This window comes from Brevundimonas sp. SGAir0440, assembly GCF_005484585.1.
Taxonomy (GTDB): Bacteria; Pseudomonadota; Alphaproteobacteria; order Caulobacterales; family Caulobacteraceae; genus Brevundimonas.
In genome coordinates, this window is record NZ_CP039435.1 from 1,847,735 (window position 1) to 2,069,327 (window position 221,593).

Below are 221,593 nucleotides of genomic sequence, written 5' to 3' on the forward strand. Positions count from 1 at the left end.
ACCATCAAGGGGGCGATCGCCACGGCGGTCGCGAGCAAAATACGCATTCGGTAGAAACCCCTGGTGGTCACGCGTCACGTTACGGGAGACCCCTTAGCAGGGTCCGCGCCAGCGTTCCAAGTTTATCGAATTTGAGGCGAATGCAAGGCCGTGGTGGTTCTGAGGCGATCCTGCAAGGCGACCTGCGTTCGCTCGTCGATGCCTCATAGGCCGAATGCGGAGGAAATCGCGACGGCGCGCACTTGAGCTTTGCCGCGCCCGGGTTTACGGGCGTCGAACGGTCCAAAGGCCGCGTCCCGTGGACGCATCCATCGAACCCCTCCGGCGTTCGACAGCCCAGACCAGGCGAGAACACTCCATGAGCATGACAGACCTCGACGTCCAGGAAAGCGAACTCCGACTGATTCCGGGGCTGGACGTGGAAGTCGCCGATACGCTGCGGGCCTTAAAGGCGGCGGCGATGGACGAGCGGCCTCGCCTGGTGGACACCACAATGCTTTATGCGCCGCGCTCGGGCGGGGTGAAGCGCTATATCCTGTCCAAGAAGGCGTGGATCGAGGCCAATCGGCCGGGGGTCAGCCACTCGCTGATCGTGCCGGGTGCGCGGCACAAGGCGCGCGCCGACGGCATCGTGCAACTTCGGGCCACCAAGCTGCCGTTCGGCGACGGCTATCGCTGGCCCAGTTCGGTGAAGCGCTGGAGCGCCTGGGTGGCGGCCATGAAGCCGTCGATCATCGAGGCCGGAGATCCTTACACGCCGGGGCAGGGGGCTTTGGAGGCCGGGCAGCGGGTCGGATGCCCGGTCGTCGGTTTCTGCCACTCCGATCCGGCTGGGCTGGCGGCGCTGCATTTCGGCGAGTGGGCCAAGAAGCCGGTGGAGAAGCGCTGGGCGAAGCTGTTTTCACAGTTCGACCGGGTTGTGTCGCCCAGTCGCTTTATCGCGCGGCGCCTGGAAGAGGCCGGTGTCAGCAACATCGTCATTCGACCTCTGGGCGTGGAGATCGACACCTTCCGACCGGACCGTCGTGACCGGCAGTGGCTGCTGAAACAGCTGGGTCTGGGCGATGACGCGCGGCTGCTGTGTTTCGCCGGTCGTCCGGCCAAAGAGAAGAACGTCGACGTGCTGATCGAGGCGGTCCAGAAGCTGGGCGCCCCCTATCACCTCGTTCTGGTCGGTGCAGGCGCGGGGATGCCGGAAGAGGATCGCGTCATCTCCATGCCTTATGAAAGCGATCCCAAGGCGGTCGCAAAGATCATCGCCAGCTGCGACGCCTTCGTTCACGCCAATGATAAAGAGCCGTTCGGGCTGATCGTTTTGGAGGCCATGGCCTGCGGTCGCCCCGTGGTCGGGGTCAATGCGGGCGGCGTCGCCGAGACGGTCGACGAGAGCGTGGGGCAACTGGCCGCCAGCGCGGACGCCGCCGATTACGCCCAGGCGGTCGAGGCCCTTTTCGCGCGCGATATCGAAGCGATCGGCCGGGCGGCGCGCGAAAAGGCGGTCAGCCAGTTCGCCTGGAATCGCGTCTTCGAGGATCTTTGCATGGTCTATGGCGAGCTGACGGGCGAAGCGGCGTTCGTAAACCCGGATATGGCGCTGCCGCTGCACTGAAGCGGCCAGGGCTGTGACCCGTTCGAATGGCGCGTTTCCAAAAACGGGAGCGCGCCACTTCTTTTATCGATGTCTTAAAAAGAAGTGGCGCGAGTGACGGGGCTCGAACCCGCGACCTCCGGCGTGACAGGCCGGCACTCTAACCAACTGAGCTACACCCGCGTATCAGGTCGAAACTTTTGAGCTGTTTCGAAAGCTTTTTGGGAAGGCGGTGTGCGCCACTCTTCTATTTCTAGAAAGAGTGGCGCGAGTGACGGGGCTCGAACCCGCGACCTCCGGCGTGACAGGCCGGCACTCTAACCAACTGAGCTACACCCGCGTTTCCCGGCCGAAGCGGCTGTGCGCCCCGGCGAGGGGCGTCGTTTAGGCGGGCTGACACATCGCGTCAAGCGACCTTTTCGGAGAAACGCGCCCCTCAACGCGACGGGGCTGTGGACGGTGTGACGATCGCCGCCTGGGGCGGGCTGTGCGGGCCCGCTACGCCGCCGTCTGCAGGCTCATGGGCCGCCACGGCGGGAGGCGGCGGCTCATAGTGGACGCCGACGCCCGGCCCCAACGGCAGGTCAAAGGCGACCCAGGCCGCCACCATGGCCAGACCGGCAACCAGGAAGGCCCCGGCGTAGGGCAGCATGGTCGCCATCAAAGAACCGAGGCCGAATCGCGGATCCCAGCGCTGGGCGAAGGTCAGGATCAGCGGGAAGTAGCTCATCAACGGCGTGGCGATGTTGGTGACGGAATCCCCCATGCGATAGGCGGCGGTCGTCATCTCGGGCGAAATGCCCAGCAGCATGAACATCGGCACCACGATCGGCGCCAGGGCTGACCACTTGGCCGAGGCCGAGCCGATGAACAGATCGAAGAAGCACGAGACGAAGACCACGCAGATCAACAGCAGAGGTGCGGGCAGGGCCAGGGTCTTCAGACCCGCCGCTGCATTGACCGCCAGGATCGGCCCCAGCCCCGACCAGTTGAAGATGGCCACGAAGTGGGCGGCGAAGAAGGCCAGCACGATATAGGGCGCCAACTGGGCGATGCCGTCACGCATCATCGTGACCATGTCGCGATGCGACTGGATTGTGCCGGCTCCGGCCCCATAGGCACCGCCGGTGACGAAGAAGGTGATGGCGAAGAAGGCGACCAGGGACTTGTAAAGGGGATTGAACTTCTGCTCCGGGTCCACCTCGGGATCGACGAACGGCGAGCCCGGTATGAAGGTCAGCAGGGCCCAGAGCGCGATCATGCCCAGAAGCGCCAGGCCGGCGAACTTCAGGCCGCGCTTTTCGGCGGCGGTCAGGGGATGTTTTTCCGAAGCGTTCGGGGCGGCGACGCCCTCTGACGGCTTCCAGGCCCCGAGGCGCGGCTCGATCACCCGGTCGGTCAGAAACCAGACGATTGGGGTGAAGACGAAGACGACGCCGACAATGAAGAACCAGTTGCCGGCGATGTTGACCGAATAGGACGGATCGATCAGACGGGCGGCCGGCTCGGTGATGCCCAGGATCAAGGCGTCGCTGGCGCCAGGGAACAGGTTGCCGGCGTATCCGCCCGACACGGCGGCGAAGCCTGCGGCCAGACCTGCCAGTGGATGGCGGCCTGCTGCGGCGAAGATGACGGCCGCCAGCGGGATGACCACGACATAGGAGGCGTCCGACGCGTGATGGGACACCATGCCGGTGATCACGACGACGGGCGTCAGTATGGAACGGGGTGCGTTCAGCAGGGCGCCGCGAATGGCGGTCGCGAACATCCCGGTGCGTTCGGCGACCGAAGCGCCATAGATGATGGTGATGACGATGCCGAGGGGCGGAAAGTCCGCCAGGGTGCGCGGCATGCCGATGATCAACTGTTCCAGATTCTCGGCCGACAGCAGGCTCTTGGCGACCAGTTGATCGCCGGTGACCGGATTGACGGCGGACCAGCCCAGGCCGGCGCCGACCATGCTGAGGACGATCAGACCGCCGATCAGCCACAGGAACAGGAAGACAGGATCGGGAAGTCGATTACCGACCCGCTCGACAGCGTTCAGGGCGCGGCTGGCTAGGCTCATTCGGATGACTTTCGGTTACGCGATCGGCCCGCCAATAGGCCTTTGCAGCCCTGCGACGCGCAAGCGTCGGCCCTGCGACATATGGCGCGCCAAGTTGCGAGCCGTTCTCAATGAAAAATCCAATGGCCGCAGGGGTTTGAACGGCGGCGGTCTTGGGTCTAAGAAGCGCCGAATCCCGCCTCTCCCCGGCGGACGAGGTTCTTCGAATGAACGCATTCCTTCTCGAATATCTTCCGGTCCTGGTCTTCGCCGGCGTAGCCGCCTTCATCGGCGTTCTTTTCATCGTGCTGCCGCTGCTGCTGGCGCCGAAGAGCCCCGATAGCGAAAAGCTGTCGGCGTATGAGTGCGGCTTCAACGCCTTCGACGATGCCCGGATGAAGTTCGATATCCGCTTCTATCTGGTGTCGATCCTGTTCATCATCTTCGACCTGGAAGTCGCCTTCCTGTTCCCGTGGGCGGTGTCGATGTTCGATCTGTCGCATGCCGGCATGGTCTTCGCCTTCTGGTCGATGATGGTCTTCCTGGGCGTGCTGACCATCGGCTTCATCTACGAATGGAAGAAGGGAGCCCTGGAATGGGAGTAGTCGCCGCTTCCAAGCCCGCAGGCCTGGTGTCCGCATCGGGCGCGCCGCTGGTTCCAGCCGGCGCCGGTGCGCGTTCGACTGTCGAGGGTTATGACCCCAAGGTCCACGACAAGTTCTTCGAGGCCGTGAACATGGAGCTCGGCGAGCGCGGCTATCTGGTCGCCGCCGCCGACGACGTCATCAACTGGGCCCGCACGGGCTCGCTGATGTGGATGACCTTCGGCCTAGCCTGCTGCGCCGTCGAGATGATCCAGATGTCGATGCCGCGCTTCGATGTCGAGCGCTTCGGCATGGCGCCGCGCGCCAGCCCGCGTCAGTCGGACCTGATGATCGTCGCCGGCACCCTGACCAACAAAATGGCCCCGGCCATCCGCAAGGTTTACGACCAGATGCCCGATCCGCGCTATGTCGTGTCGATGGGCAGTTGCGCCAACGGCGGCGGCTACTACCACTATAGTTACAGCGTCGTGCGCGGTTGCGACCGCGTGGTGCCGGTCGACGTCTATGTGCCCGGCTGCCCGCCGACGGCCGAGGCGCTGCTGTACGGCCTGCTGCAACTGCAGAAGAAGATCCGTCGCACGGGGACCATCGACCGATGACCTCTCTGGCTGTTCAAGCGCAACACGAAGCCGCCCTGACGCCGCTGGGCGCGGAGATGGTCGGGGCGTTGGGCGTCGAGGCCCAGGTGGCGTTCGGCGAACTGACGCTGGTCGCGCCGCGCGAGCGGATCGTCGAGGTGCTGACGACGTTGCGCGATCAATTCGGCTTCCAGCAGCTGCTCGACCTGTGCGGCGTGGACTATCCGGATCGCAAGGAGCGGTTCGAAGTCGTCTATCACCTGCTGTCGATGACGCGGAACGCGCGCCTGCGGGTCAAGGTCTCGACCGACGAGACCCAGCCGGTGCCGTCGGTCATCTCGGCCTATCCGGCCGCCAACTGGTTCGAGCGTGAAGCCTACGACATGTACGGCATGCTGTTCTCGGGTCACCCGGACATGCGTCGCCTGCTGACGGACTACGGCTTTGAAGGCCATCCGCTGCGCAAGGACTTCCCGATGACGGGCTATGTCGAGGTCCGCTACGACGAGGAACAGCGCCGCGTGGTCTATGAGCCGGTCAAGCTGACCCAAGAATTCCGCACCTTCGATTTCTTGTCGCCCTGGGAGGGCGCCGAATACCCCGCGCCGGTCCTGCCCGGCGACGAGAAGGCGGGAGGCCAGGCGTAATGGCTGACGGAAACCCCACTCTGCCGCCGCTGGGCGTCGATGTGTTCGAGGACGACCTCGACACCCGCACCGTCCACGCGCGCGAGATGGAAGACCGCAAGTTCACCATCAACTTCGGTCCGCAACACCCGGCCGCCCACGGCGTGCTGCGCCTGGTGCTGGAGCTGGACGGCGAGATCGTCGAGCGTGTCGATCCGCACATCGGCCTGCTGCACCGGGGTACCGAAAAGCTGATGGAGGCCCGCACATACCTTCAGAACGTGCCGTATCTGGATCGGTTGGACTACGTCTCGCCGATGAACCAGGAGCACGCCTTCTGCCTGGCGATCGAGAAGCTGCTGGGCATCGAGGTTCCGTACCGGGCGCAGCTGATCCGCGTCCTGTACTCGGAAATCGGCCGCATCCTGTCGCACATGCTGAACGTGACGACCCAGGCCATGGACGTCGGCGCCCTGACGCCGCCGCTCTGGGGCTTCGAGGAACGCGAAAAGCTGATGGTGTTCTACGAGCGCGCCTGCGGCGCCCGTCTGCACGCCAACTATTTCCGTCCCGGCGGCGTCCACCAGGACCTGCCGATGGACCTGATCGACGACATCGGCCGCTGGTGCCACGAGTTCCCGCCGGCGCTGAAGGACATCGAAAGCCTGGTCACCGAGAACCGCATCTTCAAACAGCGCAACGTCGACATCGGCGTGGTGTCCAAGCAGCAGGCCCTGGAATGGGGCTTCACCGGCGTGATGCTGCGCGGCTCGAACATCGCCTGGGATCTGCGCAAGTCGCAGCCCTATGAGTGCTATGCCGAGCTCGACTTCGATGTGGTGGTCGGCAAGAACGGCGACTGCTGGGATCGCTATCTGGTGCGCATCGAGGAGATGAAGCAGTCTGTGCGGATCATGGAGCAGTGCATCCACAAGCTGCGCAACTGCCCCGGCGAGCCGGTGATGGTCGAGGACAACAAGATCGTTCCGCCGCGCCGGGGCGAGATGAAGCGCTCGATGGAGTCGCTGATCCACCACTTCAAGCTCTACACCGAAGGCTTCAAGACGCCCGAGGGCGAGGTCTACGCCTCGGTCGAGGCGCCCAAGGGCGAGTTCGGCATCTATCTGGTGTCGGACGGCACCAACAAACCCTATCGCGTGAAGATCTCGGCGCCGGGCTATCGCTCGCTGCAGGCGATGGACTGGATGAACCGCGGCCACCAGCTGGCCGACGTGTCCGCCATCCTGGGCTCGCTCGACATCGTTTTCGGAGAAGTGGACCGATGAGCGTTCGTCGTCTCGCCAAGGAACAGCCGGCCTCGTTCGCCTTCTCGGCCGATACGACGGCCAAGGCCGAATGGTGGATCAAGAAGTATCCGGAAGGCCGTCGTCAGTCGGCGGTGATCCCGATCCTGTGGCTGGTGCAGAAGCAGGAAGGCTGGGTGTCCGAACCCGCCATCCGCGCGATCGCCGAACTGCTGGACATGGCTTATATCCGGGTGCTGGAGGTCGCGACCTTCTACACCATGTTCATGCTGGAGCCGGTCGGCAAGACGGCGCTGATCCAGGTGTGCGGCACCACGCCGTGCATGCTGCGCGGCGCCAATGAGCTGATGCGTGTTTGCAAGGAGAAGATCGGTCCCAAGGATCATCTCTCCGCCGACGGCCGCTTCACCTGGCAGGAAGTCGAGTGCCTGGGCGCCTGCTCCAACGCCCCGATGGCCCAGATCAACGACTACTATTTCGAGGATCTGACGCCCGAGACGATCGGCCGGATCATCGACGATTTCGCCGCCGGAAAGACGCCCGAGCCGGGCTCCTACATCGGTCGCACCAATGCGGCGCCGGAGGGCGGGGCCAAGACCCTGCTTGATGCGACGCTGTATGACGGATCGGCCGCCAAACCGATCAAGAAGCTGCCGAACAGCGACCCCGCGCCGGTCGAGAAGGCGCCGGCCTGATGTCGCCGCCGGATCTGAACACCGAGGAGGGCCGCGCAGCCTACCGCAAGGAACTGCGCAACGTCGGGCGTCCGCTGCGCGCGGGCGGCCTGGCCATGGTCGTCGGCGCGGCCGTTCTGATCCTGATCTCGCGTCAGGGCGCAGTCGGACCGTGGGCGGTCAATCTCTCCTACTTCATGCTGGCGGCGGGCTGGGTGATGGTCATCGCGGCCATCTGGATGCGCACGCGCCACCACAAGCGCCGTCTGGCGGAAGGACTCTGAGGGCCATGGTCGGCATTCTCGAAGACAAGGATCGCATCTTCACCAACCTGTACGGCTTCCACGACTGGACGCTGGACGGGGCGAAGAACCGCGGCGCCTGGAACGCCACCAAGGACATGCTGGACCTTGGCCGCGACTGGATCATCAACAACGTCAAGGCCTCGGGTCTGCGCGGCCGGGGCGGCGCGGGCTTCTCGACCGGCCTGAAATGGTCGTTCATGCCCAAGGAAGTGAAGGACCGTCCTCACTACCTGGTCATCAACGCCGACGAATCCGAGCCCGCGACCTGCAAGGACCGCGAGATCATGCGCCATGATCCGCACCTGCTGATCGAAGGCGCGCTGATCGCCAGCTTCGCGATGCAGGCCCATGCCTGCTACATCTATCTGCGCGGCGAATACGTGCTGGAGCGCGAGCGGATGGAAGCCGCCGTCAAGCAGGCCTATGAGGCCAAGCTGATCGGCGACGGCAACGTCCACGGCTGGGACTTCCACGTCTATATCCACCACGGCGCCGGCGCCTACATCTGCGGCGAAGAGACTGCGCTGCTGGAATCGCTGGAGGGCAAAAAGGGTCAGCCCCGTCTTAAGCCGCCGTTCCCGGCCGGCGCGGGCCTGTACGGCTGCCCGACCACGGTGAACAACGTCGAGTCGATCGCCGTCGTCGGCACGATCCTGCGTCGCGGCGCCGACTGGTTCGCCAGCTTCGGCCGTCCGAACAACACCGGCACCAAGCTGATGTCGCTGTCCGGCCATGTGAATACGCCCTGCGTGGTCGAAGAGGCCATGTCGATCCCGCTGCGTCAGCTGATCGAGGATCACGGCGGCGGCGTGCGCGGCGGCTGGAGCAATCTGAAAGCCATCATCCCTGGCGGCGCGTCCTGCCCGGTCATCACGCGCGAGCAGGCCGAGACGGTCCTGATGGACTTCGATTCCATGCGCGAGGTTCGCTCGTCGCTGGGCACCGCCGGCGTGACCGTCATGGACGAATCCACCGACATCGTGAAGGCGATCGCCCGCATCAGCTACTTCTTCAAGCACGAGAGCTGCGGCCAGTGCACGCCGTGCCGCGAAGGCACCGGCTGGATGTGGCGCGTGCTGGAGCGGATGGCCGTGGGCGAGGCCGATCCGTCGGAAATTGATCTGCTGCTGGACGTGGCCGGCCAGGTCGAGGGGCACACCATCTGCGCGCTGGGCGACGCCGCCGCCTGGCCGGTTCAAGGTCTGATCCGTCACTTCCGTCACGAGATTGAAGAGCGGATCGCCAACTATCGCAGCCGCCGCGCGAACTTCGCCGGCCACGCGATCGCGGCGGAGTAGAGATGCGCCTCGCCGTCGCCCTGTTGCTGACGCTTCCGATCCTCGCGGCTTGCGACGAGGGGGGAAGGGTTGCGCCCGAAGCCCCGCCAGCGCCCGAGGCGGCGTCGGCCGAGGCTGCGCCGGTCGCGGCTCAAGCGGCGTCGGCGGCTCCGGCGAACCTCGAAGCGGCCTGCCGCGACGTGGTGAACCGCATGTATGGCCAGGAAGGCGACGCGGTCGCCTTCACCGCCACCGGCGAACGCACGGCCCAGGTGTCGTGGCGCGCGCCGGTCGATGGCGGCAGGCTGGAATTCGAATGCCGGGCGCAAGCCGACGGCGCGGGCCTGTTCCGCGACGGTCAGCCGATGTCCGTGGATGTACAAATGGCGGCTCCCGCCGCCAAGCAAGAGGCCCGCTGATGCCTATCGCCAAGGTCAACGGCGTCGAAACCGAGTTCGAGCCCGGCATGACCGTGCTCCAGGTCGCCGAACGCGCCGGACAAGAGATTCCGCGCTTCTGCTATCACGAGCGCCTGTCCATCGCGGGCAACTGCCGCATGTGCCTGGTCGAGGTGAAGCCTGGACCGCCGAAGCCGCAGGCTTCGTGCGCGCTTCCGGCCGCCGACGGCCAGGAAATCTTCACCGACACGCCGATGGTCAAGAAGGCCCGCGAAGGGGTGATGGAGTTCCTGCTCATCAACCACCCGCTGGATTGCCCGATCTGCGACCAGGGCGGCGAGTGCGACCTGCAGGACCAGTCGGTCGGCTATGGCCGCGACGGCTCGCGCTATTCGGAGAACAAGCGCGCGGTCGAAGAAAAGGCGATGGGGCCGACCATCAAGACCTTCATGACGCGCTGCATCCAATGCACGCGCTGCGTCCGCTTCATCACCGAAGTCGCCGGCGTGCCGGACATCGGCATGATCTCGCGCGGCGAGGACGCTGAGATCACGACCTATCTGGAGAAGTCGGTCGCCTCGGAACTGTCGGGCAACGTCAATGACCTGTGCCCGGTCGGTGCCCTGACGCACCGCCCGTGGCAGTACCACTATCGTCCGTGGGAACTGAAGAAGACCGAGACCATCGACGTCATGGACGCCCTGGGCTCGAACATCCGCGCCGACTACCGCGGGTCCGAGGTCATGCGCGTGCTGCCGCGCGTCAATGAGGGCATCAACGAGGAGTGGCTGTCGGACAAGAGCCGCTATGTCGTCGATGGCCTGACCGCGCGTCGCCTGGACCGTCCGTGGATCCGTGAGAACGGCAAGCTGCGCGCCGCCTCGTGGAACGAGGCGCTGGACGCCGTCGCCGCCAAGCTGAAGGCCGCGCCGGCCGACCGTATCGGCGTGATCGCGGGCGATCTGCAGGACGCCGAGTCGATGAAGGCGACGCTGGATCTGTTCCGCGCGCTTGGCTCCAACAACACCGACTGCCGCCAGGACGGCGCCGCCGTGGGTTATGGCCCTCGTGAGGGATGGCTGTTCAACTCCGGCCTGGAAGGCATTGAAAAGGCTGACGCCGTTCTGATCGTCGGCGCCAATCCGCGCACCGAGGCGCCGCTGCTGAACGCCCGCCTGCGCAAGGCCTGGCTGAAGGGCGACATGGAGATCGGTCTGATCGGCGAACAGGCCGACCTGACGTTCGACTACGCCTATCTGGGCGCAGGCACGCAGACCCTGGCCAAGCTGCCGAAGTCGGCGCTGGACTTCCTGACCAAGGCCGAGCGTCCGGCGATCATCGTCGGCTCCGGCGCGCTGAGCGGGAAGGGCGGCCCGGCCGTCCTGAACGCGCTCGGCGCCCTGGCCAAGAAGGTCGGCGTCGTCGCTGACGGTTGGAACGGCTTCAACGTGCTGCACCACGCCGCGTCGCGCGTCGCCGGTCTGGACATGGGCTTCGTGCCGGCTGAGGGCGGCCTGACCGTCGCCGAAATGCTAAAGCCGGATGCGCTTGACGTGCTGTTCCTGCTGGGCGCCGACGAGGTCGATCCGACCGGTTCGAACGCCTTCCGCGTCTATCTGGGCAGCCACGGCGACCGTGGCGCGCATGGCGCCGACGTCATCCTGCCGGGCGCGGCCTACACCGAGAAGGCCGGCCTGTACGTCAACACCGAGGGCCGGGTGCAGATGGCCGAACGCGTCGTCTTCCCCAAGGGCGAGGCCAAGGAAGACTGGGCCATCATCCGCGCCCTGTCGGCGCGCGTCGACAAGACCCTGCCTTACGACACGCTGGAGCAACTGCGCGCCAAGCTGATGGGCGATCACCCGACCTTCGGCCGGATCGACTATCTGCCCGCGCCGGCGGCGTTCGACGTGGCGGCCTTGGGCGCCAAGGGCGATCTGGGCGACCGCGCCTTCGTCTCGGCCGTGACCGACCCGTATCTTTCCAATCCGATAGCGCGCGCCAGCGCGACGATGGCCGAGCTGTCCGTTCTGCGGACCCAGCCGGTCGCAATGGCGGCGGAGTAAGCCATGGACCCCGTTTCCTTCTGGGCCACGCCTCTGGGCTGGACGCTGATCACGGTCGGCCAGGTCCTGCTGATCACGGTCGGCGTGTTGATCGCCGTCGCCTTCCTGCTGCTGGCCGACCGCAAGGTCTGGGCGGGCGTCCAGATGCGCAAGGGCCCGAACGTCGTCGGTCCCTTCGGCCTGCTTCAATCCTTCGCGGACATGATCAAGTTCGTGCTGAAGGAGGTCGTGATCCCGGCTGGCGCCGACAAGGCGGTCTTCATCATCGCCCCGATCATCACTGTGATCCTGGCCTTCATGGCCTGGGCGGTCATTCCGTTCGCGCCCGGCTGGGTGGTGTCGGACCTGAACGTCGGCATCCTATATATCTTCGCCGTGTCGTCGCTAGGCGTTTACGGCATCATCATGGGCGGCTGGGCTTCGAACTCGAAGTATCCGTTCCTGGGTTCGCTGCGTTCGGCGGCGCAGATGGTGTCCTATGAAGTCTCGCTGGGCCTGATCATCATCAATGTGATCCTGCTGGCCGGGACCATGAACCTGTCGGAAATCGTGGCCAGCCAGAGCGGTTACGCCTGGAACTGGTATGCCTTCGGCGGCGGCAAAGACACATGGCCGCTGGTCGTGATCCTGTTCCCGATGTCGATCATCTTCTTCATCTCGGCCTTGGCCGAGACCAACCGTCCGCCGTTCGACCTGCCTGAGGCCGAGTCCGAACTGGTCGCGGGTTATCAGGTCGAATACAGCTCGACGCCGTATCTGCTGTTCATGATGGGCGAGTACGTCAACATCGTCTTCATGTCGGCGATGATCAGCCTGCTGTTCTTCGGCGGCTGGAACCCCGGCGTAGTTCCGCAGTCATTCCTAGACAGTCTGCCGGCCTGGATCGCCTATACGATCTATCTGCTGACCTTCATGATCAAGACGGTCTTCTGGTTTATCATGATCTCGATGGTGAAGGCCTTCGTGCCGCGCTATCGCTATGACCAACTGATGCGTCTGGGCTGGAAGATCTTCCTACCGACGTCGCTGGTCGCGGTCGTGATCGTATCGGCCTGGCGCGTCTTCGTGGTGGGGTCGTGATGCGCGGCCTCATCATCGGCCTGGGTCTTCTGACGATGACCGCCGCCTGCGCGCCCGACGCGTCGCGCATGCCCGAGTCGAGCTATCAATGGCAGCAACGCCAGGACCGCATCGAACAGGACTGGCGCGCCAGCCAGACCGCCCCCAAGACGACGCCCGCCCCCAAGGATAAGCCCTGATGTTCACCCGTATCGTCCAGGCGACCAAGGGCGCGATGATGCTGGACGTCATCGGCGCCATCGGTTTGTCGCTGAAATATATGGCCCGTCCCAAGATGACGGTGAACTATCCCTTCGAGCGCAATCCGCAGTCGCCGCGCTTCCGGGGCGAGCACGCTCTGCGTCGCTATGCGAATGGCGAGGAACGCTGCATCGCCTGCAAGCTGTGCGAGGCCATCTGTCCCGCCCAGGCCATCACCATCGAGGCCGAGCCACGCGCCGACGGCAGCCGCCGCACGACCCGCTACGACATCGACATGGTCAAATGCATCTACTGCGGCCTTTGCCAGGAGGCCTGCCCGGTGGACGCCATCGTGGAAGGGCCGAACTCGGAGTTCGCCGTCGAGACGCGCGAAGAGCTGCTCTACGACAAGCAACGCCTGCTCGATAACGGCGACCGCTGGGAACGGCAGATCGTCAAGAATCTGGAACTCGACGCGCCTTACCGCTAAGGCGCATCTCGCTAAACGGGTCGGCGATTCCTGCAACGGGGTCGCGGCCGATACGAAAGGGGCTTCGTCCCGACATGCTGCAAGGCATAGCCTTCTATCTGCTGGCGGCGGTCGCCACGGTTTCCGGCCTTCTGGTCGTGACCGCGCGCAACCCGGTGCACAGCGTGCTGTGGTTGATCCTGGCCTTCTTCTCGTCGGCGGGTCTGTTCGTCCTGCTGGGCGCCGAGTTCCTGGCGATGCTGCTGGTCGTCGTCTATGTGGGCGCGGTCGCGGTGCTGTTCCTGTTCGTCGTCATGATGCTGGACGTGGACTTCCTGAAGCTGCGCGAAGGGTACGCGCGCTATCTGCCGCTGGGCGCCATCATCGCCGCCGTGCTTCTGGTCGAGATGATCATCGTCTCGGTCGCCGTGGTTCAGGGCGGGGCCGCTGCGGGCCTGCCGGCGCCGGGCGCGCCGGACGCCAGCGTGACGAATGTCGAGGCCATCGGCCGCGTGCTCTACACGGACTATGTCTACTTCTTCCAGGCGGCCGGGATCGTGCTGCTGATCGCGATGATCGGCGCCATCACCCTGACGCTGCGCCACAAGCCGCACATCAAACGCCAGAACCCCGGCGACCAGGTGAACCGCGATCGTCGCAAGTCGGTCGAGATCAAGTCCGCCGCCACGGGCGAAGGCGTCAGCGCCGAGGAGCTTCTCTGATGATCGGTCTGACCCACTATCTGACGGTCGCCGCGATCCTGTTCACCATCGGGGTGTTCGGCATCTTCGTGAACCGCAAGAACGTCATCATCATCCTGATGTCGATCGAGCTGATCCTGCTGGCGGTGAACATCAACTTCGTCGCCTTCTCGGCCTATCTGAACGAGATCAGCGGGCAGATCATGGCGATGTTCGTCCTGACCGTCGCCGCAGCCGAGGCCGCCGTCGGCCTGGCGATCCTGGTGACCTTCTTCCGTAACCGCGGCGACATCGCCGTGGACGACGCCTCCGTGATGAAGGGCTGAGCGTGACCTTCCATACCCTCGTCATTCTCGGGATCTTCGCCCCGCTGCTGGGCGCGGCCATCGCCGGCTTCTTCGGACGCCGGATTGGCAACATCCCGTCGCAGGCCGTCACGACCGGCCTGCTGTTCTTCTCGTGCGCCGTGGCCTGGACGGTGTTCGGCCAGTGGACCTGGGGCCATCTTGAGCCCTTCACCATCCGCCTGGCGCCCTTCATCAATGTCGGCGACTTCCAGTCGGCCTGGTCGATCCGCATCGACGCCCTGTCGGCGACCATGCTGATCGTGGTCACCAGCGTCTCCTCGCTGGTTCACCTTTATTCCTGGGGCTACATGGCCGAGGACGACAGCCGGCCGCGCTTCTTCGCCTATCTGTCGCTGTTCACCTTCATGATGCTGGCGCTGGTGACGGCGGCCGACTTCATGCAGATCTTCTTCGGCTGGGAAGGCGTTGGCCTGGCGTCCTATCTGCTGATCGGATTCTGGTTCAAGAAGCCGACGGCCAGCGCCGCCGCGATCAAGGCCTTCGTCGTCAACCGCGTCGGCGACTTCGGTTTCGTGCTGGGGATCATGACGATCTTCTGGATGTACGGCACCATCAACTTCGCCGAATTGTTCCCGCTGATCGCCACCAAGGCCGGCACGACGTGGGAGTTCCTGGGCGTCCAGTGGTCCGCGCTGGATCTGGCCGGCTTCCTGCTGTTCATCGGCGCCATGGGCAAGTCGGCCCAGTTCTTCCTGCACACCTGGTTGCCGGACGCGATGGAAGGCCCGACCCCGGTGTCGGCGCTGATCCACGCCGCGACCATGGTCACCGCCGGTGTCTACATGGTCTGTCTGCTGAGCCCGATCTATGAATATGCGCCGGGCGCGTCGCAGATCATCGCCATCATCGGCGCGATCACGGCCCTGTTCGCCGCCACGGTCGGCCTGACCCAGAACGACATCAAACGGGTCATCGCCTATTCGACCTGTTCGCAGCTGGGCTATATGTTCTTCGCGGCGGGCGTCGGCGCCTATCAGGCGGCCATGTTCCACCTGTTCACGCACGCCTTCTTCAAGGCCCTGCTGTTCCTGGGCGCCGGCTCGGTGATCCACGGCATGCACCACGAGCAGGACATGCGGAAGATGGGCGGCCTGTGGAAGCTGCTGCCGGTCACCTATGCGGTGATGACCATCGGCACCATCGCCATCACCGGCCTGGGCATCCCCGGCGTCGGCGGCTTCGCCGGCTTCTACTCCAAGGATTCGATCATCGAGAGCGCCTATGCCTCGGCGGCCTCGGGTCACTCGGCCATCGGTCTGTTCGCCTTCTTCGTCGGCATCATCGCCGCCGGTCTGACGGCCTACTATTCGTGGCGCCTGGTCTTCATGACCTTCCACAACAAGCCGGTGTGGAAGGAAGAGGGCGACGCCCATCATGCTGACGACCATGCGTCTCACGCCCAGCTGGAAACGCACTCCGAGCCGGTCGGCGATCATCACGACGATCATGCGCATGATGACCATGGTCATCATGGCCCGCTGAAGCCGCACGAGAGCCCGGTAGTCATGCTGATCCCGCTGATCCTGCTGTCGGTCGGCGCCGTTGCGGCCGGCTTCGTCTTCGCGCCGCACTTCATCGGCCACCACGAGGGCGAGTTCTGGCGCGGCGCGATCTTCACCGGCGCGAACAACCACGTCCTGCACGAAAGCCACGACGTTCCGACCTGGGTGAAATGGTCGCCGCTGATCCTGACGCTGATCGGCACCGCCTTCGCCTATTGGATCTACGTCGCTCGCGAGGGCATGGGTCGTCGCATGGCCGAGCGGAACGGCGTCATCTACCGCTTCCTCTACAACAAGTGGTATTTCGACGAGCTGTACGACTTCGTCTTCGTGCGCGGCTTCCGCGCCATCGGGAACTTCTTCTGGAAGATCTGCGACGTGAAGATCATTGACGGTCTGGGTCCGAACGGCGCCGCCTGGGTGTCGCTGAAATCCGCCGCTCGACTGGGCAAGATCCAGTCCGGCTATGTCTATCACTACGCCTTCGTGATGCTGCTCGGGGTGGCCGGTCTGCTCACCTTCGCCATCCTCGCGTGGGGAGCCTGATCTCGTGCCCTACATCCTGAGCCTCGTTACATTCCTGCCCCTGGTCGGGGCCTTGGCGATCTTCGCCGCCCGGCTGACGTCAAAGTCGGCCGATGCGGCCGCGCCGGCCGCGCGCTGGATCGCGCTGATCACCACCCTGGTCACCCTGGCGGTGTCGGTCGTGCTGGTCGCCGGCTTCGATCCGGCCAACACCGGCTATCAGTTCGTGGAGATGGTCCCGTGGTTTGCGGGCGCCAGCTATCACCTGGGCGTCGACGGGATCTCGATCCTGTTCGTCCTGCTGACGGCCTTCCTGATGCCGATCTGCATCCTGGCCAGCTGGAAGTCTGTCGAGACGCGCGTCGTCGAATATATGATCGCATTCCTGGTGCTGGAGACGCTGGTCATCGGGGTGTTCACCTCGCTGGACCTGTTCCTCTTCTACATCTTCTTCGAAGGCACCCTGGTCCCGATGTTCCTGATCATCGGCATCTGGGGCGGTCAGAACCGCATCTATGCGGCCTACAAGTTCTTCCTCTACACCCTGCTGGGGTCCGTCCTGATGCTGCTGGCCATGCTGTGGATGGCGCATGAGGCGGGCACCACCAGCATTCCCGAGCTGAAGCGTTTCGCCTTCGATCCGGCCGTCCAGCCGATCCTGTGGCTGGCCTTCTTCGCCTCGTTCGCGGTCAAGATGCCGATGTGGCCGGTCCACACCTGGCTGCCCGACGCCCACGTTCAGGCGCCGACGGCTGGTTCTGTCATCCTGGCGGGCATTCTGCTGAAGCTGGGCGGCTACGGCTTCATCCTGTTCAACGTGCCGATGTTCCCGATGGCGTCGGAGATGTTCCGTCCGCTGGTCTTCACCCTGTCGGTGATCGCCATCGTCTATACGTCGCTGGTCGCCTGGCGTCAGACGGACATCAAGAAGCTGATCGCCTATTCGTCGGTGGCCCACATGGGCTTCGTGACCCTGGGCATCTTCGCCGGCAACGACATCGGCATGCAGGGCGCCATCTTCCAGATGATCAGCCACGGCCTGATTTCGGGCGCGCTGTTCCTGTGCGTCGGCGTCGTCTACGACCGGATGCACACTCGCGAGATCGCCTTCTACGGCGGCCTGACCTCCAAGATGCCGTGGTACGCCGCCATCTTCCTTATGTTCACCATGGCCAACGTCGGCCTGCCGGGCACCTCGGGCTTCATCGGCGAAGTTCTGACCATGACGGGGGCCTACAACGCCTCGACCTGGGCGGCGCTGGTCGCGGCCTCGGGCGTCATATTCTCGGCGGTCTATGCCCTGACCCTGTACCGCGCGGTCATGTTCGGCGAGATCACCAATCCGAAGCTTGAGACCATCACCGACATCGACAAGCGCGAACTGCTGCTGTTCGTGCCCCTGATCGTTGGCACCATCTGGCTGGGGGTCCATCCGGCCTCTGTCCTCGATTACACCGGGCCTGCCGTCGAGGCCCTGACCAGCGCGTATCGCGCCGCGATCGGCGGGTGAGACTTACAGATGCCTGATCTATCCTCCGCCCTGCATCTCGCCGCCTCGGAAGTCACCCTCGCGGTCGGCGCCCTGGTCCTGCTGATGGTCGGCGCCTTCATCGGCGACAAGAGCGCCCGTCTGGTCTCGATCCTGTCGGTCCTGCTGCTGATCGCCGCGTCGGTCATCTCGATCGTCGGACCGTGGGGCGTCGCCTTCAACGGTGCCTATGTCGCCGATCCGCTGGCCATCTACGCCAAGAGCCTGATCTATCTGTCGGCCGCCGTGGCGGTCGTGCTGGGCGACGGCTGGATGAAGCGCACGCGCATCGCCAAGTTCGAATATCCGGTCCTGATCGTGCTGGCCTCGGCCGGCATGGGGATGATGGCGTCCTCGGGCGACCTGATCTCCATGTACGTCGGGATCGAGCTGCACTCGCTGGCCCTGTATGTGCTGGCCGCCTTCCACCGCAACGACGTCAAGGCGTCGGAAGCGGGCCTGAAGTATTTCGTTCTGGGCGCGCTGTCGTCGGGCCTGCTGCTGTATGGCGCCAGCCTGATCTACGGCTTCGCCGGCTCGATGCGGTTCGAGGACATCGCCGCCGTCGCCGCCGACAATCCCGGCCCGGGCCTGGTCTTCGGCCTGGTCTTCCTGATCTGCGGCCTGGCGTTCAAGGTTTCGGCCGCGCCGTTCCATATGTGGACGCCCGACGTCTATGAAGGCGCGCCGACGCCGGTCGTGGCCCTGTTCGCCACGGCGCCCAAGGTTGCGGCCATGGTGCTGATCGCCCGCGCGCTGGAAAACGGTTTCGGCGACGCCCACGCGCAGTGGTCGCAGGTCCTGATCGCCGTCTCGCTGATCAGCTTCGTCGTCGGCGCCTTCGGCGGCCTGGCGCAGAAGGACATCCAGCGCCTGCTGGCCTATTCCTCGATCGCCAACATCGGTTACGCCCTGCTGGGCATTGCGGCGGGCACGGCCGAGGGCCTGCAGGCCATGCTGATGTTCATGACGCTGTATGTCATCGATCAACTGGGCTTCTTCGCCATCCTGCTCAGCCTGTCCAAGTCGGGCCGTCCGATCCGCCGCATCGCCGATCTGGCCGGCTTGAAGAACGATCGGCCGCTGACGGCCGTGGCCCTGACCATTCTGTCGTTGTCGGTTCTGGGCATGCCGCCGTTCTCGGGCTTCTGGGGCAAATACTATGTGTTCGGCGCCGCCGCCGATGCAGGGCTGTGGCCCGTCGCGGCCGCCGGCCTGGTCGCCTCGGTCGTCGCCGCCTTCTACTATCTGCGCATCCTCAAGCTGATGTGGTTCGATGCGCCGGTGGACGACATCGCGACCGACGCCGCGCCGGTCGAGGCCAAGTGGATCGGCTGGGCGTGCGCCGCCTTCGCTTTCCCGTTGGTGATCGTCGGTCTGACCTGGCTGGAGCCGCTGACCAAGGCTGCGAGCGCCGGCTTCGGGAACGGGTAGGGCGTTGGCGCCCGTCCCACTGGTCATCCTTGACGAGATCGACTCGACCAACGCCGAGGCGCGCCGCCTCGCCGAGGCCGGAGAGGCGGGCCCGCGCTGGATCGTGGCGCGCCGCCAGACCGCCGGTCGCGGTCGGCGGGGTCGCAAGTGGGACACCGATCAGGGCAATCTGGCCGCCACCCTTCTAATCACCACGCCCAAGTCGGCGGCGGAGGCGGCCCAGGCCACCTTCATCGCCGCCCTGGCCGTCGCAGACCTGCTGGACGTCTTCGTCTCGCCCGCGCTTGTTTCGATCAAATGGCCCAACGACGTCCTGCTGGACGGGGTCAAGGTGTCTGGCATCCTGGTCGAATCCGGCCGGCATGCGAACGGCGACCTCTGGCTTGCGGTCGGCATCGGCGTGAATCTGGCCCATGCGCCCGAGGGCACCGAACGGGGGGCGACCTCGGTCGCCGAACGTCTGCGCGCCGACCTGGCCTATGTCCCGCCGATCGAGGCCGCCGCCGAAATCCTGGCCGAGACCTTCGCCGTCTGGTGGGGGCGCTGGCAGACGATGGGCTTCGAGCCCGTGCTCGACGCCTGGACCAGTCGTTTGACGGGCCTGAACGGACCATGCGTCGCGCGTCTGGACAATGAGACGTTGGAAGGTTTGGCCGAGGGCGTGGAGCCGGACGGCGCCCTGCGCCTGCGCCTTGCCGACGGCTCCGTGCGTTTGATTTCCGCGGGCGATGTCTTCTTCGGGAAAGCCGCTTGATGCTTCTCGCCATTGAGCAGGGCAACACCAATACGCTGTTCGCCGTCCATGACGGTTCGGACTGGATCGCCCAGTGGCGCGCCGCGACCGAGGCCAGCCGCACGGCCGACGAATACGCCGTCTGGCTGAACCAGTTGATGGTGATGAAGGGATTGGCCTTCGGGGCGCTGAGCGGCTGCATCATCTCCAGCGTCGTGCCGCAGTCGATCTTCAACCTGCGCAATCTGGCGCGGCGCTATCTGAACATCGAACCGCTGGTCATCGGCGAGAACGCCGAGCTGGGCATCGAGGTGCGGATCGCCAAGCCCAGCGAGGCGGGCGCCGACCGTCTGGTGAACGCCGTGGGCGCCTCGCTGATGTATCCCGGCGACCTTCTGCTGATCGACAGCGGCACGGCGACGACCTTCGACATCGTCTCGGGCGACGGCGCCTTCGAGGGCGGTCTGATCGCGCCCGGCATCAATCTGTCGCTTCAGGCCTTGCACGAGGCGGCGGCCAAACTGCCGCGCATCGCCATCCAGAAGCCCGAGAACGTCATCGGCAAGGGCACGGTCGAGGCCATGCAGTCCGGCGTCTTCTGGGGCTATATCTCGTTGATCGAAGGCCTGGTCGGGCGCATCAAGTCGGAGTGGGGCAAGCCCATGACCGTCGTCGGCACCGGCGGGGTCGCCAGCCTGTTCGAAGGCGCGACCGACAGCATCGATCACTTCGATCCCGACCTGACTATTCGCGGCCTCCTCGAAATCTGGCGTCGTAACGCCCATCTGACTGATTGAATGAAAAAGCAAACCCAAGACGAACTCGTTTTCCTGCCGCTGGGCGGCTCGGACGAGGTCGGTATGAACCTGAACGCCTATGGCTTCGGCCCAGAGGCGAACCGTGAATGGCTGATCGTCGATGTCGGCGTCACCTTTGGCGACCTGTCTACGCCCGGCGTGGACGTGATCGTGCCCGATCCCACCTTCCTGGAGGGTGAGACCATCAAGGGCATCGTGCTGACCCACGCGCACGAAGATCACATCGGCGCCCTGGGCTGGCTGTGGCCGCGCATCAAGGCGCCGATCTACGCCACGCCCTTCACCGCCTATCTGATCCGCGACAAGCTGCGCGAGCGCGGCATTCTGGACGAGGTCGAGCTGATCGAGGTGCCGCTGGGTGGGACCGTCGATATTGGCACGTTCGGCGTGACCTTCGTCAACATGACCCACTCGATCGCCGAGCCCAGCGGCCTGGCCATCGATACGCCGCTGGGCATGGTGTTCCACACTGGCGACTGGAAGATCGACGACCAGCCGGTGATCGGGACCAAGACCGACGCCCCCGTCATTCGCGCCCTGGGCGACGAAGGGGTGCTGGCCATGGTCTGCGATTCGACCAATGTCTTCGTGCCGGGCGTCGCTGGGTCCGAAGGCGATGTCGCCGTCGCCATCTCCAAGCTGATCGCCAGCCTGAAGGGGCGTGTTGCGGTCGGCTGCTTCGCCTCCAACGTCGCCCGGATGGAAAGCGTGATCCGCGCGGCCGAGGCCTGCGGGCGTCGCGTGGCCCTGGCCGGCCGTTCGATGCACCGGATCACGGCGGCAGCCAAACACGTCGGCATGCTGAAGGACGTGAAGCCCTTCCTGTCGGACGAGGAGGCCCGCGTCTGGCCCGCCGATGAAATCCTGTATCTGTGCACCGGCAGCCAGGGCGAGGCGAGGGCGGCCCTGTCGCGCGTCGCCGATGGCACCCATCCCGTCGTGAAGCTGGGTCTGGGCGACCACTGCATCTTCTCGTCGCGCCAGATCCCCGGCAACGAACTGGCGATCGGCAATCTGCAGGACCGCCTCGCGGATCGCGGCGTGCGGCTCTACACCGAGAAGGACCATCCGGGCATCCACGTCTCGGGCCACCCCTGCCGTGACGAGCTGAAGCAGATGTACGAATGGGCCCGGCCGCAGATCGCGGTGCCGACCCATGGCGTGCGTCGCTTCCTGTTGGAACACGCCAACCTGGCCAAGGACATGGGCGTTCCGGAAACGGTGACGCCGCGCAACGGCGACATGGTCCGCCTGGCTCCTGGGCCGGCCAAGATCATCGACGAGGTGCCGAACGGTCGGCTGTACGTCGACGGCGGCATGCTGGTGACCGAGCAGGGCGAGGCCCTGAAGGAACGTCGTCACGCCTCGACCAACGGCGTGCTGATCGTCAGCTTCGCCCTGGACAAGCGCGGTCGCATCGCCAGCGACATCGACATCCGCAGCGTCGGCCTGCCCGGCGACACCGCCACGCCGCTCGGCGATGCGCTGGACAAGCTGGCCGAGCGCGTCGAACAGGTGGTCAAGGGCCTGAAGGGCGATGCGCTGGACGACGAAATGGTCATCGAACAGGCCGTCGCCCGCGTGCTGAAAAAGGCCAGCCAGCAGATCTGGGATCGTCGTCCCATCGTCGAGACCGTCGTCCTGCGCGTCTGATGCAACCTTGACCGTTCGGGCGCATTGGTCGTGCGCCTGAACGCTCGGGGAAACGCATGTCGAAAAAGCCTGCCCGTGCGCGCCGCCTGCTGGAGCGGATCCGGCACGCCCGCCATCCGCTGCGTGGGTGGCGGCGATGGGCGGTGATCACGGGGCAGGGACTGGTCGGGTTCGTCGCCCTGTTCGCCGTCGTCAATCTGGTGCTCAGCCTGTCGACGTTCCGGGGCGAAGATCCCCTGGCGCGGACGGTTCACGAATTGCGCGTGCTGTGGTTCAGCCCGCCTGACGGCCAGCCGATGTCGCCGACTGCCTTTCCGACCGTCTATGGTCGCGATCTCGGCCCGGCGCCCGACACCGCCGCCATCCATGCCTATCTGGAGCGCGAGGCGGAGGACGGCGTCTTTCTGCTCGACCACGTCATGGTCGATCGCATCCTGAAGCTGAACGGCCGGATCGATGAACGCAGCGTGCCGTCGGGCGTCTATGTCGGCGCCCATGCCCTGGGACCGGACGGGATGCCTTTGGTGCCGGTGACAAAGTTCATGGCGCAATATCTGCTGTTTCCGCGTCATGCCTATATTCTGGTCGTGCCTGAGAGCGGGCCGGCCATCGCCTTCTCCGCCAGTCAGAACGCCAAGTTCGGCATCGATATTCATCCCGAGCGGTTGTCGGCCGAGATCGCGCCGTTCGATCCGAACGCCTATGACTTTCCCAGCTCGGGCGAGGCGCTGCACGAGATGACGCGGATCACCACCGACCCGGCGCGCGTCGCGACGGCGGTCGAGATGCTGAAGGGCGCACAGGCGCGGCTGGCGCAGGAAGGTCTGACCTACGGCCTTCTGGCGCCCAACTCGAACACGGCGGTCGGTTGCGTGCTGCAAGGCGCCGGGGCGATCACGCAGCAGGCGCGTTCTTCGATCCTTCTGGCGCTACGGGCGCCGGGGTTTGGCGCATCGTGCGAATAGCGGTCGCGCCGACGGCCTCAACTCGGATATATCCACGCCAATGACCGAGCGACTCTTCCTGCTGAACCCCGACTGGCACGACGATCAGGGCGGTCCGTGGTTCTGCCCGCCGGGCGCCTATATCGAGGGTGTCCTGGCCTTCTATCCTCAGCTCCGCGACGTGCTCGATGTCGTCTATCTGGACCATCCGCGCCCGCGTCAGCCGGTTATCGACCAGGTCGGCGAGGCGCATCAGAGCTGCCCCATCCTGATCCTGGACGGCGCGCTGGATTGGCCCGAGGCCGAGGTCAGCCAAACGACCGGTCGGCGCTTCCTTCAGGATCACGCCATCGCTCCCTATCTGGCGGCCCGCTACGGCGTCGGCCGACCCCATCCCTAGAGGTCCGTCATGCCTATCGGCGTCTTCACCATGGTCGGCATCTACATCATCGCCTGGTGGACGGTGCTGTTCGCAGTGCTGCCGCTGGGCACGGCGAGCGAGACGCACGAGCCGCCGACCGACGGCTCACAATGGGGCGCGCCCAAGACGCCCAATCTGAAGAAGAAGTTCCTGACGACCACCTGGGTCTCGGCCCTGGTCTGGGCGTTCGTCATGGTTCTGATCTTCACGGGCTGGCTGCCCCTGCCGAACTTCGCCAGCGGCCCGGCCGTCTAAACGACGCATCGGCCTAGCTTTCGCCCCGTCTGAGCGGCTAAAGCCTTGTTCCGACTCTACGCCTAGGATTCCCGACCATGCGCCTGTCGCGCTTTTTCCTGCCCACGCTGAAGGAAGCTCCTTCGGACGCCCAGATCGTCTCGCACCAGCTGATGCTGCGCGCCGGCATGATCAAGCAGGAGGCCGCCGGCATCTACGCCTGGCTGCCGCTGGGTCTGAAGGTGCTGCGAAAGATCGAGCAGATCGTGCGCGAGGAGCAGATGCGGGCCGGGGCCGTCGAACTGCTGATGCCGACGCTGCAACTGGCTGATCTGTGGCGCGAGAGCGGCCGTTACGACGCCTACGGCCCCGAGATGTTGCGCATCACAGACCGGCATGAGCGCGAACTGCTGTACGGACCGACCAACGAGGAGATGATCACCGACATCTTCCGTGCCTATGTGAAATCCTACAAGTCGCTGCCGCTTAACCTGTTTCACATCCAGTGGAAGTTCCGTGACGAGCGTCGTCCGCGCTTTGGCGTGATGCGCGGGCGCGAGTTCCTGATGAAGGACGCCTATTCGTTCGACGTGGACGAGGCCGCAGCCCGGGTCGCCTACAACCGCATGTTCGTCGCCTATCTGAACACCTTCGCCCGCATGGGCCTGAAGGCTGTGCCGATGCGCGCCGACACCGGCCCCATCGGCGGCGATCTGAGCCACGAGTTCATCGTCCTGGCCGAAACCGGCGAGAGCGAGGTCTTCTGCGACCGCAAGCTGGTCGAGATGCCCGCGCCCGGCGACGACTTCAGCCCGGAAGCCGTGCAGGCCGTCTTCGACGAACGCACCGCCCTCTACGCCGCCACCGAAGAGATGCACGATCCGTCGCAGTTCGAGGCCAAGACCGCCGAGGGCGACCGCCTGTCGGCGCGCGGCATCGAGGTCGGCCACATCTTCTACTTCGGCACCAAATACTCCGCCCCGATGAAGGCCAAGGTCGCCGGGCCCGACGGTCAGGACGCCGAGGTCCACATGGGCAGCTATGGCGTCGGCGTGTCGCGCCTGCTGGGCGCCATCATCGAGGCCAGCCACGACGCCGGCGGCATCATCTGGCCCGACGCGGTCGCGCCGTTCGACGTGGTCGTGATCAATCTGCGCGCCAATGACGAGGCCGTCTCGGCCGCCTGCGAGGACGCGGTGGCTCAGCTTGAGAAACTCGGCAAGGACGTCCTCTACGACGACACCGACGAACGTCCCGGCGGCAAGTTCGCCACCGCCGACCTGATCGGCGTGCCGTGGCAGCTGACCATCGGCCCCAAAGGGCTGGCGGACGGCGTGGTCGAACTGAAACGTCGCGCCACCGCCGAGAAGGTCTCCGTGCCGCTCGCCGAAGCTATCGAAAGGCTGACCGCTTGAGCCTGCCGTCTCGTCCGTCCGGCGCCTTCTCCTCGTGGGAGATCGGCCTGGCCCTTCGCTACCTCCGCGCCAAGCGCAAGGAAGGCGGCGTCGCCACCATCGCCGTCATCAGTTTCATCGGCATCATGCTGGCCGTCGCCGTGCTTATCAGCGTGATGAGCATCATGTCCGGCTTCCGCAGCGAACTGCTGGGCCGCATGCTGGCCTTCAACGGCCACATGTATGTGCAAGGCCCGGTTCTGACGTCGCCTGATCGAGACGCCGTCCTGAAAAAGATCGAGGCGATCCCGGGCGTTTACAGCGTCAATCCGCTGAACGAAGCCCAAAGCCTGATCCGTGTGGGCAACTTCACAACGGGCGTGATGGTCAAGGGTATTCGCCCACAGGATTTGGCCAAAACGCAGTACGTCTTTGACAGCTTGTCGCCCCAGGAGCGGGCGAGCTTCGGTCAAGGCGCTTATGGCGGCGACCGAGTGCTGATCGGCGCGGCTTTGGCGAACTCGCTGGGGCTGCGTGTCGGCGATGCCATCACGGTTTATTCGCCGACCGGGGCCGACAGCGCTTTCGGCAACCTCGGCGGGCTCGAGAAGACTTATTTCGTTGGCGGCCTGTTCCGTTCGGGCGCCGCCGACTACGATCGCGCCTTCATGTTTATGCCTTTGGAGCAGCAGCAGCTCTTCTTCGGCAAGGAAGGCGTCTGGGATGCGATCGAGATCAAGGTCGACGATCCCGATCAGGTCGGCGCCCTGACCCCCGCCATCCGCGACGCGGCCGGTCCTGGTTCGGTCGTCAGCGACTGGCGCGAGCGCCTCGCCGCCTTCTACGGCGCGCTGAAGGTCGAACGCGTGGCCATGAGCATCATCCTGGGCCTCGTCGTCGCCATCGCCGCCATGAACATCATCTCCGGCATCGTCATGCTGGTGAAGAACAAGGGCCGCGACATCGCCATCCTGCGCACCATCGGCGCCAGCCCCTCGGCGATCCTGCGCGTTTTCTTCATGGCCGGCGCCATGATCGGGGTCGCCGGCACCATCGCCGGCCTGATCTTGGGTCTGCTGTTCTGCTGGAACATCGGCTCGATCCAGCATTTCCTGGAATTCGTGCTGCAGACCAAGCTGTTCGATTCCGATGTCTATATGCTGGACGCCATCCCAGCCCTGGTCGATCCGGTGGACGTGACCTGGGTGGCTTTCTGGTCCCTGTTGATGAGCTGTATCGCCAGCCTGCCGCCGTCCTGGAACGCGTCTCGCATCGATCCCGTGGAGGCGCTTCGCTATGAGTAAGGCTCCCATCCTTTCGGTGCGCGGCCTGACCCGCACCTACGACACCGCCCAAGGCGGTCTGACCGTGTTGAAGGGCGTCGATCTGGACGTCTATCCCGGCGAACTGGTCGGGCTGATCGGACCGTCGGGCTCGGGCAAGTCGTCGCTGCTGCACGCCGCCGGCCTGTTGGAGAGGCCCACCAGCGGCACGGTCGCCATCGACGGCGAACAGGTCGGCGATCTGGACGAGCGCGCGCGCACGCGCCTGCGCCTGGGCCGGATCGGCTTCGTCTATCAGTTCCACCACCTGCTGCCCGAGTTCGATGCGCGCGACAATGTCGCCCTGCCGATGCGGATCGCCGGGGTGTCGCAGGACGAGGCTCGCAAAAGGGCCGAGGTCACGCTGACGGCCCTGGGGCTAGGCGAACGCCTGACGCACCAGCCGGCTCAGTTGTCGGGCGGCGAACAGCAGCGCGTCGCGATCGCACGGGCCCTCGCCAATGGCCCGCGGCTGCTGCTGGCCGACGAGCCGACAGGCAATCTGGATCCGACCACCAGCCAGTCCGTGTTCGAGTCCCTGCGCAACCTGGCTAAGACCACAGGCGTCGCCGCCCTGATCGCCACCCACAATATGGAGCTGGCCGGCCACATGGACCGCGTCTTCGCCCTGAAAGACGGTCATCTGGAACAGCGCGAGGCTCAGAGCCACGCCTACTGAGCCAATGCCGATCAATCAGCTTACGGCGGCGTCGCCCCAGATCGCTCGCAGGCGTTCGGGGCGGCGGCATCCTATCCGGTAGGCCTGATAGCTGGCGGCGTGGCGCTTGGCGTAGTTCTGATGCTCCTCGCCCGCCGGCCAGAACCGCTGGGCGCCGACGACCGGCGTGGTGAAGCTCTTTCTCAACACTCGCATGGCCGCATCGCGCGAGGCGACCGCGTCCGCGCGTTGGGCCGCTGTCGCAAAGACGGCGGATCGATAGGACGGCCCCTGGTCGCAAAACTGACCGTTCGGATCGGTCGGGTCGATGGTGCGCCAGTAGCGATCGACCAGGGTGCGATAGCTGACCACGCGCGGATCGAAGGTGACCTGCACCGCCTCCATATGGCCGGTGCCGCCGCGCACCACCTGCACATAGGTCGGGTTGGCGGTGTGGCCCCCGACGAAGCCCGACACGGCCGAGCGCACCCCCGGCACGTCATCGAAGGCCTTCTCCTCCGACCAGAAGCAGCCACCGGCGAAGATCGCGGTCTGAAGCGCCGTCTGCGCCTCGGCCTGACGGGCCAGGGGCGCGCCGATCGCCAGGGCAACGACGGTCAAGGATGCAACGGCGGCGAGGGCATTCGTGCGAAGGGACATGGTCTCATCTCCTGTTGCATTGACTACGACGGCGACGCGCAAACGGTTTCACCGGCAACGACTTGACCGGAACAAAACGCCAACATAGAACATTAGAAGAACATATCGGATGTCTCGGAGCCAAGGTCATGCCGCGTTTGATGAGGGATATGCTGTCGCTGGCGTCGTGCGGCGGTTTCGTGTGGATGGTCTGGACCGTGGCGATCAGCGTCACCGCCTGAGATCAGACGAACTAGACACTTTAGACGGTGTTTTTTCGAGAACCGTCTGAAGCCAGCGATCCACAGCCGATCCGTCGGGCGGCTGGTTTGCGATGGCCGCGCGCCGCCCGATATGAGACTCAGGGTAGAGTAGGGCTCTTCAGCGGGCCAGGATCGAAGAAGGCGTGAACGAGCCGGTGAACAGTCAGGGTTTTGTCCATCTGCGGGTCCGCTCGGCCTATTCGCTGCTGGAAGGCGCGATCAAGGCGGCCAAGGTCGGCAAGCTGGCGGCCGACGCCGGGATGCCGGCGGTCGGGGTGGCGGACAGGGCCAATCTGTTCGGCGCGCTGGAGTTCAGCCAGACGGCGAAGGATGCAGGCGTTCAGCCGCTCGTGGCCTGCGCCCTGCCGGTCTTCGGGATCGGCGGCCAGATCAACGCCCGCTGGGCCAAGGTTCCGACCGTGGTTCTGCTGGCTCAGGATACGGCCGGGTGGCTGAACCTGTGCGCCCTCTCGTCTTCCGCCTATCTGGACGCCGGAGAGACGGCCGAGCCGGGCGTGGCCTGGGAGCAGGTGGTCGCCCGCTCCGAAGGCCTGATCCTGCTATCCGGAGGCCCCGACGGCCCGGTCGATCCGCTGTTCGCCCAAGGCAAGAAGGCCGAAGGCGCCGCCGCTCTGGCGGCGATGAAGGCGGCGTTCGGCGACCGCTTCTACGTCGAGCTGCAACGCCACGGGCTGGAGGACGAAAAGCGCGCCGAGCCGGGGCTGGTCGAATGGGCCTATGCCAACGACGTGCCGCTGGTCGCCACCAACGACGTCTATTACGCCAAGGCGGCGCAGGCGAAATCGCACGACGCCCTGCTGTGCATCGCCGACGGCGCCTTCACCGGGCAGGAGGATCGCCGCCGCATCACCGGCGAACACTGGTTCAAGCCGGCCGCCGTCATGCGCGAGCTGTTCGCCGACCTGCCCGAGGCGTGCGACAACACCATCGACATCGCGCGCCGCTGCGCCTTCGCGGTCAATACGCACGCGCCCATCCTGCCGCGCTTCGACACCGGCGCCGGGCGCTCCGAGGCCGATGAACTGGCCCACCAGGCGCGCGAGGGGCTGAAGGTCCGCCTGACCGAGGTCACGCCGGCCGTTCCCGAAGAGGAATACTGGACCCGCCTGGAATGGGAGGTCGGGATCATCCAGCAGATGGGCTTCCCCGGCTACTTCCTCATCGTGTCGGACTTCATCAAATGGGCCAAGACCCACGGCATTCCCGTGGGGCCGGGGCGCGGCTCCGGCGCCGGCTCGCTGGTCGCCTGGTCCCTGACCATCACCGATCTGGACCCGCTGCGGTTTGGCCTGCTGTTCGAGCGGTTCCTGAACCCCGAACGCGTCTCCATGCCCGATTTCGACATCGACTTCTGCCAGGAGCGGCGCGAAGAGGTGATCGACTATGTGCAGGACCGCTACGGCAAGGACCGGGTGGCCCAGATCATCACCTTCGGCACCTTGCAGGCGCGGGCCGTGCTGCGCGACGTCGGCCGGGTGCTGCAGATGCCGCTGGGTCAGGTCGACCGGCTCTGCAAGATGGTGCCGAACAACCCGGCCGCCCCGGTCACCCTGGCCCAGGCCATCGACATCGAGCCGCGCCTGAAGGAGGCGCGCGACGCCGAGCCGGCGGTGAAGACCCTGCTTGAAACCGCGCTGGAGCTGGAGGGGCTGTACCGCAACGCCTCGACCCACGCCGCCGGCATCGTCATCGGCGACCGGCCTCTGACGGAACTGGTGCCGCTGTATCAGGATCCGCGCTCCACCATTCCGGCGTCCCAGTTCAACATGAAATGGGTCGAGCCGGCGGGCCTGGTGAAGTTCGATTTCCTGGGCCTGAAGACGCTGACGGTGCTGGATCGGGCGCGCGGCTATCTCGAACGGCGCGGCGCAGCCAGGGACTGGAACAGCCTGCCGCTGGATGACGCGCGCACCTATGAGCTGATGGCCTCTGGCCAGACGGTCGGGGTGTTTCAGCTGGAATCCCAGGGCATGCGCGACACCCTGCGCAAGATGCGCTGCGGCTCCATTGAAGAGATCACCGCCCTGATCTCGCTTTATCGGCCGGGGCCGATGGAGATGATCGACACCTATATCGACCGCAAGTTCGGGCGCGCCGAGGTCGACTATCTGCACCCCAGCCTGAAAGAGGTGCTGACCGAGACCTACGGCGTCATCATCTACCAGGAACAGGTGATGAAGATCGCCCAGATCCTGGCGGGCTACAGCCTGGGCGAGGCCGATCTGCTGCGCCGGGCCATGGGCAAGAAGAAGAAGGAGGAGATGGATTTCCAGCGCCTCCGCTTCGTCAAGGGCGCCGCCGAAAAGGCCGTGCCGGAGGCGCAGTCCGGCTCCATCTTCGATCTGGTGGCCAAGTTCGCCGGATACGGCTTCAACAAGTCCCACGCCGCCGCCTATGCTCTGATCTCGTTCCAGACGGGTTGGCTGAAGGCCAATCAGCCGGTCGAGTTCTTCGCGGCGTCCATGAGCCTGGACTTGTCGAACACAGACAAGCTGGCGGTCTTCTATCAGGACGCCAAGCGGTTCGACGTGCCGGTTCTGGCGCCCGACATCAATCGCTCGTCGGCCGACTTCGACGTGGCCTGGGACGACGACAAGGGGGCGGTGCTCTACGCCCTGGGCGCGATCCGAAACGTGGGTCTCGAGGCGATGAAACACGTCATCGAGGTTCGGGAGACGGGCGGCCGCTTCGCCGACATCTTTGACTTCCTCGAGCGCGTCGATCCGCGCAGCGTCAACAAGCGCGCGCTGGAAGGCCTGGCCAAGGCCGGCGCCTTCGACAGCATCCACCCCAACCGGCGTCAGTTGCTGGAACAGGCCGACGTGCTGATGGCCTATTGCCAGAGCGTGGCGGCCGAACGCGCGTCGTCGCAGGTGTCGCTGTTCGGCGGCGACCAGGCCCATGCCGCGCGCCCGCGTCTGAAGAGCGTCGAGCCCTGGGTCGGGCCGGAGCGGCTGGATCACGAACTGTCGGCGGTCGGCTTCTATCTGTCTGGCCACCCGCTGGACGAGATGACCTCAGCCCTGAAGCGCAAACGCGTCACCTTCGTCGCCGAAGCGATTCCGCTGGCGGAATCCGGCCACGAAGCCTTCCAAATGGCGGGTGTCGTGCGTCGCAAGCAGGAGCGGGCCAGCGCGCGGACCGGCGAGAAGTTCGCCTTCGTGACCTTCTCGGATCCGACCGGCGAGTTCGAATGCCTGTTCCCGCCCGAACAACTTCGCAAATGTCGCGAGGTGCTGGAGCCCGGCGCCTCGGTCATGGTGCGGGTGCGCGCCAAGTCGTCGGAGGGGGAGGTGCGCTTCTTCGGCGACGACGCGTCCCAGATGGACAATCTGCTGGACGACGCCAACATCGGCCTGCGTATCCATGTCTCGGCCCGCAGCGCGGACGCCGAGGCCTTGAAGGCGAGGCTGGAACGCGCGCGATCAGGTGCGATCGGCAAGGGGGGAGAGGTGTCTCTGATGATCGCGGGTCTCGAGCAGGGACGCGAGGTCGAGGTCAAAATTCCGGGCCGTTATCGCCTGGACGGCGCCTTGCGCGGCGCGCTGAAATCGGCGCCGGGCGTCGTCATGCTGGAGGACGCCTGAGCCCTGTTGGATATGACCAAGTTTTTGATTTTTCGGAACCTCACGGACGCGTGATGGGTTTGGTCAGTCCATAGGGAGACTGTTCCAATGAAATATCTCGCCATCGCCAGCGTCGCCTCGCTAGCCCTGCTCGCCGCCTGCAACCAGGGTGGCGACAGCGCCGCCCAGAACACCAGCGAAGCGGTCAACGCCACCCAGGACGCCGCGTCCGGCGTCGTCGGCCAGACCTCGGCCATGACCATGGGCGCCAACACCGTCGACGGTTTCGTCACCAGCCTAGGCACCGGCAACATGTATGAGCTGGAAGCCGCCAAAATCGCCGCCGCCAAGTCCAAGAATGCGGACGTGAAGGCTCTGGCCGTCATGATCACCAAGGATCATACCGCAGCCGGCGAGAAGCTGGCCGCGGCTCAGGCGACGGCTGCGCCCAACGTCGCCATCCCCACGACGCTGGACGAACGCCGCAAGGGCCTGATCGACAATCTGAACGCCGCGACGGCGGACGATTTCGACAAGGTCTATCTGGACCAGCAGGTCGCCGCCCACAACGAGACGCTGACGCTGCTGAACAGCTTTGCCGACAACACCGACGCGCCCGCCCTGGCCACCCTGGCGCGCGAACTGGTGACACCCGTCACCGCTCACCGCGACCGCGCCCGGACCCTGCTTGACGCGATGAAGTAAAAGCAGCCATCGCGTTGCAGACGAAAGGCGGTCCCGAAAGGGGCCGCCTTTTCCGCATTTGCAGGGCTGCGCTTGCTATTGCGGCCCATCCGGCCTACATGGCCCCCGCATTTCGCAACGCGGGAGAGGCGCGCTTCGGGGAGACATCCCGATCCGCACCATTCCGAGGGTCTTTTAGACCTTTAATCCCCCGCGCCACGTTTGATCGGAAAAAGGACTGAACGATCATGGCTCTGCCTGAATTCTCGATGCGCACCCTGCTTGAAGCCGGCGCTCACTTCGGCCACCAGACGCACCGCTGGAACCCGAAGATGGACCGCTACATCTTCGGCTCGCGCTCGAACATCCACATCATCGACCTGTCGCAGACGATGCCGCTGTTCCACCAGGCTCTGGTGGCCGTGCGTGAAGTCGCCGCCAAGGGCGGTCGCGTTCTGTTCGTCGGCACCAAGCGCCAGGCCGCAGAGCCGGTCGCGGAAGCCGCCAAGCGCTGCGCCCAGTACTACATGAACAACCGTTGGCTCGGCGGCACGCTGACCAACTGGCGCACCGTTTCGGGCTCGATCGCTCGTCTGCGTGAGCTGGAAGGCATTCTGGAAAACGGTGGCGAAGGCCGCGTCAAGAAAGAGCTGCTGAACCTGCAGCGCGAGAAGGACAAGCTTGAGCTGTCGCTGGGCGGCATCAAGGACATGGGTTCGATCCCGGACATCATGTTCGTGATCGACACCAACAAGGAAGCGATCGCGATCCAGGAAGCCCGCAAGCTGAACATCCCGATCATCGCCATCCTGGACACCAACTCGGACCCGGACGGCATCACCTATCCGGTCCCCGGCAACGACGACGCCGCCCGAGCCATCCAGACCTACTGCGACCTGATCGCCGACGCCGTCTTGGACGGCCTGGCCGCCGGCGCCTCGGCCTCGGGCATCGACCTGGGCGCTTCGGAAGCTCCGGTCGAGCCGATGCTGCGTGAAGCCTCGGCCCCCAAGGCTGAAGCCGAAGCCGCGCCGGCCGGCACGGAAGGCGCCGCCGCCGAACTGGAAGCCGCTGCTGAGCCGGCTGCCGAAACCGAGAAGGCCGAGGGCTGATCGCCCGCCGGGCGGCGTTCGCGTTCTTGAGCGCCGCCTGACGAACTGACACACGGCCGGGCTAAATCAGTCCGGCCGTTCCCACATACGAAATCCCCCAAGGAGAAGAACATGGCCGAGATCACTGCCGCCCTCGTGAAGGAGCTTCGCGAGCGTTCGGGCGTCGGCATGATGGACTGCAAGAAGGCGCTGGTCGAAAACGACGGCAACATCGAAGCAGCGATCGACTGGCTGCGCGCCAAGGGCCTGTCCAAGGCCGCCAAGAAGGCCGACCGCGTCGCCGCTGAAGGTCTGGTCGCCGTCGCGTCGAAGGAAGATGGCAAGGGCGAAGTCGCCGCCGCCATCGAGTTCAACGCCGAAACCGACTTCGTCGCCCGTAACGAGCTGTTCCAGAACGCCGCCAAGTCGTTCGCCCAACTGGGTCTGGAGCACCACTCCGTCGAGGCCCTGCACGGCGCCGAACTGGAAGCCGGCAAGACGGTCCAGGACGAAGTGACCAACATGATCGCCACCATCGGCGAGAACATGCAACTGCGCCGCGCCGCCCGCCTGTCGGTATCGGAAGGCGTCGTCTCGACCTACGTCCACAACGCGGTTTCGCCGGGCGTCGGCCGCATCGGCGTGCTGGTGGCTCTGGAAGGCGAGGGCGACAAGACAGCGCTTCGCGAACTGGGCCGCAAGATCGCCATGCACGTCGCCGCCACCGCGCCGCTGTCGCTGAACACCGACGACCTGGACCCCGCCGCCATCGAGAAGGAACGCGCCGTTCTGATCGAAAAGGCCAAGGAAGAAGGCCGCCCGGAAGCCATGATCGAAAAGATCGTGGAAGGTCAGATCAACAAGTTCCAGAAGGACGTGGTGCTGTCCAAGCAGCCGTTCGTCATGGATCCGGACGTGACCATCGAACAACTGGTCGCCAACTCGGCCAACGAACTGGGCTCCTCCAACCTGCACCTGGCCGGCTTCGTCCGCTTGGCGCTGGGTGAAGGCGTAGAGAAGGTCGAAGGCCCCGACTTCGCGTCGGAAGTCGCCTCCATGATGGGCGGCAACTAAAAAACATTCCCCTCATTCGTAAGGGTTTTGTATCAGAAGGGCGCGTTCGGCTTTGATGGCCGGCGCGCCTTTCGTCTATAAGAAGCCGCCTGATTCAATGGCGCCGCAGTCAAACGGACCTTCCCGCATGCCCGACGCCCCCTCGACCTTCCGCTACAAACGCGTCCTCCTGAAGGTGTCGGGCGAGGTGCTGATGGGCGACCAGTCGTTCGGCGTCGACATGAAGACCGTCGATGCGGTGGCCAAGGCCGTGGCGGACGTCGCGGCCGAAGGCGTGGAAATCTGCCTGGTCATCGGCGGCGGCAACATCTTCCGCGGTTTGTCCAAGGCGGCGGCCGGCATGGAGCGCGCCCAGGCCGACTACATGGGCATGCTGGCGACCATCATGAACGCCCTGGCCATGCAATCGGCGCTGGAGAAGATCGGCGTCTCGACCCGCGTGCAGAGCGCCATTCCGATGGCGGCCATCGCCGAACCCTACATCCGCCGGCGCGCCCTGCGGCATCTGGAAAAGGGGCGGGTCGTGATCTTCGCCGCCGGCGTGGGCGCACCGTTCTTCACCACGGACTCGGGCGCGGCGCTGCGTGCGGCCGAAATGGGCTGCGACGCCCTGCTGAAGGGCACCAGCGTGGACGGGGTCTATACCGCCGACCCGAAGAAGGATCCTGACGCGACGCGGTACGAGACGCTGTCCTATCAGGACGTGCTGGCCAAGGATCTGCGGGTCATGGACGCCTCGGCCATCGCCATGATGCGCGACACGGGCATACCGATCGTGGTCTTCTCCATTCGGGAAGACAATTCGCTGCGCCGGACCCTGACCGGCGAAGGCACGTTCACGGTCATTCAGGAAGTCGTCTGACGTTCGCCTGACCAGGAAAGACAAGAGAGACCAAGACCATGGCAAAGCCTGACCTCAAGACCTATCGCGACCGCATGGATCGCTCCGTCGCCGCCCTGAAGGAAGAGTTCAGCGGTCTGCGCACCGGCCGCGCCAACGCCGGCCTGCTGGAGCCCGTGCGGGTCGAAGCCTACGGCTCGGCCTCGCCCCTGACCGCCGTCGCCGCCATCAGCGTGCCCGAGCCCCGGATGCTGAGCGTCAACGTCTGGGACAAGGGCATGGTGGTCGCCGTCGAAAAGGCGATCCGCAACGCCAACCTGGGTCTGAACCCGATCGTGGACGGCCAGACCCTGCGCATTCCGGTGCCGCCCCTGACCGAGGAACGCCGCAAGGACTTGGTCAAGCTGGCCGGCAAATACGCCGAGCAGCAGAAGATCTCGGTTCGCAACGTCCGCCGCGACGCCAACGACGACCTCAAGAAGGCCGAGAAAGCCGGCGAGATCAGCCAGGACGAACAAAAGAAGATGGAGACCGAGGTCCAGAAGGACACCGACGCGGCCATCAAGCGCATCGACGAGACCTTGAAGACCAAGGAACAAGAGATCATGCAGGTCTGAGGCGAAACGGCTGGGTCCGGAAGGGATCGCACGACAGATGACGGCAGACCGCGCCGCGCCTTCAGGCCAAAGCCCAGACAAGCAGGGTCAGGACGGCCCGCGCCACGTCGCCATCATCATGGACGGCAATGGACGCTGGGCGAAGGCGCGCGGTCTGCCGCGCGCTCTTGGTCACCGCGAAGGCGTTCAGGCGCTGAAGCGCACGATCCAGGCGGCGCCGGATTTGGGCATCGATTGCCTGACGGTGTTCGGCTTCTCGACCGAAAACTGGAGCCGTCCCGAGGACGAGGTGTCGGACCTGATGGGGCTGGTGCGGTCCTACGTCGCCAGCGATTTGGCCCGGCTGACCAAGGCCGGCGTCCGGCTGAAGATTCTGGGGCGACGCCAGGGACTGCCGGCGGACATCGCCGCCATCATCGAACGGGCTGAGGCCCAGACCGCTCATAACGACCGCTTCCTGTTGCAGGTCGCCTTCAACTACGGCGGTCGCGCGGATCTGGTGGACGCGGCGCGTCGCCATATGGAGCGGGTGCTGGCGGGCGAGACGGTCGAGCCTTTCAACGAGGCGATTCTGACGGCCGGCCTGGCCACGGCGGGCTCGCCGCCGCTGGACCTGATCGTGCGCACATCGGGCGAGCAGCGGCTGTCGAACTTCCTGTTGTGGGAGGCCGCCTACGCCGAGCTCGTGTTCCAAGACATTTTGTGGCCCGACTATGGCCCCAAGGCGCTGGCTGAGGCGATCTCGGCCTTTGGTCAGCGCGATCGCCGTTTCGGCGGACGCGTGATCGCGCCTGCGCGCGCGACGGCCTGATGGCGGTCAAGGCTCGGGATATCGCCCTCAGGGCTGCGTCCGCCGTCGTGCTGGCGCCCGCCGCCGTCGCTGCGACGTGGGGCGGCGGCGTGTGGTTCCTGGCGCTGATGATCGTCGCCAGCGTCGTCCTGGCGTTCGAATGGGCGGCGATGAGTGCGCCTCATGCACGCCGCGTCATGGGCGGCGCGGTCAGCTTCGGCGTCGTGGCGGCGGTGATCAGCGCCCATTTCGGCGCCATGTCCGTCGCCTTCATCATGCTGGTGTTCGGCGCGGTCGCGGCCGGGGTCTATGCCCGTAGTCGAGGGCAGGAGGCGCTGGATGCCGCCTATGGCGTGCTCTATCTCGGCTGGCCTTCGGTTCTGTTGATCTGGCTGCGCGACGTAGACAGTTTTATCGGGCTGCACTGGACCGTGCTGGTGTTCGCCGTCGCCTGGTCGGCCGACATCGTGGCCTATCTGGCGGGATCCACCTTTGGCGGACCCAAGCTTTGGCCGCGCTTTTCACCGAACAAGACATGGTCCGGGTTCATCGGCGGCGTTGCGGCCGGTGCGGTTGCGGGGGCCGTCATGACGGCCTGGGTCAATATGGGCGCCCTGAGCGTCGTCTGGGGGGCGGTGCTGGGCTTTGCGGGGGCTTTGGCGACCATGGCGGGGGACCTGTGGGAATCGGCGCTGAAGCGACGGTTCGGGGTCAAGGATGCGGGCAACACCATTCCGGGCCACGGCGGCCTGCTGGACCGCGTCGATGGCCTGATGTTCGCGGTCGTGGTCGTCGCGGCGGGCCGGTTGATCGTCCTGATGCTGGAGCGTGGGGCGTGATCCGGCGTCGCATCACCGTGCTTGGCGCGACCGGATCGGTCGGCGCCTCCACACTGGACCTGATGGCTCAAGCCGAGGCGACGGGCACGGGTGCGTTCGAGGTCGAGGCGCTGACAGGCGGCGCCAATATCGCCAAACTGGCAGAGCAGGCCAGGCGCTGGCGGCCCAAGCTGGCCGTGACCGCCGATCCGGCGCGTTTGAATGAACTGCGCGACGCCTTGTCCGACACGGACGTCGCTGTCGCCGCGGGCGACGCGGCCATCGTCGAGGCGGCGACGCGACCTGCCGACTGGATCATGGCGTCCATCGTCGGAGCGGCGGGTCTGAAGTCCGCCTGGGCGGCGGCGGGAACGGGCGCGACCCTGGCGCTGGCCAACAAGGAAAGCCTGGTCTGTTGCGGCCCCGCCCTGATCGAACGGGTCAAGCGGGCAGGGGGGCGCTTGATCCCCGTCGATTCCGAACACTCCGCCATCTTCCAGGTGTTTCCGGCTGAAGCGCCTGAGCGGGTGGCCAAGCTGATCCTGACCGCATCGGGCGGACCGTTCCGCCAAACACCTCGCGAGCAAATGGTCGGCATCACGCCCGAACAGGCCGTGGCCCACCCCAACTGGAGCATGGGCGCCAAGATTTCGGTCGATAGCGCGACCATGGCCAACAAGGGCCTGGAGATGATCGAGGCGGCCTATCTGTTCGATATGCCCCAGGATCGGATCGACGTCGTGGTCCACCCCGAATCGATCATCCACAGCCTTGTGGAATATGTGGATGGTTCGACGCTGGCCCAGATGGGACCGCCGGATATGCGTACGCCGATCGCCTGCGCCCTGGCCTGGCCGGATCGGATCTCGTGGCCGGCGCCCAAGCTCGATCTGGCTGCTCTGGGGCGGCTGACGTTCGAAGCGCCCGATCTGACGCGCTTTCCCGCCCTCGATCTGGCGCGTCAGGCCCTGAAGGCGGGCGGCGCGACGCCGGCCGTGTTCAACGCCGCCAATGAGGTCGCCGCCTTCGCCTTCCTTGACCGCAAGCTGGCGTTTCTCAATATTGCCGCAGTCGTCGCCGAAACCCTTGAGCGTGCGACGAAAGCGGGGATGGCTTTCGGTTCTGGAGACGCCTGCGGCGCGGCCCTTTCGGTCGACGCCGAGACGCGTCGAATGGCCGAGAGCGTCATCGCCGGCCTTGCGAATGCGGCCTGACAGCAGGCCAGGGGAGACGATTTTCGAATGCTGGGCGTCCTGGGTCAGGTCCTGATCTCCATCGCCTCGTTCCTGCTGGTGCTGACCTTCATCGTCACCATCCATGAACTGGGTCACTTCCTTGTCGCGCGCGCCTTTGGCGTGAAGGTCGACCGGTTCGCGGTCGGCTTCGGCAAGGCCGTGGCCAGCCGCACCGACCGTCACGGCATCGAGTGGCGTCTCGGCTGGCTGCCGCTGGGCGGCTATGTGAAGTTCTCGGGCGATCTGGATGCGTCCAGCGTGCCTGACCGGGCCGGACTGGACGAGTTGCGCCGGCGCGTGGTGGCCGAGCGTGGACCGGGCGCCGAGCGCGATTATTTCCACTTTAAACCGGTGTGGCAGCGCGCCCTGATCGTCGCGGCCGGGCCCATCGCCAACTTCATCCTGGCCATCACCATCTTCGCCGTCGTCTTCATGGCCGTCGGCGTGTCCCTGCGCCCCGCGCGTGTGGCTCAGGTCCAGGCCGGATCGCCGGCCGCCGCCGCCGGATTCCAGGTCGGCGACCTGATCACCGAGGTGAACGGCAAGGCCATCAAGGACGGCAGCGCGGTCACCCGCACCGTCATGCTTTCGACCGGCGATCCCGTGCGTTTCACGGTCGAGCGCGCCGGGCGTCCGGTCGAACTGGTCGCGACGCCGGAACGCCGCGAGGAAAACGATCCCATCGCCGGACGGGTCAAGGTCGGCCGCATCGGCCTGGGGCTGGGGTCGTCAGCCGGCGATGTCCGCCACGTGCGTTACGGCCCTGTCGACGCTGTCGCCGAGGGCGCGCGCCAGACGGCCGACGTTATCGGCTCGACCCTGACCTACCTCGGACGTCTGGCGACGGGCCGCGAGTCGGGCGATCAGTTCAGCGGCCCGCTCGGCATGGCTAAGGCGACGGGCTCCCTGACCACGGCTGCGGTTGAGGCCAATCCAGCGCCGGGCGCCATGGCGATCAACCTGGTCCTGACGCTGACAACCTTGGCCGCCATACTTTCGATCGGAATCGGCTTTCTAAATCTGCTTCCCATTCCGGTCCTCGACGGCGGGCATCTGCTTTTCTACGGCTATGAGGCTGTGGCGAAACAGCCTGTGTCGGCGCGGTTCCAGGAGATGGGCTATCGTGCAGGCCTTGCGCTTTTGGCGGGATTTATGTTGTTCGCAACGTGGAACGACCTACAGAAGCTCAATATCTTCCAATTCCTCGGCGGGCTCGTCTCGTGAGCCGACGCCAGCCCCCGACGGTTTCCCGAATGAATGACATGACCTCTCGCGCCGCCGTTCGACTGAGCGCCCGCTCCAGCCTGCTGGCTCTGGCGGTCGCTGCTGGGCTGGGCGCGCCTGCGCTGGCGCAGACTGCCCCGGCCCAGACCGCGCCGGCGACGACGCTTGCTGCGCCGGCTCAAACGCCAGCCCAGACGGCCTCGGCGAGCGCTGCCGAACCGCGTGTCGAGATCGCTGCGCCGCAGACGATCACGATCAATCGTATCATCGTGCAGGGCGCGCAGCGGATCGACCAGACGACGGTCCTGTCCTACCTGCCGATCCGCCCTGGTGATGCGGTCGACGCCTCGGTGCTGGACGTCGCGGTGCGCACCCTGTCGCGCACGGGCCTGTTCGCCGATGTGCAACTGGGCATCCAGAACGGCGACTTGATCGTCCAGATTGTCGAGAACCCCATCATCAACCAGGTGGTGTTCGAGGGAAATAAGGCGCTGTCGAAGGACAAGCTGACCAAGGAAGTGACGCTGGCGCCGCGCGGCATCTATACCCGCGCCAAGGTCCAGGAGGACGTCGGCGCGATCGTTGAACTGTACCGCCTTCAGGGCCGCATCTCTGCGACCGTGACGCCCAAGCTTGTCCAGCTTGAACAGAACCGCGTCGATGTGATCTTCGAGATCAACGAAGGTCCGCAGACCGGGATCAGCGCCATCAACGTGCTGGGCAACGAGGCGTTTTCGGATCGCGACGTGCGCGGCGTGATGGTCACCGAGAAGTCGACTTGGTGGAAGTTCTTCTCCAACAACGACAACTACGATCCCAACCGCCTGGAATACGATCAGGAGCAGCTGCGGAAGTTCTACACCAACCGCGGCTATTACGACTTCCGCGTGGTGTCTTCGGTCGCCGAGCTGCAGCCTGATGATCAGGCGTTCCAGCTGACCCTGACGCTGAACGAAGGCGACAAGTACAACTTCGGTGAGATCAAGGTCGTCACCCAGAATGACCGCCTGAACGCCGACTTCCTGAAAGCTCTGGTGCCGATCCGGGAAGGCCAGCTGTACGAAAGCGACAAGATCGAGCAGGCGGTCGACGCCCTGACGTTCGCAGCGGGTTCCGCAGGTTACGCCTTCGTCGAGATCAATCCGACCTACAAGGCCAATCCCGAAACCGACACGGTCGATGTGACCTTTAACGTGTCCGAGGGCCAGCGCGTCTATATCGATCGCATCAATGTGGTCGGCAACACCCGCACGATCGACCCAGTGATCCGCCGCGAACTGCTGCTGACCGAGGGCGACGCCTTCAACCGCGCTCTTATGGAGCGCTCGCGCAACAACCTGCGCGCACTGGGCTTCTTCAAGGATGTGACGGTCGAGGAGACGCGCGGCAGCGCGCCGGACCGTTCGGTTATCAACGTCAACGTACAAGAACAGCCGACCGGCGAACTGTCCGTCGGCGCGGGCTTCAGCTCCGTCGACTCCTTCACGGTCAACCTAGGCATCTCGGAGCGGAACTTCCGCGGGCGCGGCCAGAACGTGGTCGCCCGTCTGGAGTGGGGTTCGCTGCGCCAGCAGGTCGATTTCCGCTTCACCGAGCCGAAGTTCCTCGGACGCGATCTGCGCGCCGGTTTCGACCTGTTCCACTCGCGCTACGACCTGAGCCAATATTCATCGTACGACTATCGCTCGACCGGCGCGGGCCTGCGTCTGTCCTATCCGCTGAACGGCAATATGCTGCTCAGCACGCGCTATTTCCTGAAGTCCGACGAAATCATCGTGCCGACGGGCTTCTGCTCGGGCGTGGGGCAGGGATCTTCGGCGCTTTGCGATCAGATCGGCAGCTTCATCAACTCGTCGGCGGGCTACACGCTTCAGGTCAACTACACCAATGATCCGATCCGCCCCACGCGCGGCTGGGCCGGGTCGCTGCGTCAGGACCTCGCGGGTCTGGGCGGCGACGTGAACTATGTGAAGACCGAGGCCGATGCGAGCTGGTACTACGGCTTTACGCCCAACTGGATCGTCAGCGTTCAAGGTTCCACCGGCTACGTCAGCGGCTGGAACGGCGACCCGATCCGCATCAACGATCGCTTCTTCAAGGGCGGCAACAGCTTCCGCGGCTTCGAGACGGCCGGTATGGGGCCGCGCGATCTGAATACGACCGACGCCCTGGGCGGCAACTTCTACGCCATCGGCACGGTCGAGTTGACCCTGCCGAACTACCTGCCCGAGCAGTATGGCATCAAGACCTCGCTGTTCGCCGATGTCGGTACGCTCGGCGTGCTGGATGACCGCTACAAGCTGACGTCCACCGGGACGGTGAACGCCAACATCGCCGATGAGCTCTCACTGCGCGCGTCGGCGGGCGTCAGCATCCACTGGAAGTCGCCGATGGGTCCGATCCGCTTCGACATCTCCAAGGTTCTGTCCAAGGAAGACTACGACAAGACGGAATCCTTCCGCTTCTCGACCTCTACTCAGTTCTAATCGCGGCTTTTTCGACCGCACGAGGAAACACCATGAAAGCTCTGATCATCGCGGCGACCGCCGCTGCTTCGCTCATCGCCACCGCCGCTTCGGCGCAACAGGCCGGCGCGCCCGCCAATCCCGGCCCGGTGATCCCCGGCGTCTGCGTCTATTACAATGCGCGCCTGCTGGCCCAGTCGTCGGCCGGCCAGGCCGTCGAAGCCCGCATGCAGCAACTGGCCCAAGAAGTTCAGGGCGAGCTGCAACCGTATGCAACCCAGATCCAGACTGAAGCCCAGCAGCTGCAATCGGCCGGCGCCAGCCTGCCGGCCGACCAACTGCAACAGCGCCGTCAGGCCCTGCAGCAGCGCGCGCAAGAGGCGCAACAGCTGGAAGCCACCCGTGAAAACGAGCTGCGCTACACCCTGGGCATGCAGCGTCAGGCCATCACCGAGGCCGTCTCGCCGATCCTGACCGCCCTGTACCAGGAGAAGGGCTGCGGCCTACTGCTGGACCGCGAGAGCGTATTCATGATGAACCCGGCCATGGACGTCACCGACCTGGCGATCCAGCGCCTGAACACGGCCCTGCCGACGCTGAGCTTCAACCGCATGGCTGTGCCGGCTCAAACGCAGGCTCAACCGGCCGCCGCCAACTAAGTCGTCGATGCCCGATCCTCGCTTTTTCGAAACCCTGTCGCCCCTCAGCGTCGCCGATCTGGCGGCGAAGATCGGCGGCGAGGTCGAGCGGGGCGGGGATCGCATGATCGCCTCCGTCGCGCCCTTGTCCTCTGCGGACGGGGGCGCGATCGCGTTTTTGGGTGACCGCAAGTTCGCCGCTGCGCTGGCGACGACCCAGGCCGGCTGCGTCATCGTGCCGGCTGAGGCCAAGGACGCCGCGCCGTCGTCCGCCGCCGTCATCGTCTCGCGCACGCCTCAAGCCTCTTGGGCCAAGGCGTCGCTGGCGCTTCATCGCCCCATACTCCTGGATAAAGCGTTCAGCCGCGACGAGGCGGCCGAGGACGACAGCGTCGTGGTCGAACCCGGCGCGATCCTGGGGCAGGGCGTCCGCATCGGTCGCGGGTCTCGCATCGGCGCCAACAGCGTCATCGCGCCCGGCGTGCAGATCGGCCGTGATTGCGTGATCGGCGCCAACGTCAGCGTGGCCTTCGCGCTGATCGGCGACCGGGTGAAGCTGTATGCCGGCGCCCGGATCGGCGAAGCGGGCTTCGGCGCCGCGGGCACGGCGGCGGGGGTCATGGATATTCCCCAACTGGGCCGCGTCATCCTTCAGGACGGCGTGACGGTGGGCGCCAACTCCTGCATCGACCGCGGCGCCTATGACGACACCGTCATCGGCGAGAACACCAAGATCGATAATCTGGTCATGGTTGGCCACAACTGCGTCATCGGCCGCAACTGTCTGCTGGTCGCCAATACCGGCATCTCGGGCTCGGTGACCGTGGGCGACAATGTCATCTTCGGCGGCAAGGCTGGGATCGGCGACCACATCACGATCGGAGAGGGCGCGCGCGTCGCGGCGGGGGCCGGTGTGCTGGCCGATGTTCCTGCCGGCGAGACCTGGTCGGGTTATCCGGCGCGTCCGATCCGACAGTTCTTGCGCGAGACGGTCTGGCTCGCCAAACAGGCCTCATCGAAGAAGGCTCCGAAGGAATCATAGGGATGAGCGACACGACTGCCGTCGAGGGCAAGATCGATTACGCCGAGGTGATGCGGCGGCTGCCGCACCGTTATCCCTTCCTGCTGGTGGACAAGGCCGAAGACTTCGTGCCCGCGACGTCGATCGTCGGCATCAAGAACGTGACCCACAACGAGCCCTTCTTCCCGGGGCACTTCCCGATCGATCCGGTCATGCCCGGCGTGCTGATCGTCGAGGCCATGGCCCAGACCGGCGCCCTGCTGATGTCCAAGACGCTGGATGTCGCCGTGGCCGACAAGGTCATCATGTTCATGTCGATCGACGGAGTTCGCTTCAGAAAGCCCGCGCGGCCCGGCGACCAACTGCGCATGGAGGTCAAGGTGATCCGCGCGCGGGGCGACGCCTACAAGTTCCGGGGCGAGACCTTCATCGACGGAAAGCTGGCGGCCGAAGCCGAGTTCATGGCGATGGTCGTGACTGTGCCTGCTCCGGCGCCTGGGCCGGCGGCCTGATGACCATTCATCCCACGGCTCTGATCGATGCGACGGCGACCCTGGGCGAGGGGGTCGAGGTCGGCCCCTGGTGCACGGTCGGGCGGAATGTGGTGCTGGGCGAGAATGTGCGCCTGGTCAGCCATGTCGTGGTCCAGCAGGACACGACGGTCGGGGCCGGGACGGTCATCCATCCCTTCGCCGTCATTGGCGGCGACCCGCAGCACAATGGCTACAAGGGCGAGACGGTCCGGCTGGAGATCGGCGAGAACAACCTGATCCGCGAGCACTGCACCTTCAATCGGGGCACGCCGCAGGGGACGGGCGTGACGGTCGTGGGGTCGAACAACCTGTTCATGACCGGCGCCCATGTCGGTCACGACTGCATCGTCGGCGACAATATCGTCATGGCCAACAACGCGACCCTGGGCGGTCACGCCCAGGTCGGGGACAAGGTGTTCCTGGGCGGACTGTGCGCGGTGCACCAGAACGGCCGCGTCGGGCAGGGCGCGATCATTGGCGGTTTGGCGGCGGTGACGCGCGACGTCATCCCCTACGGCTCGGCCTGGGGCAATCACGCGCGTCTGCGTGGGCTGAATCTGATCGGCCTTAAGCGCAAGGGCTACGGCAAGGATCAGGTGCGACGTCTCTTGGCGGCCTATCGTGATCTGTTTGAGGGCGAGGGCGAGTTCGCCGGTCGGATCGATGGCGTGGCGGAACGCTATGCCGACCTGCCGGAGATCGTGGAGATCATCGCCTTCATCCGCGACGGCGGGCGGCGTCCGCTGTGCCTGCCCAACGCAGAATGAGCGCGGCTGGAAAGCTGGGTCTGATCGCAGGTGGCGGCGATCTGCCGGCGGCCGTCGCGGCGCGTTGCGATGCTCAGGGGCGGCCGGTTTTCGTGATCCGTCTGGCGGGGTTCGCCGATGAGCATCTGGCGCGCTGGCCCGGCGCCGAGTTCGGCATGGCGCAGATCGGCGCGATCCTGAAGGCGTTGAAGGCCGAACGCTGCACGACCGTGTGTCTGGCGGGCATCGTCAATCGGCCGGATTTCAAGACGTTGAAACCCGACTTCAAGGGGGCGACCCTGTTGCCGGGCATCGTCGCCGCGGCTTCCAAGGGGGATGACGCCCTGCTGCGTAAAATCCTGTCGGTGTTCGAAGCCGAAGGCTTCGCCGTCGAGGGCGCCGACGACATTCTGGGCGGCGACACGCTTGGCGCTGGCGCGCTGGGCGCCGTCTCGCCGACCGAGGAGCAGCTAGCCGATCTGAAGAAGGCGCTGCATGTGGCCGAAAAATCGGGTGAATTGGATATCGGTCAGGGCGCCGTGGTCTGTGACGGCCTGGTCCTCGCGGTTGAGGCGCAGGAAGGCACGGACGCGATGCTGACCCGCGTCGCTGGTCTGCCCGGCGACTTGCGTGGCGCGGTTGATAGTCCTAAGGGCGCGCTCGGCAAGGTGCCCAAGCCCATTCAGGATCTGCGCGTCGATATGCCCGTGATCGGACCGCGCACCGTCGAAATGGCGGCGACGGCGGGTCTGGCGGGCATCGGCGGCGTGGCGGGACGTTTGATCCTGATTGATCGCGCGGCCATCGTCGAGACGGCGAACCGTCTGGGCCTGTTCGTCTGGGGCGAGGATCGGTGAGCCGTCCGCTGAAGATCATGCTGGTGGCGGCTGAGGCTTCGGGCGATGCGCTGGGCGCCGGTCTGGCCAAGGCGTTGAAGGCGCGGTTGGGGGACGATGTGGCCTTTGTCGGCGTCGGCGGGCCCAAGATGACGGCTGAAGGCGTCGCCAGCCCATTCGATATCGCCGAACTGTCGATCCTGGGCTGGATCGAGGGCTTGCGCGCCTATGGCAAGGTCAAGCGGCGCGTCGAGCAGACGGCGGCGCTGGCCGAGCGGGAAAAGCCCGACGCCGTTGTGCTGATCGACAGTTGGGGCTTCACCATCCGTGTGGCCAAGGCGATCCGGGCCGCGCAACCGGACCTGCCGCTGATCAAATATGTCGGGCCTCAGGTCTGGGCGTCACGGCCGGGCCGGGCCAAGACCTTGGCGGGCGCCGTCGATCACTTGCTGGCCCTGTATGGCTTTGATGCGCCCTGGTTCGAGCGCGAGGGCCTGCCGACGACTGTGGTGGGTTCGTCGGCGCTTCACGTGAACGTCGATGCTGCGGACGGTGCAGCGTTCCGCGCGCGTCGTGGGATCGCCGCCGACGCGCAGCTTCTCTTGGTTTTGCCCGGCAGCCGACCCAGCGAGATCACGCGGATGGCCCCCGTTTATGAGGCGACGGTCAGGAAGCTGAAGACCACGAACCCCGGCCTCGAAGTCGCCGTGGTCGCCGCAGGGACGGTGGCTCACGATGTTGCGGGCCGCGTCGCCGCCTGGCCCTTCCGCGTTCATCTGGTCGACGAAGCCGAAAAGTATGACGCCATGCGCGCCGCGACCGTCGCCCTGGCCACCAGCGGCACCGTATCGACCGAGCTCGCGCTTGCGGGCGCGCCGATGGTTATCGCCTACAAGATCGACGGGCTCAGCTATCAGCTGATGAAGCGGTTCGTGACCGCCAAACACATCACCCTGTTCAATGTCGCGGCCGACGACCGGATCGCGCCCGAGTTTATCCAGCACGAGGCGACCCCGGCCATTCTGACGGCGGCGGTTGGGCGGCTGTTGGCCGACCCGGCCCTGGCGACCGAACAGGCGCGTCGCCAGACGGCGGCATTGGACCTGATGGGACGCGGAGGACCGGACCCGTCCGAATTGGCTGCCGACGCCGTGCTCAGGGTCATCGCCGCCAAATCGGCGAACTGACGATGGCGCGGGCGCTCAGTCCGCGACGTGCGGCCGAGGTCCGCGCCGCGCTTCAGATGGCGGTGGGCGCGATGGCTGCGCTCTATCTCGCGACCTGGCTGAACCTGCCGCACCCGTACTGGAGCGTGATTTCCGCCATCGTCGTCATCCAGGCGAGCGTCGGGGGCGGCGTCCTGACCGTTGCGCGCGACCGGGCCATCGGCACGGCGACCGGAGCGCTGGCGGGGGCGGTGTTCGCCTTCCTTCGTCCGCCGGGCCTGGAAAGCATGGCCCTCAGCATCGCCGTTTCGGCGGGGCTGCTGGCCTTCTTGGCAGCCGGGCGGCCTTGGCTGAAGGTCGCGCCCGTAACGGCCACCATCGTCATCGCCGGCGGGACGGGCGCGGAAGGACCGGCGTCCCTCGCGCTGGATCGGGTGATGGAAATCCTGGTCGGCAGTGGCGTGGGGGTTCTGGCGATCCTGGCCCTGTTTCCGCGCCATGCCAGGCAGTCCTTCAAACTTCAGGCGCGCGAGGCGGCGGGCGAGGCGGCGGTGCTGCTAGCTTTGGTCTCCAAGGCCTCCCCGGAGGAGGCGGCCGAGATCTCGCGCCGTCATGCCGATCTGAAGCGGCGGCTGGATGCCTTGGGTCAGGCCGCCAAGAACGTCATCGATCTGCCTGGCCCACAACGCGAGACCGCCGACCGGGCTGCGCTCGTGCGCGCCTTCTGGCGCGTGCGCAGCGACATAGTCATCCTGGGGCGCGGTTTCCAGGCCGAGGGCGCAGGCGCCCGGCTGGAGCCCTGGTCGCAGGACGCCGAGCGCGCGGTGGAGCAACTCAAGGCGTTGTCTCAAGGGAGGGCCGCCCAGCCCATGGGCGCGATCGACCAAAGCCTGGCCTTGTCCATGGCTGTCGAGGGCGACGACATGGCTCTGGGCGCTGCTGCAATCGGCGTGGCCCATATGCACCGTGATCTGGACGACCTGGCTGCCCGGTTCGCGGATCTGAAGCTGGTCTGACGACAAAGGAAAACGCCGGGGATGTCTCCCCGGCGTTCTGCATTCTAGCCTTCGTCTCAGCCACGCTGTTCGATCGGCACGTAATCGCGCTGGGTCGGGCCCGTGTAGAGCTGACGCGGGCGACCGATCTTCTGCGACGGATCGGCCATCATTTCCTGCCACTGCGAGATCCAGCCCACGGTGCGGGCCAGGGCGAACAGAACGGTGAACATGGTGGTCGGGAAGCCCATCGCCGACAGAGTGATGCCCGAATAGAAGTCGACGTTCGGGAACAGTTTGCGCGAGGTGAAGTATTCGTCCGACAGGGCGACCTTCTCCAACTCCTTGGCGACCAGGAACAGCGGGTCGTTCTCGCGGCCCGTGGCGGCCAGCACTTCGTAGGCCGACTGCTGCATGACCTTCGCGCGCGGATCGTAGTTCTTGTACACGCGGTGGCCGAAGCCCATCAGCTTGTACTTGCGGTCCTTCACGCCCTGAATGAACTCCGGGATCTTGTCCGGGGTGCCGATTTCCTTGAGCATCGTCAGGGCTTCTTCGTTGGCGCCGCCGTGCGACGGGCCCCACAGGCAGGCGATGCCGGCGGCGATACAGGCGAACGGATTGGCGCCCGACGAACCAGCCAGACGCACGGTCGAGGTCGAGGCGTTCTGCTCGTGGTCGGCGTGCAGGGTGAAGATGCGGTCCATGGCGCGAACCAGGGCCGGATCGACGTGATAGTCCTCGGCCGGCACGGCGAAGCACATGCGCAGGAAGTTTTCGGCGTAGGACAGGTCGTTGCGCGGCGAAACGAACGGCTGGCCGATATGGTATTTGTAGGCGCGGGCCGCGATCGTGGGCATCTTGGCGATCAGGCGAATGGCCGAGATGTCGCGCTGGATCGGATCGTGGATGTCCAGGCTGTCGTGATAGAAGGCCGACAGGGCGCCGACGGTGCCGACCATGATCGCCATCGGGTGGGCGTCGCGGCGGAAGCCTTCGAAGAAGCGATCGAACTGGCTGTGCAGCATCGTGTGGGTGGTGATGCTGTTTTCGAACTTCTCATACTGAGCAGCGGTCGGCAGTTCGCCGTGCAGCAGCAGGTGGCAGACTTCCACGAAGTTCGACTTCGACGCCAGTTGGTCGATCGGATAGCCGCGGTGCAGCAGCACGCCGGCGTCGCCGTCGATATAGGTCAGAGCCGATTCACAGGCCGCCGTCGAGGTGAAGCCGGGATCGAAGGTGAAGGCGCCCGTTCCCGCATAGAGTTTGCGGATGTCGATGACGTCCGGGCCGGTAGAGCCCGAAAGGACCGGCAACTCGATCGTCTTGTCCTCGAAGGACAGGGTCGCCGAGCCGGCAGGTTTGGCTTGTTCAGTCATGAATGCCCCTTTGCATCACACGTCCAGGCGCGGGGAGGCGTCGGCCGCTTTTTGGTTTGTGGGTGATCACTTAGTCTGTTGCAGCGCATCATCCAAGCGCCCGAGACTTTCGTCGCGCCCAAGAGCCGACAAAGTTCGTGCAATATCAGGTGATGTTGACCCTGCGGTAAGCGCCGCGCGCATCGGCGGGCCGATTTTTCCGAACCCGACGCCCTCGGATTCCGCAAAGGCCTTGAGCTCGGCTTCCAGCGCGAAGACATCCCAGGATTGGAAAAGGGACAGCCGCTCGCGCAAGCGGGCGAGGCGATCCAACGTCTCACCGGACAGCAGCGCTTTGGCCTTGTCGTCCAGGGTCAGCGGGCGCGATTTCAGGACGAAGGCGGTTTGGTCGGCCAGATCGAGGATCGTCTTGGCGCGGTCCTTGACGAAAGGCATGGCGCGCTGGAGGCGGGCTTCGTCCGCCTCCGCCAGGGCGTGGCCCTTCTGCAGATGCGCATCCAGCGTCAGCTTGGCGAGCCTTTCATCGTCGGCGAGGCGCAGCCAGTGCGAATTGACGTGGGCCAGTTTGTCGAAGTCCAGACGGGCCGGCGCCTTGCCGATGCCGCCGAGATCGAACCATGCAATGGCCTGGGCGTCGCTGAACAGTTCGTCGTCGCCGTGCGCCCAGCCGAGGCGGGCCAGATAGTTGCGCATGGCCTCGGGCAAATAGCCCATCTCGGCATACTCATGCACCGCCTGGGCGCCGTGACGCTTCGACAGCTTGGCGCCGTCCGGTCCATGGATCAGGGGGATGTGGGCGAAGGTCGGGCGCGTCCAGCCCAGCGCATCGTAGATCAGGCTCTGGCGCGCGGCGTTGTTCAGATGGTCGTCGCCGCGAATGACGTGGGTCACGCCCATGTCATGGTCGTCCACGACGACGGCGAGATTATAGGTCGGCGCGCCGTCCGAACGCAGCAGCACCAGATCGTCCAGGTCGTCGGTGGACCAGTTCACGTCGCCCTGGACCTCATCGGCCACCGTAACCGTCGTCGCCTTCGGCCGACGGAAGCGCACGACGTGCGGCAGTGCCAAGTCGTCCACGGTCGGCTCACGGTCGCGCCAGGGCGATTCGAAAGTGCGCTTTTCAGCCTTGGCCTCGTCACGCAGACGACCGGTCTCCTCGGCCGAGGTGAAGTCGCGGTAGGCGTGGCCAGTTTCGAGCAGTTGATCGACCACCTCGCGGTGGCGGTCGGCCCGGCTGAACTGAAACACCGGCTCGTCGTCGGCGAACAGCTCCAGCCAACTCAGGCCATCGAAAATGGCCTTCACCGCCTCATCGGTCGAGCGTTCGCGGTCGGTATCCTCGACCCGGATCAGGAAACGCCCTGCGTGTCTCTTGGCGTACAGCCAGTTGAACAAAGCGGTTCTCGCTCCGCCGATATGCAGATAGCCTGTCGGCGAGGGGGCGAAGCGGGTGACGACAGTCGAGGAAGGTGGGGTCATGGGGGAGGGGTCCGTAAGCGAGGCCCTTATACGCCCCGATGCGGCAAAACCTACCCCCGCTGCGCGATTGCGCGCCTGGCTGCACGCCGAGGTCGCCGCCCAGACCCTGAGATGGCGGCTATGGGCGCCGGTCGCATTCGGCGCGGGCGGCGGCGTCTATTTCGCCCTGCGAGCCGAGCCGGTCTTGTGGCCCTTGCTGCTGGGCGCCGCCTTGGCCTTTGGGCTGTGGGTTGCGGCGCGCCGGCGCGGCGGGTCGCGGCGCCTGACCTGGCTGCTCTTGATGCTGGCCTGCGTTTCAGGCGGGCTGGCGGCGGCCAAGGTGCGCACCGAAGCCGTCGCCGCGCCGATCGCGCCCGTCCTCAGCGAACCGACCGTGATCGAAGCCTGGGTCGTCGATGTCGACAGCCCAGGGCAGCGCGGCGCGCGGGTCGTGATCGCGCCGGTCTGGATCCGCGGACTGACGCCCGAACAGACGCCGGTGCGCTTGCGGGCGACGGTGCGAGGCGACCCGCCGCGGCCTGGCGAAGCGATCCGCCTGTTCGGCATTCTGAATCCGCCGCCTGCGCCGGCCAGCCCCGGCGCCTACGACTTCGGGCGCAACGCCTTCTTTCAGGGCATGGGCGGCGTGGCGTTCGCCTTGGGCGACACGCGTACAGCCGATCTGGCCCCGCCGCCGTGGCGGCTTCGACTTGAAATGGCGATCAATGGCGCCCGCTTCGCATTGGCCGAACGGATCGTGGCGCGGCTTGGCGAACGAACCGGCGGGATCGCGGCGGCAATGACCACCAGCCATGAAACCTGGATCAGTCAGGAGGACATGGATGTGATGCGCGATTCCGGCCTGGCGCACATCCTTTCGGTGTCAGGGCTGCATATGGCCATCGTCGGCGGTTTCGTCTTCTTCGCCGTGCGGCTGGGCGTCGCGGCCTGGCCCTGGTTGGCCCTGCGAGTTCACGGCAAGAAGGTCGCGGCCTTGGCGGGCCTGACGGCGGTCGGGGTCTATCTGGTGGTGTCGGGCGCGCCGCCGCCGGCCGAGCGGGCGGCCATCACCGCCTCCATCGCCTTTCTCGCCATCCTGCTGGATCGGCAAGCTGTGACGATGCACGGCCTGGCGGTCGCGGCCTTCATCGTTTTGGCGATACAGCCTGAAGCCATCGTCACGCCGGGCTTTCAGATGTCGTTCGCGGCGACGGCGGCCTTGGTCGCCCTGGTAGAGGCCTGGCCGAAGCGCCCGCGCGAAATATCGGCGCCCTGGCCGATCCTGGCAGTCCAACGGCTGGGCGGTTGGTTGACGGCGGCTGTGGCGGCCAGCGTCGTCGCAGGATTGGCGACGGGACCGTTCGCCATGCAGCATTTCAACCGCACCGCCATGTACGGACTGCTCGCCAATCTCGGCACGTCGCCCGTGGCGGACTTCATCCTGATGCCGGCGCTGGCCTTAGGCGCAGCGTTCGAGCCCTTGGGGCTGGGGGGACCGTTCTTGGCGGTCGCGGGATGGGGCGTGGATCTGATGCTGGCGATCGGCACGTGGACGGCGGGAATGCCCGGCGCGGTCAGAACCGTCGCCAGCGCGCCGAACTATGTCCTGCCGATCGCCTTTCTGGGCGTGCTGTTCGTCTGCCTGTGGCAGGGCCGCCTACGATGGTTGGGACTGCCGTTCGCAGCGGCAGTCTTGATCTGGCCGCGTGCGCCGACGCCGGACCTCTGGATTGGCGATGGCGGGACGAACGCCGCCTTTCATCGTGGTCAGGCGGGGGTCGTCGTGCGGCCTGGCGTGCGCGAATTTGCAGTCGATCTCTGGTCACGAAGACGGGGGCTGACGATGACGGACCGGTCGGAGACGGGCTGGATCTGCGGCCGCTTCTCCTGTCGACCGGACACCGATGAGGCCGGGCCCGTAGCAATCTGGTGGGGGCGAAAGTCGCCGAGCTCCGATCAGATGGAGATGTTATGCCGCGCGGCGCCCGTCGTCAGCGTCCGCGCCGTCGTCAACTCAGTCCCGAGCGCCTGTCAGGATCGCCTTGTTCTGGACGGCGTGGACTTTGCGCGAGGCGGGGCGGTGGAGTTGTGGCGCGTCAGTTCGGGCGAGCCGAACCGATGGCGCGCGGTGTGGACGGCCGATGTTCGCGGCGACCGCCCCTGGACGCGTCAGTCCGATCCGGAGGTCAGTGATACCGGCGCATGAGGCCGACCAGCTTGCCCTGAACGGCGACCTGATCGGAGCCGTAGATCTTGGTTTCGTAGTTGCGGTTGGCGGGTTCCAGGGCGATCGAGGCCCCCTTCTTGCGAAGGCGTTTCAGCGTCGCCTGCTCGCCCTCGACCAGAGCCACGACGATCTCGCCGGAGGCGGCGTTGTCGGTCGATTTGATCACCACCATGTCGCCGTTCAGGATACCGGCTTCGATCATGGAGTCGCCTTCGATCTCCAGCAGGTAGTGCTCGCCAGAACCCAGCATCGATTCCGGAACCGGATAGCGGGCGGTTTCATGCTCGATCGCGTCGATCGGCGTGCCGGCGGCGATCTTGCCCATCAGCGGCAGTTCGCGGGTGTCGTTCGCCGCCATCGGGGCCGCAGGTCTGACACCGCCGCCGCCCTCGATGACGTCGGGCTTGAACCCGGCGCGACCGCGCGGCGCGCCGGCCGTCGCCTGTTCGGGCAGTTTCGTGACTTCCAACGCGCGGGCGCGATGAGCGAGACGGCGGATGAAGCCGCGTTCCTCCAGCGCGGTAATCAGCCGGTGAATGCCGGACTTGGAGGCCAGATCGAGCGCCTCCTTCATCTCGTCGAACGAAGGGGAGACGCCGGTCTCCTGGATGCGTTCGTGGATGAACATCAGCAATTCGTGCTGTTTGCGCGTGAGCATCGCCAGGCCCTCATGCGCCCGCCGACGAATCGGAACGGGCCGTGAACATTTGTCGATGTTCTGTAAGTGTTCCTTGCTAATGTCAACTTAACGGCGAGGCTTGCCGCCGCATCTCGGCTCAGACGGACAGCAGCTGACGGGTCGCCGCCTCGACATCAGCCTGACGCATCAGGCTCTCGCCGACCAGAATCGCCTGGGCATGGGCAGCCGAGACGCGCGCCACGTCGTCGGGCGTGAAGATGCCGCTCTCTGCGACCAGCAGAGCGCGCACGGGGCTGAGCATGGACAGCCGCTCCGTGGTTTCCAGATCGACCTCGAACGTGCGCAGCGAGCGATTATTGACCCCCACCAGATCGCCGCCGAGCGCACAGGCGCGCGCCATTTCTTCCTCGTCGTGGGTCTCGATGAGCGCGTCCATGCCAAAGCGTTCGGCTTCCGACAGCAGTTCAGCGGCCAGGCTGTCATCAATCATGGCGAGGATGATCAGGACGCAGTCGGCGCCAAGGGCGCGGCTTTCGGCGACCTGCCAGGGATCGACCAGGAAGTCCTTGCGCAGGCAGGGCAGGGCGACGGCCTCGCGGGCCTGGCTTAGATAGGCGTCGTCGCCCTGGAAGCTGGGGCCATCGGTCAGCACCGACAGACAGGCCGCGCCGCCGGCCTCATAGGCGCGGGCCAGAGCCGGCGGATCGAAATCGGGCCGGATCAGGCCCTTTGACGGGCTGGCCTTTTTGATCTCGGCGATCAGGGCGGGACGCCCGGTTTCCTCGCCTACACGTTCCAAGGCGGCGCGAAAGCCGCGTGGAGCGGATGCGGCGCGGGCCAAGGCTTCGATCGCGTCCTGTGAAGTCGCTGCCTTGCGGGCGGCGACGTCCTCGCGCTTGTAGGCGGCGATGCGGTCCAGAACGTCGGTCATGCGGGCTCTTCGATTTCCAGCGGCGTGGAGGTGATGCGGGCCAGGCGATCCAGCGCCACGGCGGCTCGACCGTCATCGATCGCGGCAGCTGCGAGCGCGGCACCCTCGGCCAGATCGGCCGCGCGATCCGACACCACGAGGGCGGCGGCGGCGTTCAGCAGTACAATGTCGCGGTAAGGGCCAGCCGCGCCGGCTAGAAGCGCGCGCAGGGCGACGGCGTTCTCCTCGGCGTCGCCGCCGCGAATGTCGGTGATAGAGGCGCGCGGCAGACCGGCGTCCTCGGGCGTGACCTGGAAGCGGCGAACCGCGCCGTCCTTCCATTCGGCGACTTCTGTAGGGCCGGAAGTCGCCAGTTCGTCCAAGCCCTGGCCGTGAACGGTCCAGGCCCGGGTGGCGCCCAGCCGGCCCAGCACCTCGGCCAGCGGCTCCAGCAGGCGCGGATCATAGACGCCCATGACCTGTCGTCTTGCAGACGCCGGGTTCGAAAGCGGTCCCAACAGGTTGAAGACAGTGCGAAAACCGATCTCGGCCCGCACCGGCCCGACATGACGCATCGCCCCGTGATAGGCTGGCGCAAACAGGAAGCAGATCCCGGCTTCGTCCAGCGCCTTCTTCTGCTGCGCTTGCGACGCCATCAGGTTCACGCCCAAGATCGACAAGACGTCGGAAGAGCCTGATTTCGATGACATTGCGCGGTTGCCATGCTTGGCGACTTTCAGACCGGCGCCGGCCAGAACCAGGGCCGCGGCGGTCGAGATATTGTAGGTGTGCTGACCGTCGCCCCCGGTGCCGCACGTGTCGATCACCTCATAGGGGTGATCCAGCGTCAGGGCGGCCTCGCGCATGGCGCCCGCGAAGGCGGCGATCTCGTCCACGGTCTCGCCGCGCATCCGCATGGCGGTGACGGCGGCGGCGACCTGCGAGGGGGTCGGCTCGCCGCGCAGGCAGGCGGCGAAGAAGTCGTGCGCCTGTTGCGACGTCAGCGGATGGCCCTCGACCAGCCGGGCGAGGATCGGCTTGAATCCGTCGCCCACGGTCAGGCGGCCGCGAGGCGCTTTACGCCGGCGATCTCGAGGAAGTTGGCCAGCATGTCGTGACCGTGTTCGGTGGCGATGGATTCGGGGTGGAACTGCACACCGTGGATCGGGCGGGTGCGATGTTGCAAACCCATGATCTCGCCGTCGGCGGTCCAGGCGGTGACCTCCAGGTCGTCCGGCAGGGTTTCGCGCTTGACCGCCAGCGAGTGATAGCGTGTGGCGGTGAAGGGCGAGGGCAGGCCGGCGAAGACGCTCTGACCCTCATGCAGGATCGGCGAGGTCTTGCCGTGCATCAGGGTCTTGGCGCGAATGACGTCGCCTCCGAAGGCCTGGCCGATGGCCTGATGACCCAGGCACACGCCCAGAATCGGCATCGATTCTGGCGCGGTCGTGATCAACGGCAGGCAGATGCCGGCTTGATCGGGCGCGCACGGGCCGGGCGACAGCAGAACGGCGGCGGGGTTCAGCGCCCACGCCTCGTCCACCGACAGGTCGTCGTTGCGCACCACATGCGTCGGCGCGCCCAACTCCGCGAGGTAGTGGACGAGATTGTAGGTGAAGCTGTCGTAGTTATCGACGACGAGGATCATGGCTTGGCTTCTAGGCGTGACGCGCGTCCGCGCCAAGCGGGCGCGGCCTTAAAGCGCATATTAACTCGACGGGACTAGGACTGGGCGGGTGAAACTCGCCGCTGAAAAAGACATCGCCGCCAAGATCGCCGCCGCCAAGGCGAAGCTGGTCGTGGTCGAAACCAGGCCCAACCCCGTCGCCGCACTTGGCGCAGCTGCGCTCGCAGCGACTGCGGCGGTTCTAATGGCGGGCGTCGTCATCATCGGACCCGGCGTGCAGTTCAACGACCCGGCGATGACGATTTCGCGCTAGCGATTGCCGGTCCGAAAGCGCCAGGCGTCTTCCGCCGCCCGCATCGGCGCCCGCGCCTTGTGCTGGGTCTCGGCATATTCGGCCGCAGGATCGCTGTCGGCGACGACGCCGGCCCCGGCCTGAACGAAGATTCGGTCGTCTGCGAACAGGGCGGTGCGCAGAGTGATGCAGATGTCCGCTTCGCCGCCGGCCGAAATATAGCCGACGCCGCCGCCGTAACCGACGCCGCGCTTTTCGCTTTCCAGTTCGTCGATGATCTCCATCGCGCGGACCTTGGGCGCGCCCGACAGGGTCCCGGCGGGCAGGGCGGCCAGCAGCGTGTCGACCGCATCCAGCCTGGGGTCAGCCTTGCCCCGCACGTTGGAGACGATGTGCATGACCTGACTGTAGCGTTCGACGACGAAGCTCTCGGTGACCTCGACCGTGCCGGGCGCCGCGACGCGGCCCACATCGTTGCGGCCGAGGTCCAGCAGCATCAGATGCTCCGCCAGCTCCTTCGGATCAGCCAGCAGTTCGACTTCCAGCGCCTTGTCCGCTTCTGGCGTCGCGCCGCGCATGCGGGTGCCGGCCAGCGGCCGGATCGTGACCTCGCCGTCCTTCAGCCGAACCAGGATCTCGGGGCTGGAGCCGGCGAGCTGGAAACCTTCGAAGTTCAGATAGAACAGATAGGGCGACGGATTCTGGCGACGCAGCGAGCGATAGAAGGCGAAGGGATCGTCGGTCCAAGGCGCCGAAAAGCGGTGGCTGAGCACGACCTGGAAAATGTCGCCGGCGCCGATGTAGTCCTTGGCTCTGGCGACCATCTCGCCGAAGGCCGGCTCGTCAACCGGGGAAGTGAAGACGGGAGGCGGCGTTTGCTGCGGAGCGGCGCGGACGGGCAGGGGGGCGCGCAGGGCCGTCTCGAACGCGTCCAGCCGCGCCGTCGCGGCGTCGAACGCCTCTTGCGCGGCAATGCCGGCGTCGGGATAGGCGGCCGACACCAGAACAATCTCGTGGCGGACCGAGTCGAAGATGGCCACAAGCGAGGGCCGTGTCAGCACGGCGTCGGGCAGATCGAGCGGATCGGGGTTTGGCGCGCCCAGCGGTTCCAGCAGGCGCACCATGTCGTAGCCGAAGACGCCGAACAGGCCGGCGGCCATCGGCGGCAAACCCTCCGGCAGATCGAACTTCGACGCCGCGATCAGCGCGCGCAGGGATTGCAGCGCCGGCAGGGGGTCGGCCGTAAAGCGACCCTCCGCTATGGCTGAGCCGCGCGACATTTCGGCCGCGTTGGATCGACAACGCCAGACCACATCGGGATCCAGCGTCAGGATGGAGTAGCGTCCCTTGACCGCGCCGCCCTCCACCGATTCCAGCAGACAGGCGTACGGCCGATCGCGTCCCAGCTTCAGATAGGCCGAGACCGGGGTTTCCAGGTCATCGATGACCCGTCGAACCAGGACCTGCGGCCGACCGGCCGAAAGGCCGGCGGCGAAGGCGTCGAACGTGAGGTCGCGCGAAGCGTCGTCGGTCATTGCGCCGGTGCGGCGGGCGTTGCGCCACTCGACAGACCCAGGGCCGACAGCGCCTGATCCGGGTCGTTCTTGGCCTTCGAGCGCTGGGCGCCCGCCGAAACCGACGCTTCGACCATGGCCTGCACCAACTCCTGGGTCAGGCGCGGGCGAACCTGCTCGGCCAGCGGACCGGCTACGGCCGGATTGGCGGCGCGGACGTTGTCGACGCGGCCGACCACATAGGCGGTCTGCGACGCCGGCTGCGAGAAGGCCTGGCCCTTGGACTGGCCGAATAGACCCTGAAGCACGCCCTGGCCCAAGGCTTCCTGGGTCTGCTGATTGCGGATGACGCCGGTGCGCACGGTCAGCGGCGCATTGACCGAGCGGGCGACCGCAGCGATGTCCTCGCCATTGCGCACGCGGGTCGTCAGCTCTTCAGCCTTGGCCGACAGGCGACGCATGGTCTCCCGCTGGATCCATTGGGCGGCCAGGGGCTCGCGCACCTCGGCCAGGGTCGGCAGGGCCGACGGGCGGATGTCGTTGACGCGCACGGCGAAATACTGGCCCTGACCGGCGTCGATGACGTCGCTCTCGCCGCCCTTGGCCAGGCTCCAGGCCGTCTCGAAGATTTGCGGAGGGGCGTTCAGCGCCTGACCGTTCGGCAGCTTGCCGTCCTTGGTGAAGGGCGGCAGATCGACGATGCGACCGCCGGCCTCACGCGCGGCGTCAGCGAGGTTCTTTCCGGCCGTGCGGGCGGCTTCGTACTTCTCGACCTTGGCGTAGGTCTGGGTCTTCACGTCCTCGGCGCGCAGTTCCTGGATCAGCTCCTCGCGAGCGCTGTCCAGCGTGGCGGGCGCGGCGGGTTGGACGGCCGTCACCTTGGCGACGGCGAAGCCGACACCGGCCTGGACCGGATTGGACACCTGATTGGCTTGCAGGCCGAAGACGGCGGCTGCGGTCGCGGCGTCGCCGATGGCCGAGCGGGGCGTCTCGTTGAAGGCGGCCGGCGTGATGTTGTTGCCGCGACCGACGTCGGCGGGCGATTGGCCCGCGCGCAGGGCGGCGGCGATCTTCTGGGCGGTCTCGCGGTTAGGGGCGGTCAGGGTGACGAAGGAGCGCGTCTCGGGCTTGCTCAGCGTGTCCTTCTTGAACTCGAAGCGCTCGCGGATGCGGTCTTCCGAGATCGGCGCATTGGCCGACCCCTCAGGCGTGAACAGAACGACCGACACCATGCGGAACTCGGGCGCGCGCAGGCGGTCGGCGTTCTCCTGAATGAAGGCGTTCAACTGGGCGTCGGTCGGAGCCGGGATCTGACCAGCCATCGCGGGGGTCACCTCGAACCAGCGCCCGTCGCGGCTCTCGAAGGCGGACCCGGCCAGCAGCGCGCCATAGATGCGCGGCACGCGGGCGCCGGCGAAGACGGCGGCGCCGAAATGCTCGGTCGCATATTGGTCGCGCAGGTCCTGCTCCAGCATGGCGGGCGTGAGGTTCTGCTGCGCGAGAGCCGCCTCATAGGCCTGCTGATCGAACTGGCCGGTGACCGAGTTGAAGAAGGCCGGGATCTGGCGGATCTGCTTGACGATCAGTTCCTTGCCCGGGCGGATGCCCGCCTTGTAGGCCCAGTTCAGGAAGCCCAGCTGCTGCGTCTGCTCGGTCAGGAAGCGGACGTGGATGTTTTCCGCCACCAGCTCCTGGTTCGTCAGGGGACGGCCGACCTGCTGCTGCAGCCGTTCACGCACCTGATCGAAGGCGGTGCGGAACTCGGCCTCGTTCATCGAACGATCGCCCGCATCGATGACGTGCTTCGGTCCCAGGTTGGAGAAGACATCCATCCGCGCGCCGACGATCACGAAGCTGATCGCGATCAGGACAAGCAGGGCGGCCGCCCATTTGGATCGAGAGAAGGCGCGGAAGGCGGTGAGCATTCGAAAACCCGGGACTGGCCGATATTGGCGTCAATCGTCGCGTATAGTCGGGGCGAGGCCGCCGCTGCAAGGATGGCTTCGTGTCCGGATTGCGGCGGCGCCTCTTGGCTTGGCGGTTTTCGCCTTCTAGACAGGCGGCCATGAAACAATCCGTGAAGATGATCGTCGGCAATTGGAAGATGAACGGCGTCTCGGCCGCCCTGGCGCAGGCTGAGGCGATCAGGGATGCCGTCGGTACGACGGGGCAGGGCTGCCGTGTGGTGCTGTGCCCGCCGGCGACGCTGATCGACCGCATGCAGTCCGCCCTGGCGGGCAGCGGCGTGGCCGTGGGCGGTCAGGATTGCCATGAGAAGGCCACCGGCGCCTTCACCGGCTCGGTATCGGCCGAAATGCTGGTCGACGCCGGCGCGACCGTGGTGATTCTGGGGCATTCCGAACGCCGCTCGGCTTTCGGCGAGACCGATGCGGACATTTCCGCCAAGGTCGAGGCCGCCATCGCCGCCGGGCTAGAGCCCATCGTGTGCGTCGGTGAAACACTGCAGCAGCGGGAAGCGGGCGACGCCATCGCCGTCGTGTCGGGCCAGGTCGCGGGCTCGCTGCCGTCCTGCCTGGCCGAGCGCGATTTCGCAGTGGCCTATGAACCCGTTTGGGCCATCGGGACGGGCCTGACACCCACTCTGGATCAGATAGCCGAGGTCCATGCGGCCGTGCGCGCCGCCATCGTCGCAAAGCTGGGAGACGGCGCTCGCACCGCGCCCATTCTGTATGGCGGTTCGGTCAAACCCGAGAATGCGCGCGACATTCTGGCTACGCCGGAAGTCGGCGGCGCCCTGGTCGGCGGCGCGTCCTTGAAGGCCGAGGACTTCATGCCGATCGTCAACGCCGCCGCCTGACGTTTGCCCCTGGCGCGCTTCGATGATAGAGGCCGCCGCTTGATCGGCGCAGATCCGCGCCCACATGAATGACGCCATGCTCCAGACCATCCTGCTCGTCGCCATCATCATCGTCGCCATCGCGCTGACGGGCATTGTCCTGCTTCAGAAGTCCGAGGGCGGCGCCCTGGGCATGGGCGGCGGTCCGTCGGGCTTCATGACCGCACGCGGCGCCGGCAACTTACTGACCGTCACCACCTGGTGGCTGGCGGCCGCGCTGTTCGCCCTGACGATCATTCTGACGGTTGTCGGCAATATGGACCGCGCTTCGGTGTCCGGCATCGACGCCGACGCCGTGGGTTCGCTGGCCACGACGCCGCAGACCCAGACGCAACAGCCCGCCCAGCAACAGCCCGCTGCGCCGGCCAAGCCGGCGACGCCTTCGCTGGATGATCTGGAAGCCAGCCTGCCGTCGGCCTCCACCGCTCCGGCGCCGGCCCAACAGCCCGCCCAGTAAGGCTCCGACAAAGACCCGAGTTTCAGAAAGCGCGCCGCAGGGCGCGCTTTCTTCTTTTGATCAACAGTTCGATTCGACGGCGGCATGACCGAGCCGCGAATCATGGAGTAAGGTGTCCCCCCATGGCTCGCTATGTGTTCATCACCGGCGGCGTGGTTTCCTCGCTAGGAAAAGGCCTCGCCTCCGCCGCTCTCGGCGCTCTTTTGCAGGCGCGCGGCTACAAGGTCCGCCTGCGCAAGCTCGACCCCTATCTGAACGTCGATCCGGGCACGATGAGCCCGTATCAGCACGGCGAGGTCTTCGTGACCGACGACGGCGCCGAGACCGACCTGGACCTGGGCCACTACGAGCGGTTCACCGGCGTGTCGGCGGCCAAGTCCGACAACATCACGACCGGCCGCATCTATTCGACCATTCTGGAGAAGGAGCGTCGCGGCGACTATCTGGGCGCGACGGTGCAGGTCATTCCGCACGTCACCGACCAGATCAAATCCTTCTGCCTAACCCCGCCCTGACCGACGCGGGCGAAGACGTCGACTTCGTTCTGGTCGAGATCGGCGGCACGGTCGGGGACATCGAAGGCCTGCCGTTCTTCGAGGCGATCCGCCAGTTGGGGCAGGACCTCCCGCGCGGCCAGAGCTGCTTCGTCCATCTGACGCTGCTGCCGTTCATCAAGACTGCCGGGGAGATGAAGACCAAGCCGACGCAGCACTCGGTCAAGGAATTGCGGTCCATCGGCATCCAGCCGGACATCCTGCTTTGCCGCTGCGAGCAGCCGATCCCGGCTGAGGAAAAGCGCAAGATCGGCCAGTTCTGCAACGTGCGCGAAAGCGGCGTCATTCAAGCAATGGACTCCGCTGACATCTATGCCGTGCCGCTGGACTATCACCGCGAGGGTCTGGACCGCGAAGTGCTGGCGCATTTCGGCATCAACGATGCGCCCGAGCCGGATCTGACCGGCTGGCAGGAGATCGCGCGTCGCCGCCTGCAGCCCGACGGCGAGGTCACCATCGCCGTGGTCGGGAAATACACCGTCCTCAAGGACGCCTATAAGTCGCTGATCGAGGCGCTTCATCACGGCGGCGTGGCCAACAACGTCAAGGTCAACATCGACTGGGTCGAGGCCGATACCTTCGAGGGCGATCCCGAGGCCTGCGAGGAGCGGTTGCAAGGCGCGCACGCCGTTCTGGTGCCGGGCGGCTTCGGTGAGCGCGGCTCGGAAGGCAAGATCGAGGCGGCCCGCTTCGCCCGTGAGCGCAACATCCCTTACTTCGGCATCTGTTTCGGCATGCAGATGGCGGTGATCGAGGCCGCGCGGAACCTGGCCGGCTATCCCAAGGCCTCTTCCACCGAGTTCGGCCCGACCGCCGAGCCGGTCGTCGGCCTGATGACCGAATGGACCCAGGGCAACCAACGCGTCCTGCGTCAGCAAGGCGGCGATCTGGGCGGCACCATGCGGCTGGGCGCCTATGATTCGACTCTGGCTGCCGGGTCCAAGATCGCCGAGATTTACGGTTCGACCGCGATCAGCGAGCGTCACCGCCACCGCTACGAGGTCAACATCAACTATCGCGAGGCGATCGAGCAGAAGGGCGGACTGGTCTTCGCCGGTCTGTCGCCCGACGGTGTGCTGCCCGAAACCGTCGAACGCCCCGACCACCCCTGGTTCATCGGCGTTCAGTATCACCCCGAGCTGAAGAGCCGTCCGTTCGCGCCGCATCCGCTGTTCGCCAGCTTCATCGGCGCGGCCGTGGTGCAGAGCCGCTTGGTCTGACAGAACGCGGTTCGCACAGACTCCATCAGGTCCGCATTTTGCAGTAGACTGTTCGGAACGGATCGAATTGGCCCGATCCGAATGCGGCGGGACCGTCGATGATCGGCGAGTTGCTTTATCACCTGCACCGGCATGTGCGCCTGGTGCTTATCGCCGGAGCGCTGATGCTCGTGCTCGGCGTGGTCCTGGTCGGCTATGAAGCGCTGCGGCTTCTGGACCAGCCGCCGGCCCGCCCGGCCGAAGCCGGACAGGCCTTGAGCTAGATCAGTCGATCTTCAGCCGCACGAAGAGCATCGCCCCGTCGGGATCGCCGCCGTACAGCGCCTCCAACGCCGTCGGCACGCGATTCATGGCATAGAGACCGCCGAGGCCGAACCGGACGTGTTCGGAGATCCGCCAGTCGTGGACCACGCCGACCGACGCCTTGCTCACCGTGTAGAGCGGGCCGTGGCCGCTGCCGACGCCGGGCACCAGTTCATCCGTCTCGATCCGCTCGGCGCGGGCGAAGACGCTCCAGCGGTCGTTCGGATGGACGGCGGATTCGAGCAGCCACCCGTCCTTCGATTCGCCATGGTCATTGGTCTTGCGGCCCCAGGCCAGGGTCGAGGACCACCAGCCGTCATCGCCCAGTCGCCGCGTATGAATGGCGCTGGCCGACCATTTCGTCTCGTCCTCGTCGGGCTCCAGCTGTTCCGGCGAGGAGACATCGGCGTAGGAGGCCTGCAGCGACCAGTCGTCGCTCGGATTCCAGGCGGCGCGAACGGACCAACTGTCCAGCCGGGGCGAATCGATGCCCCAGCGTTCCTCGTCCGGCTCACGACCCTTAAAGGCCGAGGTCTCGATCTTGAACCGGTCGTGCGCCCAGCCCAAGGTCGTCACACCGAAGACGATATGGGTCGAGTCCAGCCAGTGGTGGGTGATCGGCGCCTCGGGACTGTCCATCGCGCTCAGGCGGTGCATGAAGGCGGGCGGGCCGAAGGCAGGCTCTCCAGGCAGGCCAATGTAGCCATAGACGCTGTCCTTGTCGGACAGACGCTTCGAATAGCTGGCTGACAGCTCCATGAAGAGGTCGTGGGGGTGCTGACGATCGACCAGCGGATTCACCCCATCCGCCGTTTCGCCCGCCGCCAGAAGCAGCGGATAGCCGGACTTGCCCATCAGCGGGTCGGGGCTGAGCATGGCGCGCAGGTTCAGCTTCGAACCGTCGTCGAAGTCACGCCGCGCCGAGGTCATCAGCATGCCGGCGACGAAGGTCTTGTCGCCGCCGCGCGGACCGGACTGCGTATCGTAAACCAGGTTCAGCATGGCGTGGGTCATCACCATCCAGTCGCCACGGACGCTGTGGACGCCGCCGTGTTCGCCGGCGTCGGGCTGCCAGCTGGTGCCGGAGGCGTCGCGGCTCATGGGCCAGGGACCGTAGGGGCTGGTCATCGTATGACCCATGCTGGCGTGATCGGTCATCGGCTCGGCCGATGACATGGGCATGTCGTGGCCCGCGTGCGGATCGGCTGTGTGCTTGGTCGATGCGTGGTGCGAGTGATCCTGCGCCGCCGCGGCCTGAGCCAGGGCGAGCAGGGAAGCGCCGGCGCAGGCGCCGACGACAGTACGGATAGCCATTCAAGGCCTCCTCTGATGATCGTGACGGAGTGCGCCTTGCGAGAGGCGCGAGGTGTGTCAGACGATCAGGGGGCGGGGCGGTCCGGGGTCGGGCGCCAGCAGGCGACCGGCCGGCAGGGCGGCCGGAACGGCGACGACGCGCGACGGCGACAGGGTCGGACCGGAAACCGGCGCGGGGTCCAGCGTCGGCGTCGTGACGCAGGCGACGCAGCAGATCATCGCCTTCATGGCCTTGGGCGCTTGGTTCGGGGTCTGGTCGGGCGAAGACTGACCCGTCTGATGGCAGGGCGCGGCGGTCGCCGGCGACGCCGAGGCGCCGACCGCGCCGAGCGCCAGCACCGACAGGGCGCCGATCAGCAGCAACAGGGATTGAACGATCTTCACGGCGTCAGGATAGGCGTCGGGTCACGGCGCCGCAATGCGTCAGCGCAGCGGCTTCTTGTCGACAAGGGGCAAACCCGGCGCGTCGGGCGCTGTGGTGCCACCGTCGCCCAGCACCCGCTGCATGAACACCACATCGCGCCAGTCGTCGTGCTTCCAGCCGGCCGCCTTGAACACGCCGGCGTCGCTGAAGCCGCGCGTACGGTGCAGCGCGATTGAACCGACGTTCTCCGCATCACCGATGACCGCGACCATCTGACGAAGACCCATCGCTTCGCACCGAACGATCAACGCATCGAGGAGGGCGCCGGCCACGCCGCGCCCCCTGGCCCAGGGCGCGACGTAGATGGAGTCCTCGACCATGTAGCGATAGGCCTGACGCGTGCGAAACGGCCCGGCATAGGCGTATCCGGCGACCGCGCCGTCGATCTCGACCACGAGCCGCGGCAGGCCGAGCGCCTCGACGGCGGCGAGCCTTGCGGCCATCTCGGTCTCGTCAGGCGCCTCCAGCTCGAAGGTGCCGCGCCCATTGGCGACGCTCTCGGCATAGATGGCCGTGATCGCGGCGATGTCGTCGGGACGGGCGTCGCGAACCGTCAGTGCGCTCACGCGTGCTCCCAGCCCTTGTCGATGGCCCAGACGGCGAAGGCGTAATCGTGGGCGACTTCTTTCAGATAGTCGAACCGCCCAGCCGCGCCGCCGTGACCGGCCTCCATATTGATCTTCAGCAGCACCGGCTTGCCCGAGGTGGTCGCGGGTCGCAGCTTGGCGACCCACTTCTCCGGCTCCCAGTAGGTGACGCGCGGATCGGACAGGCCCCCCGTCGCCAGGACCGCCGGATAGGCTTTCGGCTCGACCTGATCGTAGGGACTGTAGCTCATCATATAGTCGTAGGCGGCCGGGTCCTCGATCGGGTTGCCCCACTCGGGCCATTCGGGCGGCGTCAGCGGCAGCGAGGTGTCCGACATGGTGTTGATCACGTCCACGAACGGCACTTGACCGATGATCCCGGCCCACAGGTCGGGCCGCATGTTGTTGACCGCGCCCATCAGCAGACCGCCCGCCGATCCGCCCTGGGCCACGATGTTTCCGGCCGTGGCGTATTTCTTGTCGATCAGGTGTTCGGCGGAAGCGATGAAGTCGGTGAAGGTGTTCTTCTTCGTCATCTTCCGGGCGTCGAGGAACCAGCCCCAGCCCTTGTCCGATCCGCCGCGAATATGGGCGATGGCGTAGATCCAGCCGCGATCCACCAGCGACAACCGGTTTGTCGAGAAGCTGGCCGGCATGGGGATGCCGTAGGAGCCGTAGCCATAGAGCAGCAGGGGCGCCGAACCGTCGACCGGCGTCGATTTGCGACGCAGCACCGTGACTGGCACCAACTGACCGTCCGAGGCGGGCGCGTTCAGCCGCTCGACGACATAGTCTTCGATATTGTGACCAGACGGAATCTGCTGCGTCTTTCGCAGAGCCCTTTCGCGCGACGCCATGTCGTAGTCGAACGTCTGCGTCGGCGTGGACGGCGAATTGTAGGTGTAGCGTGTGGTCGTCGTCTCATATTCGGAGGCGCCGGCCAGCGAGAGGGCGAAAGCCGGTTCGTCCACCGCGATCTCATGCTCGGCGCCTTCGCGGTCGCGGATGATGATGCGGGTGTTGGCGTCGGCACGCTCCTGACGCGCCAGATGGGCGTGGGTCAGGTCCAGGCCTTCGATGAAGCGGCCCGGCGTGTGCGGCACCAGATCGGTCCAATTCGCTTTGGCCGGCGTCGCGGTCGGGGCCTGGACGATCTTGAAATCGATGGCCTCGTCCGCATTGGTGCGGATCACCCAGCGGTCGCCCCAGTGATCGACGTCGTAGCGGGTCGCCACAACGCGCGGCTCCAGCACGACGGGCTCGGCCGTCGGCGTAGCGGCGGGAATGTAGCGCGCCTCCGACGTTTCTTGGTTCTGAATGCCGATCACGATGAACTGGTCGTCGGCGGTGCGGCCCACGCCGATGAACATGCCGTCGTCGGCTTCCTCATAGACCAAGGTGGTCGCGCCGCCGCGGGCCGGGCGACGGAAGATCTTGTCCGGACGGCCGTTGTCGTCGCGGTTGGTCCAGAAGATCCACTGGCTGTCCGGCGAGAAGACGAAGTCGCCGGTGGCGCTGTCGATCACCTCGGGCAGCACCTCGCCGGTCGCCAGATCCTTGACGTAGATCTTGTGCACCTCGGAACCTTGGGCGTCCTCTGCATAGGCGAACAGCGTATGATCCGGGCTGTGGCTTGCGGCCGACACTTCCGAATAGGCCTTGCCTTTGGCTAGCTCGTTGGCGTCCAGCAGCAGCTGGGGCGTCGGGGCCATGACAAAGTTTTTCGTCACCGGCTGACCATCGACCATCCACGTGCCCTGACGCTCGACGCGCATGTAGCGGGGGTGCTGATCGCCTGTCTGGTATTCGACGTAGTAGTTCCAGCCGCCATCCGGCGCCGGAACCGAGCTGTCGTCTTCCTTGATGCGGCCGCGCATCTCGGCGAACATCGTCTCCTGCAAGGGCAGGGTGGAGGCCATCATGGCCTCGCGGTAGGCGTTCTCGGCGGTCAGGTGCTCCTTGACCTCGGCCTTGATCAGGGTCGGATCGCGCAGGACCGCCTGCCAATTGTCGTCCTTCATCCACTGATAGTCGTCGGTCCGGGTGCGGCCCAGTTGTTCGATGACGACGGGGATTTTCTTGGCGACGGGCGGTTGAGGCATGGGGGATCCGGTGGACTGACGGGCGAGCGCGGGGGAAGCCGAAACGGCGAGGGCGGTCGCCGCCGTGGACATGATCATTTGCCGACGATTCATCGGACGCTCCCTGCTTGTTTGAAGGGCGGACCTTGAAGGTCCGGCCCCCTCTACGTCAAACGGAGAAACGCCGAGCCGATCATCCGGCCAGCGCGTCCACCGTCATCCGCCGCAGCAGGTCGCCGCCCTGACCCACGGCAGCGAGACGGCTGGAAACGTGGCCCAAGACATTGGCGGCATAGACTTCGTAGAGGTCCAGCTTGCCCTGCAGCCAAATCGGATCACCGTCATTGGCGTCCAGCTTCGCCTTTGCCGCAAGCGCGCCCTTGGCCAGCATCCATCCGCCGGCCACATCGCCCAGCAGTTTCAGATAGGCGTCGGCGGCCGCCAGCACGTCGGCCGCTGCATTCGGATCGGCCTTCTGATCCAGCAGCCACAGGGTCGCATCCTCGACCGCCTCGATGGCGGTGGCGAACCGTTCGACGGGCTTGCCGCTATAGAGCTTTCCGAGATCGACCAGCGTCGCCTTCATGTCCGCGATCAGCGCCTTGGCCGCATCGCCGCCGTCCATCGACAGTTTGCGACCCACCAGATCCATGGCCTGGATGCCATTGGTGCCTTCGTAGATCGGGGCGATGCGGGCGTCGCGATAGTATTGCGCCGCGCCGGTCTCTTCGATGAAGCCCATGCCGCCGTGGATCTGGACGCCCATCGAGGCGACCTCGCAGCCGATATCGGTGGACCAGGCCTTGGCGATGGGGGTGAACAGGTCCTCGCGCCCCTTCCAATGGCGACGTTCCTCATCGGTCCCGGCATGGCGAGCGAGATCGGCGGCGACGCCGGTCGACAGGCATACGGCGCGCGCCGCCGAAATCTTGGCCTTCATGACGCTGAGCATGCGGCGCACGTCGGGATGGTCAAAGATCGGGGCGTTGGCCTCGCCGGTCCAGACCGAGCGCCCCTGACGACGGTCCAAGGCATAGGCGAGGGCGTGCTGATAGGCGCGTTCGGCGATGCCGACGCCCTCGACGCCAACCGCCAGGCGCGCTGCGTTCATCATCACGAACATGTGGGCCAGGCCCTGGTTCGGCTGGCCGACCAGTTCCGCGGTCGCCCCTTCATAGCTCATGACGCACGTCGGCGAGGCGTGGATGCCCAGCTTGTGCTCGACGCCGACCGGCCGGAAGGCGTTGCGGTCGCCCAGCGTGCCGTCTTCCTTCACCGCATACTTCGACGCCAGGAACAGACTGATGCCCTTGGGCCCTTTGGGCGCGTCCGGCAGGCGGGCCAGCACCAGGTGCACGATATTGTCGGTCGCGTCGTGGTCGCCCCAGGTGATGTAAATCTTCTGCCCGTTCAGCGCATAGGTTCCGTCGCCGTTCGGCGTCGCCGTAGTGATCAGCGAACCCAGGTCCGATCCGGCGCCTGGCTCGGTCAGCACCATGGCGCCGGTCCATTCGCCGCTGACCAGCTTGGTCAGATATTTGGCCTTCTGCTCTTCCGTCCCGACCTGCTCCAGCGCCTCGATCGAGGCCAGCGACAGCATGGGGCACAGGCCAAACGCCATGTTGGCGGCATGGACGGTCTCATAGGCCGCCAGTTCCAGCGCCTTGGGCAGGGCCTGTCCGCCGGCTTCGGTCGAGGCCGACAGCCCGGTCCAGCCGCCGGCCGCGAACTGGCGATAGGCGTCGGCGAAGCCGGGCGCGGCGGTGACGGCACCATTGGCGTAGGTCGAGCCCTTCTGATCCCCGATCCGGTTCAGCGGGGCCAGCACCTCTTCGGAGAATTGCCCCGCCGCCTCCAGAACGGCGCCGGCGACGTCAGCGTCATAGTAGGGAAAGGCGCCGGTTGCGGCCACGTCGGCCATGCCAGCGACGGATTCCAAAGTGAAGGCCAGGTCTCGAACGGGCGCGCGATAGGTCATGGGTTTCCTCAATCGTCTTTGCGGCCTAAGTGCCGCGTCGGGGCCTGTCGCTGCAAGCGTCTTGGCGACGCGCCCCGTCTCAGTGCAAAGTGGCTGAAGGCATGGTGACGCCGTGCCGTCGCGGAAGGGAAGACATGGGCGAGCCCCGCAATCGATATTCGGTCGTTTCCCTGCTGATGCACTGGGGTATCGCCGCCGCCGTTCTGGCGCAGGTGCTGCTGATCACCGCGCACGAGAATACGGAAGGGCCGATTTCGGGCCAGTTCGTCATGCTGCACAAGTCGCTGGGTCTGACAATTCTGGTGCTGACCCTCGCACGGATCGGATGGCGTCTGGCGCATCCGGCGATTCCTCTGCCATCGGCCTTGCCGCGCTGGCAGAAGGTGGCGGCGCGCGCGACGCACGTCCTGTTCTATCTGGCCCTAATCGTCATTCCGATGACCGGTTGGCTCGCATCCTCGGCGGGCGGGCGGGCGATCGAGTGGTTTGGCCTCTTCTCCTGGCCCCTGCTGCCCGTCGGCGGCGGGCGCGAAACGGCGCGCAGCCTGATGGGGCTGCACGAACTGGCGGTGAAGGGTCTCTATGTCTTGATCGCCCTACATGTGATCGCGGCGCTGAAGCACCAGTTCATTGATCGGGACAATGTGCTGCACCGGATGATCCCGATCATCCCGCGCCGACCGTGAGCCAAACGCCACTGCAAGCCGCTCAGGCGCTGGCGAACGGCGATCTGATCCTGCTGCCGACCGAGACCGTTTATGGACTGGGCGCCGACGCGAGCAATGCCGAGGCTGTCGCCGCCATCTTCGCCGCAAAAGGACGACCGAAGTTCAATCCGCTGATTTCGCATGTCGTGGATGTCGATGCGGCCGCCGAAATCGGCGAGTTGGGCCCGCTCGGAGGGGCCTTGGCGGATGCCTTCTGGCCAGGGCCCTTCACGCTGATCACGCCAATCCTTGACACGCGCAGGGTCTGCGATCTGGCGCGCGCCGGACTGGACAGCGTCGCGATCCGCGTTCCGGCGCATCCGGCGGCCAGGGAAGTGTTGGCGGTGTTCGGCGGCCCGGTCGTAGCCCCCTCGGCCAACCGTTCCGGACGACCCAGCCCGACGACCTTCCCCGATGCTGTCGAGGAGACGGGCTTTGCCGTCTCAGCGGCGGTCGATGGCGGGCCTTGCCAGGTCGGTCTGGAAAGCACGGTCGTGTCAGTGCTGGGAGGAAGGGTCGACTTGCTTCGTCCCGGCGTCATCACTCGGTCCGAGATCGAGGCCGTCGTAGGTCCCCTTCATCAGAGCGGGGAGGGGCATCGTTCGCCCGGGAGACTGACCCTGCACTATGCGCCGGATGCGCCGGTTCGGATCGAGGCGGAGCAGGCGCGTGACGGCGAGATCCTGCTCGGCTTCGGCCCCGAAGCCGGTGAGCCGCGCTGGAGCTTGAGCCCGTCGGGCGATCTGCGCGAAGCCGCCGCCAACCTGTTCCGACTGCTGCGCGAGGCCGATCGCACACGGCCGACAGGTATCGCCGTATCGCCGATCCCGACGACGGGACTGGGTGAAGCCATCAACGACCGTCTGCGCCGGGCGGCAGGCTTCGTCGGCTAGCCGAAGCGGGCCTGAAGATCGACGCTTGACTGGCGTCCGACACTGGCCAGGCACGCGTTCAGCCAATCGTCGGCGGCCGCACGTCCTCGCGCCTTCAGGTCGTTGAGGAAACCCCATTCGGTGTTGAACTTGGATCGCAGCGACAGGTCCGAAAGCCAGCCGTCCGCCTCGATCGCGTGCAGCCGGACGTGCCGATAAGGTCCCGCGCCGCCGCCTTTCAACTGCCCATGTTCGATCAAATCACCCGCCAGGGCGATAGCGCGCAGCTCGGCGACCAGCGGCGCGTTGAAGACGATCTCGTTCAGCCGATCGACGATGTCGCCTGCGCTTTTCGGCGTCTCGTCGCGCATCATCGGATTGAGTGTGATCAACAGCACGTCGTCCGGCGTGTCGTCTCCGGTCAACGGCCACAGCGGCGGATTGGTCAGATAGCCGCCGTCCCAATAGGGCTCGCCCTCGATCTCCACGGCTTGAAACAGATGCGGCAGGCACGCCGACGCCATCAGGACATCGGCGTTGATCTCATTCGTCTCGAAGATGCGCGCCTTCGCCTGGCGCACGGCGGTGGCGGCGACGAAAAGCCGGATGTCCGAGGCCTGAACGGCGCCGAAATCGACCGAGGCCTGCAAAACCCGTTTCAGAGGATTATGGTTCAGCGGATTGAATTCATAAGGACTCATCGACATCGCCAGCGTCTCGCCCGCGCGCCAGAATGGGTTGTCCTTGATCCAGTCGGGCGTCCGCGCCGCATTCCAGATCGCGCTGTCGCCGAAGACGTTGCGACCGCCGAACTGGTTGACCTCTCGCCAGAGCTTGTCCAGCGCGGCGCGGCCATCTCCTGACGCGAGGCCCGACACCAGGGCCGCGCCGTTCATCGCTCCCGCTGAGACGCCGGACACGGCGCGTATATCAAGCCGATCGTCTTGCAACAGACGATCCAGCACACCCCATTGGAAGGCGCCGTGTGCGCCGCCGCCCTGAAGCGCAAGGCAGATGGGACGTCGGGCAGGAGCGGCGGAAACGGTGTCCGCCGCCTCGGCGGTCTTGCGCTTGAAAATCGCCATGACCGCCGCCTTCCTTTGCTACTGAGCGGTCCAGCCGCCGTCGATCGAGAAGCTGGCCCCGTTGGCCGAGGCGCCGAGGTCGCTGACCAGGTAGAGGAAGAGGCCGGTCAGCTCCTCCGTCGTAACGAACCGCTTTGTCGGCTGGGCCGCCAGGATCACATCCGTCAGAACCTGTTCCTCGGTCATGTTTCGCGTGCGCGCCTGATCCGCGATCTGTTTGGTCACGATCGGCGTCTCGACGAAGCCGGGGCAAATGGCGTTGCAGGTGATGTTGTCGCGCGCCAATTCCAGCGCTGCGGTCTTTGTGAAGCCAATGACGCCATGCTTCGCCGCGACATAGGCGGACTTGAACGGACTGGCCACCAGACCGTGCGCTGAGGCCATGTTGACGATCCGACCGCGCCCCTGCGCCTTCATGACCGGGATCGCCGCGCGCGTAGCGTAAAAGGCCGAGGACAGGTTGATGGCGATGATCTTCTCCCACTGGTTGGTGGGGAAGTTCTCGACGGATTCGACGTGCTGGATGCCGGCGTTGTTGACCAGAATATCCAAGCGTCCCAGTTCGCGTTCAGCGAAGCCGATCATGTCGGCGATCTCTTCGCTGCGCGTCATATCGGCTGGATGATAGAGGACGCGAACGCCGGATGAGGCCGCCAGATCGGCGCGGGTGCGCTCGATCTCCGCCGGGTCGCCCAGGCCGTTCAGCACCACGTCGCCGCCGCCCGCCGCCACGGCCCGCGCCAGAGCCAGTCCGATGCCGGAGGTCGAGCCCGTGATGACCGCGACCTGCCCTTTCAGATCGCCGATACCGCGTGCCGCCCGACTGTCAGCGCCCGTGGAGTTAGGCTCTTGCGACATGAATCCGCCCCTTCGTTTGTTTTGGCGAGATTAGCGGGAGGTCGATGTCGGGATCAAGAATTTCCCGATCTGATGAATATCCACTCGGCGTCGGTCGAGGCGGCCTTGTCGAACGCATAACCGTCGCGGTCGAACGCCTTCAGGTCCGAGACCCGTTCCACGCGCTCGTCGATCGCGAACCGCGCCATGGCTCCGCGCGCCTTCTTGGCGAAGAAGGAGATGATTCGGCTCTCACCGTTCTTCTCTTCCCGGAACTGGGGCGTGACGACAGGCAGTTTCAGCGCCTTTGCATCGACGGCGCCGAAATATTCCTGGCTGGCCAGATTCACCAGCGTCGGATCCGACTGGCCCTCGGCGTCTTCGTTCAATTGTTTGGAAATCCGGTCGCCCCAGAAGTCGTACAGGCTGGCCCCACGACGCGTTTTCAGCCGCGTGCCCATCTCCAGGCGATAGGGCTGGATCCGATCCAACGGACGCAGCAGGCCATAAAAGCCGGACAGAATGCGCAAATGATCCTGCGCGAACGTCAGGGTGTCGGCGTCCAGTTCGCGCGCTCGCAAGCCCTCATACACATCGCCGGCAAAGGCGAAGGCGGCCTGAACGCCCTCGGTCGATTCAGGATCGAAAGCCTTGAAGCGCGCGGCGTTCAGGGTCGCGAGATCGTCCGAAATCCCCATCAGCCGACGCAAATCCGCCTTGGTCTGACGCTTGGCGGTCTTGGACAGGCTGGCGGTGTCTTCAAGGAACCGCCGGTCCGTAGCCGGGATGGCCGTATCGGCTTCGGTGAAATCGAGGCGCTTGGCCGGGGAAAGAACAATCAGCAAGACGCGGCTCCGTAATGTCGCCGCCCACATAGGATGCTTCGATGACGATTTGAACCGGCTGCGACGAAGGGGCGCCTCAGGCGTCGTGGCGCGACCAGCCGAGTTTGCCGAGGGTTTCCATCGGGCGGAAGTCGGCCTTGTAATCCATCTTGGCCGAGCCCTGGACCCAATAGCCGAGATAGACGAACGGCAGACCGACGATGGCGGCCTGGCGCACATGATCCAGGATGGCGAACCGGCCCAGGCTGCGCCGCACTATCGTCGGATCATAGAAGCTGTAGACCATCGACAGACCGTCTTTCAGCAGGTCCGTCAGGGTCACCGCGACCAGATCGCCCGGTCCGCCGTCGGTGGAGGGCAGGCGGTATTCGATCAGATGGGTTCGTACGGCCGTATCCTCGACCATGGCGACGTAATCCAGCCAGCCCATGTCGCTCATGCCGCCGGTCGGATGGCGCGTAGTCAGGTAGCGGCGCAAAAGCTGGAACTGTTCGGTCGTCGCCTCGGCTTCGACGAGGTCGCGCGACAGATCGGCGTTGCGGGCCAACACCTTGCGCTGCGAACGGCTGAACGTGAACTCCGACACCGGCAGCCGCACCGAAACACAGGCGTCACAGGCCTCGCAGGCCGGGCGATAGGCGATGTTCTGGCTGCGGCGAAAACCCGCCAACGTCAGTTCGTCATTGACGTGCGCGCCGTCCGAGAAGGGCAGGTTGGCGAAGACCTTCCGCTCCGTCTTGCCCGGCAGATAGGGGCAGGGCGCGACCGAGGTCATGAAAAAGCGAAGCTGTCGGGTCGGTACGTGCTGGGTCACGGCCTCAGGTCCGCATCCGATCTTGCCAATATTGCGACGACACAACGCTCATCGCGCGATTTGGCGTCATCCTTGCTCGGGCTGCAAGCCTGTTCGCATTGCAGCCGAGGGGTCACAGCGAGGTGTCCGACGGCAGGACCGGCGCCTCGCGCAACAGGACGATGGCGATGCGACGGTTGCCGGCCAGGGTCGGATCGTCCGGATAGAGCGGGTCGGACCCTGCCTTGCCCGCCACCGAATAGACCCGGTCTGGATCGACGCCCGAACCCTGCAGCACCAGACGCGAGCCGTTCGCGCGCTCGGACGACAGGCTCCAGTCGGCAGGGGCGCTGGCGCGGCTGGAACCGGGCGCGGCGCTGGTGTGTCCGGTGATGGAGATGCGGTTCGGCAACTGGTTGATCACCTTGGCCACGGCGCGCAACAGCACCTGGGCGCGGGCATTCGGGCGCGCAGAGTTGTTGTCGAACATCGACCGGCCTTCCTGATCGACCAACTGGATGCGCAGCCCCTCGGGCGTCTGGTCCACGATCAGCTGTTTCGACAGTTCGGCCAGTTCCGGCATCGACTGCATGGCCTGGCGCAGCGATTCGGCGGCGCTGGCGAACTCGGCGGCCTCGCGCTTCTGTATCTCCGCCTGAAGGGCGGCGTCGCTGGCGGACGACAGGCTCGAGCCCGTCTGATCGGTCGCGGGCGCCTCGGGCGCCAGTTCTTCCAGCACGGACTGCGAGCCGGCGCTCTTGACGCCATCGTCGCCCAGCGATGTGCCGCCCAGAATGCCGCCTGAACCCGACGTCGTCTCGGACACGCTGGCCGGTGCGAAATATTCGGCGATGCCGCGCTTCTGCTCCGGGTCGGTCGTGTTGATCAGCCACATCAGCAGGAAGAAGGCCATCATGGCGGTCACGAAGTCCGCATAGGCCACCTTCCACGCACCGCCGTGGTGGCCTCCGCCGGAGACCTTCTTGACCTTCTTGATGAGGATCGGACGATCGCTCACGGACATGGACGCGCACCCCGACGAATGGTGTCCCATTGTGGGCTGGCCAAGGTTAACCGGGCGTTGACCTTGAACCCCGGGGCGGCGGGGCCTAGTCCGACGGCAGGATCAAGGAGCCTGTCATGAAGATCGCATTCGCCGGCCTGGGCGTCATGGGCGCGCCGATGGCCCGTCATCTGGTCGAGGCGGGCCACGACGTGACCGGCTTCAATCGGACTGCGTCAAAGGCCGAGGCCTGGGCGGCGGCGACGGGCGGCAAGGCGGCGGCGACGGTGTCTGAGGCGGCGCAGGGCGTCGACCTGTTCATCCTGTGCGTCGGCAACGACGCGGACGTGCGCGCCGTCGTGACCGAGGCCTTGCCGCATCTGTCGAAGGCCGCCGTGATCGTCGATCACACCACGACCTCGGCCAAGGTGGCGCGCGAAATGGCCGAACTGGCGAACGGGCAGGGCAGGTCCTTCATCGACGCACCGGTGTCGGGCGGCCAGGCGGGCGCCGAGAACGGACAGCTCAGCGTCATGGCCGGCGGGGACGCCGCCGCCCTGGCGAAGGTCGAGCCCGTGCTCAAGGCCTATTCCAAGGCCATCAAACATATGGGACCGGCCGGCTCGGGCCAGCTGACCAAGATGGTCAACCAGATCGCCATCGCCGGCGTGGTTCAGGGCCTGGCCGAGGCGGTCCACTTCGCCCAGGTCGCGGGACTGGACACCGACGCCGCCTATGAGGCCGTGTCCAAGGGCGCCGCGCAAAGTTGGCAGATGGACAATCGCTGGAAGACGGCGGCCAAGGGCGAGTTCGACTTCGGCTTCGCCGTGGACTGGATGCGCAAGGACCTGGGGCTGGTGCTGGACGAGGCGCGCTCGAACGGCGCGCGCCTGTCCCTGACGGCCCTGGTCGATCAGTTCTACGCCGAGGTTCAGGCCATGGGAGGAAACCGCTGGGACACCTCCAGCCTGGCGGCGCGACTGCAACCCCGCGACTGAAGCCTAAAGCCGGCGGTGCATGATGTGCAGGCCGACCGGGCCGTGCATCGGGTGATCGAACGCCTCGGGAAGCGTGCCCACGATCTCGAAGCCCAGCTTCTTCCACAGCGCCACGGCGATGGTGTTGGTCTCGACCACGGCGTTGAACTGCATGGACCGGAAGCCCGCATCCCGCGCAAAAGCCAGCGCGGCTTCGCCCAAACTGCGGGCCACGCCGCGCCCGCGCGCCTCGGGCGCGACCATGAAGCTGCCGTTGGCGACGTGGGCGCCGTTGCCCTGCTGGTTCGCAATGATTTTGGCGGCGCCCAGCACCTGACCGTCCTCGACCGCCACCAGGGTTCCGCCCGGCGCCCGGGGCGTCCAGAGGACGCGCGCCTGATCCTCGGTCATGTCCAGCGGATAGGTATAGGTCTCGCCCGCGCGGGTGACGGTCTCGATGATCGGCCACAGGCCCGGCCAGTCTGCCGCCATGATCGGCCGGATCTCCAAGCGCATCAGCCCAGCAGCCGTGCGGCCTGCGGTGCGAAATAGGTCAGCACGCCCGCGCAACCCGCGCGCTTGAACCCGTGCAGGGTCTCAAGGATCGCGCGGTCCTGATCCAGCCAGCCATTGGCGATGGAGGCCTGCATCATCGAATATTCGCCCGACACCTGATAGGCGAAGGTGGGTACGCGGAAGGTCTCGGACACGCGACGGACGATATCCAGATACGGCATGCCCGGCTTGACCATCACCGCATCGGCGCCTTCCGACAGGTCCATCGCCACCTCCTTCAGCGCCTCGTCGGAGTTGGCGTAATCCATCTGATAGGTCTTCTTGTCGCCCTTCAGCATCGCCGAAGAGCCCACGGCGTCGCGATAGGGGCCGTAGAAGGCCGAGGCGAACTTGGCGGCGTAGGACAGGATCATCGTATCTTGAAACCCGTTGGCCTCCAGCGCCTCCCGCACCGCCTGGATGCGGCCATCCATCATGTCCGACGGGGCCACGACATCGGCGCCGGCGTGGGCGTGGATGAAGGCCTGTTCGGCCAGACGGTCCAGCGAGGCGTCGTTGGCGATCCGGTCGCCCTCCATCACCCCGTCGTGGCCATGGTCGGTGTAGCAGTCCAGGGCGACGTCGGTCATGACGCCGATCTCGGGCGCGGCGTCCTTGATCGCCTTGATGCAGTCGGGGATCAGGCCGTCGGGGTCGGTCGCGCCCGTGCCGACCGCATCCTTGATCGCGCCGTCGACATTGGGGAACAGGGCCACCATCGGAATGCCGAGGTCGCGCGCCTCGACCGCCGCCGCCGCCGCCGCCTTGGGAGAAAGCCGAAACACGCCGGGCATGGAGGCGACCGGGACGCGATCCTCGGCGCCGTCATGGACGATCAACGGCCAGATCAGATCGGCGGGCGTCAGGGTCGTCTCCGCCACCAGCCTGCGCACCCACGGGCTGGACCGCAGGCGGCGCGGACGGGCGAGCGGGAAGGGGGCGGGCTGATAGGGAAGCATGGCGAGACCTTGGAAAATCCAGCGTCGGACTAGCGCCGCAACGACCGGTGCGCAAATCGCGTGATGCGTCGGATCGTTTCGTGCGTGATGACGTCTTGCGCGGATCGGCGAAATGCGAGCCTATCGCGACAAATCGATGGAGACGATGATGATCGAGAAATTGGCGGCGGGTGCAACGGCCCTGGTTCTGGCGGCAGGTCTGTCCGGCTGCATCATCATCGACTCGGACGGCGGAGAGCGGACCGTGGTCAGCCCGGCGGCCGACGCGCAGCCGGCCGGCTATTCCAGTCTCTATGCCGATGCGGTCGCCGATCCCAAGCGTCCGGCCGAAGAGGTCGCGCGTGATCCGCTGCGCCATCCGGCCGAGATTCTCGCCTTCGCCCAACTTGAGCCGGGCGACAAGGTCGCCGACATTCGCCCCGGCGCCGGCTATTTCACGCGTCTGTTCTCCGACGTGGTCGGCCCGACCGGCCGCGTCTACGCCTTCGTGCCCGAGCGGACGATGGCGCGCGAGAACGCCGGGGCCGATGCGCTTGTCGCCGCCTATTCGAACGTGACGCGGGTCAACGGCCTGCTGGACTCCATGACCTTCGCCGAGCCGCTGGACATGATCTTCATGAGCCAGGAATACCACGACTTCCACATCCCCGGCTTCAACACCGACGTCGCCAAGATGAACGCGGCGGTGTTTGCGGCGCTGAAGCCCGGCGGCCGCTACATCCTGATTGACCATGAGGCGGCACCCGGCACGGGCATCTCGGCGGTTCAGACCCTGCACCGCATCGAAGGCGACTATCTGAAGCGCGAGGTCGAGGCGGCCGGCTTCGTCTTCGAGGGCGAGAGCCAGGCCGTCGCCAATCCCGCAGACGACCACAGCCTGAACGTCTTCGACGAGAAGATCCGCGGCAAGACGGACCAGTTCGTCTATCGCTTCCGCAAGCCGGGCTGATCGATCTCGATACTGAGAACCGTTATCAATTAAGGGTTTGGGGCGTTTTGTCCATGCGGCGGACATGGACAAGCCCGCTTCGGGAGAGCAAACAACGCAAAGACATCGCCATAAGCGAAAGAACGCGTAGTTTGTTCGACTATAAGGCCGCCTTTAATAGCTCCGTGGAGCAGGTTCGCAGCGAAGGACGCTATCGCGTCTTCGCCGATCTGAAGCGCGTGCGCGGTCAGTTTCCGCAGGCCGTGCGTCGCCGCGAGGATGGCTCCGAACAGGACGTCGTCATTTGGTGCTCCAACGACTATCTCGGCATGGGCCAGCACCCCGTCGTGCTGGACGCCATGCATAATGAGATCGATGCGGTAGGCGCAGGCGCGGGCGGCACGCGCAACATCTCCGGCACGACCCGCTCCGCCGTCGATCTCGAAGCCGAGCTGGCGCACTGGCACCAGAAGGAAGCAGCCCTGCTGTTCACCTCGGGCTATGTCGGCAACGAGGCGACGCTGTCGACCCTGCAGAAGATCCTGCCGGGTCTGATCACCTTCTCCGATTCGCTGAACCATGCCTCGATGATCGCCGGCATCCGCCACGGCGGCGGCGAGCGTCACGTCTTCATGCACAACGACCTGGCGCATCTGGAGGCCCTGCTGGCGGCGGCGCCGGCCGATGCGCCCAAGCTGATCGCGTTCGAGAGCGTCTACTCGATGGACGGCGACATCGCCGATCTGGCCGGCACTATTGCGCTCGCCAAGAAATACGGCGCCCTGACCTATCTGGACGAGGTCCACGCGGTTGGCCTGTATGGCGAGACCGGCGCGGGCGTCGCCGAGCGCGACGGCGTGCTGGACCAGATCGACATCATCGAATGCACCCTGGGCAAGGCGATCGGCGTCATGGGCGGTTATATCGCCGCCGACGCCATGATCATCGATGCGGTGCGCAGCTGGGCCTCGGGCTTCATCTTCACCACCTCGCTGCCCCCGGCCCTGACCGCCGGCGCCCTGGCCTCGGTGCGCCACCTGAAGGCGCACTCCGAACTGCGCGTCCAGCATCAGGAACGCGCCGCGACCCTGAAAGCCCGCTTCGCCGCCGCCGGCATCCCCGTAATGGAGAGCGAGAGCCATATCGTGCCGGTGCACGTCGGTGATCCGGTCCACTGCAAGATGATCTCGGACATGCTGTTGGACGAATACGGCGTCTATGTGCAGCCGATCAACTATCCGACCGTCCCCAAGGGAACCGAGCGCCTGCGCTTCACGCCGTCGCCGAACCACACCGACGCCATGATGGATCATCTGGTCCAGGCGATGGACAAGCTGTTCGCCCACTGCAACGTGGCGCGCCGACCCGTGGCCGCATGACGAACGGCGACGACCTCGGAGAGGTCATCGTCGAATTCACCCGCAACGGCCCCTACCTTAAATGCTCGGCCATCCATGTCGCGACAGGCCGGGAGGTCAGCGCCATGGGTCCGGTCAATGAACCCAAGGCCGTCGAACGGGTGGCGATCGCCAAGCTGAGGCGGGCCTTGGCGACATAGCGCGCGTGACGATCGCTGCTTAAACTATGGCGATGCTTGATACGCCCACCCTACACACCCCGCGTTTCGAAATGCGCAAGTTGGTTCGTCAGGATGCGGCTGCGCTGTTTCCCACCCTGTCTGACGACGCGCAGTGTCTCTACATGTCGCGCGGCGCTTTCCGCAGCGAAGCGGAACTGGCGGATTGGTTGACTGATCCCGCATGGCCCGGTCGCACCTGGATTGCCGTAGACCGAACCACAGGGGCCGTCGCTGGTCGATACGTGGCTTTTCCCGGTCGGGACGACGGGGTCTTTGAAGTCGGCTATGTCACGGTCATCGACCATCAAGGGCGCGGCGCAGCCAAGGAGTGCATGACGGCTCTGATTTCCCACCTCTTGGAACGTGAGGGGCATCGGCGGGTCTATGCAGAAATCGACGCTGAGAACATCGCATCCATCGCTCTGGCCGAAAGCCTCGGCCTAGTTCGAGAGGGCTGTCTGAGGGAGCACGAAATGACCCACAAGGGTCTGTGTGACATGGTTATCTATGGCGCGCTGCGGCGCGAGTGGCGCGCGCCGCAGGCTTCGACCGCCTAGGCGCCGCAGGCTATCCATTCAACGCCACGCCACAAGATGTTGTGGTCGGGCCCGGCTGGGGATAGATAGGCCAGCTTCTGATTTCCGGGGATTCCAGCGTGACGGCCTTCACCCACGACGCCTATTTCACCAAGACGCTCGCTGACGCCGACCCGGACGTCTTCAAGGGCATTCAGGGCGAGCTGGGCCGTCAGCGCGAGCAGATCGAGCTGATCGCTTCAGAGAATATCGTCTCCCGGGCCGTCCTGGACGCGCAGGGTTCTGTCCTGACCAACAAATATGCCGAGGGCTATCCCGGTCGTCGCTATTACGGCGGCTGCGAGTTCGTCGACGTAACCGAGAATCTGGCGCGCGAGCGGGCCAAGCAACTCTTCGGCGCCGCCTTCGCCAACGTCCAACCCCACTCGGGGCCCAGGCCAACCAGGCGGTCTTCTTCACCCTGCTTCAGCCCGGCGACACCTTCTTGGGCATGGACTTAGCCTGCGGCGGACACCTGACGCACGGGTCGCCCGCGAACCAATCTGGCAAGTGGTTCCGCCCTGTGACCTACAAGGTCCGCGAAGACACCCATCTGATCGATTACGACCACGTCGCCGAAATGGCTGAGCGTGAGAAGCCCAAGCTGATCCTGGCCGGCGCCTCGGCCTACAGCCGCCACATCGACTTCAAGCGCTTCCGCGAGATCGCCGACAGCGTCGGCGCCTATCTGATGGTGGATATGGCCCACTACGCCGGCCTGATCGCCGGCGGCGCCTATCCGGACCCGATCCCGCACGCCCACGTCGTCACCACGACGACGCACAAGACCCTGCGCGGCCCGCGCGGCGGCATGATCCTGTCCAACGACGTTGATCTGGGCAAGAAGATCAACTCCGCCGTCTTCCCCGGCCTGCAAGGCGGCCCGCTGGAACACGTCATCGCGGCCAAGGCCGTGGCCTTCGGCGAGGCGCTGAAGCCCGAGTTCAAGGGCTATGCCCATCAGGTGGTCAAGAACGCCCAGGCCCTGTCCGGCGTCCTGATCGAGCGCGGCCTGGCCATCGTCTCGGGCGGCACCGACAGCCACCTGGCGCTGGTCGACCTGCGGCCCAAGGGCGTGACCGGCAAGGCGACCGAGCATGAGCTCGAAAAGGCGCTGATGACCTGCAACAAGAACGGCGTGCCGTTCGACACCGCTCCGTTCACCGTCACCTCGGGCGTCCGCCTGGGCACCCCGGCCGGCACCACGCGCGGCTTCGGCGAGGAAGAGTTCAAGCAGATCGGTCACTGGATCGCCGATGTCGTCTCGTCGATGAACGGCGGCGACGAAGCCGATCCGGCCGTGGTCGCGGGCGTCGCGGCCCAGGTGCGAGAGTTGACGCACCGCTTCCCGATCTACGGATAAGCGCCTGATGAAGTGCCCTTTTTGCGGTCATCAGGACACTCAGGTGAAGGACAGCCGGCCGTCGGACGACGGCTCGGCCATTCGACGCCGCCGGTCCTGCCCGAACTGCAACGGGCGCTTCACGACGTTCGAGCGCGTGCAACTGCGTGAACTGGTCATCCTGAAGCGCAACGGTCGACGCACGCCGTTCGATCGCGACAAGCTCGAACGCTCGCTGGGCGTGGCCCTGCGCAAACGCCCGGTCCAGGCCGATCAGGTCGAGCAGATGGTCAACCGGATCGTCCGCCAGCTGGAAAGCCTCGGCGAGACCGAAATCCCGTCCAGCACGGTCGGTGACTTCATCATGAAGGCGCTGAAGGGCGTGGATGAGGTGGCCTATGTCCGCTACGCCTCGGTCTACAAGGATTTCCGCCACACCGGCGACTTCGCCAAATTCCTGGGCGACGAAGGGTTCGACGAACCGTCCGGCAAGGCCTGATGCGGGTCACGCTGAAACTGGCGACCTCCCTGGACGGGCGGATCGCCACGGCCTCGGGCGAAAGCCAGTGGATCACCGGCGAAGCGGCGCGGCTTGAAGGTCACCGCCTGCGCGCGGGGCATGACGCCATCCTGGTCGGTGTCGAGACGGTTCTGCATGACGATCCCGAACTGACCGCCCGCCTGCCGGGACGCAGCGTGGACCAGCCCTTGCGCGTCGTGCTGGACAGCCGGCTGCGCACGCCGCAGGCGGCGAAGGTCGCGGGCGAAAACACCCTGATCCTGACCGCTGTGGAGCCGCGCAGCATCGGCGCCGCCAAGGTGGTGCAGGTCGCCGCCGAAAACGGTCGTCCGACCATCCCCGCCGTGCTGAAAGCCTTGGCAGCCGCCGGCGCAACCTCGCTGCTGATCGAAGGCGGCGGTCAGGTCGCGGCGTCTTTTCTGCGCGCAAACGCCGTCGATGCGCTGGAGTGGTTTCGCGCCCCGCTCCTGCTGGGCGGGGAGGGGCGGCCCTGCATCGCAGCCCTGGCTCTTGCAAAGCTGGCTGACGCCCCCAAGTTCCGTCGCCTGGGCGTCGAGCCTGTCGGGGACGATCTGTGGGAACGCTACGCCCGTCTCTGACGCCGTCCAATTAGATGATTAGACGAATTAGACGGTATTTTTCTCCCAAGGGGTCCAGAGTCCAAATGTTCACCGGCATCGTCACCGACATCGGCCGCGTCCGCGAGGTTCGCGAGACCGATCGCGACCGCCGTTACGAGATCGAGACCGCCTGGAACACCGACGGCATCGACCTGGGCGCCTCCATCAGCCATGCGGGCTGCTGCCTGACGGTGACCGAAAAAGGCGCCGATTGGTTCGCCGTCGAGGTGTCGAACGAGACCCTGTCCAAGACCACCCTGGGCGCCTGGAAGACCGGCGACGGCGTCAATCTGGAGCGGGCCGCCAAGCTGGGCGACGAGATGGGCGGCCATGTCGTGTCCGGCCACGTCGACGGTCTTGGCCGGGTGATTTCGATCACGCCCGAAGGCGGATCGCACCGGATCGAGGTCGAGGCCCCCGCGCCTCTGCATCGCTATATCGCCGCCAAGGGGTCGATCACGGTGGATGGCGTGTCTCTGACCGTAAACGCCGTCGAGGGTCAGGTCTTCTCGCTGAACATCATCCCGCACACCTGGGACGTAACGACCCTGGGCCGCTTGAAAGCGGGCGATCCGGTCAATCTGGAGATCGACATGCTGGCGCGATATCTCGTGCGGTGGCAGGAGACCGCGTGATGCAAGCCCAGGCCGCCAACATGAACGACAGCCCCATCAGTCCGATTGAGGACATCCTTGAGGACGCCCGCAACGGCCGTCCCTACATCCTGGTGGACGCCGAGGACCGCGAGAACGAGGGGGACATCATCATCCCCGCCCAGTTCGCAACGCCGGACCAGATCAACTTCATGATCCGCCAGGCGCGCGGCCTGGTGTGCCTGGCCCTGACGGCCGAGCGCGCACAGCAACTGCGTCTGCCGCCCATGGCTGCCGACAATCGCGAGAGCATGAAGACCGCCTTCACCGTCTCTATCGAGGCCAAGGACGGCGTGACGACCGGCATCTCGGCCGCCGACCGCTCGCGCACCATCCATGTGGCGACCGACGCGTCCAAGGGCATGGACGACATCGTCTCGCCAGGACACATCTTCCCGCTGGTCGCGCGCGACGGCGGCGTGCTGGTCCGCGCCGGCCACACCGAGGCGGCGGTGGACATCAGCCGCATGGCCGGCCTGACGCCCGCCGGTGTGATCTGCGAGATCATCAAGGACGACGGCGAGATGGCGCGGATGCCCGATCTGGTCGCCTTCGCCCAGCTGCACGGGCTGAAGATCGGCACCATCGCCGACCTGATCGCCTATCGCCGTCGCACCGAACGCTTCGTCGAGCGGATCATGGATACGCCGTTCGAGAGTGTTCACGGCGGACCGTTCCGCCTGATGCTGTACAAGAACACCATCGAGGGCGCCGAGCATGTGGCCCTGGTCAAGGGACGCATCGATCCGGCCAAACCGACCCTGGTGCGGATGCATCAGGTGGACTTCGCCTGCGACCTGTTGGGCCACGTCGAGGCGCGCCAGGACTATGTGCCCAGCGCCCTAAAACAGATCACCGACCATGACGGCCCCGGCGTCGTTGTCTTCCTGCGCGATCCGTCGCTGAACTCGTTGGCCGAACGGTTGGCGGGCGCAGACAAGCCGGCGGCGATGGATCGCTCGCTGCGCGCCTATGGCGTGGGAGCTCAGATCCTGCTGGACCTGGGCGTCAAGGATATGATCGTGATGAGTTCGACGCGACCCGAACCAACGGCGTTGGAAGGCTACGGCCTTCGCATCGTCGGCTGGCGCGACATGGATGGAGAAACCAAGGCGTGACCGAAGCCCCCCGTATTCTGATCGTTGAGGCGCGCTTCTACGACGACCTGGCCGACGCCCTGCTGGAAGGGGCCAAGGAGACGCTGAAGGCGCGCGGCGCCGACTTCGACGTCATCACCGTGCCCGGCGCTCTGGAGGTGCCGCCAGCCATCGCCCTGGCCGAGGAGGCCGGCCGCTTCCCGACCGCGCCCCGCTATGACGGCTATGTCGCCCTGGGCACGGTCATCCGGGGCGAAACATATCATTTCGAGATCGTCTCCGACCAATCGGCGGCCGGAATCATGGCGCTGGGCGTCAAGGGCGTCATCATCGGCAACGGCATCCTGACGACCGAGGACGAAGACCAGGCCTGGTATCGGGCCCGTCTTTCGGAAGGGGATAAGGGCGGCGGCGCGGCCAAGGCGTGCCTGGACCTCATTGCATTGAAGAAGCGGTTGCGTCATGGCGTCGGCGCATGACTGAACCGAACAGCGTCAAAGCCGTCCTCGAACAACTCGCCGAAGCCGAAAAGCAGCGCGCCGAGCCCAATCTGAGCTCCAAACAGCGTCGCGCCCGCACCGTGTCGCGTCTCGCCGCCGTCCAGGCCCTGTATCAGATGGAACTGGCGGGCGAGGGCGTGGAGACGGTGATCACCGAATTCTCCAACTTCCGCTTCGACGCCGACATTGAGGGCCAAGCCCTGGCCGAGGCCGATGAGGCCTATTTCGCCGACATCGTGCGCGGCGTGATCGAAAGCCAGCGCGACATCGACACGGCCATCAAGGCCCGCCTGGCCTCCAACTGGAAGCTGGAGCGGATCGACGCAACCCTGCGCGCCCTGCTGCGGTCAGGCGCCTGGGAGCTGATCAAGCATCCCGAGACCCCGCGCGAGGTCGTGATCGACGAATATGTCGAACTGGCCAAGGCCTTCTTCGACGACGCCGAGGCGCGCTTCGTCAACGCGGCGCTGGACGGCGTAGCCAAAGACACCCGCAAATAATGCCGGCGCTCGACGTCGCGGGCGAGTTCGAGACGATCGAGCGGCTGTTCAAGCCCCTGGCCCATCCCGAGTGGGGAAGGGGACTGGCCGACGATGTGGCGGCGCTGCCGTCACGGCCTGGCTACGACCTCGTCCTGACCAAGGACGCCATCGTCGAGGGCGTGCATTTTCTGCCCGACGATCCGCTGGACACGGTCGCCAGGAAGTTGCTGCGTGTGAATCTGTCGGACCTCGCCGCCAAGGGGGCTGAGCCGTTCGGCTATCTGCTGTCCTGCTTCTGGTCCGAGCGCTGCGGCTGGCCCGAGCGCGAGGCCTTCGCCGCCGGACTGGCTGAAGATCAGGCGCGGTTCGGCGTTCATTTGCTCGGCGGCGACACGGTCAGGACCCCCGGCCCGCTGTCCTTCGCTCTGACGGCCTTGGGGTGGGCGCCGACGGGCAAAGCCGTTTCTCGCGCGGGCGCGCAGGTCGGCGACCTCGTCTTCGTCACCGGCGTGATCGGGGACGGGCTTCTGGGGCTGAAGGCGGCGCAAGGACAACTGGCTCTGGCGCCCGAGCGGATGCAAGCCTTGATCAACCACTACCGGATGCCCACGCCCCGGACCGACTTCGCCGACATCGTGCGCGAGTTCGCCACCGCATCCGTCGATGTGTCGGACGGCCTGGCCGCCGATCTGGCCCACATCGCGCAGGCCAGCAGGGTCGGCGTGTCGCTCAATCTGAACGTCCTGCCCCTGTCTGCGGCGGCCCAAGCCTGGTTCGACGACCGGGTCGATCCGCAGCTATCGTTGGAAGATCTGGCCAGCGGCGGTGACGACTATGAGATCGCCTTCACCGCCCATCCGCGCCACGAAGACGCCCTGCGTCGCGAGGCCGAGCGCCGGCTGATTCGCCTGACCCGCATCGGCGAAGTCACCGCTGGTCGGGGCCTGACGGTTCTTTACGACGGTCAGCCCGTGCCGATGGCCAGAAACGGCTGGACCCACGGCTGAGGCGGCAAGGGAATCCTAACGCCCGTCCGGCAGGATGTCGTCATGGACCGTAGAACCCTGATCGCCGCCGGAACCGCTGCCCTGACCGGCGCCACCGCCAGTCGCGCCGCCGCCTCCGGCAGCGAAACCGAGTCTGCGCCTGCGGCCCTGAACATCGCAGGCCTGGGTCTGCCCGTCATCGAGGGGGGCCGTTTGCGGAACTACGTGTTCGTCGCCCTCAGGCTCGAACTGGGCGCCGGCAAGACCGTCGAGCAGATGAAGCCCAAGGAGGCCTTCTTCCGCGACGCCGTCGTCCGCGCGGCGCACAAGACGCCTTTCACCGTGCCCGGCGACTGGACACGGCTGGACGAGCGGGCCCTGTCCGCCTCGCTGGTGGCGGCGTCTGCGGCGATCTCGGGGCGTGGCTCCGTCCGGCGCGTCGAGGTCGTCAGCCAGTCGCCGCGGCGCCGCACGGGCATGCAGACCGCCCGCTGAACGGGCTGACCGACCGCTGTTGCGTCACTTCGCCTGCCATGACAGGCTCCCTTTGCAAATCCCAAAGAACGCACTGACGCGTTCGCCGCGTGCGGGGGGACCGGAAGGCGGACAGAGGCGATAACGCCCGACCGCGCCAAGGCCTGCGCGCCTGTTTGCAAGGGCATGGAAACGCCAATGACGAACTCACTTACGCTGGTCTTCGCGGCCGGTGTGCTGGCGGTGCTGTATGGCGCTGCTCAGACCGCCGTGCTGATGAAGGCGAGCACCGGCAACGACAAGATGCGAGAGATCGCCGCCGCGATCCAGGAAGGCGCCTCGGCCTATCTGAAGCGGCAATATCTGACCATCGGCATCGTCGGGATCGTGATCCTGATCGCCGCCTACTTCCTGATCGGCGCTTACGCCGCCGTCGGCTTTCTGATCGGCGCCGTCCTGTCCGGCGCGGTCGGATACGCCGGGATGCTGATCTCGGTGCGGGCCAATGTGCGCACGGCGCAGGCGGCGTCCGAAAGCCTGTCCAAGGGGTTGAACCTGGCGTTCCGCTCGGGCGCCATCACGGGCATGTTCGTGGCGGGCGGCGCTCTGATCGGGGTGTCAGGCTACTACATCGTGCTGACCCAGCATCTGGGCTTGGCTTCGACGGGCCGCGAAGTGATCGACGGGCTGGTGGCGCTGGGCTTCGGCGCCTCGCTGATCTCGATCTTCGCGCGCCTGGGCGGCGGCATCTTCACCAAGGGCGCCGACGTCGGCGGCGACATGGTGGGCAAGGTCGAGGCGGGTATTCCCGAGGACGATCCTCGTAACGCCGCCACCATCGCCGACAATGTGGGCGACAACGTCGGCGACTGCGCCGGCATGGCGGCCGACCTGTTCGAGACCTATGCCGTGACCACCGTTGCGACCATGGTGCTGGCCGCGATCTTCTTCAGGGGGCAGCCTTATGTGGATCTGATGATGGTGCTGCCGTTGGCGATCTGCGCGGTTTGCATCGTGACCTCCATCGTCGGCAGCTTCTTCGTGCGGTTGGGCAAGTCCAACAACATCATGGGCGCCCTCTATCAGGGACTGATCGTCACCGGCGTTCTGTCCATCGGCGCGGTCTGGTGGGTGATCGACCAGATGGTGACGGGGCCGATCGTGACGGCCAGCGGTCTGGAAATCCAGCCGATGGCGCTGTTCTGGTCCGGTATGGTCGGCTTGGCCGTGACGGCGGCGATTGTGGTCGTGACCGAATACTATACCGGATCGGGCTTCCGTCCGGTGCGATCGGTCGCCAACGCCTCTGTGTCCGGGCACGGCACCAATGTCATTCAGGGCCTGGCCGTCTCGCTGGAGGCGACGGCGCTTCCGGCGCTGACGATCATCGTCGGCATCGTGGCCAGCTTCCAGCTGGCCGGCCTGTTCGGCATCGCCATCGCCACCACGACCATGCTGGGCGTGGCGGGAATGATCGTGGCGCTGGACGCCTTTGGACCCGTGACCGACAACGCCGGCGGCATCGCCGAGATGGCGGGTCTGCCCAGCGATGTGCGGCATTCGACGGATGCGCTGGACGCCGTGGGCAACACGACCAAGGCCGTGACCAAGGGCTACGCCATCGGTTCGGCGGGTCTCGGCGCGCTGGTGCTGTTCGCCGCCTATACGTCGGACCTGCAGTATTTCTCGGCCAACCCGGCGGACTACCCCTTCTTCGCGGGGATGGGGGAGATCGCCTTTGATCTGACCAATCCCTACGTCGTCGTCGGGCTGCTGTTCGGGGGCTGCTGCCTTTCCTCTTCGGCGGGATGTCGATGATGGCGGTGGGACGCGCCGCCGAATCAGTCGTCGCGGAAGTGCGGCGCCAGTTCCGCGAGAACCCCGGCATCATGACCTATCAGGTAAAGCCGGAATACGGCCGGGCGGTCGACATCCTGACGAAGGCGGCGATCCGCGAGATGATCGTGCCGTCTCTGTTGCCAGTGCTGTCGCCGATCGTCCTGTTCGTCGCGGTGCTGGGCATTTCGGACAAGGCGAACGCCTTTGCCGCTCTCGGCGCCATGCTGATGGGTGTGATCGTCACCGGCCTGTTCGTCGCCATTTCCATGACGTCGGGCGGCGGCGCGTGGGATAACGCCAAGAAGGTGATCGAGGAAGGTTTCACCGACAAGAACGGCGTCGTCCACGGCAAGGGTTCGGAGGCCCACAAGGCGGCCGTGACCGGCGATACGGTGGGCGATCCCTACAAGGACACGTCGGGTCCGGCGGTGAACCCGATGATCAAGATCACCAACATCGTCGCCTTGCTGCTGCTGGCGGTGCTGGCGAGCGGGACCATCGGCTAGGCTGAAACATACAGCCCTTACGACAACGCCCCGGAGAGCGATCTCCGGGGCGTCTTTGCTTTTGGGGCGATGAGCCGCCTTAGTCGGGGCGGCGCTGGCCGGGGGTGTCGTCCTCGGTGCGGGGCAGTTGGCCACGGCCGACGTTGCCCAGCAGTTGTTCCAGAACGGTCAGCTCGCGACCGCGCGTCGGCGTCTCGTTGCGGTTCATGGCGATCTGCTCGCCGTCCGTCAGGCCGAGAGTCCGCACCGACGCCACCTGATCGCCCTGCGGGACGAAGGTGATCTCGGTCACCGTGCGGGTCGAAACCTTGGGCAGGTTGTATGTATATTTCTCAGTCGTCTGGCTGATGTAATACCAGACCTGATCAGGCTCGAACGTCGAGGTGGTCGAAGGCGAACCCAGCTTGGCGAGGACGGTTTCCTTGGTGTCCGTGCCGGCGACCACGTCTTGCGGCTTGGCGTCGATGGCCTGGAAGCCGTTGGAGCCGATGGTCGGGGCGCAGGCGGCGGACAGGCCGGCCAGCGAAACAGCGACGAAAAGCGGGACGAAACGGGACATGGTCGGGCGCCTGCGAGAGAACAAGGTCTTTGACCTAGACGGACCTGCGTCCTAGTTCAACGGCGCGGCGGAAAAGGGGCCGTTGGAACCCATGCTGAAAAACCTGTTCAAACCCCGATCCGGCGTCCGTCTCGGCGACGATCTCTACGCCAAGGCCGTCAGCCAGGCCCGCAATCCGGCCTTCTACACGCGCCTGGCGGTCGACGACCGCATCGACGCGCGATTCGAACTCTACACGCTGCATGTGCTGTTGCTGGTGCTGCGGCTACGCGATGAAAACACGGCTCAGGGCCAAGATGCGGCTCAGGCGGTCTTCGACGTCTATGTCTCGGCGCTGGATCACGTCTTGCGGGAGGAAGGCGTGGGCGACGTCGCCGTCGGCAAGAAGATGCGTAAACTGGGAGAGGCCCTGTATGGCCGGATGAACGCCTATGAGCAGCCGCTGCGCGCCGGCGATGCGACGGTTCTGGCCGAGGCGATGGCGAAGAATGTCTACGCGGATCCGCAAGCGCCCCATGCGGACACATTGGCGCGTTATGCGCTGACGACACGCGCAGCCCTGGCGGCGCAGGATTTCAACAAGGTGCTGGCGACGCCAGCATGGGCGGAAGTTTGAAAGAGATGAGCGCGACGCTCCCCTACAGCGAAACGGTGCGGGTCAATCAGATCGGCGCGGGCCTGAGCCGCCGGCTTGAACCGGATGCGGAGACCCGCAAGCGAATCGCCCGTAGCCTGGATCTTCAGGGGCTGGATGATTTCGCCGTCGATCTGGAGATCAAGCCGACGCCGTCGACCAGCGAATGGACGATGAAGGGCAGGGTGACCGCGCATGCGGTGCAGACTTGCGGCCTGACCCTGGAACCCTTGCCGGTCGATGTGGATCGTCGCTTTTCCATTCAGCTTGTCGAAGCCAAGCCCGAAGAAACCGACGAGATCGAAGTCACCCTGGATGAAGAAGACGCCGACGTGATCGAGGACGGCAAGATCGACCTGGGCCAATATGCGGTCGAGCAGTTGGTGCTGTCGCTTGATCCGTTCCCGCGCAAGCCCGGCGCGGAGTTCGTGCAACCTGAGGAGCCGACGGAGATTTCACCGTTTGCGGCCCTGAAGGCGCTCAAGGCCAAAGACGATCAAGGCTGAGGTTGACGTAGGGGCCGGGTGGTTGCATCCCCCGGCTTCGGCGCTATCGTCCAGCGCATCCTGCCAAGCGTCGCGCGACAAGACGACGCGGCCATAAGAGGTCCATTTGCCAGCCCCAGTTACGATCTCGCTTGACGCCATGGGCGGCGATCACGGGCCCTCCGTCGTCGTTCCAGGCATCCGCAGCTATATCCGCACCCACGACGGCGAGGGGGTTCGCTTCCTGCTGCATGGCGACGAGGCCAAGATCGCGCCGGAACTGGCGCGTTGCGGGCTGGCGGCGGACATCTGCGAGATCCGTCACACCGACAAGGTCGTGGCCATGGACGAAAAGCCGGCCCAGGCCATGCGGCGCGGCAAGGGTTCCAGCCTGTGGAACGCCATCGAGGCGGTGAAGACGGGTCAGGCCGGCGGCGTCGTCTCGGCCGGCAATACCGGCGCCCTGATGGCGATCTCGAAACTGATTCTGCGGATGTCTGCGCCCGGGCTTGAGCGTCCGGCCATCGTCGCCAGCTGGCCCACCTTCAAGGGCCACACGGCGGTTCTGGACGTCGGCGCCAACATCGGCAGCGATGCGGAGCAGCTGGTCGAATTCGCCATCATGGGCGAAGCCTTCCAGTCGGCCGTGCGCGGCGTCGCCCGCCCGACCATCGGCCTGTTGAACGTCGGTTCGGAAGACATGAAGGGCAATGAACAGGTCAAGGAGGCGCACGCCATCCTGCGCGACGGGCCGTTCGACCTGAATTATCACGGCTTCGTCGAGGGCGACGATATCGCCAAGGGCACGGTGGACGTGGTGGTGACCGACGGCTTCACCGGCAACATCGCGCTGAAAACCGCCGAAGGCACTGCGCGCTATATTTCCGCCCTGTTGAAAGAGGCTTTGACCTCCAATCTGCAATCCAAGCTGGGCGCTGTCATCGCCATGCCGGCGCTGAAGAAGATGCGCCAGAAGATCGACCCCAGCGCCATCAACGGCGGCCCTCTGTTGGGTCTGAACGGTATTGTGGTGAAGAGCCACGGCGGCGCCGACGCCAAGGGTTTCGGCAACGCCATCCGCATCGCTGTCGATCTGGCCCGCAGCGACTATATGAGCAAGGTGGGGGATAACCTGGGCAAGCTGGACGCGGTGTTCGACCATGCCGCCAAGCCCGCCGCAGCCGTGGGAGAACCCCTCCAGTGACCGTCACCCGCAGCGCCGTGACCGGCGTCGGCTCCTATTTGCCGGACGAGATCGTCACCAACGCCGACCTGGCCAAGTTCGTCGACACATCCGACGAATGGATTCAGGAGCGCACAGGCATCAAGCAACGTCATAAGGCGCGCGACGACCAGCCGACCAGCGATCTGGCGGTCGAGGCCGCCAGGAAGGCGCTCGCCGACGCTGGCAAGGCGGCGTCCGACGTCGATCTGATTATCGTGGCCACCACCACGCCCGACATGACCTTCCCGGCGGTCGCGTCGATCGTCCAGGCCAAGCTGGGTGCGGGCGTCGGCATCGCCTTCGATGTTCAAGCCGTCTGCTCCGGTTTCGTCTATGCGCTCAGCGTCGCCGACGGATTCGTGGCGCGCGGTCTGTCGAAATGCGCCCTTGTAATCGGGGCCGAGGAGATGACGCGGCTGATGGACTGGACCGACCGGACCACCTGCGTCCTGTTCGGCGACGGGGCCGGCGCCGTGGTGCTGGAACCGCGCGAAGGGCAGGGGACATCGGATGACCAAGGCATGCTGGGCTTCGCCTTGCGCGCCGACGGATCAAAGACCGATCTGCTCTATGTCGATGGCGGCCCGGCGACCACGGGGACCGTTGGCCATCTGCGCATGGCCGGAAACCAGGTCTTCCGCCATGCCGTCGTGAACATCGCAGAAGGCATCACCGCCGCCTGCGCCGCCGCTGACATCCAGATCGCGGATGTCGATTGGTTCGTGCCGCACCAGGCCAACCAGCGAATCATCAAGGGCGTCGGCGACCGGCTAGGTCTGGACGAGAACAAGGTGATCTCGACCGTCGCCACCCACGCCAACACCTCGGCCGCCTCGATCCCGCTGGCGCTGGACGCTGCGATCCAGGATGGGCGGATCAAGAAGGGCGATATGGTGCTGCTTGAGGCCATGGGCGGCGGCCTGACCTGGGGCGCCTGCGCGCTTCGGCTCTAATCGACATCGAGGCATTGATTTTTCGGGGGCTTTGCGCCCCTATGGATGCGAGCGGATCGCATGACAGCGGGGATACGATGGCAGGCCAACAGACCGTGACGCGCGCCGACTTGTGCGAAGCCGTGCATAAAGAGGTCGGCCTGTCGCGTCAGGAATGCTCCAGCCTGGTTGAGCGCACCCTGGAACTGATCGTCGAATCGCTCGAGCGCGGCGAGACGGTGAAACTGTCCGGCTTCGGCGTCTTCCAGGTGCGTGAGAAGCGCGCACGGATGGGCCGCAATCCCAAGACGGGCGAACCGGCGGCGATCAACCCGCGCCGGGTCATCAGCTTCCGCGCCTCACAGATCATGAAAAGCCGGGTTCACGACGCCGTCGTCGAGGCCTGATCGCGGTGGCCAAGAGCGCCGACGCCTTCCGAACCATTTCCGAAGCGGCCGAAGAGGTCGGAGCGCCGCAGCATGTCTTGCGGTTCTGGGAAACGAAGTTCGATTTCGTCACGCCGGTCAAACGAGCCGGCGGTCGGCGCTTCTATCGGCCTCAGGACATCACGGTGCTGAAGGCGGTCAAACGCCTGCTGCACGACGATGGGCTGACGATTCGCGGCGTCCAGCGTCTGCACAAGGAACAGGGGCTGAAAAAGCTGATCGGGGCGGAGGCCGCTGCACTGATCGACGACGGCGATGTCACGTTCGCTACGGCGACTTCCGATGTCGCGCGGGCCGAAACCTCGAAATTGCATCAGGTTCTGGCCGATCTGGAGCAGGCCAAAGCGCGTCTGGACGCCGTTCTTTCACGGTAGGTGGAAAAGTCGTTTTAGCGTTTGCGGACAGCGGTCCCCCCGTCTATAGGGAGCGCCTTCGGAGCGTGGCGCAGCCTGGTAGCGCACTTGACTGGGGGTCAAGGGGTCGCAGGTTCGAATCCTGTCGCTCCGACCATTCTTGAAAAAGAATGATGATGGTGGGGTCGTCCTCGCGGGCGGCCCCATCGCCGTATCTGGAGGCAGGTTCGGCGCTCAGCCGCGCTCGGCCCATCGCAGCAGCGGGATGAGCGGCAGGCCCCAGGCGGTCCCGCCGATGCCGAAGAACAGGAAGTCGATCCACTGCGACGGCGGCAGCAGTCCGCGCAGGGCGATCAGGCCCCAAACCCAGAAAACGAGAAAGAGCAGCACGCCGATCGCGGCGACGAAGCGACGCAGACGCGGCGGCATCAGCGCTTGTTCCGGAACAGGAAGAAGGCCACGAGACAGATGCCCGATCCGACGAGCGCCCACGGCACCCAGACCCAGCTGTCCATCGTGCTGACCGCGAAGACCCGCACCGCCAGAAACCATCCGCAGGCCAGGCCGATCCCGGACACAAGGCTTGTGCCGCCAAAGCCGCGCCGGCCCGTCAGAAGGTCCGCGATCCAGGCCAGCAGCAGGCCGCCTGCGACGGCGGCGGCGATATCGGCGTATTGCAACCCTGATCTCCTGCGGCGACAGCGCCGTTAACTCAATCCGACTCGATCTTGTCGCTTGGGGCGGGCATACCGCACCGGTCGCGTCTGGTCTTCGTTCGACGCGACACCATATCCGGGTCAGTGTCAGGCGTCGAATGAACCGTTTCGGAAATCCAGATCGTAACCGCGCCGTCGCCGTGTGGCTCTTCACTACGGCCGCCGTCGTCTTCCTGATGGTCGTGATCGGCGGCATCACTCGCCTGACGGGCTCTGGCCTGTCGATCACGGAGTGGAAGCCCATCATGGGCGCCATTCCGCCTCTTAACGACGCGCAGTGGGCCGAGGCCTTCGAGAAATATAAGCAGATCCCGCAGTACGCGCAGGTCAACGCCGGCATGAGCCTGGGGGAGTTTCAGGGCATCTTCTGGTGGGAATGGCTGCACCGGCTGATCGGGCGTCTGGTGGGTATGGTGTTCGCCCTGCCGCTGATCGTCTTCCTGCTGTGCCGATTGGCGCCGGCCCGGTCGGTATTCCACCAGTGGGCGATGCCCAATCGTCTGATCTGGCGCTGTGTCCTGCTCCTGGCCTTGGGCGGTCTTCAGGGGCTGATCGGATGGTGGATGGTGTCCAGCGGCCTGTCCGAGCGGGTTAGCGTGGCGCCCGAGCGTCTGGCGACGCACCTGGGCCTGGCGTTCGTGCTGTTCGCCGCCCTGATCTGGACGGGGCTGGAGGCCTGGAACGGCGAGGATCACGGCCGCCCGCCGTCGGGTTGGGCGAAGGGCGCCGGCCTGCTGCTGGGCGCGGTCTTCCTGCAATGTCTGCTGGGCGCCCTGGTGGCGGGCGGTCATGCGGGGCTGGTCTATACCGACTGGCCGCTGATGAACGGCGCCGTTCTGCCGCCGGCCGACTGGAGCCTGGGTGCGGTCGCCTTCCTGCATGATCAGGCGCTGACGCAGTTCAATCACCGACTGGTCGCCTATGGTCTGCTGATCGCCGTCAGCGTCTATGCCTTCCAGGCCTGGCGCTGGCGCGTGGCGGAGGGAATGGGCTTCGGCGCCTTCGCGCTTGCGGGTGTGATCTGGTTTCAAGCTCTGCTCGGGATCGTGACCCTGGTGCACGCGGTTCCGGTGTGGCTGGGCGTGCTGCACCAGGCAGGCGCTGCGATCGTGCTGGCGACGGCCACCGTGAACCTTTGGTTGGTGCTGCGGGCTCAGCCGCGCATCTTCATGTCCGGACCGAGGACCATGGGCCTCTGATCGCCAAGGTCATGCCGGGGTACATAATGTTGACGAACAGCACCTCGCCATCCGGCGAGAAGCAGGCGCCGGCGAACTCGGAGTTGCCGGTGAAGACATTGCGGCCGATCGTATAGACCTTGCCCTCTGGCGTGACGCCTTTCAGGTGGTTGCGGACGTCCGAGGAGTAGTTGTCCTCGCACAGGATCAGGTGTCCCCAAGGCGCGACGGTGATGTTGTCGGCCATGTTCATGGTCTTAGGGTCCGTGCTTTCCACGAACAATTGCAGCCGGTCCGCCGCGCCGTTCAGACCAGGAACCAGCCGCATGACCTGACCGCGGCGGATCGGCCCGCCCGAAGTTGCGGTGAAATACAGTTCGTCATCGCCCCACCAGACGCCTTCGCCCCGCGCCACCCAGGCCGCGCCGGCCGCATGACCGCGCTTGGCCAGGTCGCCATTGGGAGATTCGACGTCGTCCAGATCGATCCATTCGATCTCCTTCCAGTCGCCGACAGCCCAGGTGCGGGCGTCCTGATTGCGGGTGTCGGCCGAGGGCGCGCCCTTCCAGGCCATCGCCTGAAGCCGGCCGCCCTCGATCAGCTTGCCGGGCGCCTTGGGAATGAAGCGATAGAAGAGGCCGGCGTTGTCGTCTTCGGTCAGATAGACGACGCCGGTGCGGGAATCGACGCAGACGGCCTCGTGATCGAACCGGCCCATGGCCTTGAGCGGCACGGGATCGACCAGGGCGGTTGCGGTCGCCGGCACTTCGAAGACCCACCCGTGGGCCTTGGTCACATCGGCGTCGGCCGGCGTCTCCAGCGTTTCCTCGCAGGTCAGCCAACTGCCCCACGGCGTCGGGCCGCCGCAGCAGTTGGTGGAGGTGCCGGCTAGCGTCAGATGTCGGCTGACCATCCGGCGGGTCGCCAGATCATAGATGATGGTGGAACAACCGCCGGGCAGGGGGCGGCCATTCTTATAGGTGTCGTAGCCCTTGGTCGCGTCCAGCAGGTCAAGCCGTTCCTCACGAAGGCCGCCGGGGCCGAGGTTGCGATGCAGGCCGCTGGAGCCTTTCAGCTCGTGATTGACGACCAGGGCGACGCGAGACCCTTCCAGCGGGAAACAGGCCATGCCGTCGGGCTGTCCGGGAGCGAACAGGCCGTCGTCCATCGTATCGCCGCTCTGGGCCACGACCTGATAGGAAAAGCCTTCGGGCAGATCGAGCAGGCGATTGGGATCGCGCTGCAGCGGGCCGTAGCCATGGACCTCGTTGACGTAGGTCTCTTCACCCGCCGTCTGAGCGACGGCATGACGCGCCAGTCCCGAGAAGGCGGCGGCTGCGCCCGTGGCGATCAGACCGCGACGATGAAGGATCATGAAGGGACTCCAAAGCTGTCGTCTTTGCGATGCCCGCCTATAATCATCCTTTGATGACGTTTTATGTTACGCCGTAACGCTGCTTAGCCTCTTCACGTCGGGTATTTTAATACCGTATTTGAAAAACTTCGTTGAAACAATGCGTTGTGGCAAATGCGATGTTGTCTAGTGCGTTGACGCGACCAATCGTCTCCTGTATCAGCGCGCCTTCATTCGGTTCCCTCGGGGGCCGGACCCGATTTTCGTCTCCAGGAACCCCCTCATGCTGAAGAGCACTACGGCTTCGTTGAAGCCGGCCGAGGTCGAGAAGAAGTGGATCCACATCGACGCCGAAGGCGTCGTGGTGGGCCGCCTTGCGACCTTCATCGCCAACCGTCTGCGCGGCAAGCACCGCGGCGACTACACTCCGCACGTCGATTGCGGCGACTATGTCGTCGTCACCAACGTCGACAAGGTAGTGTTCACTGGCAAGAAGAACACCGACAAGATCTACTATCGCCACACCGGTCACCCGGGCGGCGTCAAGTCGACCACGCCTGAGAAGGTTCTGGGCGGCCGTTTCCCCGAGCGCGTGCTTGAAAAGGCCGTCGAGCGCATGCTGCCCAAGGAAAGCCCCTTGGCCCGCAAGCAGATGACGCACCTGCGCCTGTTCGCCGGCGCCGCGCACGACCACGAAGCCCAGCAACCGGAAACGATCGACTTCAAGTCGGCGTCGCCCAAGAACACCCGGAGCGTCTGAGCATGACCGACGTGACCAACACCGAAACCGCCACCGGCTTCGACGCCCTGAAGGGCCTGAGCTCTTCGGCCGAGAACGACGCGCCCGTCTATGTCCAGAAGCTGGACGCCCAGGGCCGCGCCTATTCGACCGGCAAGCGCAAGAACGCCATCGCTCGCGTCTGGGTGAAGCCCGGCACCGGCAAGATCACCATCAACGGCAAGGACCAGGAGCAGTATTTCGCTCGCCCCGTGCTGCGCATGATGATCGCTCAGCCGCTGACCGTCTCGGACCGCGCCACGCAATATGACGTGATCTGCACCGTCGAAGGTTCGGGCCTGTCGGGCCAGGCCGGCGCCATCCGTCACGGCCTGTCGCACGCCCTGACGCACTTCGAACCGGAACTGCGCAAGGTCCTGAAGCCGCACGGCTTCCTGACCCGCGACAGCCGCGTCGTCGAGCGCAAGAAGTACGGCCGCGCCAAGGCTCGCCGCAGCTTCCAGTTCTCGAAGCGCTAATCGCGTTTACGCGGTTTGGATTTGGGGCGCTTCGGGGAGACCCGGAGCGCCCTTTTTCTTGCGCCTTTGCTCCTTAAGCGGAGAAGGGACGGGAGAGACAAATGACCCACACCATCTTCATCGACGGCGAGGCCGGCACTACGGGGCTGGAAATCCGCGAGCGGCTGGAAGCGCGCCCGGATCTGGAACTGTTGTTGCTGGGCGAGCGTCGTCGGGATGCGGACGCACGGCGTGAGGCCCTGAACGGCGCCGACGCCGTGATCCTGTGTCTGCCTGACGATGCGGCGCGGGAAGCCGTGTCCATGATCGAGAACCCGTCGGTCAAGGTGATCGACGCCTCGACCGCCTATCGGGTCGTGCCAGGCTGGGCCTATGGCTTTGCTGAAATGGATGCCGGGCAGCGTGCGTTGATCGCGCGCTCTCAGTTCGTGTCGAACCCCGGCTGCTATCCCACGGGCTTCATCGGCCTGATGCGGCCGCTGGTGAAGGCGGGTCTGGTGCCCGCCAACTATCCGGTCACGGTCAATGCGGTGTCGGGCTATTCCGGCGGCGGCAAGGCCATGATCGCCGAGTTCGAAGCCGCCCCAAAAGATGGCGGGGGCGCCACGACCGCCTATCGCGCCTATGGTCTGACGCTGAGGCACAAGCATGTGCCCGAAATGACCAAACACACAGGTCTGAGCCGAGACGTGCTGTTCACGCCGGCGGTTGGCAACTACCGCCAGGGCATGCTGGTCGAGGTTCCGCTGCATCTGACGGCTCTGCCGGAAACCCCTTCTGTCGAACGGCTGCACGGCGCCCTGGTCGAGGCCTATGACGGCCAGCGGTTCGTCGAGGTCGCCGACCTGGAGGAGACCGAGGCCATGACCGGCATCGAGCCCGAAGGCCTGAACGGCACCAACCGATTACGCTTGCATGTCTTCGGCGATCGCGATGGCGAGCAGGCGCGGCTGGTCGCCTTGCTCGACAACCTGGGCAAGGGCGCTTCGGGCGCGGCCGTGCAGAACCTGAACATCATGCTGGGCCTGGATGAGGCGACCGGCCTGATCTGAGGTCTGAAACCATTCGGCGGCATCCGTCGTATCAGGGACATGACCCAGTCCCTGATCCTGCATCGCCGGGGCCTTCTGATGAGCGCCGGCGCGCTCGCCCTGTCCGCCTGTTCGCCTGAGACATCCGAAGCCGGGGAGGGGCAATACGCAGCCTCCCCCTATCGTCGGGTGTCCGATGCGGATTGGCGACGACGCTTGGGCGAAGCGTCTTGGCGCGTGATGCGGCACGAGGGGACGGAGCGTCCCTATTCCAGCCCGTTAAATGATCAGCATGCACGCGGGACGTTCGTCTGCAAGGGCTGCGATCTGCCGCTGTTCCGATCGCAGTGGAAATTCGATTCCCACACCGGCTGGCCCAGCTTCTATGACGTCATCGCCGCCAATATCGGCAAGAAGCGTGACCTGGCCATCGGCATTCCGCGCACCGAATACCATTGCGCCCGCTGCCTGGGACACCAGGGGCATGTGTTCGATGACGGTCCGCGTCCGACGGGGCTGCGCTACTGCAACAACGGCGTGGCGCTGAAGTTCGTCTCGGCCTAGGCGCGAAGGGCGCGCACGGCTGAATCGACGGTCAGGCCGAAGATGACCGAGGCGATGATCACCAGCAGACCATAGTCGTGACCGGCGAAGAAAACGGGCGCGCAGGCCATGGCGATGACGATCAATGGAAACAGTCCGGCCCAGACCGCCGTGCCCGGCGTGCTGACGTGGATCAGCGGCTGAGCGACCGGACGTTTCATCGCGCGCGCCATTCGTTCGTTGAGCAGAACGAAGGCGGCCGCGCAGATGACGGCCGAGATCACATATTTGACCGTGTTGCCCGGTTCTCCGAACAGGCTGGCTGTCATGATCAGCAGGATCAAGGCGACGCCTGTGCTGACGGCGAGCAGGGCGTTGGGTTCGAGACGGTTCAAGACTTCACTTTCACATAGCTGCCCGGCGCCGGCTCGATGGGCTTGAGCGGGCCCATGGCCGGGTCGCGGGCGGGGATTTGCTTCCCGGATCGCGCGCCGAGCCAGGCCGACCAATGCTCCCACCAGCTGCCGGGATGTTCGATGGCTTCCGCCTGCCATTCGGCCAAGGTCGCGGGAAGGGCAGGGTTGGTCCAGTGTTGATACTTCTTTGCGGCCGGGGCGTTGATGACGCCGGCGATGTGACCCGATCCCGCCAAAGTGAAGGTCACATCCTTGCCGCCGAACAGTTTGGCGGATCGATAAACCGAGTTCATCGGCGCGATATGATCCTCGCGACTAGCCTGGAAATAGAGCGGGATCTTGACTTTCGACAGGTCCGCCGTCAGGCCGCCGATCTCGAACTGCCCCTTGGCCAGGGCATTGGCTCCATACATCTGACGTAGATAGTCGAGATGCAGGGTCTTGGGCATGCGGGTCTGATCGGCGTTCCAGAAGAGCAGGTCGAAGGCCGGCGGATCCTTGCCGAGCAGATAGTTGCTGATGAAGAAGGACCAGATCAGGTCGTTGGACCGCAGGGCGTTGAACGTTTCCGCCATAGCCGCGCCCGGCAGGACGCCGCCCGCCGCGTCCATCTGGCGCTCGATCTCGGCGATCCAGTGTTCGTCGGTGAACAGCAGCAGATCGCCGGCCTCGGCGAAATCATGTTGAGCGGCGAAGAAGGTGGCGGCGGCGATGCGCTTGTCGCCCTTGGCCGCCATGTGCGCCAGACCAGCGCCAAGCAGGGTGCCGCCGATGCAATATCCCACGGCGTTCAACTGCTTCGTGCCCGCCTGCTCCAGCGTCTTCTCGACCGCGCGATAAATGCCCTTTTCCAGATAGTCGTCGAAGCCGAAGCCGGCCTTGTCCTTGTCCGGATTGACCCAGGAACAGACGAAGACCGTGAAGCCCTGAGCCGACAGCCAGCGGATCAGCGAGTTCGCCGGCTGCAGGTCCATGATGTAGAATTTGTTGATCCAGGGCGGGAAGATCAGCAGCGGGATTTCGTGCTGGGTGTCGGTCGTAGACGCGTACTGGATCAGTTCGAACAGCTCATCGCGCCACACGACCTGGCCCGGCGCTGTGGCGACGTTCTCGCCGACGACGAACTTGCCGTAGTCAGCCTGGCTGATGCGCAGCGATCCCCCGCCACGTTCCAGATCGGCGGCGAAGTTCTGCATGCCCTTCACCAGTGATTCGCCGCTGGTCTCCGCCAAGGCCTTCAGCGCGACGGGATTGGAGGCCAGGAAGTTGGACGGTGAGAAGGCGTCCGTCAGCAGGCGGGTGAAGAACTGGGCGCGACGTTTCAGCGTCGGATCGACGTCCTCGACCCCGGCGATCAGGCCGTTCATCCAATCCGACGTCAGCAGATAGGATCGCCGCATCATGTCGAACATCGGGTTTTCGGACCAGGCCGGGTCCTTGAACCGCTTATCGCTCGGTGCAGGATCGGGCGCCTCGCCGGCCGCCTGACGCGCCGTCGATGACCAGAGCTGCATATAGCGAGTGAACAGGTCGGCCTGGGCCTGAATCATCTTGTCGGGCTGTGTGGCCAGGCTGGTCATGACTGACGTCATGGCCGGCGCGACGTTGAAAGGATCGGCGGAAAAGGCGGCCGGCCGATCGGCCTGGGTCAGCGCCGCCTCGGCGATCGCGCTCTGGGCCATCATGGCCGCCTTGGCCAGATTCATCGACAGGGTTTCGATCAATTCGGCCTGGTTGGGCGTCGCTGCGATCGCCTCGGGACTCGGTTCGGAATGGGCTTCGGCGGCGGCGTCCCGCGTTTCGGCAGGTTTCGATTTGGGCTGACGAGGTGGGCGGGGCTTGGCGGACGTCGGACGTCCGGCCTTGCGTGCGGGGCGGTCGGGGGCGTCTGTCGGCGTTCTGGGAGTCTTGGCCATGATCGTCCTTCGCGCATCCTGCGCCAGAGGGTAATTCATCCACCCTTCCGCGCACCGCGATGATGGCATAAGACCATCAAGGAAATGAACGCGTCGCACTCGAAAAAGATGATCCTGATCGCCGCAGCCGCGATCGCGACGCCACTGAGCGGCTGTGTCGGCGCATCCGCCTCCAAGACGGAGGCTGTCTCGCCGCTTGCGCCACGTATACAGGAACTGGTCGACGCCAATCGGCGCTATCCGCGCTGGGAGGACTTTCCGGCCGCGCCGACCGATCTGCCGCCGGTCACGCAGGTCGCGTCGAATGTGCAGCGTCTCCAGGGCGACAGCGCGACGCTGACCAGCGAGATCGCACGCATCGACTGGACGCTCGGCGACGCCGAGGCGCTCGCCGCCGAAACCCGCGCGGCCGTGAACGCCGTTCCGGTATCGCCCGACGCCGTCCGAACCCAGGCCGATATCGAGGCCTTTGCCCAAAGCCTGCGTGACAGGGCCAAGGCTCCGCCGCCGCTCGACCGCCGCCCGACGCGATGACCGGTCGCACGGGAGGCAGAATCCCGCGATAATGCGCTGATGGCAGACGACGGCGGCGCAAAGACTCTGAACGCATTCCTCGGCGTGTCTCGGTCCCTGTCCGGGCGCGCCTGGCGTCAACGTCCGGCCGACGCCGCCACGACGCGCGCGCACATGCAAACCCTGAACCTGGAAGAACCGCTGGCCCGGGCCTTGGCCTCGCGGGGCGTTCGCGCAGACCAGGGCCAAGATTTCCTTACCCCGACCCTGCGCGCCCTGTTTCCCGACCCGTCCAGCTTTATGGATATGGACGCAGCGGCCGATGCGATCCTGAATGCGCTTCAGGCCAAGGCGAACATTCATGTGTTCGCCGACTATGACGTGGACGGGGCGTCCAGCGCGGCGCTGCTGGTGCGTTGGTTCCGGGCGATGGGGCATACGCTTTCCATCTATGTGCCGGACCGGATGACCGAAGGGTACGGCCCCAGCGCCAGGGCCTTCGACACGCTGAAGGCCTCGGGCGCCGATCTGATCATCACGGTGGATTGCGGGGCTGCAGCGAACGAAGCTCTGGCCCATGCGGCCGCCATCGCCCTGAACGTCGTCGTGATCGATCACCACCTGATGCGCAGCGAGCCGCCGACGGCCTTGGCGGTCGTCAACCCGAACCGGCCGGGCTGCAACTCAGGTCAGGGAAATCTGGCGGCGGCAGGCGTCGTCTTCGTCCTTCTCGCGGCGCTGAACCGGGAGGGGCGGCGGCGGGGCCTGTTCGCCGAGAAGCCCGAGCCGGATATTCGTCAGTGGCTGGATCTGGCGGCCCTGGGCGCCATCTGCGACGTGACGGGTCTGACGGGCTTCAATCGCGCCCTGACCGGCCTTGGTCTAAAGGTCATGAGCGACTGGCGCAATCCGGGTCTGCGCGCGCTGTTGGCGGCGGCCGGCGCCGAACCGGGACCGGCCAAAAGCAATCATGCCGGTTTCATCCTGGGGCCGCGCATCAATGCGGGAGGACGCATCGGTCGCTCCGATCTGGGCGCGCGGTTGTTGTCGACGGATGATCCGGCCGAGGCCGAGGCCCTGGCGATCGAACTCGATGCCCTGAATCTATCGCGGCGCGACGTCGAGCGGGCCGTCACTGACGCCGCCGTTCGTCGGGTCGAGGCGACCGGCGCCCATGCCGACGAGAGCGCCGTCGTCGTGGTCGCGGGCGAGGACTGGCATCCGGGCGTCGTCGGGATCGTCGCCGGCCGTTTGCGCGAGCGCTGGCGCAAGCCGGTGATCGTCATTGGCGTCGATCCCGTCACCGGTCTCGGGAAGGGCTCGGGCCGGTCACAGCCAGGCATGAACCTGGGACGCGCGATCCAGGCGGCCTGGGAGAGCGGGATCCTGCTCGCTGGCGGCGGTCATGCCATGGCGGCAGGCCTGACGATGGACGGTGCGCGCGTGTCCGAGCTGACCGTCTTCCTGAACGAGAGACTCGCTACCGAAAGGGTCGAAGCTGTCGCACAGGACGTGCTTGAGATCGACGCCCTGATCGACCCCGCGGCGGCGACGCGCGATCTGTTCGAATCGTTCGAGCGTCTGGCCCCATTCGGCCCTGCCAACCCGGAACCCAGCTTCGCCCTAAGCGGGGTTCAAGCCCGCGAACCCGTCGCCATGAATGGCGGTCATGTGCGGTGCCGGCTGGTCGGTCCAGATGGCGCGTCGGTCAAGGCCATCGCCTGGCGCTGCGCCGATCTGCCGACGGGCCAGGCGTTGCTGTCGGGGCAGGGCGGGCTCAGCGTCGTGGGCCGGCTGAAGGCTGACGACTGGAATGGCCGCAAGGGCGTGCAGTTCGAGATCGAGGATGTCGCCGATCCTCGAATGATCTGACGACGGCTTCAAAAAACTGAAAATCCACGCTTGCACCGCCCCGAGGGCGCGGCTATATCGCCGGCTCTCCCGCGCAGCGGTCCCTTCGTCTATCGGTTAGGACGTCAGGTTTTCAACCTGAAAAGAGGGGTTCGACTCCCCTAGGGACTGCCACGCGGGCAGGACTATGGTTGAGCCTCTTAGGCTCCCTGCAAGCAGCCTAAGCTCAGATAGCAGAAGAGACTGGCGATCATTCGCCAGCGCCTGCGATCCCCCAAACGCAAGCTTCTGCACAGACGCGCATTTTCCGCTTTTCAAAATTTCGCGGAACGGTGTTAAATATAAAACGAGTCCGCTGGAGGCGCGGGCGGGGGTTTTTAAGTGTCTGACTTTAGAGAGACGGAAACGGCGCAGACCGTTCGCGTCACTGGGCGCGTGAAGTGGTTCGACGCCGTCAAGGGCTATGGGTTTATCGTCCCTGACGATCCGACCCTGACCGAAACGAGAGACGTCCTGCTGCATATCAGCAGCCTGCGCGATCTCGGCCGTAACGCGGCCGATGAAGGCGCGACCATCACCTGCGACTGCGTCAAGCGCGCCAAGGGCTGGCAGACAATCGAGATCCATGACCTGAGCGAGGGCGAAGCGACGCCGGCCATGCGTCGACCTGTGACTTCGCCGCCGCCGCGGCCGGTCGCCGAAAGTGACGAACAGCTGGAGACCGCCCTGGTCAAATGGTTCAATCGCACCAAGGGCTACGGATTCGTCGTGCGTGATCGTGAGCCGGGCGATATCTTCGTCCACATCGAAACCCTGCGTCGCTGCGGCCTGGATGATCTGATTCCTGGCGACGCGGTGCGGGTGCGATTCGCCAACGGTCCCAAAGGTCTGGTGGTGGCGGACATCAGAACGGGCGACTGATCCAGCGCCCAGGAGAGGCGTATGATCAAGGCGACGAGACGTTTTGCAATGGCCGGGCTTATCACGCTCGCGCTCGCCGGATGCGCGGCCAAGGCGCCGGTCGGCCCCAATGGCGAGCCGTTGCAGAAGCTGGCTGTGGTGACCACGTCAGGCGAGCATCAGTTCTGGGTCGAGATCGCCGACGAAGAGCCCGAACGTCAACGGGGGCTGATGTTCCGTCCACCGCTGGAGGCCGACCGCGGCATGCTGTTCCAATGGCCGGGAGAAGCCCCGCGCGAGCAAAGCTTCTGGATGCGCAACACGCCGAGTTCGCTGGACATTCTGTATATCGATCCGCAGGGCCGGATCGTCTCAATCGCTTCGCACGCCACGCCGTTCTCCGAGGCGCCGATCCCTTCCAACGGCGCCGCCAACGGCGTTCTGGAACTGCGGGCAGGGCGGGCGGCCGAAATCAACGCCAAGCCCGGCGACAAAGTTTTACATCCTTATTTCAAGCCTTGATTGCGGATCGCGTCGCGAAGTGCCAATAGAGCGCTCCGTTCGGTCCGGGGTGTAGCGCAGCCTGGTAGCGCATCTGGTTTGGGACCAGAGGGTCGGAGGTTCGAATCCTCTCGCCCCGACCAACGGAAGGCCGCTGGATCATATGTCCGGCGCGCGTTATGGCAGGGTTACAGACCCCGGCGTCACTGAGGATTTCGCCATGTTGGCTCGCATCTACCGCCCGGCCAAAACTGCGATGCAGTCGGGCAAGGCCAAGAGCCGCGACTGGCGGCTGGAATTCGAACCGGCGTCGGCGCGCACCATCGATCCGCTGATGGGCTGGACCAGCTCCACCGACATGAACGGCCAGGTTCGTCTCAGCTTCGAATCGAAGGAAGAAGCGATCGAATACGCCGAACGTCACGGCATCGCCTTCCGCTTGCACGAGCCGAACGATCCGCCGGTGATCATCAAAGCCTATGCCGACAATTTCGCCACCAACCGCAAGCAGTCCTGGACGCACTGACGCCTGACGTCTTGCCAGAGCGCCCATAGCTCAACCGGATAGAGCACCCGCCTTCTAAGCGGGATGTTGCAGGTTCGAGTCCTGCTGGGCGCGCCACCTCCGGCGCCTTCGAGGGGCTGATCCATGACCGACCATCAGACCTCGTCCGATCAAGCCGTCCGTGTCGCCGCACTCTACCGGTTCGCGCCGGTGGCCGACCCCGAAACCGTACGCCAGACGCTTCAGGCGGTCTGCGACGCTGGGCAGGTGAGAGGGACCCTACTCGTCGCGCCGGAAGGTCTGAACGGCACCATCGCCGGATCAGAGGCGGCCATCGCAGCGGTGCTGTCCGCGATCCATGCCATGCCAGGCTTCGAGACGCTGGAACTCAAATACGCCTGGACAGACGCCCTGCCTTTCCACCGGATGAAGGTGCGCGTCAAACGCGAGATCGTCACCATGGGACAGCCGGATCTGGACCCTGCGAATCAGGCGGGAGTCTACGTTGCGCCCACGGACTGGAATGCCCTGATCGCCGATCCCGAGACCTTGGTGATCGATACGCGCAACGACTATGAGGGCGAGATCGGCGCGTTCGAACGGGCCGTCCAGCCCAATACCCGCAGCTTTCGCGATTTTCCAGACTGGTTCCGCAGCGAAGGTCGCGCCCTGATCGAGCAGACCGGCGCCAAACGCGTGGCCATGTACTGCACCGGGGGCATTCGCTGTGAAAAATCGACCGCCTTCCTGAAAGCCGAGGGTGTGGAGAACGTCCACCATCTGGAGGGCGGCATCCTTCGCTATCTTGAGACAGTGGATGAGGATCAGAGCCTATGGCGTGGGTCGTGTTTCGTTTTCGACGAACGCGTCTCGGTCGGGCACGGCCTGAGCCAAGGTCCCCACACCTTGTGCCGGGGATGTCGTCTGCCAGTGGACGAGGCCGGTCGGGCTTCGCCGCACTATGTCGAAGGCGTAAGCTGCGAGCGCTGTCACGACGCCCGCGACGAGGTCCAGCGGCAGCGATATGCCGAGCGTCACAGGCAGATGGGGATGGCCCGCGAGCGCGGCGAGACGCATCTGGGATCAGCTCAGAAAGACTAAGATCGTCTCATCGCCGGGGCGGGCGAGGGAAGAAGGCGCTGGTGCGGGCTGCGTAGGCCTCGAACGCCTTGGGTCTTGATTGTCGCATATGCTCTTCCAGCAAGGGCACGCCCGACACCTTAGTCAAAAGCCAGTACATGTAGGCTGGCCCTGTCAGCGCCAGCCAACCCCAAGGCCATTCGCCGTTGATGTTGATGGCGAACACAGGCCAGGCGCACCAACTCACCCATTCGAAGAAATAGTTCGGGTGGCGTGACCAGGCCCACAGACCAACATCGCAGACACCACCCTTGTTGGCCGGGTTGCGTTTGAAGGCCGCCAGCTGGCGATCGGAAACAGCTTCACCAACCAGGGCTCCGACGAAGATCAGTGTCGCGAAGGCATCCTGGAGCGTCAGGCCCGGCGCTGGGTTGCGCGCCGCCGCCATCACGCTGAGCGCCAGGAAGGCGGCGGCTCCGGCTTGCAGCATCAGAAAGCCGAACATCTTTACCTGAAAACCGGCGCCGCAGTCCTCTCGCAGGCGCGCGTAGCGAGCGTCTTCGCGCTCCTCGTGGGCGGCGCGAACAGCGATGTGGGATCCTAGCCGCAGGCCCCAAAGGCCGATCAGAAGGGCTGCGAGATACTGGCGCAATGACGGAGCGGCGCCGTCGATCGGAAACAGCGCGACGCCGACGCCGGCTGCTCCCAGTCCGAGCGACCAGAAGGCGTCCGCCCAGCCGCCCTGACCCGTTCGTTTCTGAACCAGCCATGCTGTAGACATGACGACGACGAGAAACAGGGCGGCGACACCCCAAATGGTCGCGAAAGCCGTCACAGGCGAACGAAGGGCTGGATCAGCTTGCCGACCCACCCATCCAGCTGAATCTGACCGTCAAGCGCGACGACGCACAGGCACGGCTCGTCCGACACGACACGGGGTTGGTGCAGCACCTCCGGATCCGCCTCTTCGAAATCGCCAACGTCGAAACGCTCGGTTTCGGTCGCATAGGCTCCGGAGATGACGCAGGTCAGCTCAACGCCGCCATGCGTATGTTTTGGCGTCTCACGACCCGATTCAATCTTGAGAAGAATTACGCGGCAATCACCATCTCGCGGCGCATGGACGTCACGCACGCGCATGCCGGGCCCGACCCAGCGCCATGGACCCAGCGCATAGCGCCGCAGCGGCTCGGGCAGCTCGGGCATGTCGTTCAGGGGCGCGCTGTGATTGGCTTTGCCGGCATCCGTCTCGATCCGCGCCATCGCCAAGGCGAGTGCATCATTGGACAAGGGGGAGGGGTGGGTCTCGTCCAGAAACTCCCCGCCCACGGCCTGCAGTTCTCGCACCCAGGCGTCATTGGCCGGTCGCATCGCCAGATGCGCCGCCATCACCACAGCCTCGGGCGGGCTAAGCGTGCCGGCCGCATAGGCCAGCAAACGTTCTTCGGAGGGATTGCGCAGAGGTTTCATCGCGCAGCCTCCTCATACGGCGCGAGGATCAGACGAAGCTTGGTCATGGCGTTACGAATACGAGATTTGACGGTGCCGAGCGGCAGGCCGAGGTGTTTGGCGATCTCGGAATGAGAGTTGTCCATGAAGAAGGCCAAACGCAGGACCTCGACGTGGTCAGCGCTGAGCCGGGCCAGAGCGTCGCGCACGCGATCCGCGTCTTGCGACATCGACAGCAGTTCATCCGGCCGGCGAACATCATCCCCCGCCAGCTCGATTTCGGGCGTCGGCAAGGGACGCGCGTCACGACGAAGCATGTCCAGCCGACGGTTGCGAGCGATGGTGAAAATCCACGTGGCAGCGCGCGCCTTGGACGAATCAAACAGATCGGCTTTGCGCCACACGGTCAGCATGGCGTCCTGCGCGAAGTCCTCGGCCGCGCCAGGCGTCGCGCCCGACTTGATCAGCCAGGCCTTCAACCGCGGTGCGAAGTAGGCGAAGAGCGCAGCGAACGCGTCACGATCGCGCTTCAGGGCGATCTGTTCGATCAGCCGATCGTGCAGCAGCGGATCAGGCAAGCTGTCGAGCGCCTTCACGCGGTTGGACCGACATGGCGTTGATGCGAAGGATAACGGCTCGGCATGCATGAACACTAATACGCTCAGCGGAAATGTCTGGATCAATCGCGATCCGAACATGACGGCGACCCGTAATCCGTCCATGCCCTAGCGATTGCGCTGCGGCGTATCTTTCGGAGTTTTCATGCCCCTGTCGTCCGCGACGCCCTCTGCCGAACGTCAAAAGATCGCTGTGGTCGGATCTGGCGTCGCCGCCCTGTCTTCGGCCTGGCTTCTGTCGAAACGCCATGACGTGACGCTTTACGAAAAGGGCGACCGGCTGGGCGGGCATTCCAATACGGTATTGGCCAGCGTGCCTTCCGGCGACATCGCCGTCGACACCGGCTTCATCTGCTTTAACGACGCGACCTATCCCAATCTTATAGCCCTGTTCGAGCATTTGGGGATCGCGACACGGGCGACGGACATGTCCTTCGCCGTCTCCCTGGATGATGGGCGGTTCGAATATGCTGCGCCGGGCCTGTTTGCTCAGCGTCGCAACGCCCTGCGTCCTCGTTTCTGGTCGATGCTAAGCGAAATCCTGCGCTTCTATCGCGAGGCGCCAAAGGATTTGGCGGCGATGTCTGACTCCTCGCTGACGCTCGGCGACTATTTGAAGCGCGAAGGGTTCAGCGAGGCATTCCGCGACGATCACCTGCTGCCCATGGCCGCCGCGATTTGGTCATCGCCGGCACATACGCTGATGGACTATCCGGCCGAGTCCTTCATTCGTTTCTGCGGCAATCACGGCCTGCTCAAACTGGTGGGACGCCCGCTGTGGCGCACCGTCGAGGGTGGCAGCCGCGTCTATGTCGAACATCTCGCTCGCGCCATCCAGGACATTCGGTTGGACCACGGCGTCACGGCCGTGCGGCGCAGCGACCAGGGCGTCTTCGTCCACGACAGCCAAGGCGGCGTCGAGCGCTACGATCAGGTCGTGATCGGGTCCCATGCCGACCAGGCTCTAGCGATGCTGGCCGAACCGACGGCGCAGGAGAAGGCGCTGCTCGGCGCTTTCCGGTACAGCCGAAATCTGACTGTACTGCATACCGACGCCGGCCTGATGCCGCATCGTCGTCGCGCCTGGGCCAGCTGGAACTATATCGGCGCGGACGACGGCCTCTGCGTCACCTATTGGATGAACCGCCTGCAAGGCCTGCCGGGCGACGACCTCTTCGTGACGCTCAATCCACCCCGACCGCCACGCGCCGACACGATTTTACGCAGCGAACTGTACGAGCACCCCATCTTCGATCCCGCGGCCATAAAGGCGCAAAAGCAGTTGTGGAGCCTGCAGGGGCAGGGGGGCATCTGGTACTGCGGGGCCCACTTCGGCGCGGGCTTCCATGAGGACGGCTTGCAATCCGGCCTTGCCGTGGCCGAACAACTCGGCGGCGTACGTCGTCCTTGGTCTGTCGCCAATGAAAGTGGTCGTATTCATTTGACGACGCCGGTGGGCGCGCAGCTGGAACGTGCCGCGTGACACTCAGCTCGGCCCTTTATCGCGGCCGGGTCATGCACCGACGCCTTCGCCCCAAGACCCATAGGCTGAACTATCGCGTCTTCTGGCTTCTGCTCGACCTGTCGGAAATCGATGATGTGAACGCGCGCCTGCGCCTGTTTTCGCGCAATCGGTTCAATCTCTTGTCCTTCCACGACAAGGATTATGGAGACGGTTCTGGCGTGCTGCGTCCTCAGGTGGATGCGTGGATGGCTCAAGCCGGCATCGATCTGGCAGGTGGACCTGTCCGCCTGTTAACCATGCCGCGCGTCCTCGGATACGTCTTCAACCCGATCAGCCTCTACTATTGCCATTGGCCCGACGGACGGTTGGCCGCCATGGTGTACGAGGTGACCAGCACCTTCGGCATCCGCCACGCCTATGTCATTCCGATCCCGATCGAAGATCAGGCCGCAGGGGTCATTCGTCAGGGCGCGGCCAAGGCGCTCTATGTGTCGCCATTCATGGGCATGGAGATGGACTACCAGTTCCGTGGCCATACGCCGGGCGATCGCCTCGACATGACCATCGATGGGCTGGACGCCGAAGGCGTGCTGATCACGGCTGCTATGGCGGCAAAGCGAGAACGGTTGGAGGATCGCAGCATCGCCGCTGCGACAGCAACGATACCGTTGATGACGTTTAAGGTGGTCGCGGCGATCCACTGGGAGGCGCTGAAGCTCTGGCTTAAGGGCGTCGGTCTGACACAGCAGCCCAAGCCGGCAGGCAATCCAGTGACCATTCAAAGCAAAGCTCAAGAGAGCCGTTTGCGGCCTTGAGCAGCGCACTCGCATTATCGCCTAAGATATATTATGCGAAATATAATGATAGGGTGGCGGTAGCGGGCGCTAAGTCGTCGACGCCTTCCACTGCTCGAACAAGGACTTCGGCAGGACATCGTATAGATCATCCGATGTCAGCCCCGGGCCAAAACGCTCTGCGGCATCGGAATGGAGCCAGACTGCGGCGCAAGCGGCATCGAAGCTGTCCATGCGCTGGGCGGCCAATCCGCCGATCATGCCGGCCAGGACGTCGCCGGTTCCAGCGGTCGCCAGCCAGGGCGAGCCGTTGTCGTTTCTGCGGACGCGGCCGTCAGGCGATGCGATCAGCGTCTGGGTGCCCTTTAAGACAATCGTCGCCTGGGCCATGCGCGCAGCCTCTTTAACGGCCATTTCGCGGCCTTGCGCAAGCAGGCCTGGGAACAGTCGTTCGAACTCGCCTTCATGTGGCGTCAGGATATCGTCACGATCCAACACGGCGAACAGTTCAGCCGTTCGCCCTTTGAAGACTGACAGGCCGTCGGCGTCGATCACCAGAACGGCGCCGGTCGAGCCCAGCGCCTGAATGTTTGCGATCGTCGCATCGTCCAGGCCTGCGGCCGGTCCGATCACGACCGCGTCGCTGCCGGCGGCTTCGCGACTTAAGTTTTCAGGGGAAGAAAAAGGCGTCAACATCACCGCCTGCACAGCCGGCGCAATCACCGAAGCCGCATCTGGCGGACAAAGGATTCGCACGACCCCGGCGCCGATTCTGAGACCCGCATGGGCTGCCAGTCGCGCGGCGCCGGTATGATGCGCCTTTCCCGAAACGACCGCCAAACGACCACGCGCATGCTTGTGCGTTTCGGCGCTCGGCCAAGGCAGAAAATTGCGCCAGATCGCCGGGTCGTTGGTTTCTATCATCCGCGTTCCGATTATCCTTCGCCAGCCTGCGGAAATCGCTTGCTTTGAGCGGCCCTGCTGTGTCCCATTCGCGCCCGAGCGCCGCTGCATTCCGTGCGCCGCTCCGGGGTCGTCATGAAGAAAATCGAAGCCATCATCAAGCCCTTCAAGCTGGATGACGTCAAAGAGGCGCTCCAAGACGTGGGCGTGCAAGGCATGACTGTGCTGGAGGCCAAGGGATATGGCCGCCAGAAGGGTCATTCCGAACTGTATCGCGGCGCGGAATACGTCATCGACTTCCTGCCCAAGATCAAGATCGAGGTGGTCGTCGCCGACGACCTCGCACCCGCGGTCGTCGAGGCCATTCAGACCTCGGCCCGCACAGGCAAGATCGGCGACGGCAAGATCTTCGTGTCCGACGTCGCCGAGGTAATCCGCATCCGCACCGGCGAAACCGGAGCCCAAGCCGTCTGACCTTGACTACCCTGCCCGGCCCTCGGCCCTCGGGTCGCTGTCCGGTCTCCTCCCCAAACGACAAGAACAGGACTTTTCGAGAATGAGCGCCAGCAAGATCCTCAAGGAGATCAAGGATGAGGAGGTCCAATATGTGGACGTCCGCTTTACCGACACGCGCGGCAAGCTTCAGCACGTCACCTTCGACGTCGATCTGGTCGACGAGGACTTCCTGAACGAAGGCACGATGTTCGACGGCTCGTCGATCGCCGGCTGGAAGGCCATCAACGAGTCCGACATGCTGCTGAAGCCGGACCTGACCACGGCCTATATCGATCCCTTCTATCAGCAGAAGACGATGTTCCTGTTCTGCGACGTGCTGAACCCGGACACCGGCGAACCCTACAACCGCGACAGCCGCTCGATGGCCAAGAAGGCGCTGTCCTACGTTCAGTCGTCGGGCGTGGGCGACCAGGTCTTCTTCGGACCGGAAGCCGAGTTCTTCATCTTCGACGACGTGCGCTGGTCCACCCAGCCGCACGACACCGGCTACAGCTACGATTCGACCGAGCTGCCGGCCAATACCGGCGCTGAATATTCCGAAGGCAATATGGGCCATCGCCCTGGGCCCAAGGGTGGCTATTTCCCCGTCAATCCGGTCGATTCCGGCCAGGACCTGCGCGGCGAAATGCTGGGCGTTATGCGCGATCTGGGCCTGCAACCCGAGAAGCACCACCACGAGGTCGCTCCGGCTCAGCACGAACTGGGCCTGAAGTTCTCGGACCTGCTGACCATGGCCGACCGCCTGCAGCTCTATAAGTACGTGATCCACAATGTGGCCCACGCCTACGGCAAGTCGGCGACCTTCATGGCCAAGCCGATGTTCGCGGACAACGGGTCGGGCATGCACGTCCACATGTCGATCTGGAAGGACGGCAAGCCCCAGTTCGCCGGCGACCAGTACGCCGGTCTTTCGCAGGAATGTCTGTGGTACATCGGCGGCATCATCAAACACGCCAAGGCCATCAACGCCTTCGCCAACTCGACCACCAACAGCTACAAGCGTCTGGTCCCCGGATATGAAGCCCCGGTGAAGCTGGCCTATTCGGCCCGCAACCGCTCCGCCTCGATCCGCATCCCGCACGTCTCCTCGCCCAAGGCCAAGCGTCTGGAAGCCCGGTTCCCGGACCCGATGGGCAACCCCTATCTGACCTTCGTCGCCCTGCTGATGGCCGGCCTGGACGGGATCGAGAACCGCATCGATCCGGGCGCGCCCGCCGACAAGAACCTCTACGACCTGCCGCCGGAAGAGCGCGGCTCGATCCCCGAGGTCTGCGGCTCGCTGCGTGAAGCGCTGGAGAACCTGGATAAGGACCGCGCTTTCCTCAAGAAGGGCGGCGTCATGGATGACGACTTCATCGACAGCTATATCGAGCTGAAGATGGAAGAGGTGATGCGTCTGCAACTGCATCCGCACCCTGTCGAGTTCGACATGTACTACAGCTGCTGATCACCTGATCGCAGCCAAGACAAAGGGCCGGGGATCGCTCCCCGGCCCTTTTTATGTCTGGGCGGCCTCCCCGCAGCGATTGAGACGCCGATTTGCGCCTAGGCGATCTCGGCTTCCAGATCGTCCGCCTTCTTGCGGCGCAACTCGATGAGTCGCACGCACCAGATTGAAATCTCGTAGAGAATGACCAGCGGCACGGCCAGCATCAGCTGGCTGATCGGATCGGGCGGCGTGACGACCGCCGCGACCACCACCACGGCGACGATGGCGTAGCGCCGACCGGCCGCCATGACCTTGGAGCTGATCAGACCGGCGAGGCCCAACAGCGTCGTCACCACAGGCAGCTGGAAGCAAAGACCGAAGGCGAGCAGCAACGAGGTCACCAGGCTGAGGTAGTCGGAAATCTTTGTCGTCTGCGCCACGGATATGCCGTCGGTGGCGACCTGCTGGCTCAGCGAGAACAGCATCACGAACGGCAGCATGACGTAATAGACCAGCGCCCCGCCTAGGCAGAACATTACAGGCGCGGCGATCAGGAACGGCAGAAACGCCCCACGCTCGTTACGATAGAGACCCGGCGCCACGAACCGGTACATCTGCCACGCCATGACGGGGAAGGTCAGGACCGCCGCGCCGAAGGCCGCGATCTTCATCTTGGTGAAGAGCTGTTCCAGCGGGGCCGTGGCGATCAGCTGGACAACGGCGGCGCTGCCTGGCGGATAGGGCTTGATCCCCGTCATCACCGCGATCAGTTCGATGGGATTGGCGTGACCGCCGGTCGCCAAAGCTGCGGCATGGATCGCAACGGCGGCCTGGTACGGCTTGATCAGCGCAATCTGGATTTGATTGGCGAAGGCGAAGCAGAGGATGAAGGCCAGGAAGAAAGCCACCACGCAGATGAGCAGCCGCCCGCGCAGCTCGATCAGATGATCCATCAGGGGCGCGCGCGACGCCTCGATCTCGGCCTCGTCACGATCGGAAGGCGTCACAGGTCAACGGCTTTCTTGCGCGAGGTCTTGGGCTTGGCGGCTGAGCGAGGCTTGGTCGCCGATCCGGCGACAGCCGCCCCCGTCTTTGCCTTGGGGGCCGCTCGCTTGGATTTCGTCGTCTTAACTGGCTCAACGGGCGCGGGCGTATCCGGCCATTCATCGGCCGCAGGCGTCATCACCGGCGCCTCCGGCTCGGGCGCAGGCAGAGCAACCGTCGCAGTCGGCCCAGTCAATCCGGCGTTTATGTCCTTGAACGCGGCGTCCGCTTCGGCGCCAAGGGGATACATGGCCCCCTGCCCCGTCCGCAGCGCCTCGACCTCCTTGCGCAGGTCGTCCAGTTCGGACTGACGCGCCATCTCGTCGAAACTGGATCGGAACTCGTTGGCCATGGCGCGCGCCTTGGCCACCATCTGACCGACGCGACGCATCAGGACAGGCAGGTCCTTTGGCCCCACGACAAGCAGGGCCACCAGACCGATCACCACTAATTCGAAACCCCCGATACCGGGGCCGAGCCCGCCCATGCGTCAGCCCTTACAGACGACGACTAGCGCTTCAGCTCTTCCTTTTCCGCCTCGGTGCGCGGCAGCGAGCTGACGCCCTCGTGCGGGCCGTCCTTCTTGTCCTCGTCCTTCAGGCCGTCCTTGAAGGCGCGGATGCCCTTGGCGGCGTCCCCCATGATGTTGGACAACTTTCCGCGTCCGCCAAACAATACGGCGACCACCAGGATCACGAAGGCCCAGTGCCAGATGCTCATGGAGCCCATGGCGATTCTCCTCATGGGGATCGGCTATCCGATCCCATCCACTCTTATTCGACCCGCATATAGGCGCAGTGATGGCCCCGCGCCAAGGGAGGCTGTAGGTCTGCGCGACCATGAGTCCCTCCGATCACGTCATCATCCACACCGACGGCGCCTGCAAGGGCAATCCGGGCCCCGGAGGCTGGGGCGCCGTGCTTCAGGCGGGCGGCGGTCACGAAAAGGAACTGTGGGGCGGCGAGGCCAACACGACCAACAATCGCATGGAGCTGATGGCCGCCATTATGGCGCTGGAAGCCCTGAAACGGCCCTGCAAGGTCGAACTGCATACCGACAGCAAATACGTCATGCAGGGGATCACCGAATGGATGCGCGGCTGGAAAGCGCGCGGTTGGCTGACTGCGGATAAAAAGCCGGTCAAGAACGCAGACCTGTGGCAGCGGCTGGACGCGGCGCGCCTGCGTCACGACGTGAAATGGCGGTGGGTGAAGGGCCATGCCGGCCATGAACTGAACGAACGCGCCGATCAACTGGCGAATCGCGGTGTCGCGGAACTGCCCCGGCGCTAGACCGCCTCGACCTCCTTGTCCGGCTCGGCGGAACGTCGGCGGACGCGCGACCCGCTCATCACCGCGCCGAACAGGGCTGTGACAGCCGCGATCTGAAACCCATGCCCAACGCCGTTGATCGGCGCGGCCGACAGCAGAAAGGCCACCACCACGGCGCCCAGGGATTGCCCGACGACCCGCGCCATGCCCAGGGTTCCACCCGCTGCGCCGGCGCGATCCTTCGGCGCTTCCGACAACATGGCGCGATTGTTGGGCGACTGGAAAAATCCGAAGCCCGCGCCGCAAAGCGCCATGCGCCACACAATGTCGAAATGGACCGAATCGGCATTGAGGAAACTCAGCGCCATCAGGCCGCAGGCGAACAGGCTCAGGCCGATGGCGCCCAGCACGCCCGCCGAATAGCGATCAGACAGATGGCCGGCCAGCGGCGCGGCAATCATGGTCGCCAGTGGCCAAGGCGTCATCAGCAGGCCGGTCTCGACCGCTGTAAGTCCCAATGATCCCTGGAGAAAGAAGGGCAAGGCCACGAACGCCATCATCTGGGCGGTGAAGGATATGATTGATGTGGCGACCGACAGGCTGAACATCGGTCGCGTCAGCAGGTCGAGGGGGATCAACGGCGAGGTTCGTGACCGCTCGTGGCGAATCAGCAAGACCCCGGCTGCGAGCCCTGCCCCTGTCAGACCGAAGCCCAGAACGGCCGCCTCACCGTGCGCCAGCGATTGAAGGCCGGTGATCAGCAGGCCGAACGCGGCAGCGTTGAGCGCGGCCCCGAGCCAGTTCAGCTTTCGCGGCTGAAGTCGGTTGTGCGGCAGGGTGAAACCCGCCAGCGACACCGCCAACAGGCCAATCGGCACATTCAGCGCGAACAGCCAGCGCCAATGTCCGACAGCGAGGATGGCGCTGGCGATGGTCGGCCCCGCGGCCGCCGCCAGCGAAACGATCACCGCGTTGATCCCCACCGCACGACCCAGCAGCCGCTGCGGATAGGTGTAACGGACCAAGGCCCCGTTGACGCTCATTATGCCTGCCGCTCCGAAGCCCTGAACGACGCGCGCGAGGCTGAGCGTCTCGATGGAGTTGGCGAACACACAGGCGATGGAGGCCAGGGTGAAGACGGCCAGACCGGCCTGCGACACACGGCGATAACCGACGATCTCGCCCAGCGACGCCAGTGGCAAAAGGGCGACCACGATGGCGATCTGATAGGCGTTGACGATCCAGATCGAGGCGGCCGACGACGCTTGGAGATCCTGCGCAATCGACGGCAGGGCGACATTGGCGATCGCGCCATCCAGAACGGCGAGCGTGATGCCCAAGCCGATGGACACAATGGCCCAATAACGCCTGGGTGTCGGCAAGCCGTCTGTGACGGCATTCTGGCTGTCAGTCATGCCTGACGAACGCCGATGCGACCGTTGCGTTCAGACGGCTGATTGCACCGTCAGCAAAGAGCCGTTCACGCGCATCACGACGACATCCTGTCCTTCGATCGGCGCCTCGCCCACGATCTCGGCCGGCCATTCGGCGCCGGAGATGAAGACTCGGCCGCGGCCGGATACGAACGTCTCGACCACCCGCGCCCGCTGGCCGACCAGACGGCTGTCGCGGTCATTGATGTCGGGACCGTCGGGATTGGCTTTAGAGATCAGACGTCGGGACAGCATGGTGGCGATGACCGTCAGAATAGCGAAGACGGCGACCTCGCCCGGCAGCCCCAACCGCACGCCCGCCGCCGTCATGACCGCGACGACTCCGGCCGAAACAGCGGGCCACAACAGCCATTCGGTCGAGAACATCGCCTCGACCGCCAGCAGCAGAACCCCGATCGCCAACCAGATCCAGAACGGCTGGGCGGCATAGAGATCGGCAAGCGACATCATCGGTCAGCCTCCTTGGATCAGGCCGAGGGTGGAACGGAGCCCCCGGCGGGGCGGCGGGGCGGCGCGGGCCGCACGGGCGGCGTCGCGGCCGAGTTTTGATCCTTGGCCAGGCTGACCATCTCGCCGATGCCGGCGATGGTGCCGACCAAGGCGCCCATTTCGGCGGGCACGATGACGGTGCGTTGCTGCGGGCTGCGCGCCAGTTCGGCGAAGGCTTCGACGTATTTCTGAGCGACGAAATAGTTGATGGCGTTGACGTCCCCGCGGGCGATGGCTTCCGACACCATGGCCGTGGCGCGGGCCTCGGCCTCAGCCTCGCGCTCGCGCGCCTCGGCGTCGCGGAAGGCGGCTTCCTTGCGGCCCTCGGCCTGAAGGATAGCGGCCTGTTTGGCGCCCTCGGCGCGGGCGATGGCGGCGGACTTTTCGCCGTCGGCCTCGGTGATGACGGCGCGACGTTCACGCTCGGCCTTCATCTGGCGAGCCATGGCGTTGGTGATGTCGGTCGGCGGGGTCAGGTCCTTGATCTCGATCCGATTGACCTTGACGCCCCACGGCTCGGTCGCTGCATCGATGACGTGCAGCAGGCGCGTGTTGATGCTGTCACGCTGGCTCAGCACCTCGTCCAGTTCCATCGAACCAACTACGGTCCGCAGATTGGTCATGCACAGCTGCGAAATCGCATAGGGCAGATCGTCGACGCGATAGGCGGCGCGGGCGGAATCCATCACCTGGATGAAGACGATGCCGTCCACCTTTACCATGGCATTGTCCTTGGTGATGACCTCCTGGGTCGGCACGTCCAGCACCTGTTCCATCATGTTCATGCGGCGGCCGACGCGTTCCACGAACGGGGTCAGGAAGCCGATGCCCGGACTCAGCGTCTTCGTGTATTTTCCGAAGCGTTCGACTGTGAACTCACGGCCTTGCGGCACGATCTTGATCACGCTGATCAACAGTACGATGGCCAGCAGCAGCACGACGCCGGCGAAGATGGTGGTCACGTCCATTCAAATCCCTCCCTGACGCGGCAAGCCTACCCGCTGTGCGCGAGCGGCGCCAGACAAACCGAGAGGACGGCCGCCTTAAAGGTCGTGCTTGGTCCGCCAGGCTGCGAGACGCACGCTGACGTCACGCTCGATGTCGCCGTAGAACAGGTTGTAGGGCACGATCTTGCGTCGGTCCGCCCAACTGCCGCCTGCCGTCAGAAAATCGGCGTCCGGCGCGCTATGCCACAACAGGCCGCCACGGCATTCGGTGGATATCAACCGACCAGTCAGGGCTGGTCGGGCGCCCCATTCCAAGCCGGTCGCATTGGTCGCGCCGCTGTGCTGACGCGCCGCGGCGCGCGGCTGGCTCGCAGCGCCCGTTACGGGATTCACGCAGATGGGGTCAGTGGACAGGTTCACCAGATCGCCGCGATCGTCCCATTCCAGAGCGCGTCTCAGCTTGCGCCGCGCGCCTGGTTCGTCGCCGTCCTGCACCGACGCCCAGGCCACGACACATCCCGTTTGATCGGCGGCGTCGCATGGCGATATCGCCTGCCGGAACATCTCGCGCCCGACCAGGGTCTCGATCAGATAGACGGCAACAAGCCTGTCCTTCAGCGCCGGATTGGCGCGGAACTGGTCGCGAACCAGACGCGCCGTCAGCTCTCCGCCCTGTTCCACCCCCGCGATAACGATGGGGCCGGAGGGATGCTGCTGCAACCACAGTTCGAAGGCGGTCTTCACGTCCTCATAGGCGAAGGCGCGCGCTTCGCGCGCGTCGTCACGCAAGGTCAGGCGGGTGTACAGGCTGGCTTGACGATAAAGCGGCGCGGTGACCCTACCCTCCCGGGCGAACGGCGACGCATAGTTGGGCAGTACGACGCGCCGCATATAGGCATTGGCCCGCGCATCGTCGATCGGCCCATTCCACTCGGCTCCACCATCGAAAGTGGTCGGCATGACGAAGAAGACCGCCGCCTGGTTAGGCGCGCCCTGATCGATCAGCGCCCAGGAGGATGTCTTTCGATAATCGGGTGCGAGCGGCGGCTTGTAGGTCTGGAACGGCACCTGCGGGTCCAGCCCCGCCCTCAGAATGTCGCCGCTCCACACCACAACGGCCGCCGTCAGCACGAAGACGGCGGCGAAGCCTGCATATCCGACCCATTGCCTGAAGGTCAGCCGACGCATCAGCGGTACGGATCAGCCGTGGCGAGGAAGTCCTGCACGTAGCGCCGCACGCCCTCTTCCAACGGCGTGGATTGACCCTCGAAGCCTGCGGCGCGGATGCGATCCATGCGGGCTTCGGTGAAATATTGGTAGCGGTCGCGGATCGACAGGGGCGTATCGACATAGTCGATGGAGGGCGTCTTGCCAGCGGCCTCGAAGGTGGCGCGCGCAAGATCGGCGAACGACCGCGCTTGGCCCGATCCGGCGTTGAAGATGCCCGAGACCTGCGGCGACTGGAGCAAAAACTCGATGATATCGACCACATCGTCGACATAGACGAAGTCGCGCATCTGGCCGCCGTCCGCATAGTTCGGATTGTGCGATCGAAACAGGGTCACGGTCTCGTCCGCCGCAACCTTGGGCCAGATTTGAGCCACGACCGACTTCATTCCGCCCTTGTGACTCTCGTTCGGGCCATAGACGTTGAAGAATTTCAGCCCCGCCCACTGAGGCGGCGCTTGCCCCCGATCAGCCTGCCGGACCGCATATTGATCGAACAGCATTTTCGAATAGCCATAGGCGTTTAGCGGACGAAGCTGAGATAATGAATCCGCGTCGTCATCGTCGTTGAAGCCCGTCGCACCATCGCCATAGGTCGCAGCCGAAGACGCGTAGATCATTCGCGATCCGCGGATTGCGCACCAATCCCAAAGATCGCGCGACAGGGTGAAGTTGGTCCGCAAAATCAGGTCGGCGTCCGGCTCGGTCGTCGAAGAGATCGCGCCCATATGCACCACGGCCTCAATCCGCTCGGCGTGGCGCTCCAGTTGCTCGAACAGTTCTTCCGGCGACCAGAAGTCAGCGATCGCGTGCTTGGCCAGGTTCTTCCATTTGGCCAGATCGGCCGTCTCCAGACGATCGCAGACGACCACATCATAGCCGGTCTCCGCCGTCAGTCGGGCGACGATGTTCGAGCCGATGAAACCAGCGCCGCCGGTCACGACGATCATTCTCGGCGTCATCACTCTTGTCCTATCGCTGCCGCTACTTGAGGACCGGCCGTCATTTTCTTGATCGTTCGCGTGGTCGAATAGCCGTGCTTGAAATCGGCCAGCTTGACCTCGCCGCCCCAGCTTTCGACCAGATCGCCGCCCACGACGCCCTCTCGCGTATAATCCGAGCCCTTGATCAGAACATCAGGACGCAGCCTTTCGATCAGAGCGATCGGTGTCGGATCATCGAAACTGGTGACGCGGTCGACGCTGGCCAGCCCGCCGATGACGACAGCGCGACTGTCCAGATCATTCACCGGTCGCCCATCGCCCTTCAGTCGGTTGACCGAGGCGTCCGTATTCAGCGCCACGACCAGCCGATCGCACCAGCTGCGCGCCTGCGCCAGATAGGCGACATGGCCGCGGTGCAGGATGTCGAAACAGCCGTTGGTGAAACCGACCTTCAGGCCCTGACGTCGCCAAGCCTCGACCTCGACCGCCAACTCTTCGAGCGGCGTCACCTTGGATACCGCAGCGGTGGCGTGCTGGCTCAGCTCGGCTTCGATCAGATCGGCGGGTGTGACGACAGCCGTCCCGGCCTTCCCGACAACCACGCCCGAGGCCAGGATGGCGAACTCGACCGCCATCTCAAGCGATGCGCCGGCCCCCAGCGCCAATCCGATGGCGGCCAGGCCTGTATCGCCGGCGCCAGACACGTCGAAGACCTCGCGCGCCCGGCCAGGGAAGTGCTTCACGGGTTCACCGCGCCGCGCCAGGCTCATGCCCTTGCCCGCACGGGTGACGATGATCGCCTTGGCGGTCGTGGCGGCCAGCAAGGCAGCCAGCGCCGTCTCGACCTCAACGTCCGTACCGACTGGCAGGCCGGTGGCGCCGGCCAGTTCTGAAGCATTGGGCTTGATGACATCGACGGCGCCGTAGCGGGCGAAATCCCTTCCCTTTGGATCGACGACGACCGGTGCACCGGATGTCTGCGCCGCGTTCAGCGCCGAAGCCAGGAGCGCATCGCTGACGACGCCCTTGGCGTAGTCTGAGAGCAAATAGACCGAGGCATCTGTAAATGCGTCCGAATCTTTAAGCGCGCTCGGCGCAGCCTCGTCATCCAACCGCAAGAGCTGTTGGCCGCCCGAAACGAAGCGCGTCTTTACGATAGTAGACGCGCCTGTCGGCCTCGCCACGACGTCCTCGATGTGCGGCTCGGCGGCCATCAGAGCGGTCAGTTCCGCCCCAGCCGTGTCGTCGCCGATCACGGCGCCCAGCCGCGCCACCCCGCCCAACGCCGCGATATTGCGCGCGACGTTGCCGACGCCGCCCGGCATGGCGACGGTGCGGCTGGTGCGAAGCACAGGGATCGGCGCCTCGGGCGAGATGCGGCTGACCTCGCCATAGACGTAGCGATCCAGCATCAGGTCGCCGACGCAGGCGATCTTCAGGCCGCGCACGCGCTCCAACAGGCTTTGCAGGGCGCCCAGGTCCAGGGTGTCAGACATGGGTCCGACCTAGAGGATTCAGGCGGCCTGCGCCACCGGCGCCTTGGCCCCGATCTTGATGGCCAGGTCGTCGAAGGCGATCAGTTCGGCGGCCAGGGCCTCAAACTGGCTCAGCGGCACCATGTTCGGGCCGTCCGACGGCGCATTATCCGGATCCTGGTGCGTTTCCATGAACACCGCATCGACGCCTACGGCCACCGCCGCGCGCCCCAGCACCGGCACGAACTCGCGCTGACCGCCCGACGACGCGCCCTGCCCGCCCGGTTGCTGAACACTGTGGGTCGCGTCGAACACGACAGGGCAGCCGATCTCTCGCAGCACCGGAAGCGCTCGCATGTCGCTGACCAGAGTGTTGTAGCCAAAGCTGGCGCCGCGTTCGCAGGCCATGACGTTGGGATTGCCGGCGCCGACCACCTTAGCGATGACATTCTTCATGTCCCAAGGGGCCAGGAACTGACCCTTCTTGATGTTGATCGCCTTGCCTGTGGCGGCGGCCGCCAGCAGCAGGTCGGTCTGGCGGCTGAGGAAGGCCGGGATCTGCAGCACATCGACCACCTCGCCGACCGGACCACACTGAACCTCGGAGTGAACGTCTGTCAGGGTCGGCAGACCTGTGACCTCGCGAATCTCGGCGAAGATCGGCATGGCGTCTTTCAGACCGATGCCCCGCGCGGCGCTGGCGCTGGTCCGGTTCGCCTTGTCGAAACTGGTCTTGTAAATGATGCCGACGTTCAACCGCTCGCCGATTTCCTTCAGGGCATGGGCCGTCTCCAGCGCGTGCTGGCGGCTCTCCATCTGGCAAGGACCGGCGATGAAAGCGATTCTTGCGCCGCCGCCGATGACGACAGGCGTCCGAAGACCTTCGGACAACGTAATGACAGCGTTGGGTCGGCTCACGAGGCGGCTCTTTCGACGTTCGGTGTTGTGGAGGCGGCTTTTGCCGCAGCTATTGGGCCATCAGGTGGCGCTCTGAAGGGATGAGCGCAAGTTATCACGGAGTTCGCCCGCGTGGCCACCAAACCTGTCATCCTGTGGTTCCGCCGCGATCTGCGACTGCATGACAATCCTGCCCTGAACCACGCGGCGGAGATGGGGCGACCCATCTTGCCCGTCTATATTCTGGACGAGCATTTCGAGCGGCCGATGGGCGCCGCTTCGCGCTGGTGGCTCGACAAATCGTTGAGGGCGCTGGAAGCGGCGCTTCAGGATCGCGGTTCGCGCCTGATTCTGCGCAAGGGCAATGCTCTGAACCAGCTTCAGGCGCTGATCGGCGAAACCGATGCGGACACTGTCTTCATGAACCGCCTGTTCGAACCCGAGGCGTTCGAGCATGACGCCGAAATCGCCCATGCTCTCAAGGCGGACGGTGTCGAATGCCTTGGTTTCAACGGCGCCCTGCTCTGCCGCCCCGGCGCTGTGCTGAATGGATCAGGCCAGCCGTACAAAGTCTTCACCCCGTTCTTGAGAGCCCTCTTGGCCACGGCCGAGGCGCCGGCTCACACAACGGGACCGCGCCAAATCCAGACGCCCAAAACGGTTCAATCCGACGACCTCGACAGCTGGAAACTACACCCCCGCCGACCGGATTGGTCCAAGGGCTTCGACTGGACGCCAGGAGAAGATGGGGCCTCGCAGGCCTTGTCCAGATTTATATCATCCGGCCTGAAGACCTATGCGAAGGATCGCGACTTTCCCGACCGGCAGGGCGCCAACAGCCGCCTGTCGCCGCATCTTCATTGTGGCGAGATCAGCCCCTGGCGGGCGATTGACCGCGCCCGACAGGCGGCCAAAGACGGCAAGGTGTCAGCGTCGGAGGCCGATAAATTCATTGCCGAGATCGGCTGGCGCGAGTTCTCGGCCCACCTGCTGCACCATTTTCCCTACATCACCGAGCGCGCCTTCCGTCCCGAATATGACGCCATGCCCTGGCGCAAAGATGACGCGAGCCTCAAGGCGTGGCGACAGGGGCGGACCGGATACCCGTTGGTGGACGCCGGTATGCGCCAGCTCTGGACGACAGGGTGGATGCACAATCGGGTGCGAATGGTCGTCTCCTCCTTCCTGATCAAACATTTGCTGATCGATTGGCGTGAAGGCGAAGCCTGGTTCTGGGACACGCTTGTGGATGCCGACCGCGCCAGCAATGTGCAGAACTGGCAATGGGTCGCAGGGTCGGGCGCAGACGCCTCCCCCTTCTTCCGCATCTTCAATCCCATCACGCAGGGCGAAAAGTTCGATCCAGATGGCGGCTATGTGCGTCGGTGGGTGCCGGAACTTCGCCGCCTGCCCGACCGCTGGCTGCAGTCGCCCTGGACCGCACCCACCGAAGTGCTGCGTGACGCCGGAATCGTTCTAGGGCGCGATTACCCCAAGCCGATCGTCGAACACGAGAAGGCGCGCCATCGGGCGCTCGCTGCCCTGAAGACGGTTTCCGGTCGCGGCGACGACCACAGCGACCGTGATTGACCCCCATTATATTCCGCGTTGAAAGTCAAAAGATGAGCGTCGCACACGCCGATATCGAAGCCGTCGCCAGCCGAACACCGCGCGTGTTCGCCATGTTGCTGCGACTTCTGGCCGCCAACTGGACCTTCGGGCGCTTGACGGTGCAACTGCCCAATGGCGAGACCCACGTGCTTCAAGGCAAGCAGCCGGGCCCCAGCGGCATGATGACCGTGCGCGACTATCGGTTCGCACGCCGCGTCCTCGCGGCCGGCGATATCGGATTCGCCGAAGGCTATATCGCGGGCGAGTGGGACAGTCCGCACCTGGCCGGCCTGCTCGAAACCTTGGTGGACAACTACGATCACATCCGGCGTCTGTTCGACGGCAATCTGATCATGTGGGTGGTCAACTGGCTGAGCCACCGCACCAATCGCAACAGCAAGACGGGGTCGAAGAAGAACATCCACGCCCACTACGATCTTGGCAACGCCTTCTATTCCCAGTGGCTGGACGGGACGATGACCTATTCATCGGCCCGCTTCAGCCGCGATGGCGAGGCTCTGGAGACAGCGCAGCGTGAGAAATACGCCGCCTTGGCCCGAATGATGGATCTTCGTGCGGGCATGTCAGTGCTGGAAATCGGCTGCGGCTGGGGCGGCTTCGCCGAGTTCGCGGCGCGAGAGATCGGCGCCAAGGTAACCGGGATTACGATCTCCAAAGAGCAGCACGATTTCGCTCGCCAGCGCATGTTCAACGCGGGTCTGAGCGACCGCGCCGATATTCAGCTGATCGACTACCGCGATGTGCAGGGTCGATTTGATCGGGTGGCGTCCATCGAGATGTTCGAGGCTGTGGGCATGGAGTACTGGCCCGCTTATTTCGGCAAGGTCCACGATGTCCTTCAACCTGGCGGCAGGGCCGGACTGCAGATCATCACGATCAGGGACGACCTGTTCGACGAATACAATGCCCGGACGGATTTCATCCAGAAGTACGTCTTCCCGGGCGGAATGCTGCCCTCCGAAGACCGGCTGGCGCCGGTCGTGTCAAAAGCCGTACTGTCCTGGCAGTCGGTGGAGCGGTTCGGTCTCGACTACGCTGCGACGCTCAAGCTTTGGGATGAGCGTTTCCAGGCGTCCTGGAACGAGATCAGCAAGCTTTCCGGCTTTGACGAACGATTCCGCCGGCTCTGGCGCTTCTATCTGGCCTATTGCGAGGCCGGATTCCGCTCTCGCCGCACCGACGTGATCCAACTGAGTCTGTCTCGACCATGAGCCCGCTGATTTCGACGACAGACCTCGCCGCGCGATTAGGCGCGCCGGACTTGCGGATCGTCGATGGCAGCTGGCACCTGGACCGCCGCGACGCGCGCGCCGACTTTGAACAGACCCATATCCCTGGCGCCGTCTTTTTCGATCTGGACGCCATATCGGATAGAGGCAGCCCCCTGCCCCATATGATGCCGACGCCAGAGGCCTTTGGCGCGGCGGTCGGGGCGCTGGGCCTCTCCGTCGACGACCAGATCGTCGTCTATGATACGGTCGGATTATTCTCGGCGGCGCGCGTCTGGTGGATGCTGAAGACGATGGGCGCGACAAGGGTTCACGTGCTCGACGGCGGCCTGCCGCGCTGGCGTGAAGACGGCCTGCGGACCGTTTCCGGGCCCTCGGGGAGCGAGACCGCAGCGTTTCGTGCCGAGGTCAAGGCCGACGCTGTCGCCTCGCTGGAAGATGTCCGCTCGGCGTTGTCCCACAACGCTCAGGTGGTCGACGCCCGCGGCGCACCGCGTTTCAAGGGCGCGGCGGCCGAACCCCGCGCCGGTGTTCGCAGCGGTCATATGCCCGGCGCGCTCAACCTTCCCTACGACCGACTGCTAAACGACGACGTAACGATGAAGCGTGGGCTCGCCTTGGAACAGGCTTTCGCGGACGCCGGCGTGAATACCAGCCGACCCGTGATCACGACCTGCGGCTCCGGAGTGACGGCGGCCATCCTGACGCTGGGTCTGGCCGAACTCGGTCGTCCGTCGCGGCTTTACGACGGGTCCTGGGCCGAATGGGGCGCCCGGACGGACACCCCGGTCGCGACCGGATAGATTAACTTGTGGTTCCGTGCTTCAGGCCGCGGCGAGCTGCACCCGGCAAACCTTCAGGCGCAGTCGGATCGGACGGCTCAGCGGTGTCATCGGTTTCACCCCGTGACACGACGGTCGCCAGAACCAGATCGCCCGTGACGTTCAGCGTCGTGCGGCACATGTCCAGGAAGCGGTCGACGCCCAGGATCAGGCCGATGCCCTCCGGCGGCACCTTCACCATCACCAGGATCATCGCCACGACCGGCAGCGAACCGGCCGGCACGCCTGCCGTGCCGATGCCGCCAAGGATGCAAACCAGCATGACCACGACCTGCTGCGTGATCGTCAGGTCGATGCCGAAGAACTGAGCGAGGAACAGCACGGTGACCCCCTCAAACAGGGCCGTGCCGTTCTGGTTGGCGGTGGCGCCGACCGTCAGGACGAAACGCGCGATCTTGCGCGGCAGGTGCAATTGCTCCTCGGCCGCCTTCAGCGACACCGGCAGAGACGCGTTGGACGAGGCGGTCGAGAAGGCCACCACCATCGGCTCACGCACGCCCTTGAAGAAGGCGATTGGCGAGCGGCCGGCCGCCAGCCAGATCACGAGCGGATAGACCACGAACATATGGATCGCCATGGCGCCCACAGCGACGCCGACGAATGCCGCCAAACGCACCAACAGGTCCCAACCGAACAGCGCCGCCAGGTTGAACATCAGACAGGCGATGGCCAGCGGCGCCAGTTTGATGAACAGATTGATCAAGGTCATGGAGACCTCGAAGATCCCCTGAATCACTTCCTGCAGACGGTCCGTCGCCGGGCTCTTGGCCATGACCAGACCGATGCCGAAGAACAGGGCGAAGATCATCAGCGGCAGGATCGCATTCTCCGCCGCTGCGGTGACCGCGTTCGACGGCACCAGATCCAGGAAGAAGTCGCCCAGCTGGATCGAGCTGTCGCGCCCGGTCTGAACGATGCTGGCGGCGCCGTCCTTGCCCTGCTCCAACAGTTGCTGAGCCACCGCCGGATCGACGCCTCGCCCGGGTTGGAAGACGTTGACCATCACCAGACCGATGACCACCGCGATGCTGGACACCACAACCGTCAAAAGCAGCGTCTTGATCCCCGCCCGTCCCAGCGAGCTGAGATCGCCCATCTCCGCCACCCCGACGACCAGAGCCGAGAACAGCAGCGGGATCACCATCATGAACAGCAGGCGCAGGAAGATCTGACCGATCGGCCCGGTCACGTTGTCCGTGAGCCAGACCACCCAGGCCGCATCGGCCCCGACCGCCAGATTGACCAGCAATCCCCCGATCAGACCGACCGCGAAACCGATCAACATCAGCCAGTGCAGCGCAAGGCCGCCGCGTTTCGTCTCGGTCATCTGTCCCCCAGGAAGCGATGCAAGCGTCGGCGCTTATCGGATCGGCAGGCCATAGATCAAGCCGGCCGGGCGCGCGTTCCATTGTGCGTTTAAACCGCGCGCCAGGTCGAGCGCCGATTGCGATCCCAGATTTCGCTCGAAAATCTCGCCATAGTTCCCGACGGCTTCGATCGCGTCCTTGGCCCAATCGTCGGACAGTCCCAGCATGGGACCGAACTCGCCCTCGACGCCCAGCAAACGCCGGACACGCGGGTCGGTCGCGGTCTTAAACTGATCTTCGGCATTGGCCTTGGTGACGCCGAGTTCTTCGGCCAGCATCAGGGCGTTCAGGGTCCAGCGCACGGTCGAGGCCCAGCGTTCGTCGCCTGCCTTGACCACTGGGCCCAGCGGCTCCTTGGACGCGACATCGGACAGGATCACATGTTCGTTGGGATTGGTCAGCACAGTCCGCGCCGCAGCTAGCGCAGAGATGTCGGCGCTGAAGGCGTCGCAATCTTCACGGCCATAGGCGTCGCGCGCCGCTTCCTCGGTCTCGAACACGACGGGCCGATATTCGATGCCGCGGGACCGGAAATAGTCGGCGGCGTTCGCCTGGGACGTCGAGCCCGACTGAACGCAAACCCGCGCGCCGGTCAGTTCAGTCGCGCTGTTCAGGTTCAGCGAACGCCGGACCAGGAAGCCCTGACCGTCATAGTAGTTGATCCCGGCGAACACGAACCCTTCGCCCGCGTCGCGGCTCATGGTCCAAGACGAGTTGCGCCAAAGCACATCGATCCGTCCGTCGTTCAGTGCCGTGAAGCGATCTGACGCCGACAGAGGCACGAACCGCACCGCATCGGCATCGCCCAGCACCGCCGCCGCCGTCGCGCGACAGAAGTCCACGTCGAAGCCGCGCCACTGACCGCGATTGTCGGTGTAAGCGAAGCCGACCAACCCCTGATGCACGCCGCAGTTCAGGCGACCGCGGCGTTTGATGGCGGCCAGCGTCGGGCTTTTCGCGACCGCCGTCGAAGACGTTTGCGCGGGCGTGGCAGGGCTGGCTTCCGGCGCAGGGCCGGCGTCCTTGCGCCCGCAAGCCGTCGTCATCAGCACAACGGCCACCGCTCCGATCGTCCAGCACCGCATCGCGTTCCTATCCATCGCCGCTTGCGCCCCGCTGGCTTTAGAGGCCTTTAGGGGCCGATCCGCAACCCATCGGAGGGGCCATGTCGCCGCTTTCGGACCGCACCCGACTGATCGCCGCCGCCACGCAACGCGGCCAGGGCCGGCGCGGCGTCAATCCCCCGATCGAACGCGCCTCGACGATGTTGAGCGACAGTGCAGCCGTCATGCGCGACGAGACCGATGGCCCGGCCTATGGCCTCAACGGGACCAGCGCCGCCCGCGATCTTCGCCGCGCCCTGGCCGACCTGGAAGGGGCAAAGGACGCCTTTCTGGTTCCGTCGGGCCTTGCGGCTGTCACGGTTCCGCTGCTGGCGCTTTTGAGACCGGGCGACGAGGTGATCACAACGGACGCCGTCTATGGTCCGACGCGCCGTTTCCTAAGCCGATATCAATCGACCCGTGGCATCACGACCCGTTTCTTGCCCGCAGACGCAGATGCGCAGACTGTTCTGGCCGCCATCGGCGAACGCACGCGGCTGGTGCTGATGGAGTCGCCAGCCTCTCTCACATTCGAGATGGTCGATGTCGCCGCCGTGGCCCAGGCCTGCCGTGCACGAGGCGTCCTGACGGTGGTCGACAATACCTGGGCCGCCGGTCTGGCCTATCGTCCGCTGGCCCATGGCGTGGACGTCAGTGTTCAGGCCGTCACCAAATATGTCGGCGGCCATTCGGACGTGCTGATGGGCAGCATCGCTTCAAGCAACCCCGCCTGCCTGCGCGCTATCGGCGACACGATTGAGGATCTCGGCTGGCATGTGTCCCCCGACGACGCCTGGCTGGCGCTGCGCGGCCTGCGGACCTTGCCGCTGCGCTATGCCGAACAGGCGCGGTCAGGCTTGATCGTGGCGGAATGGCTGCAAGGTCGGCCCGAGATTTCCCGCGTCCTCTACCCGCCCCTGCCCGGCTCGATCGGTCATGATCTGTGGCGGCGAGATTTCACCGGCGCCGCGTCCCTGATGGGCGTGGTCATGAAGGGCGGCGACAGGGCGGCGGGTGAGGCCTTTCTGAACGCTCTGACCCTGTTCGGCCTTGGCTATTCCTGGGGCGGGTTCGAGAGCCTGATCACTCACGAAACCCATCAGATGGCCTACCGCAACGATCCGCCCGTGCTTGAGGGCGAACTGATCCGACTGCATGTCGGTCTTGAAGATCCTGCGGACCTCATCGCCGATCTGGAGCAGGGCCTCGCCGCCTTCACCGCCGCACTCACGGTTCCTTAAGCGCCGCAAAGGACTGTGCGCCCGTGCGTAAACCGCCCGTTCAGACCCCCGATGATTCTCCGCCGCTGTGGGAACAGTGGTCGGCGGGCTTCGTCGTCTTCATGCTGACCGGCGCCCTTATCGCGCCCGTCATCGCGCCGACCCAGGTCGAGACGCCGATCCTGCGGTTCATCTGGCTGCCGGTCTATGCCGTCACCGCCGGCCTGATCGTCTTTCGCTTCGACAAGGTCATCCGCGCCTGGCCGGCATGGCTGATGATGTTCGCCCTCGTCGCCCTGTGTTTCGTCTCGAAATACTGGTCCATCGACCCCGAGGTCACGGAGCGCCGCGTCATCGCCATGGCGATCAACAGCGCCTTCGCCATCTATCTGGGCGCCCGCTTCCGCGACGACGCCCTGCCGCGCGTCCTGATGTATACCTGTCTGGTAATGGCGGTCGGCAGCCTGATCATGGTTTTCGGCTATCCGAAGGTCGGGGTGCACCAGTTCGACAACGCCGGCCTGTGGCGCGGCCTCTGGTATGAGAAGAACCAGATGGGGCTGGTCATGGTGGTGGGCGCCGTCTCCGCCACAGCGACCTTGGCCGCCGATCATATCGCCGGACGCAGCCACCGGATCTGGATCTGCCTGCTGACATTGGGCCTGACCACGCTTCTGGTGCTCGCCACCCAATCCAAGACATCGCTTCTGTGCTGGGGCCTGGGCCTGGGCATGATCGGGGGGTGGTGGGCGTTGAAACAGGGCGGCGCGGTCATCACCGTCATCGGCATCTGGTTTGCCGTCATCATTGCGGCGGGCGCAACCTGGCTGTGGAACTCCGATTCCGCCGCGATCCTGGAGGCGTTGGGCAAGGACCCGTCCCTGACAGGCCGTACCCTGATCTGGGAAGCCTTGATGCGGAAGGTCGCAGAGCGCCCTTGGACCGGATACGGCTTCAGCGCCTTCTGGGGCGTGGACTCGGTCCCCGCGCGCGAAATCCGCATCGAGACCCAGTGGCCCGTCCCCTCTGCCCACAACGGCTGGATCGACCTGCTCGTACAGCTGGGCTGGCCCGGTGCGGTGGCTGTGGGCGCCGTCATGGCGATCTCTGCGATCTTCGTCGTCGCGCGCACAAATGGGCTCGGTGCGCGCGAAGGCTATTGGAGCGTCGCTTATCTGGCGGTCTTCACGGCCCTAAGCCTGTCCGAGAGCGTCCTGCTGACCCACGCCAACCTGCCGTGGATTCTGATGCTGGCGATTATGGCCCGCGCCGTGACCTTCGATCCGGCGCCGGTTCGTGCGCCGCTTGCTCGACCGGCGTCACGGGCCTACCAGACCCGGTCCCGAATCGCCTCAGACTATGTGAATGGCCGCCGACCTCTTCGCTTTTGACGACGAACCCGAAGCTCGCAAACCCGAGCCGCCCAAGCCTGTTGTGGCAGCTCCGCCTGCGGCTGCGCCCGCTATCGTCCCAACGCCCGCGCCGCCTGCTGTTCAGGCCACGGCCACGACCGCGGCGGCCACCGGCTATTCCGCTTCCTCCATCGAGGTGTTGGAAGGGCTGGAACCTGTTCGCAAACGCCCCGGCATGTATATCGGCGGCACCGACGAGCGCGCCCTGCACCACCTGTTCGCCGAAGTCCTGGACAACGCCATGGACGAGGCGGTGGCCAAACACGCCAAGCTGATCACCGTCGATCTGGACGCCGACGGCTATCTTTCGGTGCGCGATGACGGTCGCGGCATCCCGGTCGATCCGCATCCGAAACATCCCGGCAAGTCGGCGCTGGAAGTCGTCATGACGGTCTTGCACTCAGGCGGCAAGTTTTCCGGCAAAGCCTATGAAACGTCTGGCGGTTTGCACGGCGTCGGCGTCTCGGTCGTCAACGCCCTGAGCGAAGGCGTCGAGGTGACCGTCTGGCGCGACGGCTTCGAGTGGAAACAGGCCTTCAGCCGCGGCCACGTCCTGGCCCCGATCCAGCAGATCGGTCCTTCCAAAAAGCGCGGCACCCAGATCCGCTTCAAGCCCGACGACGAAATCTTCGGCATGGGCGCGGCCTTCAAGCCGGCGCGCCTGTTCCGCATGGCGCGGTCAAAAGCCTATCTGTTCCGCGGCGTTGAGATTCGCTGGACCTGCGCGCCAGAGCGGATCACCGACTCCACGCCCGCCCAGGCCAGTCTGCACTTCCCCGGCGGCCTGGCCGACGCCCTGGCCGACCGCATCGGTCAGCTGGAAACCGTCACCCCCACCTTCGCCGGCCGCGCCGAGCGTCAAGGCGAAGCGGGCGCCTTCGAGTGGGCTGTCACCTGGTCGCCCGCCGGTTTCGGCGAGGCGGACGGCTTCATCCAGTCCTACTGCAACACCGTCTCAACGCCCGATGGCGGCACGCACGAGGCCGGATTCCGCGCCGCCCTGGTCAAAGGGCTCAAGGCCTACGGCGAACTGACCAATGAGAAGCGCGCAGGCGTCATCACGGCCGAGGACGTCATCGCCAATGCTGGCGCCCTGATCAGCGTCTTCATCCGCAATCCCGAGTTCCAGGGGCAGACCAAGGACCGCCTGTCCTCGCCCGAAGGGGCGCGGATCGTCGAACAGCTGCTGCGTGACCCGCTGGACCACTGGCTGACCGAAAGCCCAAAACAGGCCAACGCCCTGCTCGGCTTCGTCATCGACCGCGCCGAAGAACGCCTGCGCCGCCGCAAGGACAAGGAGGTCCAGCGCGCCGCCGCCACCCGCAAGCTGCGCCTGCCCGGCAAGCTGTCGGACTGCAGCCGCCAGGCCGCCGAGGGCACCGAACTGTTCATCGTCGAAGGCGATTCGGCCGGCGGTTCGGCCAAACAGGCGCGCGACCGCACGACTCAGGCGATCCTGCCCCTGCGCGGCAAGATCCTGAATGTCGCGTCCGCCACCGCCGACAAGCTGCGTGCCAATGTCGAACTGTCCGACCTGGCGCTGGCCCTGGGCGTCCAGCCCGGCAACCGATTCAACATCGATGATCTGCGCTACGAGCGGATCGTCATCATGACCGACGCCGACGTGGACGGGGCCCACATCGCAGCCCTACTGATCACCTTCTTCTACCGCGTCATGCCCGAGACGATCCGTCAGGGTCGGGTCTTCATGGCCCTGCCGCCGCTCTATCGCATCAGCGCCGGGCCACTGAGCGAATACGCACGCGACGACGCCCACCGCGACGAACTGCTGGCGACCGTGTTCAAGGGCAAGAAAACCGAAATCGGCCGGTTCAAGGGCCTGGGTGAAATGATGGCCTCCCAGCTCAAGGAGACCACCATGGATCCCAAGAAACGCACCCTGGCCCGCATTACGGTGCCCGACGCCGAAGCGAGCATCGAAGACCTTGTCGAACGCCTGATGGGCAAGCGCGCCGACGCCCGCTTCCAGTTCATTCAGGAAAACGCCCAGTTCGTGAAAGAAGAACTCGACGTCTAGCGGCCTCGCGGCCCTTCCAACGCACGACGACGCCTGACAAAAGGGGGCATGCAGACGCCCGCTCCCTCCACCGCTGTGCTTGACGAACTGAAGGCCGCGCTCGGTCCGGGCGGCTGGACCCAGGACCCGGACGTCATCGCGCCGCATCTGACCGAATGGCGCAATCGCTGGACGGGCGACACGCCGATCCTGCTGACCCCCCGTTCGACGGACGAGGTCGCGCACACCGTGACGATCTGCGCACGGGAAGGCGTGGCGATCACACCCCAAGGCGGCGGCACGGGACTGGTCGGCGGCCAGATTCCCTTCGGCGAGGTCCTGCTGTCGACCCGCAAGATGCGCGCCGTCCGCGATGTGACCCCGCTCGACGACGCCATGACGGTCGAGGCCGGCCTGACCTTGCTGGAGGCGCAGCAGGCGGCGACGGCGGCCGGCCGCTATTTCCCGCTCAGCCTGGCGGCTGAAGGCTCGGCCACCATCGGCGGCGTCATCTCCACCAACGCCGGGGGCACCCAGGTTCTTCGCTACGGCATGATGCGCGACCTGGTCTTGGGCCTTGAGGCGGTCATGCCCAACGGCGAGATCTTGCGGGGCCTGAAGCGTCTGCGCAAGGACAACACCGGCTACGACCTGAAACAACTGCTGATCGGCGCCGAGGGCACATTGGGCGTCGTGACCGCCGCCACCCTGAAGCTGTTCCCCATCATGCGCTCGCGCGCCGTCGCGGTGGTCGGACTGGAAACCGCCGCCGCCTCGGTTGAACTGCTCGCGCGCGCCAAGGCCGAGACGGGCGGCGGGGTCGAGGCGTTCGAGCTGATGAAGCGCCTGGGCATGGAACTGGTGCTCAAGAACATCCCCGACACCCGCGAACCGCTGGAGTCGATGCCCGACTGGTACGTCCTGATCGAGATCGCCTCGGGCACGCCCGGCGGCGCCGAGGCTCAGATGGAGGCCCTGCTGGAGGTCGCCTTCGAACAAGGCATGATCACCGACGCCGCCATCGCCCAGAACGACGCCCAGCGCGCCGCCTTCTGGCGTCTGCGCGAGGAACATTCGGCGGCGCTCAAGCCCGAGGGCGGCGGCTGGAAACACGATGTTTCCGTCCCCATCAGCCGCATCGCCGACTTCATCGACGAAGCCTCGGCCGCCGTCGAACGCTTCCATCCCGGCGCCCGTATCTCGGTCTTCGGCCACGTCGGCGACGGCAATCTGCACTACGACATCCTGCCGGGCGTCGGTCAGGACATTCCCGCCTTCATCGGCCGCTGGAAGGAAGGCTCGCAAGTGGTTCACGACGTCGTCGGAACCTACGACGGCTCCATCTCGGCCGAACACGGGCTGGGCCGGCTGAAGACCAACGAGGTCAAGCGCTACAAGTGCCCGCTAGAGATCGAAACCATGGCCGCCATCCGCCGCGCCATCGATCCCAAGCGGATCATGAACCCGTCGGTCCTGTTCTAGAACCGACGGGCGGGCCGCTTATCTGAACTTCCGCAGGCCTCTGGGGCCCTGGCGACCGGCGCCGGCGCGTTTGCCCAGCCAGTCTTTCCAGTCGGGCCAGTTGCGACGACGTCCGCCACCGTCGGCCCATTCCGGTCCCGTTTCGGCGTTGAAGACGGTGATGTCGGCGAGGCCGCCCTGTTTGAAGCTTTGCAGCTTCACGCCCTTGCCGCGTCCCATCTCGGGTAGTTCAGCAAGAGGGAAGATCAGCGTCTTGATGTTCTCGCCGATCGTCGCGACGTGATCGCCGGTCACCCGCAGCACCGCCAGCATTTCGCCGTTCAGCACCTGCTTGCCGCCGCGCTTCTGGGCCAGGGTGTCGTCTTCCGGTGCGATGAAGCCGTATCCGGCCTTTGATGCGATCAGCAGCTTGCCGCCCGGCTGATGCGCCAGAACGTTGATGATTTCGGCCTTCTCGTCCAGATCGATCATCAGGCGCAGCGGCTCGCCGTGGCCGCGTCCGGACGCCAGCTTGTCCGCGCCGATGGTGAAGATGCGTCCGTCCGACGCCGCCACCAGCAGCTTGTCGGTCGTAAAGGCCGGGACGAGGTAGGCGAGCTTGTCGCCTTCCTTGAACTTCAGCTCTGACGGATCCTCGACCTTGCCCTTGGCGGCTCGGATCCAGCCGCGTTCCGACAGGATGACGGTGATCGCTTCGCGCGGAATGAAGGCCTCGGGCGCGACGAAGGCGGACGTGTCCACCGCCTCGGCGATCGTCGTCCGGCGCGGAGAGATCAGCGCCTTGCGCACGGCCTCCAGTTCTTTGGAGATCGCCTTCCACTGCTTGCCTTCAGACGACGTCAGCACCTTCAGGTTGGCAAGTTCTTCGGACAGGGCGTTGAATTCCTTTTCGATCGTCATCTCTTCCAGACGCGCCAACTGACGCAGTCGGGTGTCGAGGATGAAGTCGGCCTGAACCTCCGTCAGGCCGAACCGTGCGATCAGGACGGCCTTGGGCTGCTCTTCCTCGCGAACGATGCGGATCACCTCGTCCAGGTTGAGGAAGACGATGCGCAGGCCTTCCAGCAGGTGCAGACGTTTCTCGACCCGCTCGATCCGCCATTGCGAACGACGGTTCAGCACCTCGCGTCGGTGATCCAGGAAGGCGCGCAGGCAGTCTTTCAGACCCATGACGCGCGGCGTGCCGCTGGCGTCCAGCACGTTCATGTTGATCGGGAAGCGGACCTCCAGATCGGACAGCTTGAACAGGCTTTCCATCAGCATTTCAGGCTCGATGGTGCGGTTCTTGGGCTCCAGGATCAGGCGGATGTCTTCGGCCGATTCGTCGCGCACATCGCCCAGCAGAGGCGCCTTCTTGTGCTCGATCAGGTCCGCCAGCGCCTCGATCAGTCGCGACTTCTGCACCTGATAGGGCATTTCGGTGACGATGATCCGCCACACGCCGCGCCCCAGATCCTCGGTCTCCCAGCGCGCCCGCAGACGCACCCCGCCCCTGCCCGTCTCATAGGCGTCCAGGATGGAGGCATGGCCTTCAACCGCAACGCCCCCGGTCGGGAAGTCGGGGCCGGGCACATGCTGCACCAGGTCTTCGGTCGTCGCGTCCGGCCGCTCCAGCAGCAGTTGGCAGGCGTCGATCAGTTCGCCGACATTGTGCGGCGGGATCGAAGTGGCCATGCCGACCGCGATGCCCGACGAGCCATTGGCCAGAAGATTCGGGAAGCCGGCCGGCAGGACGATCGGCTCCTCGTCCTGATCGTCATAGGTGGGTCGGAAGTCGACGGCGTCCTGATCGATGCCGTCCAGCAGCAGGACGGCGGCGGGCGTCAGCTTGCACTCGGTGTAGCGCATGGCCGCGGCGCTATCGCCGTCGATATTGCCGAAGTTCCCCTGACCGTCGACCAGCGGATAGCGCTGGGCGAAATCCTGAGCCAGGCGCACCAGAGCCTCGTAGATCGAGGCGTCGCCGTGCGGGTGATATCCGCCCATAACCTCGCCGACGACCTTGGCGCATTTGCGCGCCGCCGCCTGCGGGTTCAGCCGCATTTGATGCATGGCGTAGAGGATGCGCCGGTGCACGGGCTTGAACCCGTCACGCACGTCCGGCAGCGCGCGGTTCGTAATGGTCGACAGGGCGTAGGCCAGATAGCGGCGGCTGAGCGCCGTCTCCATCGGCTCGTCGATGATGCGGCCGCCTTCCGGCGACGGGGCGTGGATCGTCATGGCTCTGCGAATCGGGGATCGGAAGCGGGAAGTCTAGCCCGTAAGGCGCCAGATTGGGGGATAAGCGCGCTGGGGAGTCACCAAACCGCTCCGCCGTGCGTATGTGAGAGACACACCCTCGTCAGGCCGCGCCATGATCCTGTTCCTGCTGTCCTATCTCGCCGGCGTTCTGACCATCGTCAGTCCCTGCATCCTGCCGGTTCTGCCCTTCGTCTTCGCGCGAGCGGATCGGCCGTTCATCCGCAACGGTCTGCCTTTGTTGGTCGGGATGGCCGTGACCTTTGCGGGCGTCGCGACGCTGGCGGCGCTGGGCGGCGGCTGGGCGGTGCGGGCCAATGAGGTCGGGCGCTGGATCGCCCTGGCCGTCATGGCGGTGCTGGGCGTCAGCCTGCTGTTTCCGGCCGTGGGCGATCGCCTGATGCGGCCGTTCGTGGCGGCCGGGTCCTGGCTGACGGATCGCGCCGAGCGTCGGGGGGGAGATCAGGGTGACGTGCGCTCGTCGCTGCTGCTCGGCGTCGCGACGGGACTGCTCTGGGCGCCGTGCGCCGGACCCATTCTGGGCGTGATCCTGACGGGCGCAGCGCTTCAGGGCGCAGGCGTCGGAACGACGGTTCTGCTGCTGGCCTATGCGGCAGGCGCGGCGACGTCGCTCGGCCTGGCCCTGCTGGTGGGCGGTCGCGTGTTCAAGGCCATGAAGGGCGCGCTTGGCGTCGGCGAATGGGTGCGGCGCGGTCTGGGCGTTCTGGTGCTGATCGGCGTGGTCGTGATTGGCCTGGGTGCGGACACGGGATTGTTGACCCGGATTTCGGCCGCCAGCACGGGCCGGATCGAACAGGCGCTGCTGGGCGGGATCGGCCGCGGCGTGCCGACGAACCAGGCCCCGGCCGATCTGGCCAATCTGTCGGTTGAAGGGGTGATGCCGCCGCTGACCGGGGCGACGACCTGGATCAACACCCCGCCGCTCACGACCGAACAACTAAGGGGCAAGGTGGTTGTCGTCGATTTCTGGACCTACTCCTGCATCAACTGCATCCGCTCCATCCCGTACGTCCGCGCCTGGGCTGAGAAGTATAAGGATCAGGGTCTGGTAGTGATCGGCGTGCACACGCCCGAGTTCGCCTTCGAGAAATCCGAGGCCAACGTTCGCCAGAACACCCAGAGGCTGGGCATCACCTATCCGGTCGCCATGGACAATGAGTTCGCCATCTGGCGCGCGTTCAAGAACCAGTACTGGCCCGCCCACTACTTCATCGACGCCAAAGGACAGATCCGTCACCACCACTTCGGCGAAGGCGACTATGCAGGCTCCGAACGCGTGATCCAACAGCTTCTGAAGGAAGCGGGCGCCGCGAACGTCGCCACCAACGTCGTCACAGTCCAGGCTGAGGGCGCAGAGGCCGCCGCCGACATGGCCCAGGTCGAATCGCCGGAGACCTACGTCGGCTATGGCCGCGCCGAGAACTTCCGCTCGCCCGGCGGCCTGGCCAACGACGTGATCAAGGACTATGTCGCCGCGCCGCTGAAACTGAACGATTGGAGCCTTTCGGGGCGCTGGCGCGTGACGCGTGAGCATGCCGACCTGCAGGCGGCCGGTGGCCGTATCGCCTTCCGCTTCAAGGCGCGCGATCTCCATCTGGTCATGGGGCCCAGCAAGCCGGGCGCACCCGTCCGCTTCCGTGTCCGGATCGATGGCGCGGCGCCGGGCGCGAACGCCGGCAGCGACATCGACGCCCAGGGCCTCGGCCGGGTCGACAGCGAGCGACTGTACCAACTGGTCCGGCAGACGGGCGCGGTGCGCGAACGGACGTTCGAGATCGAGTTCCTGGATCCCGGCGTTCAGGTCTTCGCCTTCACCTTCGGCTAGAGGCGGCCGGCGTCGCCCAGCTTGTCCAGCATCCACACGCGCGCGGGCGGCAGGGGCTTGTTCTGCGGGTGGAAGACGAACTGCTCCAGGAAATGCCCCGTCAGGTCGAACCCGGCCCGGACGTCGCCCTCGATCAGACCGGATTGGGCGCCCAGCATGAAGGGCGGCAGGGTCAGCATCTTGTCGGCATAGGGGGCACCGGCGTCACGACTGACCGCCCGGCCGGTGCGAGGACTGACGTAGATCAGGTCGTCGGCCGTGCCGGTTGCGGCGCATTTCGACAGGTCCAGGCCGAAGCCCAGGTCTTCCAAGAGGCCCGCCTCGAACCGCACGAAGATCGCAGGCCAGACCGCAGGCATTTCGAACGCCTGCATCAGCGCCTCGAACGCCAGAAAGACGCCGGGATGCGGCTCACGCTCCGGCAACGCGCCTTGGGTCACGCCCGCCGCCGCCGCCAGTCCGGTCAGCGCCAGGGCGTCGTCGAACAGGGCGCTGGGCCCCTCGCCTACCGGCTCCAGCCGCACCGCGCCGAGATGATCCGAAGTGCGGGCGCGGTAATCAGCCACGACCCGCGCGCCCGCCTGCAGGAATGGCTTCATCTTGCGCGACGCTCCGCCCGCCACATAGGCCGAACGCCGGCCGTGGTTCTCGGTCAGCAGATCGACCACGGCGCCCGTGTCGCCGTGGGTGCGCGCCGACAGGACGAACGCCTCTTCGTGGAAGTCCATCAGTCCGCCGGACCTTGGGCGATAAGCCCGACCACGCCCTTGGCCTTATCGTTCGGCACGGTGAAACTCAGCACATATTGTTCGATCTTCCAGCCATTGTCGGTCAGCCGCAGCACGCCCGAGCCTCGCGTCAGGCCGTAGGCGTCGTTGTCCAGCAACTCGTCGAACCAGACAATGCAGCGGCAATCGCCCGGCGCCAGGGTCGCCGCCCGGTCATGCGGGCGATAGGTCCAGCCTTTCCCTTGCGAGAAATAGGGCGTGGCATAGGCGCGAAACTCAGCCAGCGACCAGCGCTCGGTCGCATCCGTGCCGATAAACCGGGCGTCAGGCGTGAACAGATCGAAATAGGCGTCGCCATCCGCACGCGACGCCGCCGCGTGCATTCGGTCGAGAACGGCGCCAGCCTCGACGACGGGATCACCCGCAGCCTGTGTCGACGAAGCGGAAAGAACGAGAGCGGCAAAAAGAGCGATCATGGTCCTGTTCTACTCCTGTTCTCCTCGTCGGGAAACAGTCGGGCGCCTCAGCGCGCCAGCGTCGTCGGAAACTCGTGGCCCAGGGCCTCGGCCATCGCCTGCTGGCTGATCAGGAAGACCTGGTCACGCAGGTGATAGTTGTTGGACAGGACGATCACCGTCACGTCGGCGTCCGGTTGATAAAGCATCAGGTTGCGGAATCCGCCCCAGCTGCCGGTGTGATAGATCTGGCGGTCCTGGAAGCTGGGTCGCACCTGATCGCCCAGGCGATTGGCGAAGATTCCGAAACCCCAGTCCCGACGCGGATGGCTGCGCTCGTTCGGCTTGGTGTCGGCCGGGGCGTGGTCAGCCAGCATCTGCTGATAGCTGTCGGGGGTCAGTAGGCCGCCGCGGTGCAGCGCCCTCTGCCAGACCAGCAGATCGTCCAGCGTCGAATAGACCGCGCCGGCGCCCGCCACGATCGAGGTGTTGGCGTTCGGCTGGGCCGCAAGGCCGCCGGGGAAGTTGGCGTATCCCATGATGACGCCGTGATCGCCGCCATCGAGATCAAGCCCGCTATCCTTCATGCCGAGAGGCTTGAAAAAGGTTTCTCGCATATAGGTCTGAAAAGGCTTGCTGCTGGCCTTCTCGACGATGGCGGCGGCCAGATTGAAACCGGCATTGTCGTACTGAACCTTGGCGCCGGGCTCGAACTGGAGACCGAACCGCTTTGAATCCTCTGTCAATTCGTCCAGCGTCGCCGGGGTCGTGCGGCGCATGCCCCAACCGGGCCGCGCCATCAGGTCGGGAATGCCCGACGTATGCGACAGCAGATGGCTGATACGGATGGGCGCCCAGGCCTGCGGACAGGGCTGGATCCATTTGCAGACCGGATCGGAGACGTTCAGCTTGCCCTCGTCCTGAAGCTTCAGGATCGCCGTCGCCGTGAACTGTTTGGAGATCGAGGCCAGGCGAAAGCGCGAGCCCAGCGCCAGCGGCTGATTCTGCTCGTAGTTGGCTTTGCCATAGACTTGGCGGAACAGGACCTTGTCGCCCTTGGCCACCAGAACCGCGCCCATGAAGCGGCCTGAAGCGGCTTCGCGATCCAGGCGCGCCGCCAGTTGCGGCAGGTCCTGAACCACGACCAGGGGGGGGCGTGGCGGCGCATCGGCGCGCTCAGTCGCCAGTTCCACATCGGTCTTGGGCGCCACGGCCGTGGCGATGCCGCCCCAGACCGCGCCGCCAAGGATCAGCGCCCCGAGGACGCCCAGAACGAGCCGGGGATGCCCCCCGGCGGTACGCGGCACATCAAACACAGGAACTCAGACGTCGAAATCCAGACCGAACTGGGCATAGAGGGCGCGGCTGTCCTGCCACTTTGGATCGACCTTGACGGTCAGGAACAGGTGCACCTGACGGCCGAGGATTTCGTTGAGCTCCTCGCGCGCCTTCTGGCCGATCCATTTCAGGGTCTGGCCGCCCTTGCCGAGGACGATGGGCCGCTGGCTCTCGCGCTCGACATAGATGGTCTGCTCGATCCGGGCCGAGCCGTCGGCGCGATCCTCGAAACTGGTGGTCTCCACCGCCGCCGAATAGGGCAGCTCCTCATGGACGCGCAGGTAGACCTTCTCGCGCGTGATCTCCGCTGCAAGAACCCGAACCGGCACGTCGGCCGCCTGATCCTCGGGATACAGCCACGGCCCCTTCGGCATGGACAGGGCCAGGCGCTGCTTCAGATCCTCGACGCCGTCGCCATTGGCCGCCGAGATCATATAGACCTCGGAATAGACGCCGCTTTCGAACAGCTTCTGCGATAGCGCCAGCAGGGTGTCGCGGCGCATACCGTCGATCTTGTTCAGCGCCAGAACGACCTTGGTCCCGGTGGCCTGCAGGTTGACGATAATGGTCTCGGTGTCCTCGGCCGAGCGACGATCGGCCGCCGTGCCCTCGCGGCCTTCGGCGTTGATGTGCGACTGGGCGTCGATCAGGTGAACGACGATGTCCGCATCTTCAGCGCCGCCCCAGGCCGAGGCGACCATGGCCCGGTCCAGGCGACGACGCGGCGTGAAGATGCCGGGCGTGTCCACCAACACGATCTGGGCGTCGCCTTCCATCGCGATGCCGCGCACCGGAAAACGCGTCGTCTGCACTTTTTGCGTGACGATCGAGACCTTGGATCCGGTCAGCCGGTTCACCAGCGTGGACTTGCCGGCGTTGGGTGCGCCGATGATGGCGGCAAAGCCTGCGCGCTGGTTTTCGATATCGGTCAAATGACGCCTTCACGTTTGAGGAGAGCCGTTGCGGCCGCCTTCTCCGCCTCCTGACGCGAACGCCCTTGCGCGGTCAAGGGCTGCACGTCCTGCACGGACACTTCGACGGTGAAAGTGGGCGCATGATCCGAACCCGTCCGATCGGCGACGCGATAGGTCGGCAGCGGCCGCCCCAACCCTTGCGCCCATTCCTGAAGCGCCGACTTCGGATTGGTCACGGTGCGGGACGGCGGCGCCGCCAGTTCGTCGGACCAGGCCCGTTCAAACACGGCCTTGGCGGCATCCAGTCCGCCGTCCAGATAGACAGCCGCCAATATGGCCTCGACCGCATCGGCGATGACGCCGGCCTTGCGCCGCCCGCCGGTCTTGGTCTCGCCGGGCGAGAGCCGCAGCGCAGGCCCCACGCCCAGGGCTTCGCCCACGCGAGCACAGGCGCCCTTATCGACCAGGGCGTGCAGGCTGGACGACAGCTGGCCCTCGTCCGCCGTCGGAAACTGGGCCGACAGCCGCTCGGCGACCAGCAGACCCAGCACCCGGTCGCCTAGGAACTCCAGCCGCTCGTTATCGCGTGGACCGTGGATGCCGACCGGCGCTCCCTCGCCCACGCTGGCGTGTGTCAGGGCGCGCTCCAGCAAGGCCTTGTCGTTGAACCTGTGTCCAAGGCGCGTTTCCAGCGCCGCGACCGCTTCGGCTCTCAGATTGGCCATCAGTGAAGGACGTTGAAGAACCGGTCGAGCCGCACGTTGAACCAGCTAACCGGGTTCCACAGCGACGAACCGGGCTTCCACGAGAACAGGATAATCTGCGCCTTGCCGACCAGGTTCTCGGCCGGGACCATACCCACGCCGCTGGACTGTTCGACGCGGCTGTCGATCGAGTTGTCGCGGTTGTCGCCCATCATGAAGTAGTGGCCAGCCGGGACCTCATAGACCGGGGTGTCGTCCAGATCGTTTCCGGGACCGAAGTCCTGGGTCATGAAGCTCTTGCCTTCCGGCAGGGTCTCGCGGACCTCGGTCACAGGACGCGGTCCGAAGATGTCGTTGATCTCCTGCTCGCTGACCACGACGTCCTGCACAGGCTTGTCGTTGATATACAGCTTGTTGGCGATCATCTGGATGCGGTCGCCGGGCAGGCCGATCACGCGCTTGATGAAGTCGGTCTTGTTGTCGCGAGGCAGTTTGAACACGACGATGTCGCCGCGCTTGGGCGCCGAGCCCATGATCCGCCCGTCGAACAGCGGCGGGCTGAACGGGATCGAGTGTTTGGAGAAGCCGTACGACCACTTGGAGACGACGATATAGTCGCCTTCGTACAGGTTCGGCTCCATCGAGGCCGAAGGGATGGTGAAGGGCTGGAACAGGAAGATCCGCAGCACCATCGCGATCAGCAGGGCGAAGACGATGGTCTTGAAGATTTCGCCGGTTTCACTGGCTGCCGAAGTCGCCTTGTCGCCGCCCTTGGGCGTCTTGGCATAGACGTTCTGGTTCGCCGTCGTGGGTTCCTGCACCGACTTGACCGGAGCGTCCGCTTCCGAGGCCGCAAATCGTTCTTCGGGGGTGGCGTCGCGATTGGCGTCGTCGGGCTTTTGGTCTTCGCTCATGCGATCAGGCATCCTCGCCGCGTCCGCGCGGTCATCGCGCACGCCTATAACCTGATTACGACTGCGGCAAGGCTTCGATCACCACGAAGGCGAGCGCATAGGGATGTTCGTCGCTCAGCGTCAGGTGGATTTTCACCTCGTGTCCGGCTGGCGTCAGACGCGCCAGATGCTCAGCCGCATGGCCGGTCAGCGCCATCGTCGGCTGACCCGAACGCAGGTTCACCACCCCCATGTCGCGCCAATAGACATCGGCGCGCATCCCGGTGCCCAGGGCCTTGGCGCAGGCCTCCTTGGCGGCGAAGCGTTTGGCGTAGCTCCAGGCCGGGTCGGGCTTCCGGTCCGAGCGGGTGCGTTCCAACTCGGTGAAGCAGCGGGTCTTGAAGCGATCCCCAAACCGATCCAGCGACGCCTGGATGCGTCGGATGTCAGATAAATCTGCGCCCACGCCGATGATCATTTCGCCGCATCCATCGCCGCTCGCATCCGGCGGATCGCGCCGTCCAGGCCGATGAAGATCGAGTCGCCGATCAGGAAGTGGCCGATGTTCAGCTCACGGATTTCCGGGATTGCCAGCATGCGCGGAGCCGTGTCGTAATCCAGCCCGTGGCCTGCATGGACTTCCAGCCCTAGGATGTCGGCCTGGGCGGCGGCGGCGGCCAGGCGTTCGAACTCGACCTCCCGCTCTGCCGGGTCGGTCAGATGGCAGTAGCGGCCGGTGTGGAACTCGACCACCTGGGCGCCGACGGCGGCGGCGGCCCCGACCTGCACTTCGATCGGTTCGATGAAGAGCGAAACCCGGATGCCGGCGTCCGCAAGCGCCTTGACCACGGGCGCAATCCGTCCTTCGTGACCGGCGACCGCCAAACCGCCTTCGGTCGTGACCTCTTCGCGCCGCTCGGGCACCAGACAGGCGGCATGCGGCCGGTGGCGCAGAGCGATGGCCAGCATCTCGGCCGTCACCGCCATTTCCAGGTTCAGCGGCTTGCCGGCGCGAGCGCACAGGGCGCTCAACACATCGATGTCGGCGTCGGTGATGTGGCGGCGGTCTTCGCGCAGGTGGGCGGTGATGCCGTCGGCCCCAGCCGCCAGCGCCGCCTCGGCCGCGCGCGCCGGATCGGGATGCGTCCCTCCCCGCGCATTTCGCACCGTGGCGACGTGGTCGATGTTGACGCCCAGCCTGACTCGTTCGCGCATGGCTCTACTTCGACAATCTGCGGCTGCCAGGATCTTCCACCGGAAGCGCAGCCAACTCCGGAGGAAGGGTGTCGGCCGGATAGGCGGGCACGTCCAACGACGCCAGGGCGATCAGCGGCACACCCACATCCGCCTTGCCGCCCGAGCGATCGACGATACAGGCGGCGGCGATCACCTCGCCCCCGGCGGCCTGGATGGCGGCGATGCATTCGCGCGACGACAGGCCGGTCGTGACGATGTCCTCGACCATGACGACCTTCTCGCCGGGCTCGACCGAGAACCCGCGACGCAGTTTGAACGCACCGCCTTCGCGCTCGACATACATCGAACGGACTTTCAGGTGTTTGGCCGTCTCGTAACCGGGAATGATGCCGCCCACGGCAGGCGAGATGGCGACATCGACCGGGCCGACCGTGGCCGTGATCTTGTCCGCCAGCGCCTTGCATAGGCGCTCGCACCGCGCGCCGTCCATGAAGACCAGGTTTTTCTGCAGGAAGACCGGGCTGTGCAGACCCGACGACAGGACGAAATGGCCCTCGCGCAGGGCGCCGGCGTCGCGAAACTCGTTGAGGACGTCTTGAGTGTTCATGACAGGGTTCTAGACCCGGATCGCGCGCGGATGAACCCTGCGGCGACGCTTCATTCGATGTTTTCGTTCGGCCGCAGCCCGCGCGCGAGCAGTTCGGCCCAGACGCCCTCCGCGTCCTCGGCGAAACCGATCAGGTCCAGGTCGGAGGCCGCGATCATTCCATGTTCGACCAAGGCGTCGAAACCGATCACCGAGGTCCAGTAGGCCTTGTCCACCAGAACGACCGGAACCGGCGGCGCCTTCTTCGTCTGGCGCAGCGTCAGCATCTCGAACATCTCGTCGAAGGTGCCGAAGCCTCCGGGAAACACCACCAGCGCATTCGCGCGCATCGCCAGATGCATCTTCCGCATCGCGAAATAGTGGAAGCGGAATGTCAGTTCCGGGGTCGAATAGGCGTTCGGCTCCTGCTCATGCGGCAGGGTGATGTTGAAACCGACCGACGGCGCGCCCGCGTCCACGGCCCCGCGGTTGGCCGCTTCCATGATGCCCGGGCCGCCGCCGGTGGCGATGACATTATCGCGGGGCTCGCCGACGCGCCCTCGCAAGGCTCCGCCGCGCTCGGACGCCAGTCGACCAAAGGAGCGGGCCTCGTCATACCAACGATGACCTTCGCGGACGCGCGCGCTGCCGAAGACGACGATGGTCGAGCGCACGCCCCAGGCCCTCAACGCCTCCTCGGGCTTGGCGTATTCCATCAGAAACCGCACGCCGCGCATCGAATCGCCCAGCAGGAAGTCCTGATCCATCGCCGCCATGCGATAGGACGGAGAGGCCATCTGCGCCGCGTTCGGCTTTATCGAATCGCTCATTCGCCCCGCGCGCGCTCGACGGAATCGACCGACGGATTGGCCCTCAACGCCGCGATGATCATGGTAGCGTGCTTGGCGTCCTCGACCTCGACATCCACGTCCACGTCGAAGAAGTCCTGCTGACGGTGCGCCATCGACAGGTTGATGATGTTGCCGCCGGCCTCGCCGATCAAAGTGGTGACCTGACCCAGCACGCCCGGCGCATTGCGGATCGTCGCGCGAATCCGGGCGGCGGCGACCGCGTCCGTTTCGGCCTGAGGCGTCCATTGCAGGTCATGCCAGACCGAATCGTCATCGGCGAAGGCGGCCAGGGTCTGGCAATCAATGGTGTGGACGGTCAGGCCAGCTTCCGGCTCCAGAATGCCTACGATCCGGTCGCCCGGCACGGGCGTGCAGCATTGACCGAAATGAACCGACACGCCGGGCGTCAGCCCGCCGCCGCGCACGAACAGCCGCGCCTTCTCGCCCTCGATGCGCTGCTTCTCGGGCCCGGCCTTCAGTCGTCCCTTCAGCGCGGGGAACAGGATTTCGGCCGCCGTCGTCGGCGACAACCGCCCGCGACCCAGGCCTTCGAACAGATCGTCGTCGCTCGCGACCGCCAGCAGTTCCAGAACCGGCTTCAGCGACACGTCGGTCAGTGTCTTGTCGACCCGGCCCAAGGTCTGGTCCAGCGCGACGCGGCCCAGCTTGATGAACTCTTCGCGCTCGGAGGTGCGGATATGGCGGCGAATGGCCGAGCGCGCGCGGCCCGTGACCGTCAGGCTGCGCCAGTCGGCAGGCACTTCGCGCTTGGAGCCCCGAATGATCTCGACCACGTCGCCATTCTGGAGCGGCGTCCGCATGGGCTTCAACTCGCCATTGACCTTGACGCCGACGGCGGTGTCGCCGACCTCGGTGTGGACCGCATAGGCGAAATCCAGCGGCATTCCCCCGCGCGGCAGGGTCACCAGTTGGCCCTTCGGCGTGAAGACAAAGACCTGGTCCAGATACATTTCCAGCTTGGCGTGCTCGACCCAGTCCTCGCCGCCCTCGCCGTGCTCGATCACCTGAACCAGGTGGCGCAGGTTCTGAAGCGGGTCACGCCCGCCGCCCTGCTCCATCGCCTCGCGGTCGAAGCCGTAGGAATGGTTCTTGTAGCGCCAGTGGGCGGCGACCCCGTCCTCGGCGATCCGGTCCATGTCCTCGGTGCGGATCTGCATCTCGATCCGCAGCCCCCGGGGGCCGACGACGGTCGTGTGCAACGAGCGATAGTTGTTCGACTTAGGCGTCGAGATGAAATCCTTGAACCGCTCGGGCACCATCGGCCATTCGCGGTGGATCACACCCAGCGCGCGATAGCAGTCGTCCTCCGCCTCGACGATAACGCGGAAGCCGTAGATGTCGGACAGGGACGAAAAGCCGACCGACTTGCGCTGCAGTTTGCGCCAGATCGAATAGGGCGTCTTCTGCCGCCCATAGACATTGGCCTTCAGACCCGCCTCGGACAGGACGCGCTCGACCTCGCTCGCCACGCCGTCAATGGCGCGACCGTGTTCCAGCTTCAGCGCTTCCAGCCGCCGCTCGATGGCGGTCTTGGCCGTCGGGTTCAGATGGGTGAAGGCCAGTTCTTCCAGCTCGGACGCGATCGAGTGGATGCCGATCGACCGACCCAGGGGCGCATAGACTTCAAGCGTCTCGCGGCTGATCCGCTCGCGCTTCTCCGGCTTCACGAACTGGAGCGTGCGCATATTGTGAAGACGGTCGGCCAGCTTGACCAGCAGCACCCGCACGTCCCGGCTGATGGCCAGGATGAACTTGCGCAGGTTCTCGGCCTGGCGCGTGTGTTCGGCCTGAAGCTCCAGCCGCGACAGCTTGGTCACGCCCTCGACCAGGACCGCGACCTCTTCACCGAACATGCCGGCGATGTCATCGCGCGTTGCGGAAGTGTCCTCAACGACGTCGTGCAGCAGGGCGGTGACGATGGTGGCGGTGTCGAGCTTGTAGTCGGTAAGGATCCCCGCGACCTGGATCGGGTGGGCGAAATAGGGATCGCCCGAGGCGCGCAACTGCGAGCCGTGCATCTTCATCGCATAGACGTAGGCGCGGTTCAGAAGCGCTTCATCGGCGGTAGGGTCATAGGCCTTGACGGCCTCGATCAGCTCAAACTGACGCAGGATCGGCGCGCGCTTGGGCTGCGGCGCGGGATCGACAAGCGCCGTCTGGGGGTCGTTTTTGTTTGCAGCTTGGGGCGCCGGCGGAACCGTCTCGGTCCGCGCCGGCAAGATAGTGACGCCAGGGGCACCCTCGGGCGTCAGTACCGCTCCTCCTGACCGCCGTCGCGGTCGCTTTGCAGCGCGCGGATCAGTTCGGCTTCGGCCATGTTCATGTGCTGCGGCGAAGCCAGCAGGGCGACCGTTTCCGCCTCATCCTCGGCTTCCGTCCGCTCATCGACGCGTTGCAGCGTGGTGATGATGGTTTCGCGCAGTTCGTCCGGCACAACGGTGTCGTCAGCGATTTCGCGCAGGGCGACGACAGGGTTCTTGTCGTTGTCGCGGTCGATCGTCAGGGCGGCGCCGTTGGCGATGCTGCGGGCGCGGTGGCCAGCCATCAGCACCAGACCAAAGCGGTTCGGAACCTTCTCGATGCAGTCTTCGACGGTGACGCGGGCCATGAAATTCCTCGAACGCGGGGGAGAACCGCGTCAAATACAGATGAGGACGGCTTTTTGCAACGCCACAGGGGCGGAAGTTGGGCGTCAGCTCGGGTGGGCGTCGGCGCCGACGGAGGCGGAAGCGGCCAGATCGCTCGCGGACCCGCCATGCGGATGCGTCCAATTCGGCGCGATCTCGGCGATGGGGCCCATGACAAACCGCCGCTCGGCCGCGCGGGGATGGGGCAGGATCAACCCCTGCAGATCACCGCTTAATCGTCCGTAGGCGATCAGGTCCAGATCCAGCGTCCGCGGCGCATTGCGAACCGACCGCTCGCGGCCGAATGCGTCCTCGATCCGGCCGAGCGCCGCCATCAGGGCATGGGGATCGTGTTCTGTGCGGACGATGACCACGCCATTCAGAAAGGCTGGATCGTGCGGATCGGGCCAGGCCAGTGACGACCACCACGACGAGCGTGCGACGACATCAATCCCCTCGCTGCGAAAACGCGCGAGCGCCGCCTCCAGCGCTTCGGTGCAGGACGACCATGCCCCCTTGTCATTGCAGCCCAGGGCCACGATGACTGCATCATTCAGGTCGACCCCGTCATCGATTCCGACGGCGACCGCGCGATCCGATTTTTCATCTCCTTCGACGGCTTCGACCATGTTTCATCCCACCGACCGGCTGGCGATCTTCATTGACGGCTCGAACCTCTACTCCGCCGCCCGCGCCTTGCAGCACGACATGGACTTCCGGCGGATGCTGGACTGGTTCCGCGAGAGGTCCATCCTGACCCGCGCATACTACTATACGGCCGTGGTCGAGGGCGAAGAATTCTCGCCGGTGAAGCCGCTTGTGGACTGGCTCGACTACAACGGCTTTTCGGTCATCACCAAGCCGGTGAAGCGGTTCACGGACAACAGCGGCCACAGCCGGATCAAGGGCAATATGGACATCGAGATCGCGGTGGACATGCTGGAACTGGCGCCGCACATCAACCATGCGGTGCTGTTCTCCGGCGACGGCGACTTCCGGCGGGTGGTTCAGGCGGTCCAGGTCAGGGGCGTGCGGGTCACTGTCATCTCGACCCAGAAGACGCAGCCGCCGCATATCGCCGACGAACTGCGTCGTCAGGCCGACGACTTCCTGGACCTGAACGATCTGATGGCCGATTTCGGCCGCCCGAAGGCCGCCCAATGAACCTGACGCCCGAACCGCCCCGCGACTGCCCATTGTGCCCGCGCCTGGTCGCCTATCGTCAGGAGAATGCGCGCCAGAATCCAGACTGGTGGAACGGGCCGGCCGCCTCGTTCGGCGATCCGAACGCGCGTCTGCTGATCGCCGGCCTTGCGCCCGGCCGGACCGGCGCCAACCGGACAGGACGGCCCTTCACCGGCGATCACGCCGGCTGGCTGCTGTACGACACCCTGAAGAAGGCCGGCTTTGCGAATGGCCATTACGATCCCGACGGCGACGATGACCTGACGCTGACGGACTGCATGATCACCAATGCGGTCCGGTGCGCCCCGCCCGGCAACAAGCCTCTGCCGATCGAGGAGACGACCTGCCGTCCCTTCCTGATCGACAGGCTCAAGCTGTTGCCCAATCTGAAGGTGATCGTGACCCTGGGCGACGTCTCGCGCCGCAACATCCTGAAAGCGTTCGGACGGCCTGCGTCAGCGATGCCGGCGGGTCACGGCGCGCAGGGCGAAGCCGGCGGCTACGTCATTCTGAACAGCTATCACTGCTCTCGACTGAACACGAACACCGGTCGCCTGACGCCGCAGATGTTCGAGGACATCTTCGCGCGCGCACGAACCCTGATCGAGGCCTGAGCCTCAGCCCTTGTCGCGCATCAGGCGGGCCTTGTCGCGCTGCCAGTCGCGTTCGGCCGAGGCCTCGCGCTTGTCGTGCAGCTTCTTGCCCTTGGCCAACGCGATCTCCAGCTTCGCCTTGCCCGCATCGTTCAGATAGAGCTTCAGCGGAATGATGGTCTGGCCGTCGCGCTGGACCGCCCCCATCAGCTTGTCGATCTGCTTTCTGTGCAGCAGCAGCTTACGCGGTCGGCGCGGCTCGTGGTTGAAGCGGTTCGCCTGTTTGTACGGCGGGATGTCGGCGTTGATCAGCACAATCTCGCGCCCTTCGACGGACGCATAGCTTTCGGCGATATTGGCCCGGCCGTCACGCAGCGCCTTGATCTCGGTGCCCAGCAGCTGGATCCCGGCCTCGATATTGTCTTCCAGGAAATAGTCGAACCGCGCGCGGCGGTTTTCGGCGATGACCTTGGACTTCGATTGCGGCTTGGGCGCCATCAGACGACGCCCGCCGCCGCCATGGCGCGGTCGATGAACGGTTTGACCGCATCGGAGGTCGGCGACAGCGGAAGGCGCGCCTCCTCGTTGCACAAGCCAAGCTTGGCCAGAGCGTATTTGGTCGGCGCGGGCGAGTTGTCCAGGAACAGCGCCTTGCAAAGACTGATCAGCCGGTCCTGCCAGTCGCGAGCTGTCGCATAATCGCCGGCGGTCATCGCATTGTGCAAGGCGACCATGGCCTCCGGCGCGACATTGGACGCCACCGAGATCAGGCCGACTCCGCCATGGGCGTGGTAGCCGAGATAGCTGGGGTCGTCGCCCGAGATCAGGTCGAACTGACCATCGATGTTCGCGCGCATCCAGCTGACACGGCTCATGTCGCCCGTGGCGTCCTTGATGCCGACGATGTTCGGGTGGGCCGCCAGCCTCGCCACGGTCTCATTGGACAGATCGGACCCCGTCCGGCCCGGCACATTGTACAGCAGAATCGGCAGTTGAACCGCGTCGGCCACCGCTTCGAAATGCGCCGCCATGCCCGCCTGCGACGGGCGAATATAATAGGGCGTGACGATCAAAGCCCCGTCCGCGCCCACCGTCTTGGCGTGGCGGGTCAGGTCGATGGCTTCCTTGGTATAGGGCGATCCGGTGCCCGCAATGACGGCGACGCGCCCGGCCGTCAGACGCACGCACAGTTCGATGACGTGCTTGTGCTCATCCAGATCCATGCTGGCGCCCTCGCCCGTCGTGCCCATCGGAACGACGCCGTGGACCCCTGCGGCGATCTGACGCTCGAGCAGTTTGGCGAATGCGGCTTCGTCCACGTTTCCGTCACGAAGTGGTGTGATCAGGGCGGTGATCACGCCCTTGAACAAGGGGGCGTTCATGAGACTAAGCTGGCCTGCGTGGGGAGTGACGATGGACGAATGTTCATCGCCTTTGCAATGAGCGCGGGACGTTAGGTCGCCAGCGGCTCCGCCGCAACCGGGATTGAATGGGAACAGGACAGATCATGATCGCGACCAGTCTGGCGGCGGCCCTCGCCGTCCTTGCGCCGAACCCGCAGGACGCCCTGCCCACCCAGCCTGTGCCCTATGCCTCGGCGTCTTCGTCCGTGCCCGGCTATTCGGCGACTTATCAGGGCCGCGTCCTGAATGATCAGGACACGGCGCTGTTTCGTCAGGGGCTGGCGGCGGCCCGTGCGCGCGACGTGTTCGGCGCCCAGTCCGCCATGTCGCAGATCAGGGACGCCTCGGCTCGCAAGCTGGTCGAATGGGCGTTGATCGACACCTCGGGCGAGCAGCTGTCCTACTCGGACCTCGCGCGCGGTCAATCGGATCTGGCGGGATGGCCGCGCGGCGAATCAAGACGGGCCGCCGCCGAAAAGGTGCTGGACCGCTCCGGCATGGGCGCGGACGCGGCCTTGGCCCTGATGTCCGACGGCAAGCCGACGACGGTCGAGGGGGCCATCGCCTACGCCTCCGCGCTGCAGCAGCGCGGCCGCCAGGATGAGGCGCGCGCCCTGGTCCGCGACTGGTGGCGCACACGCTCCTTCGACGACTCGCCGCAGTCGCGTATCCTCAGCCAATGGGGCTCTTGGTTGACGCCCGCCGATCACGAGGCGCGGCTGAACATGCTGCTGCTCGGTCCGCACGGACCGGCGACGCGCAGCATGATCAATCTGGTCTCGCCGGATCGCGCCGCCATCGCCAACACGGTGATCACCCTTCGCTCGGCCTACAGCCCCGACGCCGTCATCGCCAATCTGACGCCGGCCCAGGCGGCCGATCCGGCGGTCGTGCTGGAGCGCGTGCGCCTTCTGCGTTCGCAAAATCGTCAGTCCGAAGGCTTTGCGCTGCTGGCCAATCTTCCGCCGGCGCCGGGCCACACGACCGGCGACAACACCCTGTGGAGCGAGCGCCGCAACTACTTCCTCGACGCCCTTCAGCAGGGCAACTGGCGCGCAGCCTATGACGCCATGAACGGTCACGGCTTCACCTCGGGCGACCGGATGGTGGACGCCGAGTTCTTCGCCGGCTGGGTCGCCCTGACCAAGCTGAACCAGCCCGAGGTCGCCGCCCGCCATTTCGAAGCCCTGCGCACGGCCTCGTCCACCCCGATCACCCAGGGCCGCGCCTACTATTGGCTGGGTCGGGCCGCCGAGGCTCGCGGCGAACGCGACGCCGCCCTCGCCTACTATCGCAACGGCGCCCAGCATTGGCAGACCTTCTACGGTCAGCTTGCGGCCGAGAAGGCGGGGATGACAACCCTTCAGCTGCCGGGCGAACCTGTGCCGTCACAGGCGGACATCTCCCGTTTCGAAGGCAATGAGATCGTACGAGCCACGCGCATCTTGGGCGAGACCGGCGAGATGAGCCTCCTTCGCGTCTTCGCCTATCAGCTCGACAATGACCTGCCGACCATCAACGACCTGGCCCTGCTGATGGACCTGTCGCGCGGCTATGGCGAGGGTTTCACCGCCATGATGGTGGGCCGCGCCGCCAGCCAGCGGGGCTTCGTCATGCCCGAGCGGATGTATCCGGTCCGCGTGCCGCCCCAGGTCGCCGGCGCCGCGCCGCTGGAATTCACCCAGGCGATCACACGCCAGGAATCCAGCTTCGATCCCCGCGCCCGCTCCGGCGCCGATGCGCGCGGCATGATGCAGTTTCTGCCGTCCACGGCCTCGGGCGTCGCCCGCCGTCTGGGCATGAGCTATTCCGCCGAGCAGTTGTGGGATCCCGACTACAACATGACCCTGGGCAGCTATCACCTGGGCGAACTGATGGCCGCGAATAACGGTTCCATGTTGCTGGCGACGGTTGGCTACAACGCCGGGCCGGCACGCCCCAGCCAGTGGATCGCCCGATGCGGCGACCCGCGCGGCGATGCGATCAAGACCATCGACTTCATCGAGTGCGCGCCCTTCACCGAGACGCGCAACTATATGATGCGGGTGATGGAGAACATGGCGGTCTACAAGGCCCGCCTGAACGGCGGCACAGCGCCGCTGACGCCGTCGGCCGACATTTCGCGCGGATCGGCGGCCGGCGCGCGGCCCTATATCGCCTACTGAGCCCGGCGGGCCGCCAGCAGCGGCCCGTTCGGCCCCTCGATCCACTCGCCGTCCAGCCCGAAGACCTCGCGCAGGACGGCGGGCGACAGGGCCTGGATCGGTGGGGCGTCAGCGACTACGCGTCCCCGATCCAGAACCACGACCCGATCCGCCACGGTCGCGGCCAGGGTCAGGTCGTGAAGACTGACCAGCACCCCTGCCCCATCGTCAGCACGCGCCCTCAGGCGCCCCAGCACCAGGCGCTGCGCATCCGGGTCCAGCCCCGCGATCGGCTCGTCGGCCAAAAGCAGCGGCGCATCGACGACAAGGGCGCGCGCCAGCAGAACCCGGGCACGCTCGCCGCCTGACATTTCAGCAACGCCCCGGTCCGCCAGATGACCGGCGCCGACTTCGTCCAGAGCGGCTCGCGCGCGCGCCAGCGCATCCGCGCCTGACAGAAACGGTGCGCCGAGCGCCGCCACCTCCACCGCTGGTAGGTTCCAGGCGATGCGCCGTTCCTGCGGCAAATAGGCGACGCGTTCCGCCCGCTGGCGATGGGACAGATCGACGATGTCCGCGCCGCCCAACCTGATTTGTCCGCCGGTCGTGGCCAAGAGGCCCGCAGCGGCGCGGATGGCGCTGCTCTTGCCCGCGCCGTTTGGTCCGCACAGGGCCACGACCTCGCCCGCCGCAACCGACACGCTCACCCCATCCAGCACGACGGCCTTGCCCAACCGCGCCTGAACCTTTGCTAGCGACAACAGGCTCACAGCCGCCACTCCCGCGCCGCGCGCCAAGCGATCAGGGCGAACAGGGGCGCGCCGATCAGGGCGGTGAACACGCCCAGCTTCAGTTCCTGATCCGTCGGCGTCAGTCGCGCCAACAGGTCCGCCAAGATCAGCATCAGCCCGCCCGCCAGCGCCGAGGGCGCCAGGATTCGCTTCGCATCACCCCGCACGGCCGCCCGCACCAGATGCGGCGCGGCTAGGCCCACGAACCCGATCACGCCCGCCACTGCCACCGCCGCCCCCGTGGCCAAGGCCGCCGCGATCAGGGCGAAGGCCCTCAACCGTCCCATATTCAGTCCGGACGCCGCCGCCCCCTCGTCGCCCAGGGTCAGCATCCGCAGACCGGCGCCCGACAGGGCAGCGAAGACGCCCGAGACGATGACGGTCGGCGTCACCCAGGCCACATCGACCCAGCTTCGGTTCTGCACCGATCCCAGCAGCCAGGACATGACCTCGGCCGAGGCGATGGGCGACGGTGACAGGTTGAAGATCAAGGCCGTCGCCGCGCCTGCGAAACTGGACAGAGCCACCCCGAACAGGATCAGGGCCTCAGGCGCCCGCATGGCCCTGGACGCCACGATCAACAGTCCGCCCGCCAGGGCCGCGCCCGCCAGGGCCGACACCTCGACCAGTCCCGGCACGGCCGCAGCGCCAAGGACGATCGCCAGCGCCGCGCCCAGGGCCGCCGTCGCCGACACGCCCAACACGCCGGGATCAGCCAGCGGATTGCGCAACAGCCCCTGCATCACCGCCCCTGCCAAACCCAGGGCCGCGCCGACGATCAGGGCGCAGACGGCGCGCGGCGCCCGCACCTGCCACAGCACCTCGGCCGGACCGGATGTCGGATCGCTGAAGGCCGCCGCATACTGATCGACGCTGAACGCCGTCTCGCCGGCCAACACCGCCAGAGCCAGCGCCGCGACGATGAAACCGGTCAGGATCAGGCACAGCCGAACCGTTCTGTTCACGGCCGCCCCTTGGCCATCATCTCAACCGCGTCGGCTGCGAACCAGGCCGGGCAGGTCAAGGTCGCGGCGGGCAGGCGCGCCGCCGTTCGACCCTCGGCCGCTCGCGCGACAACCGGATGCCGCCCCGGTCCGCGCAGGTCGGCGCGCAGCTGATCGAAGAAGCCGAGCACAAATCGCACCGGAGGATTCATCGCGATCCGCTCGACGCTGAGAGCGCCAAAACCGGGCGCGGCTGTGAGATTGCGAAATCCGGCCGCCCGCATCATTGCATCGATCAGCGTGCTTGGCCCCGCGGTGAAGCCCCCCGATGTCAGATACACGGCCCCCGGCGCCTCAGCCGTGCGCTTCACCGGCGCCGCCTTCGTCAGCTTGGCGTCCATCCGTTGCTCTAACGCCTGCCCGCGCTGAATTTGATCCAGATCGCGCGCGACGGTTTGGATGTTCCGGCGCACGCCCTCTAGGTTGACCGCGTCATCGATCGTGGCCACCTTGACCCCGCGCTGCGCCAGCGCTGCCAGCAGGCGCGGTTCGCCGCCCCAATAGCGCACCACGACGTCAGGCTGAAAACCCACGGCGGCCTCAAGCGTCGGACGCAAACGCTTGTGACCGACCGCCTGCTGACGCAGCCAGGCGTCAGGATCGTCGGCGCGCGGCGATAGTGCGATGTCCGCATCCGGCGCTAGAGCCAGTACATATTGGTCGGCGCACTGGTCCAGCGCCATGATCCGCAAGGGTCTGGCCTGAGCCGCGCTGCTGCTGAAAGCCAAAGCCGCCAAGGCGACGCAGATACGCTTCATCCTTCGATCAGACCGGCGAACAGGGCGTCCAGTGTCGTGCGAACCAGCGCCTGCCGGTCGGACCAAGGAAAATAGGGCTTGGTGATCATCAGAGACACGATCCCATGCGCCGCAGCCCAGATCGCCTGGGCGATCGTGGCGGAATCGCCCTTCATGCGGCCGGCCGTCACGGCATCCCCGACGGTCGCTTCCAATGTCGTGAACAGGCTGGAGCCGAGCTCGCGCGCCGCGTCCTGGGCGCCCTCTCGCGCCTCGACCGGCCGGGTCAGATAGATCAGGCGATAGGCGTTGGGATGAGCGAAACCGAAGTCGATATACCCTTCGATCATCCGCCGCAGCCGCTGCTCAGGCGGCGCGGCCTCATCGGCGACGGCGGCGTTTGATGCGATCAACCGGGCGAAGGCGTCACGGCAGATTTCCTGCAGGATCGCGCCCTTGTCCGGGAAATGCATATAGAGTGCCGTCGACGACAGCCCGACCTCGTCCGCGATCTTGCGAATCGTCGCGCCTTCGTAGCCGTGCTCGACGAAGATGCGCTCGGCCGCCGCCAGGATTTCGCCCCGCCGCGAATGGCCTTCGCCCTTGGGCTTTCGGGTCGTGCGCGAGGCGTTCGAGGGTTCAGACAATCCACTGCTCCGGGTGAGGCGCCCTGAATAGCGACAATCCGTCCCAGACGCCAACTGACTTGCAGAACACGGTTGTTTCAAATAGCCATTATGGGTTGTGGCGCTTTGGGGGCGGATGCGGTGAAGGATTGGGCGCATCCAGGGATCAGGCCCCGCCGAAATGGCGCCTCACGACGCTCGCCGAGCGGTTTTCAGGTCACGATCTTGACCCTGCTTATCCTGAGCTCCGTCGTGGCGCTGATCCGCTGGCCGGAAACCGCTTTCGACGTCGCCTTGGTGTTGTTCCAAGCCGCCTTCGTCGTGTGCGCGCTGTGGAAGACCGTCATCGGCATCGCCAGCCTGCGACGCCCCGCCCCTGTCCCGCGTCCGATCGAATGGCCGCACTACACCATTCTGGCGGCGCTTTACGATGAGGCGGCGGTGACGCCGCAACTGATCGCCAACCTCAGCCGGATCGACTATCCGGCGCACAGATTGGAGGCCTTCATCGTGTTGGAGGCGCATGATGAGGCCACCCTGGCCGCAGCCCAGGCGACGCCAAAACCGCCGTGGCTGAAAATCCTGATCGCCCCTCCGGGCAGTCCTCAAACCAAGCCGCGCGCTTTGAACTACGCCTTGGGTCACGCTCGGGGCGATCTGGTCACCATCTATGACGCAGAGGATCGACCGCATCCGCAACAGCTCCGCCAGGCGGCGGCGCGCTTCGTCGCCCAGCCGCGATTGGGTTGTCTCCAGGCGCCGCTGCGTATCCGAGCATCTGGAAAGCCTGGCTCCCGGTTTCTGGATCGGCAGTTCGCCTTCGAATATGCGGCCCTGTTTGAAGTGACCCTGCCGGGCATGGCGCGGCTGGGTCTGCCCTTCCCCCTGGGCGGTACCAGCAATCATATCCGCATGACGGCGCTGCGTGGCGCCGGCGGTTGGGACGCGCACAATGTCACCGAGGACGCGGACCTGGGCTTCCGCCTGTGGTCGATGGGCTGGAAGCTCGGCGTCATCGACAGTCCGACGTGGGAGACGCCGCCGGGCGCAATGGACCGCTGGCTGCCCCAGCGCACTCGGTGGCTGAAAGGTTATATGCAGACTTGGGGCGTTCATACGCGGCGTCCAAAAGCCTTGGGCCGACGCGGAAGCTTGTCGCTGATCATGACCTTGGGCGCGGCGATCCTGTCGGCGGCCGCCCATGCCCCGACGCTGGCCTGGCTGGTTCTAGCCGTCGCCGTCTGGGCGCTTTCCGGCGTCTTGCCGCCCCTGCCCGGTGGCTCGCTGGGCGTGCTGGCGCTCGGAGTCATCGCCGCCTGGATGAGCTGTGCGGCCGGGGCGCGACGCGCCGGGCTCAATTACCAGCTGGGCGATGTGCTGGCTGCGCCGGCCTATTGGGCGCTCCTCAGCCTGGCCTTCGTCCATGCGGCCTGGCGGCTGGCGGTCGAACCGCACGTCTGGGACAAGACCCCGCACGATCGCGACGATCAGATGCCGGAATTGACCGTCGTGGCGCCGGACGCTGGACGCGAGGCGGCCTGAGCGCCTATCAGCCCGACGATGGCGCCCGTCCTTTCCAAAACTCCCGAAACCCTCGTGACCTCCGGCTGGTCCGACTATGCCCTGCTGGATAGCGGCGAAGGCAAGAAGCTGGAACGCTATGGCCGCTACACCGTCGTCCGACCCGAGCCGCAGTGTTTCTGGTCGCCCCGCGATCCAAAAGCCTTCGAAAACGCGACGGCGACGTTCGATCCGCAGCAGGAGGAGGAAGACAGCGGTCGCTGGCGGTTCGACAAGCACGGCCCCATCGACGCCTTCCCTTTGAAATGGCGCGATGTGAAATTCACCGGCCGTTTCACCCCGTTCCGCCACCTCGCCTTCTTCCCTGAACAGGCGGCCAACTGGGAATGGCTGGACGGGCGGGTGCGGGACTTCACAGGTTCGTCCGGCCGTGCGCCGAAGATCCTGAACCTGTTCGGCTATACCGGCGTCGCCAGTCTGGCCGCGGCCGCCGCAGGCGCAGAGGTTACCCACGTCGACGCCTCCAAGAAGTCGGTCGCCTACGCGCGCGAGAACGCCGAACAGTCGGGGCTGGCCCAGCACCCGATCCGGTGGATCGTCGAGGACGCTCGCAAATACGTCGCCCGCGAAGTTCGTCGCGGATCGAAATACGACGGGATCATCCTGGATCCCCCCAAATACGGGCGCGGCCCCACGGGGGAAGTCTGGCGCCTGTTCGAGGACATGCCGGGTCTGCTCAAGGACTGCGCCGCCCTGCTGGCAGACGATGCCGACTTCCTGCTGCTGAACGCCTATGCGGCCCGTGTGTCCGGCCTGTCCCTGGCGCATCTGATGGTCGAAGCGACCCAGGATCGCGGCGGCCGCATCGACTGGGGCGAACTGGCCCTGTCCGAAGACGGCCCGAACGCCCGCGCCATCGGCCTGTCCTTCTTCGCGCGGTGGAGCCGATGAGCGCCCGAGACGAATATCGCGTCATCACCTCCTTGACCAACGACACGGTCAAGGGCGTCCGCGCCCTGCATATGCGTAAGGAACGCGACCTGACGGGGACCTTCCTGGCCGAGGGCCTGAAGTTCATCGGCGAGGCGCTGGACCAGGGGCGCGCGCCCCGCATGCTACTGGTCGGTGAGGACGCCCGGCCTCATCCGCTGCTTGACCGCGCCAAGGCGGCCACGCTCAAGGCCGGCGGCGAAGTCATCGTCGTCACCCACGCCATCCTCGAGAAGATTAGCCGCCGCGACAATCCACAGACCGTGCTCGGCGTGTTCGAACAGGCCTATGCGCCTCTCGACAGCCTGAACCCCGCCTCGGCGCCCTGCTGGGTCGCGCTGGAGCAGGTGCGCGATCCCGGCAATCTGGGCACCATCATCCGCACGGCGGACGCGGCCGGTTGCGGCGGGGTCATCCTGATCGGCGATTGCGTCGATCCCTATTCTGTCGAGGCCGTGCGCGCGACCATGGGCTCGGTCTTCGCCGTCTCGATCACCAAGGCGACGCCCGAGGCTTTCCTGATCTGGCGCAAGACCTGGCCCGGCAGCGTCGTCGGCACCCGACTGGACGCCAAGGTCAGTCACCGCTCGGCCGTCATGCAACGGCCGTCGCTGATCCTGATGGGCAATGAACAGGCGGGCCTGACCGACGGTCTGGCCGCCGCCTGCGACGTCAACGTCAAGATCCCGATGCGCGGCCGAGCCGACAGCCTGAACCTGGCCATCGCCACCGGCATCATGGTCTATGCCGCGACGGAGGAAGCCTAGAGCTTTTCCTCCGGCGCCACGCGGCTCATGCCCCACAGGGCGGCGATGGTGACCAAGGCCGAGATCGCCAGATAGCCGCCGACGGCCCCCGGCCCGAACCGCTCGGCCAGCTTCAGCGCGATGTAGGGCGCAAGCGATGCGCCCAGGATGCCCGCCAGATTGAAGGCCATCGACGCGCCGGTGTAGCGCACCGCTGTCGGGAACGGCCGCGCCATGGCCGCGCCGATGGGGCCATAGGTGCAGCCCATCAGGGCGAACCCCAGCGCAAAGAAGATCAGCAGGCCGCTGAGACCGCCCCCGAACAGCGGTGCGAACAGAAAGCCGAACAGGCCGATCCCGACCGAAGAGGCGATCAGCACCCTGACCTGCCCGTATCGATCCGCCAGCAAGGCTGTCACCGGTATGAAGGCGGCGAAGAACAGCACGCCGATCAACTGTATGGGCAGCACGTCGGCCCGCGCCAGGCCCATACCTGTCGTCGCCCAGCCCAGGGCAAAGACGGTCATCAGATAGAACAGGGTGAAGGTCGTCACGCCGCTGAACGTCCCCAGCACCAGCGCCGCCTTGTGATGGGCGAACAGGGTCATGGCGGGCGCCTTCACGCGCTCGTCGCGGTCGACCGCCTTCTGGAATTCGGGCGTCTCGGTGATCTTCAGTCGCACCCACAGGCCGACAAACACCAGCACGGCGCTGGCCAGGAACGGAATGCGCCAGCCCCAGCCCTCGAACGCGGTCTCGCTCATCGTCGAGGTCAGGACGATGAAGGATGTGGTGGACAGGATGAAGCCGACGGGCGCGCCCAGTTGGGGGAACATGCCGAACCAGGCCTTCTTTCCGGGCGGCGCATTCTCTGTCGCCAGCAACACCGCCCCGCCCCACTCGCCGCCCAGACCCAGCCCTTGACCGAACCGGCACAGGGCCAGCAGCAAGGGCGCCACTAGGCCGACCTGCTGGTGCGTCGGCAACAGACCGATGGCGACCGTCGACAGACCCATCGTCATCAGGGCCGCGACCAGCGTCGCCTTGCGTCCCACCCGGTCCCCAAAATGCCCGAACGCCAGAGCGCCGATGGGCCGCGCGAAGAAGGCGATGGAGAAGGTGGCGAACGAGGACAGCAGCGCCGTCCCCGGATCTTCGCCGGGGAAGAACAGCGTCGGGAACACCAGGACGGCCGCCGTGGCGTAGATATAGAAGTCGAAGAACTCGATCGTCGTGCCGATCAGGCTGGCGAACAGCACGCGGCCGGTGGAGTTCTTCGGCAGGACGTCGGACATCTTCTTCTCTCGGTTATCCCAGCGATGCCCGTTTCCTTCCCGCCGCGTCAAGGCGATCAAGTCCCGCGCGGCTTGGCCCGGTTCGTCGCTTGCGCCTCAGCCGGGTTTTCCGGCCACGGATGACGGGGATAGCGGCCGCGCATTTCCGCACGCACCGCCGCCCATGAGCCGGACCAGAAGCGCGGCAGGTCCTTGGTGACCTGCACCGGCCGTCGCGCCGGCGACAACAGCGCCAGGGTCAACGGCACGCCGCCGACAGTCGGATGCGTCGTGACGCCGAACAACTCCTGCACCCGAATATCCACGCGCGGCCCGCCCTCGGCGGCATAATCGATAGCCGCCGAGCCCAGCGGCGTGACCAGACGCGGGGGCGCCAGCTCGTCCAGCCGCCGCTGTAGGTCCCAAGGGATCAGTCCACGCAAAGCCTCGGCCAGATTACCGTCAGCTATCCCCTCCAGCGACTTCGCCCCTTCCAGCAGAGGCCACAGCCAGTCCTGACGCGCCGCCAGCAGGGCGTCGTCCGACACATCGGGCCAGGCTGGGTCGCGCGCGTTCAGGAAGGCCAGACGTGCACGCAGTCCCGACGCCTGCTCGCCCCATTTCAGCGCGCCCAGCCCATCCGCCTCGATCTCAGCCCGAAGGGCGGCGGTCAAGGTCTCCGCATCCGGCGCGCCGACGACCTTCTCGTCCAGCACGATGGCCCCGATGCGCCGCGAGCGCCGGATCACCGACCGCCCCGACGGTTCGCGCACCAGCCGGTCCTCCGTCGAGATCAGACGCGCCAGATCGCTTTCGATCCGGTCCGCCTCCAGCGCCGCCGCCAGTCGCACCCGGTCGCGCGTGTCGCCGCCGCCGAGTTCGGCGATCGCCAACCAAGGCTCACGCGCCAGATGGTCGGTCGCCTCCAGCGCAGCCCCTCGCCCGCTAGCCAGAAGGTATTCACCCGTCTTGCCCCGCGCCTTTGCGATCCGCTCGGGAAAGGCCTCGGCCAGCAGCAGTCCAGGATCGATCGTCCGCCCCGATCCGCCGCCCGCCGCGCGCGCCCAGCGCTCCGCCAGCTTGATCGAATCGCGCGCTCTCTGCGTCCGATCGCGCTCCAGTCCGATCAGGCGATCCGCCAGATCGACGCTCGACCCGCCCAGACCCGGCTCGCTCAACACCGCCGCGATCCGTGCCCCCGTCATCGCATCGCCGGCGTCGGACGCCACGGCGACCATATGCGCCAGCCGCGGAGACAGCGGGATCTTCGTCAGGCGCAGCCCGTGTTTCGATAGTCCGCCATCGGCATCCAGCGCCCCCAAATGTGTCAGCACCTTGCGCGCCTCGGCCAGGGCGCCGGCCGGCGGCGGGTCCAGCAAGGCCAGCCCCTCGACCGAACGTGCGCCCCACCGGGCTAGGTCCAGGGCCAGTCCGGTCAGGTCCGCCTCCTGGATTTCCGGCCGCTGATGCGGGACCAGCCCGCGCGTCTGTTCCTCGTCCCACAAGCGGTAGCAGACGCCCGGCTCGGTGCGCCCGGCCCGGCCGCGCCTCTGTTCTGCGGAGGATCGGCTGACCTTGACCGTCGCCAACCGGGTCAGGCCGCTGGAGGGTTCGAACCGCGGCACGCGCGACAGGCCGCCGTCGATCACCACCCGCACGCCTTCGATGGTCAGGCTGGTTTCCGCAACCGAGGTCGCCAGCACCACCTTGCGCCGCCCCACAGCCGCCGGTTCGATGGCTCGGTCCTGTTCGGCTCGGTCCAGCCCGCCGTACAGGGGCACGACATCGACGTTCGGCAGTCTCAGCCGCTCGTTCACCAGCCTGGCCACCCGATGGATTTCGCCCTGCCCCGGCAGGAAGACCAGCACCGACCCCGTCTCCTCGCCCAAGGCGGTCAGACAGGCCCGCGCCACAGCCTCTTCGAACCGTTCGGATGGGTTGCGGCCCAAGTACCGGGTCTCGACCGGCCAGGCCCGTCCTTCGGCCTCGATCATTGGCGCGCCGTCGAGCAGGCGCGAGACCCCGACCACGTCCAGCGTCGCCGACATGACCAGCAGCCGCAGATCCTCACGCAGCAGCTTTTGCGTGTCTCTCGCCAACGCCAGCCCGAGATCGGCGTCCAGGCTGCGTTCGTGGAACTCGTCGAACAGGACCGCACCGACGCCCTCCAGACCCGGATCGTCCAGAATCATGCGCGTGAAGACGCCCTCGGTGACGACCTCGATCCGCGTGTTCGGCCCGATGCGGCTTTGCAGTCGGGTGCGATAGCCCACCGTCCCGCCCGGGTGCTCGCCCAGGGTCGCAGCCATCCGATCGGCCGCCGCCCGTGCGGCCAGGCGTCGCGGCTCCAACACCAGCACCTTACCGTCCAGCCAGGGCTGATCCAGCAGGGCCAGCGGCACGACCGTCGTCTTGCCCGCCCCCGGCGGCGCCGCCAGCACGGCCGTATTGCCCACGCTCAGGGCGGCTTTCAGCGGTTCCAGAACGGCGTGGATGGGCAGCATGCGTCGCCTCTAGCCTGCCAGCGGGCGATCACGAAAGCGTCGTCGCACCTTAACCACCCCGTCATGCGCGTTGCGCGCCGCCTCATCCGTCGCTAGCGTCCGCCCCAAGCAGCCGAGGGGCTGCATCAAAACGTGGGGGTATTTTATGTGGCGCGTTAAGTCGCTCGACGCGATCCTTGCCACGGCCGAGAAGAAGTCGCTTCATCGGTCGCTTGGTCCTGTTCAACTGACGCTGCTGGGGATCGGGGCCATCATCGGCACCGGCATCTTCGTCCTGACCGCCTCGGCCGCCCAAAAGGCCGGACCGGGCATGATGATCAGCTTCGTCATCGCCGGCGCGGTCTGCGCAGTCGCGGCGCTCTGCTACTCCGAACTGGCGTCGATGGCTCCGGTTTCGGGCTCGGCCTACACCTATACCTACGCCGTGATGGGCGAATTGCTGGCCTGGACGGTCGGCTGGGCGCTGATCCTGGAATACGCCGTGGCGGCCTCGGCCGTGTCGGTCGGTTGGTCGGGCTATGTGCTCGGGCTGATAGAACAGGGGCTCGGATTCGACTTCCCCGACCTCCTATCCGCCGGGCCGACCTGGTCGATGAACGGCTTCATCCCCACGCCTGACTTCTCGGCCGGGATCGTCAACATCCCCGCCATCGTCGTGGCCCTGCTTGTGACGGCTCTGCTGATGGTCGGCACGACGGAATCGGCCCGGGTCAACGCGATGCTGGTCGCGATCAAGGTCATCGCCCTGACGGTCTTCATCGTCATCACCCTGCCCGTCATCAAGTCCGCCAACCTGTCGCCGTTCGCCCCCAATGGCCTGTTCGGCCAATATTCGGGCATGGGCATCGTCGGCGCCGCAGCCTCGATCTTCTTCGCCTATGTCGGCTTTGACGCCGTTTCGACGGCGGCCGAGGAAACCAAGAATCCGCAGCGCAACGTGCCCATCGGCCTCATTGGTTCGCTGGCCATCTGCACGATCTTCTATCTGCTGGTTGCGCTCGGCGCCGCCGGCGCTATCGGCGCTCAGCCGGTTCTGGGCGCCGCCGGTGAAGCGGTACAGCCGGGCTCGCCCGCCTTCGTGGCCGCCTGCGCTCTGCCCGCCAACGCAGAAATGCTGGTCTGCTCTAACGAGGCCCTGGCCCACGTTCTGCGCGTCGTCGGTCACCCCCAGATCGGCAACGCCCTGGGCACCGCCGCCCTCCTGGCCCTGCCCTCGGTCATCCTGATGATGATCTTTGGTCAGACCCGCATCTTCTTCGTGATGGCGCGCGACGGCCTGCTGCCCGAAGGCCTGACCAAGATCCACCCCAAGTGGAAGACGCCCTATATCGTGACCGCCGCCACCGGCATCGCGGTCGCCATCGCCGGCGCCCTGTTCCCGGTCGGTCAGCTGGCCGACATCTCGAACTCGGGAACCCTGTTCGCCTTCTTCATGGTGTCGATCGCGGTGCTGGTGCTGCGGGTCAAGGATCCGAACCGTCGCCGTCCGTTCCGCACGCCGCTGATCTGGGTGTTCGCGCCCCTGTCGGCGTTCGGCTGCGCCTTCCTGTTCTGGAACCTGCCGCACGACGCCAAGATGGTGTTGCCGATCTGGGGCGGGATCGGCCTGCTGATCTACTTCGCCTACGGCTACCGCAAGAGCCACCTGGGTCGCGGTGTGGTCGAGGTTCACGAAACGGATGGTGACGTTCCGCCGCCGCCCGTGCCGCCGATCCGCTAAGACCAAACCGGGCCTGTCGCACCAATCGCGGCAGGCCCAGCTATCGGCCTCAAATAACCCGCAAGGGCGATAGGCCAGGAATAGAGAAAGGCCCCGGAGCGATCCGGGGCCTTTTTTGTCTTGGTGCGGATGAGAGGACTCGAACCTCCACGCCTCTCGGCGCTGGAACCTAAATCCAGTGCGTCTACCAGTTCCGCCACATCCGCATCGGGTAGGCCGTCGCGTCTAGAGGGTGACGTCGCTCAGGGCAAGGCCTCAGCGACGCCCGGCGACCAGTTCGTTGCGGATGGAGCGTCCCAAGGGATCGCGGGCGCGCCAGCTGTCGCCGACATCCGCCTCGACCATCCGGCTGCAGAAGCGTGGCAGGATCTGGCGCGGGCTGAAGCCGGACAGACAGATCTTGTCCCCCTCGGCCGACCAGCGTGCCGCCACACGTCGCCCGTCGGAAAACTGCGAGGTGTAGCGCCCATCCGGCTCGAAATAGTGCCGGACCCACTGGCCGTTCGGATAATGGGACACGATCGTATTGCCGAACGCCTTGGACATGTCGGCTGAGGCGGGCGAGGCCGCCAGCACGCCCACGATCGCCAAACCGCAGATCACCGAAACCTGCTTCACACGCCCCTCCTGCGCTGTCCGTAAATCGACTATCGACGATACATAAGACGGCGCAAGGGATGCGGTTCCTCAGCCGTTGCCGCGACGACCCGATTCGAACAGGAACCAGACGCGCTTCTCGCTCTCGTCGATCCAGTTCTCGAGCAAGCTGGCGGTCGCGACGTCGTTATGCTCGTCGCAAAGGTCATGCACCTCGCGCATCCGGCCGATCAGTTCACCGTTGTCGTCGCGAAGCTCGGCCAGCATATCCAGCGGGTCGACATAGTCGGCGTCATTGTCGGCGATGCGTGATTCCTTGGCGATCTGACCGATGGAGCGAAGCGTGGTCCCGCCGATCTTGCGCGCCCGCTCGGCCATGGGATCGGTCATGGCCAGGATTTCCGCCGACTGCTCGTCCAGCATCAGATGGTAGTCCCGGAAATGCGGACCCGAGACGTGCCAGTGGAAATTCTTCGTCTTGATGTAGAGAGCGAACGTATCGGCGAGAAGGCCGGTCAGAGCGGCGGAAATGCTCTGGGTCGCCTCCTCCGACAGGCTCGTCGGCGTCTTCAGGGGCGCCAGGCGTTTCTCTTTAGCGGTGGCCATCATCGTTCTCCTCAGCAGCAGTCTGCGGTCAAGCTAGGTCGCCGGGCATCCGAACGGAAGCCCTGGTGCAGAGGATAATGCTGAAGCTAGGAAGTGGTTCGGCTGGGCCGACCTTTGTCGGCGGATGGCTGGGGAACTAGGACTCGAACCTAGAATGACGGTACCAAAAACCGTAGTGTTACCATTACACCATTCCCCAGCAGGACCGGCGTTTCCGAAGCACTCTGTGCGGCGGAGGCGGTCAGATACGCCAAGCCGTTTTGGGATGCAACACCCTCTTTCAGGACTATTTTCGCTTACCGTGAAGATGGGTCGAAATGGGCGCTTGCGGCCTATCGAACCCATGGCTATAAGCCGCGTCCTCACTTCGGGGCGACGCCGCCAGGCCAGCCCCTACGGTCGGAGTGTGGCTCAGCCTGGTAGAGCACTGCGTTCGGGACGCAGGGGTCGGAGGTTCGAATCCTCTCACTCCGACCATCTTCTCCTCAGAATAGTCGACGATGCGACAGCGGGTCTTCGCCCGCCGCCAGAGCCGCGTCAGTCGTCGTTCGCCGCGCTCTTCATCGCCTGTCGCGCCACCGCATTCAGATGCGCTCCGACCGACTCGACTGGCCTTGAGCCCAGCGCCTTTCGGCGCGCGATCAGATCGGGCGAGCCAGCGTCATAATCGGCCATCAGCCGCCGCACGAACGCCCCGCCCTGCACCTCGGCCAGCACCTGATCCATCGCTTGGCGAGATTCGGCTCCGATGACGCGCGGTCCGGTCAGATAGGCGCCGTATTCCGCCGTGTTCGAAATCTTGGCGAAGGCGCCCGCGATGCCGCGTTCGTACATCAAGTCGGTCACCAGCTTGGTCTCGTAAAAACATTCGAACCACGCCACCTCGGGCGGATAGCCGGCATGGACCAGTTTCATGAAGGCCGTGTCGATCAGTTCGGCGATGCCGCCGCACAGCACCACCTGTTCTCCGAACAGGTCGCTCTCGCACTCGTCGCGCATCGTCGTTTCCAGAATGCCCTTGCGCCCGCATCCCAGCGCCGCCGCATAGGACAGGCCTAGCGCATGCGCGCCGCCCGTTGCGTCCTGCTGCACGCCGAACAGGCAGAAAACCCCCTGCCCGGCCTCGTACAGGTCGCGGATGCGCGGCCCGATCCCCTTGGGCGAGGCCAGGATGACGTCCAGATCCGCGCGCGGTTCGACCAGGCCGAATCGCACCGACAGGCCGTGGGCGAAGATCAGGGCCGCGCCCGGCCGCACGTTCGGCTCCAGCTCGTCGCGCCACAGATCGCGATGCGCCTCGTCTGACGTCATGACGGCGACCACGTCGGCGCCCGACGCGGCCTGCGCGGCCGTCATCACCTCGAATCCGTCGGCGCGCGCCAGGTCTCGCGTCTTGGAGTCGGCCTTCAGACCCACCACGATGTCGGCCACGCCCGAATCGCGCAGGTTCAGCGCATGGGTGCGCCCCTGGCTGCCGTAACCGATCATGGCCACGCGCTTGCCGCGAATGATCGAAAGGTCGCAGTCGCGGTCGTGGAAGACAGGCAGCGGATTGGATAGGGTCTGCGTCATGACCGCCTTCATAACCCCATCCGATGTCGTCGCCTTCTGGAAAGAGGCCGGACCCGAAAAGTGGTTCGCCAAGGACGAGGCGTTCGACGCCGACTTCCGCGACCGAGGCCACGCCCTGCATTGGGCCGCCGCACGCCGCGAACGGGACGACTGGATAGACACGGCCGAGGGCGCCTTGGCGCTGTTGATCCTGCTGGACCAGTATCCCCGAAACAGTTTTCGCGGCACGGCGCATCAGTTCGCCACCGACCCGCTCGCCCTGATGTTTGCAAACCAAGCCGTGGCCCGCGATCTGCATCTGGCGGTCGAGCCGGCTTTGAAGAACTTCCTGCTGCTGCCGTTCGAGCATTCCGAAAGCATCGAGGATCAGGACCGCTACATGGCCTTGGTCGCCGGGGATGAAGAGCTGGAGAAATGGGGCAAGCTGCACCGGGACATCATCGTCCGCTTTGGCCGCTTCCCGCACCGCAACGCCGCGCTGGGCCGCCAGACGACGCCTGAAGAACAAGCCTTCCTCGACCAAGGCGGCTTCGGGGGCTGATTCGATCCACAACGATCCGATCGTGATCACCGACGGCTCATTGGCGATCGACTGATTCGGGTGGAAGCTGACGCCATGAACGCTCAGGTCGCCATCGCTGAACTTCAGGCTCGCATCGCCGCGGCGCCTGCCGATCATCCCGAGCGGCAGTATCTGAACCTCCTGCGCGAGATCCTCGACAATGGCGTCCGTCGCGACGACCGCACCGGCACGGGCACCCTGGGCGTCTTCGGCCGCCAGATGCGGTTCGATCTGTGCAAGGGTTTCCCGGTCCTGACGACCAAGAAGCTGCATCTCCGGTCGATCATCGTCGAACTGCTGTGGTTCCTACGTGGCGAGACCAACATCGCCTATCTGAAGGACAATGGCGTCCGCATCTGGGACGAATGGGCCGACGCCGACGGCGAGTTGGGTCCGGTCTATGGCAAGCAATGGCGGTCCTGGACCGCGCCGGACGGGCGCGTCATCGACCAGATCGAGAAACTGGTTCATGGGCTGAAGACCAACCCCAACAGCCGCCGCCACATCGTCACCGCCTGGAACCCGGCCGATGTCGACGACATGGCCCTGCCGCCCTGCCACTGCCTGTTCCAGTTCTTCGTCGCTGACGGAAAGCTGTCCTGCCAACTGTACCAGCGCAGCGCCGACGTGTTCCTGGGCGTGCCCTTCAACATCGCCTCCTATGCCCTGCTGACGATGATGCTGGCCCAGGTCGTGGGGCTGGAGCCGGGCGACTTCGTCCACACCTTCGGCGACGCCCACCTTTATCTGAACCACCTCGAACAGGCCGAGCTTCAGCTGACCCGCGAGCCCCTGCCCCTGCCCGTCATGCAGATCGCGCCCAAAACCGACCTGTTCGCCTTCGATCTCTCGGACTTCACCCTCGAGGGCTACGAAGCCTGGCCGCACATCAAGGCCGCCGTCGCCGTTTAAGGTCATTCACGATGATCCGCGCTTTCTCTCTTGGTCTCATTCTGCTCGCGACGCCCGCAGCGTCGGCGATCGCCCAGCCGGTCTCATCCGCCGTCGAAGCCGCCGAGATCACGCCAGTCCAAATCAGGGTTCCGGCGCCGGACGGTCGGGCCATACCGATCAGCATCTGGACGGCACCGGCCGAACGCGGCGTGGTGGTGTTCAGCCACGGCTATAACGGTTCGCCGACGGCCTATGCTCGCATTCTGTCGGCCTGGGCGGCGCATGGTTTCACGGTAATCGCACCGCTTCACGTCGATTCTCTGCGTCATCCGGAACATGAGAAATACGACAATCGCGCCGCCTTCTCGACCAGGCTGATCGACCTGGGCGTCGCACGCGGCATCGCCGCCCATGCGCATTCGGGCAAGTCGCTGATCGTGGCGGGGCATTCGTTTGGCTCTCTGATGTCCGTGATCGAAGGCGGCGCCGTTACGGCTGCCGGGCCAGCAGGCGACCCGGCGGTGAAAGGCGTGATCGCCTTTTCCTCGGCCGGCTCGATCCCCGGCCTCGTCACCTCCGACAGCTACCGCACGCTTGACCGTCCGCTGTTGGTGATCACCGGCGATCAGGATCTGGTGCCCGGCTTCGTCAGCGATTGGCGCGATCATCGCGCGCCGTTCGACAACAGTCCGGCCGGCGACAAAACTCTCATGATCTTCGCGGGCGCAGACCACCAGCTGCCAGGGACGGCGCAAGGCGAGCGGTTTGATCAGATCATCCGGGCAACGGAGGATTTCCTCGACGCCTATGCGCTGAACGACGCCGAGGCCCGATCGCGCCTTGAGGCCTTCGCCGCAGACGGCGTCAGCGTCGAGCGCCGCTGAACGGATGGATTTGCGCCATCTGACCGCGTCGGTTCTTCGCATCTCCGACATCTACGCCGCCGAACACGATATCGACCGCGACCGCGACTGGGCGTTGCTCAAGCTTCAGGAAGAGCTTGGCGAACTGACCGCCGCGCATCTGCGTCTGACCAGCCGCGCACGAGGCGCACCCGACAGCCAGGCGCTGGGTGACGAGGCGGCGGATGTGCTGGGGATGCTGCTGATCTACTGCGCGCGGGCGGGTGTCGATCTGGATCAGGCCATGCAGCGCAAATGGCTGAAGTGGCTGGAGCCTCAGGCCTAATCCTAGTCCTCTGGCGCAATCATGATCATCGGCCTCAGACGCCCGACCAAGGCGTCGTCCGTTTCGATGCGCTCGACCACGATCCGGTTCTTCATCATGCCCATCTGCATGGTGGCGCGAAACGCGATCACGTCGCCGGGCGCAGCAATGAATCCCTCAAGCGTCGGCTTGTTCTGCTTGCCCGCCAGACCGCCGAACGCCATGGACACCTGGTGGCCGCCCGGCGATACCGAAATGGCGGTGAAGCGCGGACTCTTCAGCTGGGCCACGAACTTGCCGTCCACCGACAGGTCCATGCCGGCGGCCTTGCCCACGAAGCCTTCGCGATAGACGATCAGCAGAGCCTGATCGTGAAACTGAGGGCGAAACGCCAGTGCGGCCTGCTTCTGCTCCGCCGTCGCCGACTTTCCCAGTTTTGTGCCCGCCAGATTGGCCATGATGTAGGCGGTGAATACGCCCAAGAATGCGCCGACCATCATCGGCAGATAGCCGGCGTCGGCTCCGGCCGATGAGAACAAGAACGCCAGCCCGCCGCTGATGACGAACGCGACCAGGAAACCGACCACGATGGCGGGGAGATACTTGCTCATGACGGGGCTCGCGTTCATTGGATGGGTCACTTCAACGCATCGATACGGTCAAGGTTCTTGCCCCAGCCCATCATTTCCCTGGTTGTCGCCCGCGGCCAAAACGGCGTCATCGGCCGCGATGGCGACCTGCCCTGGCGGCTCCGCAGCGACTTGCAGAGGTTCAAAGCCATCACTGTGGGCAAGCCTTGCCTGATGGGTCGCAAGACTTGGGAGAGCCTGCCGCTGAAGCCTCTGCCGGGTCGGCTGAACATCGTGCTGACGCGTGACGAATCCTACGAAAGCGACGGCATGGCCAAAGGCGCGCTGGTCTGCGCCACTCTGGACGAGGCCATCGAGATCGGACGCGAAACCGCCGAGGACGATGGCGTCGAGGAGATCTGCATCATCGGCGGCACAGCCCTGTTTGAGGTCGCCCTGCCCCGCGCGAGGCGCCTGTACATCACCGAGGTCGAGGCCTCTCCCGAAGGCGACGCCGTTTTTCCGTCATTCGACGAAACCGCCTGGGTCGAGGTAACGTCGGAATCGCACCCGGCGGGCGAGAAGGACGACCACGCCTTCACCTTTCGCGTGCTGGAACGCCGCTAGGAGAAACAGATGTACGTCACCACGACCAACGACCTGCCCGGCTTTCGCGTCACGCGCCACATCGGCCTGGTGCGCGGCGTCACGGTCCGCTCTCGCAACGCCATCTCCGACGCCATCGGCGGGGTCCAGTCCATGCTTGGCGGCCGTGTCGGCGCCTATGTGAAGCTGGCAGAGGCCGGGCGTCAGGAAGCCTATGACGAACTGGTCAAACACGCCCAGGCCCACGGCGCCAACGCCATCCTGGCCGTCCGGTATGATGCGACGGAGATCATGCCGGGCGTGACCGAGGTCCTATGCTACGGCACGGGCGTGATCGTCGAGCCGGCATAATCGGCTCGACGTCTCTCGATCAGGACAGGGTCATCAGGTCCGAACGCTCGAAGTTGCGCAGCTCGTCTTCGCGACCGTCGCGGATCTTCGCGACCCACTGAGGATCGGCCAGCAGCGCGCGGCCGACGGCGACCAGGTCGAACTCCTCGTTCTCCAGACGGCGCAGCAGACCGTCCAGCGAAGCGGGCTTTGAACCTTCGCCGCCGAAGGCCGCTATGAACTCGCCGTCCAGGCCCACGGATCCGACGGTGATCGTGGGCTTGCCCATCAGCTTCTTGGTCCAGCCGGCGAAGTTCAGGTCCGAGCCTTCGAACTCCGGCTCCCAGAAGCGGCGCTGCGAGCAGTGGAAGACGTCCACGCCGGCGTCCGACAGCGGGGTCAGCCACTCGACCATCTGTTCCGGCGTCTCGGCGATGCGAGCCGTGTAATCCTGAAGCTTCCATTGCGACAGGCGCAGGATGACGGGGATGTCGTCGCCCACGCCTTCACGCACCGCCTTCACGACCTCGGCGCCGAATCGGGCGCGGTCAGCGATGGTCGGTCCGCCCCAGCGGTCCTCGCGCGCATTCAGGCCGCCCCAGAAGAACTGATCGATCAGATAGCCGTGGGCGCCGTGGATTTCGACGGCGTCGAAGCCGAGGTCGCGAGCCGCGCGGGCCGATCGGCCGAAAGCGGCGATTGTGTCGGCGACGTCCTCCTCCGTCATCGGCTCCAGCCTGGTCTTGCCCGGCATGGTCATGCCCGACGGACTGTCCACCTTGCCCAGAGGCGCCCAGTCATCGCCGCGTCCGCGGGCCGAGCCCACGTGCCAGATCTGCGGCGCGATCAGACCGCCGGCGGCATGAACCTCTTCCACCACGGACTTCCATTCCGGCAACGCTTCGCCGTGGAAGACCGGAACATTGGCGTCGTTGCGCGCCGCCGGGCGCTCGACGACCGTGCCCTCGGTCACGATCAGTCCCACCCCGCCCTCGGCCCGACGGCGATAATAGGCGGCGACGTCGGAGGTCGGGATGCCGTTCGGCGAGAAGGACCGCGTCATGGGCGCCATGACGATGCGGTTGGGCAGGGTCAGCCCCTTGATCGTGAAGGGGCTGAACAGGGCTTCGAGGCTCATTGGATCTCCTTGGGTATCTGTAGCACCCAAGGTGGCGAACAGGGTTGCGTTTGAAAACCCCTTTCCCCGGCTTTTTCTATAGCCCGAGCGCAGAGGACACGCGCGCGGCGATTTCGGCGAAGCGGTCGGCGATATCGCCCTGCGGATCGGTTGCGACCGACGGTCGTCCCGCATCGCCGCCCTCTCGCAAGGCGACGTCCAGCGGCAAGGCGCCTAAGAATGGGATGGACAGGCGCTCGGCCTCGGCCTTGCCCCCGCCTTCGCCAAAGACTGGCCCGCTCATGTTCTCGATCAGGCCAAACGTCGGGACATTGACGCGCTGAAACAGGGTGTGGGCGCGCCGGGCATCGGCCAGAGCGACTTCCTGCGGCGTCGAAACGATTACCGCCCCATCCAGGGGCGTCTTCTGGATCAGCGTCAGCTGGACATCGCCCGTGCCCGGCGGCAGATCGACCACCAGCACGTCCAGCGGCGCATCAGCCGTTCCCCAACGCGTCTGGGTCAGCATCTGTGTGATGGCCTGCGACGCCATGGGTCCGCGCCAGATCATGGCGTCGTCCATCTTGGTCAAAAGGCCGACCGACATGGCCTTCAACCCGTGAGCGACGTGCGGCACGATGGCGCCGTCCTCGTAGGCGGGTTGGCCGCTGATGCCCAGCATGGTCGGCAGCGACGGCCCATAGACATCGGCGTCGAGAATGCCGACCGAAAGCCCGCGCGCCGAAAGCGCGGCAGCCAAGTTCACCGCAACGGTGGACTTGCCGACCCCGCCTTTTCCACTGGCGACGGCCAGGACGCGGCGAACATGCGCGGGACGGTCGGTCGGGACCGGGGCCTTGGCGCGGCCCTGATCGACCGCCGCCTTGGACAGGCCCGCCGTGCGCGGCGCAGCAGCAGGCTTGGTCTCGGCGGTCAGAATGACCGAGACGCGCGCCATGCCGGGAATGGCCTTCAGCGCAGCCTCCGCCGCGTCACGAACCGGCGCGTAGGCGGCGGCCTGGCTGCGATCGACTTCCAGAGCAAACCCCGCGCGATCCTCGGCCACGACCAGACCCTGAACAAGACCGGCGGCGACAAGCCCCTGGCCGGAAACCGGATCGATGATGGCGTCCAGGGCGGCGATAACGGCGGTGCGTTCGACCAAGGCGGTCTCCAAGGGACTTGCAGGCGATGATGCGCGCGTTCTATCGCCCTCGAACCCGTCCCGCGAGCCACGATTTGTCCCAGCCGCCCTCAATCAGCCTGATCGCCGGGCCGACCGCCTCGGGCAAATCGGCGCTGGCGTTGAATATGGCGCGCGAAACGGGCGCGGTGATCATCAACGCCGACAGCCAGCAGCTTTACGCCGACCTGCGCATCCTGACGGCCCGCCCGTCGGTTGAAGATGAAGCGCAGGCCGATCATCGACTGTATGGCGTCGCCGACGCGGCGGACGCCTGGTCCGTGGGACGCTGGAGCCGCGCTGTCATGGCGTTGCTCGACGACATCCGTGACCAAGGCCGGTCGGCGATTCTGGTGGGCGGGACCGGCCTCTATTTCACCAGCCTGACACGCGGCCTGGCCGATATTCCTGCGGTGCCAACCGCGGTGCGCGATCAGATGGATGCCGACTACAAGGCGCTCGGCGAGTCAGCTTTCCGCCGGCGCCTGGGGCAGATCGATCCCGAGGCGGCGCAAGCCATCGAACAGGGAGACCGCCAGCGGCTGGTGCGGGCCATGAGCGTCTTCATCGCCAGCGGCCGCGCGCTGAGCGCCTGGAAGGCCGACACTCAGCCCTTGTTGACGCCGGGTTCATGGACCGGATGGGTCAGGGAGCCTGAGCGCCAGCAACTCTATGCAAACTGCGACCAGCGCGTGGACCTGATGATCGATCAGGGAGCGATGGACGAAGTCCAAGCCCTGATGGACCGTGGCTTGAACCCCGCGCTGCCCGCCATGAAGGCGGTCGGGGTCAGAGAACTGGCCGCCTATCTGTCCGGCGATCTGGCCCGCGACGAGGCGATCGCCGCTCTGAAACAAGCCACCCGCAACTACGCCAAACGTCAGCTGACGTGGTTTCGAAACCAGACGCCGGACTGGCGTCGCGACTAAGAAACAATCCGGCGCTTGGAATGCATCACGGCTGCGCCTATATTCGTCTGGTCCGGTTTCGGCCGGACTATGGCGATAAATGCGCTTGTAATAAGCGGACCGGACCCGGGTGCGATTCCCGGCGGCTCCACCAACTCTCTCCCCGCGTTATCGGCGGAGGCAGCATGGGGCCGACTAGCATCGACGGACGTGTAAAGAGGATTGCTTTCGCTCGTCCTGGCCCACCGTATCGGGCCATTTTCTAACTGCGAACGATAACTTCGCTGGAGAAGTCGCTCTCGCCGCGTAATGCGGTTCGAGTGATTTCGAATCTTAAGTCCTAGGGGTTCAGATCCTTGGGCGGGGCCTGTCGGGAGCCTGGCAACAGAATCCCGGCGTTTTCCAAAAGATGATCGGGAGCCTGGCGCCAGAATCCCGGCGCTTTACCTTCATGACACCTTTCGCCAGCGGCCCCGCGCCGCTATCAGTCGCGCTCTGATGCGAGGTGACGATGAGCGACCAGGCCCCTCCGGTCGATGAGATGCGGTACGAACAGCTGGCGCAGGAAGCCCTACGCGGCGTCATGCGCGCCGCGCTTGAACGCGTGCTGGCCGAGGGCCTGCCCGGCGCCCACCACTTCTACATCACCTTCAAGACGCGCGCCGTCGGCGTCAGCGTAGCCCCTGACATTCTGGCGAAATATCCGGAAGAGATGACGGTCGTTCTGCAGCACCAGTATGAGGACCTGCGCGTCGAGCCTGAGCGTTTCTCGGTCAAGCTGCGCTTCGGCGGCATGCCCAAGAGCCTGGTCATCCCCTATTCGGCGATCACGCGCTTCTACGATCCCAGCGTCCAATTCCTGCTGCAGTTCGAAGACCCGCAGCTTCTGGACGAGGTCGAAGACGAGCCGCCCCCGCCCCAGGACATGCCGCCGATTTCTGACGGCCCCAAGGTCGTGTCACTGGACCAGTTCCGCAAGAAATAGCCGCCGTCAGTCTTTACGCGGATAGGAGCGGATCAGGATCCGCTCTCTTTCGCCTTCGCGTCTTTCGACCAGCAGCCGCGCGACCTGGGCGTCGTCGTGGAACAGATAGCCTTTAATGGAGTCGAGCAAGGCCTTGGCCAGGTTGTCGAGGTCCATCCAGGGCGGCTCGCCGACATGCTCCATGCGGATTTCGACGACATGGTCGCCCCATGATGGTCTAGCTCCGCGCCATTCCTTGCGCATGAACTCATAGACCAGCGGCTTGTAGTATTTGGCCTGGGTCGTCAGGCCGTCGATAACGATCTCGACCGCATCGCCATCCTCGCGCGCCCTGACCTTGCCGGTCCCGATCCAGCCGGCGGTCACGGTCGCATCGACCTTGTGCAGACGGCGGGCGCCGCATCCAGCAAACGCGCGGAGCGGATCGTGACGGGCGTCGTAAGCTGCTCATCAGAATTCGCGGGCATCCGCTGGATCCGGCGCGCGACATCCAGTCCTTGGACCACGGCTCCGAATGCAGCGAAGCCCTGCCCGTCTGGATTCCGCCCTCCGCCAAAGTCCAGGCTCGGCGTATCTTGTGTGACGATGAAGAAACTGGATGTGGCGCTGTCCGGTCCGTCCCGCGCCATGGACACCGCGCCGGCCGTATGGCGCAGGCCAGTGTCTCGTGTCCGTTCAAGAGTTATCGGCGGTCGCGAGGCGTCATCGCTGCCGCGTGGCGTCGCCGCCTGGATCACGTCGATGGGATAGCGGCTGGCGGTATTTGTTTCGCGGCTGACGGTTCTGAAGAACGTGCCCCCCTCATAATCACCCGTCACGACGTAACTGATGAAGTTGCATGTCGTGATCGGCGCAGCGGCTGCATCCAGCGCCAGCACCATCGTGCCGGCTGTCGTGTCGAGCGCAACGCGGGGCATTGTGGGGTCAGGCTGAACAGTCGCGCAGCCCGCCAGCGCCGACAGCGCTGCCACGGCGACCAACCCTCGTCTCATATCCGCGCTCTTCTTGCCCTGCATGGCTCTCGTGCTACACCGCCGCGCAACCCATCGCCACGCCTGAGAGACGAGATTTACGCGCATGAGCAACGTCCGGACAGAGACCGACACCTTCGGCCCGATCGAAGTCGCCGCCGACCGCTACTGGGGCGCTCAGGCGCAGCGATCGCTGGGCAACTTCAAGATCGGCTGGGAGAAGCAGCCCCTGCCGGTCGTGCGCGCCCTGGGCATCGTCAAGCGTGCGGCCGCCGAGACCAACCGCGATCTGGGCAAGCTGGATCCAGCCCTGGCCGACGCCATCATCAAGGCCGCCAATGAGGTTATCGAAGGCAAGCTTAACGACCACTTCCCGCTGGTGGTCTGGCAGACAGGCTCGGGCACCCAATCGAACATGAACGCCAATGAGGTGATCTCGAACCGCGCGATCGAGATTCTGGGCGGCGAGATGGGCTCCAAGAAGCCGGTCCATCCCAACGATCACGTCAATATGAGCCAGTCGTCCAACGATACCTATCCCACGGCCATGCACGTCGCCTGCGCCGAACAGGTGGTCAATGAACTGATCCCGGCGTTGAAACATCTGCACGCCGCGCTGGACGCCAAGGCCAAGGCCTGGGGCCACATCATCAAGATCGGCCGCACCCATACCCAAGACGCCACGCCTCTGACGCTGGGCCAAGAGTTCGGCGGCTATGCGCAGCAGGTCGAGAACGGCATCAAGCGCATCGAACAGACGCTGCCGGCCCTGATGGAACTGGCGCAGGGCGGCACCGCCGTCGGCACCGGTCTGAACGCGCCCATCGGCTTCGCCGAGAAGGTTGCGGCCCAGATCGCCGAGATCACCGGCCTGCCCTTCACGACGGCCCCGAACAAGTTCGAGGCCCTGGCCGCCCACGACGCCATGGTCTTCAGCCACGGCGCCATCAACACGGTCGCCGCCAGCCTGTTCAAAATCGCCAACGACATCCGCTTCCTGGGCTCCGGCCCGCGTTCGGGTCTGGGCGAACTGGCGCTGCCGGAAAACGAGCCGGGCTCGTCGATCATGCCGGGCAAGGTCAATCCGACCCAATGCGAGGCCCTGACGCAGGTCTGCGTCCAGGTGTTCGGCAACAACGCCGCCTTGACCTTCGCCGGCTCGCAAGGCCATTTCGAGCTGAACGTCTACAATCCCGTAATGGCCTACAACTTCCTGCAGTCGGTGCGCCTGGTCGCCGACTCGGCCATCAGCTTCACCGACAACTGCGTCGTCGGCATCGAGGCGCGCGAGGACAATATTGCGCGCGGCCTGAACAACTCGCTGATGCTGGTCACCGCTTTGAACGGCAAGCTCGGCTACGATCTGTGCGCCAAGATCGCCAAGACCGCGCACAAGAACGGCACCACGTTGCGCGAAGAAGCTGTCGGCGGCGGCTATCTCACGGATGCTGAGTTTGATGAAGCCGTGCGGCCGGAGAAGATGATCTCGCCGGGCTGACATCCTCCAAGATTGAGATTTTTGAAACGCCGACGTCGCCTGACGTCGGCGTTTTCGTTTGGGTCAGGCCTTGTCGCGGATGGTGCGCCCGACCGGCGCCAGCGCCAGCTTGGCCAATTCGAGATCCTTCAGCGCAAACGGAATGCCGATGATGGACACGAACTCCGCCACGGCGATGAGCATGTGCGTCAGGGCGATGTACCAGCCGGCCACGACGAACCAGACCACGTTCAACACGACGCCGACGCAGCCAGCGACGGGATGCGTGTCCTGCCACACGATCTCGCGGCCGAAGGGCCAGAACGAATAGCTGGCGATGCGCCACGCCGCGAACGTCCACGGTAGGCCGACGACGGTCAACGCCAGGATCGCGCCGCCTAGCAGCCACAGCAGGCCGGAAATCCAGCCGCCGAAGATGAGCCAGAGGGCATTCAGGATCAGGCGCATCGAGACAGGCTCCAATGTCGCCCAATGCGACACATCTCAGATAAGCAAAAGGCCCCGCTTATGCAGCGGGGCCTTTATTAAATCGGCTTCAGATCGGCCTTAGTGCGGCTTCTCGGTCCAGCGCGCCTTGGCGTCGTCTTGGGTCAGGCTCAGATGGACGTGCTTGTCGTCAACCCGTTCGACCCAGCTGACCGGGATCATGTGGTGCTTGAAGCCGCCGGCGAAATCCAGCTTCGCCAGTTCGATCTGATCGCCCAGGACGTGATCGACCCGGCCCACGTGACCGCCGTCCGAGCCTACGACTTCGAGGTGTTCCTTGATGAGCGAAACGTCAACCATGTGTATCTCCAGCAGTTTGGTTTGTCCTGCCGATGAGAACACACCCGGCCTTCGACGGTTTCAAACGGCGACGCTTGTTCATCGCCTTGATGACAGGATTAGCCAGGACGCGGTAGAAGCCGGCGTTCATACGGAACCGGAACTCAAGACATGCGGCGGATTGGATCAGGCCTGTTGGGCGTCCTCATGGTCTTGGCCTTGTCGGCGTGTGGAACACTGGATCGCCCGACCGGCCCTCTTCGGATTACCGACAGCACGCTCGTCAAGGCGGAAGACCCTCGCATCCGCGCCAGCGACAGCGCGCGTTTGCAGGCCTTCACGCAGGAAATCGGTCAGCGGCTTCGGCCCGACAAGCCAACCTCGATCCTGGCGCTGTCCGGCGGCGGCGCAAATGGAGCCTACGGCGCCGGGCTGCTGGTCGGTTGGACCGAACAGGGCGATCGCCCCACGTTCGACGTGGTCACCGGCGTCAGCACCGGGGCGCTTGCCGCGCCATTCGCCTTTCTTGGAAGGGATTGGGACGACGAACTTCAGCACGCCTACACCAGCGGCGCCGCCAGCAATTTGCTGAGCTGGCGCAGTTTCGCCGCCTTCCTGAACCCGAGCCTGTTCTCGTCACAGGTCCTGCGCAATCTGGTGGACGAGAACGTCACCCCTGAACTGATGCAGGCCGTCGCGCGCGAGCACGCCAAGGGCAGACGCCTGCTGGTAGCGACGACCGATCTCGACAGCGAGGAAACCGTCATCTGGGACATGGGTCTTTTGGCGACCCAGGGCGACGAGAACGCCCGCGAGCTGTTCAAGGAAGTGCTGGTCGCCTCGGCCAGCATTCCCGGCGTCTTTCCTCCGGTTCTGATCGCCGGGCTTCAGGACGACGACAAGGTGGTTCTGGAAATGCATGTCGACGGCGGCGTCAACACGCCGTTCCTGGCCATCCCTGAAGACCTGATGCTGTGGACCCGTCCAAAGGACGAAGGGCGTGTCGGCGCCCTCTATGTCATCGTCAATGGCCAGGTCGGCCGCAACGACGGCGTTACGCCCGGCCGCCTGTCGGGGATCCTGGGGCGGACCTATGACAGCATGAGCAAGTCGTCGCTGCGCATCCATCTGGCGGTGACGGCGGCGTTTGCTCGGCGCAATGGTCTGGACATGGCCCTGTCGGCCATTCCAGACAATGTCGCCGCCTCCAGCCTGAAGTTCGATCAGGAGACCATGACGGCCATGTTCGAACTGGGTCGCCAGCGCGGACGCGGCGCCGGTGCCTGGACACGGCTGGGCGAGCGCCCGGCGGATCAGCCCTTCATCCCCCAGACGACAATTTCGGAGTCTCAGGTGCCGGCTGTGCTGACGCCCGAGCCCTCGGCGAAACCGTCGGCGGATATGCCCCCCGCTGACAAGCCCACGTCGTAGTCATGGGCGAGATCATCAATCTGAACCGGGCGCGAAAGGCTCGCGCCAAGGCCGAGGACAAGGCGCTGGCCGCCGCCAATCGCGCGGCGCACGGACGCTCCAAGGCCGAAAAGACCCTGTCCGCTCTTGAGCGTCATCGCGCTGAGAAGCAGTTGGACGGTCAGCAGCTGGAGCCGAAAGCCGACGAATGACGGCTCAGGCCTTGGGCGCGCGGATCAGCATGACCTGCCCCGCCAGCACAAGCGCCAGCCCGATCAGGGCGCTCCAGCCGAAACGCGCGCCCTCAAACAGCACAGACACCAGCATGGCGATGGGCGGCGTCAGAGCAGAGATGTAGCTGGCCAGGGCATAGCCGCGTTGGCGCGCGATGGTGAAGTACAGGCCGAAAGCGATCACCGACCCAAACAGCGACAGATAGAGCAGCGACAGGACATAGTGCGGCGTCGGCTCGATCCGCCACACCACGCCGGTCGCCATGCCGTACAGCGCCAACATCGCTGTGCCATAGGCCATCGCCCAGGAGGTGGCGGCCATGACGGGTGCGCCCGCCTGCTGTCCCTTCCAGGCAGCCCAGTTGCCGAGCGCCGAAGCCAGGACAGCGGTCAGGGCGAAGATGACGCCCAGCCCCGGATTGAGGCCGGCGCCTGCCGCCGTGATCTGGCCGTAGGACAAGACCCCGACGCCCATGACGCCCAGTACTGCGCCGATCCACGCCGCCGGCGCCGCCTTCTCTCCGCCCAGCAGCCGAAACAGGATCAGGTTCACAAAGGCCAGGGCGGCGAAGATGACCGCGACCACAGCCGACGCAACCTGCCCTTCCGCCGCATAGACGAAGCCATAGCTGGCCGCGAAGACGAAGGCGCCCTGCCCGATGGCGGCCAGATGCTGGCTGCGCGTCAGACCCAGCGGCCGGCGCGTCACGGCGCAGAAGCCGAACAGGACCGCCGACGCCAGACCAAACCGCCAGACGATGGAGACGATGGAATCAACCGGCCCCAGCTGCAGGGTGATCGCGTACCAGGTCGTGCCCCAGATCAGGGCGCAGATGGCGATCGCGACGATCGCGAAGGGGCGGCTCAAGGGTTGACCTCCGGCGGTGGACGGCCCGCATAACACGCTCTGGCGCCAGGCGCCCTCACGTCTTGCGCCTGAGTGTGACACACTGGACGCCGCCAAGGAGATCACCATGCGATACGCCCCCCTGATCCTGCCCGCCGCGTTGGTCCTTGCGGCCTGCGCCGCCACGCCGGACGTGACGACCGGAACGACGATGGTGAACGTAACGGCCACCTATCGCGAAAGGATCATGCTGCCGCCCGGCCATGTCCTGACCGTCAGGGTTGAGGATGTCAGTCTGGCCGACGCGCCCGCCAAGATTCTCGCCGAAACTAGCGAGCCGCTGACCGGCGCCCCGCCCTATCGCGTCACCCTGGGCTTTCCGACATCTGAGATCAATCCGCGCCACACCTACGCCGCGCGCGCCGAGGTCCGCGACGCGGCCGGCGCCCTGGTTTTTGTCACAGACACCCGACACGCGATCCTGACGAACGGCGCGCCGGCCTCGGCCGAGATCGTGCTGAAGTCCGCGCGTTGAGCAGCCTCAGCAAACGTTCGGTCGCCCTCGCCGGCCATGCCACTTCGGTGGCGCTGGAGCCGGAGTTCTGGGCCGTGCTGGACCGGATCGCGGCTGCCCGAAGCCTCAGCAAGGCGCAGCTTCTGGCCGAAATCGACGCCGGTCGCGGCCGACGCCCCCTCGCCTCCGCCTGTCGCCTGCTGGCGCTGGACTGGGTGGCGGATCATGGAAGACCGGCGTAGCGTCGATCCAACGGAGACTTGATCATGTCCGACAATCGTCTGCTTCCATCCGCCGTGGTTGGCGGTCTTCTGGCTGTCGGCTTCATCGGCGCCGGCGCGCTGATCGGTCAGGGCGTCATTCACGCGCGCGCCGGCGACCGCACCGTGACGGTGCGCGGCCTGTCCGAACGCAATGTGAAGGCGGACCTTGCCGTCCTGCCGCTACGCTTCACCGCCTCGGGCGATGTCCTTTCGGAAGTTCAAACCAAGATCGACGGCGATCTGGCGCTGGTCCGCCGCTTCCTAACCGCCCAGGGCTACCCTGCCCAGGCCATCGAATTGGGCCGGTTGGAGGTGGCCGACACCCGGTCGCGAGAATACGCCGCCCAGAACGGCGGTCCACGCTTCATCCTGGCTCAGACGGTGATCGTGCGGACCAGCGATGTCGCCCGAGTTCAGGCAACTACGCGACTGCTCAACGATCTGGTGCGTCAGGACGTGGTGCTGCAGGACTTCCAGGGTCCGTCCTACATCTTCACCAAGTTGAACGATGTGCGCCCGCAAATGATCGCCGAGGGTACAGCGGCGGCGCGCACCGGCGCGGAACAGTTCGCCAAGGACAGCGGAACGCCCTTGGGCCCGATCCGTCAGGCCACCCAGGGCTCGTTCGAAATCCTGCCGCGCGATGGCGCAGCCGGTGACGAGGCCGCCTCCATCGACAAGAAGATCCGGGTCGTCACGACCATCACCTATAGTCTGAAGTAGTCTCGGGCGGTACGCCGTCGGAGGATTGCGGTCGCCCGATGAAATCGACGTCGGCGTGCGGATCTTGACCCATCTCGACCAACACGACCCAGACGGCCAGGATCACGAACATTCCGACCATGCCCAGAACGAAGGCCCACCACCCGGACTTCTTGCCGCGTGGTTTGCGGTGTGACGCCGCGTCCCTTTTGTCAGTGTTCTGCTGCATCGCACCTTAGGAACCGGCCGTCGATCCGCCGGGTTCCGAGGTTTGATTGTGGCGGCGGCCCTGACATTGCCGCGCGGTCACCTTATGTTCCGGTTCGATTCTGACTGACGGATAGTTTTGCGCCTGTGACTGATCTTCCCGCCCCCCGCATTTCCGACCTCGCGCGCGCTCGTGCGCCCGAGGGCGAGGCGCCGCGTGATTATCTGAAGGGGCTGAACCCGGAGCAGCGCGAGGCGGTCGAGACGACCGAGGGTCCGGTTCTGGTGCTTGCGGGCGCCGGCACGGGCAAGACCCGCGTCCTGACGACACGGCTGGCGCACATTCTGGCGACAGGCCGGGCCAAGCCGTGGGAGCTGCTGGCCGTCACCTTCACCAACAAGGCCGCGCGCGAAATGCGCGAGCGCATCACGCATCTGATCGGCCCGTCCGCCGAGGGCCTCCGCTGGCTTGGCACCTTCCACTCCATCGCCGCCCAAATCCTGCGTCGCCACGCCGAACTGGTCGGTCTGAAATCCAGCTTCACCATCCTGGACACCGACGACCAGGAACGGGTGCTGAAGCAGCTGCTGGAAGCGGCCAACATCGACACCAAACGCTGGACGCCCAAGTCGCTCTCCAGCCTGATCGATCACTGGAAGAACCGCGGCTGGACGCCGGACAAGCTGCCGCCGGGCGAGGACTTCGCCAACGGCAAAGGTCAGGGCCTGTACGCTGCCTATCAGGCGCGCTTGCGCAGCCTGAACGCCTGCGACTTCGGCGATCTGCTGCTGCACAACATCACCATCCTGTCGCAGCATGCGGACCTGGCTGAGGAATATCGCCGCCGCTTCCGCTACATCCTGGTGGACGAATATCAGGACACCAACGTCGCCCAGTATCTGTGGCTGCGGCTGCTGACGGCCTCGACCGGCAATGTCTGCTGCGTCGGCGACGACGATCAATCGATCTACGGCTGGCGCGGGGCCGAGGTGGACAACATCCTGCGCTTCGAGCGGGACTTCCCCGGCGCCAAGATCGTCAAGCTGGAGCGGAACTATCGCTCGACCAGTCATATTTTGGGCGCGGCGTCCGGCCTGATCGCCGCCAACCGCGACCGGCTGGGCAAGACCCTGTGGACCGAGGACGACAGCGGCGACAAGGTGCGCGTCCGCGGCGTCTGGGACGGCGAGGCCGAAGCGAGGCTGATCGCCGACGAGATCGAGACCGCGCGGCGTCCCCACGCCGGCGAACCGGGCCTGAAATACAAGGACATGGCTATTCTGGTCCGCGCCTCGTTCCAGATGCGCGCCTTTGAAGAACGCCTGGTGATGCTGGCAATTCCTTACACCGTCATCGGCGGGCCGCGCTTCTTCGAGCGCGCCGAGATTCGCGACGCCCACGCCTATCTGCGCCTGATCCTGTCGGAAGACGACGACCTCGCCTTCGAAAGGATCGTCAATGTGCCCAAACGCGGCATCGGCGACACCAGCGTGCAGAAAATCCTGCAACTGGCCCGCCAGCACGATCTGTCGGCCCTGACCGCCGTGCGGGGCCTGATCAATACCGACGAGCTTCAGGCCCGTACGCGCACCGCCCTGTCCAACTTCGTGCGCGACATCGACCGCTGGCGTCAACTGTCCGAGACCACGCCCCATTGGCAGGTCATGGAGACGGTGCTGGAGGAGAGCGGCTACACCGACATGCAGAAGGCCGACCGCACCAGCGGCCAGACCCGCCTGGAGAACCTGAAGGAACTGACCCAGTCGATGCAGCAGTTCGAGACGCTTCAAGCCTATCTGGAGCACGTCTCTCTGGTTATGGATCTGGAGCGCGCGACCAGCGACGATCCCAACGGCGACGGCGCGGTGCAGATCATGACCCTGCACGGCGCCAAGGGGCTGGAGTTCCCGCTGGTCTTCCTGCCGGGCTGGGAGGAAGGCGTCTTCCCCAGCCAGCGCAGCATCGATGAGAAGGGCGAAAAAGGCCTCGAGGAGGAACGTCGCCTGGCCTACGTTGGCGTCACCCGCGCCAAGCAGGACGCCCGCATCTCCTTCGCCGCCAATCGGCTGGTCTATGGACGCTGGACCTCCCAACTGCCCAGCCGCTTCGTCGACGAACTGCCCATCGCCCACGTCGATCCCCAATCCGACACCGGCTACTACGGCGCATCGACCGGCATGAAGGAGGCCAAGAGCCGCTGGGACGACACGCCATCCTTTGGCAGCGGCTATTCCTCCCCCGGCTGGAAACGCGCCCAATCCTTCACCGCCGCCCAGACCCCGGCCAAGATTCCCGCGCGCAAGGCCGTCATCGAAGGCGACGGCCGACTGATCGCCACCGCCGACCCCAAATCCAGCTCAGGCTGGAAAAAGGGCGAACGCGTCTTCCACCAGAAGTTCGGCTACGGAAACGTGCGCGTGGTTGAAGGCAACAAACTGTTGGTCGAGTTTGAAAAGGCCGGGGAGAAGCGCGTCATCGACAGCTTTGTCGAGAAGGCCTAACCCGGCGCTCTGACCCAATGAACGGAGCCGACCATGGCGGGCCTCAAGGACAAGCGCGGCTTCATCGACAAGGATCGCATCGACCTGACCGAGCGTCAGTCGGTCGAATACTGGATGAAGCGTTGGGGCGTGACCAAGGACCAGATCACCGCCGCGCACCGCAAGGTTGGGCGCATGACCAAAGATATCGCGGCGGAACTGGGCAAGAAGCGGTGACGCCGCCTTCCTAAATGAGAAACGGCCCCGGAGCACTCCGGAGCCGTTTTGGTTTCTGGCTTAGATGTGGATCACACGCCCATAGGCGTCCAGCGCCGCCTCGTGCATGGCCTCCGACATGGTCGGGTGCGGATAGACGATGCCGTGGATGTCTTCTTCCGTCGCCTCCATGGTGATGGCGGTGACATAGCCCTGGATCATCTCGGTCACTTCATGACCGATCATGTGCGCCCCGATCAGGGCGCCGGTCTTGGCGTCGAAGATCACCTTGACGAAGCCGTCGGTGTCGCCCGAGGCGATCGCCTTGCCGTTCACGCGGAACGGGAAGCGGCCGATTTTCACGTCGCGCTTTTCGGCGCGCGCAGCCTGTTCAGTGACGCCGACCGAGGCCACTTGCGGCTGAGCATAGGTGCAGCCGGCGATGGGCGAATGGACGTTGGGTGTCTTGTAGCCGGCGATATGTTCAGCGGCGTGGATGCCTTCGTGCGACGCCTTATGCGCCAGCCAGGGCGCGCCGGCGCAGTCGCCGATGGCGTACAGACCCTTGACGTTGGTCTGGCAGTGGGCGTCGATCTTGACGTGGCCGCGGTCCATTTCCAGACCCAGTTCTTCCAGGCCGATGCCGTCGGTGTTGGCGGTGATGCCGACGGCCGAGATGCAGACCTCGGCCTCCAGCGTCTCGGCCTTGCCGCCGATCTCCACGGAGACCTTCACGCCCTTGGCGTCCTTGCTCACCTTGGTGACCTTGGCGCCCAGCTTGAACTTCATGCCGCGCTTTTCAAACGACTTCTGGGCCGCCTTGGAGACCTCTTCGTCCTCGACCGGCATGATGCGATCCACCGCCTCGACCACGGTCACGTCACAGCCTAGGGCGCGATAGAAGCTGCCGAACTCGATCCCGATGGCGCCCGAACCGATCACGACAATCGACTTGGGCATGAATTTCGGCGCCATGGCCTCGCGATAGGCCCAGATACGATCACCGTCGGCTTCCAGCCCGATCTGCGGCAGGGCCCGCGCACGGGCGCCGACGGCCAGCATCACCGACTTGGCCTCAAGCGCGCGCGAACCGCCCGCTTTCAGAGCGACGACGACCTTGGGCGCGGCGGCGCCCTTCTCCAGCTTGGCCGAACCTTCGATCACCTCGATCTTGTTCTTCTTCATCAGGAAGCCGACGCCCTGATTCAGCTGTTTGGCCACGCCGCGCGAGCGCTGAATGATGGCGTCGAAATCGAACGACGCGCCGGACGCCGACACTCCGTACTCATTCAGATGGCTCAGGCTCTCGAACTTCTCGCCCGACTTCAGCAGGGCCTTGGTGGGGATGCAGCCCCAGTTCAGGCAGATGCCGCCCAGGTTCTCGCGCTCGACGATGGCGACCTTCAGGCCCAACTGGCTGGCGCGAATGGCCGCGACGTAACCGCCGGGGCCCGAGCCGATGACGACGAGATCGAATTCAGCAGCCATTAGATCAACTTCTCGATGTCGGCCTTGATGGCCTCGGGTTCAGTCTGCGGGGCATATCGGGCGACGACCCTGCCCTCGCGGTCGGTCAGGAACTTGGTGAAGTTCCACTTGATGGCTTTGGAGCCCAGGAAGCCGCGCTTCTGTTCGGTCAGCCAGGCGTAAAGCAGATGGCGGTTCGGTCCGTTGACCTCCACCTTGTCGAACAAGGGGAAGGTCACATCGAAACTGGTGGCGCAGAAGGCGGCGATTTCCGCCGCCTTGCCCGGCTCCTGCTCGCCAAACTGGTTGCAGGGAAAGCCCAACACCTCGAACGGCTGATCGGCGAACGCGCGGTGAAGCTTTTCCAGACCGTCGTATTGGCCGGTGAAGCCGCACTTGGACGCCGTATTGACGATCAGCAACGCCTGACCGCGAAAGCGATCGAGCGAAACGTCCGTGCCGTCGATGGCGCGGGCGGAGAAGTCATAGACCGAGGTCATGACCTCACCCTCCCTTTAGGCCAGCATCGCGACGGGATCTTCGATCAGCGGCTTGAACGCCTGCAGGAAGCGGGCGCCGGTCGCGCCGTCCACCACGCGGTGATCGCAGGTCAGGGTTACGGTCATGACCGTGGCCGGCACGACCTGGCCGTTCTTGACGACCGCGCGTTGCTCGCCCGCGCCCACGCTCATGATGCAGCCCTGCGGCTCATTGATGATCGAGGTAAACTGTTTGATGCCGAACATCCCCAAGTTGGACACCGAGAAGGTGCCGCCCTGGAACTCTTCGGGCTTCAGCTTGCGGTCGCGGGCGCGCTTGGCCAAATCTTTGGACTCGGTCGCGATCTGCGCCAGCCCCTTGGTTTCGGCCTTCTTGATGATCGGGGTGATCAGGCCGCCGTCGATCGCCACCGCCATCGAGACATCGGCGTTATGGTGCATGGCGATGCCTTCGGGCGTGTAGGAGGCGTTGGCCTCCGGCACCATCTTCAGGGCCAGGGCGGCGGCCTTGATGACGAAGTCGTTGACCGAGACCTTGATCCCTTGCGGCTCCAGCATCTTGTTGACCTTGGCGCGCACGGCCATCAGCTGGTCGATCTCGCAATCGATGAACAGCGGGAAGTGAGGCACATTCTGGACGCTGTCGACCATGCGACGCGCCACCGCCTTCTTCATGCCGTCCAGCGGGATCAGGTCATAGCTGCCGTCCGGAATGCCCATCTGCGCCAGCGACTGCGTCTTGCGCGGCTCGGCTGCGGTCGCGGCGGCCGACGCCGATGCGGTCGCAGGCTGAGCCGACGCCTTGCCGGCGGCCTCGACGTCGCGTTTGACGATGCGGCCGTGGGGACCGGTGCCCTTGATCGACTTCAGATCGACGCCGTTCTGGGCGGCGATACGTCGAGCGAGCGGCGACGAGAAGATGCGATCTCCGCTATCCGACTTCGGCGCGGCGGGCGCCGGAGCGGCAGGCGTGGTGACCTTGGGCGCCTCGGCAGCAGCGGGGGCGGCCTCGGCCTTGGACGCCTCCTCCGTCTTGGCGGCGGTTTTTTCAGCCGGCTTGGGCGCGGCCGCGCCGCTCTCGTCCTTCAGGCGGGCGATGGGCGTATTGACCTTCACGCCTTCCGTGCCTTCAGCGACCAGGATGTCGGTGACTTCGCCCTCGTCCACGGCCTCGACTTCCATCGTCGCCTTGTCGGTTTCGATCTCGGCGATCACGTCGCCGGCGGAGACGACGTCTCCGACCTTGACGTGCCACTTGGCCAGAACGCCCTCCTCCATGGTCGGAGACAGGGCCGGCATCAGGATGTCGGTCATCAGGCGTTCCCCCCGGTTGGCGTAATCGGTTCGGCGACAGTGCGGACGTCATTCGCCTTCACCACTTCGCTGAGACCTTCGAGGATGCGGTGGTAGGCCGCAGTTTCATCGTGTTGGTGCCGCACGGCATAACCATGCGCCATATGTCGAGCTGCATAGGCCAGCAGCCGGCCGAACTGTATGGGATCGTTGAAGGCCGGCTTGACGGACATCACCGGCTCGTCCTTCGACCACCACATCCGAAGGACTTCGATGGCCTTCGGGTCAGCAGCGACGCTGTCTGGCGTCGTCAGCATGAACTCCGATGCCTCGGTCATGCCATCACCTGCTTCACGGCCGCGATGATCTTGTCCACGCCTGGCAGCGACAACACTTCCAGATTGGCGGCGTAGGGCAGCGGCACGTCTTCCTGGTGCACGCGCAGCGGCGGGGCATCCAGATAATCGAAGGCGTGCTCGATGACGCGGGCCACGACCTCGGCGCCGACGCCCATCGGACCCCAGCCCTCTTCGGCAGAGACCAGGCGGTTCGTCTTCTTGACGCTCTCGACGATGGTCTCGTGATCCAGGGGGCGCAGAGTGCGCAGGTCGATCACCTCGGCCTCGATACCCTCCTCGGCCAGCTTCTCGGCGGCCTGCAGGGCGAAGCCGACCATCCGGCTGTGGGCGGTGATGGTGACGTCCTTGCCTTCGCGGCGGACCTTGGCCTTGCCGATTGGCAGGACATAATCCTCGACCTCCGGCACATCGAACTCCAGGCCGTACATCATCTCGTGTTCGAGGAAGACGACCGGGTTCGGGTCACGGATGGCGGCTTTCAGCAGGCCTTTGGCGTCGGCCGCGTCATAGGGTGCGATGACCTTCAGACCAGGCACCTGAGCATACCAGGCCGAATAGTCCTGGCTGTGCTGGGCGCCGACGCGCGAGGCGGCGCCGTTCGGACCGCGGAACACGATAGGCGCGCGGATCTGACCGCCCGACATATAGAGCGTCTTGGCGGCCGAGTTGATGATGTGGTCGATCGCCTGCATGGCGAAGTTGAACGTCATGAACTCGACGATCGGCTTCAGGCCCGACATGGCCGCGCCGACACCCAGGCCGGCAAAGCCGTGCTCGGTGATCGGGGTATCGACGACGCGCTGGTCGCCGAATTCCTGCAGCAGGTCGCGGCTGACCTTGTAGGCGCCCTGATACTGGGCGACTTCCTCGCCGATCAGGAAGACGCGATCGTCGCGGCGCATCTCTTCGGCCATGGCGTCACGCAGGGCGTCGCGCACGGTCGTCTTGACCAGTTTGGCGTCGGCCGGAATTTCCGGGTCGCGCAGTTCGACCTTGGGCGTCGCAGCCTCGACCGGCGCCTTTTCGGGATCGCCGGTCTTGCCTTCGGCCGCAGCCTTGGGCGCCCCAGCCTCGCCCTTTGCGGATTCCGCCTTCGGCGCAGGCGTCGCTGCGCCGTCTTCGCCGGCCAGACGCGCGATCGGCGTGTTGACCTTCACGTTCTCGGAGCCTTCGGCGACCAGTATTTCCAGCACTTCGCCTTCATCCACGGCCTCGACTTCCATCGTCGCCTTGTCGGTTTCGATCTCGGCGATCACCTGACCGGCCGACACGGTGTCGCCCGCCTTGATGTGCCACTTGGTCAGCGTGCCCTCTTCCATCGTGGGGGACAGCGCCGGCATCAGAATGTCGGTCACGGATCAGGCCTCCACGTAAACGTCGGTATAGAGCTCGGACGGATCGGGTTCCGGGCTCTCTTGGGCGAATTGAACAGCTTCGGCGACGATCGCCTTGATCTCGTTGTCGATGGCCTTGAGCTCGTCCTCGGTCGCATTGGCGGCCGACAGCAGCGTCTTCAGGTGATCGATCGGGTCGCGGGTCTTCTTGACCTCGTCGACCTCTTCCTTGGTCCGGTACTTGGCGGGGTCGGACATGGAGTGACCCCGATAGCGATAGGTCTTCACTTCCAGGATGAAGGGACCGCCGCCTTCGCGGGCGCGCTTGACCGCACGGGCCGTCGCGTCGCGCACGGCCAGCACGTCCATGCCGTCGACCTGCTCGCCCGGAATGCCGAAGCTGGCGCCGCGCTGATACAGTTCGGTCGTCGAGGACGAGCGCTCGATGCTCGTGCCCATGGCGTACTGGTTGTTCTCGATGATGTAGATGGCCGGCAGCTTCCAAAGCTGCGCCATGTTGAAGCTTTCGTACACCTGCCCCTGGTTCGAGGCGCCGTCGCCGAAATAGACGAAGGCCACCGAATCGTCGCCGCGATACTTGCCGGCGAAGGCCAGGCCGGTGCCCAGCGCCACCTGGGCGCCGACGATGCCGTGACCGCCGTAGAAGCCGGTCGGCACGTCGAACATGTGCATCGATCCGCCCTTGCCCTTTGACGAACCGCCGCTGCGGCCGGTCAGCTCGGCCATGACTTCTTTCGGATCCATGCCCGCGGCCAGCATGTGGCCGTGGTCGCGATAGCCGGTGATGATCTTGTCGTGGCCCTGTTTGACGCTCTCCTGAACGCCGACCGCCACGGCCTCCTGGCCGATGTACAGGTGGCAGAAGCCGCCGATCAGACCCATGCCGTAGAGTTGGCCCGCACGCTCTTCGAAGCGACGGATCAGAACCATCTCGCGATAGAAGCGCAGAAGGTCTTCCTTGGACGCCGTCGGCGTGTTGGGCAGTTTGTCAGGCGTGGTCGTCTGAGCGGATTTGGCTGGGGCTTTCGCCATCCGGTATCTCCCGGCTAGGCGCCGAGAACCGACGCCTTCTTATCGTTACGGAAAGGGGCTTTAGCAGCCTTCCTTCCGGTAACGCAAAGGGGTGCGGGTCGCCCTGTAACAATAGTTCAAGTGGTGAAGGTGGCTTAGCCTTGGGCGGCCGGGGCCGAGACGCGGATCACATAGTCACGCGGATCGGAGAAACCCAGGACGGCGCGCGCGCGCTCTTCCAGAAGGTCGCGAGACAGGCTGTCGGTGCGCAGATAGCGAACTCGTGTCTCAAGATCGCGGCGCTGCTCGGTCAGATGCGCCAACTGGTCCTCGCGTTGCCCCAGAAGGGCGTCGCGAGACGAGCCGCTCAACAGTCCGCGCTCGCCCGTCAGCGCCTGCACCCCGAGATAGGCCAGAAGCAGCAACAGGGCGAGGGACAGGCGGTAAGGTTTCATCCGTTCGGGCACTTGAGACGCTCCTTCTGAGCGCGAAAACACAGTTCAGAAACCGTGCCCGAAAATGCCTAACGAAATGTAGCTCGACCGTAAGATAGTCGGCGGAAAACGCTGATTCCCCGCCGACAATTCCGATCTCTATTTCAGCAGCATGCCGTCGCCGAAATAGACGCCCTGGTCGCCCAGCATTTCCTCGATGCGGAGCAACTGGTTGTACTTCGCCACCCGATCGGAGCGAGCCAAAGAGCCGGTCTTGATCTGCCCGCAGTTGGTCGCCACGGCCAGGTCGGCGATGGTGTAGTCCTCGGTCTCGCCCGACCGGTGGCTCATCACAGCGGTGTAGCCCGCGCGGTGGGCCATATCCACGGCGTCCAGGGTTTCCGACAGGGTGCCGATCTGGTTGACCTTGATCAGGATCGAGTTCGCCAGACCTTCGCCGATACCCGCGGCCAGACGCGCCGGATTGGTCACAAACAGATCGTCGCCGACCAGTTGGACCCGGTCGCCCAGGCGCTCGGTCAGCAGGCGCCAGCCGTCGAAGTCATCCTCGGCCATGCCGTCCTCAATCGACACGATCGGGAAGCGTTCGCACAGATCAACCAGGTAGGCGGCCATGCCTTCGGAATCGACGGTCTTGCCCTCGCCGGCCATGACGTATTTGCCGTCCTTGAAGAACTCGGTCGAAGCGACGTCGAGGCCCAGGTGGAAGTCCTCGCCCGCGAGGTAGCCCGCCGCCTGGCCCGCCTTGGTGATGAAGCTCAGCGCCTCATCGGCCGACGCCAGATTCGGCGCAAAGCCGCCCTCGTCGCCGACGTTGGTGTTGTGCCCGGCGTCCTTCAGTTGCTTCTTCAGGGCGTGGAAGATTTCGGCGCCCATGCGCACGGCGTCCGAAAAGGTCTCGGCGCCCGTAGGCAGGATCATGAACTCCTGGATGTCGATCGGATTATCGGCGTGGGCGCCGCCGTTGATGATGTTCATCATCGGGGTCGGCAGGACGCGGGCCGAGACGCCGCCCAGATAGCGATACAGTTCCTGATTGGCCGACAGGGCGCTGGCCTTGGCGACGGCCAGAGACACCCCCAGGATCGCATTGGCGCCCAGACGGCCCTTGTTGGGCGTGCCGTCCAGTTCGATCATCGCCTCGTCGATCCGGCGCTGCTGCTCGGCGTCCATGCCGGACAGGGCGTCGAAGATTTCGCCGTTGACGGCGTCGACCGCCTTCTGGACGCCCTTGCCGCCCCACATGTCCTTGTCGCCGTCACGCAGTTCGACGGCTTCGTGCGCACCCGTGGACGCGCCGGACGGAACGGCGGCGCGGCCGAAGGAACCGTCTTCCAGCGTGACATCGACCTCGACCGTCGGATTGCCCCGGCTGTCGAGGATCTGGCGGGCGACGATGTCGGCGATGTCGGTCATGGCTCGGCTCTTTGGCTCAAGGGGCAAGGGAGGTCAGACGGTTTAGCCGCCTCCCCGCCAAACGCCAATGCCGACATCGTCGCCGAGCGTCAGGAACAGCCTTCGACCAGCTGGATCGAAGGATCGCCCGCATGGACCATCATCACCTTGCCGTCGCTGCCGATCTCGTATCGAACGCCGCGCGCCGACGGATCGGTGACATAGGTCGTCGATCCGCCCTTCGACCAGACGAACAGATCCTCGGCCGGCGCCTCCTGGTATTTGTGCGGCTGGGCGAAGACCGCGCCGCCATAGGCCTGCTTGATCGCCATGGCCGTATCGCCCACCCCGAACCCGCGATCGGTCTTGGTCGTCGCACCGCGCGCCAGGGTGATTCGCGTCAGCACGCCATTCTGGATCATCACCTGCACATCGGCCGGCGCCTTCGCGGGATGGAACTGGTCACAGACTTCAGGCTCGGCGCCGCCGACGGCGTTCGGTTGAGAGTCCTCGCCCCAGACCTTCACCAGCTCGGCGCGCGTCATGCCGATTCGCACCGGGCCCAGACCTTCGGCCGTCAACGCATTCGGATCGGCTGCGGGCCTAGCGGGCATCTCGTTCGAGGATGCGACGGGCGGTGCAACCGGCTCCGAGGCGCGCTCCTCTACGCGATTGCAGGCGGCGAGGGTCAGCAGCGCACAGGCGCTGACGGCGGTGAAACGAATCATCATGCGGCGTCTCCAATGGAAGCTTCACCGCATTGAACGCACGAAAACGGCGCGCGGCTCACCGCGCGCCGTCGAAATCGTCATCCGACCGAAGTCGGGATCGCCTGAAAGACTAGTCTTCCTTCGGCGTGATGACCTGGCGACCGCGATAGGTGCCGGTCTTCAGGTCGATGTGGTGCGGGCGCTTGAGCTCGCCAGTGTCCTTGTCCTCGACGTAGACGTTCGAGGTCAGGGCGTCGTGGGCGCGGCGCATGTTGCGACGCGAGGGAGATACTTTGCGCTTCGGAACGGCCATGTCCGTCTCAATCTTCTAAGTCGGGCGCCGCCCAGAGCCGAGCTCCGTCTAGCGCGAAAACAATAGCGGCGGCCCTCAGGACCGCCACGCGAGGCGCGGCTTATGCATGAACCGCGCGACGATTTCAAGGCGTTTAAGCAGGCGTCAGACGCCGGACGATCTTCGCAGGATTGCCGACCACCACCACGTCGGACGGCACGTCCTTCGTCACGACCGATCCCGCGCCGATCACCGAACGATCGCCGATGGTGACGCCCGCCAGAACGATCGCGCCGCCGCCGATCCAGACGTCGTCCCCGATGACGATCGGCCGCGCCGTCTCTTCGCCGCGGCGGGCCACCGCGTCCAGCGGATGCTCCGGTGTCAAAAGCTGTACGCCTGGCCCAGCCTGGAAGTTGTCGCCGATACGGATCTCGGCGCAATCCAGGAACACGCAGTTGGCGTTCGCAAAGGCCCGCGCGCCCAGATGAATGTTGACGCCGTAGTCGCAGAAGAAGCCCGGCATGATGATCGCCTTGCCGTCGGCCGCACTGACCAGTTCGTTGACCAGGGCGCCGCGCCGGTCGCGATCCGGCTCGGCGTTGATGGCGACGGTCAGGGCCACGGCGCGGGCTCGGCCATCGCGCAGATCGGGATCGCCCGGATCATAGGGCAAGCCCGCCAGCATCTTCTCGCGCTCTGTCATGCGTCCTCCATCAGAGCGGCAGCCACCGCTTCCCCAATGGCCGGCGAACTGGTCAGGCCGGGACTTTCGATGCCGAACAGGGCCATCAGGCCATCGATGCCGTGATGTTCGCGGCCATGAAGCTGGAAGTCCGGTTGCGGCTCGCCCGGCCCATGCAGTTTGGGCCGAATGCCGGCGTAGTCCGGCGTCAGGGCGCCGTCGGGCAATCCCGGCCAGAAACGGCGAATATAGGTGGCGAACTCGTCCGCCTTGGCCGGATCGACCGAATAGTCCTCGGTGTCGACATAGGCCAGGTCGGGGCCGAACACGGCCTGACCGCCCAGATCCTTGCGATAGTGGGTGCCCAGCGCGCCGGGGATAGGCGGCGGATAGATCAGGCGGTCGAACGGCGCCTTGCCCGTCAGCCGGAAATAGACGCCCTTGCCGAAATGTCCGGCAGGGATGTCGCCGGGCGGATAGCCTTCGATCAACGCCGCCACCGCCTGAGCCGACAGTCCGGGCGCGGTGACCAGAAGGCGGCTCGTGACCTGCATCGTCCCCTCCCCGCCGACACGGATCGTGAAGCCGCCGCCCGCCAGCGGCTCTGCGCCCTCGAACGGCGCCGAGACCACGACCGATCCGCCCGCATCCTCGATCTCGCCCTGCAGGGCCAGCATATAGCCGTGGCTGTCGAACAGGCCGCTCTCGGGCGACAGGATGGCGGCGTGGGCGTTCAGCTCCGGCTCAAGCGCCCGCGCCTGGGCGCCGGTCAGATGCGCCAGCCCCTCGACGCCATTCGCCGTCGCCTGTTCGAAGATGGCCTCGATCCGCTCGACCTCTGATTCCTGCGTCGCCACGACCACCTTGCCGCATTTCCAGTGGTCGATCTTGCGGCTGGCGAGGAAGTCGTAAAGGGCGCGGCGTCCCTCGACGCAGAAGCGGGCCTTCAGCGATCCGGTCGGATAATAGAGGCCGCCGTGAATGACCTCGGAGTTACGCGAGGAGACGCCCTGGCCGATGTGGCCCTCCTTCTCCAGCACTAGCACCGTCAGGCCCCGTTTCGACAGCGCCCGACCGCAGGCCAGGCCCACAGCCCCGGCGCCCACGACGGTCGCGTCGAAATCGAAACTCATCGGCCGCCGTATCTCCGCTTCGCCTCGGCCTCGAAACAGCCGATCAGCTTTTCCACGGCCCGGTCGAAGTTCGCCGACAGCATCATGTCTAGCATCCGGGATTTGAAGGCGAAGTCGATCATGAACTCCAGCCGCGTGCCGTCGAGATGAGGAAAGAACTCCCAACGGTTCTTCAAGTGCTTGAAGGGACCGCGCAGCAAGCCGACCTCGACCTTGGGCGCATTGCGATCATACCGGACCCAGGTGGAGAATCGCTCCTTCAGGAAGGAAAAGCCGACGCTGGCCTCCGCGTCCTGCAAGCCGACGCCCTCGCCTTCCTCGCGCGCGTTCCAGACGCGCATCGACGTCACCCACGGCACGAAGTCGGGATAGGCGCGCACGTCGGCGACCAGATCGGCAAGCTGTTCGGGCGCATAGGGAAGAATGCGCGTGACGCGGTGGACGGCCATGCGGGATTTAGCGGCGCAGCTGCGCCTCGCGCGCGGCCTTCAGCCGGGCGAAGTCGTCGCCGGCGTGGTGCGACGAACGCGTCAGCGGGCTGGACGACACCATCAGGAAGCCCTTGGCCCGGGCGATCGCCTCATAGGCCTTGAACTCTTCCGGGGTCACGAACCGGTCGATCGCGGCGTGTTTGCGCGTCGGCTGAAGATATTGGCCGATGGTGATGAAGTCGACGCCGGCGGACCGCATGTCGTCCATCACCTGCATGACCTCTTCCTTGGTCTCGCCCAGGCCGACCATGATGCCGGACTTGGTGAACTGGTTCGGGTCCCGCTCTTTGACCATCTGCAACAGGCGCAGGCTGTGGAAGTAGCGCGCGCCCGGCCGGATCTTCAGATACAGGCGCGGCACGGTCTCGAGGTTGTGATTGAAGACGTCGGGCTTGGCGTCGATCATCACGGCCGCCGCCCCGTCCTTTCGCAGGAAGTCGGGCGTCAGGATCTCGATGGTGGTGTCCGGCGCCTGGATGCGGATCTGGCGCACCACTTCGGCGAAGTGGGCCGCACCGCCGTCGGCCACATCGTCGCGATCGACCGAAGTGATGACGACGTGGTTCAGACCCATCTGCTGTACGGCGAGGCCTACCTTGCCCGGCTCTTCCGGGTCCAGCGGCTGGGGCAAGCCCGTCTTGACGTTGCAGAAGGCGCAGGCCCGCGTGCAGGTGTCGCCCATGATCATCAGGGTGGCGTGTTTCTGGCTCCAGCACTCGCCGATGTTCGGGCAGGCCGCCTCTTCACAGACCGTCACCAGCCCCTTGGAACGAACGATCTCCTTGGTGGCGTTGTATTGACCGGAGCCCGGCGCCTTGACCCGCAGCCAGTCGGGCTTTTTCAGAACGACCGACTCGGGCCGGTTCTGCTTTTCGGGGTGGCGCAGCTCGGACGGCTTGCGCTGAAGGGTGTCGATCAGGGTGACCATGGCCGGTATTTCGGACTTTGAGGCCGTTTAGGCAAGGCACACCGCGTAACAGACTTGCCGCAGGCGTGATCGCGCATCGGAACTCACGCGACGTTACGCATCTTTTCAAGATGCGGCGGCGTCATTAATGACAGTCGCCCAAACAACAGAGAGGGCCGCCCGCGTCCTCCGTAGGAGACGCGCTTGCGCCAGGCCCTGGATCCCTCGCTTTACGACTCGACCCTGATCGATGCCCTGATCGATGCGCGGTCGCGGTTCGGCGACAAGGAAATCCTGGAGGATCAGGACCGGCATCCGTTGACCTACACCGGCTTGATCCGCGCCGCCTTCGTGCTGGGCCGCAAGATCGCCAATATGACCGACAAGGGCGAGCGGGTCGCCATCCTGCTGCCCTCGTCCATGGGCGTCGTCGTCACCTTCTTCGGTCTGCACGCCCACGGTCGTGTGCCGGTGATGCTGAACTTCACCGCCGGCGAAGCCAATCTGAAGGCGGCGATCAAGGCCTCCGGCGTCAAGAAGGTGCTGACCGCCAAACGCTTCATCGACCAGGCCAAGCTGGACGACCTGATCGTCGAACTGAAGACGGTGGCCGAGGTCGTCTGGCTGGACGACGTGCGCAAGACCATCGGCCTGGCCGACAAACTCTATGGCCTCGCCGCCGGCGCGGCGCCCAAGCGGTTTCGCGTGAAGACGGACCCCGACGCGCCGGGCGTCGTCCTGTTCACCTCCGGCAGCTTCGGCACGCCAAAGGGCGTCGTGCTCAGCCAGAAGAACCTCGTCGCCAATGCGCGTCAGGTGGCGGCCCATATCGACCTGTCGCCGGACTGGGTGATGTTCAATCCCTTGCCGACCTTCCACTGTTTCGGCCTGACAGGCGGGGTCATCCTGCCGCTGCTGCAGGGGTTGAAGGCCTTCCAATATCCGTCGCCGCTGCACGCCAAGCAGATCACCGACCTGCTGCCTCAGGTAAACGCCTCGATCCTGTTCGCGACCGACACCTTCCTGAACCAGTACGGCCGCGTCGCCGAACCGAACGACTTCTCGACGCTGAAGTTCGTCGTCGCCGGCGCCGAGAAGGTGCGCGAGGAAACCCGAACCCTGTTCAACACCAAGTTCGGCGGCGTCGAACTTCTGGAAGGCTATGGCGCGACCGAGGCCTCGCCTGTCATCGCCGTCAACCATCCCGACCGCAACGCGCCCGGCACGGTCGGCCAGGTGCTGCCTGGCATCGACTGGAAGCTAGAACCGGTCGAGGGCATCGACGCAGGCGGTCGCCTGATGCTGCGCGGTCCCAATGTCATGAGCGGCTATGTCACCTCGGCCGAGCCCCTGCAGTGGGATCCGATCGGCGACGACTGGCTGGACACCGGCGACATCGTCGATGTGACCGACGACGGCTATGTCACCATCCGCGGCCGCGCCAAGCGCTTCGCCAAGATCGGCGGCGAGATGGTCTCGCTGACCGCCGTCGAAGGGATCGCCGGCGCCGTCTGGCCGGATCAGCGCCACGCCGTCGTGTCGATTCCGGACAGCCGCAAGGGCGAGAAGCTGGTGCTCGTCACTGACCACGCAGACGCCGAGGTCGCTCCCCTGGCTGAATGGGCGCGAACCAACGGTGCGCCCGAACTGATCGTGCCGAAAAAGATCGTCAAGGTCGCCGAGGTCCCCGTCCTGGGCACCGGCAAGACAGACTATGTGTCGATCCAGAAGATGGTCGAGGCGGAGAAGGCGGCCTGATCAGCCGATCCGGACGCCCGTCATAGAGATCGAGCCGCCGTCGATGCGGTCGTTGAAGAAGCTGACCGCCTCGCCCGGCTCTTGCTGGGCGGCGATGTAAAGCACCGGCAGGAAATGTTCGTCGGTCGGCACGCTTAGCTGCGCGTCCTCGGCCAGACCTACCCAATCGATCAGCGCCTCATGGTCGCCCCGGTCGAACGCCGCCTTCACCGCCTCGTTGAAGCCGGTCGCCCAAGCGTAGGGTTCTGCGCCGTCCTCGCGTTTCCAGGTCCGCAGATTGTGCACGAAGTCGCCCGAGCCGGCGATGACGATCCCCTCGTCGCGCAGCGGTTTCAGCGCCTTGGCCAGGTCGTAATGCTGGCGCGCCGTCAGCTCGCGGTTCAGCGACAACTGAACCACAGGCACGTCCGCCTCGGGCCACACATGGCACAGCACCGACCAGGTCCCGTGATCCAGGCCCCACGCTCGCGTCTGGACGGCCCCGGTCAGCGCCGACACCCGCGCCGCCAAGGCCGGCGACCCGGGCGCCGGATACTGCATCTGATGAAGTTCGCGCGGGAAGTTGCCGAAGTCGTGAATGGTTTCGGGCTTCTCCTGCGCGGTCACGCCCAGCCCGCGCGTCTCCCAGTGGGCGGAGATCATCACCACGCCCTTGGGCTTGCCGATCGCCTCGCCCAGCGCCCGCCAAGCGGCCCCATAGGGACCGCCGAGCGCGTTCATGGGCGAACCGTGGCCGAAGAAGACGGCGGGCTGGCGCATCGGATCAGCCGTGCAGCTTCTTGGCCAACTCGGCGATATGCTTGCCCTGGAACCGGGCGCCGTCCAGCTCAACATCGCTGGGCTGACGCGAGCCGTCGCCGCCCGTGATCGTCGATGCGCCATAGGGCGAGCCGCCGTGGATGGCGTCCAGCGTCATCTGCCCCTGGAAGGAATAGGGCAGACCCACGACCGGCATGCCGTGGTGCATGAAGAAGTTGTGCAAGCCCTGGAAGGTCGTCTCCTGACCGCCGTGCTGTGTCGCCGTGGCGGTAAAGGCCCCGCCCACCTTGCCGATCAGGGCGCCCGAGAACCACAGGCCGCCAGCCTGATCCAGGAAGGCGCGCATCTGCGACGCGGCCGAACCGAAGCGGGTTCCGGCGCCGATGATGATGGCGTCGTAGTCCTTCAGATCGTCGATCTTGGCGATCGGCGCCTTTTGATCCAGCTTGTAGTGAGAAGCCTTGGCCAGCTCTTCCGGCACGGTTTCCGGCACGCGCTTGATGTCCACGACGGCGCCTTCGACCTCGCGAGCGCCTTCGGCGACCGCTTCGGCCATGGTTTCCAGGTGACCATAGGTCGAATGATAGAGGACAAGGACTTTCGGCATCGGGGAGGCTCCACTGAATGACAAGGGTCGTCATTCGCAACAACGACCGTTGCTAACTTGGCGCGCTGCCAGCCGTTCCGCAAGTCCCACACGTCAAATCACGTCTCGAAGGGACAGACGGTGTCGTAAAAAGTCCTGTCGCCCGGCGTGGGGCGACCGCGGCGACAATGGAAACGGTGCTCCATCACCATCGCCTGCTGCTCGATGTTCAACGCGTCCCACCGGCAGGTCGGTTCCACGCGATAGGCATAGGAGGCGGAGGCGTCCCCAGCCTTCAGCTTTGCGAACAGCAGATTGACGCCCTGCTGGGCCTGCCAGACGTGCGTCAGCTCATGAATCAGAACGCCCTGCATACGATCCGGCGCGGCCGCGAAGTCTGAGACGAGCTGCGCTTGGGGCCAGACAATCCAGTCTCGCCCGAACCAGCGTCCAGCCACAAACGCGCGGCGGAACGGCCAACCGATCAAACGGACGGGTTCGAGATCGATTGCGGCCCCGAACGCCTCTCGCGCTAGGCCCTTTTCAGCATCGGTCAGGGCGCGAACGAAGGATCCCAAGGCTTCACATACTCCCAGTGCCACGGCTCATAGACATAGGGCACAAAGCCGAAACGCCCAGCGTTCGCCACCAGCCAGCGATAGGTCGCCGACCGCGCCATATATTCGCGACTAGCCGGGGTGGTGGAATCGACGCCCAGACCCGGCGCCTGGCCGACATACAGATCGACCGCCGTGCCCGTCCGATGCGGCGAGCAGACCGCTCGGCGCAGCCCGTCGCAGTTGCCCTGCTGCGCACAGCGCGCCGCGTCCGCCTCGGGATCGCGGAAGCCGGAGAAGATCTGCAGCAGTTCGGGATCGGCCCGCACCTCCGGAACCTCTGCCCGCGCGGCCGCGACCAGCCGGCGATAGGCGTCCAAGACGTCCCGGCGCAGCAGACGTGTCAGACGGTCGGCATGCTCCTCGGACGCGACCAGATAGCCGAGTTGATTGATCGGCGGCGGCTCGGGACAGACTCCGCCGACGCGCGCCATGACGAATGGCCTGCGCTCCTGCCAAAGGCCGCGAAACACCTGGAATGTCGCCGCATCGAACAGGCCCGTCGGCGCCAGGCCATGCGTCTGCTGAAACCCCGCCAGTTGCGACGCGAAGATCGGCGTGCCGGGTCCGCACGTCGTATGCAGTTCGTGCTGGATCAGCGGCAGATAGGCCTGCCACCCCCACTCCGCCGCCCCGAACGGCGCCCATTCCATGCCGTAGGCCGATTCAGCGTTCGCCAGTCCCTGCGCCCGCCAACCGTCGGAATTGGTGTGGCAGGGGCCGGCCGCCCGCGCGCCGTCGGCAAACGTCAGAACGAAGCAAACGGACAGGAACGCAAAAAGGCTTCGCCACATGGCCCACAGGAAGCCCCAAGCCGGTCGATCTCACAAGTGCATGCGTCACCGATCGCTGGCATGGTGACGCGCGGCCGACTCGCGCCGCGCCTTTCGAACCGACGCATGTCCACCGCCGCGCCGACCGCGCCCCGCCGTTCCAACGCCGTGCTTGCGGCCTTCTCCGGCCCGTGCCTGCCGCTGGCGGCCTTCGGCGTCGCCCTGCCCGTCACCCTGCCGGAGTTCTACGCCACCCATGTGGGCCTGGAGCTGGGAGTCGTGGCGGCCGTCTTCATGGCCGTGCGCCTGATCGACATCGTCTTCGACCCCTTCATCGGCTGGGGCATGGACAAGACCAAGACGCGGTTCGGTCGCTATCGTCCGTGGATGGCCATTTCGACGCCGATCCTGATGCTGTCGGCCTTCATGATGTTCGTCGTGGTCCAGCCCGGCGCCGGACCGGCCTATCTGTTTGGCTGGCTGCTGGTCCTGTATCTCGGCTTCTCGATCGGCACCCTGGGCCAACTCGGCTGGGCCGCCGTGCTTGCACCGCAGTATGACCAGCGCAGCCGGGTCTATGGCTGGTGGCAGGTGTTCAACATCATCGGCGTGATCCTGATCCTAGTGCTGCCGACCGTGGTGGTTCAGACGGGCATCGGGAACTATGCTGACGGCGTGCGGATCATGGGCTGGGCCATCCTCATCGCCCTGCCCGTCACCATCGGCCTGGCCATGGTCGCCGTGCCGGAGCCCGTCAACGCGGGCGACCAGCCGCACGGCGGCGCCGGCGCCTATCTGGCTCTATTGAAGATGCCGACGGTCCGGAAGCTTCTGATCGCCGACCTGCTGCTGGGCGTCGCGCCGGGCATCACGGGATCGCTGCTGTTCTTCTTCTTCGGACAGATCAAGGGTTACGACCACAGCCAGGCCGGCCTGTTCATGTTGTTCTATTTTATCGCCGGTCTTTGCGGCGCGCCCATCTGGGCCTGGCTGGCCACGCGCATCGGCAAGGATAAGGCCCTGGCCGTCGCCAGCCTGATCTTCGCGGCCCTCTACATCGCCGCCACCCTCGTGCCCGGCGGCAACTTCATGCTGACGGCAGCCGCCATGTTCATCGCCGGCCTGCCCTATGCGGCCGGCCTGTTCCTGTTGCGCGCCATGATGGCGGACGCGGGCGACGAGGTGCGGCTGGAGACGGGCGTGGATCGCACCGGACTGATGTTCTCCATCCTGTCCGCGACGACCAAGATCGGCCACGTGGTCGCGCTGATCCCCTATCTGATCCTGCAGGTTGTTGGTTTCAAAGCCGTGCCTGGACCAATGGGCAACAGCGACTTTTCCCTGCTGACGCTCCAGATCCTGTTTATTCTGGTCCCCGGCCTGTTGCTGGCCGCCGCCGCCTGGGTGCTGAAGGGCTATCCCCTGACGCCGAAGCGGCACGATGAAATCCGCCTCGCCCTGGAAGCCCGCGACGGAGCCCGCCGTTGAGACCGATCGACCGCCTGCTCGGCGTCATGGAGCGGTTGCGCGATCCCGACGGCGGCTGCCCCTGGGACGTGGAGCAGACCTTCGCCACCATCGCGCCCTACACGATCGAGGAGGCCTATGAGGTCGCCGACGCCATCGAGCGCAACGATCTGGTCGAGCTTAAGGGCGAACTGGGCGACCTGCTGTTCCAGGTCGTCTTCCACGCCCGCATGGCTGAGGAACAGGGGCTGTTCGCCTTCGACGACGTGGTCACAGCCATCGCCGACAAGCTGGAGCGCCGCCACCCGCACGTTTTTGGTGACGAGGCCCAGCGCTCCTCGAAGGAACAGACCGTCGCCTGGGAAGCCATCAAGGCCGCCGAGCGCAAGGATCGCAAAAAGCCCGGCGTTCTCGACGACGTGCCAGTCGGCCTGCCCGCCCTGACCCGCGCCGCCAAACTGACCAAGCGCGCCGGTCGCGTCGGCTTCGACTGGCCGTCCACCGACGAGGTGTTCGACAAGCTGGCCGAAGAGGTCGAGGAGTTGCGCGTCGAGATCGCCGCCGGCGACAGGGCCAAGGCGCGTGAAGAGCTGGGGGACCTCCTGTTCGTCGTCGCCAACCTGGCGCGCAAGCTGGACGTCGAGCCCGAAGACGCCCTGCGCGCCGCCAACGCCAAGTTCGTGCGTCGCTTCGGCTTCATCGAGGCGGAACTGGCCAAGGACGGCCGTACGCCCGACCAATCGGGCCTGGCCGAGATGGACCGCCTCTGGGACGCCGCGAAGGTCGCGGAAAAGGCCGCGCCTGAAGCCTGAGCGACCCCGCGTGACCTACGACCTGATCATCTTCGACTACGACGGCGTGGTCGCCGACAGCGAGGTGCTGAACAGCACCGTCATGGCCGAGCAACTGACCGCCATCGGCCTGCCGACCTCGCTCGACGACGTCTTGGCCGCCTATACGGGCAAGCGCTGGCGCGACAATCGGCCGGTCGTCGAGGCGGCTCTTGGTCGCGCCTGCCCTGACGACTTCCACACCACATGGTTTGCGACCTGTCGCCGGCGCGCGCCGCAGCAGCTTGAGCCTGTGCCCGGTCTGCTGGACTTCGTCGCTGCCCGACCCGAGCCCCGCTGCATCGCCTCATCCAGCGGACCCGACTGGATCGGCGTCGGCCTAGACCTGTTCGGCCTGACGGACCATTTCGACGGCGCGGTCTTCACCGGCCTGGTGGTCGAGCGCGGCAAGCCCCACCCCGACATCTTCCTGCATGCCGCCGACGCCATGGGCGTTGATCCGATGCGCACCCTGGTGATCGAAGACAGCGAGGCGGGCGTCACCGCCGGCGTCGCGGCCGGTATGACGGTCGTGGGGCTGACGGCGGGCGGCCATGTCCGCCACGGCCATGCCGAACGCCTGACGGCGCGCGGCGCACACCACATCGCCGACAGCTATGCGGCCGTGTCCGCCTTCATGGATCGCTGAGCGTCAGAGGTAGCGCAGTTCCTGTAGATCGACGTCACGGAACAGTTTCTTGGCCGTCACCTCGTCCAGCTGACGCGCTCTCAGCAAGCGACGTAACTCTTCGCGCTCGGCGGCCAGCCCTGCAAGCCACAGACGCCGCTCGATGTCGTCCATCTTGCGCGTCAGGGCGGCGTCTTCCTCGTCCGTGCGGGTATGGGTCTCGATCCGCTGGCGATAGGTCTCCATGATCCGGCCAGCGATGTCGGAATAGAGGTCAGGGTTGGACTTGCCCTCCGCCATGGCGTGCGAGGCGTCCTCGATGGCGCGGATGGCGGCGGAGGCTGAGGCGACGCGACCGCGATCCTCTTCCTGCTCATGCGACGGCTCCGGCGGCAGTTCGACGTTCTTGAGCAGGCGGGGCAAGGCGAAGGTGGCCAACACCAGCGACACCACGATCACGCCGGCCGCCAGGAAGATCGCCAGGTTTCGAGACGGCATCGGCGACCCGTCGCCCAAGGCGAACGGCAGGGTCAGAATACCCGCCAGAGTGATCGCGCCCCGCACACCCGCCAGAGACATCACCATGGTCAGCCGCAAACCGACCTTGGCCGGCGGACCGCGATGGCGGCGGCGAAACAGGGTCAGCTTCAGCGAGGTCCAAACCCAGACGAACCGCAGCGCGGCCAGGGTGGCGACGATGCCGAACACATAGACCGCCAGCCACCAGACCTCCGGCCGGCTGGTGCCCGCCACCACCTCGGCCGCTCTCGACATGATCGAGGGCATCTGTTCGCCCAGGATCACGAAGATGATGCCGTTGGCGACGAACTGAACCGTGTCCCACACGACGCTGCGCCGGATCCGCGTCATCGCCATCGACTGCCCGACGATGCCGCCGCGTTCGGTGAAGCTCATCGTCACCCCGGCCGCAACCGCCGCCAGGATGCCGGACGCATGCAGTTCTTCCGCGACCAGATAGGCCGCAAACGGGATCAGCAGGCTGATCAGAATCTGCGCGCCCACGTCCTCGCCCCAGCGTCGGCTGACGAAGCTCTTGGCGTAGCTAATGGCCATGGTGACCAGAACGCCGACGGCGACCCCGACCAGGGCCAGCCAAACGAACGTGCCGACCGCATGGCCGATCGAAAACGCGCCCGTCGTCGCGGCGGCGACCGCGATCCGCATGCAGGTCAGGCCCGTCGCATCGTTCAATAGCGACTCGCCTTCCAGAATATGCATCAGGCGCTTGGGGATGGGCGCCCGCGCCGCGATCGCCTGAACCGCGATGGGATCGGTCGGCGACAGGATGGCGGCCAGGGCGAAGGCCACCGGCAGCGGCATCTCCGGGATCATCCACCAGATCAGGAAACCCAGACCGACGACGGTGAACAGCACCAGCCCCAGCGCCAGCTCGAGGATGACTGCCCGGTCGCGAAACAGGTCTTCCTTGGGAATTCGCCAGCCATCCAGAAACAGCAGCGGCGGCAGGAACAGCAGAAAGAAGATGTCCGGCTCAAGATCGACCGTCTTGCCCGTGATCAGCACGATGGCGGCGCCCAGCCCGATCTGAACCAACGGCAAGGCGATGCGCGTGATCCGCGCGATCGACCCCGACACCACCACGGCCAAAAGCAGAAGCAGGACGGTTTCGATCAGATGCATGAAAACTCAGTCGGTCAGGTCGGGATACAGGCGCTCGAATCGCCCGAGCGCCGCAGGATGCAGCCGCACCGTGACGTGAGTACGGCCAAGCTCGTCCGCATCGCGCGCCGTGACCCGACCATGTTCGTACAGCCACGCCAGGGCGTCGCCCTGATGCGGCTTCAGCGTCAGCTGCGTCTCGGGATCATCATCGATCAGGCCGGCGATGATCTGGCGCAGAGGCTCGATCCCTTCGCCCGTCCAGGCTGAGACGGCGACCGCCTCACCGTCCTTCGCCAGACGTTCGGCCTGACCCAGCACGGTCTCGCGCGCTTCATCGTCCAGCAGGTCGATCTTGTTCCAAACTTCCAGCACCCGGCGCGTCTTGCCCTCTGGCGTCTCGATCTGTTTCAGCACGGCTTCGACATCCTTGGCCTGGGCGGCGCTGTCGGGCGAGGCGATGTCGCGGACGTGCAGGATCAGATCGGCCTCGCCGACCTCCTCCAGCGTGGCGCGGAAGCTCTCGACCAGTTCGTGCGGCAGGTCGGAGATAAAGCCGACGGTGTCCGCCACGATGGCGGGTCGCCCTTGCGGCAACCGGATGGTGCGCTGGGTCGTGTCCAGGGTGGCGAACAGCAGATCCTTGGCGAAGACCTCCGATCCCGTCAGCCGATTGAAAAGCGTCGACTTGCCGGCGTTGGTGTAGCCGACCAGGGCGATGGTCGGGAACGGCGCCTTCTGACGCTGCTTGCGGTGCAGGCCGCGCGTGCGCCGCACCTCTTCCAACTCGGACTTCAGCCTGACGATCCGGTCGGCGATCAGACGCCGGTCCAGCTCGATCTGTGTTTCGCCGGGCCCGCCGGTCGAACCGGTGCCGCCGCGTTGCCGCTCGAGGTGGGTCCAGGTCCGCACCAGACGCGATCGCTCATAATCCAGCCGCGCCAGTTCAACCTGAAGCCGCCCCTCCTTGGTCCGCGCGCGACGGCCGAAGATTTCCAGGATCAGGCCGGTGCGGTCGATGACCTTCACCTCCCACGCCTTTTCCAGATTGCGTTGCTGCACCGGCGTCAGGGCGTCGTCGATGATGACGGCTTCGGCGTCCGCGGCGCGCACGAGCGCAGCCAGTTCCTCGACCTTGCCCGTGCCGAACAGGGTCGCAGGCGTGGTGCTGCGCAGCCGCACGATCTCTTCGGCGCGCACGTCGAGGTCCAGCGCGCGGGCAAGGCCCGCCGCCTCCTCAAGCCGTTCGCTCGCCAGCCGGGGACTGTCCGAGCGTCGGTCGGGGTGAATGACGACCGCCCGGATCAGCGGGACGGTGTGGTCGATCAGTTTTTGGGTCAATCAGTCTTCTTCGGCGTCGGGCTCGTACAGCTGCACGGGCGCGGACGGCATGATGGTTGAGATGGCGTGCTTGTACACCAGCTGGGACTGGCCATCGCGGCGCAGCAGGACACAGAAGTTGTCGAACCAGGTCACGATGCCCTGCAACTTAACCCCATTTACCAGGAAGATGGTCAGCGGCGTCTTGGTCTTGCGGACCGAGTTGAGGAAGGTGTCCTGAAGGTTCTGACGTTTGTCTTGCGACATGGCAGGTTTTTCCTGTTCTTCGTTGTTTGTCGCCGTGGGAGCGGCGGGGCCGATGCAGCCGACCGCGACCTTAACCGCCGCCCGGCCGCTCGGGCAACGCCCTAAATGGCCCCTCGACGCGCCTGTTCAAGATAGAGTTCTCGCAGGCGGGTCGCGACCGGGCCGGGCTGGCCGTCGCCGATCTTCACGCCGTCCAGCGAAACCAGCGGCATGACGAAGGCGCTGGCGGCGGTGACGAACACCTCCCGCGCCCGTTTCGCTTCGTCGACCGAGAAGGCCCGCTCTTCCAGTTCGACACCCTCGGCGGCGGCGAGATCGAGGACCGCCGCTCGCGTGATGCCCCGCAGGATATTGGCCTGGATGTCCCGCGTTCTCAGCCTGCCGTGCTCATCCACGATCCACGCATTGGTCGATGCGCCTTCGGTGATCAGACCCATGTCGTCGTACATCAGGCACTCATAGGCGCCGCGCTCGCGCGCCGCCTGTTTGGCCAGCACGTTCGGCAAGAGACCGACCGTCTTGATGTCGCAACGCCCCCAGCGAATATCGGGCTGGGTGACGCCGGCTGCGCCGTTTTTCGCCAGTCGCTGATTTCGCGCCGGATCCATCGACTTGGCCGTCACGACCACGCTGGGCGCGACATCGACCGGAAAGCCATGATCGCGCGGCGCCGTGCCGCGTGTAATCTGCAGATAGACCATGCCGTTGCGCACGCGATTGCGCCGCACGGTCTCGCGCAGAACGACGCCCAAGGCGCCGGCGCTCATCGGAATATCGATCTTCAGTTCGCTCAGACTGCGGTGCAGGCGGCTCATATGACCTTCGAAATCGGCCAGCCGCCCGTCGAAGACAGACCAGACCTCATAGACGCCGTCTGCGAACTGAAAACCGCGATCCTCGATATGGACCACGGCCTCGCCATGCGCGCTGTAGGCGCCGTTCACATAGGCGACGCGTGACATCAGGCCGGCTCTTCCTCATCGCCGCCGCGCGCGGGCGAGACGCCCAGCGACTTCAGCTTTCTGTGCAGGGCCGATCGCTCCATGCCGATGAAGGCGGCGGTGCGCGAGATATTGCCGCCGAACCGCATGATCTGCGCCGCCAGATACTCGCGCTCGAACACCTCGCGCGCCTCGCGCAGCGGCAGGGCGATGGTGCGTTCGCCGCCCAGGTTCGCCGTCCCGCCGTTCGAGGTCGCCACCTCCTGCGGCAGCATGTCGGCGGTGATCGTTTCGGCCGGATCGCCGGTCGCCAGGATCAGCAGACGCTCGATATTGTTGCGCAGCTGGCGGATGTTGCCGGGCCACGGATGGACTTGCAGCACCGCCACCGCATCGTCCCCCACGATGCGTTTGGGCAGACCTTGCGAAGCGCTGATCGTGTCGACAAAATATTCTACCAGTTCGGCGATGTCCTCGCGCCGTTCCGACAGCGGCGGGACACGGATCGGCACCACGTTCAGACGGTGGAACAGGTCTTCGCGGAAACGTCCCTCTGCGATCTCGGCCTTCAGATCGCGTGATGTCGAGGTCACGACGCGCACATCGACCTGAACGTCCTGCTCTCCGCCGACACGCCGGAACCTCTGGTCCACCAGCACACGCAGGATGCGGCTCTGGCTCTCGCGCGGCATGTCGCTGATTTCATCAAGATATAGCGTGCCGTTGTGGGCGCGTTCGAACACGCCGATCTTGCGCGGACGGCCGTCCTGGCCCTCCTCGCCGAACAGTTCGACATCCAGACGTTCCGGCGTCATGCCGGCGGCCGAAATCGCGACGAACTCGGCGCGGGCGCGCGGGCTGGCTTCGTGGATCTGGCGCGCCACCAGCTCCTTGCCCGAGCCGGCCGGTCCGGCGATCAGAACCCGACTGTTGGCCTGGGCCACCTTGGCGATTGTGCTGCGCAAGGCCTGCGCGGCCTGTGATCGGCCGATCAGACCCGACGGCGTCATGGTCGCCGCGCGCAGCCGGCGGTTCTCGCGCTTCAGCGTCGCCGCCTCGATGGCGCGTTCGACCACGACGACCAGCCGATCCGACTTGAACGGCTTTTCGATGAAGTCATAGGCGCCGCGCTTCAGCGCCGTCACCGCCGTCTCGATGTTGCCGTGACCGGAAATCATCACCACCGGCAGGTCAGGGTCCAGTTCCTTGACGACCTCCAGCAGCTCTAGCCCGTCCAGCCCGCCGCCCTGCATCCAGATGTCCAGGATCGCCAGCGACGGCTTCCTGGCCCGAATCGCGGCCAAGGCCTCGTCGGAGTTGGCGGCGACGCGCACGGCATGGCCTTCGTCCTCCAGCAGGCCAGACATTAGGTCGCGGATGTCGGCCTCGTCGTCGACAACGAGAATGTCGGAACCGGTTGGTCGCATCTTGCCTCGCTATTCGGCGGCCAGGGCCTGGAGCTTGCGCTCCGCGCCCTCGCCGCCTTTGCCGTGGGGTTTCAGGGGAAAGATCATGCACACGCGTGCGCCGCGCAGGGTCTGGGCGTCGGCCAGCTTCAGCTCGCCGCCGTGGTCCTCGCAAATGCGTTTGACGATGGCCAGACCCAGGCCCGTGCCCTTCTCGCGCGTGGTCACATAGGGTTCGGTGAGGCGATCGCGGTCGCGCGCCGGCAGACCCACGCCGTCGTCCTCGATCACGAAGGTCGCGACGCCGTCTTCGACTGTCAGCGACGCGATCACGCCCGCGTGGTCCGACGCCGCCGCCTCGCCCGCCGCAAGCCGTTGCGCCGCAACTGACTCACCCGCGTTCTTGAGGATGTTGATCAGCGCCTGCCCCACCATGCGGCCGTCGGCCTGCATCATCGCCTTGGGCAGGGGCTCGGTGATGTCGACGACGATGTCCGGCGCGGCGACCCGCTGAGCGAACACCGCCTCGCGCAACATTTCGGCCGGATTCTCGGGCGCGAAACGCGGCGCCGGCATGCGGGCGAAGGACGAGAACTCATCGACCATGCGGCCGATGTCTCCGACCTGCCGGATGATGGTGTCGGTGCACCGGTCGAAGATTTCGACATCCTCGCCGATCCGCGCGCGATATTTCCGTTTCAGTCGCTCGGCCGACAGCTGGATCGGCGTCAGCGGATTCTTGATCTCATGGGCGATGCGACGGGCCACGTCGCGCCAGGCGGCGTTTCGCTGGGCCGTCACCAGACGGGTGATGTCGTCGAAGGTCAGGACCATCTCGCCACCCAGACCACCCTCGATCCGAACGCGCAGCCGCCGCGTGTCCCCGCCCCGGCTGACGTCGATGTCTTCCTCGATATGGGCCTCGGCGCGCCGCACCAGATCGCTCAGCTCTGGCGACAACGCCGCCAGTTCATGGCCAAGAACCTCGGCGTCGTCGATGTGAAGCAGTTGCAGGGCGCTGTCGTTGATCGCCGAAACCCGCCCACGCCTGTCCAGACCGATGACCCCGGCGCTGACGCCCGACAGCACGGTCTCGATGAAACGGCTGCGATCGTGCGCCTCGTCGCTCGCGGCCTTGAGCGCGGCCTGCTGCGCCTGCAGATCGCCGGTCATGCGGTTGAAGGCGTCCGACAGGGTGGCGATTTCGGCCGGCGCGCCGTCGCTGTCGACCCGTGCGGTGAAGTCGCCGCCTGCGACCTGTCCCGCCGCCTTCACCAACCGACCGATGGGCGCGGAGATGCTGCTGGCCGCCGACATTCCCAGCCACACCGCCCCGACCAGCACCAGCAGCGCCGTTTCCAGATAGCTTAGGATGAAGGCCGACTGGATGCGGGCCCTGCTCTCCTCCGCCTCGCGATAGGCCTGAATGGACTGCACGGCCGAACGCATCTGTGCGACGAGTCCCGGTGCCAGAGGACGCACGACGTAAAGATAGGCATCGCCATATCCCGGCAGAGGATAAAGGGCGCGAACGGTGTCGGGATATTCGGTCACCTTGACGGGAATGTCCTGGCCCTCGGCCGCGATTTCCAGTTCGGACACTGGCGGCGCCAGATAAGGTGGAGCGCCGGGGAGTTCCCCAGTGGCCAGAACTTCACCTTTGCCGTTCAAAATATAGACTGCCGGATAGCCGAAAAACTCAGCGATTTGCGTCAATGCGCCGGCGAACTGAATGCGATTGTCGAAGACTTGGCGAGCCCCGCCCAGCTCGGTGCTCATGGTGCGCAGATCGCGCGTCATATCTGCACTGACATCGGCGATATAGGCCTTGCCGATCGACGCCCCGTTGTCAACGGAGGTGCTCACATTGGCGCTGAACCACTGGTCCACCCCCCGATTGACCAGAACGCCGAACACGAGAGCGATCAGCACAGCCGGGACCAGGGCCACCATCGAGAACAGAGCGACGAACCTCAGGTGAAGGCGCGATCCGGCTTCGTCGGTGCTGCGCACCAAGGTCAGCACGCGCCGGCCGACGATGATGGCCAGGCCGGAAATCAGAAGCAGATTGGCGGCCAGAACGATCAGGGCGATCTGGCTGCTCGATCCGCGCGCCGAGCCCGATGTCGCACCCGGGGCGACCGCCACCAGCCAGATGGCCGCCGCCGTGATCGCGACGGCCAGAAAGAACGCCAGTCCGAAGCCGGTCCGGGCGCGTTCGCTATCGACCCATCCCCAGAACGACCCGTCGTCCGACGCGGGGTCGGGCGAAGCGGTGCGTGCTGAGGGCGTATCCGTCATGCCACAGCAGTCTCCAACAGCTGTGGCCCATTTTCAACAGCAGACTTATCTAACCGAGGCAAATCCAGCCGCCATAGTTCGTGCATCGCGGCTTCGACGTCGATCGGATCGTCCAGGCGGCAAATTCTTGCCTTGGCCTCACGACGGTGTTGCGGATCGGCCGGCCATGGCGCCTGTTCGATGTACCAGCCCAGGTGTTTGCGGAACATCTTCAAACCCAGCGGCAGGCCGTAGAACTCGGCCGACGCCCGCAGGTGCTCGATCACGATCGCCAGCCGCTCTTCAGGTGCGGGTTCCTCCAGCGCCACGCCGTCGATCAGCGCCCGTTCAAGATGCGCCGCCAGCCACGGCCGGCCATAGACGCCCCGTCCCAGCATCAATCCGTCCGCGCCGGACTGCGCCAAGGCCTGGCGCGCTTCCTCGGCGGTGACGATGTCGCCATTGACGATGACGGGGATGCCGACCGCCGCCTTCACCCTCCCGACCGCATCCCAATCCGCTTGCCCGGTATAGAACTGCTTTCGCGTGCGGCCATGCACCGTGACCGCCTTGACGCCGATCTCTTCCGCGCGGCGGGCCAGTTCGGCGGCGTTCCGACTCTCGTCGTCCCAGCCCAATCGCATCTTGACCGTGACCGGCCGATCGGTGGCCTTGACCGCCGCCTCCATGATCCGACACGCCAGATCGGGCGTCCGCATCAGGGCCGAACCGGCAGCCGAGCCCGTGACCTCCTTGGCTGGACAGCCGAAGTTCAGATCGACGATGTCCGCCCCGGCCTTTTGCGCCATGCGCGCACCCTCGCCCATCTGTTCGGGATCGCGCCCGACCAGTTGGATGACGGTCAGCGGCAGACCGGCTCCCACGGCGGCGCGCCGCACGACGTCCGGCCGCGCCCGCGCCAGTTCCTTGGCGGCCACCATCTCTGTCGCGACATAGGCGGCGCCCAGTTTGGAGGCCAGCACGCGGAACGGCAGGTCGGTCACGCCAGTCATCGGCGCCATCAGCACCTGGCCGGGCACGGTCACATCGCCGATTTGCAAGGTCTTGGGCATTTCCGTCTTTCGCCGCATCGCAGCCGCCCTCGTCAAGCACGACCGCGGCGCTTTGATGGTTTCGCCCCGTCGCCGCGCGCACTATCAAGGCCGCCATGACATTCTCGGGCATCATCGTCGCAGCCGGTTCCGGCTTGCGCGCCGGCGGCGAAAAACAGTGGCGGAACCTGGGTGGGAAGCCCGTGCTGCGTTGGTCGGCCGAGGCCCTGCTGAACGCCCGGGCCGACGAACTGATCGTCGTGATCGCGCCCGACGCCGTTGAGCGTGTGGCGGAGGTGCTGTCCGGTTTGCCGCGTTGGAAAGCCGTCGTCGGTGGAGCCGCCCGCGCCGATTCGGTCCGCGCCGGGCTTGCGGCTCTGAGCTGTCCGGCAGATCAGCCGGTCTTGATCCATGACGCCGCCCGTCCCCTGCTGGATCGCGCCGTCGTCGATCGTCTGCTGTTGGCCCTGAAAACCTCAGACGGTTCCCTGCCCGTCCTGCCCGTCGCCGACAGCCTGCGACGTGGAGAGGCGAACATCATGACCGACGTGGTCGAGCGCGACGGTCTGTGGCGCGCCCAGACGCCTCAAGCCTTCCGCCGGGGCGTGATCGAGACCGCCTATGACGCCTGGTCGGACGCCGAGGTCCCGACCGACGAAGCCGTCGTCGTGCAGCGCTACGGCGGCGCGGTGGCCCTGGTTCAGGGCGATGCGCGTCTGATGAAACTGACCTATCCCGAGGATTTCGCCATGGCCGAAGCTTTGCTGCCCCAAGCGCAGCGTTATCAAACCCGCATCGGCTCCGGCTATGACGTGCATCGCTGGGGACCGGGCGGATCCGTCTGGCTGTGCGGGATCGAGGTGCCGCACGACCAGACTCTGATCGGCCACTCCGACGCGGACGCCGGTCTCCACGCCCTGACCGACGCCATCCTGGGCGCCATCGCGGCGGGCGACATCGGCGACCATTTCCCGCCGACGGATCCGAAATGGAAGGGCGCCGCCTCGGACCTGTTCCTGATCCACGCCGCCGAACTGGTGGCGGCGCGCGGCGGCCGCATCGTCAATGTCGACGTCACCCTGATCTGCGAACACCCCAAGGTGAAGCCGCACCGCCAGGCCATGCGCGACCGGATCGCCGGGCTGCTGAGCCTTCCGCTCGACGCCGTCAGCGTCAAGGCCACCACGACCGAAGGGCTTGGCTTCACCGGACGCGGCGAAGGTCTGGCCGCCCAGGCCGTGGCGACCGTGGAAACGCCGGCGGCCTAGCGCGCCGCCATCTTCATCTGACGCACCAGCGATCCGAACAAGTTGACGTAGTCGTCCGTCCACGGACGCACCGCCGTCGGCAACAGCTTGCGCCAACGCGCATCGTCCCTGAACCCTTCCAGCGCCGCCGGGCTCTTGCCGATCAGCAGGGCTTCTGTCGAGGCCTCGGCCATGTCGCCCTGGTTCGACTGCTCGATATAGACCTGGTGCAGGTGCGGGACCTTCAGCGCCTGCGCCGCCGCCTCGGCCGGCAGGGTGATCTCCAGGTTCCGG

Annotated in this window: 227 protein-coding genes, 9 tRNA genes, 1 other RNA gene and 3 pseudogenes (2 of these 240 cut by a window edge); 132 read left to right on the top strand and 108 right to left on the bottom strand. The window is 65.6% G+C overall.

Annotated elements, in window-relative coordinates; all coding sequences use genetic code 11:
* Positions 1 to 47, bottom strand: the start of a protein-coding gene (locus tag E7T10_RS09070) for an autotransporter outer membrane beta-barrel domain-containing protein (RefSeq protein WP_137721543.1). It extends 3,247 nt beyond the left edge of the window; the window shows 47 of its 3,294 coding nt (coding positions 1–47); it begins with the start codon at positions 45 to 47; the stop codon falls past the left edge of the window.
* Positions 48 to 358: 311 nt separating this feature from the next.
* Here E7T10_RS09070 and E7T10_RS09075 point away from each other — a divergent pair, with 311 nt between their 5' ends.
* Entirely contained in the window at positions 359 to 1,609 is a 1,251-nt protein-coding gene (locus E7T10_RS09075) for a glycosyltransferase (RefSeq protein WP_137721544.1), read from the top strand.
* Positions 1,610 to 1,694: 85 nt separating this feature from the next.
* Here the strand turns inward: E7T10_RS09075 and E7T10_RS09080 are convergent.
* From E7T10_RS09080 to E7T10_RS09090, 3 genes are all read right to left on the bottom strand, one after another.
* Positions 1,695 to 1,771 (bottom strand) — tRNA-Asp (locus tag E7T10_RS09080).
* 80 nt (positions 1,772 to 1,851) lie between these two features.
* A tRNA-Asp gene (locus E7T10_RS09085) sits at positions 1,852 to 1,928 on the bottom strand.
* A gap of 96 nt (positions 1,929 to 2,024) precedes the next feature.
* Positions 2,025 to 3,656 (bottom strand): AbgT family transporter, encoded by a 1,632-nt coding sequence (locus tag E7T10_RS09090; protein WP_137721545.1) that lies wholly within the window; start codon positions 3,654 to 3,656, stop codon positions 2,025 to 2,027.
* Between the two features lie 206 nt (positions 3,657 to 3,862).
* Here E7T10_RS09090 and E7T10_RS09095 point away from each other — a divergent pair, with 206 nt between their 5' ends.
* The 26 genes from E7T10_RS09095 to E7T10_RS09220 all read left to right on the top strand — a co-directional run bounded on the left by E7T10_RS09095 (position 3,863) and on the right by E7T10_RS09220 (position 27,414).
* Positions 3,863 to 4,240 (top strand): NADH-quinone oxidoreductase subunit A, encoded by a 378-nt coding sequence (locus E7T10_RS09095; RefSeq protein ID WP_055753485.1) that lies wholly within the window; start codon positions 3,863 to 3,865, stop codon positions 4,238 to 4,240.
* Entirely contained in the window at positions 4,210 to 4,839 is a 630-nt protein-coding gene (locus tag E7T10_RS09100) for an NADH-quinone oxidoreductase subunit B family protein (RefSeq protein WP_087119131.1), read from the top strand. Before E7T10_RS09095 ends, E7T10_RS09100 begins: the two co-directional genes overlap by 31 nt.
* Entirely contained in the window at positions 4,836 to 5,465 is a 630-nt protein-coding gene (locus tag E7T10_RS09105) for an NADH-quinone oxidoreductase subunit C (protein ID WP_017503997.1), read from the top strand. Before E7T10_RS09100 ends, E7T10_RS09105 begins: the two co-directional genes overlap by 4 nt.
* Positions 5,466 to 5,551: 86 nt before the next feature.
* The gene (locus E7T10_RS09110; protein ID WP_137722602.1) at positions 5,552 to 6,730 is read left to right on the top strand and encodes an NADH-quinone oxidoreductase subunit D; all 1,179 of its coding nucleotides are present in this window, start codon (positions 5,552 to 5,554) and stop codon (positions 6,728 to 6,730) included.
* Entirely contained in the window at positions 6,727 to 7,404 is a 678-nt protein-coding gene (gene nuoE, locus E7T10_RS09115) for an NADH-quinone oxidoreductase subunit NuoE (protein WP_066627590.1), read from the top strand. Before E7T10_RS09110 ends, nuoE begins: the two co-directional genes overlap by 4 nt.
* On the top strand, positions 7,404 to 7,667 hold the full coding sequence (locus E7T10_RS09120) for a hypothetical protein (RefSeq protein ID WP_017503994.1): 264 nt from the start codon (positions 7,404 to 7,406) through the stop codon (positions 7,665 to 7,667). The genes nuoE and E7T10_RS09120 overlap by 1 nt, the downstream gene beginning before the upstream one ends.
* A 5-nt stretch (positions 7,668 to 7,672) precedes the next feature.
* A complete protein-coding gene (nuoF, locus tag E7T10_RS09125; RefSeq protein WP_039247403.1) occupies positions 7,673 to 8,986 on the top strand; it encodes an NADH-quinone oxidoreductase subunit NuoF in 1,314 nt (437 codons plus the stop codon).
* Positions 8,987 to 8,988: 2 nt separating this feature from the next.
* Positions 8,989 to 9,384 carry a hypothetical protein gene (locus tag E7T10_RS09130; RefSeq protein ID WP_137721546.1) on the top strand — a complete coding sequence of 132 codons (396 nt, stop codon included), beginning with the start codon at positions 8,989 to 8,991 and terminating at the stop codon, positions 9,382 to 9,384.
* Complete coding sequence (gene nuoG / locus E7T10_RS09135) at positions 9,384 to 11,429, top strand: NADH-quinone oxidoreductase subunit NuoG (RefSeq protein WP_137721547.1); 2,046 nt, start codon at positions 9,384 to 9,386, stop codon at positions 11,427 to 11,429. Before E7T10_RS09130 ends, nuoG begins: the two co-directional genes overlap by 1 nt.
* A gap of 3 nt (positions 11,430 to 11,432) precedes the next feature.
* Positions 11,433 to 12,509, top strand: a complete 1,077-nt coding sequence (gene nuoH / locus E7T10_RS09140; protein ID WP_137721548.1) for an NADH-quinone oxidoreductase subunit NuoH — start codon at positions 11,433 to 11,435, stop codon at positions 12,507 to 12,509.
* Positions 12,509 to 12,688, top strand: coding sequence for a hypothetical protein (locus E7T10_RS09145; protein ID WP_137721549.1), 180 nt, complete (start codon positions 12,509 to 12,511; stop codon positions 12,686 to 12,688). Before nuoH ends, E7T10_RS09145 begins: the two co-directional genes overlap by 1 nt.
* Entirely contained in the window at positions 12,688 to 13,179 is a 492-nt protein-coding gene (nuoI, locus tag E7T10_RS09150; protein ID WP_137721550.1) for an NADH-quinone oxidoreductase subunit NuoI, read from the top strand. The genes E7T10_RS09145 and nuoI overlap by 1 nt, the downstream gene beginning before the upstream one ends.
* A 74-nt stretch (positions 13,180 to 13,253) precedes the next feature.
* Complete coding sequence (locus E7T10_RS09155; RefSeq protein ID WP_017503986.1) at positions 13,254 to 13,880, top strand: NADH-quinone oxidoreductase subunit J; 627 nt, start codon at positions 13,254 to 13,256, stop codon at positions 13,878 to 13,880.
* Positions 13,880 to 14,185: an NADH-quinone oxidoreductase subunit NuoK gene (gene nuoK / locus E7T10_RS09160; protein ID WP_039247409.1), complete on the top strand. Its 306-nt coding sequence runs from the start codon at positions 13,880 to 13,882 to the stop codon at positions 14,183 to 14,185. Before E7T10_RS09155 ends, nuoK begins: the two co-directional genes overlap by 1 nt.
* Before the next feature lie 2 nt (positions 14,186 to 14,187).
* On the top strand, positions 14,188 to 16,275 hold the full coding sequence (gene nuoL / locus E7T10_RS09165; RefSeq protein WP_137721551.1) for an NADH-quinone oxidoreductase subunit L: 2,088 nt from the start codon (positions 14,188 to 14,190) through the stop codon (positions 16,273 to 16,275).
* Positions 16,276 to 16,279: 4 nt separating this feature from the next.
* A complete protein-coding gene (locus E7T10_RS09170) occupies positions 16,280 to 17,764 on the top strand; it encodes an NADH-quinone oxidoreductase subunit M (RefSeq protein ID WP_137721552.1) in 1,485 nt (494 codons plus the stop codon).
* Positions 17,765 to 17,773: 9 nt separating this feature from the next.
* Positions 17,774 to 19,216, top strand: coding sequence for an NADH-quinone oxidoreductase subunit NuoN (gene nuoN, locus E7T10_RS09175; RefSeq protein WP_137721553.1), 1,443 nt, complete (start codon positions 17,774 to 17,776; stop codon positions 19,214 to 19,216).
* A 4-nt stretch (positions 19,217 to 19,220) separates the two neighbouring features.
* Positions 19,221 to 19,970 carry a biotin--[acetyl-CoA-carboxylase] ligase gene (locus E7T10_RS09180; RefSeq protein ID WP_082503565.1) on the top strand — a complete coding sequence of 250 codons (750 nt, stop codon included), beginning with the start codon at positions 19,221 to 19,223 and terminating at the stop codon, positions 19,968 to 19,970.
* Positions 19,967 to 20,746 carry a type III pantothenate kinase gene (locus E7T10_RS09185; RefSeq protein WP_137721554.1) on the top strand — a complete coding sequence of 260 codons (780 nt, stop codon included), beginning with the start codon at positions 19,967 to 19,969 and terminating at the stop codon, positions 20,744 to 20,746. Before E7T10_RS09180 ends, E7T10_RS09185 begins: the two co-directional genes overlap by 4 nt.
* Entirely contained in the window at positions 20,747 to 22,420 is a 1,674-nt protein-coding gene (locus E7T10_RS09190; protein WP_137721555.1) for a ribonuclease J, read from the top strand.
* A gap of 56 nt (positions 22,421 to 22,476) precedes the next feature.
* Positions 22,477 to 23,385 carry a hypothetical protein gene (locus tag E7T10_RS09195; RefSeq protein WP_137721556.1) on the top strand — a complete coding sequence of 303 codons (909 nt, stop codon included), beginning with the start codon at positions 22,477 to 22,479 and terminating at the stop codon, positions 23,383 to 23,385.
* 40 nt (positions 23,386 to 23,425) lie between these two features.
* Entirely contained in the window at positions 23,426 to 23,764 is a 339-nt protein-coding gene (locus E7T10_RS09200; RefSeq protein WP_137721557.1) for a DUF3088 family protein, read from the top strand.
* Positions 23,765 to 23,773: 9 nt separating this feature from the next.
* On the top strand, positions 23,774 to 24,040 hold the full coding sequence (locus E7T10_RS09205) for a DUF1467 family protein (RefSeq protein WP_017503976.1): 267 nt from the start codon (positions 23,774 to 23,776) through the stop codon (positions 24,038 to 24,040).
* A gap of 77 nt (positions 24,041 to 24,117) precedes the next feature.
* Complete coding sequence (proS, locus tag E7T10_RS09210; protein ID WP_137721558.1) at positions 24,118 to 25,434, top strand: proline--tRNA ligase; 1,317 nt, start codon at positions 24,118 to 24,120, stop codon at positions 25,432 to 25,434.
* On the top strand, positions 25,431 to 26,717 hold the full coding sequence (locus tag E7T10_RS09215; RefSeq protein WP_137721559.1) for a lipoprotein-releasing ABC transporter permease subunit: 1,287 nt from the start codon (positions 25,431 to 25,433) through the stop codon (positions 26,715 to 26,717). The genes proS and E7T10_RS09215 overlap by 4 nt, the downstream gene beginning before the upstream one ends.
* Positions 26,710 to 27,414 (top strand): ABC transporter ATP-binding protein, encoded by a 705-nt coding sequence (locus E7T10_RS09220; protein WP_137721560.1) that lies wholly within the window; start codon positions 26,710 to 26,712, stop codon positions 27,412 to 27,414. The genes E7T10_RS09215 and E7T10_RS09220 overlap by 8 nt, the downstream gene beginning before the upstream one ends.
* Before the next feature lie 15 nt (positions 27,415 to 27,429).
* On the opposite strand, the gene msrA is transcribed toward E7T10_RS09220, so the two are convergent.
* Complete coding sequence (msrA, locus tag E7T10_RS09225) at positions 27,430 to 28,053, bottom strand: peptide-methionine (S)-S-oxide reductase MsrA (protein WP_137721561.1); 624 nt, start codon at positions 28,051 to 28,053, stop codon at positions 27,430 to 27,432.
* A 385-nt stretch (positions 28,054 to 28,438) separates the two neighbouring features.
* On the opposite strand from msrA, the gene dnaE reads away from it, so the two are divergent.
* The 18 genes from dnaE to E7T10_RS09315 all read left to right on the top strand — a co-directional run bounded on the left by dnaE (position 28,439) and on the right by E7T10_RS09315 (position 48,677).
* Positions 28,439 to 31,903 carry a DNA polymerase III subunit alpha gene (dnaE, locus tag E7T10_RS09230; protein ID WP_137721562.1) on the top strand — a complete coding sequence of 1,155 codons (3,465 nt, stop codon included), beginning with the start codon at positions 28,439 to 28,441 and terminating at the stop codon, positions 31,901 to 31,903.
* A gap of 87 nt (positions 31,904 to 31,990) precedes the next feature.
* Complete coding sequence (locus E7T10_RS09235; RefSeq protein WP_137721563.1) at positions 31,991 to 32,587, top strand: DUF4142 domain-containing protein; 597 nt, start codon at positions 31,991 to 31,993, stop codon at positions 32,585 to 32,587.
* A gap of 227 nt (positions 32,588 to 32,814) precedes the next feature.
* Positions 32,815 to 33,678: a 30S ribosomal protein S2 gene (gene rpsB / locus E7T10_RS09240; RefSeq protein ID WP_017503967.1), complete on the top strand. Its 864-nt coding sequence runs from the start codon at positions 32,815 to 32,817 to the stop codon at positions 33,676 to 33,678.
* 111 nt (positions 33,679 to 33,789) lie between these two features.
* Positions 33,790 to 34,731, top strand: coding sequence for a translation elongation factor Ts (gene tsf / locus E7T10_RS09245; protein WP_137721564.1), 942 nt, complete (start codon positions 33,790 to 33,792; stop codon positions 34,729 to 34,731).
* A gap of 127 nt (positions 34,732 to 34,858) precedes the next feature.
* Positions 34,859 to 35,593, top strand: coding sequence for a UMP kinase (pyrH, locus tag E7T10_RS09250; RefSeq protein ID WP_137721565.1), 735 nt, complete (start codon positions 34,859 to 34,861; stop codon positions 35,591 to 35,593).
* A 38-nt stretch (positions 35,594 to 35,631) separates the two neighbouring features.
* Complete coding sequence (frr, locus tag E7T10_RS09255) at positions 35,632 to 36,189, top strand: ribosome recycling factor (RefSeq protein WP_017503964.1); 558 nt, start codon at positions 35,632 to 35,634, stop codon at positions 36,187 to 36,189.
* A 118-nt stretch (positions 36,190 to 36,307) separates the two neighbouring features.
* Entirely contained in the window at positions 36,308 to 37,000 is a 693-nt protein-coding gene (gene uppS / locus E7T10_RS09260; RefSeq protein ID WP_246846148.1) for a polyprenyl diphosphate synthase, read from the top strand.
* Positions 37,000 to 37,818 carry a phosphatidate cytidylyltransferase gene (locus E7T10_RS09265; RefSeq protein WP_137721567.1) on the top strand — a complete coding sequence of 273 codons (819 nt, stop codon included), beginning with the start codon at positions 37,000 to 37,002 and terminating at the stop codon, positions 37,816 to 37,818. Before uppS ends, E7T10_RS09265 begins: the two co-directional genes overlap by 1 nt.
* A complete protein-coding gene (dxr, locus tag E7T10_RS09270) occupies positions 37,815 to 39,011 on the top strand; it encodes a 1-deoxy-D-xylulose-5-phosphate reductoisomerase (protein ID WP_137721568.1) in 1,197 nt (398 codons plus the stop codon). Before E7T10_RS09265 ends, dxr begins: the two co-directional genes overlap by 4 nt.
* 27 nt (positions 39,012 to 39,038) lie before the next feature.
* Positions 39,039 to 40,256, top strand: a complete 1,218-nt coding sequence (locus E7T10_RS09275; RefSeq protein WP_137721569.1) for an RIP metalloprotease — start codon at positions 39,039 to 39,041, stop codon at positions 40,254 to 40,256.
* A gap of 29 nt (positions 40,257 to 40,285) precedes the next feature.
* Entirely contained in the window at positions 40,286 to 42,742 is a 2,457-nt protein-coding gene (gene bamA, locus E7T10_RS09280) for an outer membrane protein assembly factor BamA (RefSeq protein ID WP_137721570.1), read from the top strand.
* Positions 42,743 to 42,774: 32 nt separating this feature from the next.
* Positions 42,775 to 43,380, top strand: coding sequence for an OmpH family outer membrane protein (locus tag E7T10_RS09285; RefSeq protein ID WP_137721571.1), 606 nt, complete (start codon positions 42,775 to 42,777; stop codon positions 43,378 to 43,380).
* Positions 43,381 to 43,387: 7 nt separating this feature from the next.
* On the top strand, positions 43,388 to 44,401 hold the full coding sequence (gene lpxD / locus E7T10_RS09290) for a UDP-3-O-(3-hydroxymyristoyl)glucosamine N-acyltransferase (RefSeq protein WP_137721572.1): 1,014 nt from the start codon (positions 43,388 to 43,390) through the stop codon (positions 44,399 to 44,401).
* Positions 44,398 to 44,892: a 3-hydroxyacyl-ACP dehydratase FabZ gene (fabZ, locus tag E7T10_RS09295; protein ID WP_045811203.1), complete on the top strand. Its 495-nt coding sequence runs from the start codon at positions 44,398 to 44,400 to the stop codon at positions 44,890 to 44,892. The genes lpxD and fabZ overlap by 4 nt, the downstream gene beginning before the upstream one ends.
* Entirely contained in the window at positions 44,892 to 45,680 is a 789-nt protein-coding gene (lpxA, locus tag E7T10_RS09300; protein ID WP_137721573.1) for an acyl-ACP--UDP-N-acetylglucosamine O-acyltransferase, read from the top strand. Before fabZ ends, lpxA begins: the two co-directional genes overlap by 1 nt.
* The gene (locus E7T10_RS09305) at positions 45,677 to 46,516 is read left to right on the top strand and encodes an LpxI family protein (protein WP_137721574.1); all 840 of its coding nucleotides are present in this window, start codon (positions 45,677 to 45,679) and stop codon (positions 46,514 to 46,516) included. The genes lpxA and E7T10_RS09305 overlap by 4 nt, the downstream gene beginning before the upstream one ends.
* Positions 46,513 to 47,682, top strand: a complete 1,170-nt coding sequence (gene lpxB / locus E7T10_RS09310; RefSeq protein WP_137721575.1) for a lipid-A-disaccharide synthase — start codon at positions 46,513 to 46,515, stop codon at positions 47,680 to 47,682. Before E7T10_RS09305 ends, lpxB begins: the two co-directional genes overlap by 4 nt.
* Before the next feature lie 2 nt (positions 47,683 to 47,684).
* The gene (locus E7T10_RS09315; protein ID WP_137721576.1) at positions 47,685 to 48,677 is read left to right on the top strand and encodes an FUSC family protein; all 993 of its coding nucleotides are present in this window, start codon (positions 47,685 to 47,687) and stop codon (positions 48,675 to 48,677) included.
* Between the two features lie 56 nt (positions 48,678 to 48,733).
* Here E7T10_RS09315 and gltA read toward each other — a convergent pair whose 3' ends face one another.
* Together gltA and gltX are read right to left on the bottom strand one after the other, a co-directional pair.
* Entirely contained in the window at positions 48,734 to 50,035 is a 1,302-nt protein-coding gene (gltA, locus tag E7T10_RS09320) for a citrate synthase (RefSeq protein WP_045811199.1), read from the bottom strand.
* 66 nt (positions 50,036 to 50,101) lie between these two features.
* Positions 50,102 to 51,517: a glutamate--tRNA ligase gene (gltX, locus tag E7T10_RS09325; RefSeq protein WP_137721577.1), complete on the bottom strand. Its 1,416-nt coding sequence runs from the start codon at positions 51,515 to 51,517 to the stop codon at positions 50,102 to 50,104.
* A 67-nt stretch (positions 51,518 to 51,584) separates the two neighbouring features.
* Between gltX and E7T10_RS09330 the strand changes: the two genes are divergently transcribed.
* Positions 51,585 to 53,702 (top strand): ComEC/Rec2 family competence protein, encoded by a 2,118-nt coding sequence (locus E7T10_RS09330; protein ID WP_137721578.1) that lies wholly within the window; start codon positions 51,585 to 51,587, stop codon positions 53,700 to 53,702.
* On the opposite strand, the gene lexA is transcribed toward E7T10_RS09330, so the two are convergent.
* The 4 genes from lexA to E7T10_RS09350 all read right to left on the bottom strand — a co-directional run bounded on the left by lexA (position 53,683) and on the right by E7T10_RS09350 (position 56,921).
* Complete coding sequence (gene lexA / locus E7T10_RS09335; RefSeq protein WP_039247444.1) at positions 53,683 to 54,381, bottom strand: transcriptional repressor LexA; 699 nt, start codon at positions 54,379 to 54,381, stop codon at positions 53,683 to 53,685. The genes E7T10_RS09330 and lexA overlap by 20 nt on opposite strands.
* A gap of 118 nt (positions 54,382 to 54,499) precedes the next feature.
* Complete coding sequence (trpC, locus tag E7T10_RS09340) at positions 54,500 to 55,294, bottom strand: indole-3-glycerol phosphate synthase TrpC (RefSeq protein WP_137721579.1); 795 nt, start codon at positions 55,292 to 55,294, stop codon at positions 54,500 to 54,502.
* The gene (gene trpD, locus E7T10_RS09345; protein ID WP_137721580.1) at positions 55,291 to 56,328 is read right to left on the bottom strand and encodes an anthranilate phosphoribosyltransferase; all 1,038 of its coding nucleotides are present in this window, start codon (positions 56,326 to 56,328) and stop codon (positions 55,291 to 55,293) included. Before trpD ends, trpC begins: the two co-directional genes overlap by 4 nt.
* A 2-nt stretch (positions 56,329 to 56,330) precedes the next feature.
* A complete protein-coding gene (locus E7T10_RS09350; protein WP_039247450.1) occupies positions 56,331 to 56,921 on the bottom strand; it encodes an aminodeoxychorismate/anthranilate synthase component II in 591 nt (196 codons plus the stop codon).
* Between the two features lie 88 nt (positions 56,922 to 57,009).
* Between E7T10_RS09350 and E7T10_RS09355 the strand changes: the two genes are divergently transcribed.
* Positions 57,010 to 57,213: a hypothetical protein gene (locus E7T10_RS09355; RefSeq protein ID WP_055809137.1), complete on the top strand. Its 204-nt coding sequence runs from the start codon at positions 57,010 to 57,012 to the stop codon at positions 57,211 to 57,213.
* On the opposite strand, the gene trpE is transcribed toward E7T10_RS09355, so the two are convergent.
* Complete coding sequence (gene trpE, locus E7T10_RS09360) at positions 57,210 to 58,727, bottom strand: anthranilate synthase component I (RefSeq protein ID WP_137721581.1); 1,518 nt, start codon at positions 58,725 to 58,727, stop codon at positions 57,210 to 57,212. The genes E7T10_RS09355 and trpE overlap by 4 nt on opposite strands.
* Positions 58,724 to 60,631, bottom strand: coding sequence for a peptidylprolyl isomerase (locus tag E7T10_RS09365; protein ID WP_137721582.1), 1,908 nt, complete (start codon positions 60,629 to 60,631; stop codon positions 58,724 to 58,726). Before E7T10_RS09365 ends, trpE begins: the two co-directional genes overlap by 4 nt.
* A gap of 140 nt (positions 60,632 to 60,771) precedes the next feature.
* Here E7T10_RS09365 and tpiA point away from each other — a divergent pair, with 140 nt between their 5' ends.
* The 4 genes and pseudogenes from tpiA (at position 60,772) to E7T10_RS15750 (ending at position 64,057) form a co-directional block, all read left to right on the top strand.
* Positions 60,772 to 61,524 carry a triose-phosphate isomerase gene (gene tpiA, locus E7T10_RS09370; protein WP_137721583.1) on the top strand — a complete coding sequence of 251 codons (753 nt, stop codon included), beginning with the start codon at positions 60,772 to 60,774 and terminating at the stop codon, positions 61,522 to 61,524.
* A gap of 64 nt (positions 61,525 to 61,588) precedes the next feature.
* Complete coding sequence (secG, locus tag E7T10_RS09375; RefSeq protein WP_017503940.1) at positions 61,589 to 62,020, top strand: preprotein translocase subunit SecG; 432 nt, start codon at positions 61,589 to 61,591, stop codon at positions 62,018 to 62,020.
* A 122-nt stretch (positions 62,021 to 62,142) separates the two neighbouring features.
* Positions 62,143 to 63,794: pseudogene (locus tag E7T10_RS09380) on the top strand (CTP synthase).
* Between the two features lie 98 nt (positions 63,795 to 63,892).
* A complete protein-coding gene (locus E7T10_RS15750) occupies positions 63,893 to 64,057 on the top strand; it encodes a hypothetical protein (RefSeq protein WP_165116665.1) in 165 nt (54 codons plus the stop codon).
* Between the two features lies 1 nt (position 64,058).
* On the opposite strand, the gene E7T10_RS09385 is transcribed toward E7T10_RS15750, so the two are convergent.
* The 5 genes from E7T10_RS09385 to E7T10_RS09405 form a co-directional block, all read right to left on the bottom strand.
* Positions 64,059 to 65,411 carry a hypothetical protein gene (locus E7T10_RS09385; protein ID WP_137721584.1) on the bottom strand — a complete coding sequence of 451 codons (1,353 nt, stop codon included), beginning with the start codon at positions 65,409 to 65,411 and terminating at the stop codon, positions 64,059 to 64,061.
* A 57-nt stretch (positions 65,412 to 65,468) separates the two neighbouring features.
* A complete protein-coding gene (locus E7T10_RS09390) occupies positions 65,469 to 65,795 on the bottom strand; it encodes a hypothetical protein (RefSeq protein WP_137721585.1) in 327 nt (108 codons plus the stop codon).
* Between the two features lie 39 nt (positions 65,796 to 65,834).
* On the bottom strand, positions 65,835 to 66,392 hold the full coding sequence (locus E7T10_RS09395; protein ID WP_210416233.1) for a GNAT family N-acetyltransferase: 558 nt from the start codon (positions 66,390 to 66,392) through the stop codon (positions 65,835 to 65,837).
* 5 nt (positions 66,393 to 66,397) lie between these two features.
* Complete coding sequence (locus tag E7T10_RS09400) at positions 66,398 to 68,617, bottom strand: S9 family peptidase (RefSeq protein WP_137721587.1); 2,220 nt, start codon at positions 68,615 to 68,617, stop codon at positions 66,398 to 66,400.
* Positions 68,618 to 68,696: 79 nt separating this feature from the next.
* Complete coding sequence (locus E7T10_RS09405) at positions 68,697 to 70,481, bottom strand: acyl-CoA dehydrogenase (RefSeq protein ID WP_137721588.1); 1,785 nt, start codon at positions 70,479 to 70,481, stop codon at positions 68,697 to 68,699.
* A gap of 134 nt (positions 70,482 to 70,615) precedes the next feature.
* Between E7T10_RS09405 and E7T10_RS09410 the strand changes: the two genes are divergently transcribed.
* Together E7T10_RS09410 and E7T10_RS09415 are read left to right on the top strand one after the other, a co-directional pair.
* The gene (locus E7T10_RS09410; RefSeq protein WP_137721589.1) at positions 70,616 to 71,167 is read left to right on the top strand and encodes a cytochrome b; all 552 of its coding nucleotides are present in this window, start codon (positions 70,616 to 70,618) and stop codon (positions 71,165 to 71,167) included.
* A complete protein-coding gene (locus E7T10_RS09415) occupies positions 71,164 to 72,081 on the top strand; it encodes an L-threonylcarbamoyladenylate synthase (RefSeq protein ID WP_137721590.1) in 918 nt (305 codons plus the stop codon). Before E7T10_RS09410 ends, E7T10_RS09415 begins: the two co-directional genes overlap by 4 nt.
* Here E7T10_RS09415 and E7T10_RS09420 read toward each other — a convergent pair.
* From E7T10_RS09420 to E7T10_RS09440, 5 genes are all read right to left on the bottom strand, one after another.
* Positions 72,078 to 73,145, bottom strand: a complete 1,068-nt coding sequence (locus E7T10_RS09420; RefSeq protein WP_137721591.1) for a patatin-like phospholipase family protein — start codon at positions 73,143 to 73,145, stop codon at positions 72,078 to 72,080. The two genes, E7T10_RS09415 and E7T10_RS09420, sit on opposite strands and share 4 nt — an antisense overlap.
* 18 nt (positions 73,146 to 73,163) lie before the next feature.
* Positions 73,164 to 74,003 carry a 3-hydroxybutyrate dehydrogenase gene (locus tag E7T10_RS09425; RefSeq protein ID WP_137721592.1) on the bottom strand — a complete coding sequence of 280 codons (840 nt, stop codon included), beginning with the start codon at positions 74,001 to 74,003 and terminating at the stop codon, positions 73,164 to 73,166.
* Positions 74,004 to 74,056: 53 nt separating this feature from the next.
* Complete coding sequence (gene yaaA / locus E7T10_RS09430; RefSeq protein WP_137721593.1) at positions 74,057 to 74,827, bottom strand: peroxide stress protein YaaA; 771 nt, start codon at positions 74,825 to 74,827, stop codon at positions 74,057 to 74,059.
* Positions 74,828 to 74,903: 76 nt separating this feature from the next.
* Entirely contained in the window at positions 74,904 to 75,641 is a 738-nt protein-coding gene (locus E7T10_RS09435; RefSeq protein WP_137721594.1) for an arginyltransferase, read from the bottom strand.
* 112 nt (positions 75,642 to 75,753) lie between these two features.
* Positions 75,754 to 76,644 carry a flagellar motor protein MotB gene (locus E7T10_RS09440; protein WP_045811177.1) on the bottom strand — a complete coding sequence of 297 codons (891 nt, stop codon included), beginning with the start codon at positions 76,642 to 76,644 and terminating at the stop codon, positions 75,754 to 75,756.
* A 116-nt stretch (positions 76,645 to 76,760) separates the two neighbouring features.
* On the opposite strand from E7T10_RS09440, the gene E7T10_RS09445 reads away from it, so the two are divergent.
* Positions 76,761 to 77,621, top strand: coding sequence for an NAD(P)-dependent oxidoreductase (locus E7T10_RS09445; RefSeq protein WP_137721595.1), 861 nt, complete (start codon positions 76,761 to 76,763; stop codon positions 77,619 to 77,621).
* A 3-nt stretch (positions 77,622 to 77,624) separates the two neighbouring features.
* Here E7T10_RS09445 and E7T10_RS09450 read toward each other — a convergent pair whose 3' ends face one another.
* Entirely contained in the window at positions 77,625 to 78,116 is a 492-nt protein-coding gene (locus E7T10_RS09450) for a GNAT family N-acetyltransferase (protein WP_137721596.1), read from the bottom strand.
* Positions 78,116 to 79,114: a porphobilinogen synthase gene (gene hemB, locus E7T10_RS09455; RefSeq protein WP_137721597.1), complete on the bottom strand. Its 999-nt coding sequence runs from the start codon at positions 79,112 to 79,114 to the stop codon at positions 78,116 to 78,118. The genes E7T10_RS09450 and hemB overlap by 1 nt, the downstream gene beginning before the upstream one ends.
* Positions 79,115 to 79,262: 148 nt before the next feature.
* On the opposite strand from hemB, the gene E7T10_RS09460 reads away from it, so the two are divergent.
* The 14 genes and pseudogenes from E7T10_RS09460 to E7T10_RS09525 all read left to right on the top strand — a co-directional run bounded on the left by E7T10_RS09460 (position 79,263) and on the right by E7T10_RS09525 (position 91,215).
* On the top strand, positions 79,263 to 80,063 hold the full coding sequence (locus tag E7T10_RS09460) for a class I SAM-dependent methyltransferase (protein WP_246845977.1): 801 nt from the start codon (positions 79,263 to 79,265) through the stop codon (positions 80,061 to 80,063).
* A gap of 131 nt (positions 80,064 to 80,194) precedes the next feature.
* Entirely contained in the window at positions 80,195 to 81,421 is a 1,227-nt protein-coding gene (gene hemA, locus E7T10_RS09465; protein WP_137721599.1) for a 5-aminolevulinate synthase, read from the top strand.
* Positions 81,418 to 81,600: a hypothetical protein gene (locus E7T10_RS09470; RefSeq protein WP_137721600.1), complete on the top strand. Its 183-nt coding sequence runs from the start codon at positions 81,418 to 81,420 to the stop codon at positions 81,598 to 81,600. The genes hemA and E7T10_RS09470 overlap by 4 nt, the downstream gene beginning before the upstream one ends.
* A gap of 32 nt (positions 81,601 to 81,632) precedes the next feature.
* Complete coding sequence (locus E7T10_RS09475) at positions 81,633 to 82,178, top strand: GNAT family N-acetyltransferase (protein ID WP_210416075.1); 546 nt, start codon at positions 81,633 to 81,635, stop codon at positions 82,176 to 82,178.
* A 98-nt stretch (positions 82,179 to 82,276) separates the two neighbouring features.
* Positions 82,277 to 83,559, top strand: a pseudogene (gene glyA, locus E7T10_RS09480) (serine hydroxymethyltransferase).
* A gap of 7 nt (positions 83,560 to 83,566) precedes the next feature.
* Entirely contained in the window at positions 83,567 to 84,037 is a 471-nt protein-coding gene (nrdR, locus tag E7T10_RS09485) for a transcriptional regulator NrdR (protein ID WP_039245113.1), read from the top strand.
* Positions 84,037 to 84,657 carry a RibD family protein gene (locus tag E7T10_RS09490; protein ID WP_137721602.1) on the top strand — a complete coding sequence of 207 codons (621 nt, stop codon included), beginning with the start codon at positions 84,037 to 84,039 and terminating at the stop codon, positions 84,655 to 84,657. The genes nrdR and E7T10_RS09490 overlap by 1 nt, the downstream gene beginning before the upstream one ends.
* 65 nt (positions 84,658 to 84,722) lie before the next feature.
* A complete protein-coding gene (locus E7T10_RS09495; RefSeq protein ID WP_137721603.1) occupies positions 84,723 to 85,313 on the top strand; it encodes a riboflavin synthase in 591 nt (196 codons plus the stop codon).
* Positions 85,313 to 86,449: a 3,4-dihydroxy-2-butanone-4-phosphate synthase gene (gene ribB / locus E7T10_RS09500; protein WP_137721604.1), complete on the top strand. Its 1,137-nt coding sequence runs from the start codon at positions 85,313 to 85,315 to the stop codon at positions 86,447 to 86,449. The genes E7T10_RS09495 and ribB overlap by 1 nt, the downstream gene beginning before the upstream one ends.
* The gene (gene ribH, locus E7T10_RS09505) at positions 86,446 to 86,907 is read left to right on the top strand and encodes a 6,7-dimethyl-8-ribityllumazine synthase (protein WP_017503913.1); all 462 of its coding nucleotides are present in this window, start codon (positions 86,446 to 86,448) and stop codon (positions 86,905 to 86,907) included. The genes ribB and ribH overlap by 4 nt, the downstream gene beginning before the upstream one ends.
* The gene (nusB, locus tag E7T10_RS09510; protein ID WP_039245120.1) at positions 86,904 to 87,428 is read left to right on the top strand and encodes a transcription antitermination factor NusB; all 525 of its coding nucleotides are present in this window, start codon (positions 86,904 to 86,906) and stop codon (positions 87,426 to 87,428) included. The genes ribH and nusB overlap by 4 nt, the downstream gene beginning before the upstream one ends.
* Positions 87,428 to 88,417: a thiamine-phosphate kinase gene (gene thiL, locus E7T10_RS09515; protein ID WP_137721605.1), complete on the top strand. Its 990-nt coding sequence runs from the start codon at positions 87,428 to 87,430 to the stop codon at positions 88,415 to 88,417. The genes nusB and thiL overlap by 1 nt, the downstream gene beginning before the upstream one ends.
* A 42-nt stretch (positions 88,418 to 88,459) precedes the next feature.
* Positions 88,460 to 88,891, top strand: coding sequence for a hypothetical protein (locus E7T10_RS09520; protein WP_137721606.1), 432 nt, complete (start codon positions 88,460 to 88,462; stop codon positions 88,889 to 88,891).
* Between the two features lie 177 nt (positions 88,892 to 89,068).
* Positions 89,069 to 91,215 (top strand): annotated as a pseudogene (locus E7T10_RS09525) (sodium-translocating pyrophosphatase).
* A 79-nt stretch (positions 91,216 to 91,294) separates the two neighbouring features.
* On the opposite strand, the gene E7T10_RS09530 reads toward E7T10_RS09525, so the two are convergent.
* Positions 91,295 to 91,774, bottom strand: a complete 480-nt coding sequence (locus E7T10_RS09530; RefSeq protein WP_017503908.1) for an outer membrane protein assembly factor BamE — start codon at positions 91,772 to 91,774, stop codon at positions 91,295 to 91,297.
* A gap of 91 nt (positions 91,775 to 91,865) precedes the next feature.
* On the opposite strand from E7T10_RS09530, the gene E7T10_RS09535 reads away from it, so the two are divergent.
* The 7 genes from E7T10_RS09535 to E7T10_RS09565 all read left to right on the top strand — a co-directional run bounded on the left by E7T10_RS09535 (position 91,866) and on the right by E7T10_RS09565 (position 96,006).
* Complete coding sequence (locus E7T10_RS09535) at positions 91,866 to 92,390, top strand: ubiquinol-cytochrome C chaperone family protein (RefSeq protein ID WP_045811162.1); 525 nt, start codon at positions 91,866 to 91,868, stop codon at positions 92,388 to 92,390.
* Positions 92,391 to 92,395: 5 nt separating this feature from the next.
* Positions 92,396 to 92,914: a DUF177 domain-containing protein gene (locus E7T10_RS09540; RefSeq protein WP_137721607.1), complete on the top strand. Its 519-nt coding sequence runs from the start codon at positions 92,396 to 92,398 to the stop codon at positions 92,912 to 92,914.
* A 139-nt stretch (positions 92,915 to 93,053) separates the two neighbouring features.
* Positions 93,054 to 94,097 carry a phosphate acyltransferase PlsX gene (plsX, locus tag E7T10_RS09545; RefSeq protein ID WP_246846149.1) on the top strand — a complete coding sequence of 348 codons (1,044 nt, stop codon included), beginning with the start codon at positions 93,054 to 93,056 and terminating at the stop codon, positions 94,095 to 94,097.
* The gene (locus tag E7T10_RS09550; RefSeq protein ID WP_137721609.1) at positions 94,094 to 95,071 is read left to right on the top strand and encodes a beta-ketoacyl-ACP synthase III; all 978 of its coding nucleotides are present in this window, start codon (positions 94,094 to 94,096) and stop codon (positions 95,069 to 95,071) included. Before plsX ends, E7T10_RS09550 begins: the two co-directional genes overlap by 4 nt.
* Before the next feature lie 77 nt (positions 95,072 to 95,148).
* Positions 95,149 to 95,457, top strand: a complete 309-nt coding sequence (locus E7T10_RS09555) for an integration host factor subunit alpha (RefSeq protein ID WP_137721610.1) — start codon at positions 95,149 to 95,151, stop codon at positions 95,455 to 95,457.
* A gap of 5 nt (positions 95,458 to 95,462) precedes the next feature.
* A complete protein-coding gene (locus E7T10_RS09560) occupies positions 95,463 to 95,870 on the top strand; it encodes a MerR family transcriptional regulator (RefSeq protein ID WP_137721611.1) in 408 nt (135 codons plus the stop codon).
* A 59-nt stretch (positions 95,871 to 95,929) separates the two neighbouring features.
* Positions 95,930 to 96,006, top strand: a tRNA-Pro gene (locus E7T10_RS09565).
* Positions 96,007 to 96,083: 77 nt separating this feature from the next.
* Here E7T10_RS09565 and E7T10_RS09570 read toward each other — a convergent pair.
* Positions 96,084 to 96,278, bottom strand: a complete 195-nt coding sequence (locus tag E7T10_RS09570; RefSeq protein WP_045811727.1) for a DUF2842 domain-containing protein — start codon at positions 96,276 to 96,278, stop codon at positions 96,084 to 96,086.
* The gene (locus E7T10_RS09575; RefSeq protein WP_017503900.1) at positions 96,278 to 96,529 is read right to left on the bottom strand and encodes a hypothetical protein; all 252 of its coding nucleotides are present in this window, start codon (positions 96,527 to 96,529) and stop codon (positions 96,278 to 96,280) included. The genes E7T10_RS09570 and E7T10_RS09575 overlap by 1 nt, the downstream gene beginning before the upstream one ends.
* 134 nt (positions 96,530 to 96,663) lie before the next feature.
* Here E7T10_RS09575 and E7T10_RS09580 point away from each other — a divergent pair, with 134 nt between their 5' ends.
* Positions 96,664 to 97,764 (top strand): COX15/CtaA family protein, encoded by a 1,101-nt coding sequence (locus E7T10_RS09580; RefSeq protein ID WP_137721612.1) that lies wholly within the window; start codon positions 96,664 to 96,666, stop codon positions 97,762 to 97,764.
* Here the strand turns inward: E7T10_RS09580 and E7T10_RS09585 are convergent.
* Complete coding sequence (locus E7T10_RS09585; RefSeq protein WP_137721613.1) at positions 97,733 to 99,118, bottom strand: alkaline phosphatase PhoX; 1,386 nt, start codon at positions 99,116 to 99,118, stop codon at positions 97,733 to 97,735. The two genes, E7T10_RS09580 and E7T10_RS09585, sit on opposite strands and share 32 nt — an antisense overlap.
* A 262-nt stretch (positions 99,119 to 99,380) precedes the next feature.
* Between E7T10_RS09585 and rplM the strand changes: the two genes are divergently transcribed.
* From rplM to msrB, 4 genes are all read left to right on the top strand, one after another.
* Complete coding sequence (gene rplM, locus E7T10_RS09590; RefSeq protein ID WP_017503897.1) at positions 99,381 to 99,857, top strand: 50S ribosomal protein L13; 477 nt, start codon at positions 99,381 to 99,383, stop codon at positions 99,855 to 99,857.
* 2 nt (positions 99,858 to 99,859) lie between these two features.
* Positions 99,860 to 100,354: a 30S ribosomal protein S9 gene (gene rpsI, locus E7T10_RS09595; protein WP_137721614.1), complete on the top strand. Its 495-nt coding sequence runs from the start codon at positions 99,860 to 99,862 to the stop codon at positions 100,352 to 100,354.
* A gap of 101 nt (positions 100,355 to 100,455) precedes the next feature.
* Positions 100,456 to 101,406 carry an N-acetyl-gamma-glutamyl-phosphate reductase gene (argC, locus tag E7T10_RS09600; protein WP_137721615.1) on the top strand — a complete coding sequence of 317 codons (951 nt, stop codon included), beginning with the start codon at positions 100,456 to 100,458 and terminating at the stop codon, positions 101,404 to 101,406.
* Positions 101,407 to 101,445: 39 nt separating this feature from the next.
* Positions 101,446 to 101,949 carry a peptide-methionine (R)-S-oxide reductase MsrB gene (gene msrB, locus E7T10_RS09605; protein WP_137721616.1) on the top strand — a complete coding sequence of 168 codons (504 nt, stop codon included), beginning with the start codon at positions 101,446 to 101,448 and terminating at the stop codon, positions 101,947 to 101,949.
* Here the strand turns inward: msrB and E7T10_RS09610 are convergent.
* On the bottom strand, positions 101,946 to 102,323 hold the full coding sequence (locus E7T10_RS09610) for a hypothetical protein (protein WP_045811722.1): 378 nt from the start codon (positions 102,321 to 102,323) through the stop codon (positions 101,946 to 101,948). The genes msrB and E7T10_RS09610 overlap by 4 nt on opposite strands.
* On the bottom strand, positions 102,320 to 104,260 hold the full coding sequence (phaC, locus tag E7T10_RS09615; protein ID WP_137721617.1) for a class I poly(R)-hydroxyalkanoic acid synthase: 1,941 nt from the start codon (positions 104,258 to 104,260) through the stop codon (positions 102,320 to 102,322). Before phaC ends, E7T10_RS09610 begins: the two co-directional genes overlap by 4 nt.
* Before the next feature lie 108 nt (positions 104,261 to 104,368).
* Between phaC and E7T10_RS09620 the strand changes: the two genes are divergently transcribed.
* The 9 genes from E7T10_RS09620 (at position 104,369) to E7T10_RS09660 (ending at position 109,631) form a co-directional block, all read left to right on the top strand.
* A complete protein-coding gene (locus E7T10_RS09620) occupies positions 104,369 to 104,794 on the top strand; it encodes a hypothetical protein (RefSeq protein WP_197071091.1) in 426 nt (141 codons plus the stop codon).
* Positions 104,795 to 104,833: 39 nt separating this feature from the next.
* Entirely contained in the window at positions 104,834 to 106,645 is a 1,812-nt protein-coding gene (gene recJ / locus E7T10_RS09625) for a single-stranded-DNA-specific exonuclease RecJ (RefSeq protein WP_137721618.1), read from the top strand.
* A gap of 78 nt (positions 106,646 to 106,723) precedes the next feature.
* Positions 106,724 to 106,798 (top strand) — tRNA-Glu (locus E7T10_RS09630).
* Between the two features lie 207 nt (positions 106,799 to 107,005).
* Complete coding sequence (locus E7T10_RS09635) at positions 107,006 to 107,545, top strand: cold-shock protein (RefSeq protein WP_137721619.1); 540 nt, start codon at positions 107,006 to 107,008, stop codon at positions 107,543 to 107,545.
* A gap of 21 nt (positions 107,546 to 107,566) precedes the next feature.
* A complete protein-coding gene (locus E7T10_RS09640) occupies positions 107,567 to 108,046 on the top strand; it encodes a DUF192 domain-containing protein (protein ID WP_168189918.1) in 480 nt (159 codons plus the stop codon).
* Positions 108,047 to 108,091: 45 nt separating this feature from the next.
* Positions 108,092 to 108,168, top strand: a tRNA-Pro gene (locus tag E7T10_RS09645).
* Positions 108,169 to 108,245: 77 nt separating this feature from the next.
* On the top strand, positions 108,246 to 108,551 hold the full coding sequence (locus E7T10_RS09650) for an ETC complex I subunit (protein ID WP_039245189.1): 306 nt from the start codon (positions 108,246 to 108,248) through the stop codon (positions 108,549 to 108,551).
* A gap of 19 nt (positions 108,552 to 108,570) precedes the next feature.
* Positions 108,571 to 108,647, top strand: a tRNA-Arg gene (locus tag E7T10_RS09655).
* A gap of 27 nt (positions 108,648 to 108,674) precedes the next feature.
* Complete coding sequence (locus E7T10_RS09660; RefSeq protein ID WP_137721621.1) at positions 108,675 to 109,631, top strand: rhodanese-related sulfurtransferase; 957 nt, start codon at positions 108,675 to 108,677, stop codon at positions 109,629 to 109,631.
* Positions 109,632 to 109,638: 7 nt separating this feature from the next.
* Here the strand turns inward: E7T10_RS09660 and E7T10_RS09665 are convergent, their stop codons facing one another.
* From E7T10_RS09665 to E7T10_RS09675, 3 genes are read right to left on the bottom strand one after another with little or no spacing between them, the layout of a single operon-like run.
* On the bottom strand, positions 109,639 to 110,445 hold the full coding sequence (locus tag E7T10_RS09665) for a DUF1295 domain-containing protein (RefSeq protein WP_246845978.1): 807 nt from the start codon (positions 110,443 to 110,445) through the stop codon (positions 109,639 to 109,641).
* On the bottom strand, positions 110,442 to 111,080 hold the full coding sequence (locus E7T10_RS09670; RefSeq protein ID WP_137721622.1) for a ChrR family anti-sigma-E factor: 639 nt from the start codon (positions 111,078 to 111,080) through the stop codon (positions 110,442 to 110,444). Before E7T10_RS09670 ends, E7T10_RS09665 begins: the two co-directional genes overlap by 4 nt.
* Positions 111,077 to 111,637, bottom strand: a complete 561-nt coding sequence (locus E7T10_RS09675) for a sigma-70 family RNA polymerase sigma factor (protein ID WP_246845979.1) — start codon at positions 111,635 to 111,637, stop codon at positions 111,077 to 111,079. The genes E7T10_RS09670 and E7T10_RS09675 overlap by 4 nt, the downstream gene beginning before the upstream one ends.
* 184 nt (positions 111,638 to 111,821) lie before the next feature.
* Between E7T10_RS09675 and E7T10_RS09680 the strand changes: the two genes are divergently transcribed.
* Positions 111,822 to 113,159, top strand: a complete 1,338-nt coding sequence (locus E7T10_RS09680; RefSeq protein ID WP_137721623.1) for an NAD(P)/FAD-dependent oxidoreductase — start codon at positions 111,822 to 111,824, stop codon at positions 113,157 to 113,159.
* Positions 113,160 to 113,191: 32 nt separating this feature from the next.
* Positions 113,192 to 113,956 carry a DUF1365 family protein gene (locus E7T10_RS09685; RefSeq protein WP_246846150.1) on the top strand — a complete coding sequence of 255 codons (765 nt, stop codon included), beginning with the start codon at positions 113,192 to 113,194 and terminating at the stop codon, positions 113,954 to 113,956.
* Positions 113,957 to 114,025: 69 nt separating this feature from the next.
* On the opposite strand, the gene E7T10_RS09690 is transcribed toward E7T10_RS09685, so the two are convergent.
* On the bottom strand, positions 114,026 to 114,859 hold the full coding sequence (locus E7T10_RS09690; protein ID WP_137721625.1) for an NAD(P)H-hydrate dehydratase: 834 nt from the start codon (positions 114,857 to 114,859) through the stop codon (positions 114,026 to 114,028).
* A 114-nt stretch (positions 114,860 to 114,973) separates the two neighbouring features.
* Between E7T10_RS09690 and E7T10_RS09695 the strand changes: the two genes are divergently transcribed.
* Positions 114,974 to 115,312 (top strand): P-II family nitrogen regulator, encoded by a 339-nt coding sequence (locus E7T10_RS09695; RefSeq protein ID WP_008261682.1) that lies wholly within the window; start codon positions 114,974 to 114,976, stop codon positions 115,310 to 115,312.
* A gap of 82 nt (positions 115,313 to 115,394) precedes the next feature.
* Positions 115,395 to 116,801: a type I glutamate--ammonia ligase gene (glnA, locus tag E7T10_RS09700; RefSeq protein ID WP_137721626.1), complete on the top strand. Its 1,407-nt coding sequence runs from the start codon at positions 115,395 to 115,397 to the stop codon at positions 116,799 to 116,801.
* Positions 116,802 to 116,899: 98 nt separating this feature from the next.
* Here glnA and tatC read toward each other — a convergent pair whose 3' ends face one another.
* The 3 genes from tatC to E7T10_RS09715 are packed head-to-tail and all read right to left on the bottom strand — an operon-like array spanning position 116,900 to position 118,556.
* Positions 116,900 to 117,790, bottom strand: a complete 891-nt coding sequence (gene tatC, locus E7T10_RS09705) for a twin-arginine translocase subunit TatC (protein WP_055810012.1) — start codon at positions 117,788 to 117,790, stop codon at positions 116,900 to 116,902.
* Positions 117,787 to 118,314 carry a Sec-independent protein translocase protein TatB gene (tatB, locus tag E7T10_RS16125; protein ID WP_137721627.1) on the bottom strand — a complete coding sequence of 176 codons (528 nt, stop codon included), beginning with the start codon at positions 118,312 to 118,314 and terminating at the stop codon, positions 117,787 to 117,789. The genes tatC and tatB overlap by 4 nt, the downstream gene beginning before the upstream one ends.
* 23 nt (positions 118,315 to 118,337) lie before the next feature.
* On the bottom strand, positions 118,338 to 118,556 hold the full coding sequence (locus E7T10_RS09715) for a twin-arginine translocase TatA/TatE family subunit (RefSeq protein ID WP_137721628.1): 219 nt from the start codon (positions 118,554 to 118,556) through the stop codon (positions 118,338 to 118,340).
* 110 nt (positions 118,557 to 118,666) lie between these two features.
* Here E7T10_RS09715 and rnhA point away from each other — a divergent pair, with 110 nt between their 5' ends.
* The gene (gene rnhA / locus E7T10_RS09720; protein ID WP_137721629.1) at positions 118,667 to 119,119 is read left to right on the top strand and encodes a ribonuclease HI; all 453 of its coding nucleotides are present in this window, start codon (positions 118,667 to 118,669) and stop codon (positions 119,117 to 119,119) included.
* Here rnhA and E7T10_RS09725 read toward each other — a convergent pair.
* From E7T10_RS09725 to kdsA, 7 genes are all read right to left on the bottom strand, one after another.
* Positions 119,116 to 120,513: an MFS transporter gene (locus E7T10_RS09725; protein WP_137721630.1), complete on the bottom strand. Its 1,398-nt coding sequence runs from the start codon at positions 120,511 to 120,513 to the stop codon at positions 119,116 to 119,118. The genes rnhA and E7T10_RS09725 overlap by 4 nt on opposite strands.
* 30 nt (positions 120,514 to 120,543) lie before the next feature.
* Positions 120,544 to 121,002 carry an NfeD family protein gene (locus E7T10_RS09730; protein WP_137721631.1) on the bottom strand — a complete coding sequence of 153 codons (459 nt, stop codon included), beginning with the start codon at positions 121,000 to 121,002 and terminating at the stop codon, positions 120,544 to 120,546.
* A gap of 17 nt (positions 121,003 to 121,019) precedes the next feature.
* Entirely contained in the window at positions 121,020 to 122,009 is a 990-nt protein-coding gene (locus E7T10_RS09735) for an SPFH domain-containing protein (protein WP_066551520.1), read from the bottom strand.
* A 75-nt stretch (positions 122,010 to 122,084) separates the two neighbouring features.
* On the bottom strand, positions 122,085 to 123,176 hold the full coding sequence (locus E7T10_RS09740; protein WP_137721632.1) for a DUF3089 domain-containing protein: 1,092 nt from the start codon (positions 123,174 to 123,176) through the stop codon (positions 122,085 to 122,087).
* Positions 123,176 to 124,177, bottom strand: a complete 1,002-nt coding sequence (gene rfaD, locus E7T10_RS09745; protein ID WP_246845980.1) for an ADP-glyceromanno-heptose 6-epimerase — start codon at positions 124,175 to 124,177, stop codon at positions 123,176 to 123,178. Before rfaD ends, E7T10_RS09740 begins: the two co-directional genes overlap by 1 nt.
* Entirely contained in the window at positions 124,177 to 125,655 is a 1,479-nt protein-coding gene (rfaE2, locus tag E7T10_RS09750; RefSeq protein WP_137721633.1) for a D-glycero-beta-D-manno-heptose 1-phosphate adenylyltransferase, read from the bottom strand. The genes rfaD and rfaE2 overlap by 1 nt, the downstream gene beginning before the upstream one ends.
* A gap of 18 nt (positions 125,656 to 125,673) precedes the next feature.
* Positions 125,674 to 126,552: a 3-deoxy-8-phosphooctulonate synthase gene (kdsA, locus tag E7T10_RS09755; RefSeq protein ID WP_026108227.1), complete on the bottom strand. Its 879-nt coding sequence runs from the start codon at positions 126,550 to 126,552 to the stop codon at positions 125,674 to 125,676.
* A gap of 111 nt (positions 126,553 to 126,663) precedes the next feature.
* Between kdsA and E7T10_RS09760 the strand changes: the two genes are divergently transcribed.
* From E7T10_RS09760 to sseA, 3 genes are read left to right on the top strand one after another with little or no spacing between them, the layout of a single operon-like run.
* On the top strand, positions 126,664 to 128,121 hold the full coding sequence (locus E7T10_RS09760) for a deoxyribodipyrimidine photo-lyase (RefSeq protein WP_137721634.1): 1,458 nt from the start codon (positions 126,664 to 126,666) through the stop codon (positions 128,119 to 128,121).
* A gap of 32 nt (positions 128,122 to 128,153) precedes the next feature.
* Entirely contained in the window at positions 128,154 to 129,374 is a 1,221-nt protein-coding gene (locus E7T10_RS09765) for a cyclopropane-fatty-acyl-phospholipid synthase family protein (protein WP_137721635.1), read from the top strand.
* Positions 129,371 to 130,195: a 3-mercaptopyruvate sulfurtransferase gene (sseA, locus tag E7T10_RS09770; protein WP_137721636.1), complete on the top strand. Its 825-nt coding sequence runs from the start codon at positions 129,371 to 129,373 to the stop codon at positions 130,193 to 130,195. The genes E7T10_RS09765 and sseA overlap by 4 nt, the downstream gene beginning before the upstream one ends.
* 1 nt (position 130,196) lies before the next feature.
* On the opposite strand, the gene E7T10_RS09775 is transcribed toward sseA, so the two are convergent.
* On the bottom strand, positions 130,197 to 131,561 hold the full coding sequence (locus tag E7T10_RS09775; protein WP_137721637.1) for a dicarboxylate/amino acid:cation symporter: 1,365 nt from the start codon (positions 131,559 to 131,561) through the stop codon (positions 130,197 to 130,199).
* 33 nt (positions 131,562 to 131,594) lie between these two features.
* Complete coding sequence (locus tag E7T10_RS09780) at positions 131,595 to 132,686, bottom strand: amino acid ABC transporter substrate-binding protein (protein WP_246845982.1); 1,092 nt, start codon at positions 132,684 to 132,686, stop codon at positions 131,595 to 131,597.
* Between the two features lie 80 nt (positions 132,687 to 132,766).
* Between E7T10_RS09780 and metC the strand changes: the two genes are divergently transcribed.
* From metC to E7T10_RS09800, 4 genes are read left to right on the top strand one after another with little or no spacing between them, the layout of a single operon-like run.
* Positions 132,767 to 133,945, top strand: a complete 1,179-nt coding sequence (metC, locus tag E7T10_RS09785) for a cystathionine beta-lyase (protein WP_137721638.1) — start codon at positions 132,767 to 132,769, stop codon at positions 133,943 to 133,945.
* A gap of 23 nt (positions 133,946 to 133,968) precedes the next feature.
* Entirely contained in the window at positions 133,969 to 135,315 is a 1,347-nt protein-coding gene (locus E7T10_RS09790) for an O-antigen ligase (protein ID WP_137721639.1), read from the top strand.
* Complete coding sequence (locus E7T10_RS09795; RefSeq protein ID WP_137721640.1) at positions 135,290 to 137,374, top strand: DNA topoisomerase IV subunit B; 2,085 nt, start codon at positions 135,290 to 135,292, stop codon at positions 137,372 to 137,374. The genes E7T10_RS09790 and E7T10_RS09795 overlap by 26 nt, the downstream gene beginning before the upstream one ends.
* 48 nt (positions 137,375 to 137,422) lie before the next feature.
* Positions 137,423 to 138,835, top strand: coding sequence for an FAD-binding oxidoreductase (locus E7T10_RS09800; RefSeq protein ID WP_137721641.1), 1,413 nt, complete (start codon positions 137,423 to 137,425; stop codon positions 138,833 to 138,835).
* Between the two features lie 18 nt (positions 138,836 to 138,853).
* Here E7T10_RS09800 and parC read toward each other — a convergent pair whose 3' ends face one another.
* Positions 138,854 to 141,055 carry a DNA topoisomerase IV subunit A gene (gene parC, locus E7T10_RS09805; protein ID WP_137721642.1) on the bottom strand — a complete coding sequence of 734 codons (2,202 nt, stop codon included), beginning with the start codon at positions 141,053 to 141,055 and terminating at the stop codon, positions 138,854 to 138,856.
* Positions 141,056 to 141,188: 133 nt separating this feature from the next.
* On the opposite strand from parC, the gene E7T10_RS09810 reads away from it, so the two are divergent.
* Positions 141,189 to 142,919, top strand: coding sequence for a cytochrome c biogenesis protein DipZ (locus E7T10_RS09810; RefSeq protein ID WP_137721643.1), 1,731 nt, complete (start codon positions 141,189 to 141,191; stop codon positions 142,917 to 142,919).
* Here the strand turns inward: E7T10_RS09810 and recO are convergent.
* The 13 genes from recO to folK form a co-directional block, all read right to left on the bottom strand.
* Positions 142,916 to 143,647 (bottom strand): DNA repair protein RecO, encoded by a 732-nt coding sequence (recO, locus tag E7T10_RS09815; protein WP_137721644.1) that lies wholly within the window; start codon positions 143,645 to 143,647, stop codon positions 142,916 to 142,918. The genes E7T10_RS09810 and recO overlap by 4 nt on opposite strands.
* Positions 143,647 to 144,123 (bottom strand): nuclear transport factor 2 family protein, encoded by a 477-nt coding sequence (locus E7T10_RS09820; protein ID WP_137721645.1) that lies wholly within the window; start codon positions 144,121 to 144,123, stop codon positions 143,647 to 143,649. The genes recO and E7T10_RS09820 overlap by 1 nt, the downstream gene beginning before the upstream one ends.
* Before the next feature lie 47 nt (positions 144,124 to 144,170).
* Positions 144,171 to 145,409 carry a serine hydrolase gene (locus E7T10_RS09825; RefSeq protein ID WP_246845983.1) on the bottom strand — a complete coding sequence of 413 codons (1,239 nt, stop codon included), beginning with the start codon at positions 145,407 to 145,409 and terminating at the stop codon, positions 144,171 to 144,173.
* 15 nt (positions 145,410 to 145,424) lie between these two features.
* Positions 145,425 to 146,372 carry a GTPase Era gene (gene era / locus E7T10_RS09830; protein ID WP_055809937.1) on the bottom strand — a complete coding sequence of 316 codons (948 nt, stop codon included), beginning with the start codon at positions 146,370 to 146,372 and terminating at the stop codon, positions 145,425 to 145,427.
* Entirely contained in the window at positions 146,369 to 147,079 is a 711-nt protein-coding gene (gene rnc / locus E7T10_RS09835) for a ribonuclease III (RefSeq protein ID WP_137721647.1), read from the bottom strand. The genes era and rnc overlap by 4 nt, the downstream gene beginning before the upstream one ends.
* Positions 147,079 to 147,972 carry a signal peptidase I gene (lepB, locus tag E7T10_RS09840; protein WP_137721648.1) on the bottom strand — a complete coding sequence of 298 codons (894 nt, stop codon included), beginning with the start codon at positions 147,970 to 147,972 and terminating at the stop codon, positions 147,079 to 147,081. Before lepB ends, rnc begins: the two co-directional genes overlap by 1 nt.
* Before the next feature lie 55 nt (positions 147,973 to 148,027).
* Positions 148,028 to 148,429 carry a holo-ACP synthase gene (acpS, locus tag E7T10_RS09845; RefSeq protein ID WP_137721649.1) on the bottom strand — a complete coding sequence of 134 codons (402 nt, stop codon included), beginning with the start codon at positions 148,427 to 148,429 and terminating at the stop codon, positions 148,028 to 148,030.
* Positions 148,426 to 149,166, bottom strand: a complete 741-nt coding sequence (locus tag E7T10_RS09850) for a pyridoxine 5'-phosphate synthase (protein WP_137721650.1) — start codon at positions 149,164 to 149,166, stop codon at positions 148,426 to 148,428. Before E7T10_RS09850 ends, acpS begins: the two co-directional genes overlap by 4 nt.
* Before the next feature lie 4 nt (positions 149,167 to 149,170).
* Positions 149,171 to 149,755: an orotate phosphoribosyltransferase gene (gene pyrE / locus E7T10_RS09855; protein WP_137721651.1), complete on the bottom strand. Its 585-nt coding sequence runs from the start codon at positions 149,753 to 149,755 to the stop codon at positions 149,171 to 149,173.
* A 50-nt stretch (positions 149,756 to 149,805) separates the two neighbouring features.
* Complete coding sequence (locus tag E7T10_RS09860; RefSeq protein WP_137721652.1) at positions 149,806 to 150,564, bottom strand: TIGR00730 family Rossman fold protein; 759 nt, start codon at positions 150,562 to 150,564, stop codon at positions 149,806 to 149,808.
* Complete coding sequence (locus tag E7T10_RS09865; protein WP_137722608.1) at positions 150,561 to 152,630, bottom strand: bifunctional (p)ppGpp synthetase/guanosine-3',5'-bis(diphosphate) 3'-pyrophosphohydrolase; 2,070 nt, start codon at positions 152,628 to 152,630, stop codon at positions 150,561 to 150,563. The genes E7T10_RS09860 and E7T10_RS09865 overlap by 4 nt, the downstream gene beginning before the upstream one ends.
* Before the next feature lie 224 nt (positions 152,631 to 152,854).
* A complete protein-coding gene (rpoZ, locus tag E7T10_RS09870) occupies positions 152,855 to 153,214 on the bottom strand; it encodes a DNA-directed RNA polymerase subunit omega (protein ID WP_017504892.1) in 360 nt (119 codons plus the stop codon).
* 84 nt (positions 153,215 to 153,298) lie between these two features.
* Positions 153,299 to 153,862, bottom strand: a complete 564-nt coding sequence (gene folK / locus E7T10_RS09875; RefSeq protein ID WP_137721653.1) for a 2-amino-4-hydroxy-6-hydroxymethyldihydropteridine diphosphokinase — start codon at positions 153,860 to 153,862, stop codon at positions 153,299 to 153,301.
* On the opposite strand from folK, the gene E7T10_RS09880 reads away from it, so the two are divergent.
* Both E7T10_RS09880 and E7T10_RS09885 read left to right on the top strand, forming a co-directional pair.
* Positions 153,861 to 154,397, top strand: coding sequence for an NYN domain-containing protein (locus E7T10_RS09880; RefSeq protein ID WP_137721654.1), 537 nt, complete (start codon positions 153,861 to 153,863; stop codon positions 154,395 to 154,397). The genes folK and E7T10_RS09880 overlap by 2 nt on opposite strands.
* Entirely contained in the window at positions 154,394 to 155,032 is a 639-nt protein-coding gene (locus E7T10_RS09885) for a uracil-DNA glycosylase (protein WP_137721655.1), read from the top strand. The genes E7T10_RS09880 and E7T10_RS09885 overlap by 4 nt, the downstream gene beginning before the upstream one ends.
* Positions 155,033 to 155,035: 3 nt before the next feature.
* Here E7T10_RS09885 and smpB read toward each other — a convergent pair whose 3' ends face one another.
* Together smpB and dapA are read right to left on the bottom strand one after the other, a co-directional pair.
* Positions 155,036 to 155,509: an SsrA-binding protein SmpB gene (smpB, locus tag E7T10_RS09890; RefSeq protein WP_045810817.1), complete on the bottom strand. Its 474-nt coding sequence runs from the start codon at positions 155,507 to 155,509 to the stop codon at positions 155,036 to 155,038.
* Positions 155,509 to 156,393 carry a 4-hydroxy-tetrahydrodipicolinate synthase gene (gene dapA / locus E7T10_RS09895; RefSeq protein ID WP_137721656.1) on the bottom strand — a complete coding sequence of 295 codons (885 nt, stop codon included), beginning with the start codon at positions 156,391 to 156,393 and terminating at the stop codon, positions 155,509 to 155,511. Before dapA ends, smpB begins: the two co-directional genes overlap by 1 nt.
* A 125-nt stretch (positions 156,394 to 156,518) precedes the next feature.
* Between dapA and E7T10_RS09900 the strand changes: the two genes are divergently transcribed.
* A complete protein-coding gene (locus E7T10_RS09900) occupies positions 156,519 to 158,579 on the top strand; it encodes a lytic transglycosylase domain-containing protein (protein WP_210416078.1) in 2,061 nt (686 codons plus the stop codon).
* Here E7T10_RS09900 and E7T10_RS09905 read toward each other — a convergent pair.
* From E7T10_RS09905 to E7T10_RS09920, 4 genes are read right to left on the bottom strand one after another with little or no spacing between them, the layout of a single operon-like run.
* Positions 158,573 to 159,328 (bottom strand): ABC transporter ATP-binding protein, encoded by a 756-nt coding sequence (locus E7T10_RS09905; RefSeq protein ID WP_168189919.1) that lies wholly within the window; start codon positions 159,326 to 159,328, stop codon positions 158,573 to 158,575. The genes E7T10_RS09900 and E7T10_RS09905 overlap by 7 nt on opposite strands.
* Positions 159,325 to 160,314: an iron ABC transporter permease gene (locus tag E7T10_RS09910; RefSeq protein WP_137721659.1), complete on the bottom strand. Its 990-nt coding sequence runs from the start codon at positions 160,312 to 160,314 to the stop codon at positions 159,325 to 159,327. The genes E7T10_RS09905 and E7T10_RS09910 overlap by 4 nt, the downstream gene beginning before the upstream one ends.
* Positions 160,311 to 161,111 (bottom strand): ABC transporter substrate-binding protein, encoded by an 801-nt coding sequence (locus tag E7T10_RS09915; protein ID WP_137721660.1) that lies wholly within the window; start codon positions 161,109 to 161,111, stop codon positions 160,311 to 160,313. Before E7T10_RS09915 ends, E7T10_RS09910 begins: the two co-directional genes overlap by 4 nt.
* Positions 161,108 to 161,737, bottom strand: a complete 630-nt coding sequence (locus E7T10_RS09920; protein WP_137721661.1) for a TetR/AcrR family transcriptional regulator — start codon at positions 161,735 to 161,737, stop codon at positions 161,108 to 161,110. The genes E7T10_RS09915 and E7T10_RS09920 overlap by 4 nt, the downstream gene beginning before the upstream one ends.
* Positions 161,738 to 161,941: 204 nt before the next feature.
* Between E7T10_RS09920 and E7T10_RS09925 the strand changes: the two genes are divergently transcribed.
* The 3 genes from E7T10_RS09925 to E7T10_RS09935 are packed head-to-tail and all read left to right on the top strand — an operon-like array spanning position 161,942 to position 164,994.
* Positions 161,942 to 163,258 (top strand): glycosyltransferase family 2 protein, encoded by a 1,317-nt coding sequence (locus E7T10_RS09925; RefSeq protein ID WP_137721662.1) that lies wholly within the window; start codon positions 161,942 to 161,944, stop codon positions 163,256 to 163,258.
* An 18-nt stretch (positions 163,259 to 163,276) separates the two neighbouring features.
* The gene (locus tag E7T10_RS09930) at positions 163,277 to 164,188 is read left to right on the top strand and encodes a class I SAM-dependent methyltransferase (protein WP_137721663.1); all 912 of its coding nucleotides are present in this window, start codon (positions 163,277 to 163,279) and stop codon (positions 164,186 to 164,188) included.
* Entirely contained in the window at positions 164,185 to 164,994 is an 810-nt protein-coding gene (locus E7T10_RS09935; protein ID WP_137721664.1) for an RNA methyltransferase, read from the top strand. The genes E7T10_RS09930 and E7T10_RS09935 overlap by 4 nt, the downstream gene beginning before the upstream one ends.
* Here the strand turns inward: E7T10_RS09935 and E7T10_RS09940 are convergent.
* Both E7T10_RS09940 and hrpB read right to left on the bottom strand, forming a co-directional pair.
* Positions 164,991 to 166,268 (bottom strand): MFS transporter, encoded by a 1,278-nt coding sequence (locus tag E7T10_RS09940; protein WP_137721665.1) that lies wholly within the window; start codon positions 166,266 to 166,268, stop codon positions 164,991 to 164,993. The two genes, E7T10_RS09935 and E7T10_RS09940, sit on opposite strands and share 4 nt — an antisense overlap.
* Positions 166,269 to 166,324: 56 nt before the next feature.
* Positions 166,325 to 168,751 carry an ATP-dependent helicase HrpB gene (gene hrpB, locus E7T10_RS09945; protein WP_137721666.1) on the bottom strand — a complete coding sequence of 809 codons (2,427 nt, stop codon included), beginning with the start codon at positions 168,749 to 168,751 and terminating at the stop codon, positions 166,325 to 166,327.
* 145 nt (positions 168,752 to 168,896) lie between these two features.
* Here hrpB and E7T10_RS09950 point away from each other — a divergent pair, with 145 nt between their 5' ends.
* Positions 168,897 to 170,471, top strand: coding sequence for an amino acid permease (locus tag E7T10_RS09950; protein WP_137721667.1), 1,575 nt, complete (start codon positions 168,897 to 168,899; stop codon positions 170,469 to 170,471).
* Positions 170,472 to 170,592: 121 nt separating this feature from the next.
* Here the strand turns inward: E7T10_RS09950 and E7T10_RS09955 are convergent.
* The 4 genes from E7T10_RS09955 to E7T10_RS09970 all read right to left on the bottom strand — a co-directional run bounded on the left by E7T10_RS09955 (position 170,593) and on the right by E7T10_RS09970 (position 171,873).
* Positions 170,593 to 170,677 (bottom strand) — tRNA-Leu (locus tag E7T10_RS09955).
* A gap of 49 nt (positions 170,678 to 170,726) precedes the next feature.
* Complete coding sequence (locus E7T10_RS09960) at positions 170,727 to 171,089, bottom strand: hypothetical protein (protein WP_231576620.1); 363 nt, start codon at positions 171,087 to 171,089, stop codon at positions 170,727 to 170,729.
* A 69-nt stretch (positions 171,090 to 171,158) separates the two neighbouring features.
* The gene (locus E7T10_RS09965; RefSeq protein WP_246845984.1) at positions 171,159 to 171,674 is read right to left on the bottom strand and encodes a Dps family protein; all 516 of its coding nucleotides are present in this window, start codon (positions 171,672 to 171,674) and stop codon (positions 171,159 to 171,161) included.
* A gap of 125 nt (positions 171,675 to 171,799) precedes the next feature.
* A tRNA-Gln gene (locus tag E7T10_RS09970) sits at positions 171,800 to 171,873 on the bottom strand.
* A gap of 201 nt (positions 171,874 to 172,074) precedes the next feature.
* Here E7T10_RS09970 and E7T10_RS09975 point away from each other — a divergent pair.
* Positions 172,075 to 172,151 (top strand) — tRNA-Pro (locus E7T10_RS09975).
* Positions 172,152 to 172,211: 60 nt separating this feature from the next.
* Here E7T10_RS09975 and ilvC read toward each other — a convergent pair.
* Positions 172,212 to 173,246 (bottom strand): ketol-acid reductoisomerase, encoded by a 1,035-nt coding sequence (gene ilvC, locus E7T10_RS09980; RefSeq protein ID WP_137721668.1) that lies wholly within the window; start codon positions 173,244 to 173,246, stop codon positions 172,212 to 172,214.
* On the opposite strand from ilvC, the gene E7T10_RS09985 reads away from it, so the two are divergent.
* The 4 genes from E7T10_RS09985 (at position 173,245) to E7T10_RS10000 (ending at position 175,890) form a co-directional block, all read left to right on the top strand.
* Positions 173,245 to 173,787: a DUF924 family protein gene (locus E7T10_RS09985; protein WP_137721669.1), complete on the top strand. Its 543-nt coding sequence runs from the start codon at positions 173,245 to 173,247 to the stop codon at positions 173,785 to 173,787. The genes ilvC and E7T10_RS09985 overlap by 2 nt on opposite strands.
* Positions 173,788 to 173,862: 75 nt before the next feature.
* Positions 173,863 to 174,720 carry a thymidylate synthase gene (locus E7T10_RS09990; protein WP_137721670.1) on the top strand — a complete coding sequence of 286 codons (858 nt, stop codon included), beginning with the start codon at positions 173,863 to 173,865 and terminating at the stop codon, positions 174,718 to 174,720.
* Between the two features lie 11 nt (positions 174,721 to 174,731).
* Entirely contained in the window at positions 174,732 to 175,586 is an 855-nt protein-coding gene (locus E7T10_RS09995; RefSeq protein ID WP_137721671.1) for an alpha/beta hydrolase, read from the top strand.
* A 4-nt stretch (positions 175,587 to 175,590) separates the two neighbouring features.
* A complete protein-coding gene (locus E7T10_RS10000; protein ID WP_137721672.1) occupies positions 175,591 to 175,890 on the top strand; it encodes a phosphoribosyl-ATP pyrophosphohydrolase in 300 nt (99 codons plus the stop codon).
* A gap of 2 nt (positions 175,891 to 175,892) precedes the next feature.
* Here the strand turns inward: E7T10_RS10000 and E7T10_RS10005 are convergent, their stop codons facing one another.
* On the bottom strand, positions 175,893 to 176,480 hold the full coding sequence (locus tag E7T10_RS10005) for a hypothetical protein (protein WP_137721673.1): 588 nt from the start codon (positions 176,478 to 176,480) through the stop codon (positions 175,893 to 175,895).
* Positions 176,481 to 176,537: 57 nt separating this feature from the next.
* Between E7T10_RS10005 and E7T10_RS10010 the strand changes: the two genes are divergently transcribed.
* Together E7T10_RS10010 and E7T10_RS10015 are read left to right on the top strand one after the other, a co-directional pair.
* Positions 176,538 to 177,065, top strand: a complete 528-nt coding sequence (locus E7T10_RS10010; protein ID WP_137721674.1) for a dihydrofolate reductase — start codon at positions 176,538 to 176,540, stop codon at positions 177,063 to 177,065.
* Positions 177,066 to 177,074: 9 nt separating this feature from the next.
* Positions 177,075 to 177,395, top strand: a complete 321-nt coding sequence (locus tag E7T10_RS10015; protein ID WP_039243695.1) for a YbjQ family protein — start codon at positions 177,075 to 177,077, stop codon at positions 177,393 to 177,395.
* Positions 177,396 to 177,414: 19 nt separating this feature from the next.
* Here the strand turns inward: E7T10_RS10015 and E7T10_RS10020 are convergent, their stop codons facing one another.
* Positions 177,415 to 178,512, bottom strand: a complete 1,098-nt coding sequence (locus E7T10_RS10020) for an NADH:flavin oxidoreductase (protein WP_137721675.1) — start codon at positions 178,510 to 178,512, stop codon at positions 177,415 to 177,417.
* Positions 178,513 to 178,588: 76 nt separating this feature from the next.
* Entirely contained in the window at positions 178,589 to 179,656 is a 1,068-nt protein-coding gene (locus tag E7T10_RS10025) for an Mrp/NBP35 family ATP-binding protein (RefSeq protein ID WP_137721676.1), read from the bottom strand.
* Between the two features lie 146 nt (positions 179,657 to 179,802).
* Here E7T10_RS10025 and miaA point away from each other — a divergent pair, with 146 nt between their 5' ends.
* The 3 genes from miaA (at position 179,803) to E7T10_RS10040 (ending at position 181,567) form a co-directional block, all read left to right on the top strand.
* Positions 179,803 to 180,603 carry a tRNA (adenosine(37)-N6)-dimethylallyltransferase MiaA gene (miaA, locus tag E7T10_RS10030; protein WP_246846151.1) on the top strand — a complete coding sequence of 267 codons (801 nt, stop codon included), beginning with the start codon at positions 179,803 to 179,805 and terminating at the stop codon, positions 180,601 to 180,603.
* A gap of 11 nt (positions 180,604 to 180,614) precedes the next feature.
* Positions 180,615 to 180,982, top strand: a transfer-messenger RNA (tmRNA) gene (gene ssrA / locus E7T10_RS10035).
* A gap of 111 nt (positions 180,983 to 181,093) precedes the next feature.
* On the top strand, positions 181,094 to 181,567 hold the full coding sequence (locus E7T10_RS10040; RefSeq protein ID WP_137721678.1) for an SspB family protein: 474 nt from the start codon (positions 181,094 to 181,096) through the stop codon (positions 181,565 to 181,567).
* A gap of 6 nt (positions 181,568 to 181,573) precedes the next feature.
* Here E7T10_RS10040 and E7T10_RS10045 read toward each other — a convergent pair whose 3' ends face one another.
* Positions 181,574 to 181,954 (bottom strand): RusA family crossover junction endodeoxyribonuclease, encoded by a 381-nt coding sequence (locus E7T10_RS10045; RefSeq protein WP_371276304.1) that lies wholly within the window; start codon positions 181,952 to 181,954, stop codon positions 181,574 to 181,576.
* Positions 181,930 to 182,583 carry a peptidylprolyl isomerase gene (locus tag E7T10_RS10050; RefSeq protein ID WP_168189921.1) on the bottom strand — a complete coding sequence of 218 codons (654 nt, stop codon included), beginning with the start codon at positions 182,581 to 182,583 and terminating at the stop codon, positions 181,930 to 181,932. The genes E7T10_RS10045 and E7T10_RS10050 overlap by 25 nt, the downstream gene beginning before the upstream one ends.
* A gap of 61 nt (positions 182,584 to 182,644) precedes the next feature.
* Here E7T10_RS10050 and fumC point away from each other — a divergent pair, with 61 nt between their 5' ends.
* A complete protein-coding gene (gene fumC / locus E7T10_RS10055; RefSeq protein ID WP_137721680.1) occupies positions 182,645 to 184,036 on the top strand; it encodes a class II fumarate hydratase in 1,392 nt (463 codons plus the stop codon).
* Between the two features lie 63 nt (positions 184,037 to 184,099).
* On the opposite strand, the gene E7T10_RS10060 is transcribed toward fumC, so the two are convergent.
* A complete protein-coding gene (locus tag E7T10_RS10060) occupies positions 184,100 to 184,483 on the bottom strand; it encodes a YccF domain-containing protein (RefSeq protein ID WP_137721681.1) in 384 nt (127 codons plus the stop codon).
* 99 nt (positions 184,484 to 184,582) lie between these two features.
* Positions 184,583 to 184,822, bottom strand: a complete 240-nt coding sequence (locus tag E7T10_RS10065) for a DUF2171 domain-containing protein (protein ID WP_039243689.1) — start codon at positions 184,820 to 184,822, stop codon at positions 184,583 to 184,585.
* Between the two features lie 150 nt (positions 184,823 to 184,972).
* Between E7T10_RS10065 and E7T10_RS10070 the strand changes: the two genes are divergently transcribed.
* Together E7T10_RS10070 and E7T10_RS10075 are read left to right on the top strand one after the other, a co-directional pair.
* A complete protein-coding gene (locus tag E7T10_RS10070) occupies positions 184,973 to 186,232 on the top strand; it encodes a patatin-like phospholipase family protein (protein ID WP_137721682.1) in 1,260 nt (419 codons plus the stop codon).
* A gap of 2 nt (positions 186,233 to 186,234) precedes the next feature.
* Complete coding sequence (locus E7T10_RS10075) at positions 186,235 to 186,423, top strand: DUF4169 family protein (RefSeq protein WP_137721683.1); 189 nt, start codon at positions 186,235 to 186,237, stop codon at positions 186,421 to 186,423.
* Positions 186,424 to 186,427: 4 nt separating this feature from the next.
* Here E7T10_RS10075 and E7T10_RS10080 read toward each other — a convergent pair whose 3' ends face one another.
* Positions 186,428 to 187,312, bottom strand: a complete 885-nt coding sequence (locus tag E7T10_RS10080) for a DMT family transporter (protein ID WP_137721684.1) — start codon at positions 187,310 to 187,312, stop codon at positions 186,428 to 186,430.
* A gap of 106 nt (positions 187,313 to 187,418) precedes the next feature.
* Here E7T10_RS10080 and E7T10_RS10085 point away from each other — a divergent pair, with 106 nt between their 5' ends.
* The 5 genes from E7T10_RS10085 (at position 187,419) to E7T10_RS10105 (ending at position 191,695) form a co-directional block, all read left to right on the top strand.
* The gene (locus E7T10_RS10085; RefSeq protein WP_137721685.1) at positions 187,419 to 187,826 is read left to right on the top strand and encodes a YbaY family lipoprotein; all 408 of its coding nucleotides are present in this window, start codon (positions 187,419 to 187,421) and stop codon (positions 187,824 to 187,826) included.
* Positions 187,823 to 188,047 carry a ribbon-helix-helix domain-containing protein gene (locus tag E7T10_RS10090; protein ID WP_066624790.1) on the top strand — a complete coding sequence of 75 codons (225 nt, stop codon included), beginning with the start codon at positions 187,823 to 187,825 and terminating at the stop codon, positions 188,045 to 188,047. The genes E7T10_RS10085 and E7T10_RS10090 overlap by 4 nt, the downstream gene beginning before the upstream one ends.
* 24 nt (positions 188,048 to 188,071) lie before the next feature.
* The gene (locus E7T10_RS10095; protein ID WP_017504854.1) at positions 188,072 to 188,791 is read left to right on the top strand and encodes an SIMPL domain-containing protein; all 720 of its coding nucleotides are present in this window, start codon (positions 188,072 to 188,074) and stop codon (positions 188,789 to 188,791) included.
* Between the two features lie 333 nt (positions 188,792 to 189,124).
* Complete coding sequence (locus tag E7T10_RS10100; RefSeq protein ID WP_137721686.1) at positions 189,125 to 191,479, top strand: ATP-dependent helicase; 2,355 nt, start codon at positions 189,125 to 189,127, stop codon at positions 191,477 to 191,479.
* 33 nt (positions 191,480 to 191,512) lie between these two features.
* Complete coding sequence (locus E7T10_RS10105) at positions 191,513 to 191,695, top strand: DUF3606 domain-containing protein (RefSeq protein WP_026108366.1); 183 nt, start codon at positions 191,513 to 191,515, stop codon at positions 191,693 to 191,695.
* A 60-nt stretch (positions 191,696 to 191,755) separates the two neighbouring features.
* Here E7T10_RS10105 and lpdA read toward each other — a convergent pair whose 3' ends face one another.
* The 14 genes from lpdA to lipA form a co-directional block, all read right to left on the bottom strand.
* Positions 191,756 to 193,162, bottom strand: a complete 1,407-nt coding sequence (gene lpdA / locus E7T10_RS10110; RefSeq protein ID WP_137721687.1) for a dihydrolipoyl dehydrogenase — start codon at positions 193,160 to 193,162, stop codon at positions 191,756 to 191,758.
* On the bottom strand, positions 193,162 to 193,641 hold the full coding sequence (locus E7T10_RS10115) for a glutathione peroxidase (RefSeq protein ID WP_137721688.1): 480 nt from the start codon (positions 193,639 to 193,641) through the stop codon (positions 193,162 to 193,164). The genes lpdA and E7T10_RS10115 overlap by 1 nt, the downstream gene beginning before the upstream one ends.
* Before the next feature lie 15 nt (positions 193,642 to 193,656).
* Entirely contained in the window at positions 193,657 to 194,955 is a 1,299-nt protein-coding gene (locus E7T10_RS10120) for a pyruvate dehydrogenase complex dihydrolipoamide acetyltransferase (protein ID WP_137721689.1), read from the bottom strand.
* Positions 194,955 to 195,272, bottom strand: coding sequence for a DUF5076 domain-containing protein (locus E7T10_RS10125; RefSeq protein WP_045810788.1), 318 nt, complete (start codon positions 195,270 to 195,272; stop codon positions 194,955 to 194,957). The genes E7T10_RS10120 and E7T10_RS10125 overlap by 1 nt, the downstream gene beginning before the upstream one ends.
* Complete coding sequence (locus tag E7T10_RS10130) at positions 195,269 to 196,648, bottom strand: pyruvate dehydrogenase complex E1 component subunit beta (protein WP_137721690.1); 1,380 nt, start codon at positions 196,646 to 196,648, stop codon at positions 195,269 to 195,271. The genes E7T10_RS10125 and E7T10_RS10130 overlap by 4 nt, the downstream gene beginning before the upstream one ends.
* 3 nt (positions 196,649 to 196,651) lie before the next feature.
* Entirely contained in the window at positions 196,652 to 197,680 is a 1,029-nt protein-coding gene (pdhA, locus tag E7T10_RS10135) for a pyruvate dehydrogenase (acetyl-transferring) E1 component subunit alpha (RefSeq protein ID WP_039243674.1), read from the bottom strand.
* 134 nt (positions 197,681 to 197,814) lie between these two features.
* A complete protein-coding gene (locus E7T10_RS10140) occupies positions 197,815 to 198,114 on the bottom strand; it encodes a septum formation initiator family protein (RefSeq protein WP_017504845.1) in 300 nt (99 codons plus the stop codon).
* 138 nt (positions 198,115 to 198,252) lie between these two features.
* Positions 198,253 to 199,530, bottom strand: coding sequence for a phosphopyruvate hydratase (eno, locus tag E7T10_RS10145; protein WP_039243670.1), 1,278 nt, complete (start codon positions 199,528 to 199,530; stop codon positions 198,253 to 198,255).
* Positions 199,531 to 199,619: 89 nt separating this feature from the next.
* A complete protein-coding gene (locus E7T10_RS10150; protein WP_137721691.1) occupies positions 199,620 to 200,240 on the bottom strand; it encodes a hypothetical protein in 621 nt (206 codons plus the stop codon).
* Positions 200,241 to 200,349: 109 nt separating this feature from the next.
* Positions 200,350 to 200,532, bottom strand: a complete 183-nt coding sequence (rpmF, locus tag E7T10_RS10155; protein ID WP_026108365.1) for a 50S ribosomal protein L32 — start codon at positions 200,530 to 200,532, stop codon at positions 200,350 to 200,352.
* Between the two features lie 133 nt (positions 200,533 to 200,665).
* Positions 200,666 to 201,217, bottom strand: coding sequence for a sugar O-acetyltransferase (locus E7T10_RS16075; protein ID WP_137721692.1), 552 nt, complete (start codon positions 201,215 to 201,217; stop codon positions 200,666 to 200,668).
* The gene (locus tag E7T10_RS10165) at positions 201,214 to 202,329 is read right to left on the bottom strand and encodes an NAD(P)/FAD-dependent oxidoreductase (protein ID WP_137721693.1); all 1,116 of its coding nucleotides are present in this window, start codon (positions 202,327 to 202,329) and stop codon (positions 201,214 to 201,216) included. The genes E7T10_RS16075 and E7T10_RS10165 overlap by 4 nt, the downstream gene beginning before the upstream one ends.
* A complete protein-coding gene (locus E7T10_RS10170; protein ID WP_137721694.1) occupies positions 202,326 to 202,778 on the bottom strand; it encodes a type II toxin-antitoxin system RatA family toxin in 453 nt (150 codons plus the stop codon). Before E7T10_RS10170 ends, E7T10_RS10165 begins: the two co-directional genes overlap by 4 nt.
* Positions 202,779 to 202,785: 7 nt before the next feature.
* Positions 202,786 to 203,748: a lipoyl synthase gene (gene lipA / locus E7T10_RS10175; RefSeq protein WP_017504838.1), complete on the bottom strand. Its 963-nt coding sequence runs from the start codon at positions 203,746 to 203,748 to the stop codon at positions 202,786 to 202,788.
* 183 nt (positions 203,749 to 203,931) lie between these two features.
* Between lipA and E7T10_RS10180 the strand changes: the two genes are divergently transcribed.
* A complete protein-coding gene (locus tag E7T10_RS10180; protein WP_137721695.1) occupies positions 203,932 to 205,485 on the top strand; it encodes an AMP-binding protein in 1,554 nt (517 codons plus the stop codon).
* On the opposite strand, the gene ygiD is transcribed toward E7T10_RS10180, so the two are convergent.
* The 4 genes from ygiD to E7T10_RS10200 all read right to left on the bottom strand — a co-directional run bounded on the left by ygiD (position 205,486) and on the right by E7T10_RS10200 (position 208,241).
* A complete protein-coding gene (gene ygiD, locus E7T10_RS10185; protein WP_137721696.1) occupies positions 205,486 to 206,244 on the bottom strand; it encodes a 4,5-DOPA dioxygenase extradiol in 759 nt (252 codons plus the stop codon).
* A gap of 4 nt (positions 206,245 to 206,248) precedes the next feature.
* Positions 206,249 to 206,851 carry an NAD(P)H:quinone oxidoreductase gene (gene wrbA / locus E7T10_RS10190; protein ID WP_055805062.1) on the bottom strand — a complete coding sequence of 201 codons (603 nt, stop codon included), beginning with the start codon at positions 206,849 to 206,851 and terminating at the stop codon, positions 206,249 to 206,251.
* Between the two features lie 98 nt (positions 206,852 to 206,949).
* Positions 206,950 to 207,204, bottom strand: coding sequence for a hypothetical protein (locus E7T10_RS10195; RefSeq protein ID WP_246845985.1), 255 nt, complete (start codon positions 207,202 to 207,204; stop codon positions 206,950 to 206,952).
* A 179-nt stretch (positions 207,205 to 207,383) separates the two neighbouring features.
* Entirely contained in the window at positions 207,384 to 208,241 is an 858-nt protein-coding gene (locus E7T10_RS10200) for a D-alanyl-D-alanine carboxypeptidase family protein (RefSeq protein WP_137721698.1), read from the bottom strand.
* A gap of 105 nt (positions 208,242 to 208,346) precedes the next feature.
* Between E7T10_RS10200 and E7T10_RS10205 the strand changes: the two genes are divergently transcribed.
* Genes E7T10_RS10205 through E7T10_RS10215 form a run of 3 tightly spaced genes read left to right on the top strand, consistent with a single transcriptional unit; the run spans position 208,347 to position 211,166 of the window.
* Positions 208,347 to 209,708, top strand: a complete 1,362-nt coding sequence (locus E7T10_RS10205) for an MFS transporter (protein ID WP_137721699.1) — start codon at positions 208,347 to 208,349, stop codon at positions 209,706 to 209,708.
* Between the two features lie 26 nt (positions 209,709 to 209,734).
* Positions 209,735 to 210,499: a nucleoside triphosphate pyrophosphohydrolase gene (gene mazG, locus E7T10_RS10210; protein ID WP_246846152.1), complete on the top strand. Its 765-nt coding sequence runs from the start codon at positions 209,735 to 209,737 to the stop codon at positions 210,497 to 210,499.
* A 10-nt stretch (positions 210,500 to 210,509) separates the two neighbouring features.
* Positions 210,510 to 211,166 carry an HAD family phosphatase gene (locus E7T10_RS10215; RefSeq protein ID WP_137721701.1) on the top strand — a complete coding sequence of 219 codons (657 nt, stop codon included), beginning with the start codon at positions 210,510 to 210,512 and terminating at the stop codon, positions 211,164 to 211,166.
* A gap of 3 nt (positions 211,167 to 211,169) precedes the next feature.
* Here E7T10_RS10215 and E7T10_RS10220 read toward each other — a convergent pair whose 3' ends face one another.
* From E7T10_RS10220 to dusB, 7 genes are all read right to left on the bottom strand, one after another.
* A complete protein-coding gene (locus E7T10_RS10220; protein ID WP_137721702.1) occupies positions 211,170 to 212,807 on the bottom strand; it encodes a Na+/H+ antiporter in 1,638 nt (545 codons plus the stop codon).
* Positions 212,808 to 212,813: 6 nt separating this feature from the next.
* Positions 212,814 to 214,127, bottom strand: a complete 1,314-nt coding sequence (gene hflX, locus E7T10_RS10225; RefSeq protein ID WP_137721703.1) for a GTPase HflX — start codon at positions 214,125 to 214,127, stop codon at positions 212,814 to 212,816.
* Complete coding sequence (gene hfq, locus E7T10_RS10230; protein ID WP_003164861.1) at positions 214,128 to 214,373, bottom strand: RNA chaperone Hfq; 246 nt, start codon at positions 214,371 to 214,373, stop codon at positions 214,128 to 214,130. It lies immediately after the preceding gene.
* Between the two features lie 101 nt (positions 214,374 to 214,474).
* Positions 214,475 to 215,335 carry a D-amino-acid transaminase gene (locus tag E7T10_RS10235; protein WP_137721704.1) on the bottom strand — a complete coding sequence of 287 codons (861 nt, stop codon included), beginning with the start codon at positions 215,333 to 215,335 and terminating at the stop codon, positions 214,475 to 214,477.
* Complete coding sequence (locus E7T10_RS10240; protein ID WP_137721705.1) at positions 215,335 to 216,741, bottom strand: sigma-54 dependent transcriptional regulator; 1,407 nt, start codon at positions 216,739 to 216,741, stop codon at positions 215,335 to 215,337. The genes E7T10_RS10235 and E7T10_RS10240 overlap by 1 nt, the downstream gene beginning before the upstream one ends.
* Before the next feature lie 9 nt (positions 216,742 to 216,750).
* On the bottom strand, positions 216,751 to 219,021 hold the full coding sequence (locus E7T10_RS10245; RefSeq protein WP_137721706.1) for a PAS domain-containing sensor histidine kinase: 2,271 nt from the start codon (positions 219,019 to 219,021) through the stop codon (positions 216,751 to 216,753).
* Positions 219,018 to 220,073: a tRNA dihydrouridine synthase DusB gene (gene dusB / locus E7T10_RS10250; RefSeq protein ID WP_168189922.1), complete on the bottom strand. Its 1,056-nt coding sequence runs from the start codon at positions 220,071 to 220,073 to the stop codon at positions 219,018 to 219,020. Before dusB ends, E7T10_RS10245 begins: the two co-directional genes overlap by 4 nt.
* A gap of 95 nt (positions 220,074 to 220,168) precedes the next feature.
* On the opposite strand from dusB, the gene E7T10_RS10255 reads away from it, so the two are divergent.
* Entirely contained in the window at positions 220,169 to 221,320 is a 1,152-nt protein-coding gene (locus E7T10_RS10255) for a bifunctional 2-C-methyl-D-erythritol 4-phosphate cytidylyltransferase/2-C-methyl-D-erythritol 2,4-cyclodiphosphate synthase (RefSeq protein WP_137721708.1), read from the top strand.
* Here the strand turns inward: E7T10_RS10255 and E7T10_RS10260 are convergent.
* Positions 221,317 to 221,593, bottom strand: the 3' portion of a protein-coding gene (locus tag E7T10_RS10260; RefSeq protein WP_137721709.1) for a spermidine synthase. Its footprint extends 2,012 nt past the window's final position; 277 of the gene's 2,289 nt are visible here — the last part of the coding sequence; its start codon lies beyond the right edge, outside the window — the gene reads right to left on this strand; it ends in the stop codon at positions 221,317 to 221,319. The two genes, E7T10_RS10255 and E7T10_RS10260, sit on opposite strands and share 4 nt — an antisense overlap.

Excerpts from the sequence above, each read along its gene's own strand:
- E7T10_RS09075 (WP_137721544.1), top strand. The coding sequence starts at position 359 with ATGAGCATGACAGACCTCGACGTCCAGGAAAGCGAACTCCGACTGATT.
- E7T10_RS09090 (WP_137721545.1), bottom strand. The coding sequence starts at position 3,656 with ATGAGCCTAGCCAGCCGCGCCCTGAACGCTGTCGAGCGGGTCGGTAAT.
- E7T10_RS09095 (WP_055753485.1), top strand. The coding sequence starts at position 3,863 with ATGAACGCATTCCTTCTCGAATATCTTCCGGTCCTGGTCTTCGCCGGC.
- E7T10_RS09100 (WP_087119131.1), top strand. The coding sequence starts at position 4,210 with ATGGAAGAAGGGAGCCCTGGAATGGGAGTAGTCGCCGCTTCCAAGCCC.
- E7T10_RS09105 (WP_017503997.1), top strand. The coding sequence starts at position 4,836 with ATGACCTCTCTGGCTGTTCAAGCGCAACACGAAGCCGCCCTGACGCCG.
- E7T10_RS09110 (WP_137722602.1), top strand. The coding sequence starts at position 5,552 with ATGGAAGACCGCAAGTTCACCATCAACTTCGGTCCGCAACACCCGGCC.
- nuoE (WP_066627590.1), top strand. The coding sequence starts at position 6,727 with ATGAGCGTTCGTCGTCTCGCCAAGGAACAGCCGGCCTCGTTCGCCTTC.
- E7T10_RS09120 (WP_017503994.1), top strand. The coding sequence starts at position 7,404 with ATGTCGCCGCCGGATCTGAACACCGAGGAGGGCCGCGCAGCCTACCGC.
- nuoF (WP_039247403.1), top strand. The coding sequence starts at position 7,673 with ATGGTCGGCATTCTCGAAGACAAGGATCGCATCTTCACCAACCTGTAC.
- E7T10_RS09130 (WP_137721546.1), top strand. The coding sequence starts at position 8,989 with ATGCGCCTCGCCGTCGCCCTGTTGCTGACGCTTCCGATCCTCGCGGCT.
- nuoG (WP_137721547.1), top strand. The coding sequence starts at position 9,384 with ATGCCTATCGCCAAGGTCAACGGCGTCGAAACCGAGTTCGAGCCCGGC.
- nuoH (WP_137721548.1), top strand. The coding sequence starts at position 11,433 with ATGGACCCCGTTTCCTTCTGGGCCACGCCTCTGGGCTGGACGCTGATC.
- E7T10_RS09145 (WP_137721549.1), top strand. The coding sequence starts at position 12,509 with ATGCGCGGCCTCATCATCGGCCTGGGTCTTCTGACGATGACCGCCGCC.
- nuoI (WP_137721550.1), top strand. The coding sequence starts at position 12,688 with ATGTTCACCCGTATCGTCCAGGCGACCAAGGGCGCGATGATGCTGGAC.
- E7T10_RS09155 (WP_017503986.1), top strand. The coding sequence starts at position 13,254 with ATGCTGCAAGGCATAGCCTTCTATCTGCTGGCGGCGGTCGCCACGGTT.
- nuoK (WP_039247409.1), top strand. The coding sequence starts at position 13,880 with ATGATCGGTCTGACCCACTATCTGACGGTCGCCGCGATCCTGTTCACC.
- nuoN (WP_137721553.1), top strand. The coding sequence starts at position 17,774 with ATGCCTGATCTATCCTCCGCCCTGCATCTCGCCGCCTCGGAAGTCACC.
- E7T10_RS09190 (WP_137721555.1), top strand. The coding sequence starts at position 20,747 with ATGAAAAAGCAAACCCAAGACGAACTCGTTTTCCTGCCGCTGGGCGGC.
- E7T10_RS09195 (WP_137721556.1), top strand. The coding sequence starts at position 22,477 with ATGTCGAAAAAGCCTGCCCGTGCGCGCCGCCTGCTGGAGCGGATCCGG.
- E7T10_RS09200 (WP_137721557.1), top strand. The coding sequence starts at position 23,426 with ATGACCGAGCGACTCTTCCTGCTGAACCCCGACTGGCACGACGATCAG.
- E7T10_RS09205 (WP_017503976.1), top strand. The coding sequence starts at position 23,774 with ATGCCTATCGGCGTCTTCACCATGGTCGGCATCTACATCATCGCCTGG.
- proS (WP_137721558.1), top strand. The coding sequence starts at position 24,118 with ATGCGCCTGTCGCGCTTTTTCCTGCCCACGCTGAAGGAAGCTCCTTCG.
- E7T10_RS09220 (WP_137721560.1), top strand. The coding sequence starts at position 26,710 with ATGAGTAAGGCTCCCATCCTTTCGGTGCGCGGCCTGACCCGCACCTAC.
- msrA (WP_137721561.1), bottom strand. The coding sequence starts at position 28,053 with ATGTCCCTTCGCACGAATGCCCTCGCCGCCGTTGCATCCTTGACCGTC.
- E7T10_RS09235 (WP_137721563.1), top strand. The coding sequence starts at position 31,991 with ATGAAATATCTCGCCATCGCCAGCGTCGCCTCGCTAGCCCTGCTCGCC.
- rpsB (WP_017503967.1), top strand. The coding sequence starts at position 32,815 with ATGGCTCTGCCTGAATTCTCGATGCGCACCCTGCTTGAAGCCGGCGCT.
- tsf (WP_137721564.1), top strand. The coding sequence starts at position 33,790 with ATGGCCGAGATCACTGCCGCCCTCGTGAAGGAGCTTCGCGAGCGTTCG.
- pyrH (WP_137721565.1), top strand. The coding sequence starts at position 34,859 with ATGCCCGACGCCCCCTCGACCTTCCGCTACAAACGCGTCCTCCTGAAG.
- frr (WP_017503964.1), top strand. The coding sequence starts at position 35,632 with ATGGCAAAGCCTGACCTCAAGACCTATCGCGACCGCATGGATCGCTCC.
- uppS (WP_246846148.1), top strand. The coding sequence starts at position 36,308 with ATGGACGGCAATGGACGCTGGGCGAAGGCGCGCGGTCTGCCGCGCGCT.
- E7T10_RS09265 (WP_137721567.1), top strand. The coding sequence starts at position 37,000 with ATGGCGGTCAAGGCTCGGGATATCGCCCTCAGGGCTGCGTCCGCCGTC.
- E7T10_RS09275 (WP_137721569.1), top strand. The coding sequence starts at position 39,039 with ATGCTGGGCGTCCTGGGTCAGGTCCTGATCTCCATCGCCTCGTTCCTG.
- bamA (WP_137721570.1), top strand. The coding sequence starts at position 40,286 with ATGAATGACATGACCTCTCGCGCCGCCGTTCGACTGAGCGCCCGCTCC.
- E7T10_RS09285 (WP_137721571.1), top strand. The coding sequence starts at position 42,775 with ATGAAAGCTCTGATCATCGCGGCGACCGCCGCTGCTTCGCTCATCGCC.
- lpxD (WP_137721572.1), top strand. The coding sequence starts at position 43,388 with ATGCCCGATCCTCGCTTTTTCGAAACCCTGTCGCCCCTCAGCGTCGCC.
- lpxA (WP_137721573.1), top strand. The coding sequence starts at position 44,892 with ATGACCATTCATCCCACGGCTCTGATCGATGCGACGGCGACCCTGGGC.
- E7T10_RS09305 (WP_137721574.1), top strand. The coding sequence starts at position 45,677 with ATGAGCGCGGCTGGAAAGCTGGGTCTGATCGCAGGTGGCGGCGATCTG.
- E7T10_RS09315 (WP_137721576.1), top strand. The coding sequence starts at position 47,685 with ATGGCGCGGGCGCTCAGTCCGCGACGTGCGGCCGAGGTCCGCGCCGCG.
- gltA (WP_045811199.1), bottom strand. The coding sequence starts at position 50,035 with ATGACTGAACAAGCCAAACCTGCCGGCTCGGCGACCCTGTCCTTCGAG.
- gltX (WP_137721577.1), bottom strand. The coding sequence starts at position 51,517 with ATGACCCCACCTTCCTCGACTGTCGTCACCCGCTTCGCCCCCTCGCCG.
- lexA (WP_039247444.1), bottom strand. The coding sequence starts at position 54,381 with ATGCTCACGCGCAAACAGCACGAATTGCTGATGTTCATCCACGAACGC.
- trpC (WP_137721579.1), bottom strand. The coding sequence starts at position 55,294 with ATGACCGACGTTCTGGACCGCATCGCCGCCTACAAGCGCGAGGACGTC.
- E7T10_RS09350 (WP_039247450.1), bottom strand. The coding sequence starts at position 56,921 with ATGATCCTCGTCGTCGATAACTACGACAGCTTCACCTACAATCTCGTC.
- trpE (WP_137721581.1), bottom strand. The coding sequence starts at position 58,727 with ATGACCGACGACGCTTCGCGCGACCTCACGTTCGACGCCTTCGCCGCC.
- E7T10_RS09365 (WP_137721582.1), bottom strand. The coding sequence starts at position 60,631 with ATGCTCACCGCCTTCCGCGCCTTCTCTCGATCCAAATGGGCGGCCGCC.
- tpiA (WP_137721583.1), top strand. The coding sequence starts at position 60,772 with ATGAAACAATCCGTGAAGATGATCGTCGGCAATTGGAAGATGAACGGC.
- secG (WP_017503940.1), top strand. The coding sequence starts at position 61,589 with ATGAATGACGCCATGCTCCAGACCATCCTGCTCGTCGCCATCATCATC.
- E7T10_RS15750 (WP_165116665.1), top strand. The coding sequence starts at position 63,893 with ATGATCGGCGAGTTGCTTTATCACCTGCACCGGCATGTGCGCCTGGTG.
- E7T10_RS09385 (WP_137721584.1), bottom strand. The coding sequence starts at position 65,411 with ATGGCTATCCGTACTGTCGTCGGCGCCTGCGCCGGCGCTTCCCTGCTC.
- E7T10_RS09400 (WP_137721587.1), bottom strand. The coding sequence starts at position 68,617 with ATGAATCGTCGGCAAATGATCATGTCCACGGCGGCGACCGCCCTCGCC.
- E7T10_RS09405 (WP_137721588.1), bottom strand. The coding sequence starts at position 70,481 with ATGACCTATCGCGCGCCCGTTCGAGACCTGGCCTTCACTTTGGAATCC.
- E7T10_RS09410 (WP_137721589.1), top strand. The coding sequence starts at position 70,616 with ATGGGCGAGCCCCGCAATCGATATTCGGTCGTTTCCCTGCTGATGCAC.
- E7T10_RS09420 (WP_137721591.1), bottom strand. The coding sequence starts at position 73,145 with ATGGCGATTTTCAAGCGCAAGACCGCCGAGGCGGCGGACACCGTTTCC.
- E7T10_RS09425 (WP_137721592.1), bottom strand. The coding sequence starts at position 74,003 with ATGTCGCAAGAGCCTAACTCCACGGGCGCTGACAGTCGGGCGGCACGC.
- E7T10_RS09440 (WP_045811177.1), bottom strand. The coding sequence starts at position 76,644 with ATGTCCGTGAGCGATCGTCCGATCCTCATCAAGAAGGTCAAGAAGGTC.
- E7T10_RS09445 (WP_137721595.1), top strand. The coding sequence starts at position 76,761 with ATGAAGATCGCATTCGCCGGCCTGGGCGTCATGGGCGCGCCGATGGCC.
- E7T10_RS09450 (WP_137721596.1), bottom strand. The coding sequence starts at position 78,116 with ATGCGCTTGGAGATCCGGCCGATCATGGCGGCAGACTGGCCGGGCCTG.
- hemB (WP_137721597.1), bottom strand. The coding sequence starts at position 79,114 with ATGCTTCCCTATCAGCCCGCCCCCTTCCCGCTCGCCCGTCCGCGCCGC.
- E7T10_RS09460 (WP_246845977.1), top strand. The coding sequence starts at position 79,263 with ATGATCGAGAAATTGGCGGCGGGTGCAACGGCCCTGGTTCTGGCGGCA.
- E7T10_RS09470 (WP_137721600.1), top strand. The coding sequence starts at position 81,418 with ATGACGAACGGCGACGACCTCGGAGAGGTCATCGTCGAATTCACCCGC.
- E7T10_RS09475 (WP_210416075.1), top strand. The coding sequence starts at position 81,633 with ATGCTTGATACGCCCACCCTACACACCCCGCGTTTCGAAATGCGCAAG.
- nrdR (WP_039245113.1), top strand. The coding sequence starts at position 83,567 with ATGAAGTGCCCTTTTTGCGGTCATCAGGACACTCAGGTGAAGGACAGC.
- E7T10_RS09490 (WP_137721602.1), top strand. The coding sequence starts at position 84,037 with ATGCGGGTCACGCTGAAACTGGCGACCTCCCTGGACGGGCGGATCGCC.
- E7T10_RS09495 (WP_137721603.1), top strand. The coding sequence starts at position 84,723 with ATGTTCACCGGCATCGTCACCGACATCGGCCGCGTCCGCGAGGTTCGC.
- ribB (WP_137721604.1), top strand. The coding sequence starts at position 85,313 with ATGCAAGCCCAGGCCGCCAACATGAACGACAGCCCCATCAGTCCGATT.
- nusB (WP_039245120.1), top strand. The coding sequence starts at position 86,904 with ATGACTGAACCGAACAGCGTCAAAGCCGTCCTCGAACAACTCGCCGAA.
- thiL (WP_137721605.1), top strand. The coding sequence starts at position 87,428 with ATGCCGGCGCTCGACGTCGCGGGCGAGTTCGAGACGATCGAGCGGCTG.
- E7T10_RS09520 (WP_137721606.1), top strand. The coding sequence starts at position 88,460 with ATGGACCGTAGAACCCTGATCGCCGCCGGAACCGCTGCCCTGACCGGC.
- E7T10_RS09530 (WP_017503908.1), bottom strand. The coding sequence starts at position 91,774 with ATGTCCCGTTTCGTCCCGCTTTTCGTCGCTGTTTCGCTGGCCGGCCTG.
- E7T10_RS09535 (WP_045811162.1), top strand. The coding sequence starts at position 91,866 with ATGCTGAAAAACCTGTTCAAACCCCGATCCGGCGTCCGTCTCGGCGAC.
- E7T10_RS09540 (WP_137721607.1), top strand. The coding sequence starts at position 92,396 with ATGAGCGCGACGCTCCCCTACAGCGAAACGGTGCGGGTCAATCAGATC.
- plsX (WP_246846149.1), top strand. The coding sequence starts at position 93,054 with ATGGGCGGCGATCACGGGCCCTCCGTCGTCGTTCCAGGCATCCGCAGC.
- E7T10_RS09555 (WP_137721610.1), top strand. The coding sequence starts at position 95,149 with ATGGCAGGCCAACAGACCGTGACGCGCGCCGACTTGTGCGAAGCCGTG.
- E7T10_RS09570 (WP_045811727.1), bottom strand. The coding sequence starts at position 96,278 with ATGCCGCCGCGTCTGCGTCGCTTCGTCGCCGCGATCGGCGTGCTGCTC.
- E7T10_RS09580 (WP_137721612.1), top strand. The coding sequence starts at position 96,664 with ATGAACCGTTTCGGAAATCCAGATCGTAACCGCGCCGTCGCCGTGTGG.
- E7T10_RS09585 (WP_137721613.1), bottom strand. The coding sequence starts at position 99,118 with ATGATCCTTCATCGTCGCGGTCTGATCGCCACGGGCGCAGCCGCCGCC.
- rplM (WP_017503897.1), top strand. The coding sequence starts at position 99,381 with ATGCTGAAGAGCACTACGGCTTCGTTGAAGCCGGCCGAGGTCGAGAAG.
- rpsI (WP_137721614.1), top strand. The coding sequence starts at position 99,860 with ATGACCGACGTGACCAACACCGAAACCGCCACCGGCTTCGACGCCCTG.
- argC (WP_137721615.1), top strand. The coding sequence starts at position 100,456 with ATGACCCACACCATCTTCATCGACGGCGAGGCCGGCACTACGGGGCTG.
- msrB (WP_137721616.1), top strand. The coding sequence starts at position 101,446 with ATGACCCAGTCCCTGATCCTGCATCGCCGGGGCCTTCTGATGAGCGCC.
- phaC (WP_137721617.1), bottom strand. The coding sequence starts at position 104,260 with ATGGCCAAGACTCCCAGAACGCCGACAGACGCCCCCGACCGCCCCGCA.
- E7T10_RS09620 (WP_197071091.1), top strand. The coding sequence starts at position 104,369 with ATGATCCTGATCGCCGCAGCCGCGATCGCGACGCCACTGAGCGGCTGT.
- recJ (WP_137721618.1), top strand. The coding sequence starts at position 104,834 with ATGGCAGACGACGGCGGCGCAAAGACTCTGAACGCATTCCTCGGCGTG.
- E7T10_RS09640 (WP_168189918.1), top strand. The coding sequence starts at position 107,567 with ATGATCAAGGCGACGAGACGTTTTGCAATGGCCGGGCTTATCACGCTC.
- E7T10_RS09650 (WP_039245189.1), top strand. The coding sequence starts at position 108,246 with ATGTTGGCTCGCATCTACCGCCCGGCCAAAACTGCGATGCAGTCGGGC.
- E7T10_RS09660 (WP_137721621.1), top strand. The coding sequence starts at position 108,675 with ATGACCGACCATCAGACCTCGTCCGATCAAGCCGTCCGTGTCGCCGCA.
- E7T10_RS09670 (WP_137721622.1), bottom strand. The coding sequence starts at position 111,080 with ATGAAACCTCTGCGCAATCCCTCCGAAGAACGTTTGCTGGCCTATGCG.
- E7T10_RS09680 (WP_137721623.1), top strand. The coding sequence starts at position 111,822 with ATGCCCCTGTCGTCCGCGACGCCCTCTGCCGAACGTCAAAAGATCGCT.
- E7T10_RS09685 (WP_246846150.1), top strand. The coding sequence starts at position 113,192 with ATGCACCGACGCCTTCGCCCCAAGACCCATAGGCTGAACTATCGCGTC.
- E7T10_RS09690 (WP_137721625.1), bottom strand. The coding sequence starts at position 114,859 with ATGATAGAAACCAACGACCCGGCGATCTGGCGCAATTTTCTGCCTTGG.
- E7T10_RS09695 (WP_008261682.1), top strand. The coding sequence starts at position 114,974 with ATGAAGAAAATCGAAGCCATCATCAAGCCCTTCAAGCTGGATGACGTC.
- glnA (WP_137721626.1), top strand. The coding sequence starts at position 115,395 with ATGAGCGCCAGCAAGATCCTCAAGGAGATCAAGGATGAGGAGGTCCAA.
- tatB (WP_137721627.1), bottom strand. The coding sequence starts at position 118,314 with ATGGGCGGGCTCGGCCCCGGTATCGGGGGTTTCGAATTAGTGGTGATC.
- E7T10_RS09715 (WP_137721628.1), bottom strand. The coding sequence starts at position 118,556 with ATGGGCTCCATGAGCATCTGGCACTGGGCCTTCGTGATCCTGGTGGTC.
- rnhA (WP_137721629.1), top strand. The coding sequence starts at position 118,667 with ATGAGTCCCTCCGATCACGTCATCATCCACACCGACGGCGCCTGCAAG.
- E7T10_RS09725 (WP_137721630.1), bottom strand. The coding sequence starts at position 120,513 with ATGACTGACAGCCAGAATGCCGTCACAGACGGCTTGCCGACACCCAGG.
- E7T10_RS09730 (WP_137721631.1), bottom strand. The coding sequence starts at position 121,002 with ATGATGTCGCTTGCCGATCTCTATGCCGCCCAGCCGTTCTGGATCTGG.
- E7T10_RS09735 (WP_066551520.1), bottom strand. The coding sequence starts at position 122,009 with ATGGACGTGACCACCATCTTCGCCGGCGTCGTGCTGCTGCTGGCCATC.
- E7T10_RS09740 (WP_137721632.1), bottom strand. The coding sequence starts at position 123,176 with ATGCGTCGGCTGACCTTCAGGCAATGGGTCGGATATGCAGGCTTCGCC.
- rfaD (WP_246845980.1), bottom strand. The coding sequence starts at position 124,177 with ATGACGCCGAGAATGATCGTCGTGACCGGCGGCGCTGGTTTCATCGGC.
- rfaE2 (WP_137721633.1), bottom strand. The coding sequence starts at position 125,655 with ATGTCTGACACCCTGGACCTGGGCGCCCTGCAAAGCCTGTTGGAGCGC.
- E7T10_RS09765 (WP_137721635.1), top strand. The coding sequence starts at position 128,154 with ATGAGCGTCGCACACGCCGATATCGAAGCCGTCGCCAGCCGAACACCG.
- sseA (WP_137721636.1), top strand. The coding sequence starts at position 129,371 with ATGAGCCCGCTGATTTCGACGACAGACCTCGCCGCGCGATTAGGCGCG.
- E7T10_RS09775 (WP_137721637.1), bottom strand. The coding sequence starts at position 131,561 with ATGACCGAGACGAAACGCGGCGGCCTTGCGCTGCACTGGCTGATGTTG.
- E7T10_RS09780 (WP_246845982.1), bottom strand. The coding sequence starts at position 132,686 with ATGCGGTGCTGGACGATCGGAGCGGTGGCCGTTGTGCTGATGACGACG.
- metC (WP_137721638.1), top strand. The coding sequence starts at position 132,767 with ATGTCGCCGCTTTCGGACCGCACCCGACTGATCGCCGCCGCCACGCAA.
- E7T10_RS09795 (WP_137721640.1), top strand. The coding sequence starts at position 135,290 with ATGGCCGCCGACCTCTTCGCTTTTGACGACGAACCCGAAGCTCGCAAA.
- E7T10_RS09800 (WP_137721641.1), top strand. The coding sequence starts at position 137,423 with ATGCAGACGCCCGCTCCCTCCACCGCTGTGCTTGACGAACTGAAGGCC.
- parC (WP_137721642.1), bottom strand. The coding sequence starts at position 141,055 with ATGACGATCCACGCCCCGTCGCCGGAAGGCGGCCGCATCATCGACGAG.
- E7T10_RS09810 (WP_137721643.1), top strand. The coding sequence starts at position 141,189 with ATGATCCTGTTCCTGCTGTCCTATCTCGCCGGCGTTCTGACCATCGTC.
- recO (WP_137721644.1), bottom strand. The coding sequence starts at position 143,647 with ATGGACTTCCACGAAGAGGCGTTCGTCCTGTCGGCGCGCACCCACGGC.
- E7T10_RS09820 (WP_137721645.1), bottom strand. The coding sequence starts at position 144,123 with ATGATCGCTCTTTTTGCCGCTCTCGTTCTTTCCGCTTCGTCGACACAG.
- rnc (WP_137721647.1), bottom strand. The coding sequence starts at position 147,079 with ATGGCCAATCTGAGAGCCGAAGCGGTCGCGGCGCTGGAAACGCGCCTT.
- lepB (WP_137721648.1), bottom strand. The coding sequence starts at position 147,972 with ATGAGCGAAGACCAAAAGCCCGACGACGCCAATCGCGACGCCACCCCC.
- acpS (WP_137721649.1), bottom strand. The coding sequence starts at position 148,429 with ATGATCATCGGCGTGGGCGCAGATTTATCTGACATCCGACGCATCCAG.
- E7T10_RS09850 (WP_137721650.1), bottom strand. The coding sequence starts at position 149,166 with ATGCGCGAACGAGTCAGGCTGGGCGTCAACATCGACCACGTCGCCACG.
- pyrE (WP_137721651.1), bottom strand. The coding sequence starts at position 149,755 with ATGAACACTCAAGACGTCCTCAACGAGTTTCGCGACGCCGGCGCCCTG.
- E7T10_RS09860 (WP_137721652.1), bottom strand. The coding sequence starts at position 150,564 with ATGAGCGATTCGATAAAGCCGAACGCGGCGCAGATGGCCTCTCCGTCC.
- E7T10_RS09865 (WP_137722608.1), bottom strand. The coding sequence starts at position 152,630 with ATGAAGATGCACGGCTCGCAGTTGCGCGCCTCGGGCGATCCCTATTTC.
- rpoZ (WP_017504892.1), bottom strand. The coding sequence starts at position 153,214 with ATGGCCCGCGTCACCGTCGAAGACTGCATCGAGAAGGTTCCGAACCGC.
- E7T10_RS09880 (WP_137721654.1), top strand. The coding sequence starts at position 153,861 with ATGTTTCATCCCACCGACCGGCTGGCGATCTTCATTGACGGCTCGAAC.
- folK (WP_137721653.1), bottom strand. The coding sequence starts at position 153,862 with ATGGTCGAAGCCGTCGAAGGAGATGAAAAATCGGATCGCGCGGTCGCC.
- E7T10_RS09885 (WP_137721655.1), top strand. The coding sequence starts at position 154,394 with ATGAACCTGACGCCCGAACCGCCCCGCGACTGCCCATTGTGCCCGCGC.
- smpB (WP_045810817.1), bottom strand. The coding sequence starts at position 155,509 with ATGGCGCCCAAGCCGCAATCGAAGTCCAAGGTCATCGCCGAAAACCGC.
- dapA (WP_137721656.1), bottom strand. The coding sequence starts at position 156,393 with ATGAACGCCCCCTTGTTCAAGGGCGTGATCACCGCCCTGATCACACCA.
- E7T10_RS09900 (WP_210416078.1), top strand. The coding sequence starts at position 156,519 with ATGATCGCGACCAGTCTGGCGGCGGCCCTCGCCGTCCTTGCGCCGAAC.
- E7T10_RS09915 (WP_137721660.1), bottom strand. The coding sequence starts at position 161,111 with ATGAAGCGTATCTGCGTCGCCTTGGCGGCTTTGGCTTTCAGCAGCAGC.
- E7T10_RS09930 (WP_137721663.1), top strand. The coding sequence starts at position 163,277 with ATGGCGCCCGTCCTTTCCAAAACTCCCGAAACCCTCGTGACCTCCGGC.
- E7T10_RS09935 (WP_137721664.1), top strand. The coding sequence starts at position 164,185 with ATGAGCGCCCGAGACGAATATCGCGTCATCACCTCCTTGACCAACGAC.
- E7T10_RS09940 (WP_137721665.1), bottom strand. The coding sequence starts at position 166,268 with ATGTCCGACGTCCTGCCGAAGAACTCCACCGGCCGCGTGCTGTTCGCC.
- hrpB (WP_137721666.1), bottom strand. The coding sequence starts at position 168,751 with ATGCTGCCCATCCACGCCGTTCTGGAACCGCTGAAAGCCGCCCTGAGC.
- E7T10_RS09950 (WP_137721667.1), top strand. The coding sequence starts at position 168,897 with ATGTGGCGCGTTAAGTCGCTCGACGCGATCCTTGCCACGGCCGAGAAG.
- E7T10_RS09965 (WP_246845984.1), bottom strand. The coding sequence starts at position 171,674 with ATGGCCACCGCTAAAGAGAAACGCCTGGCGCCCCTGAAGACGCCGACG.
- E7T10_RS09985 (WP_137721669.1), top strand. The coding sequence starts at position 173,245 with ATGACCGCCTTCATAACCCCATCCGATGTCGTCGCCTTCTGGAAAGAG.
- ilvC (WP_137721668.1), bottom strand. The coding sequence starts at position 173,246 with ATGACGCAGACCCTATCCAATCCGCTGCCTGTCTTCCACGACCGCGAC.
- E7T10_RS09990 (WP_137721670.1), top strand. The coding sequence starts at position 173,863 with ATGAACGCTCAGGTCGCCATCGCTGAACTTCAGGCTCGCATCGCCGCG.
- E7T10_RS09995 (WP_137721671.1), top strand. The coding sequence starts at position 174,732 with ATGATCCGCGCTTTCTCTCTTGGTCTCATTCTGCTCGCGACGCCCGCA.
- E7T10_RS10000 (WP_137721672.1), top strand. The coding sequence starts at position 175,591 with ATGGATTTGCGCCATCTGACCGCGTCGGTTCTTCGCATCTCCGACATC.
- E7T10_RS10005 (WP_137721673.1), bottom strand. The coding sequence starts at position 176,480 with ATGAGCAAGTATCTCCCCGCCATCGTGGTCGGTTTCCTGGTCGCGTTC.
- E7T10_RS10015 (WP_039243695.1), top strand. The coding sequence starts at position 177,075 with ATGTACGTCACCACGACCAACGACCTGCCCGGCTTTCGCGTCACGCGC.
- E7T10_RS10020 (WP_137721675.1), bottom strand. The coding sequence starts at position 178,512 with ATGAGCCTCGAAGCCCTGTTCAGCCCCTTCACGATCAAGGGGCTGACC.
- miaA (WP_246846151.1), top strand. The coding sequence starts at position 179,803 with ATGGCGCGCGAAACGGGCGCGGTGATCATCAACGCCGACAGCCAGCAG.
- E7T10_RS10040 (WP_137721678.1), top strand. The coding sequence starts at position 181,094 with ATGAGCGACCAGGCCCCTCCGGTCGATGAGATGCGGTACGAACAGCTG.
- E7T10_RS10050 (WP_168189921.1), bottom strand. The coding sequence starts at position 182,583 with ATGCAGGGCAAGAAGAGCGCGGATATGAGACGAGGGTTGGTCGCCGTG.
- fumC (WP_137721680.1), top strand. The coding sequence starts at position 182,645 with ATGAGCAACGTCCGGACAGAGACCGACACCTTCGGCCCGATCGAAGTC.
- E7T10_RS10060 (WP_137721681.1), bottom strand. The coding sequence starts at position 184,483 with ATGCGCCTGATCCTGAATGCCCTCTGGCTCATCTTCGGCGGCTGGATT.
- E7T10_RS10065 (WP_039243689.1), bottom strand. The coding sequence starts at position 184,822 with ATGGTTGACGTTTCGCTCATCAAGGAACACCTCGAAGTCGTAGGCTCG.
- E7T10_RS10070 (WP_137721682.1), top strand. The coding sequence starts at position 184,973 with ATGCGGCGGATTGGATCAGGCCTGTTGGGCGTCCTCATGGTCTTGGCC.
- E7T10_RS10075 (WP_137721683.1), top strand. The coding sequence starts at position 186,235 with ATGGGCGAGATCATCAATCTGAACCGGGCGCGAAAGGCTCGCGCCAAG.
- E7T10_RS10085 (WP_137721685.1), top strand. The coding sequence starts at position 187,419 with ATGCGATACGCCCCCCTGATCCTGCCCGCCGCGTTGGTCCTTGCGGCC.
- E7T10_RS10095 (WP_017504854.1), top strand. The coding sequence starts at position 188,072 with ATGTCCGACAATCGTCTGCTTCCATCCGCCGTGGTTGGCGGTCTTCTG.
- E7T10_RS10105 (WP_026108366.1), top strand. The coding sequence starts at position 191,513 with ATGGCGGGCCTCAAGGACAAGCGCGGCTTCATCGACAAGGATCGCATC.
- lpdA (WP_137721687.1), bottom strand. The coding sequence starts at position 193,162 with ATGGCTGCTGAATTCGATCTCGTCGTCATCGGCTCGGGCCCCGGCGGT.
- E7T10_RS10115 (WP_137721688.1), bottom strand. The coding sequence starts at position 193,641 with ATGACCTCGGTCTATGACTTCTCCGCCCGCGCCATCGACGGCACGGAC.
- E7T10_RS10120 (WP_137721689.1), bottom strand. The coding sequence starts at position 194,955 with ATGACCGACATCCTGATGCCGGCCCTGTCTCCGACCATGGAGGAGGGC.
- E7T10_RS10125 (WP_045810788.1), bottom strand. The coding sequence starts at position 195,272 with ATGACCGAGGCATCGGAGTTCATGCTGACGACGCCAGACAGCGTCGCT.
- pdhA (WP_039243674.1), bottom strand. The coding sequence starts at position 197,680 with ATGGCGAAAGCCCCAGCCAAATCCGCTCAGACGACCACGCCTGACAAA.
- E7T10_RS10140 (WP_017504845.1), bottom strand. The coding sequence starts at position 198,114 with ATGAAACCTTACCGCCTGTCCCTCGCCCTGTTGCTGCTTCTGGCCTAT.
- eno (WP_039243670.1), bottom strand. The coding sequence starts at position 199,530 with ATGACCGACATCGCCGACATCGTCGCCCGCCAGATCCTCGACAGCCGG.
- E7T10_RS10150 (WP_137721691.1), bottom strand. The coding sequence starts at position 200,240 with ATGATGATTCGTTTCACCGCCGTCAGCGCCTGTGCGCTGCTGACCCTC.
- rpmF (WP_026108365.1), bottom strand. The coding sequence starts at position 200,532 with ATGGCCGTTCCGAAGCGCAAAGTATCTCCCTCGCGTCGCAACATGCGC.
- E7T10_RS16075 (WP_137721692.1), bottom strand. The coding sequence starts at position 201,217 with ATGACAGAGCGCGAGAAGATGCTGGCGGGCTTGCCCTATGATCCGGGC.
- E7T10_RS10165 (WP_137721693.1), bottom strand. The coding sequence starts at position 202,329 with ATGAGTTTCGATTTCGACGCGACCGTCGTGGGCGCCGGGGCTGTGGGC.
- E7T10_RS10170 (WP_137721694.1), bottom strand. The coding sequence starts at position 202,778 with ATGGCCGTCCACCGCGTCACGCGCATTCTTCCCTATGCGCCCGAACAG.
- lipA (WP_017504838.1), bottom strand. The coding sequence starts at position 203,748 with ATGGTCACCCTGATCGACACCCTTCAGCGCAAGCCGTCCGAGCTGCGC.
- ygiD (WP_137721696.1), bottom strand. The coding sequence starts at position 206,244 with ATGCGCCAGCCCGCCGTCTTCTTCGGCCACGGTTCGCCCATGAACGCG.
- wrbA (WP_055805062.1), bottom strand. The coding sequence starts at position 206,851 with ATGCCGAAAGTCCTTGTCCTCTATCATTCGACCTATGGTCACCTGGAA.
- E7T10_RS10195 (WP_246845985.1), bottom strand. The coding sequence starts at position 207,204 with ATGCAGGGCGTTCTGATTCATGAGCTGACGCACGTCTGGCAGGCCCAG.
- E7T10_RS10200 (WP_137721698.1), bottom strand. The coding sequence starts at position 208,241 with ATGTGGCGAAGCCTTTTTGCGTTCCTGTCCGTTTGCTTCGTTCTGACG.
- E7T10_RS10205 (WP_137721699.1), top strand. The coding sequence starts at position 208,347 with ATGTCCACCGCCGCGCCGACCGCGCCCCGCCGTTCCAACGCCGTGCTT.
- mazG (WP_246846152.1), top strand. The coding sequence starts at position 209,735 with ATGGAGCGGTTGCGCGATCCCGACGGCGGCTGCCCCTGGGACGTGGAG.
- E7T10_RS10220 (WP_137721702.1), bottom strand. The coding sequence starts at position 212,807 with ATGCATCTGATCGAAACCGTCCTGCTTCTGCTTTTGGCCGTGGTGGTG.
- hfq (WP_003164861.1), bottom strand. The coding sequence starts at position 214,373 with ATGTCGCAAGACAAACGTCAGAACCTTCAGGACACCTTCCTCAACTCG.
- E7T10_RS10235 (WP_137721704.1), bottom strand. The coding sequence starts at position 215,335 with ATGTCACGCGTCGCCTATGTGAACGGCGCCTACAGCGCGCATGGCGAG.
- E7T10_RS10240 (WP_137721705.1), bottom strand. The coding sequence starts at position 216,741 with ATGCGACCAACCGGTTCCGACATTCTCGTTGTCGACGACGAGGCCGAC.
- E7T10_RS10245 (WP_137721706.1), bottom strand. The coding sequence starts at position 219,021 with ATGACGGATACGCCCTCAGCACGCACCGCTTCGCCCGACCCCGCGTCG.
- dusB (WP_168189922.1), bottom strand. The coding sequence starts at position 220,073 with ATGCCCAAGACCTTGCAAATCGGCGATGTGACCGTGCCCGGCCAGGTG.
- E7T10_RS10255 (WP_137721708.1), top strand. The coding sequence starts at position 220,169 with ATGACATTCTCGGGCATCATCGTCGCAGCCGGTTCCGGCTTGCGCGCC.